209 protein-coding genes, 4 pseudogenes and 2 riboswitches (1 of these 215 running past the window's edge) are annotated in these 224,690 nt (G+C 71.3%); of the genes and pseudogenes, 78 read left to right on the forward strand and 135 right to left on the reverse strand.

Annotated elements, in window-relative coordinates:
* Together QIS99_RS04830 and QIS99_RS04835 are read left to right on the forward strand one after the other, a co-directional pair.
* The coding region (locus QIS99_RS04830) for an acetyl-CoA carboxylase biotin carboxyl carrier protein subunit (protein WP_349017273.1) at nt 1-160 on the forward strand (160 nt) is incomplete at its 5' end.
* Nucleotides 161-433: 273 nt separating this feature from the next.
* Nucleotides 434-1,036, forward strand: a complete 603-nt coding sequence (locus QIS99_RS04835) for a TetR/AcrR family transcriptional regulator (protein ID WP_282510811.1) — start codon at nt 434-436, stop codon at nt 1,034-1,036.
* Between the two features lie 81 nt (nt 1,037-1,117).
* Here QIS99_RS04835 and QIS99_RS04840 read toward each other — a convergent pair whose 3' ends face one another.
* Complete coding sequence (locus QIS99_RS04840) at nt 1,118-2,089, reverse strand: DeoR/GlpR family DNA-binding transcription regulator (RefSeq protein ID WP_282510813.1); 972 nt, start codon at nt 2,087-2,089, stop codon at nt 1,118-1,120.
* Between the two features lie 273 nt (nt 2,090-2,362).
* A complete protein-coding gene (locus QIS99_RS04845; RefSeq protein WP_282511387.1) occupies nt 2,363-3,841 on the reverse strand; it encodes an NAD(P)H-quinone dehydrogenase in 1,479 nt (492 codons plus the stop codon).
* 164 nt (nt 3,842-4,005) lie between these two features.
* Here QIS99_RS04845 and QIS99_RS04850 point away from each other — a divergent pair, with 164 nt between their 5' ends.
* From QIS99_RS04850 to QIS99_RS04865, 4 genes are all read left to right on the forward strand, one after another.
* Nucleotides 4,006-4,443, forward strand: a complete 438-nt coding sequence (locus QIS99_RS04850; RefSeq protein WP_282510817.1) for a gamma-glutamylcyclotransferase — start codon at nt 4,006-4,008, stop codon at nt 4,441-4,443.
* A gap of 165 nt (nt 4,444-4,608) precedes the next feature.
* A complete protein-coding gene (locus QIS99_RS04855) occupies nt 4,609-5,421 on the forward strand; it encodes a purine-nucleoside phosphorylase (protein ID WP_282510820.1) in 813 nt (270 codons plus the stop codon).
* Between the two features lie 51 nt (nt 5,422-5,472).
* Nucleotides 5,473-7,140: a phospho-sugar mutase gene (locus QIS99_RS04860; RefSeq protein ID WP_282511389.1), complete on the forward strand. Its 1,668-nt coding sequence runs from the start codon at nt 5,473-5,475 to the stop codon at nt 7,138-7,140.
* 179 nt (nt 7,141-7,319) lie between these two features.
* Complete coding sequence (locus QIS99_RS04865; RefSeq protein WP_282510822.1) at nt 7,320-8,522, forward strand: hypothetical protein; 1,203 nt, start codon at nt 7,320-7,322, stop codon at nt 8,520-8,522.
* A gap of 42 nt (nt 8,523-8,564) precedes the next feature.
* Here QIS99_RS04865 and QIS99_RS04870 read toward each other — a convergent pair whose 3' ends face one another.
* Both QIS99_RS04870 and QIS99_RS04875 read right to left on the reverse strand, forming a co-directional pair.
* Nucleotides 8,565-8,873, reverse strand: a complete 309-nt coding sequence (locus QIS99_RS04870; RefSeq protein WP_282510825.1) for a hypothetical protein — start codon at nt 8,871-8,873, stop codon at nt 8,565-8,567.
* Nucleotides 8,874-8,959: 86 nt separating this feature from the next.
* Entirely contained in the window at nt 8,960-10,150 is a 1,191-nt protein-coding gene (locus QIS99_RS04875) for a helix-turn-helix domain-containing protein (protein WP_282510828.1), read from the reverse strand.
* Nucleotides 10,151-10,624: 474 nt separating this feature from the next.
* Between QIS99_RS04875 and QIS99_RS04885 the strand changes: the two genes are divergently transcribed.
* On the forward strand, nt 10,625-11,398 hold the full coding sequence (locus QIS99_RS04885; protein WP_282510834.1) for a helix-turn-helix domain-containing protein: 774 nt from the start codon (nt 10,625-10,627) through the stop codon (nt 11,396-11,398).
* 541 nt (nt 11,399-11,939) lie between these two features.
* On the opposite strand, the gene QIS99_RS04890 is transcribed toward QIS99_RS04885, so the two are convergent.
* The 3 genes from QIS99_RS04890 to QIS99_RS04900 are packed head-to-tail and all read right to left on the reverse strand — an operon-like array spanning nt 11,940 to nt 17,721.
* A complete protein-coding gene (locus QIS99_RS04890; protein ID WP_282510837.1) occupies nt 11,940-16,610 on the reverse strand; it encodes a putative T7SS-secreted protein in 4,671 nt (1,556 codons plus the stop codon).
* Entirely contained in the window at nt 16,610-17,242 is a 633-nt protein-coding gene (locus QIS99_RS04895; protein WP_282510840.1) for a hypothetical protein, read from the reverse strand. Before QIS99_RS04895 ends, QIS99_RS04890 begins: the two co-directional genes overlap by 1 nt.
* A complete protein-coding gene (locus QIS99_RS04900) occupies nt 17,239-17,721 on the reverse strand; it encodes an SseB family protein (protein WP_282510843.1) in 483 nt (160 codons plus the stop codon). Before QIS99_RS04900 ends, QIS99_RS04895 begins: the two co-directional genes overlap by 4 nt.
* 291 nt (nt 17,722-18,012) lie before the next feature.
* On the opposite strand from QIS99_RS04900, the gene QIS99_RS04905 reads away from it, so the two are divergent.
* The 4 genes from QIS99_RS04905 (at nt 18,013) to QIS99_RS04920 (ending at nt 22,219) form a co-directional block, all read left to right on the forward strand.
* Nucleotides 18,013-18,777 carry a PH domain-containing protein gene (locus QIS99_RS04905; protein WP_282510846.1) on the forward strand — a complete coding sequence of 255 codons (765 nt, stop codon included), beginning with the start codon at nt 18,013-18,015 and terminating at the stop codon, nt 18,775-18,777.
* A 132-nt stretch (nt 18,778-18,909) separates the two neighbouring features.
* Nucleotides 18,910-19,872: a deoxyribose-phosphate aldolase gene (deoC, locus tag QIS99_RS04910; protein ID WP_282510848.1), complete on the forward strand. Its 963-nt coding sequence runs from the start codon at nt 18,910-18,912 to the stop codon at nt 19,870-19,872.
* 12 nt (nt 19,873-19,884) lie between these two features.
* Nucleotides 19,885-21,333 (forward strand): aldehyde dehydrogenase family protein, encoded by a 1,449-nt coding sequence (locus QIS99_RS04915; RefSeq protein ID WP_282511390.1) that lies wholly within the window; start codon nt 19,885-19,887, stop codon nt 21,331-21,333.
* On the forward strand, nt 21,323-22,219 hold the full coding sequence (locus QIS99_RS04920) for an aldehyde dehydrogenase family protein (protein ID WP_282510849.1): 897 nt from the start codon (nt 21,323-21,325) through the stop codon (nt 22,217-22,219). The genes QIS99_RS04915 and QIS99_RS04920 overlap by 11 nt, the downstream gene beginning before the upstream one ends.
* A gap of 215 nt (nt 22,220-22,434) precedes the next feature.
* On the opposite strand, the gene QIS99_RS04925 is transcribed toward QIS99_RS04920, so the two are convergent.
* The gene (locus tag QIS99_RS04925) at nt 22,435-22,851 is read right to left on the reverse strand and encodes a hypothetical protein (protein ID WP_282510851.1); all 417 of its coding nucleotides are present in this window, start codon (nt 22,849-22,851) and stop codon (nt 22,435-22,437) included.
* An 80-nt stretch (nt 22,852-22,931) separates the two neighbouring features.
* Between QIS99_RS04925 and QIS99_RS04930 the strand changes: the two genes are divergently transcribed.
* Nucleotides 22,932-23,657, forward strand: coding sequence for a nucleoside/nucleotide kinase family protein (locus QIS99_RS04930; protein ID WP_282510853.1), 726 nt, complete (start codon nt 22,932-22,934; stop codon nt 23,655-23,657).
* Nucleotides 23,658-23,860: 203 nt separating this feature from the next.
* Here QIS99_RS04930 and QIS99_RS04935 read toward each other — a convergent pair whose 3' ends face one another.
* On the reverse strand, nt 23,861-24,613 hold the full coding sequence (locus tag QIS99_RS04935; RefSeq protein ID WP_282510854.1) for a SigE family RNA polymerase sigma factor: 753 nt from the start codon (nt 24,611-24,613) through the stop codon (nt 23,861-23,863).
* Between the two features lie 315 nt (nt 24,614-24,928).
* On the opposite strand from QIS99_RS04935, the gene afsQ1 reads away from it, so the two are divergent.
* From afsQ1 to QIS99_RS04960, 5 genes are all read left to right on the forward strand, one after another.
* Entirely contained in the window at nt 24,929-25,606 is a 678-nt protein-coding gene (afsQ1, locus tag QIS99_RS04940; protein WP_282510855.1) for a two-component system response regulator AfsQ1, read from the forward strand.
* Nucleotides 25,603-27,135 carry a sensor histidine kinase gene (locus QIS99_RS04945; RefSeq protein ID WP_282510857.1) on the forward strand — a complete coding sequence of 511 codons (1,533 nt, stop codon included), beginning with the start codon at nt 25,603-25,605 and terminating at the stop codon, nt 27,133-27,135. The genes afsQ1 and QIS99_RS04945 overlap by 4 nt, the downstream gene beginning before the upstream one ends.
* Nucleotides 27,132-27,761, forward strand: coding sequence for a hypothetical protein (locus QIS99_RS04950; protein WP_282510859.1), 630 nt, complete (start codon nt 27,132-27,134; stop codon nt 27,759-27,761). Before QIS99_RS04945 ends, QIS99_RS04950 begins: the two co-directional genes overlap by 4 nt.
* A gap of 252 nt (nt 27,762-28,013) precedes the next feature.
* The gene (locus QIS99_RS04955) at nt 28,014-28,514 is read left to right on the forward strand and encodes a VanZ family protein (RefSeq protein WP_282510860.1); all 501 of its coding nucleotides are present in this window, start codon (nt 28,014-28,016) and stop codon (nt 28,512-28,514) included.
* 99 nt (nt 28,515-28,613) lie between these two features.
* Nucleotides 28,614-28,823 carry a PspC domain-containing protein gene (locus tag QIS99_RS04960; protein ID WP_282510861.1) on the forward strand — a complete coding sequence of 70 codons (210 nt, stop codon included), beginning with the start codon at nt 28,614-28,616 and terminating at the stop codon, nt 28,821-28,823.
* A gap of 167 nt (nt 28,824-28,990) precedes the next feature.
* Here QIS99_RS04960 and QIS99_RS04965 read toward each other — a convergent pair whose 3' ends face one another.
* Nucleotides 28,991-29,320, reverse strand: coding sequence for an ATP-binding protein (locus tag QIS99_RS04965; RefSeq protein WP_282510862.1), 330 nt, complete (start codon nt 29,318-29,320; stop codon nt 28,991-28,993).
* A 144-nt stretch (nt 29,321-29,464) separates the two neighbouring features.
* A complete protein-coding gene (locus QIS99_RS04970) occupies nt 29,465-30,610 on the reverse strand; it encodes an adenosine deaminase (RefSeq protein ID WP_282510863.1) in 1,146 nt (381 codons plus the stop codon).
* A 181-nt stretch (nt 30,611-30,791) separates the two neighbouring features.
* On the opposite strand from QIS99_RS04970, the gene QIS99_RS04975 reads away from it, so the two are divergent.
* A complete protein-coding gene (locus tag QIS99_RS04975) occupies nt 30,792-31,550 on the forward strand; it encodes a prolyl oligopeptidase family serine peptidase (protein WP_282510864.1) in 759 nt (252 codons plus the stop codon).
* Between the two features lie 75 nt (nt 31,551-31,625).
* On the opposite strand, the gene QIS99_RS04980 is transcribed toward QIS99_RS04975, so the two are convergent.
* Nucleotides 31,626-32,609, reverse strand: a complete 984-nt coding sequence (locus QIS99_RS04980) for a LysR family transcriptional regulator (protein ID WP_282510865.1) — start codon at nt 32,607-32,609, stop codon at nt 31,626-31,628.
* 62 nt (nt 32,610-32,671) lie between these two features.
* Here QIS99_RS04980 and QIS99_RS04985 point away from each other — a divergent pair, with 62 nt between their 5' ends.
* Both QIS99_RS04985 and QIS99_RS04990 read left to right on the forward strand, forming a co-directional pair.
* Nucleotides 32,672-33,988 (forward strand): MFS transporter, encoded by a 1,317-nt coding sequence (locus QIS99_RS04985; RefSeq protein ID WP_282510867.1) that lies wholly within the window; start codon nt 32,672-32,674, stop codon nt 33,986-33,988.
* Between the two features lie 144 nt (nt 33,989-34,132).
* The gene (locus QIS99_RS04990; RefSeq protein WP_282510868.1) at nt 34,133-35,134 is read left to right on the forward strand and encodes a sigma-70 family RNA polymerase sigma factor; all 1,002 of its coding nucleotides are present in this window, start codon (nt 34,133-34,135) and stop codon (nt 35,132-35,134) included.
* Here QIS99_RS04990 and QIS99_RS04995 read toward each other — a convergent pair.
* From QIS99_RS04995 to QIS99_RS05040, 10 genes and pseudogenes are all read right to left on the reverse strand, one after another.
* Nucleotides 35,030-35,380, reverse strand: coding sequence for an STAS domain-containing protein (locus QIS99_RS04995; RefSeq protein ID WP_282510870.1), 351 nt, complete (start codon nt 35,378-35,380; stop codon nt 35,030-35,032). The genes QIS99_RS04990 and QIS99_RS04995 overlap by 105 nt on opposite strands.
* A 140-nt stretch (nt 35,381-35,520) precedes the next feature.
* Complete coding sequence (locus QIS99_RS05000) at nt 35,521-36,798, reverse strand: thymidine phosphorylase (RefSeq protein WP_282510871.1); 1,278 nt, start codon at nt 36,796-36,798, stop codon at nt 35,521-35,523.
* Nucleotides 36,799-36,959: 161 nt separating this feature from the next.
* The gene (locus QIS99_RS05005; protein WP_282510872.1) at nt 36,960-37,361 is read right to left on the reverse strand and encodes a cytidine deaminase; all 402 of its coding nucleotides are present in this window, start codon (nt 37,359-37,361) and stop codon (nt 36,960-36,962) included.
* The gene (locus tag QIS99_RS05010) at nt 37,358-38,623 is read right to left on the reverse strand and encodes an ABC transporter permease (protein WP_282510874.1); all 1,266 of its coding nucleotides are present in this window, start codon (nt 38,621-38,623) and stop codon (nt 37,358-37,360) included. The genes QIS99_RS05005 and QIS99_RS05010 overlap by 4 nt, the downstream gene beginning before the upstream one ends.
* Nucleotides 38,620-39,792, reverse strand: a complete 1,173-nt coding sequence (locus QIS99_RS05015) for an ABC transporter permease (RefSeq protein ID WP_282510876.1) — start codon at nt 39,790-39,792, stop codon at nt 38,620-38,622. The genes QIS99_RS05010 and QIS99_RS05015 overlap by 4 nt, the downstream gene beginning before the upstream one ends.
* Nucleotides 39,789-41,453, reverse strand: a complete 1,665-nt coding sequence (locus tag QIS99_RS05020; protein ID WP_282511392.1) for an ABC transporter ATP-binding protein — start codon at nt 41,451-41,453, stop codon at nt 39,789-39,791. Before QIS99_RS05020 ends, QIS99_RS05015 begins: the two co-directional genes overlap by 4 nt.
* A 129-nt stretch (nt 41,454-41,582) precedes the next feature.
* Nucleotides 41,583-42,629: a BMP family lipoprotein gene (locus tag QIS99_RS05025; RefSeq protein ID WP_282510879.1), complete on the reverse strand. Its 1,047-nt coding sequence runs from the start codon at nt 42,627-42,629 to the stop codon at nt 41,583-41,585.
* Nucleotides 42,630-42,847: 218 nt separating this feature from the next.
* On the reverse strand, nt 42,848-43,912 hold the full coding sequence (locus QIS99_RS05030; RefSeq protein ID WP_408909482.1) for a BMP family lipoprotein: 1,065 nt from the start codon (nt 43,910-43,912) through the stop codon (nt 42,848-42,850).
* Nucleotides 43,913-44,169: 257 nt separating this feature from the next.
* Nucleotides 44,170-45,408 carry a M20 family metallopeptidase gene (locus QIS99_RS05035; RefSeq protein WP_282511394.1) on the reverse strand — a complete coding sequence of 413 codons (1,239 nt, stop codon included), beginning with the start codon at nt 45,406-45,408 and terminating at the stop codon, nt 44,170-44,172.
* A 174-nt stretch (nt 45,409-45,582) separates the two neighbouring features.
* Nucleotides 45,583-46,413 (reverse strand): annotated as a pseudogene (locus QIS99_RS05040) (DUF5753 domain-containing protein).
* Here QIS99_RS05040 and QIS99_RS05045 point away from each other — a divergent pair.
* Nucleotides 46,402-47,544, forward strand: coding sequence for a methyltransferase domain-containing protein (locus QIS99_RS05045; RefSeq protein ID WP_282510885.1), 1,143 nt, complete (start codon nt 46,402-46,404; stop codon nt 47,542-47,544). The pseudogene QIS99_RS05040 and the gene QIS99_RS05045 overlap by 12 nt on opposite strands.
* A gap of 201 nt (nt 47,545-47,745) precedes the next feature.
* On the opposite strand, the gene QIS99_RS05050 is transcribed toward QIS99_RS05045, so the two are convergent.
* On the reverse strand, nt 47,746-48,093 hold the full coding sequence (locus tag QIS99_RS05050) for a hypothetical protein (protein WP_282510887.1): 348 nt from the start codon (nt 48,091-48,093) through the stop codon (nt 47,746-47,748).
* A 441-nt stretch (nt 48,094-48,534) separates the two neighbouring features.
* Here QIS99_RS05050 and QIS99_RS05055 point away from each other — a divergent pair, with 441 nt between their 5' ends.
* From QIS99_RS05055 to QIS99_RS32415, 3 genes are all read left to right on the forward strand, one after another.
* The gene (locus QIS99_RS05055; RefSeq protein ID WP_282510889.1) at nt 48,535-48,843 is read left to right on the forward strand and encodes a putative quinol monooxygenase; all 309 of its coding nucleotides are present in this window, start codon (nt 48,535-48,537) and stop codon (nt 48,841-48,843) included.
* 5 nt (nt 48,844-48,848) lie between these two features.
* On the forward strand, nt 48,849-50,087 hold the full coding sequence (locus QIS99_RS05060) for a helix-turn-helix domain-containing protein (RefSeq protein WP_282510891.1): 1,239 nt from the start codon (nt 48,849-48,851) through the stop codon (nt 50,085-50,087).
* Between the two features lie 98 nt (nt 50,088-50,185).
* Nucleotides 50,186-50,506: an SUKH-3 domain-containing protein gene (locus tag QIS99_RS32415; protein ID WP_282510893.1), complete on the forward strand. Its 321-nt coding sequence runs from the start codon at nt 50,186-50,188 to the stop codon at nt 50,504-50,506.
* Between the two features lie 24 nt (nt 50,507-50,530).
* Here QIS99_RS32415 and QIS99_RS05070 read toward each other — a convergent pair whose 3' ends face one another.
* From QIS99_RS05070 to QIS99_RS05085, 4 genes are all read right to left on the reverse strand, one after another.
* Nucleotides 50,531-51,667, reverse strand: coding sequence for a hypothetical protein (locus QIS99_RS05070; RefSeq protein WP_282510896.1), 1,137 nt, complete (start codon nt 51,665-51,667; stop codon nt 50,531-50,533).
* Nucleotides 51,668-51,731: 64 nt separating this feature from the next.
* The gene (locus QIS99_RS05075; protein ID WP_282510898.1) at nt 51,732-52,688 is read right to left on the reverse strand and encodes an N-acetylneuraminate synthase family protein; all 957 of its coding nucleotides are present in this window, start codon (nt 52,686-52,688) and stop codon (nt 51,732-51,734) included.
* Nucleotides 52,689-52,699: 11 nt separating this feature from the next.
* Nucleotides 52,700-54,016 carry an N-acylneuraminate cytidylyltransferase gene (locus tag QIS99_RS05080; protein WP_282510900.1) on the reverse strand — a complete coding sequence of 439 codons (1,317 nt, stop codon included), beginning with the start codon at nt 54,014-54,016 and terminating at the stop codon, nt 52,700-52,702.
* Between the two features lie 65 nt (nt 54,017-54,081).
* The gene (locus tag QIS99_RS05085; RefSeq protein WP_282510901.1) at nt 54,082-55,401 is read right to left on the reverse strand and encodes a DUF6716 putative glycosyltransferase; all 1,320 of its coding nucleotides are present in this window, start codon (nt 55,399-55,401) and stop codon (nt 54,082-54,084) included.
* 187 nt (nt 55,402-55,588) lie between these two features.
* Between QIS99_RS05085 and QIS99_RS05090 the strand changes: the two genes are divergently transcribed.
* From QIS99_RS05090 to QIS99_RS05100, 3 genes are read left to right on the forward strand one after another with little or no spacing between them, the layout of a single operon-like run.
* Nucleotides 55,589-56,575, forward strand: coding sequence for a glycosyltransferase family 2 protein (locus QIS99_RS05090; RefSeq protein WP_282510905.1), 987 nt, complete (start codon nt 55,589-55,591; stop codon nt 56,573-56,575).
* Complete coding sequence (locus QIS99_RS05095) at nt 56,575-57,936, forward strand: polysialyltransferase family glycosyltransferase (RefSeq protein WP_282510907.1); 1,362 nt, start codon at nt 56,575-56,577, stop codon at nt 57,934-57,936. Before QIS99_RS05090 ends, QIS99_RS05095 begins: the two co-directional genes overlap by 1 nt.
* A complete protein-coding gene (locus QIS99_RS05100; RefSeq protein WP_282510909.1) occupies nt 57,933-59,051 on the forward strand; it encodes an acyltransferase family protein in 1,119 nt (372 codons plus the stop codon). Before QIS99_RS05095 ends, QIS99_RS05100 begins: the two co-directional genes overlap by 4 nt.
* 13 nt (nt 59,052-59,064) lie before the next feature.
* On the opposite strand, the gene QIS99_RS05105 is transcribed toward QIS99_RS05100, so the two are convergent.
* The 6 genes from QIS99_RS05105 to QIS99_RS05130 form a co-directional block, all read right to left on the reverse strand.
* Nucleotides 59,065-59,646 carry a Uma2 family endonuclease gene (locus QIS99_RS05105; RefSeq protein WP_282510910.1) on the reverse strand — a complete coding sequence of 194 codons (582 nt, stop codon included), beginning with the start codon at nt 59,644-59,646 and terminating at the stop codon, nt 59,065-59,067.
* Between the two features lie 113 nt (nt 59,647-59,759).
* Nucleotides 59,760-60,416 (reverse strand): leucine efflux protein LeuE, encoded by a 657-nt coding sequence (leuE, locus tag QIS99_RS05110; protein ID WP_282510912.1) that lies wholly within the window; start codon nt 60,414-60,416, stop codon nt 59,760-59,762.
* A gap of 75 nt (nt 60,417-60,491) precedes the next feature.
* On the reverse strand, nt 60,492-62,072 hold the full coding sequence (locus QIS99_RS05115; RefSeq protein WP_282510914.1) for an acyl-CoA mutase large subunit family protein: 1,581 nt from the start codon (nt 62,070-62,072) through the stop codon (nt 60,492-60,494).
* Nucleotides 62,073-62,423: 351 nt separating this feature from the next.
* A complete protein-coding gene (locus QIS99_RS05120; RefSeq protein ID WP_282510916.1) occupies nt 62,424-63,671 on the reverse strand; it encodes a hypothetical protein in 1,248 nt (415 codons plus the stop codon).
* The gene (locus QIS99_RS05125) at nt 63,671-64,336 is read right to left on the reverse strand and encodes an RNA polymerase sigma factor (protein WP_282511396.1); all 666 of its coding nucleotides are present in this window, start codon (nt 64,334-64,336) and stop codon (nt 63,671-63,673) included. Before QIS99_RS05125 ends, QIS99_RS05120 begins: the two co-directional genes overlap by 1 nt.
* 277 nt (nt 64,337-64,613) lie before the next feature.
* A complete protein-coding gene (locus QIS99_RS05130; RefSeq protein WP_282510918.1) occupies nt 64,614-65,336 on the reverse strand; it encodes a hypothetical protein in 723 nt (240 codons plus the stop codon).
* A gap of 200 nt (nt 65,337-65,536) precedes the next feature.
* On the opposite strand from QIS99_RS05130, the gene QIS99_RS05135 reads away from it, so the two are divergent.
* Nucleotides 65,537-65,917, forward strand: coding sequence for a hypothetical protein (locus tag QIS99_RS05135; protein ID WP_282510920.1), 381 nt, complete (start codon nt 65,537-65,539; stop codon nt 65,915-65,917).
* 55 nt (nt 65,918-65,972) lie between these two features.
* Here the strand turns inward: QIS99_RS05135 and QIS99_RS05140 are convergent, their stop codons facing one another.
* The 3 genes from QIS99_RS05140 to QIS99_RS05150 all read right to left on the reverse strand — a co-directional run bounded on the left by QIS99_RS05140 (nt 65,973) and on the right by QIS99_RS05150 (nt 68,907).
* The gene (locus QIS99_RS05140; RefSeq protein ID WP_282510922.1) at nt 65,973-66,548 is read right to left on the reverse strand and encodes a hypothetical protein; all 576 of its coding nucleotides are present in this window, start codon (nt 66,546-66,548) and stop codon (nt 65,973-65,975) included.
* A gap of 103 nt (nt 66,549-66,651) precedes the next feature.
* A complete protein-coding gene (locus QIS99_RS05145) occupies nt 66,652-67,149 on the reverse strand; it encodes a hypothetical protein (RefSeq protein ID WP_282510923.1) in 498 nt (165 codons plus the stop codon).
* 126 nt (nt 67,150-67,275) lie between these two features.
* Nucleotides 67,276-68,907, reverse strand: coding sequence for a beta-N-acetylhexosaminidase (locus QIS99_RS05150; RefSeq protein WP_408909484.1), 1,632 nt, complete (start codon nt 68,905-68,907; stop codon nt 67,276-67,278).
* Nucleotides 68,908-69,324: 417 nt separating this feature from the next.
* Here QIS99_RS05150 and QIS99_RS05155 point away from each other — a divergent pair, with 417 nt between their 5' ends.
* From QIS99_RS05155 to QIS99_RS05180, 6 genes are all read left to right on the forward strand, one after another.
* Nucleotides 69,325-69,882, forward strand: a complete 558-nt coding sequence (locus tag QIS99_RS05155) for a 2-oxo-4-hydroxy-4-carboxy-5-ureidoimidazoline decarboxylase (protein WP_282510924.1) — start codon at nt 69,325-69,327, stop codon at nt 69,880-69,882.
* A gap of 137 nt (nt 69,883-70,019) precedes the next feature.
* Nucleotides 70,020-70,400 (forward strand): succinate dehydrogenase, cytochrome b556 subunit, encoded by a 381-nt coding sequence (sdhC, locus tag QIS99_RS05160; protein WP_282510925.1) that lies wholly within the window; start codon nt 70,020-70,022, stop codon nt 70,398-70,400.
* A gap of 5 nt (nt 70,401-70,405) precedes the next feature.
* Nucleotides 70,406-70,876 (forward strand): succinate dehydrogenase hydrophobic membrane anchor subunit, encoded by a 471-nt coding sequence (locus tag QIS99_RS05165; RefSeq protein ID WP_282510926.1) that lies wholly within the window; start codon nt 70,406-70,408, stop codon nt 70,874-70,876.
* Between the two features lie 25 nt (nt 70,877-70,901).
* The gene (gene sdhA, locus QIS99_RS05170; RefSeq protein WP_282510927.1) at nt 70,902-72,665 is read left to right on the forward strand and encodes a succinate dehydrogenase flavoprotein subunit; all 1,764 of its coding nucleotides are present in this window, start codon (nt 70,902-70,904) and stop codon (nt 72,663-72,665) included.
* Nucleotides 72,665-73,423, forward strand: coding sequence for a succinate dehydrogenase iron-sulfur subunit (locus tag QIS99_RS05175; RefSeq protein WP_282510929.1), 759 nt, complete (start codon nt 72,665-72,667; stop codon nt 73,421-73,423). Before sdhA ends, QIS99_RS05175 begins: the two co-directional genes overlap by 1 nt.
* A gap of 145 nt (nt 73,424-73,568) precedes the next feature.
* The gene (locus QIS99_RS05180) at nt 73,569-74,198 is read left to right on the forward strand and encodes a Uma2 family endonuclease (protein WP_282510930.1); all 630 of its coding nucleotides are present in this window, start codon (nt 73,569-73,571) and stop codon (nt 74,196-74,198) included.
* A 23-nt stretch (nt 74,199-74,221) separates the two neighbouring features.
* On the opposite strand, the gene QIS99_RS05185 is transcribed toward QIS99_RS05180, so the two are convergent.
* The gene (locus tag QIS99_RS05185) at nt 74,222-74,761 is read right to left on the reverse strand and encodes a PaaI family thioesterase (RefSeq protein WP_282510932.1); all 540 of its coding nucleotides are present in this window, start codon (nt 74,759-74,761) and stop codon (nt 74,222-74,224) included.
* Between the two features lie 230 nt (nt 74,762-74,991).
* On the opposite strand from QIS99_RS05185, the gene QIS99_RS05190 reads away from it, so the two are divergent.
* The 3 genes from QIS99_RS05190 to QIS99_RS05200 are packed head-to-tail and all read left to right on the forward strand — an operon-like array spanning nt 74,992 to nt 76,686.
* Nucleotides 74,992-75,417, forward strand: a complete 426-nt coding sequence (locus tag QIS99_RS05190) for a hypothetical protein (RefSeq protein WP_282510933.1) — start codon at nt 74,992-74,994, stop codon at nt 75,415-75,417.
* A 4-nt stretch (nt 75,418-75,421) separates the two neighbouring features.
* Nucleotides 75,422-75,919: a thiol-disulfide oxidoreductase DCC family protein gene (locus QIS99_RS05195; protein ID WP_282510934.1), complete on the forward strand. Its 498-nt coding sequence runs from the start codon at nt 75,422-75,424 to the stop codon at nt 75,917-75,919.
* Between the two features lie 11 nt (nt 75,920-75,930).
* On the forward strand, nt 75,931-76,686 hold the full coding sequence (locus QIS99_RS05200) for a TetR/AcrR family transcriptional regulator (RefSeq protein ID WP_408909485.1): 756 nt from the start codon (nt 75,931-75,933) through the stop codon (nt 76,684-76,686).
* Nucleotides 76,687-76,718: 32 nt separating this feature from the next.
* Here QIS99_RS05200 and QIS99_RS05205 read toward each other — a convergent pair whose 3' ends face one another.
* The 4 genes from QIS99_RS05205 to QIS99_RS05220 all read right to left on the reverse strand — a co-directional run bounded on the left by QIS99_RS05205 (nt 76,719) and on the right by QIS99_RS05220 (nt 79,339).
* Nucleotides 76,719-77,105 carry a hypothetical protein gene (locus QIS99_RS05205; RefSeq protein ID WP_282510935.1) on the reverse strand — a complete coding sequence of 129 codons (387 nt, stop codon included), beginning with the start codon at nt 77,103-77,105 and terminating at the stop codon, nt 76,719-76,721.
* Nucleotides 77,106-77,114: 9 nt separating this feature from the next.
* Nucleotides 77,115-77,522, reverse strand: coding sequence for an ATP-binding protein (locus tag QIS99_RS05210; protein ID WP_282510936.1), 408 nt, complete (start codon nt 77,520-77,522; stop codon nt 77,115-77,117).
* Nucleotides 77,523-77,720: 198 nt separating this feature from the next.
* Nucleotides 77,721-79,043, reverse strand: a complete 1,323-nt coding sequence (locus QIS99_RS05215) for a metallophosphoesterase (protein WP_282511402.1) — start codon at nt 79,041-79,043, stop codon at nt 77,721-77,723.
* A 53-nt stretch (nt 79,044-79,096) separates the two neighbouring features.
* A complete protein-coding gene (locus tag QIS99_RS05220; protein WP_282510938.1) occupies nt 79,097-79,339 on the reverse strand; it encodes an SCO4848 family membrane protein in 243 nt (80 codons plus the stop codon).
* 187 nt (nt 79,340-79,526) lie between these two features.
* On the opposite strand from QIS99_RS05220, the gene QIS99_RS05225 reads away from it, so the two are divergent.
* Nucleotides 79,527-80,747: a D-alanyl-D-alanine carboxypeptidase family protein gene (locus tag QIS99_RS05225; protein ID WP_349017270.1), complete on the forward strand. Its 1,221-nt coding sequence runs from the start codon at nt 79,527-79,529 to the stop codon at nt 80,745-80,747.
* 19 nt (nt 80,748-80,766) lie between these two features.
* Here QIS99_RS05225 and QIS99_RS05230 read toward each other — a convergent pair whose 3' ends face one another.
* The 4 genes from QIS99_RS05230 to QIS99_RS05245 form a co-directional block, all read right to left on the reverse strand.
* The gene (locus QIS99_RS05230; protein WP_282510940.1) at nt 80,767-81,630 is read right to left on the reverse strand and encodes a YihY/virulence factor BrkB family protein; all 864 of its coding nucleotides are present in this window, start codon (nt 81,628-81,630) and stop codon (nt 80,767-80,769) included.
* A gap of 119 nt (nt 81,631-81,749) precedes the next feature.
* Nucleotides 81,750-82,340, reverse strand: a complete 591-nt coding sequence (locus QIS99_RS05235) for a 2'-5' RNA ligase family protein (RefSeq protein ID WP_282510943.1) — start codon at nt 82,338-82,340, stop codon at nt 81,750-81,752.
* Between the two features lie 139 nt (nt 82,341-82,479).
* Complete coding sequence (trpS, locus tag QIS99_RS05240) at nt 82,480-83,499, reverse strand: tryptophan--tRNA ligase (protein ID WP_408909486.1); 1,020 nt, start codon at nt 83,497-83,499, stop codon at nt 82,480-82,482.
* 187 nt (nt 83,500-83,686) lie between these two features.
* Complete coding sequence (locus QIS99_RS05245) at nt 83,687-85,138, reverse strand: glycine hydroxymethyltransferase (protein ID WP_282510947.1); 1,452 nt, start codon at nt 85,136-85,138, stop codon at nt 83,687-83,689.
* A 70-nt stretch (nt 85,139-85,208) separates the two neighbouring features.
* A riboswitch (ZMP/ZTP riboswitch) is annotated at nt 85,209-85,295 on the reverse strand.
* Between the two features lie 121 nt (nt 85,296-85,416).
* Between QIS99_RS05245 and rocD the strand changes: the two genes are divergently transcribed.
* Nucleotides 85,417-86,622 (forward strand): ornithine--oxo-acid transaminase, encoded by a 1,206-nt coding sequence (gene rocD, locus QIS99_RS05250; protein ID WP_282510949.1) that lies wholly within the window; start codon nt 85,417-85,419, stop codon nt 86,620-86,622.
* A gap of 106 nt (nt 86,623-86,728) precedes the next feature.
* Here the strand turns inward: rocD and QIS99_RS05255 are convergent, their stop codons facing one another.
* Both QIS99_RS05255 and QIS99_RS05260 read right to left on the reverse strand, forming a co-directional pair.
* Nucleotides 86,729-87,913 carry a glutathionylspermidine synthase family protein gene (locus QIS99_RS05255; protein WP_282510951.1) on the reverse strand — a complete coding sequence of 395 codons (1,185 nt, stop codon included), beginning with the start codon at nt 87,911-87,913 and terminating at the stop codon, nt 86,729-86,731.
* 3 nt (nt 87,914-87,916) lie between these two features.
* Entirely contained in the window at nt 87,917-88,258 is a 342-nt protein-coding gene (locus QIS99_RS05260; protein ID WP_282510952.1) for a hypothetical protein, read from the reverse strand.
* 34 nt (nt 88,259-88,292) lie between these two features.
* Here QIS99_RS05260 and QIS99_RS32295 point away from each other — a divergent pair.
* Nucleotides 88,293-88,370: pseudogene (locus QIS99_RS32295) on the forward strand (hypothetical protein); the annotation flags it as partial.
* 79 nt (nt 88,371-88,449) lie between these two features.
* On the opposite strand, the gene pdxR reads toward QIS99_RS32295, so the two are convergent.
* Nucleotides 88,450-89,871, reverse strand: coding sequence for a MocR-like pyridoxine biosynthesis transcription factor PdxR (gene pdxR / locus QIS99_RS05265; protein WP_282510953.1), 1,422 nt, complete (start codon nt 89,869-89,871; stop codon nt 88,450-88,452).
* A gap of 140 nt (nt 89,872-90,011) precedes the next feature.
* Here pdxR and QIS99_RS05270 point away from each other — a divergent pair, with 140 nt between their 5' ends.
* The 9 genes from QIS99_RS05270 (at nt 90,012) to QIS99_RS05310 (ending at nt 96,200) form a co-directional block, all read left to right on the forward strand.
* Entirely contained in the window at nt 90,012-90,461 is a 450-nt protein-coding gene (locus QIS99_RS05270) for a carboxymuconolactone decarboxylase family protein (RefSeq protein ID WP_282511404.1), read from the forward strand.
* 47 nt (nt 90,462-90,508) lie between these two features.
* On the forward strand, nt 90,509-90,913 hold the full coding sequence (locus tag QIS99_RS05275; protein ID WP_349017275.1) for a carboxymuconolactone decarboxylase family protein: 405 nt from the start codon (nt 90,509-90,511) through the stop codon (nt 90,911-90,913).
* Entirely contained in the window at nt 90,904-91,647 is a 744-nt protein-coding gene (locus QIS99_RS05280) for an isocitrate lyase/PEP mutase family protein (RefSeq protein WP_282510955.1), read from the forward strand. The genes QIS99_RS05275 and QIS99_RS05280 overlap by 10 nt, the downstream gene beginning before the upstream one ends.
* Before the next feature lie 202 nt (nt 91,648-91,849).
* On the forward strand, nt 91,850-92,173 hold the full coding sequence (locus QIS99_RS05285) for a hypothetical protein (protein ID WP_282510956.1): 324 nt from the start codon (nt 91,850-91,852) through the stop codon (nt 92,171-92,173).
* Nucleotides 92,173-93,411 (forward strand): AI-2E family transporter, encoded by a 1,239-nt coding sequence (locus QIS99_RS05290; RefSeq protein ID WP_282510957.1) that lies wholly within the window; start codon nt 92,173-92,175, stop codon nt 93,409-93,411. Before QIS99_RS05285 ends, QIS99_RS05290 begins: the two co-directional genes overlap by 1 nt.
* Nucleotides 93,412-93,439: 28 nt before the next feature.
* The gene (locus QIS99_RS05295; protein ID WP_282510959.1) at nt 93,440-94,147 is read left to right on the forward strand and encodes a hypothetical protein; all 708 of its coding nucleotides are present in this window, start codon (nt 93,440-93,442) and stop codon (nt 94,145-94,147) included.
* Nucleotides 94,148-94,183: 36 nt separating this feature from the next.
* The gene (locus QIS99_RS05300; RefSeq protein ID WP_282510961.1) at nt 94,184-94,840 is read left to right on the forward strand and encodes a hypothetical protein; all 657 of its coding nucleotides are present in this window, start codon (nt 94,184-94,186) and stop codon (nt 94,838-94,840) included.
* Nucleotides 94,841-95,026: 186 nt separating this feature from the next.
* Nucleotides 95,027-95,578 carry a hypothetical protein gene (locus QIS99_RS05305; protein ID WP_282510964.1) on the forward strand — a complete coding sequence of 184 codons (552 nt, stop codon included), beginning with the start codon at nt 95,027-95,029 and terminating at the stop codon, nt 95,576-95,578.
* A 40-nt stretch (nt 95,579-95,618) separates the two neighbouring features.
* Nucleotides 95,619-96,200, forward strand: coding sequence for a hypothetical protein (locus QIS99_RS05310; protein ID WP_282510966.1), 582 nt, complete (start codon nt 95,619-95,621; stop codon nt 96,198-96,200).
* Nucleotides 96,201-96,219: 19 nt separating this feature from the next.
* On the opposite strand, the gene QIS99_RS05315 is transcribed toward QIS99_RS05310, so the two are convergent.
* Entirely contained in the window at nt 96,220-96,630 is a 411-nt protein-coding gene (locus tag QIS99_RS05315) for an ATP-binding protein (protein ID WP_282510967.1), read from the reverse strand.
* Nucleotides 96,631-96,846: 216 nt separating this feature from the next.
* Between QIS99_RS05315 and QIS99_RS05320 the strand changes: the two genes are divergently transcribed.
* Both QIS99_RS05320 and QIS99_RS05325 read left to right on the forward strand, forming a co-directional pair.
* Nucleotides 96,847-97,728, forward strand: coding sequence for a helix-turn-helix domain-containing protein (locus QIS99_RS05320; RefSeq protein WP_282510969.1), 882 nt, complete (start codon nt 96,847-96,849; stop codon nt 97,726-97,728).
* 21 nt (nt 97,729-97,749) lie between these two features.
* On the forward strand, nt 97,750-97,926 hold the full coding sequence (locus QIS99_RS05325) for a DUF397 domain-containing protein (RefSeq protein ID WP_349017276.1): 177 nt from the start codon (nt 97,750-97,752) through the stop codon (nt 97,924-97,926).
* Nucleotides 97,927-97,997: 71 nt separating this feature from the next.
* On the opposite strand, the gene QIS99_RS05330 is transcribed toward QIS99_RS05325, so the two are convergent.
* The 5 genes from QIS99_RS05330 to QIS99_RS05350 all read right to left on the reverse strand — a co-directional run bounded on the left by QIS99_RS05330 (nt 97,998) and on the right by QIS99_RS05350 (nt 105,482).
* Entirely contained in the window at nt 97,998-99,005 is a 1,008-nt protein-coding gene (locus QIS99_RS05330; RefSeq protein WP_282510974.1) for an ABC transporter substrate-binding protein, read from the reverse strand.
* Between the two features lie 119 nt (nt 99,006-99,124).
* A complete protein-coding gene (locus QIS99_RS05335; protein WP_282510976.1) occupies nt 99,125-101,179 on the reverse strand; it encodes an ABC transporter permease in 2,055 nt (684 codons plus the stop codon).
* Nucleotides 101,176-102,306 carry a quaternary amine ABC transporter ATP-binding protein gene (locus tag QIS99_RS05340; protein WP_282510978.1) on the reverse strand — a complete coding sequence of 377 codons (1,131 nt, stop codon included), beginning with the start codon at nt 102,304-102,306 and terminating at the stop codon, nt 101,176-101,178. The genes QIS99_RS05335 and QIS99_RS05340 overlap by 4 nt, the downstream gene beginning before the upstream one ends.
* Nucleotides 102,303-103,856, reverse strand: a complete 1,554-nt coding sequence (locus tag QIS99_RS05345; RefSeq protein WP_282510980.1) for a GMC family oxidoreductase — start codon at nt 103,854-103,856, stop codon at nt 102,303-102,305. Before QIS99_RS05345 ends, QIS99_RS05340 begins: the two co-directional genes overlap by 4 nt.
* A gap of 123 nt (nt 103,857-103,979) precedes the next feature.
* Complete coding sequence (locus QIS99_RS05350) at nt 103,980-105,482, reverse strand: aldehyde dehydrogenase family protein (RefSeq protein WP_282510982.1); 1,503 nt, start codon at nt 105,480-105,482, stop codon at nt 103,980-103,982.
* A gap of 186 nt (nt 105,483-105,668) precedes the next feature.
* On the opposite strand from QIS99_RS05350, the gene QIS99_RS05355 reads away from it, so the two are divergent.
* The gene (locus QIS99_RS05355) at nt 105,669-106,436 is read left to right on the forward strand and encodes a hypothetical protein (protein WP_282510985.1); all 768 of its coding nucleotides are present in this window, start codon (nt 105,669-105,671) and stop codon (nt 106,434-106,436) included.
* Between the two features lie 34 nt (nt 106,437-106,470).
* Here QIS99_RS05355 and QIS99_RS05360 read toward each other — a convergent pair whose 3' ends face one another.
* From QIS99_RS05360 to QIS99_RS05390, 7 genes are all read right to left on the reverse strand, one after another.
* Nucleotides 106,471-107,355 (reverse strand): hypothetical protein, encoded by an 885-nt coding sequence (locus QIS99_RS05360; RefSeq protein WP_282510988.1) that lies wholly within the window; start codon nt 107,353-107,355, stop codon nt 106,471-106,473.
* Between the two features lie 2 nt (nt 107,356-107,357).
* Nucleotides 107,358-107,747, reverse strand: coding sequence for a hypothetical protein (locus QIS99_RS05365; RefSeq protein WP_282510991.1), 390 nt, complete (start codon nt 107,745-107,747; stop codon nt 107,358-107,360).
* The gene (locus tag QIS99_RS05370) at nt 107,734-109,497 is read right to left on the reverse strand and encodes a hypothetical protein (RefSeq protein ID WP_282510993.1); all 1,764 of its coding nucleotides are present in this window, start codon (nt 109,495-109,497) and stop codon (nt 107,734-107,736) included. Before QIS99_RS05370 ends, QIS99_RS05365 begins: the two co-directional genes overlap by 14 nt.
* Before the next feature lie 250 nt (nt 109,498-109,747).
* A complete protein-coding gene (locus QIS99_RS05375; RefSeq protein WP_282510995.1) occupies nt 109,748-110,737 on the reverse strand; it encodes a malate dehydrogenase in 990 nt (329 codons plus the stop codon).
* 463 nt (nt 110,738-111,200) lie between these two features.
* Nucleotides 111,201-112,397 (reverse strand): helix-turn-helix domain-containing protein, encoded by a 1,197-nt coding sequence (locus tag QIS99_RS05380; RefSeq protein WP_282510997.1) that lies wholly within the window; start codon nt 112,395-112,397, stop codon nt 111,201-111,203.
* A gap of 490 nt (nt 112,398-112,887) precedes the next feature.
* Nucleotides 112,888-113,313, reverse strand: a complete 426-nt coding sequence (locus QIS99_RS05385; protein WP_282511000.1) for a DUF3017 domain-containing protein — start codon at nt 113,311-113,313, stop codon at nt 112,888-112,890.
* A gap of 1 nt (nt 113,314) precedes the next feature.
* On the reverse strand, nt 113,315-114,184 hold the full coding sequence (locus QIS99_RS05390; protein WP_282511002.1) for a bifunctional methylenetetrahydrofolate dehydrogenase/methenyltetrahydrofolate cyclohydrolase: 870 nt from the start codon (nt 114,182-114,184) through the stop codon (nt 113,315-113,317).
* 249 nt (nt 114,185-114,433) lie between these two features.
* Between QIS99_RS05390 and QIS99_RS05395 the strand changes: the two genes are divergently transcribed.
* Both QIS99_RS05395 and QIS99_RS05400 read left to right on the forward strand, forming a co-directional pair.
* The gene (locus QIS99_RS05395; RefSeq protein ID WP_282511004.1) at nt 114,434-115,024 is read left to right on the forward strand and encodes a hypothetical protein; all 591 of its coding nucleotides are present in this window, start codon (nt 114,434-114,436) and stop codon (nt 115,022-115,024) included.
* Between the two features lie 117 nt (nt 115,025-115,141).
* Complete coding sequence (locus QIS99_RS05400) at nt 115,142-115,849, forward strand: RDD family protein (RefSeq protein ID WP_282511007.1); 708 nt, start codon at nt 115,142-115,144, stop codon at nt 115,847-115,849.
* 2 nt (nt 115,850-115,851) lie between these two features.
* Here the strand turns inward: QIS99_RS05400 and QIS99_RS05405 are convergent, their stop codons facing one another.
* Together QIS99_RS05405 and QIS99_RS05410 are read right to left on the reverse strand one after the other, a co-directional pair.
* Nucleotides 115,852-116,067, reverse strand: coding sequence for a DUF397 domain-containing protein (locus QIS99_RS05405; protein ID WP_282511010.1), 216 nt, complete (start codon nt 116,065-116,067; stop codon nt 115,852-115,854).
* Nucleotides 116,045-116,899 carry a helix-turn-helix domain-containing protein gene (locus tag QIS99_RS05410; protein ID WP_282511013.1) on the reverse strand — a complete coding sequence of 285 codons (855 nt, stop codon included), beginning with the start codon at nt 116,897-116,899 and terminating at the stop codon, nt 116,045-116,047. The genes QIS99_RS05405 and QIS99_RS05410 overlap by 23 nt, the downstream gene beginning before the upstream one ends.
* Nucleotides 116,900-117,018: 119 nt before the next feature.
* Between QIS99_RS05410 and QIS99_RS05415 the strand changes: the two genes are divergently transcribed.
* The 3 genes from QIS99_RS05415 to QIS99_RS05425 all read left to right on the forward strand — a co-directional run bounded on the left by QIS99_RS05415 (nt 117,019) and on the right by QIS99_RS05425 (nt 118,089).
* Complete coding sequence (locus tag QIS99_RS05415) at nt 117,019-117,231, forward strand: hypothetical protein (protein ID WP_282511016.1); 213 nt, start codon at nt 117,019-117,021, stop codon at nt 117,229-117,231.
* The gene (locus QIS99_RS05420; protein ID WP_282511018.1) at nt 117,222-117,740 is read left to right on the forward strand and encodes an ATP-binding protein; all 519 of its coding nucleotides are present in this window, start codon (nt 117,222-117,224) and stop codon (nt 117,738-117,740) included. Before QIS99_RS05415 ends, QIS99_RS05420 begins: the two co-directional genes overlap by 10 nt.
* Before the next feature lie 127 nt (nt 117,741-117,867).
* Complete coding sequence (locus QIS99_RS05425) at nt 117,868-118,089, forward strand: hypothetical protein (RefSeq protein ID WP_282511020.1); 222 nt, start codon at nt 117,868-117,870, stop codon at nt 118,087-118,089.
* A gap of 83 nt (nt 118,090-118,172) precedes the next feature.
* Here QIS99_RS05425 and purH read toward each other — a convergent pair whose 3' ends face one another.
* On the reverse strand, nt 118,173-119,804 hold the full coding sequence (gene purH / locus QIS99_RS05430) for a bifunctional phosphoribosylaminoimidazolecarboxamide formyltransferase/IMP cyclohydrolase (RefSeq protein WP_282511406.1): 1,632 nt from the start codon (nt 119,802-119,804) through the stop codon (nt 118,173-118,175).
* 11 nt (nt 119,805-119,815) lie between these two features.
* Entirely contained in the window at nt 119,816-120,511 is a 696-nt protein-coding gene (gene purN / locus QIS99_RS05435; RefSeq protein ID WP_408909487.1) for a phosphoribosylglycinamide formyltransferase, read from the reverse strand.
* Nucleotides 120,512-120,675: 164 nt separating this feature from the next.
* Here purN and QIS99_RS05440 point away from each other — a divergent pair, with 164 nt between their 5' ends.
* Nucleotides 120,676-121,611, forward strand: a complete 936-nt coding sequence (locus QIS99_RS05440; protein WP_282511028.1) for a hypothetical protein — start codon at nt 120,676-120,678, stop codon at nt 121,609-121,611.
* A 21-nt stretch (nt 121,612-121,632) separates the two neighbouring features.
* On the opposite strand, the gene QIS99_RS05445 is transcribed toward QIS99_RS05440, so the two are convergent.
* A complete protein-coding gene (locus QIS99_RS05445; protein ID WP_282511029.1) occupies nt 121,633-123,264 on the reverse strand; it encodes a cell division protein PerM in 1,632 nt (543 codons plus the stop codon).
* Nucleotides 123,265-123,597: 333 nt separating this feature from the next.
* On the opposite strand from QIS99_RS05445, the gene QIS99_RS05450 reads away from it, so the two are divergent.
* A complete protein-coding gene (locus QIS99_RS05450; protein ID WP_282511031.1) occupies nt 123,598-124,890 on the forward strand; it encodes a helix-turn-helix domain-containing protein in 1,293 nt (430 codons plus the stop codon).
* Between the two features lie 140 nt (nt 124,891-125,030).
* Here the strand turns inward: QIS99_RS05450 and sucD are convergent, their stop codons facing one another.
* From sucD to QIS99_RS05485, 7 genes are all read right to left on the reverse strand, one after another.
* Entirely contained in the window at nt 125,031-125,915 is an 885-nt protein-coding gene (gene sucD / locus QIS99_RS05455) for a succinate--CoA ligase subunit alpha (protein ID WP_282511032.1), read from the reverse strand.
* A 22-nt stretch (nt 125,916-125,937) separates the two neighbouring features.
* Nucleotides 125,938-127,116: an ADP-forming succinate--CoA ligase subunit beta gene (gene sucC / locus QIS99_RS05460; protein WP_282511034.1), complete on the reverse strand. Its 1,179-nt coding sequence runs from the start codon at nt 127,114-127,116 to the stop codon at nt 125,938-125,940.
* 1,100 nt (nt 127,117-128,216) lie between these two features.
* Nucleotides 128,217-129,602: a hypothetical protein gene (locus QIS99_RS05465; protein WP_282511036.1), complete on the reverse strand. Its 1,386-nt coding sequence runs from the start codon at nt 129,600-129,602 to the stop codon at nt 128,217-128,219.
* Between the two features lie 117 nt (nt 129,603-129,719).
* Nucleotides 129,720-130,832: a hypothetical protein gene (locus tag QIS99_RS05470; RefSeq protein ID WP_282511037.1), complete on the reverse strand. Its 1,113-nt coding sequence runs from the start codon at nt 130,830-130,832 to the stop codon at nt 129,720-129,722.
* Nucleotides 130,833-131,028: 196 nt separating this feature from the next.
* Nucleotides 131,029-132,291, reverse strand: coding sequence for a VWA domain-containing protein (locus tag QIS99_RS05475; protein ID WP_408909488.1), 1,263 nt, complete (start codon nt 132,289-132,291; stop codon nt 131,029-131,031).
* Nucleotides 132,288-135,047 (reverse strand): DUF5682 family protein, encoded by a 2,760-nt coding sequence (locus tag QIS99_RS05480; protein ID WP_282511407.1) that lies wholly within the window; start codon nt 135,045-135,047, stop codon nt 132,288-132,290. The genes QIS99_RS05475 and QIS99_RS05480 overlap by 4 nt, the downstream gene beginning before the upstream one ends.
* Nucleotides 135,048-135,088: 41 nt before the next feature.
* Nucleotides 135,089-136,237, reverse strand: coding sequence for an ATP-binding protein (locus tag QIS99_RS05485; protein WP_282511039.1), 1,149 nt, complete (start codon nt 136,235-136,237; stop codon nt 135,089-135,091).
* A gap of 483 nt (nt 136,238-136,720) precedes the next feature.
* Here QIS99_RS05485 and QIS99_RS05490 point away from each other — a divergent pair, with 483 nt between their 5' ends.
* Both QIS99_RS05490 and QIS99_RS05495 read left to right on the forward strand, forming a co-directional pair.
* Nucleotides 136,721-138,079, forward strand: coding sequence for an SWIM zinc finger family protein (locus QIS99_RS05490; RefSeq protein WP_282511040.1), 1,359 nt, complete (start codon nt 136,721-136,723; stop codon nt 138,077-138,079).
* A gap of 68 nt (nt 138,080-138,147) precedes the next feature.
* A complete protein-coding gene (locus QIS99_RS05495) occupies nt 138,148-140,085 on the forward strand; it encodes a DUF5691 domain-containing protein (RefSeq protein WP_282511041.1) in 1,938 nt (645 codons plus the stop codon).
* A gap of 115 nt (nt 140,086-140,200) precedes the next feature.
* Here QIS99_RS05495 and QIS99_RS05500 read toward each other — a convergent pair whose 3' ends face one another.
* On the reverse strand, nt 140,201-140,617 hold the full coding sequence (locus QIS99_RS05500) for a cobalamin B12-binding domain-containing protein (protein ID WP_282511409.1): 417 nt from the start codon (nt 140,615-140,617) through the stop codon (nt 140,201-140,203).
* Between the two features lie 356 nt (nt 140,618-140,973).
* Between QIS99_RS05500 and QIS99_RS05505 the strand changes: the two genes are divergently transcribed.
* Nucleotides 140,974-141,834, forward strand: a complete 861-nt coding sequence (locus QIS99_RS05505; protein ID WP_408909489.1) for an esterase/lipase family protein — start codon at nt 140,974-140,976, stop codon at nt 141,832-141,834.
* 279 nt (nt 141,835-142,113) lie between these two features.
* Entirely contained in the window at nt 142,114-143,760 is a 1,647-nt protein-coding gene (locus tag QIS99_RS05510) for a M23 family metallopeptidase (RefSeq protein ID WP_282511042.1), read from the forward strand.
* 102 nt (nt 143,761-143,862) lie between these two features.
* Here QIS99_RS05510 and pcrA read toward each other — a convergent pair whose 3' ends face one another.
* Nucleotides 143,863-146,349 carry a DNA helicase PcrA gene (pcrA, locus tag QIS99_RS05515; RefSeq protein ID WP_282511043.1) on the reverse strand — a complete coding sequence of 829 codons (2,487 nt, stop codon included), beginning with the start codon at nt 146,347-146,349 and terminating at the stop codon, nt 143,863-143,865.
* A gap of 216 nt (nt 146,350-146,565) precedes the next feature.
* Nucleotides 146,566-146,745: riboswitch (cyclic di-AMP (ydaO/yuaA leader) on the forward strand.
* Nucleotides 146,746-146,751: 6 nt separating this feature from the next.
* Between pcrA and QIS99_RS05520 the strand changes: the two genes are divergently transcribed.
* A complete protein-coding gene (locus QIS99_RS05520; RefSeq protein WP_282511044.1) occupies nt 146,752-147,939 on the forward strand; it encodes a C40 family peptidase in 1,188 nt (395 codons plus the stop codon).
* A 112-nt stretch (nt 147,940-148,051) separates the two neighbouring features.
* On the opposite strand, the gene QIS99_RS05525 is transcribed toward QIS99_RS05520, so the two are convergent.
* A complete protein-coding gene (locus QIS99_RS05525) occupies nt 148,052-148,405 on the reverse strand; it encodes a hypothetical protein (RefSeq protein ID WP_282511045.1) in 354 nt (117 codons plus the stop codon).
* 239 nt (nt 148,406-148,644) lie between these two features.
* Between QIS99_RS05525 and QIS99_RS05530 the strand changes: the two genes are divergently transcribed.
* Nucleotides 148,645-149,829, forward strand: a complete 1,185-nt coding sequence (locus QIS99_RS05530; RefSeq protein WP_282511046.1) for a C40 family peptidase — start codon at nt 148,645-148,647, stop codon at nt 149,827-149,829.
* A 6-nt stretch (nt 149,830-149,835) separates the two neighbouring features.
* On the opposite strand, the gene QIS99_RS05535 is transcribed toward QIS99_RS05530, so the two are convergent.
* From QIS99_RS05535 to QIS99_RS05545, 3 genes are all read right to left on the reverse strand, one after another.
* Nucleotides 149,836-150,414, reverse strand: coding sequence for a GNAT family N-acetyltransferase (locus tag QIS99_RS05535; protein WP_282511049.1), 579 nt, complete (start codon nt 150,412-150,414; stop codon nt 149,836-149,838).
* Nucleotides 150,415-150,564: 150 nt separating this feature from the next.
* Nucleotides 150,565-151,278 (reverse strand): LuxR C-terminal-related transcriptional regulator, encoded by a 714-nt coding sequence (locus tag QIS99_RS05540; RefSeq protein ID WP_282511051.1) that lies wholly within the window; start codon nt 151,276-151,278, stop codon nt 150,565-150,567.
* Complete coding sequence (locus QIS99_RS05545) at nt 151,275-152,654, reverse strand: ATP-binding protein (RefSeq protein WP_282511053.1); 1,380 nt, start codon at nt 152,652-152,654, stop codon at nt 151,275-151,277. The genes QIS99_RS05540 and QIS99_RS05545 overlap by 4 nt, the downstream gene beginning before the upstream one ends.
* Before the next feature lie 389 nt (nt 152,655-153,043).
* Here QIS99_RS05545 and QIS99_RS05550 point away from each other — a divergent pair, with 389 nt between their 5' ends.
* Complete coding sequence (locus QIS99_RS05550) at nt 153,044-154,378, forward strand: PspC domain-containing protein (RefSeq protein ID WP_282511055.1); 1,335 nt, start codon at nt 153,044-153,046, stop codon at nt 154,376-154,378.
* Between the two features lie 327 nt (nt 154,379-154,705).
* Here the strand turns inward: QIS99_RS05550 and QIS99_RS05560 are convergent, their stop codons facing one another.
* The 3 genes from QIS99_RS05560 to QIS99_RS05570 form a co-directional block, all read right to left on the reverse strand.
* Nucleotides 154,706-155,209, reverse strand: coding sequence for a DoxX family protein (locus tag QIS99_RS05560; protein ID WP_282511413.1), 504 nt, complete (start codon nt 155,207-155,209; stop codon nt 154,706-154,708).
* A gap of 116 nt (nt 155,210-155,325) precedes the next feature.
* The gene (locus QIS99_RS05565; protein WP_282511416.1) at nt 155,326-156,618 is read right to left on the reverse strand and encodes a hypothetical protein; all 1,293 of its coding nucleotides are present in this window, start codon (nt 156,616-156,618) and stop codon (nt 155,326-155,328) included.
* Nucleotides 156,619-156,809: 191 nt separating this feature from the next.
* The gene (locus tag QIS99_RS05570; protein WP_282511059.1) at nt 156,810-157,595 is read right to left on the reverse strand and encodes a class II aldolase/adducin family protein; all 786 of its coding nucleotides are present in this window, start codon (nt 157,593-157,595) and stop codon (nt 156,810-156,812) included.
* Between the two features lie 166 nt (nt 157,596-157,761).
* On the opposite strand from QIS99_RS05570, the gene QIS99_RS05575 reads away from it, so the two are divergent.
* Nucleotides 157,762-159,171, forward strand: a complete 1,410-nt coding sequence (locus QIS99_RS05575; protein ID WP_282511061.1) for an FG-GAP and VCBS repeat-containing protein — start codon at nt 157,762-157,764, stop codon at nt 159,169-159,171.
* A 276-nt stretch (nt 159,172-159,447) separates the two neighbouring features.
* Here QIS99_RS05575 and guaA read toward each other — a convergent pair whose 3' ends face one another.
* Nucleotides 159,448-161,022 carry a glutamine-hydrolyzing GMP synthase gene (guaA, locus tag QIS99_RS05585; protein ID WP_282511063.1) on the reverse strand — a complete coding sequence of 525 codons (1,575 nt, stop codon included), beginning with the start codon at nt 161,020-161,022 and terminating at the stop codon, nt 159,448-159,450.
* A gap of 497 nt (nt 161,023-161,519) precedes the next feature.
* On the opposite strand from guaA, the gene QIS99_RS05590 reads away from it, so the two are divergent.
* The gene (locus QIS99_RS05590) at nt 161,520-161,867 is read left to right on the forward strand and encodes a chorismate mutase (RefSeq protein ID WP_282511065.1); all 348 of its coding nucleotides are present in this window, start codon (nt 161,520-161,522) and stop codon (nt 161,865-161,867) included.
* 897 nt (nt 161,868-162,764) lie between these two features.
* Here QIS99_RS05590 and QIS99_RS05595 read toward each other — a convergent pair.
* The 7 genes from QIS99_RS05595 to QIS99_RS05625 form a co-directional block, all read right to left on the reverse strand.
* Nucleotides 162,765-164,558 carry a GMC oxidoreductase gene (locus tag QIS99_RS05595; protein WP_282511067.1) on the reverse strand — a complete coding sequence of 598 codons (1,794 nt, stop codon included), beginning with the start codon at nt 164,556-164,558 and terminating at the stop codon, nt 162,765-162,767.
* A 73-nt stretch (nt 164,559-164,631) separates the two neighbouring features.
* The gene (locus QIS99_RS05600) at nt 164,632-166,287 is read right to left on the reverse strand and encodes a succinic semialdehyde dehydrogenase (RefSeq protein ID WP_282511069.1); all 1,656 of its coding nucleotides are present in this window, start codon (nt 166,285-166,287) and stop codon (nt 164,632-164,634) included.
* Between the two features lie 135 nt (nt 166,288-166,422).
* Complete coding sequence (locus tag QIS99_RS05605; protein ID WP_282511071.1) at nt 166,423-168,294, reverse strand: serine/threonine-protein kinase; 1,872 nt, start codon at nt 168,292-168,294, stop codon at nt 166,423-166,425.
* 107 nt (nt 168,295-168,401) lie between these two features.
* Entirely contained in the window at nt 168,402-170,060 is a 1,659-nt protein-coding gene (locus tag QIS99_RS05610; RefSeq protein ID WP_282511073.1) for a serine/threonine-protein kinase, read from the reverse strand.
* A 160-nt stretch (nt 170,061-170,220) separates the two neighbouring features.
* Nucleotides 170,221-171,951, reverse strand: a complete 1,731-nt coding sequence (locus tag QIS99_RS05615) for a serine/threonine-protein kinase (protein WP_282511075.1) — start codon at nt 171,949-171,951, stop codon at nt 170,221-170,223.
* Between the two features lie 84 nt (nt 171,952-172,035).
* Nucleotides 172,036-174,282, reverse strand: a complete 2,247-nt coding sequence (locus QIS99_RS05620) for a protein kinase domain-containing protein (RefSeq protein ID WP_282511076.1) — start codon at nt 174,280-174,282, stop codon at nt 172,036-172,038.
* A 144-nt stretch (nt 174,283-174,426) separates the two neighbouring features.
* Entirely contained in the window at nt 174,427-176,436 is a 2,010-nt protein-coding gene (locus QIS99_RS05625) for a serine/threonine-protein kinase (RefSeq protein ID WP_282511077.1), read from the reverse strand.
* Between the two features lie 366 nt (nt 176,437-176,802).
* Between QIS99_RS05625 and QIS99_RS05630 the strand changes: the two genes are divergently transcribed.
* A complete protein-coding gene (locus QIS99_RS05630; RefSeq protein ID WP_282511079.1) occupies nt 176,803-177,855 on the forward strand; it encodes a serine hydrolase domain-containing protein in 1,053 nt (350 codons plus the stop codon).
* A gap of 55 nt (nt 177,856-177,910) precedes the next feature.
* Here the strand turns inward: QIS99_RS05630 and QIS99_RS05635 are convergent.
* A pseudogene (locus QIS99_RS05635) lies at nt 177,911-178,444 on the reverse strand (GNAT family N-acetyltransferase); the annotation flags it as partial.
* 32 nt (nt 178,445-178,476) lie between these two features.
* Nucleotides 178,477-180,183 carry a glycerol-3-phosphate dehydrogenase/oxidase gene (locus QIS99_RS05640; RefSeq protein ID WP_282511081.1) on the reverse strand — a complete coding sequence of 569 codons (1,707 nt, stop codon included), beginning with the start codon at nt 180,181-180,183 and terminating at the stop codon, nt 178,477-178,479.
* 221 nt (nt 180,184-180,404) lie between these two features.
* Between QIS99_RS05640 and QIS99_RS05645 the strand changes: the two genes are divergently transcribed.
* Nucleotides 180,405-181,664, forward strand: coding sequence for a nucleotide sugar dehydrogenase (locus QIS99_RS05645; RefSeq protein WP_282511083.1), 1,260 nt, complete (start codon nt 180,405-180,407; stop codon nt 181,662-181,664).
* A gap of 94 nt (nt 181,665-181,758) precedes the next feature.
* Here QIS99_RS05645 and QIS99_RS05650 read toward each other — a convergent pair whose 3' ends face one another.
* The 4 genes from QIS99_RS05650 to QIS99_RS05665 all read right to left on the reverse strand — a co-directional run bounded on the left by QIS99_RS05650 (nt 181,759) and on the right by QIS99_RS05665 (nt 186,212).
* Nucleotides 181,759-182,883, reverse strand: a complete 1,125-nt coding sequence (locus QIS99_RS05650) for a GuaB3 family IMP dehydrogenase-related protein (RefSeq protein WP_282511084.1) — start codon at nt 182,881-182,883, stop codon at nt 181,759-181,761.
* Between the two features lie 118 nt (nt 182,884-183,001).
* Nucleotides 183,002-184,504, reverse strand: coding sequence for an IMP dehydrogenase (gene guaB / locus QIS99_RS05655; protein WP_282511085.1), 1,503 nt, complete (start codon nt 184,502-184,504; stop codon nt 183,002-183,004).
* A 202-nt stretch (nt 184,505-184,706) separates the two neighbouring features.
* The gene (locus tag QIS99_RS05660) at nt 184,707-185,294 is read right to left on the reverse strand and encodes a sigma-70 family RNA polymerase sigma factor (RefSeq protein WP_282511086.1); all 588 of its coding nucleotides are present in this window, start codon (nt 185,292-185,294) and stop codon (nt 184,707-184,709) included.
* A 306-nt stretch (nt 185,295-185,600) separates the two neighbouring features.
* The gene (locus QIS99_RS05665) at nt 185,601-186,212 is read right to left on the reverse strand and encodes a response regulator transcription factor (RefSeq protein ID WP_003948568.1); all 612 of its coding nucleotides are present in this window, start codon (nt 186,210-186,212) and stop codon (nt 185,601-185,603) included.
* A gap of 386 nt (nt 186,213-186,598) precedes the next feature.
* On the opposite strand from QIS99_RS05665, the gene QIS99_RS05670 reads away from it, so the two are divergent.
* Nucleotides 186,599-186,928 carry a WhiB family transcriptional regulator gene (locus tag QIS99_RS05670; protein WP_282511087.1) on the forward strand — a complete coding sequence of 110 codons (330 nt, stop codon included), beginning with the start codon at nt 186,599-186,601 and terminating at the stop codon, nt 186,926-186,928.
* Nucleotides 186,929-187,085: 157 nt separating this feature from the next.
* Here the strand turns inward: QIS99_RS05670 and QIS99_RS05675 are convergent, their stop codons facing one another.
* A complete protein-coding gene (locus tag QIS99_RS05675) occupies nt 187,086-187,982 on the reverse strand; it encodes a LysR family transcriptional regulator (RefSeq protein WP_282511088.1) in 897 nt (298 codons plus the stop codon).
* An 81-nt stretch (nt 187,983-188,063) separates the two neighbouring features.
* Between QIS99_RS05675 and QIS99_RS05680 the strand changes: the two genes are divergently transcribed.
* Both QIS99_RS05680 and QIS99_RS05685 read left to right on the forward strand, forming a co-directional pair.
* On the forward strand, nt 188,064-188,795 hold the full coding sequence (locus QIS99_RS05680; protein WP_282511089.1) for an MOSC domain-containing protein: 732 nt from the start codon (nt 188,064-188,066) through the stop codon (nt 188,793-188,795).
* A gap of 9 nt (nt 188,796-188,804) precedes the next feature.
* Nucleotides 188,805-189,578 carry an SDR family NAD(P)-dependent oxidoreductase gene (locus tag QIS99_RS05685; RefSeq protein WP_282511090.1) on the forward strand — a complete coding sequence of 258 codons (774 nt, stop codon included), beginning with the start codon at nt 188,805-188,807 and terminating at the stop codon, nt 189,576-189,578.
* 203 nt (nt 189,579-189,781) lie between these two features.
* Here QIS99_RS05685 and groL read toward each other — a convergent pair whose 3' ends face one another.
* The 4 genes from groL to QIS99_RS05705 form a co-directional block, all read right to left on the reverse strand.
* Complete coding sequence (gene groL, locus QIS99_RS05690) at nt 189,782-191,410, reverse strand: chaperonin GroEL (protein ID WP_282511091.1); 1,629 nt, start codon at nt 191,408-191,410, stop codon at nt 189,782-189,784.
* A gap of 143 nt (nt 191,411-191,553) precedes the next feature.
* Entirely contained in the window at nt 191,554-191,862 is a 309-nt protein-coding gene (groES, locus tag QIS99_RS05695) for a co-chaperone GroES (RefSeq protein ID WP_282511093.1), read from the reverse strand.
* 256 nt (nt 191,863-192,118) lie between these two features.
* The gene (locus tag QIS99_RS05700; RefSeq protein ID WP_282511418.1) at nt 192,119-192,883 is read right to left on the reverse strand and encodes a polysaccharide deacetylase family protein; all 765 of its coding nucleotides are present in this window, start codon (nt 192,881-192,883) and stop codon (nt 192,119-192,121) included.
* 50 nt (nt 192,884-192,933) lie between these two features.
* Nucleotides 192,934-193,848, reverse strand: coding sequence for a polysaccharide deacetylase family protein (locus QIS99_RS05705; RefSeq protein WP_282511095.1), 915 nt, complete (start codon nt 193,846-193,848; stop codon nt 192,934-192,936).
* Nucleotides 193,849-193,920: 72 nt separating this feature from the next.
* Here QIS99_RS05705 and QIS99_RS05710 point away from each other — a divergent pair, with 72 nt between their 5' ends.
* Nucleotides 193,921-195,141 carry a class I SAM-dependent methyltransferase gene (locus QIS99_RS05710; RefSeq protein ID WP_282511097.1) on the forward strand — a complete coding sequence of 407 codons (1,221 nt, stop codon included), beginning with the start codon at nt 193,921-193,923 and terminating at the stop codon, nt 195,139-195,141.
* Here QIS99_RS05710 and QIS99_RS05715 read toward each other — a convergent pair whose 3' ends face one another.
* From QIS99_RS05715 to tsaB, 6 genes are all read right to left on the reverse strand, one after another.
* Nucleotides 195,142-196,341 carry an RNA polymerase sigma factor gene (locus QIS99_RS05715; protein ID WP_408909491.1) on the reverse strand — a complete coding sequence of 400 codons (1,200 nt, stop codon included), beginning with the start codon at nt 196,339-196,341 and terminating at the stop codon, nt 195,142-195,144.
* Nucleotides 196,342-196,460: 119 nt separating this feature from the next.
* Entirely contained in the window at nt 196,461-196,817 is a 357-nt protein-coding gene (locus QIS99_RS05720; RefSeq protein ID WP_282511101.1) for a YciI family protein, read from the reverse strand.
* 131 nt (nt 196,818-196,948) lie between these two features.
* A complete protein-coding gene (locus QIS99_RS05725; RefSeq protein WP_282511103.1) occupies nt 196,949-197,209 on the reverse strand; it encodes a hypothetical protein in 261 nt (86 codons plus the stop codon).
* Complete coding sequence (gene tsaD, locus QIS99_RS05730) at nt 197,206-198,330, reverse strand: tRNA (adenosine(37)-N6)-threonylcarbamoyltransferase complex transferase subunit TsaD (RefSeq protein ID WP_282511105.1); 1,125 nt, start codon at nt 198,328-198,330, stop codon at nt 197,206-197,208. The genes QIS99_RS05725 and tsaD overlap by 4 nt, the downstream gene beginning before the upstream one ends.
* Nucleotides 198,314-198,826, reverse strand: coding sequence for a ribosomal protein S18-alanine N-acetyltransferase (gene rimI, locus QIS99_RS05735; protein WP_282511420.1), 513 nt, complete (start codon nt 198,824-198,826; stop codon nt 198,314-198,316). Before rimI ends, tsaD begins: the two co-directional genes overlap by 17 nt.
* A gap of 50 nt (nt 198,827-198,876) precedes the next feature.
* Nucleotides 198,877-199,530 (reverse strand): tRNA (adenosine(37)-N6)-threonylcarbamoyltransferase complex dimerization subunit type 1 TsaB, encoded by a 654-nt coding sequence (tsaB, locus tag QIS99_RS05740; protein WP_282511107.1) that lies wholly within the window; start codon nt 199,528-199,530, stop codon nt 198,877-198,879.
* A gap of 105 nt (nt 199,531-199,635) precedes the next feature.
* Between tsaB and QIS99_RS05745 the strand changes: the two genes are divergently transcribed.
* On the forward strand, nt 199,636-200,184 hold the full coding sequence (locus QIS99_RS05745) for a hypothetical protein (protein WP_282511109.1): 549 nt from the start codon (nt 199,636-199,638) through the stop codon (nt 200,182-200,184).
* A 13-nt stretch (nt 200,185-200,197) separates the two neighbouring features.
* Here QIS99_RS05745 and QIS99_RS05750 read toward each other — a convergent pair whose 3' ends face one another.
* From QIS99_RS05750 to glmS, 7 genes and pseudogenes are all read right to left on the reverse strand, one after another.
* Nucleotides 200,198-200,380, reverse strand: a complete 183-nt coding sequence (locus QIS99_RS05750; protein ID WP_282511111.1) for a hypothetical protein — start codon at nt 200,378-200,380, stop codon at nt 200,198-200,200.
* Between the two features lie 141 nt (nt 200,381-200,521).
* On the reverse strand, nt 200,522-201,100 hold the full coding sequence (gene tsaE, locus QIS99_RS05755) for a tRNA (adenosine(37)-N6)-threonylcarbamoyltransferase complex ATPase subunit type 1 TsaE (protein WP_282511113.1): 579 nt from the start codon (nt 201,098-201,100) through the stop codon (nt 200,522-200,524).
* Between the two features lie 109 nt (nt 201,101-201,209).
* Nucleotides 201,210-202,440, reverse strand: a pseudogene (locus QIS99_RS05760) (alpha/beta fold hydrolase); the annotation flags it as partial.
* Nucleotides 202,441-202,481: 41 nt separating this feature from the next.
* Entirely contained in the window at nt 202,482-203,624 is a 1,143-nt protein-coding gene (gene alr / locus QIS99_RS05765) for an alanine racemase (protein ID WP_282511117.1), read from the reverse strand.
* 202 nt (nt 203,625-203,826) lie between these two features.
* Nucleotides 203,827-205,254, reverse strand: a complete 1,428-nt coding sequence (locus QIS99_RS05770; RefSeq protein ID WP_282511118.1) for an NAD(P)H-hydrate dehydratase — start codon at nt 205,252-205,254, stop codon at nt 203,827-203,829.
* 10 nt (nt 205,255-205,264) lie between these two features.
* Complete coding sequence (locus tag QIS99_RS05775; RefSeq protein WP_282511120.1) at nt 205,265-205,633, reverse strand: holo-ACP synthase; 369 nt, start codon at nt 205,631-205,633, stop codon at nt 205,265-205,267.
* Entirely contained in the window at nt 205,630-207,477 is a 1,848-nt protein-coding gene (gene glmS / locus QIS99_RS05780) for a glutamine--fructose-6-phosphate transaminase (isomerizing) (protein WP_282511122.1), read from the reverse strand. The genes QIS99_RS05775 and glmS overlap by 4 nt, the downstream gene beginning before the upstream one ends.
* A 240-nt stretch (nt 207,478-207,717) precedes the next feature.
* On the opposite strand from glmS, the gene coaA reads away from it, so the two are divergent.
* Both coaA and QIS99_RS05790 read left to right on the forward strand, forming a co-directional pair.
* Nucleotides 207,718-208,719, forward strand: a complete 1,002-nt coding sequence (gene coaA / locus QIS99_RS05785) for a type I pantothenate kinase (RefSeq protein WP_282511124.1) — start codon at nt 207,718-207,720, stop codon at nt 208,717-208,719.
* 22 nt (nt 208,720-208,741) lie between these two features.
* Entirely contained in the window at nt 208,742-209,722 is a 981-nt protein-coding gene (locus QIS99_RS05790; protein WP_282511125.1) for a DUF389 domain-containing protein, read from the forward strand.
* On the opposite strand, the gene glmM is transcribed toward QIS99_RS05790, so the two are convergent.
* The 3 genes from glmM to rplM form a co-directional block, all read right to left on the reverse strand.
* On the reverse strand, nt 209,719-211,077 hold the full coding sequence (gene glmM / locus QIS99_RS05795; RefSeq protein WP_282511126.1) for a phosphoglucosamine mutase: 1,359 nt from the start codon (nt 211,075-211,077) through the stop codon (nt 209,719-209,721). The two genes, QIS99_RS05790 and glmM, sit on opposite strands and share 4 nt — an antisense overlap.
* A gap of 187 nt (nt 211,078-211,264) precedes the next feature.
* Entirely contained in the window at nt 211,265-211,786 is a 522-nt protein-coding gene (gene rpsI / locus QIS99_RS05800) for a 30S ribosomal protein S9 (protein WP_282511127.1), read from the reverse strand.
* 46 nt (nt 211,787-211,832) lie between these two features.
* Nucleotides 211,833-212,276, reverse strand: a complete 444-nt coding sequence (rplM, locus tag QIS99_RS05805; RefSeq protein ID WP_282511129.1) for a 50S ribosomal protein L13 — start codon at nt 212,274-212,276, stop codon at nt 211,833-211,835.
* A gap of 357 nt (nt 212,277-212,633) precedes the next feature.
* Here rplM and QIS99_RS05810 point away from each other — a divergent pair, with 357 nt between their 5' ends.
* Nucleotides 212,634-213,488, forward strand: a complete 855-nt coding sequence (locus QIS99_RS05810) for a hypothetical protein (protein WP_282511131.1) — start codon at nt 212,634-212,636, stop codon at nt 213,486-213,488.
* Here the strand turns inward: QIS99_RS05810 and truA are convergent.
* The 18 genes from truA to rplE all read right to left on the reverse strand — a co-directional run.
* Entirely contained in the window at nt 213,465-214,331 is an 867-nt protein-coding gene (gene truA / locus QIS99_RS05815) for a tRNA pseudouridine(38-40) synthase TruA (protein ID WP_282511133.1), read from the reverse strand. The two genes, QIS99_RS05810 and truA, sit on opposite strands and share 24 nt — an antisense overlap.
* 90 nt (nt 214,332-214,421) lie before the next feature.
* The gene (gene rplQ, locus QIS99_RS05820; RefSeq protein WP_282511135.1) at nt 214,422-214,883 is read right to left on the reverse strand and encodes a 50S ribosomal protein L17; all 462 of its coding nucleotides are present in this window, start codon (nt 214,881-214,883) and stop codon (nt 214,422-214,424) included.
* A 79-nt stretch (nt 214,884-214,962) separates the two neighbouring features.
* Nucleotides 214,963-215,985: a DNA-directed RNA polymerase subunit alpha gene (locus QIS99_RS05825; RefSeq protein ID WP_282511137.1), complete on the reverse strand. Its 1,023-nt coding sequence runs from the start codon at nt 215,983-215,985 to the stop codon at nt 214,963-214,965.
* A gap of 125 nt (nt 215,986-216,110) precedes the next feature.
* On the reverse strand, nt 216,111-216,515 hold the full coding sequence (gene rpsK, locus QIS99_RS05830; RefSeq protein ID WP_003948617.1) for a 30S ribosomal protein S11: 405 nt from the start codon (nt 216,513-216,515) through the stop codon (nt 216,111-216,113).
* Nucleotides 216,516-216,580: 65 nt separating this feature from the next.
* Entirely contained in the window at nt 216,581-216,961 is a 381-nt protein-coding gene (gene rpsM / locus QIS99_RS05835; protein ID WP_282511140.1) for a 30S ribosomal protein S13, read from the reverse strand.
* A gap of 197 nt (nt 216,962-217,158) precedes the next feature.
* Nucleotides 217,159-217,272 carry a 50S ribosomal protein L36 gene (rpmJ, locus tag QIS99_RS05840; RefSeq protein WP_003948619.1) on the reverse strand — a complete coding sequence of 38 codons (114 nt, stop codon included), beginning with the start codon at nt 217,270-217,272 and terminating at the stop codon, nt 217,159-217,161.
* A 197-nt stretch (nt 217,273-217,469) separates the two neighbouring features.
* Nucleotides 217,470-217,691, reverse strand: coding sequence for a translation initiation factor IF-1 (gene infA / locus QIS99_RS05845; protein ID WP_003948620.1), 222 nt, complete (start codon nt 217,689-217,691; stop codon nt 217,470-217,472).
* 175 nt (nt 217,692-217,866) lie between these two features.
* The gene (gene map / locus QIS99_RS05850) at nt 217,867-218,703 is read right to left on the reverse strand and encodes a type I methionyl aminopeptidase (RefSeq protein WP_282511143.1); all 837 of its coding nucleotides are present in this window, start codon (nt 218,701-218,703) and stop codon (nt 217,867-217,869) included.
* Between the two features lie 185 nt (nt 218,704-218,888).
* Nucleotides 218,889-219,542, reverse strand: coding sequence for an adenylate kinase (locus QIS99_RS05855; RefSeq protein ID WP_282511145.1), 654 nt, complete (start codon nt 219,540-219,542; stop codon nt 218,889-218,891).
* Nucleotides 219,542-220,861: a preprotein translocase subunit SecY gene (gene secY / locus QIS99_RS05860; protein WP_282511148.1), complete on the reverse strand. Its 1,320-nt coding sequence runs from the start codon at nt 220,859-220,861 to the stop codon at nt 219,542-219,544. Before secY ends, QIS99_RS05855 begins: the two co-directional genes overlap by 1 nt.
* 234 nt (nt 220,862-221,095) lie before the next feature.
* Nucleotides 221,096-221,551 (reverse strand): 50S ribosomal protein L15, encoded by a 456-nt coding sequence (gene rplO / locus QIS99_RS05865; RefSeq protein ID WP_282511150.1) that lies wholly within the window; start codon nt 221,549-221,551, stop codon nt 221,096-221,098.
* Nucleotide 221,552: 1 nt separating this feature from the next.
* On the reverse strand, nt 221,553-221,735 hold the full coding sequence (gene rpmD / locus QIS99_RS05870) for a 50S ribosomal protein L30 (RefSeq protein ID WP_030567278.1): 183 nt from the start codon (nt 221,733-221,735) through the stop codon (nt 221,553-221,555).
* On the reverse strand, nt 221,735-222,340 hold the full coding sequence (gene rpsE / locus QIS99_RS05875; RefSeq protein WP_282511152.1) for a 30S ribosomal protein S5: 606 nt from the start codon (nt 222,338-222,340) through the stop codon (nt 221,735-221,737). The genes rpmD and rpsE overlap by 1 nt, the downstream gene beginning before the upstream one ends.
* 43 nt (nt 222,341-222,383) lie before the next feature.
* A complete protein-coding gene (rplR, locus tag QIS99_RS05880) occupies nt 222,384-222,767 on the reverse strand; it encodes a 50S ribosomal protein L18 (RefSeq protein ID WP_282511154.1) in 384 nt (127 codons plus the stop codon).
* A 3-nt stretch (nt 222,768-222,770) separates the two neighbouring features.
* The gene (gene rplF / locus QIS99_RS05885; RefSeq protein WP_282511155.1) at nt 222,771-223,310 is read right to left on the reverse strand and encodes a 50S ribosomal protein L6; all 540 of its coding nucleotides are present in this window, start codon (nt 223,308-223,310) and stop codon (nt 222,771-222,773) included.
* 24 nt (nt 223,311-223,334) lie between these two features.
* Complete coding sequence (gene rpsH, locus QIS99_RS05890) at nt 223,335-223,733, reverse strand: 30S ribosomal protein S8 (protein WP_282511156.1); 399 nt, start codon at nt 223,731-223,733, stop codon at nt 223,335-223,337.
* Between the two features lie 251 nt (nt 223,734-223,984).
* Nucleotides 223,985-224,170, reverse strand: coding sequence for a type Z 30S ribosomal protein S14 (locus QIS99_RS05895; RefSeq protein ID WP_003948630.1), 186 nt, complete (start codon nt 224,168-224,170; stop codon nt 223,985-223,987).
* A gap of 5 nt (nt 224,171-224,175) precedes the next feature.
* Nucleotides 224,176-224,690: the 3' portion of a 50S ribosomal protein L5 gene (rplE, locus tag QIS99_RS05900; protein ID WP_053661885.1), read on the reverse strand. 43 nt of this gene lie beyond the right edge of the window; the window shows 515 of its 558 coding nt (coding positions 44-558); its start codon lies beyond the right edge, outside the window; it ends in the stop codon at nt 224,176-224,178.

Consider the following 224,690-nt stretch of genomic DNA (forward strand, 5'->3'; position numbering starts at 1 on the left):
AGGCCAGGAGGTCAAGGAGGGCGACCTCGTCGTCGTCCTGGAGGCCATGAAGATGGAACAGCCCCTCAACGCCCACAAGTCCGGCACCGTCAAGGGCCTGACCGCCGAGATCGGCAACTCCCTCACCTCCGGCGCCTCCATCTGCGAAATCAAGGACTGACGTCCATTCGTACGTGAGGACTGACGTTCCCTCGTACGTACTGAGCCCCCGGCGCACCTTGCGTGCCCGGGGGCTCAGTCGTGCCCGAGAAAGGCGCAGGGAACTGCGCGAACAGCCCAGCGACGGGCCGCACCCGCCATGGGACCGCTGGTGGCAGACGCGGCTGCCCGCTCGGCGCGGTTGCTCGCGCAGTTCCCCGCGCGCCCCTGAGTGCGCACCCGCGGGTGGCATCCTGGAAGCAGACCAGGGCCGAGGCCAGGGAGGACGGCAGCCATGACGACCAGCACCGGGCAGGCGGACGCGGTGCCCACCGCGGCGCGCCCGATGCGTGCCGACGCGCGGCGCAACTACGACCGGCTGCTCGCCGAGGGCCGGGCCGCGTTCGCCGAGCACGGCACGGGCGCGTCCCTGGAGGACATCGCGCGGCGCGCGGGCGTCGGGATCGGCACGCTGTACCGGCACTTCCCGAACCGGCACGCGCTGCTCAGCGCGGTCTTCGAGGACGCGGTGTGCGCCCTGCTCACCCGCTCCCGCGAGCTGCTCGACGATCCGCAGCCGTGCGCGGCGCTCGTGGAGTGGCTGCGGGCGATCGTGACGCACGCGGGCGAGTACCGGGGCCTGTCGCGGGCCCTCATGTCGGTGTCGCGGGACGACAGTTCGGCGCTCGCCCGGTGCAGTGCGCCGATGCGCGAGGCGGGCGGCGCGCTGCTCGTGCGGGCGCAGGAGGCCGGGTCGGTGCGGTCGGACATCACGATCGGCGATCTGCTCCAGCTGACCAACGCGATTGCGCTGGCCGCTGAAGAGACGCCGGGGGACCCGGAGTTGGCGGATCGGTTGCTGATGCTTACGCTGCGCGGGCTGAAGGCGGGCGCGTAGGCGGTACGGGGGGGGCTTGCGTGGTCCGTTGCGTGCCCCCCCGGACGGGCCGGGAGCGGGCCCGCGCGGAGCCCCGCGTTGTCACCGGCGCCGCAAGTCCGCCACCCGGGCCGCCCGTTCACGGTCTCCCGTCGCAGGGTCCGTCAGCGCGCCTGCCGTACGGAGTTGGTGCGGGCCGCCCTGCGTGACGTTCCTCCGCTGGCCGGGCAGGGGGACGTCACGGCGCTGGGGCGGGCCCGGTGGTGCCGGGTCGGCGGGGCCTCCCGTCGGTGTCGCGCCCGCGACGGCGACCTGGACGCCCTGGTCGGCGAGGGCCTGCAGTTCGGTGGCGGCGCGTTCGTCGGGCACCGGGGGCTCGTCCGTGACGAGCCGGGTGATGACGTCCGTGGGCACCGTCTGGAACATGGTGTCGGTGCCGAGCTTGGTGTGGTCGGCGAGGACCACCACCTCCGCCGCGGCCTGCACCAGGGCCCGGTCGACGCTGGCCGAGAGCATGTTGGACGTGGACAGGCCGCGCTCCGCGGTGAGCCCGCTCCCGGAGAGGAACGCGCGCGACACCCGCAGCCCCTGGAGGGACTGCTCGGCTCCGCTGCCCACGAGGGCGTAGTTGGAGCCGCGCAGGGTGCCGCCGGTCATGACGACCTCCACGCGGTTGGCGTGCGCCAGCGCCTGGGCGACGAGCAGGGAGTTGGTGACGACGGTCAGTCCGGGCACGCGGGCGAGCCGGCGGGCCAGCTCCTGGGTCGTCGTACCCGCGCCGACGACGATGGCCTCGCCTTCTTCGACGAGGCCCGCGGCGAGATCGGCGATGGCCGTCTTCTCCGCGGTCGCGGACAGCGACTTCTGCGGGAAGCCGGACTCACGCGTGAATCCGCCCGGGAGCACCGCACCTCCATGGCGGCGGTCAAGGAGTCCTTCGGCCTCAAGCGCCCGCACATCCCGCCGTACGGTCACTTCGGAGGTCTGGACTACGCGGGCGAGCTCCCGGAGCGACACTGCTCCGTTGGCCCGCACCATTTCGAGGATCAATTGGCGACGTTCTGCAGCGAACACGAAACTGACAGTAACCCCAACGACCGTCTGCTTTCAGCAGTTTGCGCCGAATAACAGAAGTTGTTCGCATGGCCGGATGCGAAGTGGTATACGCAGATCCAGCCCCCGGCATGGTCCGGGCGACCGGACCCCATGGCGTCGCACGAAGGCCCCACGAGACCCCCACGAGACCCCACGAGGGCCCCGCACTACGGCTCCGCGGCGACTCCGCGAGGGCTTCGCGACGGCTTCACGAGGGCCCAACTCGCCCCCGGAGCAGGGGTTTTACGGGCCCTACGCCTCGCCCGCCGCCTTGCGGGTGTGCAACTGCCGGGCGACCTCGGCGATCGAGCCGGACAGCGAGGGGTAGACGGTGAACGCATTCGCGATCTGTTCCACCGTCAAGTTGTTGTCGACCGCGATCGAGATGGGGTGGATCAGTTCCGAAGCGCGCGGCGAGACGACCACTCCGCCGACCACGATGCCGGTGCCCGGGCGGCAGAAGATCTTCACGAAGCCGTCCCGGATGCCCTGCATCTTGGCGCGCGGGTTGCGCAGCAGCGGCAGCTTGACGACGCGGGCGTCGATCTTCCCGCCGTCGACATCGGCCTGGCTGTAGCCGACGGTGGCGATCTCCGGGTCGGTGAAGATGTTCGCCGAGACGGTCTTCAGGTTCAGCGGCGTCACCGCGTCGCCCAGGAAGTGGTACATCGCGATGCGGCCCTGCATGGCGGCGACCGAGGCGAGCGCGAAGATGCCGGTCACGTCACCGGCCGCGTACACGCCGGGGGCGGAGGTGCGGGACACCTTGTCGGTCCAGATGTGGCCCGAGTCCTTCAGCCGGACCCCGGCCTCCTCCAGGCCCATGCCGCTGCTGTTCGGGATGGCGCCGACGGCCATCAGGCAGTGCGAACCGGTGATGACGCGGCCGTCGGCGAGCGTGACCTCGACGCGGTCGCCGACGCGCTTGGCGGAGGCGGCGCGGGAGCGGGCCATGACGTTCATGCCGCGGCGCCGGAACACGTCCTCCAGGACGGCGGCGGCGTCCGGGTCCTCGCCGGGCAGCACGCGGTCACGGGACGAGACGAGCGTGACCTTCGAGCCGAGCGCCTGGTACGCACCGGCGAACTCGGCGCCGGTGACACCGGAGCCGACCACGATCAGCTCTTCCGGCAGCTCGTCCAGGTCGTACACCTGCGTCCAGTTGAAGATGCGCTCACCGTCCGGCAGGGCGTCGGGGATCTCGCGCGGGTGGCCGCCGGTCGCGATGAGCACGGCGTCGGCGGTCAGCGTCTCCTCGGAGCCGTCCGCCGCCGTCACGACGACCTTGCGCGAGCCGTCCATCGCCTGCTGCCCGTCGAGCCGGGCCCGGCCGCGTACGACACGGGCGCCCGCGCGGGTCACGGACGCGGTGATGTCGTGCGACTGGGCGAGCGCGAGGCGCTTCACGCGGCGGTTGACCTTGCCGAGGTCCACGCCGACGACGCGGGCGGCCTGGTCGATGTGCGGGGTGTCGTCCTCGACGATGATGCCCAGCTCTTCGTACGAGGAGTCGAAGGTGGTCATCACCTCGGCCGTCGCGATGAGGGTCTTGGACGGCACGCAGTCGGTGAGCACCGACGCCCCGCCCAGACCGTCGCAGTCGACGACGGTCACCTCCGCGCCGAGCTGGGCGGCCACCAGGGCCGCCTCGTATCCGCCAGGTCCGCCGCCGATGATCACGATCCGGGTCAAGGGATTTACGCCTCGCGCTCTCGTTTCCGGCCCGCCCAGCGCTGTCCCGGCCGGGGGTCCGGGGGTCGCCCCCCGGGCAGATGCAGTACGTACTCCATTGTCCCGCACGCTTCAAGCTGCTTCGCCCCGGGGCCCTCCAGAGGAGTACGACGGGCTCGCGAGACCGCACGACCTGCGGCGGTCACTGTCGTACCCTCGGTCCCATGTCGCTCTACGCCGCGTACGCCGGCAATCTCGACGCGCGGCTCATGTCCCGCCGCGCCCCGTACTCGCCGCTGCGCGCCACCGGCTGGCTCAACGGCTGGCGGCTGACCTTCGGCGGGGAGCACATGGGCTGGGAAGGCGCGCTCGCCACGATCGTGGAGGCGCCGCGCTCCCAGGTCTTCGTCGCGCTCTACGACATCGCGCCGATGGACGAGGAGTCCATGGACCGCTGGGAGGGTGTCGGCCTGGACATCTACCGCCGGATGCGGATCCGGGTGGAGACCCTGGAGGGCGAGATGCCGGCCTGGGTGTACGTCCTGAACGGCTACGAGGGCGGCCTGCCCTCGGCCCGCTACCTCGGCGAGATCGCCGACGCGGCGGAGTCGGCGGGGGCGCCGCACGATTACGTGATGTCGTTGCGGAAGCGGCCCTGCTAGCCAATTCAGCCCGTCCGGCGTTTGAGGACGAGCCCGCAGGGCGACCGGGGCCGGGGCGGAGCCCCTGGACGATGCTCACCTTGGCGGAACGTACAACGCAACGATCGTGACACTGTCGGCAGCGGCATCTACGCGCGTGGAACGACAACAGCTACCCTCAACCGCGTGAACGCTTCCGTAACCCCCACCGACCCGTACGCCGCCGCCGACGCCGCCGCCGCGCGGCTGCGTGAGATCACCGGCGCAGAGACCCATGACGTCGCCCTCGTGATGGGGTCGGGCTGGGCCCCCGCCGTGGACGCGCTCGGCACGCCCGAGGCCGAGTTCCCCGTCACCGAACTGCCCGGCTTCCCGCCGCCCGCCGTGGAGGGCCACGGCGGCAAGATCCGGTCGTACAAGATCGGCGACAAGCGCGCCCTGGTCTTCCTCGGCCGCACCCACTACTACGAGGGCCGCGGCGTCGCCGCCGTCGCGCACGGGGTGCGTACGGCCGTGGCCGCGGGCTGCAAGACCGTCGTCCTGACCAACGGCTGCGGCGGCCTGCGCGAGGGCATGCGCCCCGGCCAGCCGGTCCTGATCAGCGACCACCTGAACCTGACGGCCACGTCGCCGATCGTCGGCGCCAACTTCGTCGACCTCACCGACCTGTACTCGCCGCGCCTGCGCGCCCTGTGCAAGGAGGTCGACGCGAGCCTGGAGGAGGGCGTCTACGCCCAGTTCCCCGGCCCGCACTACGAGACCCCCGCCGAGGTCCGCATGGCCGGCATCCTCGGCGCCGACCTGGTCGGCATGTCCACGGTCCTGGAGGCCATCGCCGCGCGCGAGGCGGGCGCCGAGGTGCTCGGCATCTCCCTGGTCACCAACCTGGCCGCGGGCCTGTCCGGCGAGCCCCTCAACCACGAGGAGGTACTCCAGGCCGGCCGCGACTCCGCCGCCCGCATGGGCGCGCTGCTCACGCAGGTGCTGGGCCGGATCTGAGACTCGCACGTACGACGAGAGGCTGAGGCAGACGTGCAGGACGACGCAGTGATCCAGGACGACGCACTGATCACCCGGGCCAGGGCCTGGCTGGCCGAGGACCCCGACCCCGAGACCCGCGAGGAGCTGGCCAAGCTCATCGAGAGCGAGGCCCACGAGGAGCTGGCGGCCCGCTTCTCCGGCACCCTCCAGTTCGGCACCGCCGGGCTGCGCGGCGAGCTGGGCGCGGGCCCGATGCGGATGAACCGCTCCGTCGTCATCCGGGCGGCCGCGGGCCTGGCCGCGTACCTGCGCGCGCAGGGCAAGGCGGGCGGGCTCGTCGTGATCGGGTACGACGCGCGGTACAAGTCGGCGGACTTCGCGCGGGACACGGCGGCCGTGATGACGGGCGCGGGCCTGCGCGCCGCGCTCCTCCCGCGCCCGCTGCCCACCCCCGTCCTGGCCTTCGCCATACGGCACCTGGGCGCGGTGGCGGGTGTGGAGGTGACGGCCTCGCACAACCCGCCGCGCGACAACGGCTACAAGGTGTATCTGGGCTGGGGGTCCCCCCGGACGGAGTCTGGGGGAGGGACACAGATCGTGCCCCCGGCGGACGCGGACATCGCCGCCGAGATCGACGCGGTGGCGGCCCTCGCGGACGTGCCGCGCCCGTCGGAGGGCTGGGAGACGCTCGGCGAGGAGGTCCTGGAGGCGTACCTGGCGCGTACGGACGCGGTGCTCGCCCAGGGGTCCCCGCGTACGGCCCGTACCGTCTACACGCCCATGCACGGCGTCGGCAAGGAGACCCTGCTCGCCGCGTTCGCGCGGGCCGGGTTCCCCGAGCCGGTGGTCGTGCCCGAACAGGCCGAGCCGGACCCGGACTTCCCGACGGTCGCCTTCCCGAACCCGGAGGAGCCGGGCGCGATGGACCTGTCCTTCGCGACGGCCCGTGCCGCGGAACCGGACCTGATCATCGCCAACGACCCGGACGCGGACCGCTGCGCGGTCGCGGTGCACGACTCCTCGGCGGGTGACTGGCGCATGCTCCGCGGCGACGAGGTGGGCGCGCTGCTTGCGGCGCACCTGGTGAAGCGGGGGGTGACCGGGACCTTCGCGGAGTCGATCGTCTCGTCCTCGCTGCTCGCGCGGATCGCTTCGGGGGCAGGTCTGGCGTACGAGGAAACCCTCACCGGCTTCAAGTGGATCGCCCGCGTGGACGGCCTGCGGTACGGCTACGAGGAGGCGCTCGGCTACTGCGTCGACCCCGAGGGCGTACGCGACAAGGACGGCATCACGGCCGCGCTCCTCGTCGCCGAGCTGGCCTCGGAGCTGAAGGAGCAGGGCCGCACGCTGCTCGACCTCCTGGACGATCTGGCCGTCGAGCACGGCGTGCACGCGACGGACCAGCTGTCGGTGCGGGTCGAGGACCTGTCGCTGATCGCCGATGCGATGCGGCGCCTCCGCGAGCAGCCGCCGGTATCGCTCGCGGGCCTGCCGGTGACGCTGGCGGAGGACCTGACGCAGGGGACTTCGTCGCTTCCGCCGACGGACGGCCTGCGCTACACGCTCGACGGCGCCCGGGTCATCGTCCGGCCCAGCGGTACGGAGCCGAAGCTGAAGTGCTACTTGGAGGCGGTCGTTCCGGTGGCCCCTTCGGACGCTCTGCCGGCGGCACGGGCGAAGGCGGCGGAGCTGCTAGCGGCGCTGAAGCGGGATCTGGCTGCGGCGGCGGGTATCTGAGCCACGGGTCGTACGGGCGGCGGTGACCTGGACGGTCGCCGCCGCCCTTCTTCGTACGCCGTGACCACCTGAACGGGTGATTCCCGCACGGCACTTGACGCAGCGGGGCGGGAGGGGTGGTGGCCCGCAAGGAAGGTGGACCGGTCCGCGCCCGGCCGAACCCCAGGAGCTGCCCGCCCGTGTCCGCCCCCACCGAGGCCGTCCGCCGCGCCCTCCCCACCTCCCGGCGCCCCCGTCCCCGGGGCACGCCCCCACCCCGCGCGGACCTGCCCCGCCGCATCGTCCGCGCCCTGCGCCACGCGGCCCCCGCCATCTACGGCTACGCCTGCGTACGCCTCTTCTGCCTCCTCGTCGTCTCCTTCTGGGCCCACAGGGAAGGCCAGGGCCTCTGGCCGATCCTGGCGACCTCCTGGGACTCGTCCTGGTACCTGGGCATCGCGGAGAACGGCTACGCGCGGGAGCTCGGCACGACGTACGACGCGAACAACCTGGCGTTCTTCCCGCTGTACCCGCTGGCGGTACGGGGGCTGTCGTGGGCCCTCCCCGGTTCGTCGGCGGGCGTGGGCCTGCTGGTGGCGGTGGTGGGGTCGTTCTTTGCGGCCTGGGGCATCTTCGCGGTGGGCGCGCGGCTGCACGGCCGCAGGGTGGGGGTGTGCCTGGCGCTGCTGTGGGGCGGGCTGCCGGTCGGCCTGGTCCAGTGGATGGGCTACACGGAGTCCCTGTTCACGGCCTTCGCGGCGTGGTCCCTGTACGCGTGCCTGACGGGGCGCTGGGTGTGGGCAGGGACGCTGGCGTCGTTGGCGGGGCTGACGCGTCCGACGGGGGTGGCGCTGGCGGCGGCGGTTTCGTTGGGGGCGCTGGTGTCCCTGTGGGGGCGGTTCTCGTGGCGTGTGCTGGTGGGCGGGCTTCTGGCCCCGCTGGGCTGGTTGTCGTACGTCGGCTGGGTCGGCCTCCGACTCGGCCGCTGGGACGGCTACTTCGCGGTCCAGGAGCTGTGGCACAACCATGTGGACGGCGGCGCGTACACGCTGCGCAGACTGGACGACCACTTCATCGACGACTCGACACCCGAACTGTTCCTGATCCTGGTGTCGTTGGTGCTCGTCGCGTCGGCGATGCTTTTCGTGCGCTGCGTACTGGACCGCCAGCCCCTGGTGCTGCTCGTCTTCACGGGCCTGCTGCTGGCCATCGTGCTGGGCAGCGGAGGCGTGTACTTCTCCCGAGCGCGCTTTCTGCTACCGGGCTTCCCACTGCTACTGCCACTGGCCGTGCTCCTGGCCCGCGCATCGCTGCGGCATGCGGTGGTCTGGGTGGGTGGTGTTGTGCTGGTGGCGGCCTATTGCGGGGGGTACATGGTTTTGGTTTGGCCTAGTGCGCCTTGAGGGTCGTCAGGCCTTGGGCTGGCCAGGGGCGAAATCCGGCGCTCAGTCGCCATCCGCCGCAGCGCCGGACAGTCGAGCGCCCCTGCTGTCCGCGATGCGCTTCACGTCGCGCAGGGACTCGCTCATCCGTGCCAGGCCGTACCGGAGTTGATCTGGCGTTGCCCTCAGGTCTGCGAGTAAGTCGTCGATGTGGTCGAGGAGTTCACCGGCCATTCCGAGTTGGACTGACTCCACGTGGTCCGCGACTCGCGTGAGGTAGCCGTCCCCGTCGGTCAGCAGGAAGCACGGCTTCCCGTCAGAGCCAGTCCATGGCAGCAGCCGTGCGATGTGCACTCCGTGCGGTTTGGTCATGCATGTGACGCTACGGAGCTCAACACCGGTCTCTCAATGGCACTTTGAGGTGCCATCAGGCAGAAGTGCCACCCGAAGCCTCCGGGTCACATTGGCGCCCCAATGGCGTCGGCGAGGCTTCGCATGTCCGGGGTCAGTGTCCGCCGCCGGGCAATGATCCGGCCGAAGATGTCGCGGGCGTAGCGCTGGTTCGGCAGCCACTGGGGCGCTGACGCCCGGATCTCCTGGAGGACGTCGACCGCTTTCGCGTAGTCCCGCGCCCGCGTGTGCGCCTCAGCGACGTCCAGCAGATGGCGGTTGCGGTTGTTGGACGTCGTGCGCATCCCGGACGTGGGGATGCGGGCGGAGAGCTTGAGCACCAGGTCCGGGCGGTCGACCACCATGGCGTTCTCGGCTCGCTTGAGCGCGACCGTGACGGGCCCGAACGCCTTGAGGAAGTCATCGCCGGGTGCGAACTCCCGCCCCATGGCGACGGCTGCCGAGTTCGCGTACCGCAGGGTGTCCTCCGCCTCCCCCTGCCGGTTGTCCCGCACCGCCGCGGCGGAGGCTCGCAGCAGCAGCCAGCCCCACGCGCTCAACTCGGCAGGCGTGGCACGGGAGATGCGCGGCTCCATCTCATCGGCCCACTGAACGGCCAACTCGCGCGCCGCGTCCAACCGCCCCTGCCGCAGCAGCAACCAGCACCGCGTATTGACCGTTGCGGCACCCTGAAGGCGGTCGGAAACGTCTTCGAGTGACCGGTCGAGGGCGGTGTCCGCAGCTGCGAACTGCCGGGTCTGCGTCAGCAGCCACCCGGTGAGCTGCATCAGCCGTACGCGCACGTCCCGGCCGGCCGGGCCGCCCGTCTCTGCGATCAGGTCCGCGTCGCGGATCATGGCGGGCAGGATCAGGCTCAACTCCCGGAACCGGTCGCCGGAGAAGAGCGGAACTGCCGCGTCGATCAAGTCATGCATCCCGGCAACGCTGGGTGCTTCACTCATGTCGGCACTGCCCACCGGGCCGACGAGCGCCTGCCGGACGGGAGCCCACTGATCGTCACCATCAGGTTCCGCGTCTTGGTCGGACCCCGCTTGCGGGACGCCCACCAAACTCGTGGTCGGGACGCGCAGCGCCACGGCCAACCGCCGGGCCGTCTCGAGACGCGTATCCGCCCGCTCTCCCTGCTCCAACTTGCGGATCAAGGAGACGGACACCCCAGACACGGAGGCAAGTTCACGCTGCGTGAGCCCCCGCCGCTTGCGCACACCCTGGAGCCGCTTGCCCATGTCGGCGCTCATGGTGCGAGCTTAGGGCTACGGGGTCAGGGCTGCGTCCCACGACTCTCGGCCACGCGTAAGGCATCGGTGAGCGCGTCGGTCAACGTCCGACCGAGGAAGCGGAGTTCACCGATGGACGCCCGTGGGTTGTCCAGCAGTTCTCGCGCATGCCCCAACAACTCATGTCCCATCGCGAGTTGGACACACTCGACTTCGTCGGCGATACGGGACACGGGACCGGAACGGTCAACGTCACCGATGACGTAGCAGGGTTTGCCGTCGTCACTACTCCAAGGCAGAAGACGCGGGGAGGGGCGGCGCCTCTGGGAAGGATCAGGGACTTGAGTCATCGAAACCAGCTTCCATCGAAGTCGTGTCCCACCATCGTCGACAGTTGGGGACGCCCTTGCGACGGCAGTAGTGACGTCATCGGGGCGTCACCCGAAGGCGTCAAACCGGTGTCATTGGCGACCGGCGACCGCTACCGTCGACGGCATGACGACTGAGCTGCACGCGTCCAACGACGTGCTCCGGGCCATACGGATCAGTCTGCGCATGAGCCAGGACGACTTGGCGAAGGCGTTGCGCCGCGCCGGCGACGAGTTGGGCGAGCCCAACGACGCGAGCAAGCGACTCGTGCAGCGCTGGGAGTCAGGAGTCAGCCGTGCTCCACGCCCGGTGTATGCGCGGGCACTTGAGCGCGTCACCGGCCGCCCGGTGGAGTCCCTCGGCTTCACCTTCCCAGTGCCGGTGGCGCGCGTGCACTCCGACGGAAAGGGAGGCCATGACATGGACGCCGCCACGGAAGGTGCCGCCGCGAAGACCGAGGCCCCTCAACGGATGACAGACACAGCGAACTATTCCGGAATCTGGCTGTCGCGCTACGAGTACTACAGCTCGGGCCGAGGCGAGACGTTCGAGGCCAAGCACTACGTCGTGGTACTCCAGCACGGCACCAAGCTGACCGGCCAAAGCCTCCCCGGGGCGTCGAGCAACCCCGACAGCCCTCTGACTCTCGACCTCACCCTGGACCGCAACGTGGTCACGGGCACCTGGACCGAGCAGACAGCCCGCGCCGGCTACTACCAGGGTGCGCGGTACCACGGAGCGGTTCAGATGCTGATCGAGCCGACGGGCCGCCGCATGACAGGGAAGTGGATCGGGTTCGGCAAGGACTTCGACGTGAACTCTGGGCCTTGGGAGTTGCTGCTGGTGGACGCGTCCATCAGCAAGGCCGCTCTGGAGAGGTACGGCTGCACCCCAGCCTGAAGGCGACGCGTCATACGCATGACGCCACAGCCATCCGATGTGATCACCGACGTCAGGCGCCCCTCCGCGCCCCCAGCTGGCCGATGATTTCCCTGTTTGGACAGTCGCCCCAATGGGGTCGAGCGAAATCTGGACGCCTGCAGGCAACGACCAGCACGTCGGCTAAGAGTTCACCTAAGGTGGGCAGGGTTGCACAGGCAGGCCCGCAGACGCTTCGTCTCAACTAGACCGGCTCTACGGCATCGACTGCCCTCCCAGAGGGGCCGAAGCATCCGCGCCTCATCAGGCCACAGAAGACTCAACTTCCGCCTGAACGCGCCCCATACTCCAGCCGCTCCAAATTGGACCAAAGAGGCTCGAGGCCGAACTCCTGCAATACCTCTTCCAGGATGACGAATGGGGGCGCATTCGAGGGTTCCCCACCGATCCAGACAGTGTCACACTCTTCACACACCCGCAGGTCTACAGATTTTCCAGGGATTCGGCACTTAACTACCCACCCCTGCTCGCACCTCGGACACCATTTCATTCCGAATCCTCTCTAATGCTGTGGAAACGCCGTAATTACCTTTGCCGTTCCAGGCACTACCACAATCCGCAGGCTCTTTTCCCCATTCGTTCCTACCTCCCTACCCATGGGAACTATATACCTCGCAGGGTCACTGGGATCGGGAGCACCTCGATTCCTCCACCCCTCGTCAACAAGCGCAAGGATGTCCCCTTGATTAGGGTTCTTAAAAACGCCGTGCGTAATCTTCGACGGATCAGGACGCGCATGCTCCATCACGTGCGCGATCCGGTGACCTTGAGCAGACCCTGGCCCGTATATTAGGCCTGCCGGAGATTGGAATCGATCATTACCAAGGTCCGTGAATCCGTTTGGTTTACATACGGCCAGGCCCAGCGGGTCCACCCAGGCATGGGGATTGTTGACATAAGCACGCGGATTGAGGGCAGGCTCAAGACCCAATGGATCCGTCGCGAGATATCGACCAACTTCTGGATCATAATATCGAAAGTGGTTGTAACTCAACTCGGATTCGCGGTCAAAGTATTGACCAGGAAAACGAATTGGCGTATATGCGGCCGCATTTCGAGCCCATGCCGTGGCGCCCCAGAGAGCGATTCTCGCGCGCCAGGTAACGTCCCCATGCTCGTCGAGCAGCTCGGTCGGTGTACCAACCAGGTCAGTGACGATCGCGTAGAAGCGCTCGTCGAGCTCCTCGTCTGGGAGACGCTTGCGTTCCGTCTGGGCCAGCGGGCGGATGCCCTCGTGGTCCCAGGTGAGTGTGACCGCCTCAGGGGCACCCGGCACATGGCCGGTCTGCTCGCAAAGCGTCGTCCCGTCCCAAGCGAAGTCGACCTGCTCTGCGATCAACTCCCCGCCCGCCGCCGCGAGGCGCTGCTTGGATATTCGGCGGCCCAGCGCGTCGTACGCGTAGCGCCACCTCGTGCCGTCCGGTGTGACCACCGACGTAAGCCGATCCTCCGCGTCCCACGTGTACCTCCACGTGTCCGGCTTACGCGACAACCGGGTCTTCTGGCGGAGCACCGTGCGGCCGCCTGCGTCGTGTTCGTAGCGCACAGCGCCCGCCGTGCGGATGCGCGTGCCCTCGTACGTGCGGGACCCCACCGCCTCCTGGCCCGGCATCGCCTGCGGCCAGGACGCCTCCGTCTGGTTTCCCGCCTCGTCGTACGCGTACCTCTCCGTCCAGCCCGCCGCGTGCACCGCTGTGACCCGGCCCGCCGCGTCCAGGTCGAAGCTGCGGGAGCCGTTCAGTTGGTCGTCGATGCCGATGAGGTTGCCGTCTGCGCGGTACTTGTAGCTCCGGGACTGCACCGTGTGGTCGGTCGGGCCGACCAATGCTTGCTTCGTGAGGCGGCCCACCGCGTCGAATGTGTTCGTCAGCGACAGCGAGTCGCCGATCAGACGACTGAGCTCTCGGCCCGCCGCATCGTGCTCGAACGTCATCGTCCGGCCGGACGTCACCAGCTCCGTGCGGTTGCCCGCCGCGTCGTAGCGCCACGAACTCTCCGCCCCGGAGGGAGTTCTCCTCCCCACCCGCCGCCCGAGTCCGTCGTACGTGAACGTCATCGTCCGGCCGTTGACCGTCTCCGACACCAACCGGCCCGCCGCGTCCCGTGTCAGCTCCAGGACAGCGTCCGGGTTCACCGCCCGGGCCAGGCCGCCCGTCGCGTCGTACTCGAACGTCGTGAGCGCGCCCGCCGCGTCCTTGCGGACCGTGCGACCGAGGACGTCCCGCTCGAAGCGGATCACGTCGCCCATCGGCGTTGTACGGGAGAGGAGTTGGCCCGCCGCGTCGTGTGCGTACGTCAGAACCCGGTCGTCGAAGTCCGTCTCCGCCACCAGGCGACCGGATGCGTCGTAGTCGTAACTCCACGTCAAGCCCTGCGGGTTGAGCACCTTGCGGAGTTGCAGCTGCGTGTCGTGCTCGAACTCGTAGCGGACGCCGTCCGGGCCCGTGCGGGCCGACAGCAGGTCGAAGTGCGTGTACTCGAAGGTCGAGGCCTGGCCCATCGCGTCCGTGTGCGACGTGCAGTTGCCCTCGCCGTCGTACGTCCACGACTCCGACGAGCCGTCCGCAGCCGTGCGGCGGGCGAGCTTGCCCTCTACCGTCCACTCCAGCCGCGTCACCGCGCCCAACGGGTCCGTCACCGCCAACGGGCGGCCGAACGCGTCACGTTCGTAGCGGGTCAGCGCGCCGAGCGGGTCCGTGATTTCCAGGGGGAGGCCTGCCGCGTCGCAGCGGACCGTCGTCGTCGCGCCGAGCGCGTCCGTGATCGACGCCAGGTTGCCGAGCGCGTCGTACCCAAAGCGGGTCGTCGCCCCGGACCCGTCCGTCACCGAAGCGCGGTTACCGAACTCGTCGAACCGCTGGTACGTGCATGTGCCGTCCGAGTGCGCCAACACGACCGGCAGGCTCAACTCGTCATAAGCAAGGCTGGTGTACGCGCCGTCCGGGCGGACCAGCATGGTCAGGCGGCCGAGTTCGTCGTATGCGTAGCTCGTCGTGCGGCCGAGCGGGTCTGTGACAGTTAGCGGCCGGTCGTAGCTGTCGTGCGTCGTCTGAGTGGTGGCTCCGGACGGATCCGTCTCGGCCACCACCTGCAACCGACCGTTGACGAGGTAACTCTTCGTATGCCCCAAGGAGTTGGTGAACGTCGTCACCTTGTGGCCCGTGGCCGCGTCGATGTCGTCGTACGTGTAGGTCGCGCGCAGGTGGCCCGCCTGGCCCGTCTGGTACGTGCACCGGTCCCGGTCGTCGTAGACGTAGCTGTACGAGGAGTTGTTCGTGTCCGTCCACGATGTGATGCGGCCAAGCTCGTCGTTGCGGAATGCCGTCGGGCGGCCGGAGGAGTTGGTCACCGACGACAGGTGACCGCGCTCGTCGAAGCCGTAGCGGACGATCTCCTGGTCCGCGCCGTCCGCACCCGCGCCCGCGAGGTGCAGGGCCGTGATGCGCTTGCCCTCCGTCGTGATCTTCAGGTGGTAGCCCGCCGAGTGCACGATGCCGGTAGGAGCACCGTCGGCGTCGTACTCGAACGTGAGGTACTGGCCCGAGCGGTCGGTGATCTGCATCAGCAGGGCGATGCCGTTGCCGTCGCCGTCCGGTGCCGCGAAGTGCCAGCACCGGCCCTGGACCGGGTCCGTGATCGTGTAGTCGCCGTACGCGTCGAGCATCAGGGCGTGCTCGTCACCGCCGTTGGGGAGGACGGACACGCCGGGCGCCGGGTGCGGGTACGTCAGGACCGCGCCGTCCTGACGTACGAAGACGATGCCTGTCGCGTCCACCTCCAAGTGCTGGTCGGCCGTCGACGACCACGCCGGACCGAACCAATACCCGGCCCGGTACGAAGACTTGAAGTGGCGGGAGAACGTCAGCGGGAGTGCGCCTGGAAGCGCCACGTCCGTCTGCGGCAGGAGCATGCGGCCGGTCGCGATGTCGATCGGGTCGCCCTCGCAGACGCCCTTCTCGGGGTTCTTGCAGGCATCGGGCTTCTCGCCCTCCTCCTTGCCCTTGCCGGGTGGCCGGTCCGGGTGCGGCTTTCCATCCGGTACCTTCCCGACTCCCCCCAGGCCCTTCCGGCCGAGCAGGTTGCCGATGAAGTTTGCGGCGGCATGGTGTGGGTCGCTGGTCCAGCCAGAGCCGATGACCTGCTTCGGGATGCGCTCCGGATGAGCCACTGTGCTCAGCAGACCGGTCGCCAACCCGTTGGCGTTCTTCGCCCACTCCGCGGGGTGGGTCAGGTTGTACGGGTCGAAGGGGTTCGCGGTCCGGGCCAGCGCCACCGTGCCCCCCACGGCCTCGGCGGCACCTCCCAGGAAGTGGGCCAGCCCCATGCCGTTCGCCTGGCCGTAGTCCATGAGCTCAGCGCCCGCCCGGTCCAGGAGATCCGGCTTCTCGGGGGCCGTCTCCAGCGCCTGCTTCACCCGGCCCCGCGCCTCGCGCGCCGCCTCCGTGCGCTGGCGGCGGGCCTCCTCCAGGATCTCCCGTGCCTCCTGGCGACCGGCCACACCCGGATCGCGGAAAGGCTCCGGCTTGGTGGGCTTGGGGCCGGGGTCGGTCTTCCCCGAATCCACGTACTCGTTGTAGGCGTCGATCGACGAGTTGTACGCATTGACCGACAACTCATGGTCCTTGGCGGCCTTTTCGCTCGCCGTCTGCGCACTCTTGTACAGCTCGATCGCCGCGGTCGCCTGCGACTGGGCCCACGCGACCGTCTGCGCGTACGACTCCAACGCACGGGAGGCGTCCTCGCAGGCGTCGGCGGCGGTCAGCCACTTCTTCGGCTGCATGCTGAACTTCTCGCGGAACCTGTCCGCCGCATCGCCCTTCCAGAACCCCGAGTCCAGATTGCCCAGGCCCTGTCCGACCGTCTCGAAGGCATGGCCGAAGTCCTTGAGGTGCTTGGCCCGCTCCTCGATGGCCGGTGCGCTGCCGTGGATCAGCTCCTTGGGGTCGTCGGTCTCGCCCAGCTGCCGCTCGGGCACGTCCGAGCCCAGCCGGTTGCCGATGCCCTCGCCGATGTCACGGACACCATCCGCGGCCGAGTCCAAACCCACGTACTGCAGGGCGTCCCCGGACGTGTCCGTGACCCAGCCCACCGCGTCGCCGGTCTTCTCCTTGACCGTGTCGACAGCCCCCGAGGCCGCGTCCCCGATGCTGTTGAGCGCGTCTCCGATCCCCATCAGCCCTTGCCCCCCTCGGCGTCAGGCGAGCCGTCCCCCGGCTTCTGCGCCGGCGTGAACGTCTCTTCCTCCGGGCCGTCCGGCTCCCAGTTGCTGCTGTCCCGCCACGGCGTCAACGTCGAGCTGTCCAGGTCCTCGCCGGCCTGGTCCCACTGGTCGCCGATCTCGTCCTTGGCGTCGCGGAAGGAGTCCATGCTGTAGTCCGCGTCCCGGACGTGGCCGACGATGTTGCTGCTCTCCAACGCCTCCGACACGGACTGCCGCTTGATGTCCTCCTCCGTCGCGTACGGATTGCCCCCGACCTGGTTCAGCACGGTCTTGAACACGTTCTTCCCGTACTCCTCCTCCTCGTGGTACATCCCGGCCGACAGGTCCAACATCAGCGCGAACTTGTTGGCGTCCTGCATCAGCGTGCGCACGCCCCAGCCCCACCGGTCGCAGAAGCCCGCGAACGTCTCCTGGAGCCCCGCATCCCCCACCTCGAGCCCGGCCAGCTCCAACTCGTCGAAGCCGCGCCCCAGATTCGCGTCGATGTCGAAGCCGAGCTCCTTCAGCTCGTCCATCGCCAGCTTGATGCCCTTGGTGAGCTGGGCCATCGCCTCCGGGTCCGCCCGGAATCCGTTGCCGCTCACTGCAGACCCCCAGCACCCGGGTCAGGCACGACGGCCTGCATCGGATCCGGCTCAGGCTCCGGATCTGGCTCCGACTCCGGCTCCGGCTCCCACGCCACCGCGTCCGGAACGATCCCGCGCACCGGCGGCAGCACAAACCCCGAGGGACTGCCCGCGTCCACCGCGACCCCGACCGGCCCGCCGATCCCCGGAATCACCTGGTCGAGCAGTCGCGCGCCGAACACCGTCACCCACTCGTCGACGGTCTCCGGGCGCTGCTCCGCGAACCGGTCGAGGGTCTCCATCCCGGTGAAGGCGAACAGCCAGCGGACCTCGTCCGCCGCCACCGTCAGCAGCGAGTCCTCCACCACCGGCACCAGCACCTCACTGCGCCGGAACTCCCCCACCAGGGCCCGAACATCGCCCTCGCCGGACTGCGTCAACTCGGTCATACGCCGTGCCAGTGCCGCAGCGCGCATGCCGACCACCCCCGTAGTCATCGCACTTCCCCGTTGCCTTGCGTTGCGTACGCGAAATCTCATTGCGTACGCGAACAAGCACCGTAACCGACGGGACTGACAATCGAACACACGGTCACCCTGTCCAGGTTCAGCCCTGGCTGAAAACAACCCACGCAACCCGCCCAAGAGTGCTGAGAGCCAGGCCGGTTCGGGCGGGCCGCCAGTGGAGGCACCCCGTGCGGCCGGCTGAACTCCGCCCACCTCGCGAAGCGAAGGTCAGGCGACCAGCCCCGCTGACACCCCCATCCCCCACTGAGTAAGAATCACCTCATGACGAGCCCGGACCCCCAGCCCGATCCGCACCCCGAGCCGAAGCCCGACCCGCAGCCCGACCCGCAGCCCGACCCGCAGCCCGAGCCGAAGCCCGAGCCGCAGTCCGGCAGCGCGCACGCGGATCCCGCTCCCGACCACCCCGTCCACCCCGTCCACCCCGACCGCACCTACCGCTCCAGCAGTGCCGTCGCCGGTGGCGTCCTGCTGCTCGGGCTGGCCGCGTGGCTCGGTGGGGACGCGCTCGTGCGGGGGAGTGGGTGGACGCCGTGGCGCGCGCTCGCCGGGCTGCTGTTCGTCGTGCCGCTGGTCGTCGCGTACACCCTGCGGCCCGCCGTGTTCGCGAACGCCGAGCGGCTGCGGGTGCGCAATCCGTTCCGTACGATCACGCTGCCGTGGGCCGCCGTAGAGGGGCTGCGGTCCGGGTACTCCAGCGAGGTGTTCGCGGGCGGCGGCGACAAGTACCAACTGTGGGCGATTCCCGTCTCGCTGCGCGCCCGGAAGAAGGCCGCTCGGCGGCAGGTGCGGGACGCCGTGGACGACCCGCACGGGCGCACGCCGACCGTGCGGTCCGGTGGCGCCTCCGCCTCCGCCTCCACCCGCGCCCCCGCCGACCAGGCCCTCGACGACCTGCGCGAGCTCGCCGAGCGGCACGCGGGCGACCCGGGCGCGCAGGGCGGGCCGAGCGTGCGCTGGGCGTACGAGATCCTCGGGCCGAGTGCCGCGGGGGCGCTGCTGCTCGTGGTGCTGTTGCTGATCGGCTGAGGGACGGCCGGCAGCCGGAAGCATGCGTGTGGCCGGGGCCCGAAGGTCCCGGCCACGCGCATGTCCGAACCGTCTGGGCGCGCCCGCCCCTGTACAAGCCGCTACGCGCGTAGATATGCTCGCCTGGTGACCATGCCCACCACTGCACATGCCACTGCATCTGCTTTCGCCGACGCCACCGCGTCCGACAGCGCGCTGCGCCGTTTCCTGCACGGGCTGCCCGGCGTGGACGCGGTCGGACTTGAGGCGCGCGCCGCCGCGCTCGGGACGCGCTCCATCAAGACGACGGCCAAGGCGTACGCCATCGACCTGGCCATCTCGGTGATCGACCTGACGACCCTGGAGGGCGCCGACACCCCGGGCAAGGTCCGGGCGCTCGGCGCGAAGGCCGTCCATCCCGATCCGACCGACCGTACGACTCCGCGTACCGCCGCCGTCTGTGTGTATCCGGACATGGTGGCGGCGGCGAAGGAGGCCGTCGCCGGGTCGGGGGTGAAGGTGGCGTCCGTCGCCACCGCCTTCCCGGCCGGGCGTGCCGCGCTCACCGTGAAGCTCGCCGACGTCCAGGACGCGGTCTCCGCGGGGGCGGACGAGATCGACATGGTCATCGACCGCGGCGCCTTCCTCGCGGGCAAGTACCTGAAGGTGTACGAGGAGATCCGCGCCGTGCGGGAGGCCTGCGGCGAGCGGGCCCGGCTCAAGGTGATCTTCGAGACCGGCGAGCTGTCGACGTACGACAACATCCGGCGCGCCTCCTGGCTCGGCATGATGGCCGGGGCCGACTTCATCAAGACCTCGACCGGCAAGGTCGGCGTCAACGCCACCCCCGCCAACACCCTCCTGATGCTCGAAGCCGTCCGCGACTTCAAGCAGCAGACCGGGGTGCAGATCGGCGTGAAGCCCGCGGGCGGGATCCGGACGTCCAAGGACGCCGTGAAGTTCCTGGTGCTCGTGAACGAGACGGCCGGGCCCGACTGGCTCGATAACCACTGGTTCCGGTTCGGCGCCTCCAGCCTGCTCAACGACCTGCTGATGCAGCGCCAGAAGCTGGCCACCGGCCGCTACTCCGGTCCCGACTACGTGACGGTGGACTGAGACCCCATGACCATGGACAAGCAGACATCTGTGTTCGAGTACGCGCCCGCCCCCGAGTCGCGTTCCGTCGTCGACATCGCCCCGTCGTACGGCCTGTTCATCGACGGCGAGTTCCGCGAGGCCGCGGACGGCAAGGTCTTCAAGACCGTCTCGCCCGCGACCGAAGAGGTGCTCTCCGAGGTCGCCCAGGCCGGGGCCGAGGACGTGGACCGGGCCGTGAAGGCGGCGCGCAAGGCCTTCGAGAAGTGGTCCGCCCTGCCGGGTGCCGAGCGGGCCAAGTACCTGTTCCGGATCGCCCGGATCATCCAGGAGCGCTCCCGCGAGCTGGCCGTCCTCGAAACCCTCGACAACGGCAAGCCGATCAAGGAGACCCGGGACGCGGACCTCCCCCTGGTCGCCGCGCACTTCTTCTACTACGCGGGCTGGGCCGACAAGCTCGATCACGCGGGGTACGGGGCGAATCCGCGCCCCCTCGGCGTCGCCGGGCAGGTCATCCCCTGGAACTTCCCGCTGCTGATGCTGGCCTGGAAGATCGCCCCGGCCCTCGCCACCGGCAACACGGTCGTCCTCAAGCCCGCCGAGACGACGCCGCTCTCCGCGCTCTTCTTCGCGGACATCTGCCGCCAGGCGGGGCTGCCGAAGGGCGTCGTCAACATCCTTCCGGGGTACGGGGACACGGGCGCGGCGATCGTCGCGCACGACGGCGTGGACAAGGTGGCGTTCACCGGTTCCACGGCCGTCGGCAAGGAGATCGCCCGTACGGTCGCGGGCACGGACAAGAAGGTCACGCTCGAACTGGGCGGCAAGGGCGCCAACATCGTCTTCGACGACGCCCCCATCGACCAGGCCGTCGAGGGCATCGTCTCCGGCATCTTCTTCAACCAGGGGCAGGTCTGCTGCGCCGGCTCCCGGCTGCTCGTACAGGAGTCGATCCAGGACGAGCTGCTCGACAGCCTGAAGCGGCGGCTCTCCACGCTGCGCCTCGGTGACCCGCTCGACAAGAACACCGACATCGGCGCGATCAACTCCGCCGAGCAGCTGGCCCGGATCACCGCACTCGCCGAGACCGGTGAGGCGGAGGGCGCCGAGCGCTGGTCCGCGCCCTGCGAACTCCCCTCCTCCGGTTACTGGTTCGCGCCCACGCTGTTCACCAACGTCACGCAGGCGCACACCGTCGCGCGGGACGAGATCTTCGGCCCGGTGCTCTCGGTGCTGACGTTCCGCACGCCCGACGAGGCCGTCGCCAAGGCCAACAACTCGCAGTACGGCCTGTCGGCGGGCATCTGGACCGAGAAGGGCTCGCGGATCCTCGCGGTCGCGGACCGGCTGCGCGCCGGGGTCGTCTGGGCCAACACGTTCAACAAGTTCGACCCGACCTCGCCCTTCGGCGGCTACAAGGAGTCGGGCTTCGGCCGCGAGGGCGGCCGTCACGGTCTGGAGGCGTACCTCGATGTCCGATAAGTCCGAAGCGCGGCTCAGTGTCTTCAAGACCTACAAGCTGTACGTGGGCGGGAAGTTCCCGCGATCCGAGAGCGGCCGGGTGTACGAAGTGACGTCGAGCAAGGGTGAGTGGCTGGCCAACGCCCCGCAGTCGTCCCGGAAGGACGCGCGGGACGCGGTCGTCGCCGCCCGCAAGGCCTTCGGCGGCTGGGCCGGGAAGACGGCGTACAACCGCGGCCAGGTCCTGTACCGCGTCGCGGAGATGCTGGAGGGCCGGCGCGAGCAGTTCGTGCGCGAAGTCGCCGACGCCGAGGGCCTGTCGAAGTCCAAGGCAGGCGCGCAGGTGGACGCCGCGGTCGACCGCTGGGTCTGGTACGCGGGCTGGACCGACAAGATCGCGCAGATCGCGGGCGGCGCCAACCCGGTCGCCGGGCCGTACTTCAACCTGTCCTCGCCGGAGCCGACGGGCGTGGTCACCGTCGTCGCCCCGCAGGAGTCGCCCCTCCTCGGGCTGGTCTCCGTGCTCGCCCCGGTGATCGCCACCGGCAACACGGCGGTCGTGATCGCGAGCGAGCGGGCACCGCTGCCCGCGCTCTCCCTCGGCGAGGTCCTCGCCACGTCCGACCTGCCGGGCGGCGTGGTCAACATCCTGTCGGGCCGTACGGCGGAGATCGCGGCGCCGCTGGCCGCGCACCAGGACGTCAACGCGCTCGACCTGTGCGGCGCGGACGAGGTGCTCGCCAAGGAGCTGGAGGTCGCCGCGGCCGAGAACCTGAAGCGGGTGCTCCGCCCACAGCCTGTGGACTGGTCCGCGGACCCGGGCACGCACCGCCTCACCGCGTTCCTGGAGACGAAGACCGTCTGGCACCCGACGGGATCGCTCGGCGCGTCCGGCTCCGCGTACTGACGGACCCGGGTTCGGGTGTGGACGGACGACCCCGCTCCGCGTACCGACGGAACCGGTTGTCCGTACTACGGACCCGGTTGTCCGTACGAACGAGCGCCGGGCGGGCCCCAGTCGGGGTCCGCCCGGCGCTCGCGTCTGCCTCGCGTCTGCGCTTGCCTCGCGTCTGCGCTTGGGGCGCGTCTGCGCTTGGGACGCGGTCTGCGCCGCCCGTCGGCTCAGCCGGGGATCAGGCCCGTCACCTGGCCCACCAGCGGCAGGTCCTTGAGCGTGCCGCCCTGAGCGACCGGGCCGGTCGCCGCCGCCGTGGACACCGGCGCGAAGTCGGCGACCTGAGTGCCGACCGCGTTGTCCAGCGGGTCGACGCCGGTGTTCGCCAGCGGGTCCAGCTGGAGGTTCTTGAGCGGGCCGGTCGCGTACGGGAGCGCCTGCGTCACCGCCGCGCCCGCCGCCTGCGGGTCGAGCTCGCCCAGCGGGACCAGCAGCCCGGCCGCCGCCTCGCTCACCGGCAGCGGCTGCGCGCCCGCCGTTGCCGCGCCGCCCGCGCCGAGCGCCGCGCCGGCCGCGGCGAGGGTGAGTCCGGCGCGCATCAGCGTGCGGTGCGCGGGCCTTCGGGATGCTGCATGTCGTGCCATCTGCCGTGCCATGAGTACGCCACCTGTCCAGGCCGTGATCAATGCGTAATCGCGTGAGCACGAAGCGTAATTGAGACGTGATGCGGCTTTCAAAGAACTCCCCCGCGGGGTCGCTTGTGCGAGGGAATGCCTCACACTGGTGTTCCGTGAACGCCCATCCCCCGATACCGACGCGCGTCGTCCTGCTGACCGGCCCCTCCGGCGCCGGCAAGACCCGACTCGCCGCCCGCTCCGGCCTCCCGGTGCTGCGCCTCGACGACTTCTACAAGGAGGCCGGCGACCCCACGCTCCCCCTGGTCGCGGGCAGTCGGGACGTCGACTGGGACTCCCCCGGCTCCTGGGACGCTCAGGCCGCCGTGGCCGCGATCGCCGAGCTGTGCCGTTCGGGGCGTACGCGGGTGCCGGTCTACGACCTCTCGGTGAGCGCGCGGGTCGGCGCGGAGATGTTCGACATCGAGCGCACGCCGCTGTTCATCGCCGAGGGCATCTTCGCCGCGGACATCGTGGAGCGCGTACGTGAACTCGGCGTCCTGGCCGACGCGTTGTGCCTGCGGGGGCGGCCCACGACGACGTTCCGCAGGCGGCTGCTCCGCGATCTGCGGGAGGGCCGCAAGTCGGCGCCGTTCCTGCTGCGGCGCGGCTGGCGGCTGATGCGCTCGGAGCGCTCGGTGGTGGCCCGGCAGGCCGCGCTCGGCGCGCACCCGTGCGGCAAGGAGGAGGCCCTGGGCCGGCTCGCCTCGGCGGCGGCGGGGCGGTGCGTGTCCGCACGCGGTACGCGGCGGAGTTCGGCGCCGGATCCGGCGTGACGTGGCGACGGGACCGGCAGGCCCCCCGGCCTCCCAGTCCCGCTGCCTGTTTCTACCCGCGCTCCCCGTAGGTCCCCCCGTTTCCCCCGTTTCCCCCGTTTCCCCCGTTCCTTTCTCCTTCGGGATCCCGTTCCCGTACTCCCCCGTACTCCCCCGTACTCCCCCGTGGGATCCCGTTCCCCCGTGCCTTCGACCCGCGGTGGCTATGCCACCAGTTCGCCGAAGGACTCCTCCAGGTCACGGCCGAAGCTGAGGACCTCGTCCTCGCGCAGCCGGCGCAGGGAGCGCCAGATGCTGGACTTCACCGTGCCGACACTGATGTCGAGAATGTCCGCGATCTCCGGGTCCGTACGGCCCTCGTAGTAGCGGAGCACGAGCATCGTCCGCTGCAGTTCCGGGAGGCGGGCCAGGGCCTGCCAGAGAACCGTGCGCAGCTCCGTGCCGCGCATCGCGTCCGTGTCGCCCACCGTCTCCGGCAGCTCCTCGGTCGGGTACTCGTTCAGCTTGCGGCGGCGCCACGCGCTGATGTGCAGATTGGTCATGGTGCGGCGGAGGTAGCCCCCGACCGCGGCCTTGTCCGTGATCCGGTCCCAGGCGCGGTACGTCGAGAACAGCGCGCTCTGCAACAGATCCTCGGCCTCGAACCGGTCACCGGTCAGGTGGTACGCGGTGGCGTACAGGGAGGCGCGGCGCTCCTGGACGTAGGCGGTGAACTCCACCTCCGACAGGGACGTCCGCTCCCCCGAGTCCTCCCTGTACGACGCTCCCCCGTTGCCGACCCCGCGCTGAGCACGGGAGTCGACCACCGTCATGTAACCGGTGTGCTGTCGTCCGTTTCCGCGAGCGCACCCCCGCACTCCCGACCCGGACTTCTCGTGCTGGCCCGCACCCCGCGTGGTGATGTCGTGCAGACGCGTGACAACTGCGCTCGCGCTGGTGCCGTGCAGTGTGTTCATCTCGCGCCCCCCGTCGTGGAGTCTGGCCCAGCGGCTCCGCCCGAGCCTTCCGGGCGGCGCCTTCCCTGATGACCCAAAGCCTGCCCCGCGACTTTCATCGCGCTGTCCGGCGACTGTCACAGGCCTGTCACAGGGGCCTGTGCACCGCCTGTCGGTCACCCTGTCCGTCGCCCCGTCCGTCGCCCTGTCCGTCGCCCTGTCGGCCACCGGGATCGCCGGACAGCGGGCTGGGAGCGGACCGGGAGCGGACCGGGAGCGGACTGGGAGCGGTCCGACTGTCGAAACACCACCGCCCGATGCGACAGAATGACCGACGTGCCTTCCCTGTTGCTGATCGAAGACGACGACGCCATCCGCACGGCCCTTGAGCTGTCGCTGACGCGCCAGGGGCATCGTGTGTCCACCGCCGCCACGGGCGAGGACGGTCTGAAGCTGCTGCGCGAACAGCGCCCGGACCTGATCGTTCTTGACGTCATGCTGCCCGGCATCGACGGGTTCGAGGTGTGCCGCCGCATCCGGCGCACCGACCAGTTGCCGATCATCCTGCTCACCGCGCGCAGCGACGACATCGACGTGGTGGTCGGCCTGGAGTCCGGCGCCGACGACTACGTGGTCAAGCCCGTGCAGGGCCGCGTACTCGACGCCCGGATCCGGGCCGTCCTGCGCCGCGGCGAACGCGAGGCCAACGACGCGGCGGCCTTCGGTTCGCTCGTCATCGACCGCTCCGCGATGACGGTCACCAAGGACGGCGAGGACCTGCAGCTCACTCCGACCGAGCTGCGCCTGCTGCTCGAACTCAGCCGCAGGCCCGGCCAGGCCCTCTCCCGCCAGCAGCTCCTGCGCCTGGTGTGGGAGCACGACTACCTCGGCGACTCCCGCCTGGTGGACGCCTGCGTGCAGCGGCTGCGCGCCAAGGTCGAGGACGTGCCGTCGTCCCCGACGCTGATCCGCACGGTCCGGGGCGTCGGCTACCGCTTGGACACGCCTCAGTGACAGCTCCCCGCAAGACCTGGAGCCGCCGGTTCCTCACCAGCCTCCGCCTCACCAGCCTGCGGCTGCGCCTCGTCCTCGTGTTCGCGCTGATCGCGCTGATCGCGGCCGTCTCCGCGTCCGGCATCGCGTACTGGCTCAACCGCGAGGCCGTGCTCACGCGTACGCAGGACGCCGCGCTCGGCGACTTCAAGGAGGCCATGCAGGACCGCGTGGCCGCCCTGCCGCGCCGGCCCACGCAGGACGAACTCGACCGCGCGGCACGGAACATGGCCCACGGCAGCCAGGGGTACAGCGTCGTCCTGATCGGCGAGGACCCCGACGGCCGGACCGTCGTCGGCACCTCCGAGCTGGACGCCTTCACCCTCGACGACGTACCGGACGCGCTGCGCAAGGCCGTCCGGCAGCCCACGACGGCGAAGTCCGGCGAGAAAACGTACCGCCTGTTCTGGCAGCGCGAGGTGGAGGGCGGAACCCCGTATCTCGTGGGCGGTACGCGGGTGATGGGCGGCGGGCCCACCGGGTACATGCTCAAGTCCCTCGCGCCGGAGGCGAAGGACCTCAACTCCCTCGCCTGGTCCCTCGGGATCGCCACCGCGCTCGCCCTGATCGGCGCCGCGCTGCTCGCGCAGGCCGCCGCGACCACCGTGCTCAAGCCCGTGCACCGGCTCGGCGTCGCCGCCCGCCGCCTCGGCGAGGGCAAACTCGACACCCGCCTCAGGGTCTCCGGCACCGACGAACTCGCCGAGCTGTCCCGGACGTTCAACTCCACGGCCGCGTCCCTGGAGAAGAAGGTCGCCGACATGAGCGCCCGCGAGGAGTCCAGCCGCCGCTTCGTCGCCGACATGTCGCACGAGCTGCGCACCCCGCTCACCGCGATCACCGCCGTCACCGAGGTGCTCGAAGAGGAGGAGGACAGCCTCGACCCGATGATCGCCCCGGCCGTACGCCTGGTGGTCAGCGAGACCCGGCGCCTCAACGACCTCGTCGAGAACCTGATGGAGGTCACCCGCTTCGACGCCGGCACCGCCCGCCTCGTCCTCGACGACGTGGACATCGCCGACCAGATCACCGCCTGCATCGACGCCCGCGCCTGGCTGGACGCCGTCGACCTGGACGCCGAGCGCGGCATCACCGCCCGCCTCGACCCGCGCCGCCTCGACGTGATCCTCGCCAACCTGATCGGCAACGCCCTGAAGCACGGCGGCTCCCCGGTCCGCGTGTCCGTGCGCGAGGAGGGCGAGGACCTGCTGATCTCCGTACGCGACCACGGGCCCGGCATCCCGGAAGAGGTCCTTCCGCATGTCTTCGACCGCTTCTACAAGGCCAGCGCGTCCCGGCCGCGCTCCGAGGGCAGCGGCCTCGGCCTCTCCATCGCCCTGGAGAACGCCCACATCCACGGCGGCGAGATCACGGCCGCCAACTCCCCGGCCGGCGGCGCGGTGTTCACCCTCCGCCTGCCGAACGGCGAGAGCACCGGCAACGGGGACGGCGGCAGCACGGAACAGCAGGCGAAGAAGGCGGAACGATGACGGCACCCACGCGCACCCGGGCACGCCTAGGGCCTGTCCGCGCCGCCCTGGCCACCCTGCTCGCCGCGGGCGCCGCGGGCTGCGGCATCCGCGCCACGGAGGTCCCGACGGACTTCGGCCCGGCTCCGTCCCGGGTGCCGTGCGTGAGCACCGCGGCCGACGTCACCACCCGGACCGGGACCGGCACCCTGCCGGAGGAGATCTTCCTCGTCTGCGGCTCGCAGCTGGTACGCGTGGACCGCGCCGTACGCATCTCCGCCACCGACGCCGAGGACCCGGTCAAGGTCGCCCAGGCCCTGCTCGCCGAACTCCGCGAGCCGCTCACCGAGGCCGAGGAGCAGGCCGGGTTCACCTCGGACGTCAAGGGCGACCCGAAGATCAGCGGCCCGCGCGGCGACGACCCGCCGAAGGCGCTGCGGATCAGCACGCCGCCGGAGCGGATGTCCCCGTACGAGCTGGCGCAGATCGTCTGCACCTTCGCGCAGAGCGTGGCCGCGGAGCGGGACGATTCGGTCCTGCTCGGTGGGACCGGGCAGGACTCCCCGCTCCGGCGGTACGAGTGCACGGACGAGCTCAGGTCCCGCCCGGGCACGGTGCCCGCCCCGGCGGAGACGGTCACTCCGTAAGGGGCGGCCCGAAGGGGCACGGGGAACTGCGCGAGCAACCCGCGACCTGCCGCAGTCGCAACTGCGTGGTGCATGTGCAGACGCGTCTGCGGCTCTTCGGTGGCTGATCGCGCAGTTCCCCGCGCCCCTGGGGAGGGCCCGACGGGGCACTCCGCGGGACGGGGGCGGCCCGACGCGGGAACCGTGGTGACGGGAAGGCGCGTCTTGGGGTGCGTGCAGTGTCAAGGCCAAAGCGGCAGCCCGCCTCTCCGCGTGGCGGGAGCCGTCCTCCTCCTCGCGCATCTCCTGTCCGTCGCCTGGGTGACGCTGCGTCCCCTGGACGTGCCCTGGGTGAGCGCGCCCAACCTGCAGCCGATGGCCGGGGTCAGAGCGGATCTGGCGCTCGCCCCGGCCGAGGCGGCGCGCCGGATCGGCGAGCACGTGCTGCTCCTGGCCCCGCTCGGGGTGCTGCTCCCGCTGGTCGGCGGGCGCCTGTACGTCTCCCCGCTGGCGTCCCTGGCCCGTACCGTCGCCGTGGGCGTGCTGCTCTCCCTGGCGATCGAGCTGCTGCAGACCGGGGTGCCGGGTCAGGTCGTCGACGTCGACTCGCTGTGGCTCAACCCGCTCGGGGTGGCCCTGGCGCACCTGGCCGTCGTCCCCGCGGCCCGCGCCCGGCTGCGCAGGCGGTCCCGGGGACCCGTGCGGGACCGCCCCAGGGATGAGGGGCCTCAGGGTTCGACCCCGACGATTCCCAGGGTCGGGATCGCCCCGTAGCCCGACGCTTTGCACCGCTTCGCGGACGTACCGTCGAAGACACCCGGGAGGCACCCCGGGAGACACCCTGACGATGTCCTCGTACGCGAAGGAGCCACCATGACCGCCCTTGTTCGCCCCAGGAACGGACGGATGATCGGCGGAGTGTGCGCAGCGCTGGCCCAGCGCTTCGGCACCTCCGCGACGACGATGCGCGTGATCTTCGTGGTCTCGTGCCTGCTGCCCGGACCGCAGTTCCTGATCTACCTCGCGCTGTGGCTGCTGCTGCCCTCGGAGAAGAAGGCCGGACCCGCCTCGCCCGCCTGGTAGCCGTACGCACGCGGGCCCGTACGCACGCGGGCCCGTACGCACCCGGGCCCGTACGCACCCGGCCCGTACGCACACAACAGCGGCGGGGTGCGCGCTCCCGGAGGAGTGCGCACCCCGCCGCTCGTCGTCGCCCGCGCCGGGAAGGGGGCCGGTGCGGACCGGCGGGATCAGCCGCCGAGGGGCAGGCCCTGGCCGACGGGCAGGCCGCCGATCAGGCCGGAGACCGGGTCGCCGCCCTCGCCGCCGGCCGGGGCGGCCTGCGACGCGGCGGTCAGACCGCCCGCGACGGCCTCCTGACCGGTGGCCAGGTGCTCACCGGCGCCACCGGGGAGCGCCGAGGCGACGTTCTCGACGGGCAGGGTGGAGGCCACGTTGCCGACGGTCCCGGCGGCGTCGGTCAGGCCCGGGACCACGGCCGACGCGCTGCCGGCACCGGCAGCGGCGAAAGCGGCACCGAGAGCGGCGACACCGAGGGTCTTGGCGGCAGAGTGCTTCATGGTGAATACGTCCTTGTGAAGGGGACTTGCTGAGCGGTCTCGCAAGCTATCCACGGGCCGTACGCGCCAGCAAACACCGAAACGCCTCGAAAAAGGGCCGGGAACACATGTCCCGGCCCTTTCGATTCACCTCAATCAGCCCACTCAGTCGACAGAACCGCTGGTCGAAGCGGTCTGCTGGAACAGCCACTCGGATTTCAACTCGGCGTATCCCGGCTTGATCACGTCATTGATCATGGCCAGTCGTTCATCGAAAGGAATGAACGCTGATTTCATCGCATTGACTGTGAACCACTGCATGTCGTCGAGCGTGTAACCGAAGGCGCCGACCAGGTGCTCGAACTCGCGGCTCATGCTCGTGCCGGACATCAGCCGGTTGTCGGTGTTGACCGTGGTCCGGAAGTGCAGCCGACGGAGCAGCCCGATGGGGTGATCGGCGTACGAACTGGCCGCGCCCGTCTGCAGGTTGGACGTCGGGCACATCTCAAGCGGGATGCGCTTGTCGCGTACGTACGAGGCGAGGCGGCCGAGCTTGACCGTGCCGTCGTCGGCGATCTGGATGTCGTCGATGATGCGGACGCCGTGGCCGAGCCGGTCCGCGCCGCACCACTGCAGGGCCTGCCAGATGGACGGAAGGCCGAAGGCCTCGCCCGCGTGGATCGTGAAGTGGTTGTTCTCGCGCTTCAGGTACTCGAACGCGTCCAGGTGCCGGGTGGGCGGGAAGCCTGCCTCCGCGCCCGCGATGTCGAAGCCGACGACGCCCAAGTCCCGGTAGCGGTTGGCGAGTTCGGCGATCTCCAGGGCGCGGGCCGCGTGCCGCATCGCGGTGAGCAGGGCGCCGACGCGAATCCGGTGACCGCTGGCCTTCGCGCGCCGCTCGCCCTCGCGGAAGCCGGAGTTGACCGCCTCGACGACCTCTTCGAGGGTGAGGCCCCTCTCCAGGTGCTGCTCGGGCGCGTACCGGATCTCCGCGTAGACCACGCCGTCCTCGGCGAGGTCCTGGGCGCACTCGGCGGCGACCCGGAACAGGGCGTCCTTGGTCTGCATGACGGCGCAGGTGTGGGCGAACGTCTCCAGGTAGCGCGGCAGCGAACCGGAGTCGGCGGCCTCGCGGAACCAGATGCCGAGCTTGTCGGCCTCGGTCTCGGGCAGTGCCTCGTACCCCACCTCTTGGGCGAGTTCGATGATCGTGCCGGGGCGCAGGCCGCCGTCGAGATGGTCGTGCAGCAGCACCTTCGGGGCCCGCCGGATCTGCTCCGGGGCCGGTGCGGGAGTGGTCTGGCTCGTCATCTCGGCACTGTACCGCCTACGCGCGTAGATGTCTGCGCTTGTACCACTCTTCGATACGAACCGTGGCTCGCGCGGCACGGCAGCAGCCCGGAAACGGCCCGGCAGCGGGGGGCCGTGTCGATACGGAACAGTGACCGGTACTTGGGGTTCCGTACATCCGGGCTTCTGAGAGTGTTCTGCCATGGCTCAGCAAGCAATGCCCTTACCCGGCACCCGACTTGGGCGTCTCATCGGCGCGGAGCGCTCCGCCGTCAGCGGTGTGGTGCTGCTGCTGCCGGGCGGCGCCGAGGTGTCCGCGCGCCGCCCCTCGCCGCTGGCCGTCAACACGGCCCGCGTGCTCGGGCGGCACCTGGTGCGGGCGGGGCGCGCGGAGGGGCTTGTCGGCCATGTCGTGCACTACGGGCGGCGCGGCTGGAACGGCACGGACGAGCTGCCGGCGCGCGCGGCCCGCTGGGCGGTGGAGGAGGTCGTACGGCGCTACGGCGACGTACCGGTGTGCCTCGCCGGCCTCGACATGGGCGGCCGCGCGGCGCTGCACGCCGCGGACCATCCGGCCGTCAACTCCGTCCTTGCGCTGGCCCCCTGGCTGCCGGAGGACGATGTCGCGGTGGCGCCCGAACCGGTGAAGCAGCTGAGCGGGCGGCGGGTGCTCATCGTGCACGGCACGAACGACGAGCGGACCGATCCGGAGTTGTCGTTCCGGTTCGCCGAGCGGGTGAAGAAGGCGAACCGGGACACGTGCCGGTTCGAGGTCCACTCGGACGGGCACGGGCTGCATCAGCACCGGGCCGAGGTGGCGGCGCTCGCGGCGGACTTCGTGCTCGGGGCACTCTTCGGGCGCCCCTTCTCCCGCCCGGTCACGGACGCCCTCGCGGCTCCGCCGCCGCTGGGGCTGCGCATGCCTCTGGCCTCCGGGTTCGGGCGGTCCTTGCGGGGGTAGCCGGGGGTGCGGGGCACGCCTGTCGGGGGTGCGGGGCACGCCTGTCGGAAGTACGGGGCACGCCGCCCCCTACGCCTACGCCAGCAACCGCCCCCGCCGCCCCAGCAGAAACTCCCGGAACGCCGCCACCGGAGGCGGCACCGGGCGGTCCGCCAGCCAGGCCACGCCGATCTCGCGTACCGCCCGGGGCGCCGTCACCGTCAGCTCGACCACGCCCGGACGGGCGAACGCCGGCGGCGGCAGCAGGGCCACGCCCAGGCCCGCCGCGACAAGCCCGCGCAGCGTCTCCGCCTCCTCGCCCTCGAACGCGATCCGCGGCCTGAACCCCGCCTGCGCGCACAGGTCGTCCGTGATCCGCCGCAGTCCGAAGGGCGGTTCGAGCGTCACGAACGCCTCCTCCGCCGCCTCCGCGAGCCGCACCCGCTTGCGGGCGGCGAGCCGGTGGTCCTCCGGCACGACGAGCCGCAGCCGCTGCTCGTCCAGGCGGCGCGCGACCAGGTCCGGGGCGTTGGGCACCGGCGAGGTCAGGCAGAGGTCGAGCTCGCCCGCGCGCATCCGCTCCAGCATCCACTCGCCGTACCCCTGCACCAGCGCGAACCGCACCCGCGGATGGTGCACGCGGAACTCCCGCAGCAGCCCCGGCACCGTCTCCGAGCCCATGGTGTGCAGAAAGCCGAAGGCGACCTTCCCGGCCTCCGGGTCCGCGTCCGCCCGTACCGCCTCCGCCGCCCGCTCCACCTCGCCGAGCGCCCGCTCCACCGAGGCGAGGAACGTACGGCCCGCGGGAGTGAGCGAGAGCGTACGGCCGTGGCGGGCGAACAGGTCGACGCCCAGGTCCTGTTCGAGCCTGACCAGGGCCCGGGACAGCGTCGACTGCGGCACTCCCAGCTCGTGCGCGGCGCGCGTGACGTGCTCGGTGCGGGCCACCGCGGCGAAGTACGCGAGGCGCGGCGCGAGCACCGACGGCCAGGAGCCGGCGGCGCTCTCGACGGTCCTTGTGATGTCTTCCGGGTAACTGCTCTGCGACAGCCGCCGCCGTGATCTGCTCTCATGCGCCATGGGATTGATTCTCGCTCGTTCATGCATTGGACGCATCAGGCGTACGTCCCTACTTTTGACGTATGCCACCTGCCAGTAGCAAGGCGTCCGCCCAACCCGCGGGCGCCCTCACCTCCGCGTCCCCCGCTTCCTCCCCCGCTCCCGCCCCCGTCGAGACCGACACGCGTCTCACGCCCGGCGGCCCCGGCTACCGCCGGATGAGCTTCGCCCTGTTCGCCGCGGGGCTCGCCACCTTCGCCCTGCTGTACTCCACGCAGGCCCTGCTCCCCGCGATCTCCGCGGACTTCGCCGTCACCGCCGACACCGCGAGCTGGACGGTCTCCGCCGCTACCGGCGCCCTCGCCCTGTGCGTACTGCCGCTGAGCGCGCTCTCGGAGCGGTTCGGGCGGCGCACGCTGATGACCTGGTCCCTGACCGTCGCCGTCGCCGTCGGCCTGCTCGTGCCGTTCGCGCCCGACCTCGGCTGGCTGATCGCGCTGCGCGCCGTGCAGGGCGCCGCGCTCGCCGGGCTGCCCGCATCGGCGATGGCGTACCTGGCGGAGGAGGTACGCCCCAAGGCGCTGATCGCCGCGATCGGCCTGTTCGTGGCCGGCAACTCCATCGGCGGCATGAGCGGCCGCGTCCTCACCGGCTGGGTCGCGCAGGCCTGGGACTGGCGCGCGGCGCTCGCCGCGGTCGGCCTGATGGCCCTGGTGTGCGCGGCCGTCTTCCGGCTGCTGCTGCCCGCGCCCCGCCACTTCCGCACCGGTTCGCTGCGCCCGCGGGCCCTGGCGCGGACCGTCCGCGGCCATCTCGCCAACCCGCTGCTCTGCCGCCTGTACGTGATCGGCGCGCTGTTCATGACAGTGTTCGGCGCCGTCTACACGGTGATCGGCTACCGGCTCGTCGACGCCCCGTTCTCGCTCCCGCAGGGCGTGGTCGGCTCGATCTTCCTGGTCTACCTGGTCGGCACGGCCTCCTCGGCCGCCGCGGGCAAGCTCGTCGGGCGGCTCGGGCGGCGCGGCGCGCTGTACCTGGCCGTCGGCACGACCGCGTCCGGCCTGCTGCTCTCGCTGTCCGACGGTCTCGTCGCCGTGCTGCTCGGCCTGGTGCTGATCACGGCGGGGTTCTTCGCGGGGCACGCGGTGGCGTCCTCCTCGGTGAGCCGTACGGCCACAAAGGGGCGCGCGCAGGCCTCCGCCCTGTACCAGTCCGCGTACTACCTGGGCTCCAGCGTGGGCGGCACGCTCGGCGCGTTCGCGTTCCACGCCGGAGGCTGGTCCGGCACGGTCCTGCTCGGCCTGCTCGCGGTCCTCGGCGTCGTCTCGGTGACGCTGTACGGCTCGCACGCGGCGCGCACCGAGCGCCGGATCCTGGTCGCCGCCGCGGCGCACCGCTGAACCGGCCGCAACCGCTCACTGTCCACCTCAACTGCCGCTTCGTACCTGGTTTTCCCAGCTCCCGCGCGATTGTCAGTGGGGTCCTGTAGCTTCCGAAGAGACGGTCGGGACCGGCCGTACGGAGCGGTGGTTGAGGTGGACTCCATGAGTGATCTGGCAACGACGCAGAGCGAGCTCGACGCCGGCATGCAGAAGTACCGCACGGAGCTGACGGGCTACTGCTACCGCATGCTCGGCTCCAGCTTCGAGGCCGAGGACGCGGTGCAGGACGCCTTCGTCCGCGCCTGGCGGGCGTACGACAAGTTCGAGGGCCGCTCCTCGCTGCGCTCCTGGCTCTACCGCATCGCGACGAACGTCTGCCTGGACATGCTGAGCGCCGGGAACAAACGCGCCCTGCCGATGGACTTCACCGAGCGCGGCCGCCAGGCCACGGCCCAGCTCAACCCGCACCCGGAGGCCACCTGGCTGGAGCCGATCCCCGACAGCCGCATCCTGCCGTCCACCGCCGACCCGGCGGACACGGCCGTGGCCCGGGAGTCCGTGCGGCTCGCGTTCATCGCCGCGCTGCAGCATCTGCCGCCCAAGCAGCGCGCGGTGCTGATCCTGCGCGAGGTCCTCGCCTGGCGGGCGAGCGAGGTCGCCGAGCTCCTCGACACCTCGGTCGCCTCGGTGAACAGCGCCCTGCAGCGCGCCCGCGCCACCCTCAACGAGTCCCCGGTCAAGGACTCCGACCCGGCGGACCCGCTCAACGAGGAGCAGCAGGACCTGCTGAAGCGCTACATGGAGGCGTTCCAGGGGTACGACATGAAGGCCCTGGCCGCCGTGCTGCACGACGACGCCGTCATGACGATGCCGCCGTTCGACCTGTGGCTCAAGGGCCACGACGACATCCTGGCGTTCCTGGTCAACCAGGGCGCGGGCTGCGAGGGCTCCAAGCTGCTGCCCACCTTCGCCAACGGCACCCCGGCCTTCGCGCACTACAAGCCGGACCCGGAGGGCTCGGGCGCCATGGTGCCGTGGGCGCTGCAGATCATCGAGACGTCACAGGGCCGGATCAGTGGGTTCCACTGCTTCCTCGACACCAAGCGGTGGTTCCCGCTCTTCGACTTCCCCGAGCAGCTCGCCCAGGCCGACCAGGGCCAGTAGCCCGGTCAGCCGGCGGCCGGGGTCCCGGATGCGCATCACGGCCCCTGCTCTGCGGGCGGTCAGGCGCATCCGGGCCAGGGCCTCGACGGCGGCCAGGTCGGCCACGTCGAGCGCACCGGCGTCGCAGACCACCTCGGTGGCGCCGGTGGCCCGGAGCCCCGCGGCCATCTGCTCGCACAGCTGCGGCACCTCGTCCCGGGCGACCCGGGCGCCGAGGCCGACGACAAGCGGTTCGGTTGCCTTCACACAGGGCAGACCCGCGGACCGCCCGGAACTCATCGGAGGGGTGCGGGCCCTTCACGCTCCGCGCACGCGGCCGCCGCACCCCACGGACTGGCGGGTGCGGCGGCCGGGGAGTGGCACCCTCAAGGCCCTGAAGGGTTCGCTCAGGCGATGCGGTCCAGGACGATCGGCCGCGCGCTGAACTCGGCGCCCGCGGGGCCGATGTCGTACGCGGAGTCCAGCGCTTCGAGGGCGTAGTCGAAGCGGTCCGGGGTGTCGGTGTGCAGGGTGAGCAGGGGCTGGCCCGCCTTCACCGGGTCGCCGGGCTTGGCGTGCAGTTCGACGCCCGCGGCGGCCTGCACCGGGTCCTCCTTACGGGCCCGGCCCGCGCCCAGGCGCCAGGCGGCGACGCCCACGTCGTACGCGTCCAGGCGGGTCAGCACGCCGTCCGACGCGGCCGCGACGATCTGCTGTTCGCGGGCTACGGGCAGGTCCGCGTCCGGGTCGCCGCCCTGGGCCGCGATCATGCGGCGCCACACGTCCATCGCCGACCCGTCGGCGAGCGCCTTCGCCGGGTCGGCGTCCCGCAGGCCCGCCGCGTCCAGCATCTCGCGGGCGAGGGCCAGGGTCAGCTCGACGACGTCGGCGGGGCCGCCGCCCGCCAGCACCTCGACGGACTCCCGGACTTCGAGGGCGTTGCCGGCGGTGCGGCCGAGGGGGGTCGCCATGTCGGTGAGCAGGGCGACGGTGCGGACGCCGTGGTCGTTGCCCAACCCCACCATCGTCTCGGCGAGTTCCCGCGCGTCCGCCTCGGTCTTCATGAACGCGCCCGAGCCGGCCTTCACATCGAGGACGAGCGAGCCCGTGCCCTCCGCGATCTTCTTGCTCATGATCGAGGAGGCGATCAGCGGGACGGCCTCGACGGTGCCGGTGACGTCGCGCAGCGCGTACAGCTTCTTGTCGGCCGGGGCGAGGCCGTCGCCCGCGGCGCAGATGACGGCGCCGGTGCTGTTCAGTACGTCGAGCATCTCGGCGTTCGACAGCAGTGCGCGCCAGCCGGGGATGGACTCCAGCTTGTCGAGGGTGCCGCCGGTGTGGCCGAGTCCGCGGCCGGACAGCTGCGGTACGGCGGCACCGCAGGCGGCGACGAGGGGCGCGAGGGGGAGGGTGATCTTGTCGCCTACGCCGCCGGTGGAGTGCTTGTCGGCGGTGGGTCGGGTGAGGCTCGAAAAGTCCATCCGCTCACCGGAGTTGATCATCGCGGCGGTCCAGCGGGCGATCTCGGGGCGGGTCATTCCGTTGAGGAGGATCGCCATCGCGAGGGCGGACATCTGCTCGTCTGCGACGGTGCCGTTGGTGTAGGCGTCGATGACCCAGTCGATCTGGGCGGGGGTGAGCTCTTTGCGGTCGCGCTTGGTGCGGATGACGCTGATGACGTCCATGGGGTCACCTTCCAGGTGCGGGTGGTTGGTGGTTGCGGTCTTTTCGTGCCCCTCCCCGCCCCTTCCCGAAAGACTGCCGTCGGCACGGGGGCCAGCCCCCGGACCCCCGCTCCTCAAACGCCGGAGGGGCTGATTTTGCCCCGATAGGGGCGGGGAGGGGATCAAGAAAGGTGCCCGGGGCCGAAAGGCTGGGGGAGCATCTCCGCGAGCGGGAGGACCCCCTCGGGCGTCTCCAACAGCAGCCCGGCCCCGCCGAATTCGTACAGCAACTGCCGACACCGCCCGCACGGCACGAGGACCGCCCCCTCCCCGTCCACACACGTGAAGTGGGTCAACCGCCCCCCGCCGGAGAGCCGCAGCGCCGACACCAGCCCGCACTCCGCGCACAACCCGATGCCGTACGACGCGTTCTCCACGTTGCAGCCGCTGACCACCCGGCCGTCGTCGACCAGGGCCGCCGCGCCGACCGGGTAGCCCGAATACGGGGCGTACGCAAGGGACATGGCGTCCCGGGCGGCGACGCGCAGGGCGTCCCAGTCGACGTCGACGACGGCCTCGGTCATGTGCCTTGTCCCCTTCGGTACGGCTTGCCGTTCGCCCTCGGCATCCGCAGGCGCTGCGCGGACAGGGAGAGGACGAGGAGGGTCACCACGTACGGCGTGGCGGTGACGACCTGGGTCGGCACCTGCTTCGTGGTGGCGTACCAAGCAAACACCAGGCCCGACACCAGGACGGCGAGCACCGCGCCGACGTACTTCTTGCGCACCGCCAGCCAGATCGCGCCGATCAGGACGAGGATCGCGATCAGGAGCAGCAGGGCGTGCACGTTCTCCGTGCCGCCGCGCAGCTTGAGGCTGTCGGTGTAGCCGAACAGGCCCGCGCCGAGGGCGAGTCCGCCGGGCATCCAGTTGCCGAAGATCATCGCGGCGAGGCCGATGTACCCTCGGCCGCCGGTCTGGCCCTCCAGGTAGAAGGGGTTGGCGACGATCGAGAGGAACGCCCCGCCGAGGCCGGCCAGGCCGCCGGAGATGATCACGGCGAGGTACTTGTACTTGTAGACGTTGACGCCGAGGGACTCGGCGGCCGTCGGGTTCTCGCCGCAGGAGCGCAGCCGCAGGCCGAACGAGGTGCGCCACAGAATCCACCAGCTGACCGGGACCAGCGCGAGCGCGACCAGGGTGAGCGGCGACATCCGCGTGACCAGGCCGCCGAGGAGGCCCGCCACGTCGGAGAGCAGGAACCAGCCCTTGTCGTTCAGGGTCTCCAAACCGTCGGAGAGTCCGGGGACCGTGAACTGGCCGAGCGACTCCACCGGCGGCGACTGCTTGGACGTGCCCTGCGGGACGCCCTCGAAGGCGAACGCGGAGACGTACCGGGTGGCGCCGAGGGCGAGGATGTTGATGGCCACACCGGAGACGATGTGGTTGACGTTGAACGTGACCGTGACGATCGCGTGCACCAGTCCGCCGAGCGCGCCGCCCGCGATGCCCGCGAGGACGCCGATCCACGGCCCCCACTGGTAGCCCGCCCAGGCGCCGAACCAGGTGCCGAGGATCAGCATGCCTTCGAGGCCGATGTTGATGATGCCGGCCCGCTCGGCCCACAGGCCGCCGAGGCCCGCCATGCCGATCGGCACGGCCAGCTTGAGCGCGGTGGACATCTGGCTGACGTTGGTGATGCCGTCGGCGCCGGTGACGATGCGGACGAGCGAGGTGAGCGCCAGTACGCCCGCGATGATCAGCAGGAGTACGGGGAGCGTGACCCGGCGGCGGGCGGGCGCGGATGCGGCGGCGGGCCGCTTGTCGAGGGCGGGTGCCGTGCTCATCGGGCCGCCACCTCCTTGTCGTTGTCGTCCCCGGAGGTGCCGGTGGAGCCGTCGGTGCCGTCGGTGCCGTCGGTGCCGTCGGTGCCGATGACGTGGCCCGCGGCGATCTCCTCGCCGACGCGCTGCTGCTGGCGGCGCAGGCCCCAGCGGCGTACGGCCTCGTAACTGACCACGACCGCGATGACGATCAGGCCCTGCATGATGACGGCGATCTCGGTGTCGTAGCCGCGGTAGTCCAGCTCCGCCGAGGCCTTGTCCAGGAAGGCCCAGAGCAGCGAGGCGAAGGCGATGCCGACGGGCCCGCCGCGGCCGAGGAGCGCGATGCCGATGGCGGTGAAGCCGAGCGACGTCGGGAACGACAGGCTGTACGTGTGCGTGTCGTTGAGCAGCGTCGGCATGCCCGCGAGGCCCGCGACCGCGCCGGAGAGCAGCATCGCCGTGAGAACCATCCGCTTGGCGTTGACCCCGCTGGCCGCGGCGGCGGACTCGGAGGCGCCGGTGGCCCGCAGGTCGAAGCCGAAGCGGGTGCGGTTGAGGATCACCCAGTACGCGACGCCGAGGGCGACGGCGACGAAGACGAAGCCGTACAGCTCACCGGCCGGGCCGAGGTCCAGGTTGGGGAACCAGCCGGAGTCGTGCATCTCGCCGGTGGTCTTGTTGTTGCCCTGCCGGACGCCGAAGAGCGAGGGCAGCGTGAAGTAGCCGATGACGGAGGTCGCGATGGAGTTCAGCATGATCGTCGAGACGACCTCGCTGACGCCCCGGGTGACCTTGAGGAGACCCGCGATCCCGGCCCAGAACGCGCCGGTCAGCGCCGCCACCAGGATCAGCAGCGGCAGCTGCAGCGCGCCCGGCAGCGCGACCTTGGCGCCGACGACGGCGGTGACCATGGCGGCGAGCCGGTACTGGCCCTCGACTCCGATGTTGAACAGGTTCATGCGGAAGCCGATGGCGACCGCGAGCGCCGCGATGTAGTACCCGGAGGCGGCGTTGATGATCAGGACCTGGATGTCGGCGTAGCCGGCCTGCTCCAGCATGATCGCGTACGGCTCGAACGGGCTCCTGCCCGAGGCGAGCAGCACCACCGAGGTGAGCAGCACGGCGACGACCAGGGCGATCACCGGTCCCGCCAGGCCGAGGAGCAGCCGCTCCCTGTCGAACTTCTTCATCGGGCCTCGTCCTCCGGGGCGGCGGCGTCTTCGGTGTTCTCCGGCCGGGCGGCGGCTTCGGTGGGCGACTGCTCGGGGGCGTCGTCCGGGTGCTCAAGGTGCCCCGAAGCCGCGCCCGTCATCGCGGAGCCCAGCTCCTCCGGGGTGATGGTTGCCGGGTCGGCGTCGGCGACGAGCCGGCCTCGGTAGATCACCCGCAGCGTGTCGGAGAGGCCGATCAGCTCGTCCAGGTCGGCGGAGATCAGCAGAACGGCCAGGCCCTCGCGGCGGGCCTCGCGGATCTGGTCCCAGATCTGCGCCTGCGCGCCGACGTCCACACCGCGGGTGGGGTGGGCCGCGATCAGGAAGCGCGGCGTGTGGCTCATCTCGCGGCCGACGATCAGCTTCTGCTGGTTGCCGCCGGACAGTGAGGCCGCGGTGACGTCGATGCCGGGGGTGCGTACGTCGTACTCCTCGACGATGCGCCGGGTGTCCGCCTGGGCCGACTTGGGGTCGAGCCAGACGCCCTTGCTGTTGGGCTTCTCGGTGACATGGCCGAGGATGCGGTTCTCCCAGAGGGGGGACTCCAGGAGCAGGCCGTGGCGGTGCCGGTCCTCGGGGATGTAGCCGATGCCCTGCTCGCGGCGCTTGCGGGTGGGCCAGGAATTGATGTCCTCGGTCCCGCCCTCGGCCCTCACTTCGAGTGCGGCCATGCGCAGCGTGCCGGAGTCGGCGTGCTTGAGGCCGATGAGCGCGTCGATGAGTTCGGTCTGGCCGTTGCCCTCGACGCCCGCGAGGCCGAGCACCTCGCCCTCGTGGATGGTGAACGAGATGTCGTCGAGCAGCGGGCGGCCGCCCTCGCCGAGCAGCCTGAGGTTCCTGACCTCGATGACCGGGCGGTCGGTGACGGTGGACTCGGCGGTCTCGGGGGTGGGCAGTTCGCTGCCGACCATCAGCTCGGCGAGCTGCTTGGTGGTGGTCTCGGACGGTACGACGGTGCCGACCGTCGTACCGCGCCGGATCACGGTGATCTCGTCGGCCACGGACAGGACTTCGCCGAGCTTGTGCGAGATGAAGATGACCGACAGGCCCTCGGCCTTGAGCTCGCGCAGGTTGGCGAAGAGCGCGTCGACCTCCTGCGGGACGAGCACCGCGGTGGGCTCGTCGAGGATCAGGGTGGTGGCGCCGCGGTAGAGGACCTTGAGGATCTCCACGCGCTGCCGGTCGGCGACGCCGAGGCTCTCCACGAGGGCGTCGGGGCGGGCCCCGAGGCCGTACCGCTCGGAGAGGTCGACGATCTTGGCGCGGGCCTTGGCGCCGATGCCGTGCAGCTTCTCGCTGCCGAGGACGACGTTCTCCAGGACGGTGAGGTTGTCGGCGAGCATGAAGTGCTGGTGCACCATGCCGATGCCGCGCTCGATGGCGTCGCCGGGCGAGGCGAACGTGACCTGCTTCCCGTCGACGGCGATGGTGCCCTCGTCCGGCTTCTGCATGCCGTAGAGGATCTTCATCAGGGTGGACTTGCCGGCGCCGTTCTCCCCGCAGAGGGCGTGCACGGTGCCCTTGCGGACGGCGAGGTCGATGTCGTGGTTGGCGACGACGCCGGGGAACCGCTTGGTGATTCCGGTGAGTCGGACGGCGTTGGCCGTTCCCGCCTCCGGCGGGCTGCTGGACGTGGCGATGGCGCACTCTCCTGGGAACGGGGGCCATCTACACGCGTAGCGCCCCTACTCGGTGCCGGACGGTCGGCCAGCGGGGCGCCGGGAGGACGGATCCTCCCCACGCCCCGCTCCGTACCGGTGGCCCTGTCGTTACGGCTTGGCCTTGACCTTGATGTCGCCGTTGACGATGCCCTCCTCGGCCTTCTTCACGGCCTCCTGGATCGCGGCGTTGTTCGCGAACTTCGGGTTGGAGTCGGACAGTGCCACCTCGCCCGACTTCAGGTCGCCGCGCACGATGCCGGTGGTGGGCTTGCCATCCTGCACCGACTTGGCCAGGTTGAACACGGCCTGGGCGACGTCCTTGGTGGCGGACGTCAGGATGTACTCCTTGTAGGCGGCGAGCGGCTTCTGCTTGTACTGGTCCGAGTCCACCCCGATGGCCCACTTCTTGGCCTTCGCGGCGGCCTCGATCACGCCCTGGCCGGAGAGGCCCGCCGCGTGGTACACGACGTCGGCGCCCTTCTCGATCTGCGCCTCGGCGGCGGCCTTGCCCTTGTCGGGGCTGGTGAAGCCGCCCTCGGCGGCGGTCTGCGTGAGGTACTGCTTCTCGACCTCGATCTTCGGGTCGGTGTCCTTGACGCCCTGCGTGAAGCCCGCCTCGAACTTGTGGATCAGCGGTACGTCCACACCGCCCACGAAGCCGACGTGCTGGGTCTTGGTGGCCTTGGCGGCGGCGACACCGGCGAGGTAGGAGGCCTCCTGCTCGCTGAAGACCAGGGACGCGACGTTCTTCGCCTTGATGGTGGCGTCGTCGACGATGCCGAAGGTGACCTTCGGGAACTTCTCCGCGGCCTCCTTCACGGCGGGCGCGTACGCGTAGCCGACGCCGATCACCGGGTTGTAGCCCTGCTTCGCCAGGGAGACCAGGCGCTGCGTCTTGTCCGCGTCGGACTCGCCGTCCTTGGGCTCGACGGCCGTGCCCTTGTACTTGAACTCCTTCTTCGCCCGCTCCATGCCGGCGGTCGCGGCGTCGTTGAAGGACTGGTCGCCCTTGCCGCCGACGTCGTACGCGATGCCGATGCCCTTGGACTCGCCGCTGCCGGACGCGTCCTTGGAAGTGCCGCCGCAGGCGGAGACGGTAAGGGCGAGAGCGGCGGACGCCACGCCCGCGACCGCTATTCGGGAAACCCGGCGCATGTGAAGTGCTCCTTCGTACAAGCGCCGACAAGAGGGGTTCGACGCTGACTCCGCCGCAGATTAACGCGCGTAGACCGGCGAAAGAAGACCTTCCGGCAAACCCGTTATCGGGATGTGTCGAAGGGCCTGCCGGAGCGCGCCGGGGGCTTGCCGTACGCGAACGGGCGGGCACCCGGTGTCCTCCCGGATGCCCGCCCGACGACGGTTGCGGTACGCGCCTACGGCGTGGTCGCGACCTTGATCTTCCCGGCGATGATGTCCTTCTTCGCCCGGTCGACGGCGGCCTTCAGGCCCGGGATCTTCGCGAACTCCGGGTTGGACTCGGTGACCCCGACGCCGCCCTCCTTCAGCGAGAACCGCTGCACCCCGCTGAGCGGCTTGCCGTCCTCGACCGACTTGGCCAGGGCGAACACGGCGCCGCCGACGTCCTTCGTGGCGGAGGTGAGGATGTACCGCTTGTACTTGCTCAGCGCCTTCTGCCGGTACTGGTCCGAGTCGACGCCGATCGCCCACTTCTTGGCCTTCGCGGCGGCCTCGACGACGCCCTGGCCGGAGAGCCCGGCGGCCTGGTAGATGACGTCGGCGCCCTTCTCGATCTGCGCCTCGGCGGCGGCCTTGCCCTTGTCCGGGCTGGAGAAGCCGCCCTCCTGAGGGGTCTGGGTCAGATACTGCTTGACCAGCTTCACGCTCGGGTCGGTGTCCTTGACGCCCTGCGCGAAGCCGGCCTCGAACTTGTGGATCAGCGGGATGTCCACGCCGCCGACGAAGCCGACGGTCCTGGACTTGCTCGCCTTGGCCGCGGCGACCCCCGCGAGGTACGAGCCCTGCTCCTCGTTGAACACGAGCGCGGCCACGTTGTCCGCCTTGACGGTGGCGTCGTCGACGATGCCGAACGTCGTGTCCGGGTAGGCCGCCGCGGCCTCCTTGGTGGCGTTGGCGTAGATGAAGCCGATGCCGACGACCGGGTCGTACCCCTGCTTGGCCAGCTGTTTGAGGCGTTGCACCTTGTCGGCGTCGGACTCGCCGTCCTTGGGCTCGACGGCCTCGCCCTCGTAGCCGAATTCGGCGCGCGCCTTCTCCAGGCCCGCGTAGGCGGCGTCGTTGAAGGACTGGTCGCCCTTGCCGCCGATGTCGAAGGCGATGGCCATGCCCTTGTCGCCCTGCCCGTCCGAGCTTTCCCCCGAGGTTCCGCCACAGCCGGTGGCGACGAGAGCGAGCGTGGCGACGGCCACGGCGGTACGCGCACATCTGCGAGCAATACGAGTGTGAGTGAAACGAGGCATTCGACGCATTGGAAGCACCCCTTCATCCCCGACGCGCCGCTGCGGGCGCCGATGTTGGGCGCACCGTAACGCGCGTAGAAGCAACGGACGCCCCCGTTGTCCGCGCCGTTACCGAAACGTTCCGCCGCATGGGATACGACGGCACGGAACCGGGGCGGAACCCGGGTTGCTACGGCACGGAACCGGGACGGAACCCGGGTTTCTACGCCACGGAACCGGGACGGAGCCCGGGGCGCTACGGCACGGACCCGGGGGCGCTACAGACGGGCGTCGAGCAGTGCCGCCGCGGTGAACAGCTCCACGCCCACGGTGATGGCGTGCTCGTCGGCGTCGAAGTCGCCCTGGTGGAGGTCGCGTACGGTGCGCTCGCCCGGAACGCGGACGCCGAGGCGGGCCATGGCGCCGGGCACGTGCTCCAGGTACCAGGAGAAGTCCTCGCCGCCGAGGCTCTGCTCGGTGTCCTCGACGCTGTGCGTCCCGCGCCGCGCGGCCATCGCGTCGCGCAGCAGCTCGGTGACCTCCGGGTCGTTGACGACGGGCGGGACGCCGCGAATGTAGTTGATCTCCGACTTGGCGCGGTGCAGGTCGGCGATCTCCTGGATCGCCCCGTGCACCAGGTCGGGCGCCGCCCGCCACGCGTCGAGGTCCAGGCAGCGCACGGTGCCGGAGAGTTCGGCGTGCTGCGGTACGACGTTGCAGGCGTGCCCGGACTCGATCCGCCCCCAGGTCACGGCGAGCCCCGAGCGGGCGTCGACCCGCCGGCCCACGAGCGCGGGCACGTCGGTGACGACCTTCGCGGCGGCGGTGACGAGGTCGGTGGTGAGGTGCGGCCGCGCGGTGTGCCCGCCGGGCCCGTCGAGGGAGACTTCGAGGCGGTCGCAGGCCGAGGTGATGGGCCCGTGCCGCAGCCCGATCCGGCCGGCGTCGACCCGCGGATCGCAGTGCACGGCGATGATCCGCCCGACCCCGTCGAGCACCCCGGACTCGATGGCGTCCGGCGCCCCGCCCGGCAGCACTTCCTCGGCGGGCTGGAAGATCAGCCGTACGGGCGCGGGGAGCCGTCCCTCCTTGTGGAGTTCGGCGAGTACGAGCCCGGCGCCCAGCACCACCGCCGTATGCACGTCGTGCCCGCAGGCGTGCGCGCGGTCGGGGACGGTGGACCGGTACGGGGCGCCGGCCTTGGTGTCCGGAATGGGCAACGCATCAATGTCGGCCCGCAGGGCGAGCACGGGGCGTTGTGCGTCGGGTACGCCGATGTCGCACACGAGCCCGGTCCCGGTGTCGAGCACGCGGGGCGCGAGCCCGGCCTGCTCAAGCCTCGCCCTGAGGGCGGCGGTCGTCCGGAACTCCTGGTTCCCCAGCTCGGGGTGCATGTGCAAGTCACGCCGGAACGCGATGAGTTCGACGCGGAGCTCTTCGGAGAGTACGCCGGGCAGCAACTCGGCCACTGAGGCGACGGCGGCTGGGGCTTCGGAGGGGTCGGACTCGCGGGACATCAGTTGGTTCACCCTGCGAAGGGTAGGGCGGTTCCGGGGTCAACTAGCCCACGATCAACAAAACTTCAGCCAGATTGACGTAAGAAAGTGGGGTGGGGTGGGTATGGGTGGGGGGTTTGGGGGGTATGAACTTTGGTCTTCTTACGGGCGGCAACGGTGCGCCGACGCGGCCGATCAGGCCAAGGACGCAACCGCATCGGCGATGAGGGCCCGACTCGCCGCTCCTCGTACAGCCTGTTGCGAGAGACGTTCGAAGGCGCGGGCATACAGCTCGACCTGGCTCGGCTGGGTGAGCGTAGAGGCGGCGTCCAGGGTGTCGGCGTGCACTCTCCGGTTGTCGAAGATCGTGAAGGTCGGCATGGGCCAAACGGCCCGATGCGCCGCGAGCGGGACGACGCCCACGGCGACGTTCTGCAGGTCCATGGCCCCGAGTAGGTGGCCGAGCTGCGCTGCCATGGTTTCGGCGCTGCACAGCCGGTAGCGCAACACTGATTCCTCCAGCACGAACGAGAACCGGCGACCGCCCTGCTCAACACTCGTTACGCCGCATGCGGGCTGCAATGGCCTCGCTCACGTCGTCCGGGTTACCCGGAAATCCGCGATGGAGGACAGCAACGCGGTGGCGTACCCCGCCGTTTGGAGAAACCCGGGGATCACGTCGGACACATAGACGCGGAAGGACTTGGTTTCTCGGTAAAGGTCACCGGTGCTCTCCTGCAGTCGCCGCAGGCCGGCCCGCTGAAGGCGGCTCCACTCCACATGCGCTTCAGCGGACTGCCGATTGGCCGCGATCAGAGGCCTGGCCCTCCGCACCAGTCCCGCACTCCGCTCAGCGAGCCGCAGCGACCCGACGCCGAGCGGGCGCGAGAAGCACGCCGCACCAACACGGGAGGAAACATGGGAAAGCACGGCGGCAAGCCCGCACCGATCAAGCCGTGGACGCCACCCCCTACCCCGCCCAACCCGGACGGCAACGGAGGCCGATAGTTCCTCATGACGTACCACCGCACCGTGTGCGAGACCGCACTGGAGACCACGGGGGCCTTCCGGTCCCCGTGGCTCCGTGCCGCCTTCCGCACCGTTGAGCGCACCGACTTCGTGCCCGACCGCATCTGGCTCATCACCGCTGACGACGACGGCCTGTATCCGATGCTCGACAAGGCGGTGGACGAGCCGGCGTGGCTGGCCGCCGTATGGGACCCGCACCGGTCTGTCGTGACCCAGCTCGATGACGGCGCCACCGCGGCGACCGGCCCTGCGTCGGGCGGTTTCACCTCGTCGGTGTCGGCGCCGGACATCGTGTTCGAGAAGCTGAACCAGCTCGACCTCGAACCCGGGCACCGCGTCCTGGAGATCGGTCTCGGCTCGGGCTACAACACCGCGTTGCTGTCTGAGCGCGCAGCGGCCGTCACGAGCATCGACATCGACCCGGATCTCGTCGATGCCGCCACCGCACGGCTCAGGCGCGCCGGATACCCGGCCCGGACCGTCTGCGGTGACGGACTGGCCGGCTACGGCCACGACGCCCCGTACGACCGGATCATCGCGACCGCGTCCGTACACGGCATTCCCGACGCGTGGCGCGAGCAGGCCGCCGACGGAGCGGTCGTCCTCACCCCGTTCAACACCGCCTTCGAGGACGGCGGCCTGCTAAAGCTCCGGGCCCAGGGCGGCGTCCTGTCGGGTACTTTCGTCGGCTCTGCGAGCTATATGCCCGTGCGCGCGCACCGGTGGCGTCACCGCCTCCCGTCCCTGGATGCCTACGCCCAGTCCGCGTCACCGATCGACCCGGCACGCGTCCTGGACGGCACGTGGGCGCAGAGCTTCACGCTCGGCCTGCACGTCCCCGACATCCACCGCACCGCCCGTTCCACCGAGGACGGGCGGCAGGCTCAACTCTGGGACACGGGCGGCACGTCGGTCTCCGTCGTCGACTACGCCGCCTGGCGTGAGGGGGCCGCCGTCACGCAGTGGGGCCCGCGCAACCTGTGGGCGGAGGTCGTTGCCGCGTACGCGACCTGGCGCACGAACGGACAGCCGCATGTCACCCGCTACGGACTCACCTACGACGACGCAGGGAGAACCCTGTGGTTCGACGCCCCGGACAACCCGGTCCACTCCTGCCCTCACCAGTAAGTGGACACAACGCTACGACAGTTGGGCACTCCTGGACTGATCGCACCGAAGAACCCGGAGAACTCGGAGAACTCGGAGAACCGTCTCACCACCGAAGAGCACGATCGCTGCCGCCCCAGGACTGAACCACCTGGCCTTCCGCGCCGAGGTGAAGCGCAGCCCTCGCGTCCCGGTCACGATCGGGGCGCGAGGGCCGGCGCCTCAGATTCCACACTGCGGGTCAGCCCTGCCCGGATCACGCATCGAACCATCACCGTCGAACGCAGCTGCCCGCAGCCGATCGCCCCTGCTGACGGCGATGCGGCACACGTCTCGCAGGGAATGCGTCATGCAGTCCACCAGGAAATTCAATTGGGCGCGGGTCACCTCCTCGTCCGCTCTCATCTCCGCCGCGTGGTCGAGCAGCTCATCGGCCATGTCGAGTTGTACGGATTCGACGTTGTCGGCGACGCGGGAGACGTGACTGGAGCCGGTGCCGTCGCCGATGAGGTAGCAGGGCTTACCCTCCGGGCTCGACCAGGGGAGGAGGCGTACGGCGTGGTGGGTCACGGCGTCACCTCCACCCCGTGGATCCGGCTCGGGCCCACGTCGATGCCGTACGAGGAGAGCAGCAGGGCCCGGCGCCGGGCGCGCTGGAGGCGGGCGGTGTCCACGTGCACGGCTGGAGCGGGCGTGGAGCACGCGGCACAGAGCGGGGAGCTCTGGGCGGCAGGACCTGCGCGCCGTGGCCGATGACGGCCGGTCGGCGGGAGCAGCAGCCGTAGCACGGGCTCTAAGCAGCGGGCGATAAAGTTCAGCACGTCGACCTGCTTCCGTCAGGTTGGCCATGCCCCCGGGCCGTTGACGCGGCCGCGGGGGCTCCTTCATGACGCCGAGTAGTGGCGCCGTCACCACATTAGTAACAGAAAAATTGCTAGTCAAGCAAAATTGGCACTATTCACAGGACGAACCGCCTGGGACTCTGACTGCGACTACAACAGAGGAGTTCGGGTGCACACAGGTTTCGGACTGGTGGTCCGCTTCACCCTGCGCGAGGGTTCGGAAGACGCCTTCGATGCGCTGACCGCGAAGACCCTCGAAGGCATCAGAGCCGCCGAGCCCGGCACGACGCTCTACGTGACCCACCGCGTACCGGACGAGCCGCGCGTGCGGGTCTTCTACGAGCTGTACGAGGAGCAGGCGGCATTCGCGGTGCACGAACAGCAGCCGCACGTGCAGCACTTCCTTAGCGAGCGGGAGCGTTACGTTGACCGGACCGAGGTGACCTTCCTGGCCGCCGTCGACGGAAAGGTGCAGTGAACCCAGTGACCGACGAGGGACAGCGGACGTTCGGTGGCCGCATTGCCCGGCTGCGGGCCGAACGCGGCATGACACAGAAGCAGTTCGCCGCCGAGATCGGGCGGACGCCGAGTTGGTTGTCCCAGGTGGAGCGAGGCGTCCAGCCGGTCAACCGCCTTGACGTACTGCGGCTGTTGGCCGACGCCCTCGGCGTCTCTGTACAGGAGCTGCGCCCGGACGCCCCGCAGGAGAACAGCTCACACGCACCCGTTCCGGTGCCGAACGACCTCGACCAGGCCAGGCTGTTGATCTCCGGCCATCCCGCGCTCGATGTGCTGCTCGGCACGCAACCGCCCTACGACAGAACGGACTTGGCCGATCTGCGCACGGCTGTGGACGAGATCTGGCAGCTCGCCCACAGCAACCGGTACGCGGAGCTGAGTACCGAGCTCGGGCGCATCCTGCCGCGCCTCGAACGCGCTGCCCGGACCGCCGTCGCGAAGGACCGGCCCGAGGCATACTCGCTCCTGGCACGCGCCTACCAGGCCCTCTCCGCCGCATTCGTCCGCCAGAACGAGGCGGACGCCGCCTGGGTGGCAGCGGACCGCTCGATCAGCGCGGCCGAGCGGTCCGGGCGTCCGCTCGATGGGTTCGCCGGCATCTTCCGGCTGGCGCACGCGTTCGTCCGGCTGGGGCGCTACGACCAGGCCGAGCATGCGGCCCGTTCGGCGATCAGTGCCCTGCGGCGGTACACGGACGACCCCGAGCGCGCCACCGAGGCGGCGCTGTCCCTGCTGGGCGCGCTGCATCTCGTACTCGCCCTGGTGTTTGCCCGTGCCAAGAACCGTACGGACGCGCGGAAGGAAATGGAGTGCGCCCGCCGCGTCGCCCGTCGGCTCGGCGAGGACAGGGACGACTTCGACCTTGAGTTCGGCCCGACCAATGTCGAGATCCAAGCCGTCTCGATCGCCGTGGATCTGGGCGACGCAGGCGAGGCGATCGACATCGGCGAGACGCTGGACGCCGCCCATCTCTCCGCCGAACGACAGGCCCGCCTGGCCATGGATCTCGGCCGCGCGCACGCGCAGCTCCGCCATGCGGGCGAGGCCATCCGCTGGTTCCTGCGCGCCGAGGAGCTGGCTCCCGAGATGGTCAAGTCGCACATCGCGGCCCGGTCCGCCGTCCGTGACCTCATGCTCGTCACGGGGCGCTCCGCACCCACCGAGCTGAAGCGACTGGCCGACCGAACCGATGCCATGGCCTGAGGGACACCGAGCAATCGGGGTGGTGCTCACGGCTTCCGGGCCGACGGCAGGGGAGGACGCGGCTCCCCGTCACGGCGTCGGGGCCGGCCGCTGCCACGGTGGTCCGGCGTGCTGCCAGGCCACCGGATCAGGGGAGTTCAGCATGGACAAGGACCAGTACATCGAGGTCGTCACCGCAACCGAGACGCGCGAGCGACGAGGACATCGAAGAGGTGGTCGAGTTCTCCCGGTCCGTCGGCGCGCCGCTCTTCCCCGTCGGTTACGAGACCTACGACGCGGCGACGTTCCTGATCGACCCCGACGAGCGGTGCTTCCTGCTGCATCACAGTGGGCCGCACTTCCTGGGGAAGGGGACGTGGCCCGCCCTCGACATGATCCGGAGAGGCGGGGCCGAGGAGGCGTGGGAGGACTTCGTGTAGTTCCGCTTGCCGTGGCCGCCGGCCTCAGCCCTTCCCCGTAGAAGACAACCGCCGCACCCCCCGAGCCGACCCCGTAACCCCCGAAAGGAACCCCTCCGCTCGCGGCGACGCGTGATCGGTCAGCCATGCTGGGTCGATGTCGCACACCGCGACCTCCACCTCCGTGCCCGCGAGCGCCAGCGGCAAAGTGTGGACGACCGTGGACGGGAAGCTCAGGATCGTGCGGCCGATGGGGCCTCGGCGGGCGATGAGTTCCAGGGGGAGGTCGGGGCGGACGATCTCCAGGCCCGTGGCGGAGGCCAACTCGTGGAGTTTTTCGGCGCTTTCGCGGCGGTGGGCGAAGTAGCGGGTGGCGTTGTGGGCGCGGGCGAGTTCCGTGACCGCCGTGAGGTAGCGGTCGGGGTCGACCACGCCCGTCTCGACCAGGGACGTGCCCACCAGGTCGGCGCCGCGGGTCAGGCGGGGCGGGCCGAAGCGGGCGCGGGTCCAGGCGAAGGTGTTCGGAGTGAGGCGTACGCCCTCGGGGATCTCGTCCACCGGCATCGACGAGAAGACCTCGACCGAGCTGGACGGGCCCGGCGTCAGGCGGCGGACCGCCGCCCGCGCGAAGGGGGCGAAGACCAGGTCGCGGGGGCCGGGGCGGCCGCCGCGGCGGTGCCAGCGCACCAGGCGTTCACCCCCCGCGAGTTGGGCGATGAACTCCATCGTGGCCGTGCCGTCGTCGACGACCACCAGGTCGCGGGCGCGGGTGATGGTGAGGAGGAGTTGTACGTAGCGGGAGAAGGGGTCGCCGATGACGATCCGGGCGGCTCGGCGCAGGTCGGGCGCGAGGGCGCCCACCGTCTTCAGGGGGGCGCCCGCTCCCCCGCGCGCCTCCTCCCAGCGCACCGCGTGCCCCTCGTCGCGGGCCAGTTCGGCGACGCGGCGGAGCTGGCCTCGGGACATCGGGTCCCGGGGGGAGAGGACGACGACCGTCAGGTCCCCCCGTGTGCCCATGCCGGCTCGTTGCGCGTCCGCGTGGGCCCACTCCAGGACGTTCAGGAGCTGGACCGGGCTCTCCACGAACGCGAGGGTGCCGCCGGGACGGCGGCCCGGGGCGCGGAGGTCAGGCGTGGCCTGCTCCGCGTCCCGGGTGGCGCCGTCGGGCCCGTGTTCGGACATCACCGCGAGGTGTCCCCGTATCCCATGGGTTCTGTGAGTTCCGTGAGTTCCGTGTGCCGGGTCGTCAGACCGCGACCGGCTCGCGGTCGGCGTCCGCAGCGGACTCCGTCTCGGCGACGACGCCCTCGACGCGGCGCAGCTTCTTCATCGGGCCGAGCTCCGACTCGTACACCTTCTTGACGCCGTCACCGAGGGACGCCTCGATGGTGCGGATGTCGCGGACCAGGCGGGTGAGGCCCTGCGGCTCCACCGACGCGGCCTGGTCGGAGCCCCACATGGCGCGGTCGAGGGTGATGTGGCGCTCGACGAAGGTGGCGCCGAGGGCGACCGCGGCGAGGGTGGTCTGCAGACCCGTCTCGTGGCCGGAGTAGCCGATCGGGACGTTCGGGTACTCGCCCTGGAGGGTGTTGATGACGCGGAGGTTCAGCTCCTCGGCCTTCGCCGGGTACGTCGACGTGGCGTGGCAGAGCAGGATGTTGTCCGAGCCCAGGACCTCCACGGCGTGGCGGATCTGGCGGGGCGTGGACATGCCCGTGGAGAGGATGATCGTGCGGCCCGTGGCGCGCAGCGCGCGGAGCAGCTCGTCGTCCGTGAGGGAGGCGGAAGCCACCTTGTGGGCCGGGATGTCGAACTTCTCCAGGAAGGCGACGGCCTCGGTGTCCCACGGGGAGGCGAACCAGTCGATGCCGCGCTTCTTGCAGTGGTCGGAGATGGCCTGGTACTCGGCCTCGCCGAACTCCACGCGGTGGCGGTAGTCGATGTACGTCATCCGGCCCCAGGGGGTGTCGCGCTCGATGTCCCACTGGTCGCGCGGGGTGCAGATCTCCGGGGTGCGCTTCTGGAACTTGACCGCGTCGCAGCCGGCCTCGGCGGCCACGTCGATCAGCTTGAAGGCGTTCTCCAGGTCACCGTTGTGGTTGATGCCGATCTCGCCGGTGATGTAGACGGGACGGCCGGGGCCCGCGGTCTTGTTGCCGAGGGTGCGCAGGCGGGACTGGGAGGCGGCGGACGATGCAGACATGAGGTGTTTCCTTAGCTGTTGAGGGAGTCGAGAGAAGGGCCGAGGATCCAGCTGGCGATCTCTCGGATCGCGCCTTCGCCACCGGGGACGGTGGTGACGGCGCGTGCGGCGCCGCGTACGACGTCGTGGGCGCTCGCGACCGCCACGGGCCAGCCGACGAGGGCGAAGCACGGGAGGTCGTTGACGTCGTTGCCGACGTAGAGCACGCGCTCAGGCGCGATGCCCTGCTCCTCGCACCACTGCTTGAGTGCGAGGTCCTTGCGGTCGATGCCGTGCAGGACCGGGATCTTGAGCTTCCGGGCCCGGGCGGCGACCACCGGGTTCTGTTCCGTGGACAGGATCAGCAGCGGGACGCCTGCCTTGCGCAGGGCCGCGATGCCGAGTCCGTCGCCGCGGTGCACGGCGACGACCTCCCGTCCCTCGGAGTCGATCAGCACCTTGTCGTCGGTCTGGGTGCCGTCGAAGTCGATGACGATCGCGTCCACGTCGGACGCGGTCGGGAGCTCCTCGCGGTCGAGGAGCGGGGCGAGCGCGCGGGCCCGCGCCAGGTCGTGCGGGTCGTCCACTTCGAGGACCCGCGCGGGATCGGTGCGGACGAGTTCCGTACGGCCGAAGAAGCGGTGCCGGTGCTCGCGGAAGCCGGGGGCGTCCATGGCGTACGCGGCACCGGTCTCCAGGAGGTCCTGCGGGCGGTCCTGGCGGCGCGGGCGGAACGACTTGTCGTGGTTGACGCCGTAGCCGCCGGCCGCCTCGATCACGGTGGCGGTGGCACCGGACGCGTTGCCGTCGACGGCGCGCCGGGCCCCGGCGGCCTGGTCCACCGCGCCCGTCGCCTCGTCCGCGCTGTCCCGCCACACGAAGCCGTGGAACGGGGCGACGGTCAGGGCGGTCTCGGCGCCCTGCTCGACGACCGCGGCGGCGACGCCGTCCACGTCCTCGCGGGTCAGGAACGGGCTGGTGCACTGCACGAGCAGGACCACGTCGACGGGCGAGCCGTGCAGCGCCTCGTGCGCGTCCATGGCGTGCAGGACGGCGGCCTCGGAGGTCGCCGTGTCCCCGGCGATCGCGGCGGGGCGCAGCACCACCTCGGCGCCTGCCTCACGGGCGACGGCCGCGATGGCCTGGTCGTCGGTGGAGACCACCACGTCGGTGATGTGCCGGGCGGCGCGGCACTCGCGTACGGCGCGGGCGACCAGCGGCGTACCGGCGACGGGGGCGAGGTTCTTGGCGGGTACGCCCTTGGAGCCGCCGCGTGCGGGGATCACGGCGAGAACGCGGCGCACGGGCGCGGCAGTTGGGCTCGGTCGACCCGGTTGCGAGGTGCTCATGGGCAGTTCTCCTTGGGGGGCGTCCGTACGGGGAGTCGTCGTACGGGAGGTCGTCGTACGGGGAGTCACAGCTCGCCCATCCGCCGGATCACCGGGGCGACGCGCTGCACCCCGTGCCGGTAGGCGCCGCGCGCGGCCTGCCGTACGACCTGGCGCACCGGCCCCGGCTCCTTCGCGGCGACGGGCGCGCCCGGCAGCGGGGCGCCGTCGGGCCCGAGGTGGTGCCGGGCGAGCACGCCGGGCTGGTAGCCGGGCGCGGTGACGGGCGTGTAGTACGGGTCGAGGGGCGGCATCCGGTCCAGGGCGGCCAGCTCGGCGACACGGGCGCGGGCCGCGTCGTACGCCCCGTCCACCTCGACGCCCTGCCGGGCCAGCCACACCTCGTCCGGCTCCGGCACGCGCCCCTCGTCCAGCTGGTCCCAGGAGGCGAGGCAGCCGGAGCCCACGAAGTGGTGGTTGCCGAGCGCCTCGCGCACCCCGAGGTCGGTGAGGACCGCGGTGGGGATGCGCCGGTGCAGGGACTCCAGGGCGGCGGTCGAGGAGACCGTGACGAGCAGGTCGGTGCGGTCCAGGACCTCGCCCATGTGCCCGTAGACGAGGCGGCAGTTGGCGGGCAGTCCGCCGGGGACCTTCTGCGCCAGCTTCTGGTACGGAAGCTCCTCGATGTGCGTGGTGTGCTCGCCGGGCCTGGAGCGCAGCTTGAGCAGCACCTCGCGCTGGGGGTGCCGGCGGGCGTGCGTCACCATCCGGTCGAGGAGGTAGGCGCGGTCCTTGCGGCTCTCCGGCACGGAGGGCTGCGCGGCGAAGACCACGGTGTACGGGTCGTGCTGCTCGTACGGTTCACCGCCCAGGAACGGCAGCGCGCACTCCACGACCGAGCCGGCGTCCGCGCCCACTCCCTCGTACACGGCGCGGAAACGCTCCGCGTCCTGGCGGGAGTTGGCGAGGACCAGGTCGGCGCCGTGGCGCAGCAGCAGGCCGTCGGCAAGCTTCTCGTAGACGACGCCGACATAGCCGGTGGCGACCACGGGGCGCTGCTCGCGGCCGCTCCAGCTGTGCGCGAGCCCGTGCAGGAGGGCCTGCACGGCGCCGCCGACCAGGGCGAGCACGACCAGGTCGTACGGCTCCTCGCCCTCGTGCCCCTGGCGTTCCATCTCGCGCAGGAACTCGACGGCGGTGACTTCGCGCAGCGTGTCGGCGCGCACCCCCACCTCGGCGAGCTGGCGGGGGGTGGGCGTCGCCCGGCCGCGGAGCAGGTAGCCGTCGAGGCGGATGTCCTGGCGACTGCCCTCGATCAGGCGGCTCGCGGTGAGCGAGCCCCACTTCCACCGGGTGTCGGAATCCGCGAGTACGGCGACCCGCTGCTTCTTCCTCGTACTTGGCACGTCGATGACGCTAGGAAGGAATTCGGAGGCGCGGCCTAATCCGAATACAACAAACGGTTAACAGCAGACCGCCGAACGGCCAACTGGCCCGCGAGAAAGGCCGGTTAACCATTCCGCCATGCGTCGTTCACCCACCGGCCCACTTGCGGTCGAGACGAATGGCGCTCGGACACCTAACGTCCCCTGCGTGGTTAAGCTCTCCGTCATCGTGCCGTTCTACAACGTGCAGCAATACGCGCCCGACACCCTGAGATCGCTGCGGGACAACGCGCGTGCCGACTTCGAATTCATTCTCGTCGACGACTGTTCGCGCGACGAGACGCCGGAGATCCTGCGGCGGGCCGAGCGCGAGCTCTGTGACGTCGCGCGGGTCAGATACGTACGACACGAGGTGAACGGCGGCCTGGCCACGGCCCGGAACACCGGCCTCGACGCCGCCGAGGGCGAGTACCTGACGTTCCTGGACGGCGACGACTGGCTCGCGCCCGGGTACTACCCCCGACTCCTCGCCGACATGGAGGAGTTGGGCGTCGACTTCGTGCGCACCGACCACGTCCAGTGCACCGCGCGGGCGCGCAGCGTGCACCGGGTGCCGCACGGGCGGCGCGGCGTGGCCCTCGACCCGCGCTCGCTCATCCTGCCCGCGGACCGCTCCACCTCGGTGGACTACGCGTTCGCCTGGGCCGGCATGTACCACCGCCGGCTCGTCGACAGGGGCCTGCTGCACTTCACCGACGGACTGCGCACGGCCGAGGACCGGCCATGGATCTGGCGCCTGCACCGCGAGGCCGAATCCATGGCCGTGCTCGGCCATCTGGGCGTCTACTACCGGCGCGGGGTGGCTTCTTCGCTGACCCAGATCGGGGACGTACGGCAGCTCGATTTCATTCGGGCGTTCGACCAGGTGGTACGGGAAACCGCCGCTGACCGGGACGCGGAGAAACTGCTGCCGAAAGCGGTGCGGACGTACTGCGCGATCATTTCCCACCACCTGGGATCCATTGAAAGGTTTGAACCTCCCGTGGCCCGAAAGCTGCGCTCGCTGAGCGCCGCGGCACTGAAGCGCATGCCGCAGGACGTACTCGACGACGCGCTCGACTCGATGGACGTGAAGCGCGCGACCCGGCTGCGCCGGCTGCGCCGCCGTCCGGTCTCGGCGGAGGTGGCCGCGTGATGACCTCGCACACGTCGACGGGGGGCCGCAGAACCACGCAGATCTTCTTCGCCTCCACGCTGTACGGCGCCGCCACCCTCGCCGCCGCCCTGGACGCGGACCGCTTCCCGCCCGCCGCCCGGCGCCTGCTGCTGATCAGCAACAACGCGGCCAACCCGGAGACCGCCCCGGCGCTCGACACGATGCCCGGCTTCGAGCAGCTGCGCGGCCGCTTCGACGGGGTGCTGTCCTGGAACGCGGCCATCTCCCCCTTCCACCCCGGGGGTTGGGCCCCGCGCGGCGACGACGTCCCGCTGTGGGAGCGGTACCTGCGGATGCTGTGGGACCTCGGCGACGACTCCGTCCACCTGGTCGTCGAGTCGATCCAGGTCAACCCGGCCCTCGCACTCACCCAGATCTTCACCGGCGCCCCCGTGGACGTGTACGCGGACGGCCTGATGAGCTACGGGCCCACCCGCAACAAGCTGGACCCGCTGGTCGGCACCCGCATCGACCGCCTGCTCCACCTGGACCTCGTACCGGGCCTGAAGCCGCTCCTGCTCACCGAGTTCGGGGTCGAGCCGGAGATCGTGCCCGGCGACACCTTCACCAAAGTCCTGGCCGAACTCGCCGACGCCGGACCCGACCTGGACGTGCCGGAGGGCAACCCGGCGCTGCTGCTCGGCCAGTACCTCTCCGCGCTCGACATCCTCACCGCCGAGGAGGAGGAGCGGCTGCACGTCCGGATGCTCAAGGGCGCCCTCGAACTCGGCCACGAGCGCGTGGTGTTCAAGCCGCACCCGAGCGCGCCGGCCCGCTGGTCGCGCCAGCTTGAGCAGGAGGCGGAGCGGCTCGGCGCCGAGCTGACCGTCCTGGACGAGCCGGTCCTCGCGGAGGTCCTGTACCAGCGGATGCAGCCCGCCCTCGTCGTCGGCTGCTTCTCGACGGCGCTGCTGACCGCGTCCGCGCTGTACGGCCTGCCGGTCGCGCGGATCGGCACGGAGGTGCTGCTCGAACGGCTCACCCCGTACCAGAACAGCAACCGGGTGCCGGTCACGATCGTCGACGCGACGGTGCCCGAGCTGACCGACAAGGCGGCCGTGCAGGCCCAGCACCAGGAGACGCCCGACCTGCAGGGCCTGGTCGAGGCCGTCGGCTTCGCGATGCAGCCGCAGATCTATCCGGCGCTGCGCCCGGCCGCCGAGGCGTACCTCTCGGACCGCCTGAACGCGCACACCTGGCGCTACTTCAAGCGCCGTCGGCTCACCTCGCTCGCCCTGCCGGGTGGTGTCCCCGGCCAGCTGGGCTTCATCCCGCGCAATGCGACGGTGCGGCGCGTGGCCCGCCGGGCGCGGGCGGTCAAGCGGGCAGCCCTCGGATGAGCGCGCCGCCCGCGGTCCTGCCCACGCCCGCGCCCGCCCTCGCGAAGCCGCCCGCCCCGCGCCGCGCCTCCCGCCTGCGCGCCCTCGACGGGCTCCGGCTGATCGCCGCGCTGATGGTCGCCGCGTACCACTACGGCGGTCGGGACGGCGAGATCGGCGAGGCCTGGGGCAGCTCGCCCGCGGTCCAGTTCCCGACGGCGCACGAGTGGTTCGCGTACGGCTGTCTCGGCGTGCAGATCTTCTTCGTGATCAGCGGCTTCGTGATCTGCATGAGCGGCTGGGGCAGGCCCCTGCGCTCCTTCTTCGCGTCCCGCGTCTCGCGCCTGTTCCCCTCCTACTGGGTGGCGGTCGTCCTGGTGACGGCGGTCTTCGCGCTGCCCCCGGTGACGTACGCGGCGGTCTCGCCCAGCGACGCCCTGGTGAACCTGACGATGCTGCAGCAGCCGCTCGGCGTGGACCGGGTGCTCGGGGTGTGCTGGACGCTCTGGGCGGAGCTGCGCTTCTACGCCCTGTTCGCGCTGTGCGTGGTCCTGCCGGGCGCGAACCGGCAGCGGGTGGTGCTGTTCTGCGCGGTGTGGACGCTGGCGGCGGCGGTGGCGGAGGCGGCGAACTGGCCCGTGCTGGACCTGGTCCTCATGCCGGAGTACGCGCCGTTCTTCATCGGCGGCATCGGCCTCTACCTCGTCCACCGGGACCGCCGGGACGTCACGGCCTGGGGCATCGTCGCCGTGAGCTGGCTGATCGGGCAGCACTACGCGGTGGACCGGCTGTGGCACGCGCCGAACCCGGAGTTCTTCTCGTACCGCTCGTCGCTCGCGATCATCGCGGTCGTGACGCTCGGATACGTGGCGGTCGCGGCGATCGCCCTCGGCTGGCTGAACCGCGTCGACTGGCGCTGGCTGACGACAGCGGGAGCCCTCACGTACCCCTTCTACCTGGTCCACGAACACCTCGGCTGGGTCTCGGTCGCCGCCCTGCACCGCGGCCTGGGCCTGCCGTCGTGGGCGACGTTCGCCCTGACGATCGTGGCGATGCTGGTGCTTGCGCGGCTGCTGAACCGGTATGTGGAGGAGTGGGGGACGCCGTTGATACGGAGGAAGCTCACGGGGAGGTGAGCTTCCTCCGGGGTCAGGCTTCGCCGTCGAGGAGGGTGTCCGCGTCGAGTTCCAACTCGATGCCGATGCTCTTGGGCAGGCGCACCTTGGCCCCTCGGGGGCACTTCGAGGACGTGCGGTATTCCTTGCCGTCCGGGTCTGAAAGAACCAGCACATGGCCGTGCTTGCGGTCTACTACGACGTACACAGGGACCCGGGCCTCGGCATACGTCTCGACCTTGGTCACGAGGTCGTTCGCCCAGTTCGACGACGTGACTTCCAGGACCATCCGGAAGACGTGGGGCGCGTAGCAGTCCTTCTCGACCAGCGCATCCCTGTAGTCGGCGTCCAGCAGGGCGAAGTCCGGAATGGCGTAGTCGTCTCGGCCTGTGGGCAACCACAGGCCGACGCCTGGCAGGCACTTGAGACCGGCCTGCTTCCCGCCTGCTTCATGACACGCCACGATCAGTTCGGTGAGCGTCTCCTGGTGCGGTCCATCAGCCGGCGGTGTCACAACAATGCTCCCGTTGAGGATCTCCACCCGGTGCCCGGGCAGCACGTCCCAAAGGCGTTCGGCAGCATCAGCAAGCGTCATCTCGTGCTCCATCACAGCCATGGCGCCCTCCTCTCGGGGATCACTGTGCTTCGAGATTAGCCGGGCCCGCAGAGAAACGGCATGGGATCACCCGTTCGAGCGGAGCAGGGGTGTACGCGTAGGCGCGCGCCCCCTCAGGCCCCCGAACCAGCCAGCGAAAGCTTCACCGCGAACCCCAGGAACAGCGCCCCCGCCGCCGAAGTGGCCGTAGCCGAGAGGCGCCTTCGGCGGCGGAAGGCGTTGGCGAGCTTCGTGCCGCTGAAGATCAGGGCCGAGAGGTACAGCACCGAGGCGAGCTGGGCGAAGGCGCCGAGGACGACGAAGGAGAGCGCCGGGTAGGCGTACGACGAGTCGACGAACTGAACAAAGAACGCGATGAAGAACAGGATCGCCTTCGGGTTGAGCAGGCTGATCACGAAGGCCCGGCGGAACGGCCGCTCGTCGGAGCCCACCGGCTGCGGCTCGCCCTCGGTCCGCTCCTCGCGCCGGGACTTCCACATCGACCACGCCGCCCGCAGCATCCCGACCGCCATCCACGTCAGATAGCCCGCGCCCGCGTACTTCACGATGCCGAACAGCAGCGCGTTGGCCTGGAGCAGCGAGGCGACACCGGCGGCGGAGAGCGTCATGAGGACCGTGTCCCCGCACCAGACGCCGGCCGCCGCCCGGTACCCGGTGCGTACGCCGCGCCGGGCCGCCACCGAGAGGACGTACAGGGAGTTCGGGCCGGGCAGCAGGATGATCAGGGCCAGGCCCGCAAGGTACGTGGGGAGGTCTATGACACCGAACATGCGCGGAGTCTCGCACGGAGCCGGGCGGACGGGACAGCGTATTCCGGATACCGGACGACGCGCACCGGCAACTGTTCAGAACCGCTCCGTAGGCTCGTACGCCCCCCACACCTCCCGCAGGACCCCGCACACCTCGCCGACCGTGGCCCGGGCCCGCAGCGCCTCCTTCATCGGGTACAGGGTGTTCGCCTCGCCCGCCGCCGCCTCCCGCAGCGCCGCCAGGGCCGCCTCGACCGCCCGCCCGTCCCGGGAGGCCCGCAGCTCGGCGAGGCGGCGCACCTGCAGGGCCTCCAGGGCCGGGTCGACGCGCAGCGGCTCGTACCGTTCCTCCGCCTCCGAGGCGAAGCGGTTGACGCCGACCACCACCCGCTCCCCCGCCTCCGTCTCCCGCGCGACGCGGTACGCGTTCCGCTCGATCTCGCCCTTCTGGAAGCCCACCTCGATCGCGGCGACCGCACCGCCCAACTCCTCGACCCGCTCCATGAGTTGCAGCGCCGCCGCCTCCACGTCGTCCGTCATCCGCTCCACCACGTACGACCCGGCGAACGGGTCGACGGTCGCCGTCACGTCGGTCTCGTACGCGAGGACCTGCTGGGTGCGCAGGGCGAGGCGGGCCGACGTGGCGGTGGGCAGGGCGAGGGCCTCGTCGAAGGCGTTGGTGTGCAGCGACTGGGTGCCGCCGAGGACCGCGCCGAGGCCCTGCACGGCGACCCGGACCAGGTTCACCTCGGGCTGCTGCGCGGTCAGCTGGACCCCGGCGGTCTGGGTGTGGAAGCGCAGCATCTGCGACTTCGGATTCCGCGCGCCGAACGCGTCCCTCATCACCCGGGCCCACATCCGGCGCGCGGCGCGGAACTTGGCGACCTCTTCGAGGAGCGTCGTACGGGCCACGAAGAAGAACGACAGGCGCGGCGCGAAGTCGTCCACGTCCATGCCCGCGGCGAGCGCCGTACGGACGTACTGGATGCCGTCGGCGAGCGTGAACGCGATCTCCTGCGCGGGCGAGGCGCCGGCCTCGGCCATGTGGTAGCCGGAGATCGAGATGGTGTTCCACTTCGGCAGCTCGGCCCCGCAGTAGCGGAACAGGTCCGAGGTGAGCCGCAGCGAGGGCGCGGGCGGGAAGATGTACGTGCCGCGGGCGATGTACTCCTTGAGTACGTCGTTCTGCACGGTGCCCGTCAACTGCCCTGCGGGGACGCCCTGTTCCTCGGCGACGAGCTGGTAGAGCAGGAGCAGCAGGGCGGCCGGGGCGTTGATCGTCATCGAGGTGGAGACGCGGTCCAGGGGGATGCCGTCGAAGAGGGTCCGCATGTCGTCGAGCGAGTCGACGGCCACACCGACCTTGCCGACCTCGCCGGCCGCGAGCGGGGCGTCGCTGTCGTGGCCCATCTGGGTGGGCAGGTCGAAGGCGACGGAGAGACCGGTCGTGCCGTGCTCGATGAGCTGCCGGTAGCGGGCGTTGGACTCGGCGGCGGTGCCGAACCCGGCGTACTGCCGCATGGTCCACGGCCGTTGGGTGTACATCGCCGGGTACACGCCCCGTGTGTACGGGTACGCGCCCGGCTCGCCCAACTGCCGCGCGGGGTCCCAGCCCGCCAGCGCCTCGGGGCCGTAGACCGGCTCGACGGGCAGACCCGACTCGGACTCGCGCGCCATCTCTGTGCCTCCGTACGCAGGGGACGGTTCGCTCCCCATCATGCGCGGGAACCCCCATAAACGCGGGAAACCCCACAAAGGGGACATGACGGTGGGGTCGTCGTCCACTGGTGAGGGGTGGAGTGGGGTGGCGGGTGGCGGGCCGGGCATGGCCGGGGCGGGCCGCGGCGGGTCCGGCCGGAGAAGGAGGGGCGGAGGTGGGACCGGGGGAACGTGTCCCACCCCCGCCGATGCGCTGGAGCCGTGGGGTACGGGGGGAACCCCGGCTCGCGCGCGGCCGATGACCAGTCGGCTCACTTCTTACTGCGCCGGGCTGTCGAAAACTGTCACACCCGGCTGATCACGGTGCGGTCACGGATTGCCGGTCACCGACGTGGCGTCCGGTGACACCGTTGCCGTCGGTGTCCCCGCCGTGGCCGTCGCCGTCACAGTTGCCGTGGGCGAGGCGGAGGCGGGGGCTGTCATGGTGGGGGCGGCGGAGGTGGGTGCGGCGGAGGTGGGGGCCGCCGAGGTGGGCGTGACGATCGCGCCGATGCCGCCGTTGCCCTCGTGCTGGTTGCCGCCGTCGCCGTTCCCGGAGCCTCGGTCCGAGCCGTCGCCGTTTCCGTCGCCGCCGTCGCCGCTGTCCCGGCCGGAGTCGCCCCCGCTGTCGCCGCTGCCGTCGCCGTCACGGCCGCCGCTGTTGTCGCCGCCGCCGGCTAGCACCTTCGTGCAGAACTTGCGCACACCCGCGGGCCCGCCCGCGGACGCCTCGATACGGCGCTTCTTCTCCGCGTCCATCGGCTTGCCCGCGAGATAGTCACGGCAGCCGCCGACCACGCGCTCGTACCACCGCTCGCGCGCCTCGCCCGGCGCCGCCGGCACGGTGGGCGTCGGCACGGTGCCGTCCGGCGCGGACGTGGTGCCGTTGCCCTGCGAGGGGTGTCCGGAGCCCGGAGCGTCGCCCTCGGTGCCGCCGCCCGGCGTCGCCGAACCGGAGCGGTCGCCGTCGGGGCCCGACGCGGAGCTGCTCGGCGTCGGCGAGAGCAGCGGGCCGGGGTCGGTCGGCGACGCGGAGACCGTGGCGCCGGGGCCCGGCTCGCGGCCGTCGAAGGGTGTGGGGATGACGCCCGCGCCGGCCATCGCGACCCCGCCGAGCGTGCAGGCTGCGAGCGCCGCGGCGAGGCCGTAGCGCACGGGTCTTCCCCAGCGCATACGCGGCTTTCCCCCGCCCGGACCGATGCGCACGGCGCCGCTGTCGCCGAGCACGCCGCTGTCGCCGAGCACGCCGGCGGCGCCGCCGCGCCCGGCACTGCCACGCCCGGCACTGCCACCGGGCACTGCGGCGGCGGCTGCGTCTACACGCGTGGCATGTGCGACGCGCGCGTCCCGGAACGCGGCAAGCGCGGCCGCCTCGCCGGGGAGTTCGCCGTCGTGGGCGTGCGGCCCGCGGGCCGTGCCGGAGGGCTGCTGCGGGTGCGCGCGGCGGGCCTCGCCGAGCATCGCGGAGAGGCGTTCCGCCTGGACACGGGCGTGATCGTCGACGGCTTCGAGGGGCTCGCCGCTGAGCAAACGCTCCGCCGCGTCCCCATCAAGCCAGTGGTACTGCTCGTCGGCCATCACATGTCCTTCTGCGTCCGCACACGCGAATCCGTCACACCTGCCGGAAACTTGGGCGCTGGTTCGGCGCGGCCTCGGCCGGGTTGCGGGGGCACCGCTCCGAGTCCGTCGGCGGCGTCGGCGCCGAGCAGTTCGGCGAGCTTCTTCAGGCCCCGGTGGGCGGCGGTGCGCACGGCGCCGGGGCGCTTGCCGAGGGTCGCCGCCGCGCTCTTCGCGTCGAGGCCGACGACGACACGGAGCACCACGGCCTCGGCCTGGTCCTGCGGCAACTGCGATATCAGGGCGAGGGTGTCCCCGGTGGCGAGCGCCTCCATGGCCTCGCTCGCGGTGTCGGCGTCGGCGGGCTTCCCGGTGAGCTCGGTCTCGTCCCCGCCGATGGCCGGGCGGCGGCCGCGCATCCGGATGTGGTCGAGGGCGCGGTTGCGGGCGATCCGCGCGGCCCAGCCGCGGAAACGGTCCGCGTCGCCCTCGAACCGGTGGAGGTCGCGGGCGATCTGCAGCCACGCCTCGGACGCGACGTCCTCGGCGTCGGGCTCGCCCACGAGCGTGCGTATGTATCCGAGCAGCCGTGGGTGCACGGTGCGGTACACAGTACGGAACGCGGTCTCGTCACCGTTCTGTGCCGCAAGCACCGCGGCGGTCAGCTCCGCGTCGTCCCCCAACAACTCCCTCATCCTGCCCATTTCGCAGCCAGCAGGAACAAGACGCTACGGCGTGAATGGCCCCCACGTCCACGCCTGCACTGCGCGCAACTGCCGGGTAACAGAGCGGTGTGACACAAAACCCGCCGACGGCGCTGAAGAGAGTACGGGCCCGCGCGGCCCGTGCCGTGCGACGGCCGGGGCCTCTCCTGTGGGGGGTGGCGGCCCCGGCCGATCGCTGGCGGCGCTCTGGCGGCACCCTTCTCTCCGCCCTCTCTCCGCCTCTCTTCCGCCCTCTCCGCTACGAGCCCAGCCGCTGCTTCAGCCGCTTGAGCTGGGCGTCGTACAGATCCCGCGGCAGTTCCGCCTTCTCCGGCGAGGTCAGGTGAAGCGCGAGGAACAGCGCGAGGACGTTCCCCTGGCGTACGGCGGTCATCCGGAGCGGCACCTTTTGGCCCTGTGCCTTTCCGGTCATGGACCACGCGACGGCCTCGTCCCCGCCGGCCGGGGCCTCGTCGGTCCGCACGTCCACGTACTCCACGGTGGCGCCGCCGTTGTTGCCCGAGGTGCTGAACCCGTCGGCGCACTCCTTGAGCGCCTTGCGGACGGCGGCGACGGTGACGGCCGCGCCGTCGCCCTCGTACGAGAAGAGGCTGGTCGTCACCGCCAGGCCGCGTTCGGTGGTCGAGCCGTAGGAGCGGCTGGCCCAGGCCTTCGCGGCGGGGGTGCGCTCGACGCCGGAGCCGGTCATGTCGGCGAGCGGGCGGCAGGCCTCGCGGTCGGCCTCGGGGCGGACGGCGGGCTGGTCGTTGTCCTCCAGGCGGTAGCCGCGGACGTCGGTGCTCGTGGCGAGGGCGCCCGCGAGCCGGATCTCGGACGGTACGGGGGCGGCGGAGCTCTTCGTCCGCTTCGGCTCGGGGCCGGTCCGATCGGTGGGTCCGCCGGAGCATCCCGCCGCGCAGGCGAGGGCGACGGCCGCGGTGGCGACGGCACGCAGGGGGCGTCGCGTACATATCTGCTTCACATCCGTACAGCGCCACACACGCCCCGGCCGTCACACGCGCCCCGGCCGCCACTCGGGGCCCGCCACTCGGGGGCGCGCCGCTCGGGGCGCGTGTCGATTCGGCGAACTTCGGCGAACACCGTGCGACGCGTCTGTGAGGGTTCCGGGGACCCGCCCCGAACCGGGTAATGATCTGCGCCTCCCGCGCGCAGTAGGCCTACGTGACTGCACTGCAATCAACGGCCGCCAAGCCCGCGAAACCCGTCCGCTGGGCCGCCGACTCCGTCTCGATGCTCCGCGAGGGCGCCCGCCTCCGCCTGGACCACACCCCGCAGAGCCTGTGGAGCGTGGACCGGGTGATAGCCGAGCTCCGCCGCGAGGACCCGCCGTACGAGGCGGTCGCCCAGGCGCTGCGCGGCTTCGGCGCGTACGCGGGCGAGGTCCTGGTCCGCGTCCTGGGCGCGGTCTGGGAGGAGTCGGGCGATGCGTACCTGGTGCGCACCCCGGACGGCACGCTCTGGGACCCGATCGCCGAGGCCCGCCGCACCTTCGAGGGCGAGGGCTCGCTGCGCCTGCTGTGCCGGGACGCCACGGGGACGTGAGGGCCGGGGGGCGTGAGGGCGCGCGGGCGTGCGTGAGGGCGCGCGGGCGTGAGTCCTACCCCCGCACCCGCGCCCGCCGCGACACCGCCGCGCGGACGACCCGGCGGCCCTCCGTCGAGACGGCAAGGGCCTGGCGCAGGCCGCCGGCCGGGGTGGCCAGGAGGTCCAGGATGCGGGTCTGGCGGCGGAGTTCGCCGGTGGTCAGGGGGCCGTCGGCGTCGGCCGGGCCGGTCGCGTCGAGGAGCCGGTGGATCTGCAGGGACGCGGCCGAGCAGGCATCCGCCCAGGTACGCAGGTCCGGGCCCGGGAAGCGGTCCGGGGCGGCCGACAGCATGCGGTGCACCAGGGCCGCGCCCCCGTCGGAGGCATCCCCGTCGGAGGCATCCCCGTCGGAGGCATCCCGGTCGGAGGCGTCCCCGTCGGAGCCGTCCTGCGGAGTCCCGTACGCCGCGCGGACCCGCGCCAGCTCCTCGCCCCAGCCTGCGCCGCCCGCGTCCAGGCTCGACCAGAGCGGGCGCAGCACCTCGTCGTCGGCCTCGCCGAGCAGCGGCAGGCAGCGGTCCAGGCAGCCGAGACCGCCCGCGGCCAGACTTCGGCCGTCGGCCTGAGCGATCAGTTCCACCAGGCTCATCGGGGTGTCGCCTTCCGTCGCGGACGCCGCACTTCCTGCTGCTGCGCTGTCTGCGCTGTACTGCGTTCCGCTGGCCGAAAGCGTCACCACCGTGGCCGAATCGTCACCGTCGAGGCAGCCCCAGCCGTTCCAGGAACAGGAAGAACAGCAGCTCCGCCGACGGTTCCGCGGGCGCCTGCAACACCTTGACCAGGTCCGCCACCGGCACAGGCGTGCGCCCCGCCTCCCGGGCCCAGGCCGCCGCCCGCTCGGCCGCGTCGCGCGGCGGCAGGAACAGGTCGTCCGGCTCCTTGCCCTCGGCCGCGAGGAAGGACGCCATCGCGTCCCGCGCCAGGCACGCGTTCCACGCCCCGCTCTGCGGCCCCGCGGCCTCGACCGCCACGCACGCGCTGTTCATCACGAACCCGAACAGCGCGGGCGCCCCGGAGTCCTCGGCGAGCCTCGCCATCGACCCGACGTCGGGCACGGAGGCCTCCCAGATCTGCCAGCCGTCGGCGCGCTGTTCATGCAGCGCGAGCCCGTCCCGTACGCCGCCCATCGCACCCAGCTCCGCCAGCGGCCGCTCGCCGTGGCCCACGACGTAGTACCCCCAGAAGCCCATGTCCACTTCTCCCTTGCCCCCATGCAGGACGGTCAGCCGTGACCTGAATCCAACACACCGGCAAGGGAGTTCGCCACCGAAAGCGACCGAGATCCACCCGACGGACCCGAAGGCGTCAGTACGGCGTCAGCCCAGCCGCTTCGCCAGATTCTGGAAGTCCGGCCAGGACATGGCGGGCTTCCGCTCGTCCCACACCTTCTGCGCCATGGCCCACAGCGGCATCCGGATTCCGTCGGCGACCTGCGCCTGCGTCTGCGAATCGGACAGATCGCACCACACCGCGAAACTCGCGCCCAGGATCTGGTCGTCGTACTTTTCCGCGACGGGCTGCGTGCCGCGCAGCACCCGCGGCGTCCACTCCTCGTAGATCCGCTCGCCGGTCGGGTACGTGAACTCGTTGGGCTCGCCGAGGACGTAGTAGAGGTACTCGTCGTTGAGGTTGACCAGCTTGCGGCCCGCGTCCAGGTACTCCACCGGCTCACGGGCGCCGATCTCCTTGCCCGTCCAGTACTCGACCTCGATGTCCTCGGCCGCCTCGACCGTGCCGCCGCGGAAGAACCCGTCGTTCCAGGCCTTCAGCTTCTTGCCGGACGGCCGGACCGTGTCCGCGCGGTCGTTCAGCCAGCCGGTCGCCAGGTCCTGCACCGTCGCCCCGCTGCCGTACTTCTGCTGCGCCGCCCGCGCCAGCTGCGGGTACGAGGCCTCCGGGTCCGAGGCCATCAGCGCCCGGTACTCATCGGCGCCCAGGTGCCAGTAGCCGCCCGGGAACAGCTCCATGTACTCCTTCAGGAGCTCGTCGACGATCTTCGCGGAGGCGGGCTTCGAGATGTCCACCGCGCCCCGCGCCGGCTCCCCGCTCGCATTCACGAGCTGCAGCTCCGGGTGCGCGCGGATCACCGCACCGAGGTGCCCGGGAGAATCGATCTCCGGGATCACCGTGATGTGCAGGTCCTGCGCGAGCTTCACGATCCGCCGCACCTCGGCCTTGGTCAGGTGCGGATCCGAGACCACCTCGGGGTGGTCGTCCGACTCGATCCGGAACGCCTGGTCGTCGGAGAAGTGCAGCCCCAGCTGGTTGTACTTGAGGTCCGCGAGCTCCCGTACCCGCTCCTCGATCCACTCCGCCGAGAAGTGCTTGCGCGCGATGTCCAGCATGAACCCGCGCTGCGCCTTGGCCGGTGCGTCCCGTATGACCCCTTCGGGGGCGGTGCCGTCGGCGCTCGTCAGCTGCTTGAGGGTGCGGGTGCCGTAGAAGACGCCCGCGTCGTCGGTCGCGGATATCCGTACGCGCTGATCGCTCACGTCCAGGGTGTACGCCTCCCCGCCCGCGTCGCCCGAGCTCAGGGCCAGCTCGACATCGCCGGGTCCGGCCTTCGCGCCCTCCGCGTACTTCAGCTGCAGCTCGCCGGCGAGCAGCCGCCCCTCGTCGGCCAGGTCGTCCGCGTCCTTCTTCGCGACGACGACCTGCCCCTCGGGCCCCGGCTTCCAGCCCGGACCGCGCGCCGCCTCGTGCTCGGCGACGGCGGGGATCGTCTGCGGGGCCTTCGACATCGGGTACGTGGGGCTGGGCCGGGCCTCCTTCGGGGGCGGGCCGTCACCCGTACGGCCGCTCGCGCCGTCGTTCGTGCCGCCGCCGGGCCAGACGGTCACGGCGAGGACCACGGCGGCCACGGCGGCGCCCGCGCCGGCGGCTATCGCGCCCGTCCTGCGGCGCCCGCGTCCCCCGCGTGCGGCACGCCGGCCGCGCCGGCCGCTCACGGGTGGCTCCGCGCGCCAGGAACCGGACCCGAAATGTCAGACACCGGACCCGAAGTTCCAGGAACCGGACCCGAAACCGCTTCAAAGATCATCCGCATCACGTGAGCAACCTCCCATGCGCGCCGGCACCCCGGATCGGTTTCCGGACGGCCGTCCACACCACGTACCGAAACTCTCCCGTCCGAGCGAAACTTCGGGCGAAATATCGCGCATCCGTCGGACAGCTCCCGTCACGCGTCGATAGCGTGACGCCTCCTTCGCCGGTCGGGGCCGGGCCCCGCCTCCACCGGCGCCTGCCACCCACGCCGCCGCACCGAGGAGCGCACGCTGCACACGCCCGAGCCACCGCGCGCCGAGGAACTGCCCGAGCCCGGAGCCATACCGGCCCGGGGCCGCGGCAGCGGCCCCACCTCCACCGTGCACCGGGGCATCGAGGTCTTCAACCGCGCCCCGGCCGCCACGGCGACCGCCTGGCTCCTCGCCTGCTGCGCCAGCCGTTCCTGGGCCGAACGCCTCGCCGCCCACCGCCCGTACCCGACCACGGACGCCCTGCTCGCCGCCGCCGACGAGGCCGCCTACGACCTCGCACCCGCCGACCGCGCCGCCGCCCTCGCCGCCGAACACCCGCACGGCCCGGACCTCTCCGGCATCCCGGCCGCCGCGAGCACCGCGCTCGACGCCGCGCACGCCGCGTACGAGAGCCGTTTCGGCCATGTCTTCGTCATCGCCCTGGAGGCGTACCGGCCCGACGAACACCTCGACCAGACCCTCGCCGGACTGCGCGCCCGCCTCGCCAACGACGCCGAGGAGGAACGCGTGGTCGCCGCCGACGAGCTGCGCCGGGTGGCCCGCGCGCGCCTCACCCGGCTCGTCGCCGGGCTCGGCGGCCAGGGCCCCGAAGAAGCACGGAAGCCCGAGAAATCTGCGGAATTTCCGGATTCGGGCCCGGCCGATAGCCCGTACGTGCCTGTTTGATCACACCGCACCACCCCGGGCGAACGTACCGACACTTGGTCGATACGATGACGGACGGCCGGTGGACCGTACCCGGCCGGGCCAAACCGACACAGAAGCCGGCGCGGCCCCAATCCCCGCTCCCGGAGGGTTCTTCCGTGCCGGCTGGAACGCTGTACCGCGGCCGGGAAGGAATGTGGTCCTGGGTGGCTCACCGAGTCACCGGCGTCCTCATTTTCTTCTTCCTGTTCGTACACGTCCTCGACACCGCACTCGTGCGTGTCTCCCCCGAGGCGTACGACGAAGTCGTGGCCACCTACAAGACGCCGCTGGTCGCACTCCTTGAGTACGGCCTCGTCGCGGCCATCCTCTTCCACGCGCTCAACGGCCTGCGCGTCGTCGCCGTCGACTTCTGGTCGAAGGGCGCCCGCTACCAGAAGCAGATGCTCTGGACCGTCATGGCCATCTGGTTCGTGCTGATGGTCGGGGCGCTCTACCCGGTCCTCGGCCACGCCGTCCGCGAAGTCTTCGGGAGCTGAGGCACATGTCCGCTGACACGACCGCTGCCAAGACCGACGACGTGACGCTCTACGACGTGGACAACCCCGCGTCCGTCATCGAGCCGCCGCGCAAGCGCACGAAGAAGACCCCGAAGGCCACGCGTGGCAACTTCGAGATGTACGGCTGGCTGTTCATGCGCCTGTCCGGCATCGTCCTGGTCGTCCTGGTCCTCGGCCACCTGCTGATCCAGCTCGTCCTCGACGGCGGCGTCTCCAAGATCGGCTTCGCCTTCGTGGCCGGCCGCTGGGCCTCCCCGTGGTGGCAGGCCTGGGACCTCGTGATGCTGTGGCTCGCCATGCTGCACGGCGCCAACGGCCTGCGCACGATCATCAACGACTACGCCGAGCGCGACAACACGCGCTTCTGGCTCAAGATGCTGCTGTACACGGCGACGGTGTTCACCGTCCTCCTTGGCACGCTGGTGATCTTCACCTTCGACCCGAACATCCGCTAGGCCCGCGGGACTGAGGCAACCACTCATGAAGATCCACAAGTACGACACCGTCATCGTCGGCGCCGGCGGCGCCGGCATGCGCGCCGCCATCGAGGCGACGAAGCGCAGCCGCACCGCCGTGCTCACCAAGCTCTACCCCACCCGCTCCCACACGGGCGCCGCGCAGGGCGGCATGGCCGCCGCGCTGGCCAACGTGGAGGAGGACAACTGGGAGTGGCACACCTTCGACACGATCAAGGGCGGCGACTACCTGGTCGACCAGGACGCCGCCGAGATCCTCGCGAAGGAGGCCATCGACGCGGTCCTCGACCTGGAGAAGATGGGCCTGCCGTTCGGCCGTACGGAGAACGGCACCATCGACCAGCGCCGTTTCGGCGGTCACTCCCGCAACCACGGCGAGGCCCCGGTCCGCCGTGCCTGCTACTCCGGTGACCGTACCGGCCACATGATCCTCCAGACGCTGTACCAGAACTGCATCAAGGAGGGCGTGGAGTTCTTCAACGAGTTCTACGTCCTGGACCAGCTCATCGTCGAGGTCAACGGCGTCAAGCGCTCCGCCGGTGTGGTCGCGTACGAGCTGGCCACCGGCGAGATCCACGTCTTCCAGGCGAAGGCCGTCATCTACGCCTCCGGCGGCACCGGCAAGTTCTTCAAGGTGACCTCCAACGCGCACACCCTCACCGGCGACGGCCAGGCGGCCTGCTACCGGCGCGGACTGCCGCTGGAGGACATGGAGTTCTTCCAGTTCCACCCGACCGGCATCTGGCGCATGGGCATCCTCCTCACGGAGGGCGCCCGCGGTGAGGGCGGCATCCTGCGCAACAAGGACGGCGAGCGCTTCATGGAGAAGTACGCGCCCGTCATGAAGGACCTCGCCTCGCGTGACGTCGTCTCCCGCGCGATCTACACCGAGATCCGCGAGGGCCGCGGCTGCGGTCCCGAGGGCGACCACGTCTTCCTCGACCTGACGCACCTCCCGCCGGAGCAGCTGGACGCCAAGCTCCCGGACATCACCGAGTTCGCGCGTACGTACCTCGGCATCGAGCCGTACACGGACCCGATCCCGATCCAGCCGACCGCGCACTACGCCATGGGCGGCATCCCGACCAACGTCGAGGGTGAGGTCCTGTCGGACAACACCACCGTCGTGCCGGGTCTGTACGCGGCGGGCGAGGTCGCCTGCGTGTCGGTGCACGGCGCCAACCGCCTGGGCACCAACTCGCTGCTCGACATCAACGTGTTCGGCCGCCGCTCCGGCATCGCCGCCGCCGAGTACTCCGCGAAGGCCGACTTCGTCGAGCTGCCGGAGAACCCGGCCGAGCTGGTCGAGGAGCAGGTCGAGCGGCTGCGCAACTCCACGGGCACCGAGCGCGTGGCGGAGCTCCGCAAGGAGCTGCAGGAGACCATGGACGCCAACGTCATGGTGTTCCGCACCGAGCAGACCATCAAGACCGCGGTGGAGAAGATCGGCGAGCTGCGCGCCCGCTACAAGAACGTGTCCGTTCAGGACAAGGGCAAGCGCTTCAACACCGACCTCCTGGAGGCCATCGAGCTGGGCAACCTGCTCGACCTGGCCGAGGTCATGGCCGTGTCCGCGCTCGCCCGCAAGGAGTCCCGCGGCGGTCACTACCGCGAGGACTTCCCCAACCGCGACGACGTGAACTTCATGCGCCACACCATGGCGTACCGCGAGGTCACGGGCGAGGGCGAGGACGCCAAGGACTCGATCCGGCTCGACTACAAGCCCGTCGTCCAGACCCGCTACCAGCCGATGGAGCGTAAGTACTGATGGCAACTCCCGTACTGGACAAGGCCGAAGCGGAGGACACGGCGTCCCCGTACATCACGGCCACGTTCCGGATCCGCCGCTTCAACCCGGAGATCTCGGACGAGGCGACCTGGGAGGACTTCCAGGTCGAGATCGACCCGAAGGAGCGCGTCCTCGACGCCCTCCACAAGATCAAGTGGGAGCTGGACGGGTCACTGACCTTCCGCCGCTCCTGCGCGCACGGCATCTGCGGCTCCGACGCGATGCGGATCAACGGCAAGAACAGGCTCGCCTGCAAGACGCTGATCAAGGACATCAACCCTGAGAAGCCCATCACGGTCGAGGCCATCAAGGGCCTGACGGTCCTGAAGGACCTGGTCGTGGACATGGAGCCGTTCTTCCAGGCGTACCGCGACGTCATGCCGTTCCTCGTCACCGAGGGCAACGAGCCGACGCGCGAGCGCCTGCAGTCGCCCGAGGACCGCGAGCGCTTCGACGACACGACCAAGTGCATCCTGTGCGCCGCGTGCACGTCCTCGTGCCCGGTGTTCTGGAACGACGGGCAGTACTTCGGCCCGGCCGCGATCGTCAACGCGCACCGCTTCATCTTCGACTCGCGCGACGAGGCCGGCGAGCAGCGCCTGGAGATCCTCAACGACCGTGACGGCGTGTGGCGTTGCCGCACGACCTTCAACTGCACGGACGCCTGCCCGCGCGGCATCGAGGTCACGAAGGCGATCCAGGAAGTGAAGCGTGCGCTGATCACGCGCCGCTTCTGAGGTTCTTCGCTTTACGTGGTCGAGGCCCCGTCTCCCTTGTGGGAGGCGGGGCCTCGACCGTATGGGTGAACGGGTCGGGACGGGACGTTCGGGTCCTGCCCGGCCTACGATGATGCTCTCGACACCAGCCCACCGGAGGCACCCGATGTCCGCAGCGCCCATCGAGTACCAGTACCCCGGACGTCCGGCCACACCCGGGCGACTGACCCTGCTCGACGAGGCCAACCGCCTCATGGAGCGCAATCCGGGCTACCGCGTCGAGATCATCGAAGGCCAGATCACCATGACTCCACCGCCTGACGCGCCCCACGCCCGCGCCCTGTCCCGACTGCGCCGGCCGTTCGTCGCCGCCGGGCTGGACGGCAGCGAGACGGAAGTCTTCGAAGGCATCGGGCTCTGGCTGCCGACCGGAGCCGAGGACTTCGCCATCCCCGACCTGTCCATCGTGGACGCCGATGTCGACGAGCACCTCGTCGAGAACAACTGCTACGGCCCGGTCTGCTTCCGACTGGTCCTGGAGGTCACCTCCAGCAACTACCGCGCCGACCTGCGCACCAAGGTCGCCGCCTACGGAGATGCCAAGGTCCCCGTCTACCTGATCGTCGACCGCAAACACCAGCGCCTCCACACCCTCACCGAGCCACTGGCCTCGGGCTACGACAATCACCAGGTCTACGCCCCCGGCCAGACCGTCACCCTCCCCGAATCCATCGGCGCCGAAGTCACCCTCGACGTGGCCGAGATCCTCAAGGCCGGAGAGCCCCGCCGGGCCTGAACCGGCGTACGTACACCGGGAGTTCACCCCCGCCCGACCACCGCGCAAGTAGTCGTCCCATGCGCGTACAGCTTGCCGTCCCCCGCGCCCGTGACCGTCGCCTCCGACGTCGCGATGGAGCGGCCCACGTGCAGGGCGCGGCCGACGCAGCGCAGCGGGCCCGTGCCCGAGTGGGCCGGGCGGACGATGTTGACGTTCATCTGGACCGTGGTCTGGCCCGTGCCCGCGGGCAGCAGCGTCAGGACGGCGGAGCCGAGGGCGCAGTCGAGGAGCGAGGCCAGGTAGCCGCCGAAGAGCATGCCGTAGCCGTTGAGCAGATGCCCGCCTGACTCCCCCTCGAACTCCACCTCCCCGGGCCCCACTTCGAGCAGTTCGATGCCGAGCGTGGAGGCGATGGGCGGCGGCGGGACGCGGCCCTCCAGGATCTCCCGCAGGAGCTGCTCGCCGGAGAACCCCGCCAGGGACTCGGGCGGCAACGGCGGCAGCCAGGTGTGCGTACGCGTCAACGGCGTCATCGGGTCGGTCATGCCCTCGGGTTCGGTCGTGCCTTCAGGTTCGGTCATGCCCTCAGGTTCGGGCGGAATCGCCGCCTCCTCAAGGACCGGGGGTACGCGTCCTGCGCCGCCGGGTCCGCCGGGCCCGCCGGGTCCGCCGGGCCCGCCGGGTCCGCCGGGCAGGCCGGGTCCGCCGGGCAGGCCGGGACTCCTGCTTGAACGTGTTCAAAAAGAGGTCTACAGTCCATGACAACAGCTTTTGAACGCGTTCAAAGAGCGCTTCGAGAAGGGGCGGGACCATGGACCTCACAGTCCTCGCGTACGTCGTCTACCTGGCGATCAGCATCGGCCTCACCGTCTGGGTGGCCCGCACGCTCAGCCGGAACGGCCGGATCTTCCTCGCCGACGTCCTGCACGGCAACGAGAAGCTCGCGGACGCCGTCAATCACCTCCTGGTCGTCGGCTTCTACCTGGTCAACCTCGGCTTCGTCGCCCTCTACCTGAGCGGCGACGAGGAACTCGCCACCGCCCGCGAGGTGTTCGAGGCCCTGTCGGTGAAGCTGGGCGTCGTCCTGCTCGTCCTCGGCGTGATGCACCTCGGCAACGTGTGGGTGCTCAACAAGATCCGGCGGCGCGGAATGATGGAGCGCGAGCAGCTGCCGCCCGTACCGCCGCAGGGCCTGAGCGGGCAGCAGGGCGCCTGGGCCAAGCCGGCCGGGGCCTGAGCCGATGACCGCCGAGGCAACGGCCGCCCAGGCCGTCCGCCGGCTCACCGTCCTCTACGACGCGGACTGCCCGCTCTGCGCCCACGTACGCCACTGGCTCGCCCGGCAGCGGCAGTTGGTGCCGCTCGACCTGGTACCCGCCGGGTCCGAGGAGGCGCGGCGGCGGTTCCCCGGACTCGACCACCGCGGCACGCTCGACGAGATCACCGTCGTCGCCGACGGCGGCCAGGTCTACCGCGGGCCCGCCGCCTGGGTCGTCACCCTGTGGGCCCTCGCCGAACACCGCCCGCTCGCCCACCGCCTGGCCACCCCGGCCGGCGCCCGCTTCGCACGCGGCGCCGCGCTCGCCGCCGCCAAGTGGCGCGAGGGCCACCGGGACCGGCCCGGCGGCGGCTGGGGCGGCGGGGTGTACCGCACCGCGGACGGCTGGACGTACGACCCGCAGCACGGCTGGAGCCGTACGACACCGTCCTGTGCCGACGGCTCCTGCACCACTGGTTAGGCTCTGACACCGTGGCAGCGACGAACGACGCAGCAGACGGGACCCCGGACTTCGGCAAGGACGAGGGCCGCAAGCCCCCCGCCAAGAGCGAGCAGACCCGCGCCCTGATCCTCGAAACCGCCATGCGGCTCTTCCAGGAACGCGGCTACGACAAGACGACGATGCGGGCCATCGCCAAGGAGGCCGGGGTCTCCGTCGGCAACGCGTACTACTACTACGCGGGCAAGGAGCACCTCATCCAGGGCTTCTACGACCGGATCGCCGCCGAGCACCAGGCGGCTGTCCGGCCGGTCCTGGACCGGGAGACCGAGCTTGAGGCGCGGCTCGCGGGGGTGCTGCGCTGCTGGCTCGACATCGCCGCGCCGTACCACGAATTCGCCGCCCAGTTCTTCAAGAACGCCGCCGACCCGGACTCCCCGCTCAGCCCGTTCTCGGCCGAGTCGGAGCACGCGCGCGAGGCGGCGATCGACGTCCACCGCGAGGTGCTGCGCGGCTCCAAGTCCAAGGTGCCGGACGAACTCCGCGACATCCTCCCGGAGTTGATGTGGCTCTCCCAGATGGGCCTCGTCCTGTACTGGGTCTTCGACCGCTCCCCCGGCCGCGCCCGCAGCTACCGCCTGGCGGCGCGCGGGGCCCGCCTCACGACGCGGGGTGTGGCCCTGTCCCGTTTCCGCGTACTGCGGCCGCTGGTACGGGAGGTGCACGAGCTGTTCACGGACTTCCTCCCCGGGATGACGCGTACGGACTCACCCCCCTCCGACGCCTGAGACGCGGACCCCCGGTGCGGGGCGGACCTGCCCTACGCCGGCCGGTCCAGTTCCCGCATCGCCCACGCGTGGGCGCTGATCTGGCCGCGCACGGAGCCCGTCGTGAAGAGGACCGCGCCCGCGACCGACACCGGCACCGACAGGGCGAGCACCGCCACCGCCTCCGGCCAGTCGCGCTCGTTCTCGCACGGTCCGCTGAGCACCGCGCCCTCGTTGGCCGTACCGGAATCCGTCAGCAGACGGGACTCGCACTCCTTCGGGGACGCGTCGTTCGGCCCGTCCTCGATCTCGTACGGCAAGACCAGCAGCACGGCGCACCAGAGCCACTGCAGGGTTGCGACCGTCAGCAGGAAGGTGCCCCATTTACGTATCCGGTTGGCCCGGTCGCGGTAATCCAGGTCGTAGTCACGTGATCCCATACCGCGAATCTAGACGGTGGGGCGCGGCTCGGCCGGGTGGTCCGCCGAGCCGACCAGGACCCAGACCGTCTTGCCGTGCGGGCCGCGCCGCCACACCCCCCACGCGTTCGCCAGCGACTCGACGAGCCGCAGGCCGGGACCGGCCCGCAGTTCGGGGCCCGCCTCGGACTCGTCGGAGACCTCGATGAAGCACGTCCCGTCCGCGAGGACCGTCACCGCCACCTCGAACTCCCGCTCCCGCAAGGGCCCATGGCGTACGAGGAAGGTCGCGAGCTCGGAGACGAGGAGCGCCGCGTCCGCCACCGCGGCCGTGTCGGCGGCGTGACCCCAGGCCGTCAGGTGGTCGCGCACCCGCAGCCGGGCGAGGCCCACGGACGCCGGGTGCCGGGGCAGCCGGAACGCCTCCCGTCTGAGCACGACCGCCTCCCCGGATTCCCCCGCGCGCCGTCACGGGTTCTGCACACCGACACCTCCGATGCTGCGCTGTTGCGGCGCGTGATGCCAGAGGGGTGACCGTCAAGAGCCGCGGACTGGCCGGAACCGGACCCTCGCCCGGCCTCTCGCCCCGGCCACCTCCCCGGCCGATACCCCGGCCGCTTCCCCGGCCGCGCGGGCTCAGGCCTGGCGGGAGGCCAGCGTGACCACCGTGATGTCCGAGGGCGCGCCCACCCGCACCGGCGGCCCCCACGTGCCCGCGCCCCGGGTGACGTACAGCTGGGTGTCGCCGTACCGCTCCAGGCCCGCCAGGGTCGGGTTGGAGAGGTCCGCGAGGACGGTGCCGGGGAAGAACTGGCCGCCGTGGGTGTGCCCGGAGAGCTGCAGGTCGACGCCGTGCCGGACCGCGTCGTGGATCATCACCGGCTGGTGCGCGAGGAGCACGGAGGCGCGGCTGCGGTCGCGGTCGCCGAGGGCCTTGGCGTAGTCGGGGCCGTCCGCGTACCGCTCGCCCGCGAGGTCGTTGACGCCCGCGAGGTCGAAGCCGTCGATCTCCACGCGGGCGTTCTCCAGCGGGTGCAGGCCGAGTTCGCGTACGTGGTCGACCCACTGCTCGGCGCCCGAGTAGTACTCGTGGTTGCCGGTGACGAAGAACGAGCCGTGTTTGGCGCGGAGTTGGGCCAGCGGTTCGGCGGCGGGGCCGAGGTGCTCGACGCTGCCGTCGACCAGGTCGCCGACCACCGCGACCAGGTCGGGCTGCGTGGCGTTGATCGTGTCGACGATGCGCTGGGTGTGGGCGCGGCCGAGGATCGGGCCCAGGTGGATGTCGCTGACGACGGCGATCCTGAACCCGTGGGCGGCGCGCGGGAGTTTGGCCAACGGCACGGTGACACGCTTGACGGCGGGGGCGCGCAGCGCGTTGTTCGCGCCGTACCCGACGGTGCCGAGCGCGGCGGTGACGGCGGCTCCGGCCACGATCCGGGAGACGAAGAGGCGGCGGGAGGGTCCGCTCGTGGCGCCGGTGAGGGCCGCGGGCGTGTCCGGCACCACGGGGGCCGGCTGCTCCCACTCGCCTTCCGGGAGGGCGGGGTCGCCGCCACCGGCCGGTTCCACGGGAGGAGTCGTGACCGGCTTCGCGGCCGGTTTCGCGACCGGTTTCGTGACCGGCTGTGCGGCGGGAGCCGTCGCGGTAGCCGTCGCGGGAGCCTTAGCGGCCGTCTGCCGTTCCCGTACGTCCTTGCGGCGCAGCACCCGCAGCAGTACCGGTCGTACGGCCTCGCCCACGAGCAGCGCCATCGTCAGGTAGATGGAGACCGCCATCCACAGGTATCCGGGCCAGGCCAGGGCCTGTTGGAGCCAGAACGGCGCCCCCGCGCGGCCGCTCATGAAGCCGGCGACCATCAGCAGCGGCCCGGCGACATACACGGCCGTACCGATCCGGCGGGCCGTGGTCCGCCGCACCGTGGTGTCGCGCACCACGCGCCGCCAGCCGTACCACTGCATGACGACGACCAGGACCGCGACCGCGGGGAACAGGAAGCTCACGGCGGGTCTCCCTATGACTTTCGGCGCAGAGCGCGCACGCCGCGCAACCCGATGACCCCGATGACCGTCCCCAGAACAAAGGACACCACGGCAAGCGAGAGATGGACCCAGAAGTACCCGGTCGGGTCACCGGCGTCGTCGAAGGCGAGCCCGCTTCCGTCCTTCCAGAGGTTCTTGACGAAAGTGACCCAAATGACCCAAGACCAGACGCCGAAGGCGAGCAGGAACCACGAGACCGGGCGGCTGAGCTTCATACCCCCAGTATCGCGCCCCCGCCGTGCACGCCGCCGTCGGGGTGGTTTGAGTGATAATCCGAAGACACGGCCGAACGGGCGGCGTACAGGTCGGCGAATCCCCTGTACGTTCCTCAGCGTGCCTGCCTTGACTGCTTCTCCGATTGCGTCTCTGACCGCATCTCTCAAGCGAACGACCGCCGTTGCGGTGGTTTCTGCCGCCTTTCTGACCGCTTCTGTCGCCGCTCCCGCCGTCGCGGACGACAAGCCGGGCGGCGAGCAGGGCGGTGCGCAGGGCGGTGCGCCGGACAAGCCGAAGCCGCCCGCGACGATGTCGAAGGTCGGCGGCGCGCGGCTCGGCCAGGCGGGTACGCAGGTCAACCTCGGGCCGGGCGTTCCGGCCCTGCCCAAGAAGCTGTCGGGCCGCTCCTGGATCGTCACGGACGCCGAGTCGGGCGACGTGCTCGCCGCGCACAACGCGCACTGGCGGCTGCCGCCCGCGAGCACGCTGAAGATGCTGTTCGCGGACACAGTGCTGCCGAAGTTCCCCAAGGACCAGAAGCACCTGGTCAAGCGGTCCGAGCTGATGGGCGTCGGCGCGGGCAGCAGCCTGGTCGGCATCAAGGAGGACAACACCTACACGGTGCACGACCTGTGGCTCGGGGTGTTCCTGCGCTCCGGCAACGACGCGGTGCACGTGCTGTCGCACATGAACGGCGGCATCGACAAGACCGTCGCGGACATGCAGAAGCACGCCGAGGAGCTGCAGGCCCTCGACACCCACGTGGTCAGCCCCGACGGCTACGACGCCAAGGGCCAGGTGTCCTCCGCGTACGACCTGACGCTGTTCGCGCGCTCAGGGCTGCAGAAGAAGGACTTCCGGGAGTACGCGGCCACCGCCACCGCCGAGTTCCCCGGCGAGGGCAAGGGCGAGAAGCGCGAGCACTTCGCCATCCAGAACACCAACCGGCTGCTGACCGGGGCTGACGGTGTGACCCCGTACAAGGGCATCGCGGGCGTCAAGAACGGGTCCACGACCAACGCGGGCACCACGTTCACCGGGGTCGCCGAGCGCGACGGGAAGGTGCTGCTCGTCACCGTCATGAACCCGGACTCGGACGAATCGATGGCCGTCTACAAGGAGACCGCGCGGCTCCTCGACTGGGGCTTCGCCGCGGCGGACAAGGTCGAGCCGGTGGGCGAGCTGGTCGCCCCGGCGAGCGCGGACCGGAACGCGAAGGGCGCGGCCGCGCCGGAGAAGACCCCGAAGGCGAAGCCGGAGAGGGCCGCGGACAAGGGCGAGTCGAGCGGGTTCGGGATCGTGCTCGCGGTGGTCGGCGGAGTGCTGGTACTGGTCGGCGCGGGGGTGTTTCTGGTCAACCGGCGCTGGCCGCTGCCGGAGCTGGTGCGGAGGCTGCCGCGGCGGTAAGGAGGCCCCGTCAGACGCGTCAGACGCCGGAGGGGCTGGATTTGCGCGTAGCCGTCCAGGCCGCGCAGAACAGCAGCAGCTTCGCCGTGAAGTTGATCCACAGGAGCAGGGCGACCGGGGTGCCGAACGCGCCGTACATCGACTTGCCCGCGACGCCCTTGATGTAGCCGCCGAGCAGGGCCTTGAGGAGTTCAAAGCCGACCGCGCCGATCAGCGCGCCGACGATCAGGTGGCGGCGGTCGGGGTGGACGCCGGGGAGCAGGGTCAGGACGTACAGGAGGATCAGGAAGTCCGCGAGGACGGCGAGGGCGAAGACCGCGAGGGTCAGCAGCCATCCGACCCAGCGCTGGTCGTCGACGCCGAGCTCGCGGGTGATCCAGTGGACGGCGGTGTTGCCGACGGCCGAGGCGACGAGGGAGAGCAGGCCCACGGCGCCGAGGCCGAACAGGATGCCCGCGTCCTTGGCGTAGCGCAGGACCGGGTTCTCCTCCTCGTCGTCGCGCCCCCACACCGCGCGCAGGCAGTCCCGCATCGAGCCGACCCAGCCGATGCCGGTGAACAGCAGCAGCGCGCCGGCGACGAGGCCGACGGTGCCCGCGTTGGCGACGAGCGCGTCGATGTCCAACTGCTCGGAGATCCCCGGGACTTGTTCGCTCAGCTTGTTCTGGAGTTCGGTCTGCTGCTGCTTGCTCAGGGTGGCCGCGGCGACCGCGGCGGCGACGGTGAGCAGCGGGAAGAGCGCCAGGAAGCTCGTGAACGTCATGGCGGCGGCGAGCCGCGACCAGTGCACCCGGTCGAGCGTCTCGTACGAGTGCCACGCGTGCGTGTCCGTCAGGCGGGTCACGAGCGGCCCGATGACGGGGAGGTTCTTCAGCCAGTCCATGGTCTCTGTCTGCCCTCCGCGCGGGACGCCAAAGTCCGGGTACCCCAGAAGAGCACCACAGGGGCGAGCGCCGTCCCGGCTCCCGCGCCGGGGAGGGTGTCAGGCAGTCGGGGAGGGTGTCAGGCAGTCGACAGCGGGCCGCGCGGCGCGCAGGAGTCCTGCGGCTCGCCCTGCGCGGGCACCGTCGCCGAGCCGAAGGCGAACTCGCGCAGCTTGCGCCAGACCGCGTCCGGGCCCTGCTCGTACAGCGCGAAGCCGGTGCAGGGCCATGCGGCGGCGTACTCGGCGAGCTCGGCGAACGCGCGGTCCATGGCCGCGTCGTCGATGCCGTGCGCCACCGTGACGTGCGGGTGGTACGGGAACTGCAGCTCGCGCGCGAGGGGCCCGGAGGCGTCCCGCACCTGCTTCTGCAGCCAGGTGCAGGCATCGGCGCCCTCGGCCACCCGGACGAACACCACCGGGGACAGCGGGCGGAACGTGCCCGTGCCGGAGAGCCGCATCGGGAAGGGCCGGCCGAGGGCGGCGACCTCTTCGAGGTGCCGCACGATCGCCGGGAGCTTCTCCGCGGCGACCTCGGTGGGCGGCAGCAGCGTGACGTGGGTGGGAATGCCGTGTGCCGCGGGGTCACCGAAGCCCGCGCGCCGCTCCTGGAGCAGGCTGCCGTGAGGCTCCGGGACCGCGATCGAAACGCCGAGCGTTACGGTCCCCACGTCGTTCTCCTTGATCAGCTGCGGGCGGTGCTCTGTGGCCGGTGCTCTGTGGCCGGTGCTCTGTGGCCGGTGCTCTGTGGCCGGTGCTCTGTGGCCGGTGCTCTGTGGCCGGTGCTCTGTGGCCGGTGCGTACGTTCCGTCAGTGCTTCGCCGGGACGAAGCCGACCCTGTCGTACGTGGCTGCGAGGGTCTCCGCCGCCACGGACCGGGCCTTCTCCGCGCCCTTGGCCAGGATCGAGTCCAGCGTCTCCGGGTCGTCGAGGTACGCCTGCGTACGCTCGCGGAACGGGGTCACGAACTCGACCATGACCTCGGCGAGGTCGGTCTTCAGCGCACCGTAGCCCTTGCCGGTGTACTTCTGCTCCAGTTCCGGAATTCCCGCTCCGGTCAGGGTGGAGTAGATGCTCAGCAGGTTGGAGACGCCCGGCTTGGCCTCGCGGTCGAAGCGGATCTCGGTGTCCGTGTCGGTCACCGCGCTCTTGACCTTCTTGGCCGTGGCCTTCGGCTCGTCGAGCAGGTTGATGAGGCCCTTCGGTGTGGAGGCCGACTTGCTCATCTTGACCGTCGGGTCCTGCAGGTCGTAGATCTTCGCCGTCTCCTTGAGGATGTGCGGCGCGGGGACCGTGAACGTCTCGCCGAAGCGGCCGTTGAAGCGCTCCGCGAGGTCCCGGGTCAGCTCGATGTGCTGGCGCTGGTCCTCACCGACCGGGACCTCGTTCGCCTGGTACAGGAGGATGTCCGCGACCTGCAGGATCGGGTACGTGAACAGGCCGACGGAGGCACGGTCGGCGCCCTGCTTGGCGGACTTGTCCTTGAACTGCGTCATCCGCGATGCCTCGCCGAAGCCGGTGAGGCAGTTCATCACCCAGGCGAGCTGCGCGTGCTCGGGCACGTGGCTCTGCACGAAGAGGGTGCAGCGGTCGGGGTCGAGCCCGGCGGCGAGGAGCTGGGCGGCGGCGAGCCGGGTGTTGGCGCGCAGCTCGGCCGGGTCCTGCGGGAGCGTGATCGCGTGCAGGTCGACGACCATGTAGTACGCGTCGTGGGTCTCCTGCAGGGACACCCACTGGCGGACGGCGCCGAGGTAGTTGCCGAGGTGGAACGAGCCGGCGGTGGGCTGGATTCCGGAGAGCACGCGAGGTCGGTTGGCCATGGGGCCCATTGTCTCAGGTGCGGGGGGTTGTTCGGCCCCGGTCCCGGTGTTGCCTCCCCCACGCCACGGGGCTTCGCCCCGGACCCCGCTCCCCAAACCGCCGGAGGGGCTGAAGATCAGACCCTCCGGCGCTTGAGGAGCCCGTCCGGCGCTTGAGGAGCCCGTCCGGCGTTTGAGGAGGCCCGTCCGGCCGGGCTCAGCTCAGGTCGACACCCGGGTACAGCGGGAATCCCGACACCAGGTCGGAGGCGCGGCGGGCCACCTCGTCGGAGACCTTCTCCTCAAGGACGTGCTGCGCCTTCGACGGCGCGCCCTTCGCCGTCGTGCCCGGCTCCGTCGCCGTCAGCACGGTGTCGATGAGAGCCGCGATCTCGTCCATCTCCGCCGCACCGAGGCCCCGCGTGGTCAGCGCGGGCGTCCCGATCCGGATGCCCGACGTGTACCACGCCCCGTTCGGGTCGGCCGGGATCGCGTTGCGGTTGGTGACCACGCCGGAGTCGAGCAGCGCCGCCTCGGCCTGCCGCCCGGTCAGGCCGTACGAGGACGCCACGTCGATCAGGTTCAGGTGGTTGTCCGTACCGCCCGTGACGAGCGTGGCGCCGCGCCGCATCAGGCCCTCGGCGAGCGCGCGGGCGTTGTCGACGACGCGCTGCGCGTAGTCCTGGAAGTCGGGGCGGCGGGCCTCCGCGAGGGCGACGGCCTTGGCGGCCATGACGTGCGGCAGCGGACCGCCGAGCACCATCGGGCAGCCGCGGTCCACCTGGTCCTTGAGGCTGTCGTCGCAGAGCACCATGCCGCCGCGCGGGCCGCGCAGCGACTTGTGCGTGGTGGTGGTGACGATCTGCGCGTGCGGTACGGGGTCGAAGTCACCGGTGAGGACCTTGCCCGCGACCAGGCCCGCGAAGTGCGCCATGTCGACCATCAGGGTCGCGCCGGCCTCGTCGGCGATCTCCCGCATGATCCGGAAGTTCACAAGACGCGGATAGGCCGAGTACCCGGCGACGATCACCAGCGGCTTGAACGCGCGGGCCTGCGCGCGCAGCGCCTCGTAGTCGATCAGGCCGGTGGCAGGGTCGGTGCCGTAGGAGCGCTGGTCGAACATCTTGCCGGAGATGTTCGGGCGGAAGCCGTGCGTGAGGTGGCCGCCCGCGTCCAGGGACATGCCGAGCATCCGCTGGTTGCCGAAGGCGCTGCGCAGCTCGGCCCAGTCGGCGTCGGAGAGGTCGTTGACGTTGCGCACACCGGCCGCGGCCAGGGCGGGCGCCTCGATGCGGTCGGCGAGGACCGCCCAGAACGCGACCAGGTTGGCGTCGATGCCGGAGTGCGGCTGCGCGTACGCGTGCTGCGCGCCGAACAGCTCGCGGGCGTGCTCGGCGGCCAGCGCCTCGACGGTGTCGACGTTGCGGCAGCCCGCGTAGAAGCGGCGGCCGACGGTGCCCTCGGCGTACTTGTCGCTGAGCCAGTTGCCCATCGCGAGCAGCGTCGCCGGGGAGGCGTAGTTCTCGGAGGCGATCAGCTTCAGCATCTCGCGCTGGTCGTGCAGCTCCTGGCCGATGGCGTCGGCGACGCGGGGCTCGACGCCGCGGATCACGTCGAGGGCGCTGCGGAACGCCGTCGATTCGGTGGAGTGGGGCGAGGTGGCGGACATGGTGGGGACCTCCGGACGCGGTGACGGTCGTGATCGGTACGACGCTTCGTACGTTCTCGTACGACGTTCTCGGTACGGCCCAGGCGCACGGCACACAATTCACGGGCCGCTCCCCGATGGTTGACCCCATCTCAGCGCGCCAGTCACGGCCCGCTGCTCACCTTACCGGCGTGCATCACGGGCGAGGTTTCCTCGTCCGTCATGCGAGCGACGATAGGCATGGGGGGCGACATCCCGCCCCCCGTGGGTTCCCTAGCTCGACGACGAACGGAGATCCCGTGTCCCGTACGGAACAGGCCATCGCCTCGGCCGACGCCCACAGCGCGCACAACTACCACCCGCTGCCCGTGGTGGTCGCCACGGCCGAGGGCGCCTGGATGACCGATGTCGAGGGGCGCCGCTACCTCGACATGCTCGCCGGGTACTCGGCCCTGAACTTCGGGCACGGCAACCGTCGCCTCCTGGACGCGGCCCGCGCCCAGCTGGAGCGGGTCACGCTGACCTCGCGGGCCTTCCACCACGACCGCTTCGCGGACTTCTGCACCCAGCTGGCCGAGCTGTGCGGCATGGAGATGGTGCTGCCCATGAACACGGGCGCGGAGGCCGTCGAGACAGCGGTGAAGACCGCGCGGAAGTGGGGCTACCGGGCCAAGGGCCTCCTTGACGGCACGGCGAAGATCGTGGTCGCGGCCAACAACTTCCACGGCCGTACGACGACCGTCATCAGCTTCTCCACGGACCAGGAGGCACGCTCCGACTTCGGTCCGTACACGCCGGGCTTCGAGATCGTGCCGTACGGCGACCTGGACGCGCTGCGGGGGGCCGTCACCGACAACACGGTCGCCGTGCTGCTCGAACCGATCCAGGGCGAGGCGGGCGTCCTCGTTCCGCCGGCCGGGTACATGGCGGGCGTGCGCGAGCTGACCCGCGAGCGGAACGTGCTGTTCATCGCCGACGAGATCCAGTCGGGCCTCGGCCGTACGGGCAAGACCTTCGCCCTTGAGCACGAGGGTGTCGTGCCCGACATGTACATCCTCGGGAAGGCACTCGGCGGCGGGGTCGTGCCGGTGTCGGCCGTGGTGGCGTCGGCGGACGTGCTCGGCGTGTACCGGCCGGGCGAGCACGGCTCGACGTTCGGCGGGAACCCCCTCGCGTGCGCGGTCGCCCTTGAGGTGATCGCGATGCTGCGCACGGGCGAGTTCCAGGAGCGGGCCACGGAGCTCGGCGAGCACCTGCACCGCGAGCTGAAACTCCTCGTCGGCGGCGGCGCGGTGCGGGAGGTGCGCGGGCGCGGACTGTGGGCGGGCGTCGACATCGACCCGTCGTACGGCACGGGCCGGGAGATCTCCGAGAAGCTGATGGACCGGGGGGTGCTGGTCAAGGACACCCACGGGTCGACGATCCGGATCGCGCCGCCGCTGGTGATCAGCAAGGAGGACCTGGACTGGGGGCTGGACCAGCTGCGGGCGGTCCTCACGAAGTGAACCGGGTGGTCCTCACGAAGTGAACCGGGTGGTCCTCACGAAGTGAACCGGGTGTCCGGGTGCACCTGGTGTACCGGGTGTACCGGGTGAGCCCGCCCGCAGCCGGTTAAAGGATCACGTGCGGCAGGAACCGCGCGTACTCGTCCGTGACGAGTCCCGCCGACTCCCGGATTCCGAGCCCCGCCGCCTCGTCCTCGACGACCCACGCGCCGAGCACCACACGGTTGCCGTCGAAGTCGGGCAGCGGGGCCAACTCCTGGTAGCAGCACGGCTCGTCACGTATGACCGCGGGCGCGCCCGCCTCGTGCACCGTGACGCCTGCGCCCTCGCGGCCGAGCAGCGGCTTCGCCACGTACCCGCCCTCGGCGGACAGCTCGCGGGGGCCGTCGAGGTAGGCGGGCAGCAGGTTCGGGTGGCCCGGGTACAGCTCCCAGAGGATCGCGAGCAGCGCCTTGTTGGACAGCAGCATCTTCCAGGCGGGCTCGATCCACAGGGTGGTGCCGGTGCCGCCGCCGTTGTCCAGGGTGTCCAGGACCTGCGGGCCGAACGCGTCGGTGGCCAGCCACTCCCACGGATAGAGCTTGAAGCAGCTGCGGATGAAGCGGAGCTTCTCGTCCACGAACCGGCCGGAGATCCGGTCCCAGCCGACGTCCTCCATCGCGATCGCCTCGGTGTCGATCCCGGCCTGCTGCGCGGTCTCGCGGAGGTACGCGACCGTCATCAGGTCCTCGCCGAGCTCGTCGCCGTTGGAGTGCGCGAAGTACAGCGGGCTGCCCGGCGGAAGCAGCGCGGCCTGCTTCTTCCAGGCGTCGATCAGCCGCTCGTGCAGCGAGTTCCACTGGTCGGCGCCGGGGAAGCGCTCCTCCATCCAGAACCACTGCGGGCTCGCCGCCTCGACCAGCGAGGTCGGCGTGTCCGCGTTGTACTCCAGCATCTTGGCCGGGCCCGAGCCGTCGTACCGCAGGTCGAACCTGCCGTACACGGAAGGCAGTTCGGCCTTGCGGCGCCAGGCCTCCGCGATCAGCGAGGCGAGGCGCGGGTCGGTGATGCCGAGGTCGGCGAAGCGGTCCCGCTCGACGATGTGCGCGGCCGCGGCCAGGCACATGGCGTGCAGCTCCTCGACGACCTCCTCCAGGGCCTCGACCTCCGGCAGCGAGAAGACGTAGTACGCGCTCTCGTCCCAGTACGGGCGGAGGGAGTCATCCGGGTAGCGGGTCAGGGGATAGATGCAGCCCTGCTCCTCCACCGTCTGCTGCCAGCCGTCCCGGGGCTCGATCGTGCGGCGCTCCACGGCTCAGCCGCCGCTGGAGGAGGAGCAGCCGAAACCGCCGCGGGACACGGACGACTTGTCGAAGCTGCCGCCTTGGACCTTGCCGTTCTTGGAGCTGCCGCCGTAGTAGTACGAGCCGCCGCCACCCTTGCCGCTGGTGCTGCTGCCGCCGCCGCTCTTGCACTCGTAACTGGGCAGCTGCTTGCGGGTCTTGGGGTCCACGCAGCGCTTGTCGGGCTCGGAGCCGCAGGCGCTGAGGGCGGCGGCGAGGAGGCCCATGCCGCCGAGGATCACCGTGCTGGAGCGCAGCTTGCGGGCGCGCTTGCCCGTTCCGGGCGCTGTTTCGACGTTCGCCTTGATCGTCATGATCCGGCCACTTCCCCGTTGTTGTTCGTACGTGATGTTCGACCGGGTCAGCGTAGAGCGTCCGACGCCGGTCCACGTCCGGGCCCCCAAGAACCCCGACGGCCCCCACCTCACCTTCCCGCCCACCGCCTGGGAAGGTTTCGCCGACCTGGCTCGCGGACCTGGCTCGCCGAACTCCGTGGACAGAACACCTAGCCAAGCGCAGCGCCCAGCGCGGCGACCAGCGCCTCAAGTGCCCCCGGCCACAGGTGGGGCGGCGGGGTGCCGTACCCCACCACCAGACCGTCGCACGGGGGCACGCGCGCGTCCGGGTGCCGGAAGTCACCGAGGCCGAGCACGGACAGGCCCTGCCAGGCCGCCGACCGGATCACCGACTGCTCGGTGCCCTCGGGGAGTTCGAGCACGGCGTGCAGCCCTGCCGCGATGCCGCTGAGCCGTACTTCTGTGGCCGCGAGGGCCGTGACCAGTTCGTCGCGGCGGCGCCGGTAGCGCTGGCGTGCGGCCCGTACGTGGCGGTCGTACGCGCCGGAGTCGAGGAACTCCGCAAGGGTCAGCTGGTCCATGGCGCCGCACGCCCAGTCCACCGGACCCTTCGCCTCGGCGACCTCCGCCGCTAGCCAGGTCGGCAGGACCAGCCAGCCGAGGCGGATGCCGGGGGCGAGGGACTTGCTGGCCGTCCCCAGGTAGACCACCCGGTCCGGGTCGAGGCTCTGCAGCGCGCCGACCGGCTGGCGGTCGTAGCGGAACTCGCCGTCGTAGTCGTCCTCCAGGATCAGACCGCCGGTCGAGCGCGCCCAGTCGACCGCCTCCGCGCGGCGCTCGGGCGAGAGCGGGGTGCCGGTGGGGAACTGGTGGGCGGCCGTGAGCAGTACCGCGCCCGGCCCCAGCGGACCCAACTCGGCCGTACGGGTGCCGAGTTCGTCCATGAGGAGCGGCGGGGTGCGCAGCCCCGCTGCGGTCAGCCGGTCCCAGTGCGGCGGCAGACCGTACGGCTCGACCGCCACGTCCGTGGTGCCGCGGCGCCGCAGCACCTCGGCGAGCAGCATCAGGCCGTGCACCGCGCCGGAGCAGACCACGATCCGGCCGGGTTCCGCGTACACGCCGCGGGTCCGGGCCAGATACCCGGCGAGCGCGGTGCGCAGCTCGATCCGCCCCCGCGGGTCGCCGTAGCCGAAGGCGTCGTGCGGTGCGGCGGCGAGGGCGCGGCGGGCGGCCTTCAGCCACTCGGCGCGCGGGAACAGGCTGAGGTCCGGAAGCCCGGGCAGCAGGCTGTACGCGGCGGTGCCGGGCGCGCGCGGCGGGGTGCGGGGCGCGGCGGGCCGGGGCACCTCGCGCTCGGCGACCCGCGTCCCGGAGCCCTGTCGCGCGGTGAGCCAGCCCTCGGCGACCAGGTCGGCGTAGGCGTCGGCGACGGTGTTGCGGGCGATGCCCAGGTCGGCGGCGAGGGTGCGGGAGGAGGGCAGCCGGGTGCCGGGGGCGAGGCGGCCGCCGCGTACGGCCTCGCGCAGGGCGTCGGTCAGGCCCTTGCGGACGCCGGGGCCGCGCAGGTCTACGTGCAGGTCGAAGCCGCCGCCGGGGTCGGGGCCCGGCAAAGTGGCCCAGGTTTTCGCCATGGAAGTGGACCATACTCCTGGGCCAGCGGCCTCGTACGGTCGATCCCATGAGCAACGACACGCACACCGACACCGGCACCGGCACCGGCACCCACACCCACGACCGCCAGACCGGTCTCGCCCCCGAGCACACCCCCCGCATGGAGTGGGCCAAGCTCGCCCCCGACGTTTTCAAGGCAATGTGGCAGCTGGAGCAGGCCGCACGCCAGGGCCTCGACCCGGCCCTCTGCCACCTGGTGAAGATCCGCGCCTCGCAGCTCAACCACTGCGCGTTCTGCCTGGACATGCACACCAAGGACGCGCTCGCCGAGGGCGAGTCGGTGGAGCGGATCATCCAGCTGAGCGCCTGGGAGGAGTCGAGGCACTTCTACACCCGCAAGGAGATCGCCGCGATCGAACTCACCGAGGCGGTCACGGTGTTGACGGAGGGCTTCGTCCCGGACGCGGTGTACGAGGCGGCCGCCGCGCACTTCGAGGAGCGGGAGCTCGCCCAGCTCATCGCACTGATCACGACGATCAACGCCTGGAACCGGTTCAGCGTCGCGACGCGCAAGGTGCCGGGCCACTACAAGCCGGCGGGCGCCGCGTGACCACGTACCCCCGTACCACCGAACTCCCCGCCGAGTTCCGTACGGCGATGCAGACTCTGAGCGCGGCCGCGAAACGGGGCCTCGGCGACGCGGCGCTCGCCGAGCTCGTCATGATCCGGGCCTCGCAGCTCAACCGGTGCGCGTTCTGCCTCGACATGCATCTGACGGTGGCGCGGAAGGCGGGCGAGTCGGAGGACCGCCTGGACCTCCTGGCCGCCTGGGCGGAGACCACCGGCATGTACACGGACCGCGAACGCGCCGCGCTCGCCCTGACGGAGGCGGTGACTCTCCTGACGGAGGGCTTCGTACCGGACGAGGTGTACGCGCAGGCCGCCACCCACTTCAAGGACCGCGAACTCGCCCACCTCATCGCGGTGATCACGGCCATCAACTCCTGGAACCGCCTGATGGTCGCGCGCCGCATCCTGCCCGGAGGCCCCGCATGGACGTGAAGCCCTCCCCGGAACCCTTCGTGAAGACCTTCCGCGCCCTGCACCACGGCCGCGCCCCCGGCGACCCGCTGATCCTGCCGGGCCCCTGGGACGCGGCCGGCGCCCGCGTCTTCGCCGAGGCGGGCTTCCCGGCCCTGGCGACGCCGAGCGCGGGCATCGCGGAGTCCCTCGGGTACGCGGACGGGTCGACCCCGGCCGACGAGATGTTCGCCGCGGTCACCCGCATCGTCCGCGCGGTGGCGGAGTTCGGCATCCCGGTCTCCGCCGACCTGGAGGCGGGCTACGGCCTGCCCGCCCGCGAACTCGTCGACCGAGCCCTTGCGGCGGGCGTGGTCGGCATCAACCTGGAGGACTCGGGCCCATACGGCCTGGACGACCCGCACCAGCACGCCGGCCGGCTGGCCGAGGTCCGCGCGGCGGCGGGCGACGCGCTGTTCGTCAACGCCCGTGTGGACACGTACGTACGGGGCGTCCCCGACCTCGACGAGACGGTCCGCCGCGCCCGGCTGTACGTGGAGGCGGGCGCGGACTCCGTCTACCCGATCCTGGCCCCACCGGACCACCTCCCGGCCCTGTGCGAGTCGATCCCCGCACCGGTGAACGCACTGGCCCACCCGGACGGCCCGCCACCTCGCGAGCTGGGCCGTCTGGGGGCGGCCCGGGTGACGTTCGGGCCGGGGTTGTTGCGGCGGGTGTTGGGGGTGGTGCGGGAGATGGCGCGGGAGTTGTGCTGACGGGCACACGTCGCCGTCCTGCCTTGTGTACCGGTCAAGTGGGGGGCCGGTGCAGATCCGGTGTCGACTTCCCACGCCCCCGCTCAGGGCGAAGTACCGGACCGGATCGCTCATACGACGGACTGTAAGGTGCCGAGAGGTCCAGAGGGCGGCGAGCCTTCTGGGCCTTTCACGTCCAGCGCCGAACGGGGAACAGCGGTCCATGGGAGAACACTTCAAGACGGATATCGGGCAACTCCAGCAGTTCTTGACGAACTTGGAGAGATGTGTCGACGAACTCGACGACGCCCGGACCGCCCTCGCTCACGTGCGCGGCGACCAGATCGGCACCGCTCGGCTCGACGAGGCCTGTGACAAGTTCCAGATGGAATGGAAGTACGGGTCCGACAAGACGAAGGAACTGATCGGCGAGGTCAAGGAGGGCGTGAAGGCCAACAAGAAGGGCTACGAAGAGGTCGAGGACGCCCTGGAGAAAGCCCTCAAGGCGATTGCGGACAGCGGCACTTCGGGCGGGGGCGGTAAGTGATGGCAGCGAACCCGTACCCCAACATCGGCTTCAACCCCGTACCGGGCATCCCCGCCGAGGTCTCGAAGCTCCAGAAGAAGGTCTCCGAGGCCGCGACGGCGCTGGAGAACACCCACCGCCAGATCACGAAGCTGACCGCCGAGAGCAGCTACTGGGAGGGCGACGCGGCGGAGGAGTTCCGCAAGAACCTGGACGGCGACCTGTCCAAGTACCTCAAGGACGCCGGTGCCGCGCTGCGTGACGCGGCGAAGGAACTCCACCGGTGGGACGGCCACCTGGGCGCCAACCGGGAGCTGGCGAGCAAGTACGACGCCGACGCGGGCGAGAAGAAGGCCGCGGCCGACAAGGCCAAGAACGCGTACGACCAGGCCGCGCAGAACCCCGACCTCAGGCCTGCCGAGAGGTACCCCTCGCAGGAAGAGGCCGACGCCGCGACCGCGCGGATGCGGGCCGCCGAGCGCGACCTGAACAACGCGAGCAGCGCTCTCACCAAGGCGAACGACGCGTACGACGATCTGAACCGCAAGATCAAGGAGCTGGAGAGCACCCACTCCGACCAGGCCGACGTCATCGCCAAGGCCCTGAGCACCGAGGCGAACAAGGCGCCGGACAAGGGGTTCTGGGAGAGCGTCGGCGACATCATCGGGTCGATCGGCAAGTTCCTGGCGGACCACGCGGGGACCATCGGAGCGATCGCGGGTCTGCTGGCCTTCATCCCCGTACTGACCCCGTTCATGGCGCCCATCGCGCTGGCGGCGAGCGCGGTGTCGATGGGGAAGAACCTGTTGGACCCCAAGTTCAGAAGCGACCTGATGGGCCATGGCAGCGGCATGGACCAGTTCTCCGCCATCGCTTCGCTCGTCGGTGACGCAGTCGGCATGATTCCGGGCGGCAAGGCGCTGGGCATGGCCGCCAAGGAAGGCTTCGAAGGCGCGGCGGACGGAGCAAACCTCGCCTCGAAGGTCTGGGCGAGCACGAAGAGCGGGTTCTCCGGCATCGGCAAGTCCGCTCTGGACGACGTGACGCAGACCTGGGCGCACGTCGGCGACAGCGCCGGGAACATGGGGCGGTACATGGGGGACCTGTCGGCCAACGGGCTGAACGTCGCCGCCAACGTCGTCTCCTCGTTGGAGACCGCGGGCGCCGTGGACGGCGAGGGCGCCGCGCACAACGCGGCCGAGGGCACGAAGGCCGCCGCGACAGGACACGCCATCGCCGGCCTGTTCAACCTCGCATGACCTACCACGGCGGGAACGGAAGCACCGTATGACCAACCAGCAAGTGACCACCCCACCACGGGCCGGCGCCAAGCCGTCCTTCTGGTACGGACTGCCCGTGGGCTACTTCTCCATGGACCTCGACCCGCCGGTCGAGCAGTTCATGGAGCTGGTCCAGCAGCTCCGTGCGCTGCCCGAACCGGAACGGGACGCGGCGGACCGGGCCCTGCGGCTGTACGCGGGCGTCGTGCAGCTGCTGAACACCAACCAGGTCCAGGAGTGCGCGCTCGGCATGCACCCCGACGACGCCGGTGGCTTCACCACGTCGGTGTTCACCGTGTCGACCCTGCTGACGCCGGGCAACGCCAAGCTCGTGATCGCCGGGCTCGCCGGCTCGGCCGCGGACGGCAAGGATGAGGGGCTGAGCCCCCTGGAACTTCCGTGCGGCCTCGGCTATCTCTCCGAGAAGCTGGCGGCCGCCCCGCGTTCGACCCAGCAGCCGGACCTGAACGACGCCCTCCCGAGCAGTATCTGGCAGGGCACCGTCGCGGTCGCGCTCCCGGGCAACGCGGAGCTGGTCGTGCTGCAGATGGTGACCCCGGATCTCGACTCCGCGGACGACTACCGGAACATATTGCTCGGGATCGCCCGCACCCTGACCTTCACCGATCCCGAACAGGCCGAGGCGGCCGACTCCGCCCAGGAGCCCGCGGCTCTGACCGGTGCTGCCGCCGTGATACGGAACGACTTCGGATAGCGCCAGCCCGGCTGGAGCGGACTGCAGGAGAGACGAGTGCTGGAGAACACCCGAGGCGCCGGAGCGCCGGACACACTGGACACCGCCGCGCTCCGGCGGAAGCTGGTCAACCGAGTGTGGTGGACCGGCAGCCGCAACATCGTGGTCTACGGACTCATGGCGTTCGCGACCCCTGGCCTGGGGCAGGAGGCGAAGAAGGCCGGCATGGCCTGGGTGCCCGCGCTCGGAGGGCCGCTCATCTTCATCGGCATCATCGGCTTCCTCGGAACCCTGTTCAGCATCATCCCCGCCGTATTCATCGTCCGAGGCGCCAGCCGAACCCTCGCCCACTACACCTTCGACACCTTCATCCCCCAGGTCACCAAGGTCGACGGCGCCGAGGCCACCAAGGGCCGCCCCAAGAACATGACCCTCACCCTGCACACCGCCGACGGGAACGAGTCGCCGCTGATGCGGATCAACCCCGTTCCTCGGCGCGGCCCGTGGCGCAACCCGTGGCCGGAGGACATCGACAACGGCTTGTACATCGCCGGCGACCCGCACTTCGGCGTCGTCGGCTACGTACCGTCCAGCGGGGTCTTCCTCTTCATGCAGCCCGACGACTGGGACGGGACCGCGGGCGAGCGCCGGCAGGCAAGCCCCGAACGGGCTCGCCGGGCGGCGGAGGCCGAGCTCAACCAGCGGATCGTCTGACGCATCGAGGACAGAGCCGAGAACAGGACTACGCAGGCACAGGGATGACCCAAAGTCAGACGAAGACGGGGCCGAAGCGGTCGGCCGTCCTCGGCGCCGTTTTCGCCGTGAGTTACGCCCTCGCGCTCGCTATCCGCTCGGACAGCCTTCTTCCTCGGCATCCCCGGCATCGTCGGCCTGGTCGTCGTGACGGTCCTGCTGGTCCAGTTGGCGGCGCGCAGGCCCGCGCCACAAGGCACGGCTCCGTACGCGACGGACGGATCCGAACACCGGGGCGCGGTGCGGCACTACTACGCGGCCGGCCTGAAGTTCTACGGCGGATTCACGGCCGTGTTCGCGCTCGTGGTGATCGGGGCGCTCACCACGGCCACCGGCTGGCTCTTCCCCTTGGGCGTCGCCGGGATCTGCGGGCTGGTCGTCACCCAGTACGTCGGCCTGCCGACCCTGTTCTGGACCTGGCAGTGCGAACGCGCGCTGCGTTCCCACCCCTTGGTCTTCCGGAGCCCCGTGTACAAGGTGCACCTCCAAGCCGACGGCAGGCGTTCGCTGCGGCTGGGCCCACAGGGCGTGGGCGCTTCGCCGGTCCTGGTGGGTGTGGACCCGCTGCGCCACGAGAGCTGGCCCGCGGGCATCGCCGACGGCGTCTGGTTCGCGGGCGACGAGGCCTCCGGCGGCACCGCACTCGTGCCGCACACCGGCGAGTTGATCTACTTGAGGCCGACCGGCCAGAAGCATTGAACCCGGGCCGGCGAGACAACCGAACGGATCATCCAGCCCCATGACCGAAACGACCACCCCCCGCCCCCGCCACCCCATAACCCGCGGCTTCCTCTGGCTCGGCAGTGCCCTGGTCGCGTTCGTCGGCGCCTTCTGGCTCGTGACCGCGACCGCCGACCTCGCGCTGTCCGCCGGGCTGTACGGCTACCCGGGTACGTACAAGGTGAGTTCCTGTTACGACACCGACAGCAGCAGGAAGAACTCCGACTACTCCTGCTACGGGAACTTCACACCGGACGGCGGGTACACCCAGTCCGTGGAGCTGGAGGACACCGGGCACGACTATCCGGACGGGTACACCTTCGACGTCCGGCAGGGAGACGTGCCGGAGGAGTCCGGGAGGGTGCAGCGAACCGGGGTCTGGGGCGTGGCCGGTGAGCTGTGGCAGGTCGGGGTCGCCGTGGTCATGCTCGCGTGGGTCGCGTACATGGGGATCAAGCCGCCCCCGTCGAAGCCGGACCGGAGCCGCAACCGTTCGCGGCGTTCGAGGGCGGCCGACCGGGTCGGGCTCGTCATCCTGGGCGGCATCGCCGTGGGGGCGCTGAGCTGGGTCGTCAGTTTCGTGGGGACATTCGTCTACTGACACGAACACGACAGTGCCGCTACAGCTCCAAGCGCAGGTCCAGTTCCGCCCACACGGTCTTGCCGACCGTCAGTTCCTCCACATCCCAGCACGCCGCCAGCGCCTGCACGATGACGAGGCCGCGGCCGAATTGGTCCTCGCTCGCGACAGCGCGGAGGGATGGTCTGCGTTCGCCCTTGGGGTCGGTGACGGCGATCCGAAGGACTGTCCCCGTAAGGATCACTTCCAGGCGGAACAGACGGTCCTTCAGGCAGCCATGCAGCACCGCATTCGTGACGAGTTCGCTGGTCACGAGGGCGGCATCGGCGGCGATTTCGAGGTGCCCCCAATCAGCGGCGAGGTGTGTGACCCGCCTTCGAGCGAGGGGGACGGACTTGAGCCGGGGTGGGTAAGTCGTGACGTCGTAGCGGGCGTTGGGCGGTGACTCCATGCACGCGCACCTCCTTGTGCGGGCGGACCGCGTGACGGTGGCATTGCCGCGGCCGCGCAGGGCGGAGCGGTGCACTTCCGCCAACTGGCTCCGCTGTGCGAGCGGTTGAGTACTGACGGTAGGGGGCAGTTGGTACCGGTGCAAGCGATCCGGGGAATATCTTCCCTGAACCCGTTCTGCTTGTTTCGCCAGTGACCTTGGCTGCACACTGAGCCCATGAGTCCGAGGCAACCGTCCGCGCTGGCGCGCAAATCAACCGTGCTGGGCCGCAAGCTTGGGGGCGAGTTGCTCCGCCTCCGCGTAGCCGCCGGCAAGACACAGGCAGAAGCGGCAGACGCACTGAGTGCGACGGCGACAAAGGTCGTGAAGATCGAGCGGGGCTGGGTGCCGGTTCGCGACCCGGACATCAAGGCGCTGTGCGAGCTGTATGGCATCGAAGAGCGGGCCACCGCCGACAGCCTGCTGCACCTGGCCAGGACCGACCGGGACCGACGCAGGACACGGGGCTGGTGGAACCAGTACCCCGAACTGCGTGCTCAAGTCGAGTACGTCGCACTGGAAGACGTCGCCAACCGGGTGCGTACGCTCCAAATCGCCCTCATCCCAGGCCTGTTCCAGTCCCCGGACTACGCTCGGGCGCTGCATGTCGCAGCCGGGCACTGGGAGGACCCGGATGAGATCGAGCGGTACGTCGAGGCCCGCATCGCCCGCCAGGACAGGCTGTCCGGCGAACGCCCCATTCAAGTGTGGGCGGTGATCGGTGAAGGTGCCCTGCGTCAGGAGGTCGGCGGGCGGGACGTGATGCGTGCTCAGCTCAAGCAGCTACTGAAGCTGACCCAGCAACCGAACATCAAGGTCCAGGTGCTGCCCTACCGGGCCGGAGCTCACGCCAGCATGGCCGGAGCCTTCACACTGATGTCGTTCGCCGAGTCCAGTGCGGTGGAGGTCGTTCACCTCGATACCCCCTCCTCTACGCTGTGGCTGGAGAGCGAGCAGGACGCAGCCCACCACGCGATCCTCTTCGACCGCGTCGCGCGGAACGCGCTCTCCCAGACCGACTCCCGGTCTGTCATCAGACGCGTAATCGAGGAGATCTAGCCGGTGCCCCGCTTCGAGTTCGTGAAGTCGACGTACAGCTCAGCCGGAGGCGAATGCGTCGAAGTCGCCACAAACATCCCCGACACCGTCGCCATAAGGGACTCCAAAGCCCCAGACGGTCACATACTCCGCTTCAGCCCGAGCGCATGGCGTTCCTTCGCCGCGTACGCCCAAGGAACTCCCGCACGACGGCCCTGAACGCGACAGTGCCGGGCCTCCCCGCGAAGGGGCGCCCGGCACCGTAGCGCGCGCAGTGCGTCAGCCGAGAGTTACTTCTTCGGCAGCCACGCCTCCCACACGTCCTTGTTCTCCTTGATCCACTTCTCCGCCGCCGCTTCCGGCTTCATCTTGTCCTGGGTCATGTAGTTGACGACCGCGTCCTGGTCCTCGTTCGACCACTTGAAGTTCTTGATGAACTCGGCCGCGTCGCCGCCGTTCTTGGCGAAGTCCGCGTTCATGAACTTCTCCAGGTCGACGTGCGGGTAGCCGCAGTCGGCCTTCTCCACGGGGACGTTGCAGCCCTTCGTGTACTTGGGCAGCTCGACCTCGACCAGCTCCAGCTCGTTCTGGAGCACCTGCGGGGTCCACCAGTACGTCAGGAACGGCTTCTTCGCCTTGTAGAGGCGCTCGATCTCTTCCTGCTGCGCGCTCTCGCTGCCGCTCGGCACGTGCGTGAAGTCGAGGTCGAGGTTCTTGATGATGCCGGTGTCGTGCTGCGAGTACTCGGGGTCGGCGCCGATGAACTGGCCCTTGCCCTTGGACTCCGACGTCTTGAAGTCGTCGGCGTACTTGTTGAGGTTCTTCCAGTTGGTGATGTCGGGGTGCTTGTCGGCGTAGTACTTCGGGACGTACCAGCCGATGTGTCCCTTCACACCGAGTTCGCCGGCCGAGACGACGGACTTCTTCTTCTCGACGAACGTCTTCAGCTGCTTCGGATTTCCGTGCCAGTCCTCAAGCACGGCGTCCGCCTGGCCGCCGTCCATGGCGGTGAAGGCGGCCGTCTCGTTCATCTGCCGCACGTCGACCTCGACGCCCAGCTCGTCCTCAAGAAGCTTCTTCGCCACGGCGATGTTCGCCTGCGCGCCCGCCCAGCTGGGCTGGGCCAGGGTGACCTTGTCGTCGCTGCCGCCGGCGTTGGTGGTGCTGGCGGCGCTGCAGGCGCTGACGGCCAGCATGCCGACCACGGCGGAACCGGCGAGGATCGCGTTCCGTATGCGCTTGCTGTGCTTGCTGGGGTTGCTGGGGTTGCTCTGAGTGTCGTGCGTGCTGCTGTGCATCGGAAGTCAACTGCTTTCTGGTTGCGCACCGCGCTCGCGCGGTCCTGGGGTGGGACGAGTGGGGCGTACGGGACGGGCGTACGGGTCGGGCGTACGGGGTTGGCCGTACGGGACGGGTGTCAGCGGCCCCCGTGCTTCTCCCGGGGCTGCGACAGGCGGTCCAGCATCAGGCCGAGGCAGACGATCGCCGCACCGGCCGGCAGGCCGATGGCGAGGTTCTGCTTGGACAGGCCGTAGACCACCTGGTAACCCAGTGCGCCACCGCCCACCATGCCGCCGATGACGACCATGGAGAGGACGAGCACGACGCCCTGGTTGACGCCCACGAGCAGCCCCTTGCGGGCCAGCGGCAGCTGCACCTTGAAGAGCTGCTGGGAGGTGGTGTCACCGAGCGAGCGGGATGCCTCAAGAACCGTGGGGTCCACCTGCTTGAGGGACTCGGTGGTGATCCGGATGACCGCAGGAGCCGCGTAGATCACCGCGGCGAACACGCCGACGGCGCGGCCCTGGCCGATCAGACCGATGACCGGGATCAGGTAGACGAACTGCGGCATCGTCTGCATCACGTCCAGGACGGGACGCAGCACCCGCTCGATGGTCGGCACCCGGGCCGCCAGTACGCCGATGAGCACACCGACGAGGACGGTCAGGGCGAGACCGGCGAACACCTGCGACAGCGTGTCCATCGACGCGTCCCACAGGCCCAGGGCGCCGATCAGCGCGAGGCACAGGACCCCGGTCATGGCTGCCCGCCAGGTGCCGACGGCCCAGCCGACGGCGGCGACGAGCAGCAGCAGCGCCCACCAGGGCACGGCGATCAGGCCGCTGCGGACCGGATTGAGGACGCCACGGGCGAACGCGTCCGACCAGTTCGCCATGAACGAGAGCTCGCGGGTGATCCAGTCGACGCCCTGCTGAATGCCGGTGGTGAGGTCCACCGACCACGCCTCGGGCCACGCCTCCTGGCCGAGGGCCGTGCCGAACAGCGCGAACACCACGAAGAGGACCAGGGCGAGGAGCCACACCCCGCGCCGCAGGAGCAGCGCGGCCCGGGTGGCGACCTGCGAGACGCGCTCCTGCAGCTGCTCACCGGCCGCGGCCGTGGAGCGGTCGAGCAGGACCGCGATCAGGACCACCGAGATGCCCGCGGTGAGGGCCATGCCCATGTCCTTGGTGGCCATCGCCCGGTAGATGCGGTCACCGAGGCCGCCGGCGCCGATCAGCGACGCCAGGACGACCATGGACAGACACATCATGATCGTCTGGTTGAGGCCCAGCATCATCTGCTTGCGGGCCAGCGGCAGCCGGGCCGTGAGCAGCTGCTGCCGCCCCGTGGCGCCCAGCGAGACGGAGGCCTCCAAGGCCGCCGGGTCCGCGGCGCGCAGGCCGAGCGAGGTCAGCCGGGCCATCGGCGGCACCGCGTAGATGACCGTGGCGATGAGCGCCGGCGGCTGCCCGATACCGAAGATCAGCATGAGCGGCAGCAGGTACGCGAACGCCGGCATGATCTGCATGACGTCGAAGACCGGCCTGAGGACCCGCTCGCAGCGGTCCGAGAGGCCGGAGGCGAGGCCGAGCAGCAGGCCGATGACCGCCGACGCGATGACGGCCACCGTCATCAGCGACAGCGTCTCCATCGTCGGCTCCCACATCTGCAGCACGCCGCAGAGCGCCAGGGCGCCCAGGGCGATGGCCCCGGTGCGCAGGGCGCGGCGGGAGAGGTCCGCGCCCGCCGCGGCCCAGGCGACGAGGGTGACGACCACCGTGACGCCGAGCCAGCCCATCGCGGCGAACAGGTCGACCAGGGAGAGGTAGGCCGTCTCCGCGAAGTTGCTGATGTGGAGGAGGAAGTAGAGGAAGACCGGGTGCGTGGTGCGGTTGAGGGACAGCCAGTCCGTCAGGTCCGTGAGCGGGGTCTTCACGTCGACTTCGAGGCCGCCGGGCCAGGTGCCGTTCCCGGTCACCGCGGCGGTCACGATCGCGAAGAGCAGGGCCATGCCCACGATCAGGGCCTTCGGGCTGCCCGCGAACCGGGCGCGCAGGCCCGGCCCGCGCGACGGCACACCCTTCACGGCCGCCGCGGCGTCGCTCTGGCCGCCGCCCGGCGTGGTGTCGGGCTGCTTGTCCAGGACGGGGGTCTCGGTTACGGGGGTCTCGGTCGGGGCGGCACTCATACGGTGACCGCCTCGGTGTCGGCGAGGGTGCCGTCGATCCCGGCGACCACCGCGAGCAGCCGCTCGTGGTCGACGATGCCGAGGGTGCGGCCGTCCTCGACGACGCGGCAGGGCTCGCCGCTGCTCGCGACGGCCTCGATGGCGTCGACGACGAGGGTGTCGGGGGCCAGCTCCTTACCCGAGCCGGACTCGGCCGCGTCGGCCGGGCGCATCGCGCGGCGTACGGAGATGACCTGCTCGCGCGGCACGTCCCTCACGAAGTCGCGGACGTATTCGTCGGCCGGGTTGGCGACGATCTCCTCGGGCGTGCCGAGCTGCACGATCGCGCCGTCCCGCATCAGCATGATGCGGTCGCCGAGGCGCAGCGCCTCGCTGAGGTCGTGGGTGATGAAGACCATGGTGCGGCCCTCTTCGCGGTGCAGGCGGATGACCTCCTCCTGCATGTCCCGGCGGATCAGCGGGTCGAGGGCGCTGAACGGCTCGTCGAAGAGCAGCACTTCGGGGTCGACGGCGAGGGCGCGGGCCAGGCCCACGCGCTGCTGCTGACCGCCGGAGAGCTGCGTCGGGCGGCGCTCCTCCATCCCGGCGAGGCCGACCTTCTCGACGATCTCCTGAGCCTTGGCGCGCCGCTCGGCCTTGCCGACGCCCTGGATCTCCAGGCCGTACGCGACGTTGTCGAGGACGCTGCGGTGCGGCAGGAGGCCGAAGTGCTGGAAGACCATCGCGGTCTGGCGGCGGCGCAGCTCGCGCAGCCGGTTCTTGTCCATGCCGAGCACGTCCTCGCCGTCCATGGCGATGGACCCGGAGGTCGGCTCGATCAGCCGGGTCAGGGTGCGGACGAGGGTGGACTTGCCGGAGCCGGACAGGCCCATGACGACGAAGACCTCGCCGCGCCGCACATCGAAGCTCACGTCCCGCACGGCGGCCGTGCAGCCGGTCTTCTCGCGCAGCTCGGCGGTGGACAGGGCCTGGTGCGCCGGGTCGCCGGGTATCCGGTCCGCCTTGGGGCCGAAGACCTTCCACAGGTCTCGTACGGCGAAGGCGGGCGCGGCGGGGTCGGCGGGGGCGGCGGGGTCGGCCGCTGTCGGCTCCGTGGTCTTGGCCGTGTTGGTGTTGGGGTCGGTCATCGGACATCACTCCCGGTCAGCAGGTCCGCGCATTTCTCTCCGACCATCAGGACCCCGATCATCGGGTTCACTGCGGGCATCGTCGGGAAGACGGAGGCGTCGGCGATACGGATGCCATCGAGGCCGCGGATCGTCAAGTCCGGGGACACTACGGCGAGTTGGTCGTCGGCGGCACCCATGCGGCAGGTGCCGGCCGGGTGGTAGACGGTGTGTGCGGCCTTGCGGACGAGTTCGCTGATCTCGGCGTCCTCGGTGACGTCGGGGCCGGGGAAGACCTCGCGCTTGAGCCACTTCTTGAACGGCTCGGCCTCGGCGACCTTACGGGCCAGCTTGATGCCGTCGACCAGCGTCTGGCCGTCGTAGTCGAAGCCGTTCTCGTCGTACTCGAAGTACTTGAAGTCCAGGGCCGGCTTGGCCTCGGGGTCGGCCGAGGTGAGGTAAAGGCGGCCGCGGGCGCGGGACTTGGGGATGTTCGGGGTCATGGAGACGCCGTGCTCGGGGCGCTCGTAGCCCAGGCGCTCCGGGTTGTCCGTGAACGGAATCTGGTAGAAGTGGAACATCAGGTCCGGGCCCTTGTGGTCCGGGTCCCGCTTCACGAACAGGCCCGCGTCGGAGTCCATCGCGGAGTTGTCCGGGATCGGCCCGTCGGTCTCCCAGACGATGACCGACTCGGGGTGGTCGATCAGGTTCTCGCCGACGCCCGGCAGGTCGAGCCGCACGGGGATGCCGAGGGCTTCGAGGTCCTTCTTCGGGCCGATGCCGGAGTGCATGAGCAGCCGCGGGGTGTCCACGGCACCGGCGCAGACGAGCACTTCACGGCGGGCGGTGAGCAGCTGCTCCGTACCGTCCTTGCCCCGGACGTGCACGCCGCGCGCGGTGGTGCCGTCGAGTTCGAGCCGGTACGCCCAGGTCTCCAGGAAGAGGTGCAGGTTCGGGCGGTCGCCGGCCTCCATGTGCGGGTGGAGGTAGGCGACGGAGGCGGAGGAACGCTTGTTGTTCTCCGGGTGGTACGAGAGGTCGAAGAAGCCGACGCCCTCGTCGAAGGGCTGGTCGTTGAAGCCGACGACCTCGGGCACGCCGAGCGCGGTCTTCGTCGCCTCGACCCAGTCGGTGGCTATCTGGTTCTGGTCCTTCTTGGCGACCCGCACGATGTTGTTGCGGAGCTTGCCGAAGTAGGGGTCCATCGCCTTGGCGTTCCAGCCGGTGGCGCCCGCCTCCTCCCACTCGTCCCAGTCGGACGGCAGCGGCTTGAAGGAGATCAGCGTGTTGTGCGAGGAGCAGCCGCCGAGGACCTTGGCGCGGCTGTGCAGGATGTGCGAGTTGCCGCGCGGCTGCTCGGTGGTCGTGTACTCGTAGTCGAGGTCGCCGCCGAGCAGGCCGAGCCACTTGCGCAGGGTCAGCACGTCCTCGCGGTCGATGTCGGACGGGCCGCCCTCGATCACGGCGACGGTGACGTCCGGGTTCTCGGTGAGGCGGGACGCGATCACCGATCCTGCGGTGCCGCCGCCGACGATGACGTAGTCGAACTCGGTTCCGGGCGATTCAGGCATTGGGGGGGGCTCCTCTTCCTGCATGGCGTGCTCAAGGTGCTTGCGCTTATGGGTGCATACGGTCAAGGGGGCGGGCGCCGCAAGGGAGTTCACGGCGCCCGCGAGTGTCAGGCCAGGACGGGGTCAGCCCGCGAACCAGCGCACCGGCTCCGGCGCCAGGTTCTCGTAGACGTGCTTGGACTCGCGGTACTCGGCGAGGCCGGCCGGGCCGAGCTCGCGGCCGACGCCGCTCTTGCCGAAGCCGCCCCACTCCGCCTGCGGCAGGTAGGGGTGGAAGTCGTTGATCCAGATCGTGCCGTGGCGCATCCGGCGGGCCATGCGGCGGGCGCGGCCCGAGTCGCTGGTCCAGACGGCACCGGCCAGGCCGTACTCGGTGTCGTTGGCGAGGGCCACGGCCTCGTCCTCGGTGGTGAAGGTCTCCACGGTGAGGACCGGGCCGAAGACCTCCTCGCGGACCGCGCGCATCTCGCGGTGGCAGCCGTCGAGGACGGTCGGCTCGTAGAAGTAGCCCTCGGCGGGCCGGACTTCGCTGGGCTCGGGCCGCTTGCCGCCGGTGAGCAGCTTGGCGCCCTCCTCCAGAGCGGAGTCGACGTAGTACTCGGTCTTGTCGAGCTGCTGCTGCGATACGAGGGGGCCGCACTCGACGCCCTCCTCAGTGCCGCGGCCCAGCTTGATCTTGCTTGCCCGTGCGGCGAGTTCGGCGACGAAGCGGTCGCGGACCGACTCCTCGACGATGAGCCGGCCGCCGGCCGAGCAGACCTGCCCGGAGTGGATGAACGCGGCGTTCAGGGCCTGGTCGACGGCGGTGTCGAAGCCCGCCTCGGTGGCGCAGGCGTCCGCGAAGACCACGTTGGGGTTCTTGCCGCCGAGCTCCAGGGCGACCTTCTTGACGGAGACGGCCGCGGCCTGGGCCACCTTCGTGCCGCTGATCAGGCCGCCGGTGAAGGAGATCAGGTCGACGTCCGGGTGGTCGGCGAAGCGGGCGCCGACGGAGTGGCCGGGTCCGGTGACGATGTTCGCGACACCGGCGGGGAGTCCGGCCTCCGCAAGCAGCTCGATCAGCGCGACCGTGGTCAGCGGCGTGACCTCGCTGGGCTTGATGACGAAGGTGTTGCCCGCGGCGAGCGCCGGGGCGATCTTCCAGCTGGCCTGCAGCAGCGGATAGTTCCAGGGGGTGATCATCGCGCAGACGCCGACCGGCTCGTGCACGACGACGCTGAGCACGGTGTCCGTACCCGCGTCCACGACACGGCCCGCGCCCTCGCCGATGACGAGGTCCGCGAAGTAGCGGAAGGCGTCGGCGACGCAGTCGACGTCGACGCGGCCCTCCTCGACGGTCTTGCCCGCGTCCCGGCTCTCCAGGAGGCCGATCTTCTCCCGGTCCCGGACGAGCAGGTCCGCGACCCGGCGCAGCAGGGCGGCGCGCTCGGCGACCGGGGTGTCCGGCCACGTCCCGTGGTCGAAGGCCTTGCGGGCCGCGGCGATCGCGGCGTCCGCGTCGCTCGCGTCACCCTCCGCCACCACGGCGAACGGCTTGGCATCCGCGGGGTCGAGGATCTCGCGCGTGGCCCCGGAGGCGGCGTTACGCCACTCTCCGTCCACGTGGATGGTCTGTTGTGCCGACACTTCGCGTCTTGCCTTCCGTTTACCGATTTATTCACCCCCAGTCACTGAGGTGATCCGATTCCCCTGCCCTAGGGGCTGAAAAGCATGTCGGTTCCCACTCCGAAAGTGCCATGAGTCACTCCGCATGCGATCAGAAGGCCCGAGTCGTACGGTTTATTGCGAAATCTTCCGGCGGGAGGACGTGCGATGCGCAGGTCCCGTAAGGCAAAATCCGGCACTTTCGGCACTGTTGGCGTCACTCTCTGTGCCGCCGCCCTGTGTGCCGCCGGTCTCACCGGTGCCGCAGTCGCCGGCGACGACAACGGCATCGCGGACAAGAGCCCCCAGGAGATCGGCGCCGCGGCCCGGGAGGCGCTGCTTGGCGTCACGTCCCTGCACGTCGAGGCGGAGATCGACGGCATGGCCGAGCCCGCCCCGGCGTCCTTCGAGCTCTCGTACGACACCAAGGACAACTGCACCGGGACGGTCGACGACCAGAACAACAAGGGCAGCATGGAGGTCATACGCATCGGCGACCGGGTGTGGATCAAGCCCGACGCGAAGTGGCTCTCCGCGCAGGCACCGCAGCTCGGGGGCGACGCGGCGGCCCAGCTGCTCAAGGGCAAGTATCTGGAGACCAGCGTCCGGGACGCCGACGGCGCGAAGATCGCCCAGCTCTGCGACCTCAACTCCTTCAAGCAGCAGATCACCGAGCAGTCCGGCAAATCCCAGGGCGCCACGGTCGAGAAGGGCGGGCGCACGGAGGTCGACGGGCGGCCGGCGATCACCCTGAACGTCACCAACGACCAGCAGAGGGGCAGGATGTACGTCTCCACGGAGGGCGAGCCGTACCCCCTCAAGGTCGAGGCGGACGACCCGGCGAAGGGTGTCGAGATCGACATGACCTTCTCCGAGTTCGACCGCCCGGTCACCGTGAAGGCGCCTCCGGCGGACCAGACGGTCAACATCGGTTAGGGCCTGTCCGGCGCACCCCCCGGGCAGGGACGGTTCAGGGGAGCGTCGCCGCGAACGAGCCCAGCGCGTCCTCCAGCGCCTGCCGTTGCGACGGCCAGGCGTCCGCGGGGCCGGTGCTCAGGACCGCCCACAGCGTCGGGTCGTCCGGGGCGGCCGGCACGATGCGGTCGAGGGTGCGCAGGTCCATGGACCACTCCTCGCTCGCGTACGAGTAGTCCAGCTCCGCCGCCTCCCCGTACGGGTGCTCGACCGGCCCGAGGGCGTTCCGCTCGTAGCCGGGCAGCCGCTTCAGGTCCTTCTCGGCGAGCCGGACCGTGCTCAGCGGCGTCGCGCCGGGCTCCGTGACCTTGAAGACCTGGATCCGCCCCGGGCCCGCCGGCGCCTCGTAGTAGTAGAGCGTGACGCCGTTCTTGCCCTCCTCCGTGCGCCGCTCCCAGCCCTCGGGCACGGCCAGCGTGAACTCGTCCTCCTCGGCGAGCCGGTACCCGGGCGGCGCCGTGGGCGACGGGGACGCCGGTTCGGAAGGGCCGGGCTCGGCGGTCGGCTCCGCGGCGGTCGGCTCCTGGGCGGCCGGGGGCGTGGAGGCGGCGCTCGCCGGGGGCGAGGGCCTGGCGTCCGGCGCGGGCTCCGCTCCCCCGCCCCACAGCAGGTACGACCCGAGGCCCGCGGCCAGCACGACGGCGGCCGCCGACCCGACGACGGCACCCCGCCGGAACCACGGCACGGACTCCGCTCCCGGCCCCCGCTCCGGCTCCGGGTACTGCGGCGCCCATGACCCCTGCTCCCCCGCCCCCGGCGCGTGTTCCGGCCGTGGCGGAGGCGGCGGGGTGTACGGGGCGGGCTCCGGGCCGCCGGTGTCCCAGCGCTGCGTCTCGGGGTTCCAGCGCACCCCGCCCTGCCCCTGCCCCTGCCCGGCCACGCTCAGCCCCCGACGAGCACGCCGACGGCCTGCGAGACCGCCACCGCCGACGCCACCAGGCCGGTCACCGCGCCCGCGTCCGCGAGGGCCTGCCGCAGCCGCGCGAGCCGGCCGGGCCCGGCCTGGCCGGACTGCTCGATCTCGCCCTGCGCGTCCGCCAGTTCGGCGTCAAGGGCGGCCGTCTCCTCGGACTGCACCAGCCGGGCGAGGTCGCCGCGGAGTTCCCGTACCGCACGCAGCAGCTCCTCCTGGGCGGGGTCGCGCGGCGGGACGCCCGCCTGCTGGTTGACGACGCTGTTGTCGTTCCCTACGGCGAAGGCGCCCTGCACCTGGCTGATGTGCACGCCGCCGCCCGCCGGGCCGCCCGCGTCCCGGTCCTCATTCGCTGCCACTGGGGCCTCCCCCTGACTTGGTGAACGGCGAGCCCGGCTCCGGCCCGGTGCCCGGACTGCCGGGCTGCGCCGCCTGGTTGGTGATGACGTTGCGGTCGCCGACGGCGAAGGCGCCGCTGGCGTTCTCGATCAGCGTGCCGCCGCCGCTGACGTTCACGATCTTCTGCGCGAACTCGTCGGTGCGGTACCCGGCGTCGCGCAGCGCGGTCCGCACGCCGTTCGCCACCCGGTCCTGGATGGACTTCAGGTAGCGGCGTACGTCCATGTCCTGGAAGAGCGAGGAATCGCCGTCCGAGCCCAGTTCACGGACCGACGCGGCCGGGCCGTCGGGCAGCGCCTTCCCGTACCCGCCGGTGATCGCCCGCCAGGAGTACGCCACGCCCCGGCCGAGCGTCACCACGGCGTGCACGAACGAGCGAGGGGTGTGGCCCAGCGCCCACATGGCCTTGCCGAACAGGCTGCTGTGGCGGAACTCGTGGGCGAGCCGGTCGGCGTTCTCGAAGTCCTTGCGGACCGGCAGCAGGACGTGCGGGGCGACCTCCAGCATCAGCATGCCGCCCTGCGTGTGCACCCGTACGAACACCGTGGTGACGACCTCCTCCTCCCAGCCGCCGACCCGGATCCGCAGAAAGTGCCGCCGCGTCTCGCCGCCCTCCTCCACCGACTCGTCCCGGTGCGCCTCGAACGCGCCCGCCTCGTACGGCGCGAGGTCGCGGCGCGGCAGGCCGTCCACCGGCAGGAACACGCACTCGTCGATCTGCAGCTGCCGCAGCCGGTCCCGGCCCCTGCCCTCGGCGTGCGGCGCGGGCACCCGGAGATCGTCGAACAGCGGGCGCACCGCGTCCAGGATCACGCGGTTGCCGAGCGGCCGCTGCTCCTTGCCCGGGTCGGGCCGCAGCTCGACGGCGAGGGTCCAGGCGTCGTACGGCTCGCCGGCGCCGCAGAAGGGGTGCGCCGAGTGGTACATGACCAGCGGGGCGTGCTGCTCGATCCTGATCCGGGTGCGCAGCCGCTGGAAGCGAGGGCCGCCCGCCCGTTCGGCCGGGTCGGCCGCCATGTCGCCGAAGTTCCCGGGGTGGAGTTCACCCGCGAGGGCCCGGGCGAACTGGCCGCGCTGGGCGGCGACGCAGAGCGCCACGAGCACCAGCGTGGCCAGGACCGCCCAGCCGTGGAACGGCTCGGCCACGGTGCCGCCCGACGACTCCAGCAGCGCGACGACGTCGCTCAACGGCCCCGGCAGCGTGAGGGACACGATCGAGCCGATGCTCGCCCCGTCGGACTCCCCGATGCCGACGGCGAGCAGGACCAGGAGCGTGACCAGCACGAGGATCCGTCCGGACCACCGCATCAGCAGGGCCGGTACGCGGCGCCAGAGCGAGGCGCGCGGGTCCTCGCCCCTGAGTCTCGCGGCGAAGAACAGCGTCAGGGACGGCACCACGAGGACCAGCATCAGGTAGGAGCTGAGCACCGTCCCGATGACCCACAGGAACAGGATCCCCGCCGCCCAGCTCAGTTCGAGCAGGCGGGCGCGCATCGCGTGCGCGAGGACGCGGGCCGCGTCGAAGCCGAGCGAGGGGGCGACGATGCGCTCCTCGTGGACGTACAGCTCGTCGATGACCGCCTGCCGGTACGCCTCGTCCAGGTAACTGCCCGCGCACAGCAGCCGGGTGGCCTCGCTGGCGCCGGGCGGGGTGACGGGGAGCGCGGGCGGCGGTCCGTCCCCCGCGGGCCCCCCTGGCTGGGACGGCACCTGTGGCTGGGAAGGCGCCTGTGGCTGGGAAGGCGCCTGTGGCTGGGACGGCATCTGTGGCTGCTGCGTCAATGTTCCCCCTGACACCAAACCGACACTCAACTGCCTTACGACTCAGCCGAGTTGACCCGTACATATGCGAGGGATCACATCATAGAGGAGCCGGGCTCACACCGCGTACGAAAAAACCTCCGCCCCGACGGCCGTCGAACGGCCGCCGGGGCGGAGGCAGGGGTGGTGCCGGAAGGGCTCAGATCAGGTCGAGGCCGCGGACCGCCTCGCGCTCCTCGGCGAGCTCCTTGACGGAGGCGTCGATGCGGGCGCGCGAGAACTCGTTGATGTCCAGGCCCTGGACGATCTCGTACTTGCCGTCCTTGGTGGTGACGGGGAAGGAGGAGATCAGGCCCTCCGGGACGCCGTACGAGCCGTCCGACGGGATGCCCATGGAGGCCCAGTCGCCCTCGGCGGTGCCGTTGACCCAGGTGTGCACGTGGTCGATGGCGGCGTTGGCGGCGGAGGCGGCCGAGGAGGCGCCACGGGCCTCGATGATCGCGGCGCCGCGCTTGGCGACGGTCGGGATGAAGGTGTCGGCCAGCCACGCCTCGTCGTTCACGACCTCGGCGGCGTTCTTGCCGGCGATCTCCGCGTGGAAAATGTCCGGGTACTGGGTCGCCGAGTGGTTGCCCCAGATGGTCAGGCGCTTGATGTCCTCGACGGAGGCGCCGGTCTTCTGCGCGAGCTGGGTGAGCGCGCGGTTGTGGTCGAGGCGGGTCATCGCGGTGAAGCGCTCGGCCGGTACGTCCGGGGCGGCGGCCTGGGCGATCAGGGCGTTGGTGTTGGCCGGGTTGCCGACGACGAGGACCTTGATGTCGTCCGCGGCGTGGTCGTTGATGGCCTTGCCCTGCGGCTTGAAGATGCCGCCGTTGGCCGCGAGCAGGTCGCCGCGCTCCATGCCCTTGGTGCGCGGGCGGGCGCCGACGAGCAGCGCGACGTTGGCGCCCTCGAAGCCCTGGTTCGGGTCGTCGAAGATGTCGATGCCCTTGAGCAGCGGGAACGCGCAGTCGTCCAGCTCCATGGCGGTGCCCTCGGCGGCCTTGACGCCCTGCGGGATCTCCAGGAGGCGCAGCTTCACCGGCACGTCCGCGCCGAGCAGGTGGCCGGAGGCGATGCGGAAGAGCAGTGCGTAACCGATCTGGCCGGCCGCGCCGGTGACGGTGACATTCACGGGAGTGCGGGTCATGTCGATCTCCGTTAAGACAGCTGGCGGTCGGGGCCCTGCCCCGGGGTGCGGGATCTCCGTACGGCGCCTTCGTACCGATCGACCGACCGCTTCTCGCTTCTCGATGATCGATCTCTTGGCGTCAAGAGAGATCCACCGGTCAGGCTATACCGCCCCGCCGAACCCGCACGGCCGGACCTGTGTGGCCCGGCCCACAGTGGGGCCTCGGGTGGGGTGGGGCGGGGTGGGGCGGGGCGGGGCGGGGCCGGGGGTACCCCGTGGCCCCGTGGCCCCGCGTTCCCGTGGGGGGAGGTGAGGACGCGCCTGCCCGGAGTCACGCCGAGCATGCGCACCGCGTGCGAACTTCCGTTCGTCAATCGGGGGTTGCCGGGCCCCGGCGCGTACGTGTCCCGGTTCGCCCCCCTTTTTTCCGCTTTTCCGCGCATCAGTTCGCCGGGTCAGGGGGCGGGTGGGGCGTCGACCCTCAGACGTCCGCCCCCGTGCAGCCCTTGAGGCCCGAGGTGAGTGTCGCGCAGGCCGTCGCGTCCGCGGCGCTCTTCACCGCGACCATCGGCGTGTACGCGTCCCCGTCCGCGTCGACCTCGCGGCGCTGCCCGTCGGCGGCCGTACCGGAACCCGTGACCCGTACCGTGTCGCCGGCCGCGGCCCGGGTGATGCGGGCCCAGGCGGCGCCACAGGTCTCGCTGTAGCGGACCTCGACGAGGGCGGTGCCGACGGTGACGCTGGTCGAGGTCAGCGCCAACTCGCCGCTGCACTCCATCTCCTCGGGGTCCTCACCGGCGCAGTCCGCGCCCACGCAGCCCACCCCGTCGGGCAGCTCCGGCGCGCTGCTCGTCGGCGACGGGGACGGCTTCGCCTCCGGCTCGCCTCCGCCGAACCCGAACCCGAACCCGGTGAGGTACAGCGCGCCCGCGGCCACCACCAGAACCAGGACGACGGCGACGAGGACCGCCACCCCCTTCCGCCCCTTGCGCCCCTTCGGCGGCCCACCGCCCTGCGGACCGGAGGGGTCCACGGGGCCGAAGGAGCCGCCGCGCCCTCCGTACGGCGCGGGCGACGTGGGCGACGCGGGCCGTACGGAGGGCGCGGCGGCCGAGGCACCCGGCACGGACGAGGCGGAAGGGGCGGCGGAAGGGGCAGAGGAAGGGGCAGAGGAAGGGGCAGAGGAAGGGGCTGAAGGCGCGGCGGCGGACGAGGTGGCGGCGGAGCCGCCCTGGCGCGCGGGGCCCGCGCCGCGCGCGCCTCCGCGCGCACCGGCACCGCCCTGCGCCCCGCCGCGCCCCCCGCGCCCGCCGCGCGCCTTCGCGTCCGGCTGCGGGCCGAACTCCCCCAGGGCCGCGCGCGCCTGGGAGATGCGGATCGCCTCCATGGTCATGTCGTGCCGCATCTCGGACCGGCTCCAGGCCCGCTCCGCCAGCTCCCACATGGTGGTGAGATGCAGCGGATTGGTGCCGGTGACCTCGGCCAGGGCGACGATCGCACCCTTGGGCGCGAGCAGCCGGCCGTTCAGATACCGCTCCCAGGACGTCTTGCTGTACCCGGTGCGGTCCGAGAGCGCGGCGATGCTCAGGCCGCTGCGGTCCACGAGCCGTCGCAACTGGCTCGCGAACTCCCGCACCTGCGGATCCAGTTCCTCCGGCAGTGCCTTCCAACGAGGCATGCTTCCCCTTCCCCCCTTGTCCCCCGTCCGACCTGACGACCCCCGCGCGTGCTGCCTGCCGTGAGTACGCCGTCAGTCTCCCACCACCGGGCGGACGCGCCACGTGGAACCCCAGGACACACCCCAGGACACACCCCAGGACACACAGCGGGACACACAGCAGGACACACAGCAGGACACACCCCAGGACACACCCCAGGACAGCCCCGGACGGTCCCGGGAACGCCTTGGCCGGAAGGTCATTACGGGCTCGTGAAGATCGTTGCCGACCGCACACACCGTGTCGGAATGGTCACTTCCGCGTCACAGCCACCAGGCGGCCCTTGATACCCCGTTGTCACGTCCATGACTCTGGATTCCGGGCGGGACCGCAACGGGGGAGCACATCTGCGGCCCCCGCCCACCCAAGCCGACGGCGCCCGTCCTCCCTCGGGGGAGAGGACGGGCGCCGTCACCGTTGCTCAGGGCACCCCTGGTCGGTCCCGTTCCTCTAGTTCGTCACCGTAAAGTGCAGGATCCCCTCAAGGAACGGGATCTCAAGCCCGTCCGGCTGCGCCATCAACGCGAGCAGCACGATCACGGCCCCGAGTACCCCGTACGTCACCATGTCGGTGAAGCGGGAGCGGACCGCCAGCATGCCCACCGACGGCAGCACCCAGCGCAGCACGGCACCCGCGAGCAGCGCGACGCCGATCAGGACCGTGCCGACCCGGAACAGGTCGAACGCCGTCAGGAGCAGCCCGGCCCCGGTCAGGCCGAGCACCGTCAGCATCGGCCACTGGCGCGCGGGCGCGGGCGCGTCCCCGGCGGCGGCGCGGCCGCCGCCCTCGGGCCGCGCGGTGTCCCGGGTGATCGACGGGAACCGCCGCGTCTTCTTCCGCGGCTCCGGTGCCTCTTCGCTCACGGACGCACCCATGTCACGCCGTACCCTGCGCGTCCGCGGCCAGTTCCGCCGCCTCCACGACGTTGACGAGCAGCTGCGCCCGCGTCATCGGGCCCACCCCGCCCGGGTTGGGCGACAGCCAGCCCGCGACCTCGGCGACGCCCGGGTGCACATCGCCGACGATCCTGCCGTTCTCGTCCCGGCTGACGCCGACGTCGAGCACCGCGGCCCCCGGCCGTACGTCCTCCGGCTTGATCAGGTGCGGCGAACCGGCCGCGGCCACGATGATGTCGGCCTGGCGCAGCTGGGCCGCGAGGTCACGGGTGCCGGTGTGGCACTGCGTCACGGTCGCGTTCTCCGACTTACGGGTGAGCAGCAGCGGCAGCGACCGCCCGATCGTCACGCCCCGGCCGACCACGACGACATGCGCCCCGTTGATCTCCACGCCGAACTGCCTCAGCAGCTGGATCACGCCGTACGGGGTGCAGGGCAGCGGCGCCGGTTCGTTGAGGACGAGGCGGCCGAGGTTCATGGGGTGCAGGCCGTCCGCGTCCTTGGCGGGGTCGATGAGCTCCAGGATGCGGTTCTCGTCGATGCCCTTGGGGAGCGGCAGCTGCACGATGTACCCCGTGCAGGCCGGGTCCTCGTTCAGCTCACGCACGACCGCCTCGATCTCGTCCTGCGTGGCGGTGGCGGGCAGTTCGCGCTGGATGGACGCGATGCCCACCTGCGCGCAGTCGCGGTGCTTGCCCGCGACGTACTTCTGGCTGCCGGGGTCCTCCCCGACGAGCACGGTTCCGAGGCCGGGCGTCACGCCCCGCGCCTTCAGCGCTTCCACACGGCGGACGAGGTCGGCCTTGATCGCTGCGGCGGTGGCCTTGCCATCGAGAATCTGGGCGGTCATACCCCCATCCTCGCGGATGACCCACCCAGGTCTCCAATCCGGTACGGGCCCGCCCGGTGTCCGCCCGGTGTCCGCCCTGTGTTGCACTTGCACAACTCTTCCGGCCGTGGCTGGACAAATGCGCCGCGCTTTTAGAACCATGAGCGGCGCAGTGCCGCGGGCAGTGCACGGGGGGACCAACCGCAGAACCGCTCAGCTCCTCCGTACCAACCGCGTAGTCCCCGCACGTCAACGGAGGAAACAACAGCCATGAGCTTCGGCGACCCGAACAACCCGTACGGCCAGCAGCAGGGCCAGCCCTACGGCCAACCCCAGGGCCAGCCCGGTTACGGCTACCCGCAGCAGGCCCCGCAGGGCGTTCCGCCCCAGCAGGGCTACGGCTACCCGCAGCAGGCTCAGCCCGGCGGCTACCCCGGTTACCCGGGCGGTGCCATGGAGATGCCCGGTGGTGTGAAGGCCGCCCGCGTCATGCTGTGGGTGATCGTCGCCTTCCAGATCATCGGCGGCATCTTCTCCTTCGTGGGCGCGGCCGCGGTGAACGAGCTGGGCGAAGGCGCCCCCACCGCCGACACCGCCGCCATGGACTTCGGCGCGGGCATGCTCGTCGTCCTGGGCATCCTGATCCTGCTCCTGGCCGGCCTCGGAGTCTGGCTCGCTGCCAGCTTCAAGAACGGTGGCAGCACCACCCGCGTCTGCGCCATCGTCTACGGCGCGTTCATCGTCCTCGGCGGCATCGCCCAGCTCCCGCTGGGCATCGTCTCCATCGCCGTCGGCGTGCTGATCATCGTCTTCGTCGCCAAGTCCGACGGTGCCGCCTGGTTCAACCGCCCGCGCTACTGAGCGAACCGCGGCGTCACGCCGTATCCGCACGAAGAGGCCGACCGCCCGCTCGGGCAGTCGGCCTCTTGCCGTTCCCCACCCCCGCCCCTCCCCCCGCGCCCCCGAAGGACACCCGCCATGAGTTTCGGCGATCCCAACAACCCGTACGGACAACCGCCCCAGCAGCCCCAGGGGCAGCCCTACGGATATCCGCAGCAGCCCAAGGACCAGCCCGGCTACGGCTACGGCTACCCGCAGCAGGCCCCGCAGGGCGTCCCACAGGGGTACGGCTACCCGGCCGCGCCGCCTCCGGGCGGCTACGGCTTCGTGCAGCTGCCGACGCTCGGTACCGTCCAACTCGCCAGCATGGGCACCCGGTTCGGGGCCCGGCTGATCGACGGCGTCGTGATCGGCGTCATCTACGGCATCTTCACCGCCGTCGGCCTGCTCGGCGCGCTCGGCCTGGCCGACCAGGCCGACCAGTGCGACTGGCGGGACGCCGACTACTACGAGTGCCGTGACGACGCCTTCATGAACGCCTTCCTCGTGGGGCTCGGCGTCCTGGCCGCCCTCGCCCTCATCACGCTGCTCTACGAGTGGCTCATGATCTCGTTCGCGGGCGCGACGCTCGGCAAGATGGCCGTGGGGATCAAGGTCGTCAAGGACGACACCGGCCAGGCCCCCGGCGCCGGCGCGGGCTTCGTCCGCTGGGTCATCCCGCAGCTCGGTGCTCTGGTGTGCATCGGCAGCACGCTCGTGTTCCTGTCCCCGTTCTGGGACAACTCCGGCCGCCAGCAGGGGTGGCACGACAAGGCGGCGCACACCCTCGTCATCAAAAAGCCGTAACGCTAAGGCAGTTCAGGACCCCGGAGCTCGTGGACGAACGCCCCCCAAGCGGCGGCGGGAAACACGAGCACGGGGCCTTCGGCGTTCTTGGAGTCCCGGACGGGGACGAGACCGGGGAGGTCGTCGCGGACCTCCAGGCAGTCGGCACCATCGGGGTTGCTGTAGCTGGACTTACGCCACGCGACCGCGTTCAGGTCAATCCCCTTGCTGCGCGTCATCTTTGTAGGTCCTCGCTACTTCTTCGATCAGGTCAAGGGACGCCTCTGGCGGAAGCGCGACGGCCCGCAGCAGATCGTACCTACGACGGTACTCCTTGACGGTGGCCGGATAATCGACGATCCGCCCGTCGAAGTCGGTCTCCGTCCACACCAGCGGTGGGGCGTCCGAGAAGGTCATCACCTTGACCATGCCGTGCATCAAGGGGTGCCAGGGAGCCGTTTCCGGCACGACCTGCAGAACGCTCCGCGAGAACCGAATCACGTCGAGAATGTGCTCCAACTGGTCAGCCATCACAGCCGCAGGCAACGGCGTCTTCCGGATGACCGACTCCCGCAGGATTCCCCAATACGTGGGCCGGTCCTCGCGATTCCACAGCTCCGCTCGCGCAATCCGCGCGCGAACACGTTCGTCAACCGTTCTCAGCGGCGTCAACGGCACCGAGTAGCGCATCTGCCCCCGCATGTACGGCTCGGTCTGAAGAAGGCCAGGGATGCTGAACGGGCCCCACTCCTCCAGAGTCTCCGCTCGATTCTCCAGCTCAGGTACTTCGACGAAGTACAGCGGATGCCCAGCCTGCCGCGCCTTGGCCGCATCTTCGCAACGCCGCTCGAAAAACCCGTCCGTCCGAAGCACTTTGTCCACATGCCGCGCCAGATCCTCCGGCATCCGCCGCTCACCGCGTTCGATCTGGCTCAGGAAAGAGATGCCCCGGTAGCTCCCCTCCACCAGCTGCTCAAGCGTCAGCCCCGCCGCCTCGCGGTGAAAGCGCAACTCGGCGCCGTAAAAGCACGACACGCTCGCCGAAGCGTCGGTGTCCTTACGTGGAGGCACAACTACCCACCGCCCTTTACCAGTTGCCCTGCGCAACCCGAACCCCTTCAACCGTACGCAACACCACGCCACGCTGTGAGGGATTCGTCACACACCGCACACACACGGAAAGGCGCCCCATGGCCATGGACATGGACATCGACGACTGCGTGGACCAACTCCGCACCGCCCTCGCCGCCCACGGCATCACCCTGCCGTCGCTCGGCGTCGACCTGCCCACCTTCGCCGCGCAGCTCCCCCTGCGGCCCCTCGTAGCGCTCGGGAACTGCAACACCGCCACCGTCCGAGCCCTCACCGACGTACTCAACAAAGCGAGCACGCCGTGCGACTGATCCTCGAAATGCCCGCGCAGGCGAAAGCGGTGGCGGAAGTGCGGCGCGCCGTACGCGAGCGCCTGGGCGAAGCGGGCGCCGAAGTCGAACTCTGTGTCAGCGAGTTACTGTCCAACGTGGTCCAACACGTAGGCGAAGGCACCCCCGTGACCGTCGACGTGAGCCCGACCCGCGTGGCGGTCACCGATCCGGACCCGCACCGGCTGCCCGTACCCCCGCAACACGAAGACCCCGGCGCCGAGTCGGGCCGGGGTCTGGCGCTGCTGGCCGCCGTGTCGGCGCGCTGGGGCGTGACACGGCGGCCGGACGGCAAGACGGTGTGGTGCGAGCTGCTGCCGGACGGGCAGCAGACAGAACTGGACCGGAAGGGCGAAGATGCACGCCGGTGGGTGTCGCCGGAACGACCGCACACGCCAGCCCCGCTCAGCCGGCGCGGGCCGAGGCCACCGCTGCTGCCCCCACAATCACCCGGGCTGAGGCCACCCGGCAGCTCTCGGCTAACCTGCTGAAGTACGAGAGCGGCCGCTTCAACACGCAGGAGCAGGCCGAACTTCAGGCCATCGCTGACCGCCGCAGGCGTCGACGCGCCCGGCGCCCTTCGCACCGGGGGCTGCCCCTGGAAGACAAGGAAGCACCGTGCCCACTCCACATGACGCGAAGCGGCCTGAGGCTCCGAATCTACCGGTCTGGGTGACCGTCCCGGTCGCCTTCCTCGTCGCGTTCGCCCTGGGCGAGTTCTACGATTTCGCCTGGTGGCAGCGGATCGTGGCCGTTGTCCTCACCGCGCTCGCCCTCGAAGCCGTGAACCAGGCCGTACGCCGCGGCACGCGGCGCGGACACGCGGGCAACCGCGTCTGAGGACTCGCGGCACACACTCGGAAATCACGGCGGCCCGCCGGCGCCAAGCGCGCCGGCGGGCCGCCGACCGTTTCACCACCGGCTCAGTGGAAGAAGTGCCGAGTCCCCGTGAAGTACATCGTCACGCCCGCCTTCTTCGCCGCCTCCACGACCTGCTCGTCGCGGACCGAACCGCCCGGCTGGACCACGGCCTTGACGCCCGCGGCCGTAAGGATCTCCAGGCCGTCGGGGAACGGGAAGAACGCGTCGGACGCGGCGTACGAACCGGTCGCGCGCTCCTCGCCCGCGCGCTCCACGGCGAGCTTCGCCGAGTCGACGCGGTTGACCTGGCCCATGCCGACGCCGACCGAGGCGCCGTCGTTGGCGAGCAGGATCGCGTTGGACTTCACGGCACGGCAGGCGCGCCAGGCGAAGGCCAGTTCCTTCAGTTCCGAGTCGGACAGCGCCTCACCGGTCGCGAGCGTCCAGTTCGCCGGGTCGTCGCCCTCGGCCTGCAGCGTGTCCGTGATCTGGGCGAGGCCGCCGCCGTCGATCGGCTTGAACTCGGAGACCAGCTCGGGCGCTTCGGGGCAGCGCAGGACACGGATGTTCTTCTTGCGGGCAAGCACCTCGACCGCGCCGTCCTCGTAGTCCGGCGCCACGATGACCTCGGTGAAGATCTCCGCGACCTGCTCGGCCATCGCGACGGAGACCGGGCGGTTGACGGCGATCACACCGCCGAACGCGGACAGCGGGTCGCAGGCGTGCGCCTTGCGGTGCGCCTCGGCGACGTCCGCGCCGATCGCGATCCCGCACGGGTTGGCGTGCTTGATGATCGCCACGGCCGGCTCGGCGTGGTCGTACGCGGCCCGGCGCGCGGCGTCGGTGTCCGTGTAGTTGTTGTACGACATCTCCTTGCCGTGCAGCTGCTCGGCACTCGCGAGACCGCCGCAGCCGCCGCCCGCGGCGGAGCCGCTGGTAGACACATAGAGGGCGGCCGCCTGGTGCGGGTTCTCGCCGTAGCGGAGGACGTTCTTGCGCTCGTACGTGACACCGAGGAAGGACGGGAACTCCTCGCCCGAGCCCTCGGCCGCGTAGTCGGCGGCGAACCAGGAGGCCACGGCCACGTCGTACTCGGCGGTGTGGCGGAAGGCCTCGGCGGCGAGGCGCTTGCGGGCGGCCAGGTCGAACCCGCCCTCCTTGGCGGCGGCGAGCACGTCCGCGTACCGCTCGGGGCTGGTGACGACCGCGACCGAGGGGTGATTCTTGGCGGCGGCGCGGACCATCGAGGGGCCGCCGATGTCGATCTGCTCGACGCACTCGTCGGGCGAGGCGCCGGAGGCGACGGTCTGCGTGAACGGGTAGAGGTTCACGACGACCAGGTCGAAGGGCTCCACGCCGAGCTCGGCGAGCTGTTCGCGGTGGGAGTCGAGGCGCAGGTCGGCGAGGATCCCGGCGTGCACGCGCGGGTGCAGCGTCTTGACCCGGCCGTCCAGGCACTCGGGGAAGCCGGTCAGCTCCTCGACCTTGGTGACCGGCGCCCCGGCGGCGGCGATCTTCGCGGCGGTGGAGCCGGTGGAGACGAGCTGGACGCCCGCCTCGTGCAGCCCGAGGGCCAGCTCTTCCAGGCCGGTCTTGTCATAGACGCTGATGAGAGCCCTGCGGATGGGGCGCGGACCTTCTGCGGTCGTACCTGCTGCGGCCGTACCTGCTGCGGCCGTACCTTCGGCGGTCATACCTTCGGCGGTCACGGGATGGAAACCTTTCGTCCCTCAATGCGGTAGCCGTGCCGGGCCAGACGCCCCACGACCTCGACGAGCAGCTGGCGCTCGACTTCCTTGATGCGCTCGTGGAGCGCGGCGCCACCGTCCGCGTGGTCCTCGTCCCGGACCTCGACCACGCTCTGCGCGATGATCGGCCCGGTGTCGACGCCGTCGTCGACGAAGTGGACGGTGCAGCCGGTGACCTTCGCGCCGTACGCGAGCGCGTCCCGCACGCCGTGGGCGCCGGGGAAGCTGGGCAGCAGCGCGGGGTGGGTGTTCACGGTCCGCCCGCCGAAGCGCGCGAGGAACTCCTTGCCCACGATCTTCATGAACCCGGCGGAGATCACCAGGTCGGGCTCGTACGCGGCGACGGCCTCGGCGAGCGCCCGGTCCCACTCCTCGCGCGTGGGGTGGTCCTGCACCCGGCACACGAAGGTCGGCAGGCCCACGCTCTCGGCCCGTTCCAGACCGGCGATCCCGCCTCGGTCGGCGCCCACGGCGACGATCTCGGCGCCGTAGGCGGCGCTGCCCACGGCCTCGATGGCGTCGATCAGCGCCTGCAGATTGGTACCGGACCCGGAGACGAGCACGACGAGGCGCTTCGGGGCGGCGGGAGATGAGGCCACGACGGGGCCCTTTCCTGGCTTGCTCGGCTTTGTGCGGTCGTACGAATGCTTCATGTCCCCCAATACGGGGAACTCTACGAAGCGCTCGACCGTCAGCAACGATACCGGCACACGTTGCGGCCCCCACGGGACGGGGACCCGGCCGGAAGGTAGCGTCTGCTAAGCAAGCGCTACGCATGCCCTGTTTCGGGCCTCAACTAGGGGAAGACACACACCAGATGCCGGACCGACTGCCCACGCCCCCGTCCTCGCCTCAGCAGGACCCGCCCGACGACGGGTCCCGGCAAGGTGTGGGCCCGGACACGGAGAGCAACGGCTCCGGCGAGTCGGAATACGCGAACCCCGCGAACCGCGCGAACCCCGCGAACCGCGCGGACCCCGCGGACCCCGCGGACCCCGCGAACCGCGCGAACCGCGCGGACAACCCCTTCGCCCCGCCGCCCGAGGGCAGCCCGGACCGCCCGTGGCAGCCGCGGCAGCAGGACAACGGCGATCGGCGGGGCGATCAGCGAGGCGATCAGCAGGGCGATCAGCGGGGCGGCCAAGGCGGCGGCAGCCGCTGGAGCAGCCGCCAGCCGGGGCGTTCCTCCGGCCCGTTCGGCCAGCGGCCCGGCGAGTCCGACGGCCAGGGCGGTCCCGGCGGTCCCGGCGGCCAGGGCGGTTCGGGCGGCGGGCTGCGCTGGGACCCGACGGACCCGGTCCAGCGCCGCGCGCGGTACGCGCTGCTCGCCGGTATGTGGGGCTTCTTCTTCGCCCTGTTCTCCTGGCCGTACGTGGCGCTGCTGCTCGGCGCGCTCGCGCTGTACTGGTCGATCGGCTCGCTGCGCGGGCACCCGGCGGGGGACGGGAAGGACGGCAAGGGCAGCCAGGGTGGCAAGGACGGCCAGGACGCCAAGGACCGGAAGCCCGAGCGGGCCGCTCCCCCGGCGGCCGGCGCGGGCGCGGGGAAGCCGCAGCGGACGGCGGCGGTCAGCGGCCTGGTCACCGGATCCCTTGCGCTCGCCATGGTCGCGGCCACGTTCACGGCGCAGATCGTCTACCGCGACTACTTCACCTGCGTCAACGACGCCCTGACGACCACGGCCGAGAAGTCCTGCGAGAACCTCCTCCCGGAGCAGCTCCGCCCGTTCCTCGGCACGCCCGAGGAGGAGTAGCACCCGCGGGGTCGTCGCCGGTCAGCGGCTTTCCGGGTCCGGCCCCGGCCCCGGTCGTACGGTGAAGTCGTACGGCTCGAAGCCGGGGGCCGAACTCCCCTCCCGCGTACCGGACTTGGCGCGCCAGGGTGTCCACCACCTGCGACGGCCGACCGCCACGGGTCCGGCCTGCTGGTCGTCCTGCCGGTCGTTTTGCTGCTCGCCCTGCGGGTCGTCCTGCCGGTCGTTTTGCTGCTCGCCCTGCGGGTCGTCCTGCCGGTCGCGGCGGCGCCACAGCCGTACGCGGGGCACGTTCACGCGCGGCAGCCGGACCCAGCCCGGCGTACGGACCCAGCCCGGCCGGCGCGGGGCCCGCAGCCGTACGCCCTTGACCCGGCCCCACAGGTCCCGCGCCCGCCGGCTCCGTACGCGCCAGGCCCGCAGGCCCAGGGCGACCGGGGTGCCGAGCAGACCCGCCCAGAGCAGCGCCGCGCCACCCGTCCGCCACCACACCGGGCCGAAGTCCGCGAGCGCCCCGCCGCCCAGCGGGCCGCCCGCGAGCGCCGCGAGCAGGGCCAGGGCGAGGCCGCACAGCACCGCCGCGAGCCCCGCCGTCAGCGCCGTCTCACCCCGCGACCAGGCCCGGTCCGGCATGGACTTCGGCGCCGCCGCGCGGGCCGTGAACCAGCCGACGGTGAGCCCGCACACCCCGCCGACCGCGCACGCCGCCCAGGTCAGCGGCGTACCGGTACCGGCGTCCGGGATCGCGGCGAGCAGCGGGAAGGGCGGAAGCAGCGGGTCCGTGGGCGCCCCTCCGGGCCAGGCCACGCCGCCCGCGCCGAGCGTGAAGCCGGGCCCGAGCCCGTAGGAGGCACCCCACACCGCCGCGTTGGGCACCAGCGCGATGGCGAGCAGCAGCACCGCGACCCGCCCCGACCACAGGTCGCTCAGCTGCAGATACGTGGTCTGCGAGGCCTGAGCGTGCACGGCGAGCGAGACCCCGACGAGCAGCGCGCCGCCGCCCACCAGCACCAGCACCCCGGCCGCGGCCGCCCGGAACGCGGGACCGGGGTGGGGGCGGCCCGCCCCGTCAGGCCGCGGCTCCGGCGCGTGGAGGCGGCGGAGCGGTGCGGGCAGCGGGCCGCGCGGGCGGCCGTACGCGTTCCACACCCCGGCGGCCGCGCCCAGGAGCGCGAGGGCCGTGAGGTGCAGCGCGGCGCTCAGCGGGTCCGCGCGCAGCGGGCCGTCCGTCGCGAAGAGCGTGGCGAGCGCGCCGACCGCCAGATACCCGCCGACGACCCCGCCGAGCGCGCCGCGCGGCCGGTCCGCCGTGTCCGCGGCGTCGCGGCCCGCGCGGTGCAGGAGCAACGCGGGCACCGCGACGAGGAGCAGCGGGGTGACGCCGAGCGGCGCCGGGCCGCCTGCGAGGGTGTCGGCCCTGACCAGGTCGGCGCCGTGGGCGAGCAGCCACATCGCGGCCGCCACGTGCAGCGCGTCGTCCGGCCCGCTGCCCGGGTACGGGGAGCTGATCCACCCGGCCATCACCAGGACGGCGAACGCGCCGAGTCCGAGCCCGGCCGCGACGGCGCCGCCGACCACCGCGCCGACGAGCGCGGACGTTCTGCGCCACCGCCCGCTGCGCGCGAGACCGCCGAGCACGGCGGACGGCGGCACCCCGGCGGCCCGCGCTCCGGCTGAGGAACGGGGCGCGGAGGAACGGGGCGCTGAGGAACGGGGCGCTGAGGAACGGGGCGCGGAGGAACGGGGCGACGAGCTGCGGGGCGACGAGGAACGGGGCGACGAGCTGCGGTCGGTGGGGTGCGTCACGCCCGCCATGCTCCCAACGACACGCGCTTCCTCGTCGTAACAGGCGAATACACGCAGTGTCGCCCAATATACGTTTATGTACTTTTTCGTACGGCATTGGGCTGCACGCGCCACGGCGGTCCGCCTTGCGAACGACGACCCTGACGACGGTGCTACGGCCCACGGTGTGGAGAGTCCGACATGACCCAGAGCCCCGCCACCCCGCTGCCGTCCCCCAAGGAGTGCCGACGGCTGCGGGAGGCGCAGGATCTGACGCAGGCACAGGTCGCCGCGAAAGTCGGCGTCACCCGCGAGACGGTGAGGTCCTGGGAGACCGGCCGTACCACCCCCAGAGGCAGCAAGCGCGCAGCATACGCCCGCCTGCTCGCCGCCGCCCCGGCCCGCACCCGGCCGCCGGGCGCCTCGTCCAAGGGCCGCTCGGGCGCGTCACGTACGGCGAAGTCAACCGGCACCGGTAAGGCCCGCGGCTCGAAGGCGGCGAGCAGGAGCAGCACCGACGCACGTCCGGCCGCCTCGGACACCGACGCCCCGGAAAGCCGGACTGCGGAGGCGGTGGCCCTGGAGACGGCGACGCCGGAAGCAGTGGTCCCGGAAGCAGTGGCCCCGGACACGGTGGTCCCGGAAACGGCCGAGCCCGAACCACCCGAAAGCGCCACCGACTCGGCCCGCGGCGCCCGCCTCACCCCCGACCAGGCGTTCGACGCCCTGTATGCGTTCACCTCCCCCGCCCTCGTACGCCAGACGTATCTGCTCACCGGGCGGCGGGCGCTCGCGAAGGAGGCGGTGGAGCGGGCGTTTCAGCAGGCCTGGGAGCGATGGCCGGAAGTGGCCGTCGACCGGGACCCGGTGGGGTGGGTGCGGGCGGCCGCGTACGAGTACGCGCTCTCGCCCTGGCACCGGCTGCGGCGCAGGCACCGGCAGCCGGAGGCCCCGCCCGCCGAGGCCGAGGACCGCAAGCTGCTCGACACCCTGCTCAGCCTGCCCACCCCGTACCGCCGGACGCTGGTCCTCTACGACGGCGTCGGGCTCGACCTGCCGGAGACCGCCGCCGAGACGGAGGCCTCCACTCCGGCCGCCGCGCACCGGCTCCTGCACGCCCGCGAGGCCGTCGCCGGGCGGCTGCCCGAATTGTCCGAGCCGACCGAACTCCAGCGCAGGCTGGACGAGCTGGCGCGGGCGGAGAAGCTCGGCGCCGGTCCCGCCACCGTCGTACGACAGGGCGGTGAGCACCGCTCTCGGTTCTGGACGCGGGCCGCGATCGCGTTCACGGCGCTCATCATCGGCGCCTCCGCGCTCGCACTCGCCACGTCGCCGCGGCAGTACGAGCCGGTGCCCGCGCCCGGTGCGCCGATCAGCGGGGTGCCGCCGCGGATGGGCCCCGGGCCGCTCACCGAGCAGGACAAATGGCTGCGGCAGAAGCTGCAGGCCGAGCCGGGGAACGGGCCGCAGCGGCTGGCCCCCCTGCTGGAGTGACGCCGTTCGGGTACGCGCGCGGGCCCGCACCCCCGGCAGGAGGGGTGCGGGCCCGCGTACGTACAGCGCTGGTCAGCCGTTGGCGCTGGTCAGCCGTTGGCGCTGGTCAGCCGTTGGCGCTGGTCAGCCGTTGGCGCTGGTCAGCCATTGAGGATGGCGCGCGCCAGCTTGGCCGTCTCGGTCGGGGTCTTGCCGACCTTGACGCCCGCGGCCTCCAGGGCCTCCTTCTTGGCCTGCGCGGTGCCGGAGGAGCCGGAGACGATGGCGCCGGCGTGGCCCATGGTCTTGCCCTCGGGCGCCGTGAAGCCCGCGACGTAGCCGACGACCGGCTTGGTCACGTTGGCCTTGATGTAGTCGGCCGCGCGCTCCTCGGCGTCGCCGCCGATCTCGCCGATCATCACGATCAGGTCGGTGTCGGGGTCGGCCTCGAACGCCTCCAGGGCGTCGATGTGCGTCGTACCGATGACCGGGTCGCCACCGATGCCGACGGCGGAGCTGAAGCCGATGTCACGGAGCTCGTACATCATCTGGTACGTCAGCGTGCCGGACTTCGAGACCAGGCCGATGCGGCCCGGCTTCGTGATGTCGCCCGGGATGATGCCGGCGTTGGACTGGCCCGGCGTGATGAGGCCGGGGCAGTTCGGGCCGATGATGCGGGTCTTGTTGCCCTTGGCCTTCGCGTACGCCCAGAAGGCGGCGGAGTCGTGGACGGCGATGCCCTCGGTGATGACCACGGCGAGGGGGATCTCGGCGTCGATGGCCTCGACGACGGCGGCCTTGGAGAAGGCCGGGGGCACGAAGAGGACGGAGACGTTGGCGCCCGTCTTCTCCATGGCCTCCTTGACCGAACCGAAGACCGGTACGGAGGTGCCGTCGAAGTCGACCTCGGTGCCGGCCTTGCGCGGGTTCACGCCGCCGACGATGTTGGTGCCGTCACCGAGCATGAGCTTGGTGTGCTTCATGCCGGTGGCGCCGGTCATGCCCTGGACGATGACCTTGCTGTCCTTGTTGAGGAAGATAGCCATGGTGGTCTCTTAACCTCTTCCCTTACTTCGCGGCCGCGAGCTCGGCGGCCTTGTCGGCCGCGCCGTCCATGGTGTCCACGCGCTGCACCAGCGGGTGGTTGGCGTCGCTGAGGATCTTGCGACCCAGCTCCGCGTTGTTGCCGTCGAGGCGCACGACCAGCGGCTTGGTGACCTCTTCGCCCTTGGACTTGAGGAGCGCCAGGGCCTGCACGATGCCGTTGGCGACCTCGTCACAGGCGGTGATGCCACCGAAGACGTTGACGAACACGGACTTGACGTCCGGGTCGCCGAGGATGATCTCCAGGCCGTTCGCCATGACCTCTGCGGAGGCGCCGCCACCGATGTCGAGGAAGTTGGCGGGCTTGACGTTGTTGTGCGCCTCACCGGCGTACGCGACGACGTCCAGGGTCGACATGACCAGGCCGGCGCCGTTGCCGATGATGCCGACCTCGCCGTCGAGCTTCACGTAGTTGAGGCCCTTGGCCTTGGCCGCAGCTTCGAGCGGGTTGGCTGCGTCCTTGTCCTCAAGCGCCTCGTGCTCGGGCTGACGGAAGTCGGCGTTCGCGTCGAGCGACACCTTGCCGTCCAGGGCCAGGATGTCGCCGGAGGCGACCTTGGCCAGCGGGTTCACCTCGACGAGGAGGGCGTCCTCGGCGACGAAGGTGTCCCACAGGGTCACCATGACCTCGGCGACCTTCTCGGCCACGGCCTCCGGGAACTTCGCCTGGGCGACGATCTGGCGGGCCTTCTCGATGGTGACGCCCTCGTTGGAGTCGACCGGAACCTTGGCCAGGGCCTCGGGGGTCTTCTCGGCGACTTCCTCGATGTCCATGCCACCCTGCACCGACGCCATGGCCAGGAAGGTGCGGTTGGTGCGGTCGAGGAGGTACGAGACGTAGTACTCCTCAAGGATCTCGGGAGCCGTCTCGGCGATCATCACCTTGTGGACCGTGTGGCCCTTGATGTCCATGCCGAGGATGTCCGTCGCGCGGGCGACGGCCTCGTCGGGGGTGGCGGCGAGCTTGACGCCACCGGCCTTGCCGCGGCCGCCGACCTTCACCTGCGCCTTGACGACGGACTTGCCGCCAAGCCGCTCGGTCGCCTCGCGGGCCGCCTCAGGCGTGTCGATGACTTCACCGGCCAGCACCGGTACACCGTGCTTGGCGAAGAGGTCCCTCGCCTGGTACTCGAACAGGTCCACGCGCGTCCGTCCCTTTTCAGTGGTATCGCGTCGATCGCGGCGGCAGTCACTTCCGTTGATGTGCTGTCGCTTCGCGTTCTGTCACGTTCGTTTTCTGCGTGGGCGTGCCGCGAAGGGCAACGTGACTGCGCTGTCACTGAGGGAGGCGTGCACGGTGTCCGTGGACGCGGCATGTCCGTCTCGCAGGTTATCGCCGTGGGACGTAGGTCCCTAAATCGCAGATCACACTCCGGCGGTGATTACGGTCACAGACGGGGGTGCGGAGGTGGGCGTTACGGGGGCGGGGAGGTGGGCAGGGAGGGGTGCGTTACGGGGGCGGGACGGGGGCGGGGAGGTGGGCAGGGAGGGGTGCGTTACGGGGGCGGGGACGGGGGCGGGACTGGGGCGTTACGGGGGCGGCGCAGCGGCCACGGAAAGCGGGCCGAGTGGCGCTGCGCTTGGCCTCCGGGGTCCTGGTCGGGGCTGCGTTCGGGCTCCGTTCGGGGTCCGTTCGGGGTCCGTTCGGGGCTCCGTCGGGCTCCGGTTCGGGGCTCCGTTCGGGGTCCGTTCGGGGCTCCGTTCGGGGTCCGTTCGGGGCTCCGTCGGGCTCCGGTTCGGGGCTCCGTTCGGGGTCCGTTCGGGGCTCCGTCGGGGTCCGGTTCGGGGCTCCGTACGGGGTCCGTTCGGGGCTCCGTCGGGGTCCGGTTCGGGGCTCCGTACGGGGTCCGTTCGGGGCTCCGTCGGGCTCCGGAGGTCCGCGCGTGGCGCGCTGCTCGGTCGACCCGCCGTCTGAGTGGTGCTTGACGGGTACGGCGGTCCTGTCGGGGAGACGGAGGCCGGCTGTGCTGGTGCGGCGGTCCCGTCGGGGAGACGGAGGCCGGCTGTGCTGGTGCGGCGGTCCCGTCGGGGAGACGGAGGCCGGCTGTGCTGGTGCGGCGGTCCCGTCGGGGAGACGGAGGCCGCACCGGCACGGCTGTCCCTGTCGGGGAGACGGAGGCCGGCTGTGCTGGTGCGGCGGTCCCGTCGGGGAGACGGAGGCCGCACCGGCACGGCTGTCCCTGTCGGGGAGACAGGGACCCGGCCGTGCCGGTGCGGGGGTGGGGCTGAGCCCCGGCCTCGGATCAGAGGCCCGCGACGAAGCCGGGCGTGATGGACGAGACGGTGTTCTGGACGCCGGACACGGCGTTGCCCAGGAGCGAGCCGCCGTCCTCGGTGACCGTGCCGGTCAGGTCCTGCACGAGGGGCTGGACCTCGCCGGTGACGTTCTGCGTCAGGCCGGTGACGCTGCCGCCGACGCCCTGACCCAGGGTCGTCACCTCGTCGGCGATGCCACCGACGGCCGGCTTCGCGTCCTCCACGACGGCGCCCGCGATCGGCTGCACCTCACCGACGACTCCGGCCGCGAACGGCTGCACGTCGGTGGTCACGTCCTGGACCAGCACCCCGGCGTCGGACTTGGCCTGGCCGGCGACCGGCACGGCCGACTTGAGCGCGGCGTGCACGAGCGGGGGCAGGACGGCCTGCGAGGTCTCGTCCACGATCGGCGAGGCCTGGGCCAGTACACCCTGGGCCGCACCCGGGGCCTGGGCTGCGACCTGCTGGGCGTGGCCCTGGACCCGGACACCGGCGTCCTGGACCTGGGCACCGGCACCCTGGACCCGCTCCTGGACCTGGGCGCGGGCGCCCTGAACCTGGTCCTGGACCTGGCCCGGGGCCTGCGCGGCCAGCTCGGGGGCGAAGGCGGCGAGCGGGCCGAAGAGGTAGTCGACCTGGCCCTGGGCGTCGGCGACGTGGCCGCGGGCCTGGTCGACGTGACCCTGGACGTGACCCTGGACGTGGCCCGCCGCCTGGCCGAGGTGGCCCTGCGCGTGGCCGACGTGGCCCTGGACGTGGCCCTTCACCTCGCCGAGGTGGCCCTGCGCGTGGCCGACGTGGCCCTGGACGTGGCCCTTCACCTCGCCGAGGTGGCCCTGCGCGTGGCCGACGTGACCCTGCGCCTGGCCCTTCACCTCGCCGAGGTCCGGGGTGCCGACGGCCGGGATGGCGCCGTACGCCGGGAGCTCGCCGTCGACGTGCTGGCGGGCCTGGTCCACGGCGCCCCTGACGTCGCCGTAGGCCGCGTCCTTGACGTCGCCTGCCTGGTCGGCGGCGCCCTTGACCTGGCCGGCCGCGCCCTTGACCTTGGCGGTCTCGCCCTTGACCTGGCCCGCGGCACCCTTCGCCTGGGCAGCCGCCGACTCGGCCTGGCCGGTGACGCCGTCGACGGCGTCACCCGCGTCGACGCCCACGGCAACGGAGACACCGCCGACCGCGTCCTGGACATCCTTGACCGCGTCGACGTCCACGTCCGGGGTGCTGATCGGCAGCGAGGAGGCGGGCAGCTCGGCGGCGTTGGCGCCCGCGGCGCCCATCGCGATGACGCTGGTGGCGCCCGCGGCTATGACGACGGAGCGGCGCAGGTTCCGGCTGGTGGTCACGGCTTTGCTGGGCTTGCTGTGCTTGCTCATGCTTGCGTCGATTCCTTCGGATTCGAGGGGGTCGGAGCGCATAGGGAAGGAAGCGCTCCGGATGGGCAGACCTGTCCCGCCCCCGCGCGGCAGGTCCAAGGCGGGGGAAGGCCTGCCCTAACCCGGGAATTCGAGGATGTCGCGGTGCCGGTCGCGTGTCGGGTAGTACGCCGCGGCCGAGCCCGCACCGGCCACGAGCCGGAACGCGGGTGCCCCCGAGGCGGCCGCCGCATGCAGCTCGCCGTGGCGCTGCGCACCACTGTCGGACGCCGACTGCCCGGCCATACCGTGCGGCCCCCGCGGGAGGTCGGACGGCAACTGCGGCTGCGGCCGCCGCGCGTCCCGGCCCGCGGGGTCGTGCGCGAAGTGGCCGGTCACCGCGAGGGCGAGGACGCCGGTCCGCCGGTCCCGCAGCTGGTACGCGGAGTCCGGCCGCGCCGCGTGCTGCTCGTCGTCGGCCCGCGTGCCGGGTGCGCCCTGCTGCGGAACGGTGCGGTCCGGTGCGGGGCGCACGGTGTCACCGACCGGCCCGTGCTCGCCGAGGTCCGGCCAGGAGGGTCGGGGGAACGGCGATTCGGGCAGCCTCCGCGCGGCCTGCTCGGCCAGCGCACCGAGCGGATTCGCGACCGTACGGGTCAACTCCCGCGTGACGGCCCGGGTGAGGGACACGGTCGCGGAGGACACGGAGGCCGTGGCTCGGGTTGCAGCTCGGGTTGCGACTTGGGCTGCGGCTCGGGTTGCGGCTTGGGTTGTGGTGGCGGCCGCGGTGGTTGTGGCGGTCGCGGTGGTTGTGGCGGTCGCGGTGGCCATGCTCCGCCGCGCTGCCGGGTCGACGACTCCGCGTCGGGGCTGAGCCTGCCGCGTCTCGACGGCGGGCTGCGCCGCGCCGGTGGACGCGGCGTCGCGGGCCTGCCCGGACTTGTCGGTGTCCGACGGGGGCTTGTCGGTGTCCGACGGGGGCTTGGCCGTGTCCGACGGGGACTTGGCCCTGTCCGACGGGGTCGTGCCGGTGCCGGTGCCGGTGCGAGTGCCGGTGCCGGTGCCCGACGCGTGCGGGGCGCCCACCGCACCGACCGCATCCACCGCCTCCGCCGCCTGCGCCCGGCCGCCGAACAGCAGCCCGAGCGCGAACAGCACGCCCACGAACAGGCCCACGCGCAGCGCACGCCGACCGCCCGCCGAGCGCACCATGCGCTGGGCGGCGGCGGGAAGCGCGGCTGCTGCAGTCAAGTTCGGGAGCCTTCCGGATAGGCGGCGCCCGATCCTTGCATGCGACGGCAGGCGTTGCGCAAGTCCCCTGTGACTGATGAGCACCCATGTCCCGATATGCCCAACGGCGCACCCTCCAGCCAGATTCAGCCACGGTTCACCAAGCGTTCAGGAACAGCCCGGCCCACCGGGCCCCGGGCCCGCCCGAGCAGCGGTTTCAGGCCGCGTCCGGTATCGGCAGTGGCCGCTTCTCGATCGCGGCCGCCATCACCTCCGGGAACAGGTCGGGCGTGCAGGCGAACGCAGGGGCCCCGAGCCCGGCGAGCGCCGCCGCGTGCTCTCGGTCGTACGCGGGCGCCCCCTCGTCGGAGAGCGCGAGCAGCGTCACGAACTGGACGCCCGCCGCCTTCATCGCGGCGGCCCGCTTCAGCATCTCGTTCCGTATCCCGCCTTCGTACAGGTCCGAGATCAGCACCACGACCGTGTCCGCGGGCCTGGTGATCTGCGACTGGCAGTACGCGAGCGCCCGGTTGATGTCCGTGCCCCCGCCGAGCCGGGTGCCGAACAAGACGTCCACCGGGTCGTCCAGTTGGTCGGTCAGGTCGGCGACCGCTGTGTCGAAGACGACCAGCCGCGTCGCGATCGACCGCATCGACGCCAGGACCGCGCCGAACACCGACGCGTACACGACCGAGGCAGCCATCGAACCGGACTGGTCGATGCAGAGGATCACCTCCTTCTTCACGGACCGCGAGGCCCGCCCGTACCCGACCAGCCGTTCCGGCACCACCGTCCCGTACTCCGGCAGGTAGTTCTTCAGGTTGGCGGCGATCGTGCGGTTCCAGTCGATGTCCCGGTGGCGGGGCCTGCTGATGCGCGCGCTGCGGTCGAGCGCGCCGGTCAGCGTCGCGCGCGTACGGGACGCGAGGCGCTTCTCCAGGTCCTCGACGACCTTGCGCACCACGGCACGCGCGGTCTCCTTGGTCGTCTCCGGCATCGCCTGCCTGAGCGAGAGCAGCGTGCCGACCAGCTGCACGTCCGCCTCGACGGCCTCCAGCATCTCCGGTTCGAGCAGCAGCGTGGACAGCCCGAGCCGTTCGATGGCATCGCGCTGCATCACCTGCACCACGGACGACGGGAAGTACCTCCGGATGTCCCCGAGCCAGCGCGCCACCGACGGCGCCGACGCCCCGAGCCCGGCCGAACGGTCCCGGCCCCGCCCCGCCCGGTCGCCCTTGCCGTACAGCGAGCTGAGCGCACCGTCCATCGCCGCGTCCTGCCCCCGCAGCCGACACCCGGTCCCGTCGGCCGCGTCTCCCCCGAGCACGAGCCGCCACCGCCGAAGCCGCTCGTCCGCTGCGTCAGGCGCGTCAGGTGCGTCAGGCGCGTCAGGCGCGTCAGGCGCGTCAGGCGCGTCAGGCGCGTCAGGCGCGTCAGGCGCGTCAGTTGTATCTGGCGCGTCCGTTGCTGTGCCGGTCATACGGTCACCTCCGTGAGGTCGCGGGTGGTGGGGCCCGGAGTGCCCGGAGACTCCGCTCCGGGGTCGAGGCCGGGGCGGGGGTCGGCGTCGGCGTCGGCATCGGCATCGGCGTCGCTGTCGGCGTCGGCGTCGCGGGCGAGGCCGAGGAGTAGCTGCAGCACCGGCAGCACCGCGTCGGCCCGCTCCCGGTCGGGCTCCGCCGCGAATCCGCGTATGCCGGTCGTCTCCGCGATCGCACCGGCCGCGCCACCGGGCCCGCGCCGCACCAACTCCCCGAGCGTGCGCCGCACTCCGGTCTCGTACGCCGAGAACGTACGGCGCAGCAGCGGCAGTACGTCCGTGAACGCCGCGGCCGGCACCGACGTCAGCCAGGCGTCGACCAGGCCGAGCAGCCGGTCGTCGTGGATGAGCAGCATGCCGCCGCCCGTCCCACCGGAGCCCGCGCCGACGAACCCCTCGATCCACGCCGCCGCATCGGCCGGCGCCGCGCCCGCCGACAGTGCGAGCCCCATCAGCCGGGCGGCCTCGCCGTGCTCCAGCTCCCCCTCGTCAAGGAGCAGCCTGACCGCTCTGCCCCGCACCTCCCCCGGCACGGTGTCCCGCCCCCCGAGCCCCCGGAGCACGGTGTGCCAACGGCTGCGTATGCCGGTCGCGCGGTACGCCGCCGTCTCGCCGCCGTCCGGTGGCGTGCCCGGGCCCGACGCGGCCTCGTCCGGCGGCAGCGCGCCCGGGCCGGGCGGGACTTCGTCCGGCGGTGGTGGGCTCGCGGGCGCCTCGGCGAGCAGTCCCACCGCCGCGTGCACGGCCTCCACATGGCCCCTCATTTGCGCCCCGCCGTCCGCGTCCAGCCCGGCGCAGGCCGGCGGCAGGCCGACGAAGACCCGCTCGGCGAGGCCCGCGGCGACCTCGGCGAGGGAACCGGTGTCCGTGCCGCGCACGTCGCCGTAGCGGAGCGAGCGGACCAGCGCGGGCAGGGCCTGGGCGAGGTGGCCGACGTCGTTGTCCAGGGCGGCACGGTCGGCCAGCACCTGCATCACCGTCGGCAGTGCGTCCGGCAGTTCGGCGAGGAGGCAGCGCTCGGCGAGCGCGGTGACGTCGGCGAGCACCGGCGCCGCGATCGCGTCCGACTCGGCCCTCGCGGTGGCCGCCGCGAGCACCGTCGCCCCCCAGATGCCCGCCTCGGCGACCCGGACCGCCAGCTCCGGTTCCCAGCGGAGCCGCCAGCTCTCCCGGAACGTGCCGGTGGAGCCGCGCGCCACCGCCGGCGGTTCGCCCCATCCGATGCCGAGCAGCCGCAACCGGTGCAGGAGGCGGCTGCGCTCCGCGTCGGTGTCCTTGCGCAGATCGAGGTCCAGCTCCCGCTCCAGCGCCTCGGGTTTGAGGCGCAGTCGGCGCTGCGTCCTGGTCAGGTCGCGCTGGAGCGGCACGACCGGCGCCGACTCCGGCACCTCGCCGAGCACATCCCCGACGACCAGCTGGTCGTGCACCAGGGCCAGCGGCACGTCGGAGCCGTCGCACAGCACGGCACGGATCGCGTCGGTGGTCTCCGAGAGGCCGGGCAGGGGCCTGCCCCGCATGACGGCCAGGGTCTCGGCGAGCCGTACAGCCTCGATGACGTGCGCCGACGACACGCCCCTGTCCTCGTCCCTGAGCAGCCCGGCGACCTTGGTCAGCCAGCGCTCCACGGGCCTGTCCGGGGCGCGGAACAGATGCGCGTACCAGCCCGGCGAGGCGATGCCCGCTCCGTATCCGCCTGCCCGGGACAGCCTGCGGTGGGTCCAGGGCACCCAGGTCATGTCGACCTTGGCCTTGGGCAGGCCCTTCAGCAGGGCCCGGTCGGCCGTCACGGTGGTCCTGGCGGCGAGGGCGGGCACGTGCCAGGCGCCGCACACCACCGCCACCTCGTCCCCGAACTCCTTGCGGGCCGAGCGGAGTTGCAGGCGCATGTACGCCTCCCGTACCGCATCGCGCGCATGCCCGCCGTCGCCGTACCGCTCGCGCAGCGCGCCCATCGCCTCGGCGAGCGCGGCGAACGGAGCCAGCGCGTCGCCGCCCGCGTCCCGGTGCTCGACGACGTCCTCCCACCAGCGCTCCGGGTCGTCGTACCCGGCGGTCTCGGCCAGGACCGCGAGGGGATCGATCCGCAGGTTCCGCTCGCCGGTTCCGGCGGCGGGCGGGTTCGAGCCCGCCTCCAGGGGCACTTCGTCGTGGGTTCCCGGCAGCTGCTCTCCCCGCTGCGCTCCCGGTTCCTCCTCCGCGTCCCCTTGCGCGTCTCCTTCCCCGTCCCCTTCCGCGTCCTCTCGCGCGTCCCCTTCCCCGTGCTCTCGCGCGTCCCCTTCCGCGTTCTCTTCCGCGTCCTCTTCCGGCGGCCCGGCCAGGGAGTGCGCGGCCGGCAGGTCGATGAACCGGGCCGGTACGCCGCGCTCCACCGCCCAGCGCAGCGCCACCCACTCCGGTGAGAACTCGGCCAGCGGCCAGAACGCCGAGCGGGCCGGGTCGTCCGTGACGTGTGCCAGGAGCGCCACCGGCGGCCTCATCCCGTCGTCCCCGACCAGCTCCACGAGTGCGTCCGCCTCGGGCGGCCCCTCGATGAGCACGGCACGCGGCGAACGGGCGTCCAGCGCTTCCCTTACGGCACGCGCCGAGCCCGGGCCGTGGTGGCGCACCCCCAACAGCCAGGGCCCGTCGGCCCGTTCGCCACCGTTGTCCTGCGGGGCGCCGCCCTCACCCCCGTGCAAGGCGGCGCCCCTGTCCATGGGCCGGCGGCGGGGGCCCGGCGCCGCTTCCGCGAAGCCGTTCACGCGCTCACCTCCCGGCACGCGCGGTAGAAGTCCTTCCAGCCCTCGCGCTCGCGGACGACCGCCTCCAGGTACTCCTGCCAGACGACCCGGTCGGCGGCCGGATCCCGCACGACCGCGCCGAGAATCCCGGCGGCGACATCGGCCGGCCGCAGGATGCCGTCCCCGAAGTGGGCCGACAGGGCGAGCCCGTTGGTCACGACCGAGATGGCCTCCGCCGTGGAGAGCGTGCCGCTGGGCGACTTCACCTTCGTGCGCCCGTCGGCCGTGACCCCGTCGCGCAGCTCGCGGAAGACGGTGACGACGCGGCGGATCTCGTCGACGCCGTCCGGGACGGCGGGCAGGTCGAGCGAGCGCCCGAGCTGGTCGACCCGGCGGGAGACGATGTCCACCTCCGCCTCGACGCTCTCCGGCAGGGGCAGCACGACCGTGTTGAAGCGGCGGCGCAGCGCGCTCGACAGCTCGTTCACCCCGCGGTCGCGGTCGTTGGCCGTGGCGATCAGGTTGAATCCGCGTACCCCCTGCACCTCCTGCCCCAACTCCGCTATGGGCAGGGTCTTCTCGGACAGGATGGTGATCAGGGTGTCCTGCACGTCCGCCGGGATGCGGGTCAGCTCCTCCACCCGCGCCGTCATCCCCTCGGCCATCGCCCGCATGACGGGGCTGGGCACGAGCGCGTCCCGGCTCGGGCCGTGGGCGAGCAGCTGCGCGTAGTTCCAGCCGTACCGGATCGCCTCTTCCGGCGTGCCTGCCGTGCCCTGGACCAGGAGCGTCGAGTCACCGCTCACGGCGGCCGCCAGGTGCTCGGACACCCAGGTCTTCGCGGTGCCGGGGACACCGAGGAGAAGCAGGGCGCGGTCCGTGGCCAGGGTGGTCACGGCGACCTCGACGATGCGCCGCGGGCCCACGTACTTCGGCGTGATCACCGTGCCGTCCGGCAGCGTGCCGCCCAGCAGATACGTCGCCACGGCCCACGGCGAGAGGCGCCAGCGCGCCGGCCGCGGACGGTCGTCGGCCGCCGCCAGCGCCTTCAGCTCGTCTGCGAACGCGTCCTCGGCGTGCGGCCGCAGCGCTTCCGCACCGTCCGCTCGCAGCGCGCCCGCATCGTCCTTCGTGCCGTTCACGGCGGTGTTGACGGACACAGTCATGGATCCCCCTCCAAATGCGCAGGACTGAGCACCTCGACGTTCACCGGGCCGCGGCCCGAGCTGATCGCCGGTTGTGGTCTCCACCGTGCACCACGCCACTGACAATCGGCCGTCGTTGCTGGTCAGGGGCGAAATGGGGGTGGGCGGAGGGGAGTTGAGGCGGTCGGCCGACCCGGCTTCGACGGAGGCGGGCTTTCCGGTTCCGGCGGACTTTCCCGTTCCGGCTCTCCGGTTCCGCCGGACTGCTCCGTTCCGCCGGACTGCTCCGTTCCGCCGGACTGCTCCGTTCCGCCGGACTGCTGCATTCCGCCGGACTGCTGCATTCCGGCGGACTGCTGCGTTCCCCCGGACTGACCCGTTCCGCCGGACTGACCCGTTCCGGCTGGCCTCCGGCTCCGGCCGCGACCGTCCGCGGCCTCGCCGTCGAGCATCGTTTCCCCAGCTCAGAGCCGATTGTCAGTGGCAGGCCCTAACGTCGCAGACATGAATCAGCAGGGGGTGCGCTGGACGGCTGATCAGGTGCTCGCACTGGCTCCTGACGCCGCGTCACGCAAGGCGGGAAGCAAGCTGGGCGCGGCCGGGCCGTGGTCCGAGGCGGGGAATTCGAGCGAGGGGGTGGTGTGGGGCCTGTGCAAGGGCAGCGGCAGCAAGCCGTACCAAACGGTCGTGGATACCACGGGCCCCGCGTACAAGTGCAGTTGCCCGAGCAGGAAGTTCCCGTGCAAGCACGCGCTCGGCCTGCTGCTGCTCTGGGCGGGACCGGACGGCGCGGACGGCACGGTTCCGCAGGCGCAGCCGCCGGAGTGGGCGGAGCAGTGGCTGACCGACCGACGCAAGCGGGCGGCCAAGCAGGAGGAGTCAACTCCAGGGGCAGGCAGGGGCGGGGACGCGGAGGCGGCCCGCCGTCGAGCCGAGCGGCGGGCCGAGCGGGCCACGGCGGGGACGACCGATCTGGAGCAGCGCCTGACCGATCTGCTGCGCGGCGGCCTCGCAGGCGCCGAGCGGGCGGGGTACGGACCGTGGGAGGAGACGGCCCGCCGCATGGTGGACGCCCAGGTGCCCGGACTCGCCTCGCGCGTACAGGAGTTGGGGGCCCTCCCGGGCTCGGGCGCCGGATGGCCGGTGCGGATGCTGGAGGAGTGCGCCCTGCTCCACCTGCTGGATCAGGCCTGGCTGAGGCGCGATGAACTGCCCGGACCGCTCGCGGCCACCGTGCGTACGCGGCTCGGCCTGCCCACGTCGGCGGACGGCCCACCGGTGCGGGACCAGTGGCTGGTCCTGGCCCAGTACGACTCGGCCGAGGCCAAGCTGACCACGCGGCGCATCTGGTTGTACGGGGCCGAGTCGGGTCGCACTGCACTGGTGCTGTCCTTCGGGGCGGCGGGGCGGGCTCCGGAGCTCGCGCTTCCGGTGGGGCTCGCGCTGGACGCGGAGCTGTCCCCCTATCCGGGTGCCGGCCAGCTGCGGGCCGCCCTCGGCGAACGCTTCGCGGCCCCGGTGCCGACCCCGCTTCGCCCGGCGGGCACGGGCATCGCTGACGCCACGGCGGCGTACGGCATCGCGTTGCGCGACGACCCGTGGCTGGACTCGTGGCCGGTCACCCTGGGGGATGTGGTTCCCGTCCAGGAGGAGCACGGCGATGGTTGGCAACTCGCCGACGCAGCAGGTGAGCTCGCTCTTCCACTGTCGGACAGGGCCGTTTCCCGGCCGGGACTGTGGAAGCTCGTCGCGGTCTCGGGCGGCGCACCGGTCACCGTGTTCGGCGAGTGCGGACACGGCGGCTTCACCCCTCTTACCGCCTGGCCCACGGAGCCCGGCGCCGAGGCGATATCGCTCAACTGAAGCCGGGCTGCGCGCCCGGCCTCGACTCCCGCGCCTCTCCCGCAAGTTCCCGATGCCCGGAGTACCGCATGAACGCGACGCCCACCGACCACACCCGCCCTGCTCACACCACCACCGCCTCGGCCACCGCCTCGGCCACCGCCTCCACCGCGCCCACTTCCACCTCCGGCTCCGGACCCGACCCCGGACCCGGCCCCGGTCCCGGTCCCGGTCCCGGACCCGGACCCGACCTCAGCCCCGGTCGCGAGCCCAGCCCCGCCCCCGACGCCCGCCCCGGCGGTGGCCCCGGCAGCCCCGGCTGCCACGGCACGCCCTGGGAGGAACTCGTCACCTCCGCCCTGCTCGGCACCGACCGGCGCAGGCCACCCGTGGACGTGCCGCCCGGGAAGGACCTGCCCGCCGCCCTGCTCGACGCGGCGGCCGTGGAAACCGTGCGACGCCGCGCAGGACTGCGGCCCGCCCCGGCCGCCGCCCCGCCCGAACGTGCCGCAGCCGATCCGAGGCCACCGTTGCCCGCGGCCGCCCGGCGCCGCCTCGCCCTCCTCCTCGCCGACCGGCCCGGCACCGGTGGCGGGCGGCGCGGTACCGCCCCGGACCTGACGGAGCTGCTGCCGCAGTGGCTGGCGGTGGCCAACGACCACGGGTACGCCGCGCCCGCCGAGCTGCTGCCCGCACTGCTCGACGCGGCCCGTGGCCGTACCGACCTGAGGCCGCAGACGCTGCACTTCGCCGGTCCACGGGCGCTGTGGCTGGCCCGGCTCAACCCCGACTGGAAGTTCGCGCTGCGCACGTCGCCGGGAGGTAACGCGCTGCCCGACACCAGGGACATCGATGCGGTGCAACGGCTGTGGGGGGAGGGCCTGTTCGCGGAACGGGTCGCCCTGCTGGCCGCAGTGCGGGCCGACGATCCCGAGGCCGCCCGCGAGCTGCTTGGCGGCAGCTGGTCCACCGAGCGGGCCGAGGACCGCCTGATGTTCCTCGACTCGCTGCGCGCCGGGCTGTCCGACGGCGACGAGCCGTTCCTGGAGCGCGCGCTGTCCGACCGCAGTCGGAACGTCCGGGCCACCGCCGCCGAGCTGCTGTCGGCGCTGCCGAGCTCGGCGCTGGCCACGCGCATGGCGGACCGCGCGTCCTCCTGCGTGGCCATGGACCAGACACGCACCGGCATCACGGTGGAGGCCCCGCACGCCTGCGACGCCGCGATGGAACGCGACGGAGTCGTGCCCCAGGCGCCGCCCGGCAGAGGCCAACGCGCCTGGTGGCTTGGCCAGTTGGTGGAGGCGACACCGCTCGCCACCTGGCCGGCGCGCCTGGGCGGTCGCAGCGCCGAGGAGATCACGGCCCTTCCGGTGCAGGACGAGTGGCGCCCCGAGCTGCACACCGCATGGTGTCGTGCGGCCGTACGACAGCGGGACGCCGGCTGGGCTCGGGCGCTGCTCGGCGTGCCCTCCGCCCCGGAGGCCGGGGGGCCCGGCGCGGTGTCTCTCGCCGAGCGGGCCAAGCTTCTGGCGGTGCTCCCGGCCGCCGAGCGGGCCGACTGGGTCGCCGGGTTCATCGACGCACACGGCCTGTCCGAGGCGTTCCAGCTGCTCGGGGTGTGCACCCTGCCCTGGTCGGGCACGCTGGGCCGGGCGGTCGTCGACGCCCTCAACATCGCTCGGGACGCGGGCAGTTACCCCTGGAGCTTCAGCGGGGTGATGGGACTGGCGGAGCGCTGCCTCGATCCCGCCGAGACCAGCCGCCTGGAGTCCCTCACCGCATTGTCCGACGAACCGGAGGACGGCGCACCGGGCGCGGTGGGCTACTGGGCAGAGGCATTCCAGCGCCTCGTCGGCACCCTGAGACTACGCGCGGCAATGGTCGCCGAGATGCATGCGCCGACCGGGTCGGCCACGCCGACCGCGCCGGGTGCCGCCCTCTGCCGTCCATGCGACCCGGGATCCGCGCCTCCGCCCGAGGGGCCGGGCACGACCAGCGGACCAGCGTCGGCCGACGCGCGCATATGACACCGCTCCGGCCTCGGCCCCGTGGAGGACCAGCCCCTCCGCCGCGGCCACACCACGGCACGCCAGCCACACCACGCGGGCCAAGCCCCACCAGCCCCCGGCCCGCCTCTCCGGCTCAGGCTCCTGTGGCCTGCCTGACGTTCGCGCGGACCCACTCCACGATCGATGTCGTCGTCGCGCCCGGCGTGAAGATCTCCGCGACGCCCTGCTCCTTGAGGGGCGCGATGTCGTCCTCCGGGATGATGCCGCCGCCGAAGACCTTGATGTCCTCCGCGTCGCGCTCCTTCAGGAGCTGGATCACCTTCGCGAAGAGGGTGTTGTGGGCCCCCGAGAGGATCGACAGGCCGATCGCGTCGGCGTCCTCCTGGATGGCGGTGTCGACCACCTGCTCCGGCGTCTGGTGCAGACCGGTGTAGATGACCTCCATACCGGCGTCGCGCAGCGCCCGCGCGATCACCTTGGCACCGCGATCGTGCCCGTCGAGTCCCGGCTTGGCGACCACCACGCGGATCGGACCGGCTGCCACACCCATCACTGCCTCCATGTACCGAGTAGCTCCTCAGGAGTCCACCACCGGCCCTGAGACCGCCCCGAGACGTCTCGCGAAAGGTGAACCAGCAGAGGAACGATGTGAACGAACGTTATCTCCAGGATCGCGTACGCGGCAGTTTCGTGGTGTGGAGGGAGGGGGAAATCACATGGTGAGACGCGTTCGCCGGGCGTTGCCCCAGGGGACGGCGGCCCGACCGCCGCACCACGGGCCGGCACACGGGGACCGCGAGGAGATCGCTGCACCACCGCGCCGCCAGCCGCGCGGCACGGTGGTGCGGCGCGCCGGGCACACGGGGGCACGGAGCCGGCTCCCGCGTGCGGTTCGGGAGGTCGGCCGTGAAGGTACTGCCCGTACTGCTGTCGACGTTCGAGTCCTGCCTGCGCCGCCCCGGGCTGCTCCCTCACGGACAGCATCTGCGTTTCTCCACCGCACTGTTGAAGGCATCGGCGCTGGAGCTGGCCATCCTGGCCGGGCATCTGCTCCTCTACCCCTCGGGCATCCGGCGGGAGCGGGTTCCGCAGGCGCGGGCCGAACCCGTGCGGCTGCCGAGCGCCACGGCCGAGCGGCCCGTGCTGCTGCTGCACGGCTTCATCGACAACCGTTCGGTGTTCGTGCTGCTGCGCCGCACCCTGGCCAAGGAGGGCCGGCAGCACCTCATGTCCCTCAACTACTCACCGCTGACCTACGACATCCGGGAGGCGGCGGAGCGCCTGGGCCGGCATGTGGAGGAGATCTGCGAACGCACCGGGCAGCCCGTCGTGGACATCGTCGGGCACAGCCTGGGCGGACTCATCGCCCGTTACTACGTACAGCGGCTCGGCGGCGACCTCCGGGTGCGCACGCTGGTCACGCTCGGCTCGCCGCACGGCGGCACCGATGTCGTGCCGTTGATGAGCGCACACCCGATCGTGCGCCAGATGCGCCCGGACTCCGATGTGATCGAGGAACTGAAGGAACCCGCACCGCACTGCGGGACGCGGTTCGTCAGCTTCTGGAGCGACCTCGACACGGTGATGTCACCGCTGGAGACGGCCGCCGTCGACCACCCCGACCTCAGGGCGCAGAACGTACGGGTGGCAGGAATCGGGCATCTCGCACTGCCGGTCCACCCGGCGGTCACGTCAGGCGTCCGCCAGGCCATCGACTCGGACGAGGCCCCGGCGCGGAGCGCGGGCTCGGCGGCGGTCGTGGCCTGACGCCTCGCACACGCGCCGCTACAACGCGTTGACCTGCGCCGGAGCCCACCCGCGCCACTTACGGGGCGTCAGATCCCCCCGTCGAGACGACGTCGATGCGTCCGATGGTCGAACGCTCTCCGAACGCAGCACCAAAGCTCTGCCCACAGTCCGCCGAAAGGCGGCCGATTGCCCGTTTCCTGAAGCCGGGAAACCTCCCGAAGATTGTCGCCGTCGCGTACCGCCGGGTACAGTCACCGCACTGCTCTGCCCCCCGCTGTCGAGGCGAAAGAGAAGTTGGTGAACGACCAGCACGGCTATGCCGCCGGTTACGACGGCTACACCACCGGTGCCTTCGACACCACCTCTTTTGACGCCGACCCGCTGTTCGGCACGATGCCGGGAGAGACCGGCGCGTACGACGCCGGACAGAGCGGCCAGTGGGACAACAACCAGTGGGCGACGGCCGGCCACGCGGCCTACGACCCGCACAATGCGGGCAGTTACGCCACCGGCAGCTACGACACGACCGCCATGTGGGCGACGGGCGGGTACCAGCCACTCGCCGACATCCCCGGGCAGCCGCTGGCCGACATCCCCGCGCAGCCCGGTCCGCAGGCCGCCGATCAGTGGGACGCCGCCGGCCAGTGGCAGAACCAGGACTTCGAGCAGCCGACCGGCCTGGAGCACGGGCAGTCGTTCCTGGAGACGGGCGCGTACGACGCCACCGCGTGGAACGTCGGCGGAGCCGTTCCTTCCGCCCACGCCGCCACCGCCGCGCCCGCCGATCCCTACGACGTGTACGGCGCCACCGACGTCTACGGCACCACGACGTTCGACACCCCGAACTTCGACGGCGCGAACCTCGACGCCCCGAACTTCGACACCCCGAACTTCGACGGCCAGGCCGCGGCGGGCGCGGGTTTCGAGACGCAGGCCGCCCCCGTCTTCGACCCGCTCGCCTTCGAGACGCAGACCTTCGACCCCATCGAACAGTCCGCCCAGGACGAGCACGCGGCGGCCGAACACCCCGTCACCGCACCGGAGTTCAGCCCGAGCGAGTTCAGCAAGCCCGCCGGGGCCGGGGACGGGGTCTCGCTGCCGAGCCAGGTCGACGCGGCGGACGCGGCCGATGCCGCCGACGCGCCCTTCGCCGACCCGGTCACCCCGGTCGCCCCTGTCGCGCCGGCCGGGCCCTCGCCCCGCAGCCGTAGTCGCCGTCGGGCACCCGCCAAACGTTCCGCGCTGCTGACGGTCGCCGTGCCGTCCGTGTGCGCGCTCGGCGTCGCGGGCATCGCGGCCGCGTCCGTGGCCGGCGGTATGAGCGACGAACCGGCCGACACGCAGACCCAGGCCGCGCCCGACCCGACCACGGTCAAGCCGTCCACGGCCAACAACAAGCTGGACACCCAGCTCGCCAACCTCTCCGCGGACGCCGACGACTTCGCCGACCGGGCCAGCCGTACGCAGGAACGCATCGACCTCAAGGAACGCCAGGAGGCCGAGCGCAAGCGGAAGGCCGCCGAGGCCGCGCGCAAGGAGGCGATGCGGCCGAAGTTCGCGCTGCCGGTGAAGCAGCACGGGCTGAGCGCATACTACGGACAGTCCGGGATCAACTGGATGTCCACGCACTCGGGCATCGACTTCCCGGTTTCGTACGGCACTCCCGTACTGGCCGCGGCGGACGGCACCGTACGGACGCAGTGGAATCCCGCCTACGGGAACATGGCGATCGTGACGACCGCCGACGGCACGGAACTCTGGTACTGCCATCTCTCCAGTACGAAGATCCGCAGCGGTTCCGTGAAGGCCGGCGACACCATCGCGTACTCCGGCAATTCCGGTAACTCGACCGGCCCGCACCTGCACTTCGAGGTGCGCCCCGGCGGCGGCTCGGCGATCGACCCGCTGCCGTGGCTGCGCAGCCACGGCCTCGACCCGACCTGATCCCGGCCGAACTCCGGCCCGCGAACTCGCCTCGGGCGCCTCTTGCCAGAGGCACCCCTTGCGCCAGAGGCGCCCCCTCGGCAGAGGCGCCCTTCCCGTCCGTCAGAGCTTCTCGACCGGCGCGTATCTGAGCAGCAGCACCTTCGGCTTCGGGTCACCGAAGTCGATCGTCGCGCGCGCCTTGTCCCCCGCGCCCTCCACGCCGACGACCGTGCCGAGGCCGAACTGGTCGTGCGTGACCCGGTCCCCCGCCGCGAGCGAGACCACCGGCCTGTCGCCGGCGGTGCGCCGCGTCGCGAAGCCCGAAGGGCCGCCGCGGGAACGGGAGGACGAGAGCGAGGAGACGACCGAGCCGGCCGGGCCGCGCGAGGGCGGCGGCGCGGCGGGGCCGGTGCGCTTCCAGTCCAGGTGCTGGTCGGGGATCTCCTCCAGGAAGCGCGACGGCGGGTTGTACGAGGGCTGGCCCCAGGCCGAGCGCATCGTGGACCGCGTCAGATAGAGGCGTTCGCGGGCGCGCGTGATGCCCACGTACGCGAGGCGGCGCTCCTCCTCCAGCTCCTTGACCTGGCCGAGCGAGCGCATGTGCGGGAAGACGCCGTCCTCCATGCCGGTCAGGAAGACCACCGGGAATTCCAGGCCCTTCGCGGTGTGCAGGGTCATCAGGGTGATGACGCCGGAGCCGTCGTCGTCCTCGTCGGGGATCTGGTCGGAGTCGGCGACGAGGGCGACCTTCTCCAGGAAGTCCGCGAGGGTGCCCTGCTCGCCCTCTTCCCGCTCCTGCTCGAACTCCAGGGCCACGGCGGCGAGTTCCTGGAGGTTCTCGATGCGGGTCTCGTCCTGCGGGTCGGTCGAGGACTGCAACTCGGCGAGATATCCGGTGCGTTCGAGGACGGCCTCCAGGACCGTGGCCGGTCCGGCGCCGGATTCGACGATCGTACGGAGCTCCTCCATCAGCGTGTTGAAGCGGCGGACGGCATTGGCGGAGCGGGCCGCCATGCCGTACGCCTCGTCGACACGCTTCAGGGCCTGCGGGAAGCTGATCTTCTCGCGCAGCGACAGCGCGTCGATCATCGCCTCGGCGCGGTCGCCGATGCCGCGCTTGGGGACGTTGAGGATACGGCGCAGCGGAACCGCGTCCTCCGGGTTGGCGAGGACGCGGAGGTAGGCCAGGACGTCCCTGACCTCCTTGCGCTCGTAGAAGCGGACGCCGCCGACGACCTTGTAGGGCAGGCCGACGCGGATGAAGATCTCTTCAAAGACACGGGACTGGGCGTTCGTACGGTAGAAGACCGCGACGTCTCCGGCCTTCGCGTCGCCCGCGTCCGTGAGGCGGTCGATCTCCTCGGCGACGAACTGCGCTTCGTCGTGCTCGGTGTCCGCGACGTACCCGCTGATGCGGGCGCCTTCGCCGGCCTTGGTCCACAGGTTCTTGGGGCGGCGGCTCTCGTTGCGCTCGATGACGGCGTTGGCGGCGGAGAGGATCGTCTGCGTGGAGCGGTAGTTCTGCTCCAGGAGGATCGTCGTCGCGTCCGGGTAGTCCTCCTCGAACTGGAGGATGTTGCGGATGGTGGCGCCGCGGAAGGCGTAGATCGACTGGTCCGCGTCACCCACCACGCACAGTTCGGCGGGCTCGATGGCGGGCGCGCCGTCGGCCACCGGCTCGCCGTTCCCCACCAGCTCGCGCACCAGGGCGTACTGGGCGTGGTTGGTGTCCTGGTACTCGTCGACCATGACGTGGCGGAAGCGGCGGCGGTAGTGCTCGGCGACGTCCGGGAAGGCCTGGAGCAGGTGGACCGTCGTCATGATCAGGTCGTCGAAGTCCAGGGCGTTGGCCTCGCGGAGGCGCTGCTGGTACATCGTGTACGCCTGCGCCAGGGTCTTCTCGAAACCTCCCCCAGCCTCCGTCTGGGAGGTGCCCCCAGCCGCCTGGCCCGCGAAAGTCTCCTCGTCGATGAGCTCGTTCTTGAGGTTGGAGACCTTGGCGCTGAACGACTTCGGCGGGAACTTCTTCGGGTCGAGGTCCAGGTCCCGGCAGCACAGGGCCATCAGGCGCTTGGAGTCGGCGGCGTCGTAGATCGAGAACGAGGAGGTGAAGCCGAGGCGCTTGGACTCGCGGCGCAGTATCCGCACGCAGGCGCTGTGGAAGGTCATCACCCACATCGCGTTGGCGCGCGGGCCGACCAGATCCGAGACGCGCTCCTTCATCTCGCCCGCTGCCTTGTTCGTGAACGTGATCGCGAGGATTTGGCCCGGGTGGACGTCCCGCTCCGCGAGGAGGTGCGCGATGCGGTGCGTGAGGACGCGGGTCTTGCCGGAGCCCGCGCCCGCGACGATGAGCAGCGGGGAGCCGGAGTGGACGACGGCCGCGCGCTGGTTGTCGTTCAGCCCTTCGAGCAGGGTCGCCGGATCGACCGCGGGGCGGGGGGCGCCGTCGCGGTAGTACGCGTCCCTGGGCGGGGGCGCGTCGAAGCGGCCGCCGAAGAGGTCGTCCGGAATCTCTTCCGGAGCGGGCTCCTCGGGCGGCGGCGGAGGCCCGTGGTCCTTGGGCTGCAGGTCCGCCAGGAAGCTGTCGTCAAAGAGGCTGCTCATCGCCTACCGAGTCTAGGCGGACCCACTGACACCCCGACCCCGGTTCCCGCAGACCGCCCGGTCCAGCCCCGCGACCTCGTGTTCACACGCTCACACAGAGCGAAAGTCACGAAAATGTATCGGGCCTATCGGACACCAACCTTCACAGCTGCCACACGAGTTGGCTACTTTGCCTTCGGGCCGCACGTCCCCCCGCCGGCGAGAAACGCCGGGAGCGCGCGGCCTGCGCCGAGTCCGGTGCGCTCCCCGCGGGCAGCCGGAGCCGGGGACCCACCTTGATCTTTGGGGTGAATCGGTCCCGTACAAGAGCACAACGTACGAGACCGTAGGGCAGCCCTTCCGAACGATTCGCCCGAACCCGACAGCTAACCCGGTAGGCGGCCAACGGAAGGAGCGCCTCCTTTGGCGTCGCACCGCAAGCCGCGGTCCAGGCCGGGTCTCGTACGGACGTCCCAGGCCGTCGGCATCACCACCGCCGCACTCACCTCCGTCGCCCTGCTGTCGCAGACCGCGGGCGCCGCGCCGGCCGAGCCGAAACCCTCGCTCGAAGAGGTCCAGAAGAAAGTCGACGACCTGTACCGGCAGGCAGGCGTCGCGACCCAGAAGTACAACGCCGCCAAGGAGCGCACCGACCGGCAGCGCGGCGAGGTCGACGGGCTGCTCGACCAGGTCGCCGAGCGCGCCGACAAGGTCAACGAAGCGCGCCGCGAGCTCGGTTCACTCGCCGCGGCCCAGTACCGCAAAGGCGGCATGTCCGAGACCGCGCACCTGCTGCTGGCCGACGATCCGCAGTCGATGTTCGACCAGCGGCAGCTGATGCGCCGCCTCAGCGACCGCCAGCAGCGGGCCGTCGACGACTACGAGGCGCTGCAGCGCAAGGCGTCCGCCGAGCGCGGCAAGGCGCAGAAGAGCCTGGAGTCGCTCACCGAGTCGCAGGCCGACCTCAAGGAGAGCAAGCGGGCCGTGCAGGCCAAGCTCTCCGAGGCGCGCGAACTGCTCTCGAAGCTGACCGCCGAGGAGAAGGCGCGGCTCGCCGCGATCGAGCGGAGAAAGGAGGCGGCGGCCAAGCGCAAGGCCGAGGAACTGGCCCGCAAGCAGGCCGAGGAGGAGCGGCGGCGCAAGGCCGAGGAGGCGGCCCGTCAGGAGGAGGAGCAGGGCTCCGGGTCCGGGTCTGGGTCCGATTCCGGTTCCGGTTCGGGTTCCGGGTCCGGGTCCGATGCGGGCGCCGGCACCTCGTACGCCGCCAAGGCGCAGAAGGTGATCGCTTTCGCGGAGGCGCAGATCGGCAAGCCGTACGTCTGGGGCGCCACCGGGCCCGACTCGTACGACTGCTCCGGGCTCACGCAGGACGCCTGGAAGACCGCGGGGATCTCGCTGCCGCGCACCACCTGGGACCAGGTGAAGGTCGGCACGACCGTGAAGACCGCCGACGCGCAACCCGGTGACCTGGTGTTCTTCTACGACGACATCAGCCACGTCGGGATCTACATCGGCGGCGGCAAGATGATCCACGCGCCGAAGCCGGGCGCGAACGTACGCACCGAGTCGATCTACTACATGCCGATCCACAGTGTGGTGCGACCCGCGTAACGCCGCCGCCGACTGCCGCTGCCGACTGCCTCTGCCGGTGACCGCCTCTGACCGGCAGAAGGGCCCGGACCGCCGTCGCGGTCCGGGCCCTTCGTCGCATGTTCGGGGGTTCTCAGGTCCAGAGGGTCGCGATGAAGATGTTCACGGTGGTCAGCGCGCCGACCGTCACGAACATCCCCTTGTCGACCTTCTCCTCGTCGCGCTTCACGTACACGAGGCCGAGGATCACGATCAGCAGCGCGAGCTTCACGCCGATCTTGATGTTGTCGACCGTGGCGCCGTCGGCCTGGTTGAGGCCGACCAGGGCCACGCCGGTGACCAGCATCGTCAGCGCGCCGTGCAGCATCGCGGGGGTGAAGCGTGCCGTGCCCGCGCCCATCGCCTTCAGCTGGCTCAGGAAGCCGCCGAGGAGCGAGGCGATACCGATGATGTGCAGGGCGACGAACACGTTGATGAGTACGTCCATGGTTCGGAGCCTAACGGGGCCCATAGCAGCGCTCGGCAGGCAGGTCCGGCCGGACGGGCCCAACGGTCGCGGGAGGGCCGAAAACCGGCACCACGCGCGCGTGCGCGCGGTCAGTTGCGGTCAGGGTCCACTCTCTGCGGCCAGTTGCGCACATTCCGTCACCACCTCGTGACGCTGAGGTTTAGCGTCCTTGGCCAGGTGACCGGCGCACCACCGCCGCCCCCGCCCCGTAGGGCGGCATGCCGGTCACCCCCGCCGAGAAGTCCGGCGGCGGCCCGCTCCCCGTACGGGCCGCCGCCGGACGCGTCGGGCAGACCGGACACGTAAGGAAGAAGTGGATCGTGGCCGCGCAGCGCAAACACCAAAAACCCAGGCACCGCTCGATCAGTGGCCATACGGCCCGCACCGCCGCCACCCTGGCGCTCGCCTCGGCGGCCTCCGCCGGCGCACTCGAAGGAACCGGGCAGGCGGAGCCCCGGCTCACCGCGGCCCAGGTGAAGGCCAAGGTCGACAAGCTCTACCACGAGGCGGAGATCGCCACCGAGCAGTACAACGGCGTCAAGGAGCGGGCGAAGGCCGCCGCGGACCGCGTCGACACGCTGCAGGACGAGGCCGCCCGCAGGACCGAGCGCCTCAACTCCGCGCGCACCGAGCTCGGTTCGGCCGCCGCCGCGCAGTACCGCACCGGCGCGATCGCCCCCTCCATGCGGCTCGCGCTCGCCTCCGACCCGGACGACTATCTGGACCGGGCGATGCTCGCCGACCGCGCGGGCGTCCGGCAGGCCGCCGCCGTCCGGAGCGTCCAGGGGCAGCTGCGCGAACTCGACCGGCTGCACGCCGAGGCCGGCCGCAAGAGCGACGAACTCGGGAAGCACCGGGCGAAGTTGCGCAAGCACAAGAAGGACATCAACGCGAAGCTGGCCTCCGCCCAGCGCCTCCTCGACCGGCTCACCGCCGCCGAACGCCGGCAGGTCACCGACGGCCTGCACGGCGGCAGCGGCGACGCCCGCGCCTCCCGAGGCCTGCCGCGCGACCTCGCCCGCGACCTCGCCCGCGGCTCCGTCAACGCCCCCAACTCACGTGCCGCACAGGCTGTTTCGTACGCGTATGACGCGCTCGGCAGCCCCTATGTGTGGGGCGCGTCCGGGCCGAACTCCTTCGACTGCTCCGGGCTCACCCAGGCCGCGTACCGCTCGACGGGCGTCTCCCTGCCGCGGACCACGTACACCCAGATCAACGCCGGGCGGCGCGTCGCACGCTCCGAACTCGCCCCTGGTGACCTGGTGTTCTTCTACTCCGGCGTCAGTCACGTGGGCCTCTATGTGGGCAATGGGCAGATGATTCACGCCCCCAACCCGAACGCCCCGGTCCGGGTCGCCCCGGTGGACTCGATGCCGTTCTCGGGGGCCACGCGGGTGGCTTGAGCGCTGCTACTGCTCCGCCGGTCTCAGATCGCCCAGCGGCAGCCACATCTTCACGTCGTCGACACGCTCCTCACCCACCGCGATACCGCCCGGGAGCCTGCCCCACTCGCGGAAGCCGAGGCGGGTGTACAGCTCGATGGCCGAGCGGTTGTTGCCACGCACGCCCAGCGTCATCAGCTCCAGGCCCGCCGTACGCGCGTGCTCCACAAGGCCGGCGACCAGCCGCTGGCCGAGGCCGAGTCCGCGCGCCGCCGGATGCGTCATCAACTGCCGCAGCTCACCGCTGTGCCGGTACGTGGCGACCGCGCCGCGCCGCTGCCACAGGCCGCAGCCCGCGACCCGGCCGTCGACCGTGGCCACCGCGAACGCCGCGTCACCGGCCCGCACATCGGCGAGCACGGCGCCCAGCCAGGCGTCGGTCTCGTCCCTCGGCGGCGGGGCGAGATAGCCGACAGCGCCGCCGTCCGCCGTGACATCGCCTATCAACCGGTGGATTCCGACCTGGAGTTGAGCCTCCTCCTCGGTCGGCCAGACGAGGGCGAGCTGCGGGCGGGTCCTGGCGGGAGCGCCGGAGGAGATGTTCATGGTCAGCCATGCTAGGTGCACCGCCGACGTTGCCCGAAGTTGTCCACAGGCCCTCGCGGAGGGTTATCCACAGGCCGTCCGGGCGGGAACGTCCGTGCGGTACGTTCGCCCGCATGTCCCGCCTTCCTCTCCCTCCGGCCGCGCGGCGTGTCAGACCAGCCGCCTGGCCGTGGCCCACCGCGTCAGCTCATGCCGGTTGGACAGCTGCAACTTCCGCAGTACGGCCGAGACATGGGACTCGACCGTCTTCACCGAGATGAACAGCTGCTTGGCGATCTCCTTGTACGCATACCCACGGGCGATCAGGCGCAGCACCTCGCGCTCCCGCTGAGTGAGCCGGTCCAGGTCCTCGTCGACCGGCGGGGAGTCCGTCGACGCGAAGGCGTCCAGGACGAAGCCGGCCAGGCGCGGCGAGAACACCGCATCGCCTTCCTGCACACGGAAGATGGAGTCGACCAGGGCGGTGCCGGTGATCGTCTTCGTCACGTACCCCCGCGCGCCGCCGCGGATCACGCCGATGACGTCCTCGGCGGCGTCCGAGACCGACAGGGCGAGGAAACGCACCGGCTCCTCGGCGTCGGCCATGAGCGGGGCGCAGCGCCGCAGCACCTCGACGCCGCCGCCGCCCGGCAGGTGCACATCGAGCAGCACAACCTCGGGGCGCGTCGCCGTGATGACGGTGACGGCCTGCTCCACGTCGGCGGCCTCGCCGACGACTTCGACGCCCGTGACGTCCGTACGGCCGATCTCCGCCTGGACCCCCGCGCGGAACATCCGGTGGTCGTCGACGAGGACGACCCGTGCGCGGCGCGCGCCGGGCTCACGCTCGGGCTCGCCCTGCGTCTGTTCGGTCGCGTCACTCATGCCGTGGTCGCCCTCTCCATCTCCAACTCGACTTCCGTGCCCCCGCCGGGCACCGCGCGCAGCCGGGCCGCGCCGCCGTTGCGCTGCATGCGGCCGATGATCGATTCCCGTACCCCCATGCGGTCCGCCGGCACCGCGTCCAGGTCGAAGCCCGGCCCGCGGTCGCGCACCGACACGAACACCGTCTGCCCCTCGACCTCCGCGAAGACCTGCACGGCGCCGCCCTCGCCACCGTACTTGGCGGCGTTGACCATCGCCTCCCGCGCGGCCTGGAGTTGGGCGGAGAGCCTGTCGTCCAGCTCGCAGTCGCCGACGACGACCACCTCGATGGGGACGCCGTACTTGTCCTCCACCTCGGCGGCCGCGGTGCGCACCGAGTCGGCGAGGTTCTCCGGCTCGTTCTCGTCGTCCATGCCGGTGGGTCTGTAGAGCCAGGTGCGCAGGTCGCGCTCCTGGGCGCGGGCCAGCCTGCGGACCTCGCCCGGGCTCTCCGCGTTGCGCTGGATCAGGGTCAGGGTGTGCAGCACCGAGTCGTGCACGTGCGCGGCGACCTCGGCGCGCTCCTGGGCCCGGATGCGCATCAGGCGTTCCTCGGAGAGGTCCTGCGTCATCCGTACGAGGTAGGGGCCGGCGAGCAACGCTATGCCCACCACCACGGCGAGGGCCGCCTGCAGCACGGCGCCGAGGTTCTGGAGTGAGCCCTGCAGCACGAAGATGCCGGTGACTCCGGTGCCGACGAGGACGACTCCGGCGGCGGTGCGCGCCAGGTTCAGCGTGCGCCTGCGGCGGCCGACCTCCATCCAGCGGGCCCTGCGGGCGTTGTCCGCCTGCCGCCAGACCAGGGCCACACCGGCGGCCATGAGGAGCATCGGCCACAGATAGACCTTGCCGGGGCCGCTGACGTCGACGCTGCTGACGAAGATCGTCGCCACGACGACCATGGCGAGCAGCGCGATCAACTGCCCCCTGTCGACCTTGCGGACGACGAGCTTGCGGCGGCCGTCGGGGCCGGTCTCCGTGGTGACGACGGGCTGCCGCTCGGCCGCCCCGGCCGCCCCCGCCCCGCCGGACACACCGGCGCCTCCGGCGCCCCCGACAACCCCGACGCCGCCGACACTTCCGACGCCCCCGACGCCCCCGACGCCTCCGACGCCTCCGACACCGAGCGGGACGAAGAACCAGAAGGCGGCGTACAGCAGCGCGCCCAGGCCGTCAGCGAGGAAGAGGCCGACGAAGACGAGGCGCACCCAGATCACCGGCAGCCCGAGATGCCCCGCGAGCCCTCGCGCCACTCCCCCGAGCCAGCGGCCCTCGCCGCTGCGGTAGAGCTTGCGCAGCGGCTGCGGATCCTCGGTGGCGGGAGCAGGGGTCGGCATGTCATCGATGGTCACACGCTGTGGGGCGGAAGACATCAGGGTCCGACCCCGAGGCGTCCCTGATCTCCTGACCGATCTCCTGACCCCGATTCGGCGATCTTCTGGCTCTGTTTCGGCCTCCGGCCCCCGGTCTCCGTCCCCCGGTCTCCGGCCCCCGGTCTCCGGCCCCCGGTCTCCGGCCTCCGGCCTCCGGTCTCCGGCCTCCGGCCCTTGGACCTTCGACCTTGGGACTGGGGCCCCGGGCCCACGGGCGTGCGGCGCCCGCGACCCGGCCGCGCGCCCCTGACCCGCGCCCCGAGCGCCCCGCACAGGTCTCGGGGTCGGATCTCAGGGTCGTACCAGGGTCGTCCCGCCTGCCGAAGCCGGTCCCGCCGCGTCACCATGGACACATGAACGATCAGGACCTGGCCGGGGCGGGCGCCGCCGAGCCGAGCGCCCCGCCGGGGCTTCGCCGCGAGCGGTCGCACCGCATGCTCGGCGGAGTCTGCTCGGGCCTCGGCCGGCACTGCGACATGGACCCGGTGATCTTCCGCATCGGCCTCGCCGTGCTCGCCGTCACCGGCGGTCTCGGTCTGATCTTCTACGGCTTCGCGTGGCTGCTGCTCCCGCTCGACGGGGACCTCGACGGGGACGAGGAGAGCGAGGGCCGCAAGCTGCTCACCGGCCGGGTCTCCGGCGCCGGCCTGTCCGCCCTGCTCTGCGCGCTCATAGGCTGCGGGGTGTTCCTGTCCATGCTGAACAACGGCGGGGTGCTGACCTTCGCCGTGGTGCTCGCCCTGCTGCTCGCGGGCGCGGGGTACTGGTCGCAGGCCCGCCGCGCCACCGAAGCCGCCCCGGTCGCGACGCAGACGGTGGCCGACGTCCCGCCGGAGGCCAAGGCCCCGCCGGTCGCCGGGGTCACGTCCTGGTGGCGCGACCCGATAGTGAAGGACGGCACGCACGACGGCGACACGGGGTACACGTGGGGCCCTATCGACTTCATCGACGGCAGCAAGTACCCATTCGTCCCCTTCCCGCCCGGCCCCTTCCACGGCACCCACCGGCAGACCGTTCCCGAGGCCGCCGAGCCGAAGCCGCGCGGGCCGCGCTGGATCGGCGGCTGGGTCCTGCTGCTCGCCCTGCTCGCCGGGGCGCTCGGCACGGGGCTCACGTGGACCGGCCAGGGGGGCGCGGGCTCGCTCGGCCTCAGCCTGCAGGCGGGCCTGGCCTGCGCGCTCGCCGTGTTCGGCCTGGGCATCACGGTAAGCGCGTTCCTGGGGCGTACGGGCGCGGGCTCGCTCGTCCTCGCGGTGCTCACGGCGGGCCTGCTGGCGGTGGCGACGGTCCTGCCGGAGAACATCGGGACGAGCTGGACGCGCACGGAGTGGCACCCCACCGGGACCGCGCAGGTACGGCCGGTCTACGAAGTGGGCTCGGGCGTCGGCACCCTCGACCTCACGGGGCTCGACCTGCGCAAGGGCCAGACGATACGGACGGCAGCCGAGGTCGGGGCGGGCCAGGTGGAGGTCGTCGTACCGAAAGACGTGACCGTGCGCCTGACGGCCGAGGTGGGCGTCGGCGACATCCGGTTGCCGGGCGAGGCCCCCGACGACGTGGACATCGCCCCCGGCCAGGAACGCCGCACCACGCTCAGACCCCCCGACGGCACGCCCGAGGCCGGCACGGTCGACCTGAGACTCGAAGTGGGCGTCGGACAGGCGGAGGTGAGACGTGAGACCCCGTGACCACGAGACGGAAGACCCGGCACCGGACAGCCCCAGACCACCCGCACACGCACACGCACCGGCACCCGCACCCACACCCACACCCACGCCCACACCCACACTCACACTCACACCCACACCATCGGGTAGCCCCGACCCGCCCCCCAAGGAGACCCGTATGCTGAGGCACGAGTTTCAGCCGGGAAAGCTCATCGCGGGTGCGGTGCTGCTCAGTGCGGGCGTGACCTACGCGGGAGATGCGACGGGCGCCTGGCACGTCCCGTGGTTCGTGCTGATCCCGCTGGTGTGCGGCGGTCTGATCCTCGCGGCGGTCGTGGCCGCCGTGGCCTACGGGATCCGGCGCCGGCGCTCCCGCCACAGAGCGTCGAGCGAGAACGTGGGGGCGCCCGCGAGCAGCAGCGGGAGCCAGGCCATGAGGTAGGCGAGGTCGTTGCCGAAGTAATACGGCTCCACGGCCCAGCTCACCGTCAGCCACAGGCTCAGCGAGATCAGCGCGCCGCCGAGCGCGGCCAGGCGGGTGAGGAGGCCGACCAACGTGCCGAGGCCGACGGCGAGTTCGCCGAAGCCGATCGCGTAGCCGAAGCCGACCGGGCTCTTCAGGGAGAGGTCGACCAAGGCGGGGATCGCCGAGGAGTCCCGGACGCTCTGCATGGTCTCGGCGATGGAGCCCGCGCCGGAGGCGGACATGAAGGTGGAGTCGGTGAGCTTGTCGAGGCCCGCGTAGATGAAGGTGACGCCGAGGAAGATCCGCAGGGGAAGGAGAGCGTGCCGGGTGAGGGTCGCCTTCAGGCTGCCGCCGTCGGCTCGTGCGATGAAGGGGTCGCTCCGCATGCCGTGTGCCATGGTGCCCGCCGCCTCTCGTTGATCGGCCAACAGACCATACGTACGGCAGAAGGGCCCGGCTCACCAGTACCTGGAGCCGAACGGAGCGTTCCGGGGAGGTGGCCTCAGTCGGTCACCTCGACGGCGCAGCGGTTGCTCTCCACCCCGGCCGCCGTGATGACCTGCACGTCCACACGGCCGGGCGGGATGTCGACCGGGACCGGAACGGTGAGTACCGAGTCGGTGGGATTGGTGAAGCCGCCCGGAACCGGAACGAGGGGGACGTGGACGTGCACGGGTCCGACGCGGACGACGAGGCGGGAGAGCCGGTCGGGGGCGCCGGCGCCGGGCGGCACGAATCCGGCGCCGCGGATCTCGATGTCGTCGCCGGTGCGGATCGGCGCGTCCAGGTCGCCCGGCTCGCGGGCCCGGACCACGGAGAGGATCACGGGCCGCCCGCCCTCGGCGAGCTTGCCCGCGAGATACGTGCCGGCCGAGACAAGGACCAGCAGAGCGAGCCCCCACGGCAGGTCGGGCAGCCGGCCCGGCTCGCGGGCGAGACGTACGGCAAAGAAGGCGAGGGCACCGGAGGTGACGAGGATGTACTGGACGTCGGTGAGGCTGCCGCGGCCCGCGTCGTCGGTGATCAGGTCGGAGGTGCGGGGCCGGTCGGCGGGCACCTTCTGCAGCCGCTGCGTCCGGACGCGTACTACGACGAGGCGGCGCACGAGTGCGGCGGCGGCGGAGACGACCGCCACCACGGCCAACAGGGCGGCGGACGCGTCGAGTCGGAGTCCGTCGAGCAGGGCGGAGCGCTCCCGGCCGGTGCCGGCGAGGGCGAGGCGGGCGGTGAGGAGGAGCACGGCGAAGAGGGCCAGGAGGACCCAGGCGGCGGCGACGGCGCGGGAGGTGGAGAGCCGGTTGTCCTCGCCGACGAGGGGCGCGAGCGCGCCGCCGTGCGCCCGGTGCGCGCGGCCGACGGCGAGGAGGGCGCCGCCGGTCAGGGCGGCGGCGAGGAGGCCCGCGGTACGGGCGGGCGTCCAGCCGGAGCCGATGGCGGTGAGGGCCTGGGCGAGCAGGAACAGGGTTCCGGCGGCGGCGAGGGCGATCAGGGTGCGGCGCCGCATCTGGTGCAGCCAGACCCGGCCCTCGGCGCGGCCGCGCTCGGCGACGACGGCCGCCGACTGGGTGAGGGCGTCGGACGCCCACTGCCGGGACGCGGCCGCCGAGTGGGCGAGGGCGGCAGGCAGGCCGTCGCCGGAGGCCAGCCTGTCGCGCTGAGCGAGGAATTCGGCGACGGCGCGGCGATGCCCGGTGCGCGCCCCGTGCGGGCAGTCACCGCAGGCGCAGCCACCGTCGTGCGCGTGCGGGCAGTCACCGCAGGCGCAGCCGCCGTCGTGCGCCCCCTTCTCTGTCAGTTGCACTGCCACGTGCGCTCCCCATCACTCCAACGCTCCAACGCTCCACGATCCTCTTGATCGCCAACGCCCTTGATTTGATGGGGAATTGTGCCGCACCGGGCAGGCGCACGGGGCGCATTGTCAGGTCAGAGGGGGTGAGCGACGCGGCGCGAGGTTGACTCGATCTTGCCGCCCGCGGCGGGCGCGCCCTACGACAACAGGTCCGGTTCGCCCCGGCTGACGTCCTGCCACAGCGGCTGGCAGTTGATCCACGCCACCAGGTCCGTACCCAACTGCTCCCGCAGCGCCACCGCGTCCTTGTGGCCGATGAGGACCGGACGCCCGGCGGCGCGGGCCTCCAGCTGGACCTGGCAGGAGCGCTCCATGGAGATGAACCACCAGGCGGCCGCGTCGACCGAGTCGCCGACGGTGAGCAGCCCGTGGTTGCGCAGCACGGCCGCCTTGTGGCCGCCGAGGGCGGCGGCGATGCGGCGGCCCTCGTCCGCGTCGACGGCGGCGAGTGTGGCGGCGTCGTACAGCGCGTGGTCCTCGTAGAAGGCGCAGGCCTCCTGGGTGATCGGTTCCAGGAGCTCGCCGAGCGCGGACAGGGCGCGGCCGCGCAGCGAGTGGCAGTGGGCCACGGAGACGACGTCGGGCCGGGCCTCGTGTACCGCCGCGTGCACGGTGATCGCGGCCTGGTTGACGTGGTAGCGGCCGTCGAGCACCTGGCCCGCGCCGTCGACCAGGATCAGGTCGCTGACGGTGATGTGCTTGAAGGGCATGCCGAAGGGGTTGACCCAGTAACAGTCGGTGAACTCCGGGTCCCGGGCGGTGATATGTCCCGATACGCCGTCCTCGTACCCGAAGCGGCCGAAGAGCCGCAGGGCGCCCGCGAGCCGTTCCTTGCGGTGGCGCCGCTCGTCCGCGACGGACTCGTGCACGGGCGGCAGCGCGAACTGCAGCTGGTCGACGGGTATCGGCGTGGGCGCGGGCATGTCGTCCCTCCATTCCTGGTGTACGGAGCGGAAGTTACCGCCGGTCAACCGAAGTGACCAGGGGCGCCCTGTGAAGAGAGTGCGCAACCGGACCCGGTCGGGCGCACAACCGTGCGGGTCCCTCGGAGGTCTCCCTGGGCAGACCACACGCTGCACAGGAGGAACCGTGCGCCACCGCCCCCACACCCTGGCCGCCGGCTGCGCGCTGGCCGCCGCCCTGCTGACCGCCCCGCTCGCCCTCGCGGCGCCCGCCACGGCAACGCCCGCCACCGCAGCGCCCGCGGCCGGGCCATCCGCCGCGACGGCCCCCGTAGGCACGCCGCCGAAGGCGGACTTCGACGGTGACGGGCACACCGACCTGGTGTCCGTCGCCCCCTCGGCCACCATCGACGGCCAGGACGGCGCCGGGTACGTCTCGGTCGTGTACGGAGGCGGTGGCCGCCACCAGACGCTCACCGCGGCCACCCCGGAGGGCGGCGCGGCGTTCGGCGGTGCCACGGCCGCGCGCGATCTCGACGGTGACGGCCACACCGACCTCGCGGTCCAGGACCGGAACACGGTCGTCGTCCACTGGGGCTCGGCGCAGGGCCTCGGCGCGCAGGCCACCCCGCTGCCCGCGACCGCCCGCGCGGGCGGATTCCCGCTCACCGAGGGCGACTTCGACGGCGACGGCCACGCCGACCTGGTCACCACCGACAGCGACCCGGACGCCGAGTGGGGCCAACTGCGCGTCCTGTACGGCCCGTTCGACCGCGACGGCAACCCCGCCCGCACCGCCGACCTGGCCACCGGCCGCACCTTCGAGCCGACCGGCCTGGCCGCGGGCGACCTGACCGGCGACGGCCGGGACGACCTGGTGACGACGCACGCCTTCGAGGAGATGTCGGAGTCCAGCCAGTTCTGGACCGGCACCGCGAGCGGCCTGTCGACCACCGCCAAGTCCCTGCCGGACGCGGCCGCGGCGACCATCGGCGACGTCGACCGGGACGGCCGCGGCGACCTGGTCATCCGTACCGTGCCCGGCGGCGTGGTGGAGAACCTGCCGTACGACGCGGGCAGCATCAAGGTCCTCTACGGCACCGCGTCCGGCCCCTCGACGACCCGCACCACCACCCTCACCCAGAACTCGGCCGGCGTGCCCGGCGCGAGCGAGGACGGCGACCAGTTCGGGTACACGCTGGCCGCGGGCGACGCGAACGGCGACGGCTACGCGGACATCGCGGCCGGTGTCCCGTACGAGGACCTGGCGGGCGCGGCGGGCGGCGGCAAGGACGCGGGCTCGGTGGTCCTGCTCAAGGGCGGCGCCTCGGGCCTGACCGGCACCGGCGCCAAGGCCTACCACCAGGACACGGCCGGGGTGCCCGGCGTCGCGGAGGCGGGCGACCGGTTCGGCGCCTCGGTGGCGCTGCCGCCGGGCCTCGGCCTGGCCGCGGGCGCGCCCGACGAGGACACCACGGCGGCCCAGGGCTCGGGCGCGGCCTGGCTGCGCCTCGGCGTCTCCGGTACGTACGCGGTGAACCCGGGTGACATCGGGGCTCCGGCGCGGGGCGCGGGGTTCGGCTCGTACCTGCGCTGAGCGGCGGCGGAACGGGCCGGGACAGCCGGGCGCGGGCCAGGACATGGGCGGCTACGTGCGCGTCGCGGGCCGCGCCGTCGTGGAGGTGAGGGCGTCAAACGCACGAGGTCGAGCCGACCCGAAGTGGTACGGACATACATCGAGGACGAGACGTACCTGGCCGTGCAGATCTGGAAACCCGGAGAGCCCCTCCGTACCGTCAGGCGGACGTAGGGGCTCTCAACAGGTGGACCTACAGGGGACCTACAGGGGACCTACGGGGGGACCTACGGGGGGTCACTCCCACTCGATGGTGCCCGGCGGCTTGCTCGTGACGTCGAGGACGACGCGGTTCACGTCGGCCACCTCGTTGGTGATCCGGGTGGAGATCCGCGCCAGGACGTCGTACGGCATACGCGTCCAGTCGGCCGTCATGGCGTCCTCGGACGAGACGGGGCGCAGGACGATCGGGTGGCCGTAGGTGCGGCCGTCGCCCTGGACGCCGACCGAGCGGACGTCGGCGAGGAGGACGACCGGGCACTGCCAGATCTCGCGGTCGAGACCGGCGGCGGTCAGCTCCTCGCGGGCGATGGCGTCGGCCTCGCGCAGCAGGTCGAGCCGGTCCTTGGTGACCTCGCCGACGATACGGATGCCGAGGCCGGGGCCGGGGAACGGCTGGCGCTGCACGATCTCGTCCGGCAGGCCCAGCTCCTGGCCGACCATCCGGACCTCGTCCTTGAACAGCTGCCGCAGCGGCTCGACGAGCTCGAACTCGATGTCCTCGGGGAGGCCGCCCACATTGTGGTGGGACTTGATGTTCGCGGTGCCGGTGCCGCCGCCGGACTCGACGACGTCCGGGTAGAGGGTGCCCTGGACCAGGAACGCGACCTCGGGGCCGTCCTCCTGGAGGATCTCCAGCTGGGCCTGCTCGAAGACGCGGATGAACTCACGGCCGATGATCTTGCGCTTGGTCTCCGGGTCGGAGACCCCGGCGAGCGCGGTCAGGAAGCGCTCGGACGCGTCGACGACCTTCAGGTTCGCGCCCGTCGCGGCGACGAAGTCCTTCTCGACCTGCTCGGTCTCACCCTTGCGCATCAGGCCGTGGTCGACGTACACGCAGGTCAGCTGGGAGCCGATGGCCTTCTGCACGAGGGCCGCGGCGACCGCGGAGTCGACGCCGCCGGAGAGGCCGCAGATCGCGCGCTTGTCGCCGACCTGCGCGCGGATCGCCTCGACCTGCTCCTCGATGACGCTGCCCGTGGTCCAGTTCGGCTCGATGCCGGCGCCGCGGTACAGGAAGTGTTCGAGGACCTGCTGGCCGTGCGTGGAGTGCATCACCTCGGGGTGGTACTGGACTCCGTACAGCTTCTTCTCGTCGTTCTCGAAGGCCGCGACCGGCACGACGTCCGTGGACGCCGAGACCGAGAAGCCCTCGGGGGCGGCGGAGCAGGCGTCGCCGTGCGACATCCACACGGACTGCTCGACCGGGGTGCCCTCGAAGAGCGTCGAGCCGGCCCTGGAGACGTGCAGCGGCGTACGGCCGTACTCGCGCGCGCCGTTGTCGTCGACGGTGCCGCCGAGGGTCTGGGCCATCAGCTGGAAGCCGTAGCACATGCCGAAGACCGGGACGCCGGCCTCGAAGAGCGCGCGGTCGAGGCGCGGGGCGCCCTCCGCGTACACCGACGAGGGGCCGCCGGAGAGGATGATCGCCGCGGGGTTCTTGGCGAGCATCTCGGCGACCGGCATGGTGCTCGGGACGATCTCGCTGTAGACCCGGGCCTCCCGCACGCGGCGGGCGATGAGCTGGGCGTACTGCGCACCGAAGTCGACGACCAGGACGGTGTCGGGGGCGGCAGATGAGGGTGAAGACACTGCTGGCACTGCGGCGGCCTTCCGGCGGTGGGGAGGGGGTCTCTACTTGTCGATTCTAACGGCGCGCGGGAGTGCGCCTTCGTCGCTCCGTCCGAACCGCCTGCCCCAGGTGTCTCCGGGCCGCCTGCCCGGGGTCTGCGGGCCGCCTGCCCCGGGGTCTGCGGGCCGCCTGCCCCGGGGGTCTCCGAACCGCCTGCGATCCAACGGCATCCCGCCTGCCCCGGGGCCTCCGAGCCGTCTCACCATCCGAACCCCGGCCCTGCCCGCCTTGACCGGCCGGGCGCCGATGCGGCAATACTGTCCCCGTGAACAAGCAGACCTTCGCGTACGTCGCGTTTACCTATGGCACCCGGCCCACCGGCTGCCATGGTCGTGCTGCTTGATCCACTGAAGCGACTTCCCAGGCGCCCCGGGCCGACAAGGCTCCGGGGCGTCTGTCGTTTCCGGGGCCGGTCCCCCGGGGCGCACCGTGCACCACGAGAACCGGAGCCCCGATCATGACGACCCTCACCACCGCCACCCCGGCCCCCGCCACCCCGGCCACCGCCACCCCGGCCCCCGCCGCCGCTCCCGCCGAGCGCACCGGCGCCCACACCCCCGAGGCCGCCGAGATGATCGGCGGCGAGCGGGAGCGGATCGACGCGCTCGACGACCGCATCATCGGCCTCGTACAGGAACGCATGGCCGTCTCGGCCGTGATCCAGGAGTCCCGGATCACCTCGGGCGGCCGCCGCGTCAACCTCTCCCGCGAGATGGAGATCCTCGGCCACTACAGCGACGCCCTCGGCAAGCCCGGCACCGCGCTCGCCATGACGCTGCTGGAACTGTGCCGCGGCCGGGTCTGAGCGCACGCCCGTCGCACCCCCGCCGGGAGCCGGACCTGAGTTCGGGTGCGCTCTCACCCGTACGGCGCGTGACCGGTGCGCGGCGGGCTTCGTTGGTCCCGATGTCCGTGCCAGCCAGGGGCGGGCCCGAAAGAACCACGCGTGGCTCCGCTGGAGCGATGAGACGTACGGATGGTGCCGTGCGTCGTGGGACCTCGCTCCAGAGTGACCGGACGGCAGGGGACAGCAGCCCGGTCACGAGGGAAAGATTGGTCGGCCCCGGGGACGCCCGGGGCCGGCCGACGGTACAAAAAGCCGTGCCGACGGCACGAAAGCCCGGCAGCACAGCACGATAGCCCGGCAGCTCTGACCAGAAGTGGCCGAAACGGTTGCGCAGGCCCCGGATCATCCAGCACGATGCGTACCAGGCGCCTCCCCGCGCCCCACTCCACAACTGAATTGCCAATGGTCGAGACCACTTGAGCGCTCCGTGTGCGCCGGGTCTCCGCCCGGCTCCCCAGACCAGCGGCGCACCCCCCGGCGCCGCCCCGCGGCACCGACGCTGCCCTGACGTCGGCGCCGCCGGCCAAGGGCCCCGCAGCTCGCACTCTGCGGGGCCCTTCGCCATGCCCGAAGACCGGCAAGCCCCGCCCGGAGACCGGCAAGCCCCGCCCGACGGCCGACACGACCGGCACGGCCGACGCGACCGGCGCAACCGCCACGCATACGTGATCCACATCACATAAAGATTCTGCGAGCCGGGGCGCAACCATGCACTCCCCTCACAGGTCATGCATGCGTAACAGCGCCCGCACTCCCGTGCGCGACAAGGGACCTGCACTCGGAGGGGGGTGCAGGTCCCTTGTCGTACCCCGTACGGCGTACGGCGCACGGCGTACGGCGGACGGGGTACGGGAACTACGGCTGCTTCTTCGAGGGCACCGTCGGCACGCCGAGGAAGGGGAGCTTCAGGGCGCCGAAGGCGTCCGCGGGGACCGTCGGCGACTTCGGTTCCACGGCCCCGATCCGCTCGTACCCGGCACCCTGGGCGGGGCGCTGGTCGTCCTCGCCCTTGTTCGGCCAGAACGACATGGCGCGCTCGGCCTGGGCGGTGATCGTCAGCGACGGGTTGACGCCCAGGTTCGCCGAGACCGCGGCGCCGTCGACGACCGAGATGCCGGGGTGCCCGTAGAGCCGGTGGTACGGGTCGATGACGCCGCGCGCCGCGTCGGCGCCGATCGGGCAGCCGCCGAGGAAGTGCGCGGTGAGCGGGGTGCCCATCAGCTCGCCGATGTTGGACCCGGCGAAGCCGTTGATCTCCCTGGCGAGCAGCGAGGCCGCCTCGGTGGCCGCCTGGATCTGGTTGGGGTTGGGCGCGCCATGCCCCTGACGTGCCGTCAACAGGCCCTTGCCGATCCCCTTTTCCTTGCGGTACGTGGTCAGGGAGTTGTCCAGGGACTGCATGACCAGGCCGATGATGGTCCGCTCCGACCAGCGCCGGTTGGACAGCGAGCGCGCCGCCTGGAGCGGGTGCCGGACGCAGTTGGCCAGCCAGGCCGCCACCCGCCGTGAGCTGTACGGGACTTGGAGGACGGTCATGCCGCCCATCGCGTTCGAGCCCTTGCCGTAGCGCACCGGCTCGATGTGCGTGTCGCCGTCCGGGTGGATGGACGACGTGATCGCGACGCCCTGCGTGAAGTCCACCTTGGCGACGCCGTGCCGCTTCTTGTAGCGGCGGTTGTCGGTCTGCGCGCCCACCAGGGCCTCGGAGTTGGTGCGGGTGAGGTCGCCGAGCCGGTCCGAGATGTGCGGCAGCAGGTTGCTGTCCTTCATGCGGTGCAGGAGCGTCTGCGTGCCGTACGTACCGGCGGCGATCACCACGCGCTCCGCGCGGAAGACGCGGCCCTTGCCCTTGCGCTTGTCGTTCGTGGGCAGCGTCGCCACGGCGAAGCCGCCGCGGGAGTCCTCGGTGACCGAGACGACCGAGGTCATCGGGTGGATGGTCGCGCCCGCCTGCTCTGCGAGGTGCAGGTAGTTCTCGTTCAGGGTGTTCTTCGCGCCGTGCCGGCAGCCCGTCATGCACTCGCCGCACTCGGTGCACGCCTTGCGGGACGGGCCCGCGCCGCCGAAGTACGGGTCGGGGACCTCGACGCCGGGCTTGGCCTTCGCGTCGCCGGTCGCGTCCTTGCCGTCGCCGTAGAACACGCCGACCGGCGCCATGTGGAAGGAGTCGCCGACGCCCATCGCCTCGGCCGTCGCCTTCAGATGTACGTCCGAGGGCGTCATCGTCGGGTTGAGCCGCACGCCGAGCATCCGCTGCGCCTGGTCGTAGTGCGGCTTCAACTCCTCCTGCCAGTCCGTGATGTCCCGCCACTGCGGGTCGTTGAAGAACGGCGCGGGCGGTACGTACAGGGTGTTGGCGTAGTTCAGGGAGCCGCCGCCGACGCCCGAACCCGCGAGGACCATCACGTTGCCGAGCAGATGGATGCGCTGGATGCCGTAGAGGCCGAGCGCCGGGGCCCACAGGTAGTTCTTCAGGTCCCAGGAGCTCTTCGGCAGTTCGGCGCGGGTGAAGCGGCGGCCGGCCTCCAGGACGCCGACGCGGTAGCCCTTCTCGGTCAGGCGCAGGGCGGAGACGCTGCCGCCGAAGCCTGACCCTACGACCAGGACGTCGTAGTCGTACGCGGAGTAGTCGCTGTCGTCCAGCGCCATCGCTCGTTCTCCTCGGATGCGTGTGCGGGCTGTGTGTGGCTGATCGCGCAGTTCCCCGCGCCCCTGAAGGCGCTCAGCGCAGGCGGAACGCCTTCATCGCGCGCAGGCTGCGGCTCATGAACGCCGCGTACTTCTCGTCGTCCATGCCGAAGGACGGGGCCATCGGCATGATCCGCTGGGTGGCCACGGTCTGCGCCTCGGTGTACTTGAGGATGCCCTCGGAGCCGTGCCGGCGGCCGAGACCGGAGTCCTTCATGCCGCCCATCGGGGACTGCACGCTGCCGTACGCCGGGGCGTAGCCCTCGTTGACGTTGACCGTGCCGGTGCGCAGCCGGGCGGCGACGGCGCGGCCGCGACGGCCGTCCTTCGTCCACACCGAGGAGTTCAGGCCGTACGCGGTGGAGTTGGCGCGCTCGACCGCCTCGTCCTCGTCGCTGAAGCGGTAGAGGGAGACGACCGGGCCGAAGGTCTCCTCCTCGCACACGGCCATCGGGGCCTCGACGCCGTCGAGGATGGTCGGCTCGTAGAAGTACGGGCCGATGTCCGGGCGGGCCGTGCCGCCCGCGACGAGCGTGGCGCCCTTGGCGACGGCCTCCTCGACGTGCCGCGTCACCGTCTCCAGCTGCCGCTCGCCGACCAGCGAACCCATGTCGGCGCCGTACGCGAGGGACGTGCCGAGGCGCATCGCGCGGGTACGGGCGGCGAAGCGGGCCACGAACTCGTCGGCGATCGACTCGTGGACGTACAACCGCTCGATGGAGATGCAGAGCTGGCCCGCGGACGAGAAGCAGGCGCGGACGGCGCCGGCGGCGGCCTTGTCCACGTCGGCGTCCTGGAGGACCAGCATGGCGTTCTTGCCGCCGAGTTCGAGCGAGACGCCGACCAGGCGGGCGGCGGCGCCCTGGGCGACCTCGCGGCCGGTGCGGGTGGAGCCGGTGAACGAGACGTAGTCGGCGCGCTTGACCAGCTCCGGGCCCACGACCGGGCCTTCGCCGAGCACGACCTGGAACACCTCGGCCGGAAGGCCCGCCTCGACCAGCAGGTCGCGGGCCCACAGGGCAGTCAGGCAGGTCTCGGTGTCGGGCTTCATCACGACGGCGTTGCCGGCCACGAACGCCGGGAGCGCGTCGCCGACGGACAGCTCGAACGGGTAGTTCCACGGCGCGATCTGCCCGACGACGCCGCGCGGCACCCGGTTCTCGACGACCTTCGTGAGCGTCGGCACGGCCCCGGTGTGGCTGCGCGAGCGCAGGTACGAGGGGGCCTTGCGTCCGTAGTGCCGGGCGGCGACCGTGACGGCCTGCACCTCCTCGTGGGCGTGCAGGCGGGCCTTGCCGGTCTCCAGCTGGATCAGGTCGAGCACCTCGGCCTGGCGGGCGAGGACCAGGTCGTGAAAGCGGAGCAGGACCGCGGCGCGCCGGCGCACGGGAGTCGCCTCCCACGCGCGCTGCGCGGCGCGGGCCCGCTCGAAGGCGCGCTCCACGTCCGCGGGCGTGGACTCGGGCAGGTCGGCCAGCTTCTCGCCGGTGAACGGCGTGTGGTTGGCGGTCCGCCCGGATCCGACGACGTCACGGGTGAGCTGGGCGATCAGCTCGGGCGTGACCACATCGACTGCGGTACGCGCGCCCGCGGGCGCCGGAGCGATGGGGTTGGTGCCGATGTCCTTCGTGCCGTGCGCGTCGTCCTGCGTGTCGTTCGTGCCCTGGGCGGGAGCCTGCGAGTCCGTCATGGGCGTGAGCGTACGACCCCGGAAACCTTTTGGGTACCCGTCGGTAACGAGGTTTCACGGAGTGCGCACATCGCGCCAGTGGCTGCTGGCAGCAAAGGGGCTGATCAGGGGCGTTGTCGGGGCAACGGCCCGCCTTCAGAGCTTCTTGATGTCGATGTGCTCGATCACGGACCGGGCGACCTCCCGGCCGCGCGCGGTGAGGTCGCCCTTGCCCGGGTAGTCGATCCAGACCTTGTACAGATCGCCGCTCTTCGTGACGTAGTAGAAGATCCGCAGCTCACGCGGCAGCTGGACATCGCTGTTCGTGGGCGCGTCCGCCGTGTACGTGATGAGGTTCTCGGCGGCCTTCCGCTCCTTGTACGTGGTCTCGGTGACCTTGCTCTTCGCGGCGGGGGCGTCGTCGTCCGAGCTCTCGTCGATCACGCTCGACGAGAGGTCGCCGTTGACGTCCTGCTGGTCCTCGTACGCCCCGCCCGGCGCCGAACTGGGTACCTCGTCCTCCTCGGCCTTGCGGTCCAGGTCGACGGTGATGTGCAGGGCGGCGCTCGGGTCGCTGAACTCGAAGAGGGTGCCGTCGTCGCTCTCGTCCTGCGGGAGCTGCACGTACGCGGCGGGCAGCCGCACGGACGCGTCGATCGCCTTGAGGTCGTGGCTCTTCCACTCCTCCGCGTCCGCCACCGACCCCGCGAACGGGTCGGCGATGACCAGGGCAGCCGTGGCCACCGAGGCCAGCACCACGGCCACGCCCGCGAGCAGCACCTTGCGGCTGACGCGGACGCCGTCGACCGGGCCGCGGGCCGTGCCGGCCTGCTGCCCGCGCGTGGGCGCGGGCGGGCGCGCGGCCGCCTCCAGGAGCAGGCGGATCTGCGGGGCCGGCGGACGCTGGTTCGGGTCCTTGATCAGCAGCCGGTTGATCGCGTCGGCGAGCGGACCCTTCGTGGCGTTCGGCGCGGCCGGGGTCGCGTTGATCACCGACTGGAGCGTGGCCGGGGTGTTGTTGCGGCGGAACGGCGAGACGCCCTCCGTCGCCGCGTACAGGACCACGCCGAGCGACCACAGGTCCGAGGCCGGGCCCGGACGCTGCCCCAGCACCCGCTCGGGCGCGATGAATTCGGGCGAGCCGACGAAGCTTCCGGTGTCCGTCAGGTTGGTCTCGCCCTCGATCTGGGCGATGCCGAAGTCGGTCAGGACGACGCGGTCGTGACGGCCGAGCATCACGTTGTCCGGCTTCACGTCGCGGTGCAGGACGCCCGCCGCGTGCGCCGCCTCCAGGGCACCCAGCACCTCCAGGCCGATCCGCGCGGCCTCGGCGCCGCTGAGGGTGCCCTCCTGCAGCGCGTCCCCGAGGGAGCGGCCCTGCACGAACTCCATGACGATCCACGGCTGGCCGTCCTCGACCGCCACGTCATGCACGTTCACCACGGCCGGGTGGTCCAGCTTCGCCGCGGCCCGCGCCTCGCGCCGCATCCGCTCGAAGGCGTTGGCCCGCTCCCGCTCCGGCAGGTGGTCCGGGATGCGCGGCTCCTTGACGGCCACCTCGCGGTCCACCGTCTCGTCCTTGGCCCGCCACACGGTGCCCATGCCGCCGTGGCCGAGCTTGGAAAGCAGGCGGTAGCGGCCCGCGATCAGTCGGCCCGCGCCCGGCTCGGGCTGCGCGGGCTGCTGCGGCGCCGCCTGCGTGGGGATGGCGTGCGGCTGCGGGGGCGGAGGCGAGGTGGGGGCGGCCGGGGAGGGCGGGGAGGGCGGGGAGGGCGGGGAGGGCGGGGAGGGCGGGGAGGGCGGGGAGGGCGGGGAGGGCGGGGAGGGCGGGGGCTGCGCCCCGCCCTGGCTTCCCTGGCCCTGACCGCTCCGGCCGTGCGCGGCGGTGTCCTGCTGGGCGTGCTGCTGTGCGTACGGGGGGCCGGGGGTGCCGTACGGCCCCGGGGCGCCCGGCGGGGGCTGCGGCGGCTGCAGCCCGTAGCTCGTCGGGTCGTTCGGTCCGTAGGGCGTTCCCCCGTGGTTGCTCATGAGTCCATCCTTATCCCGGCGCCTGTCCATCGTTCCACCCAGGTACGACAGCGGTCACTGACCCGTGACCAGGACAGTCGGGTTCAGCGGCTTATGGGGGTTTTGACCTAGGGAGCCGGTGTGAACGTGGACAGCGCGCGGTCGAGGTGGCCCCGGGCCTCCTGGGCGCGGCCCACCGGGGCCGACACCGACAGCTCGTACATCCGCCCGGCCTCCTCCCACGCCACGTGCACCTCGCGGCGCGCGCCCCAGCCGTCGTCCGGGCCGTCCCAGGTGAACTCCCAGCGGGCGGCGGGATGTCCGTCGTGCCGGGTCCCGGAGGCCGCGCCCGCGCGGTACCCGGCGTAGGTGCGCGGCCCCCGCTCGTGCGCCTCGCGCAGCGCCCCGAGCGGCCCTCCCGGTACGGGCTCCGCCTCCCGCACCCCGATCCGGACGGCCCCTTTGGGCGAGCCGTAGAGGATCCGCGGCGCCTCGGCCTCCCGCACGTACCCCTCCGGCACGGCCAGGGAGAACCCCGCCGGGTCATGCACCAGGCGGTACCCGGCGGGTGCGGAGCCGGTGCCGGTCGGCACCCGCGTCACCGTGACCGTGGGCGTGGGCGTGGGCGTGGGCGTGCGGCTGGGCGTGTGGCTGGGCGTGTGGGTGCCGAGCGTGTCCGACGGGTGCGGCCTGCCGTCGTCCCGGTCGGCGTCCCCGTCGAGCAGCAGCACCCCCGCCGCCCCGGCGCCCGCGAGCACCGCCACCAGGATCCCGGCGAGCAGTGCGGCACGCGCGCGTGGCAGCCGTTTCCGCCGCCACGCGCGCGTGGTGCCCGCCGCGCCGACCGTACGGCGGGTGCCCGCCGGGACGGCGCTGCGGCGCGGGACGGCGGTGCGCAGTGGCGCGAGGGCGGGCGGGAGGCCGCGCCGCCCGGGTGCGTACGGGACGACGCCCGTCTCCACGTACGCCCGAAGGAGCCGTTCCGCCTCGGCCGCGTCGATCCTGCGCTCCGGGTCGCGCTCCAGGAGCCCGCGTACGACCGGGAGCAGCGGGCCCGCGGCGCTCGGCGGGTGCAGGTCCTCCATCATGACGGCGGCGATGATCCCGCCGAGGGTGTCCCGCTGGAACGGCGACCGGCCGGTGAGCGCCGCGCACAGCAGCACGCCGAGCGACCACAGATCGCACTCGGGACCGGCAGCGCCGCCCGACATCCGCTCCGGCGCGGTGTACTCCGGCGAGCCGACGAACGAGCCGTGCTCAGTGAGCGTCGAGGCCCCGGCGACCTGTGCGATCCCGAAGTCCGTGAGCACCACGCGGCCCGACGCGGCCTCCATCAGGACGTTGCCGGGCTTGAGGTCGCGGTGCAGCACGCCCTCGCCGTGCGCGGCGCGCAGCGCACCGAGCAGCGCGAGGCAGAGCCGCGCCGCCTCCTCGGTGCCGAGCGGGCCGTCCCCGTCGAGCCGGTCGGCGAGCGAGCCGCCCTCGATCAGCTCCATCACGATGTACGGGCGCCGGTCCTGGACGAGCACGTCGTACACGACGATCACGTGCGGGTGGTGGATCTGCGCTATCGTCCGCGCCTCGCGCAGGGTCCGCTCGCGCAGCTGCCGCGCCTCGTCGAAGGAGAGCGAGGGGTCGAGGACGACCTCCTTGACGGCCACCTGCCGGGCAAGGAGCTCGTCCGTGGCACGCCAGACGATCCCCATGCCGCCCCGGCCCAGTTGCTCCCCCAACCGGTAACGGCCCGCTATCAAGCGGCTGTTGCCCCGCTCGCTCGCGCTCGCCATGACTTCATCATGCCGCACACCCGTACGGTCAATCCCTCACGTCACGACGGACTGCCGCCGAGGCTATGGGTGTCGGCCACTCTGCTTATGACTCCAGGTCACCGGCGCTCATGGCTCCAGGTCACCGGCGCTCATGGCTCCAGGTCACCGGCGTGCGCCGTCACGGCCGCCAGCCGCGCAGCACATGCTCGAACTGCCGCCGGGTCTTCTCCCAGTCCGCCGCCGGTCCGGCCATGTAGATCGCGTACTCGGTGCCGTCCTCCGCAATGTAGAACTGGTCGATCGCCCGCCGCTCGCCCTTGCCGACGCCTTCGGTCTCGGTCCAGCTGAACTCCCAGATGGCGCCCGGGTTTCCGCGGAAGGTGTTGGACTCCAACCGCACCCGCTCGTACGTCGGCAGCCGCCCCATGCCCTGCTTCTCCAGATCGATGACGTGCACATACGAGTTCTCGTGCGGAGGCGTCTTGCTGATGCCGATGCGCAGCAGGTGGCGGCCGTTGTCCGGGGTGTAGTCGATCTGGTCGCCGAAGGTCTGGCGCTTGAAGTCCGGCGGCAGGAGGAGGCTGAAGCCCGCGACGTCGTCCTTGACGCGCACCCAGTCATCGGGCACGGCGCCGGCCGTGCGCTCCTCGCCGCCCCGCGTACTGCCCGGGCCCTGTGCGCCGCCGCGGTCGGCGAACTCCAGGATCCCGAACGCCGCGCCCGCGCCGACCAGTCCGGCCGCCACGACCACGGCAAGCGCGGTACGCCAACGCCGCCGGGGGCGCTGCGAGGTCGGGGGCGGAGTCGGGGTCGGCGTCGGAGTCGAGGTCGGCGTCGGAGTCGAGGTCGGGGGTGTTTCGGCTGGTACGGGTGCCGCCACCGGTGCCGGTGTGGGAGGCGGAGTGGGAGCGGGCGTCGGCGTGGGCATAGGCGTGGGCGTGGGCGTCGGCGTGGGCGTGGGCGTCGGCGTGGGCGTGGGCGTCGGCGCGGGGAACGCGTTGGCCGGTGGGCTGTCGTACCGCCGCGTGGCCACGTACTCCTGGGCCGCCGACGGCCTGCGCCCCTCCGCGACCTCCGCGAGCAGCTGCTCGGCCCGGTCCGCGTCGGGCCGCACCTCCGGGTCCTTGCCGAGCAGCGCCGCGATCACCGGCGCGAGCGGACCCGCGTGCTCCGGTATGCCCGGCTCGTCCACCACCACGGCCTGCATCGTGGCCAGCGGCGACTGCCGGCGGAACGGCGAGTACCCCTCGACCGCAGCGAACAGCAGCACGCCCACGGCCCACAGGTCGGCCGCCGGACCCGGATCGGCGCCCCGTACCCGCTCGGGCGCCAAATAGTCCAGGGAGCCGACGAGTTCACCGGTCCTGGTGATCGTCGAGTCGCCCTCGATGGCCGCGATGCCGAAGTCGGTGAGCAGCACCCGGCCGTCGCGCGCGAGCAGCACATTGGCCGGTTTCACATCCCTGTGCAGCACGCCCGCCGTGTGCGCCGCGCGCAGCGCGCGCACCACCCACGCGCCGATCCGCGCGGCCTCGACCGGCTCGACCCGCCGGCGCCGCTGCAGCGCGTCCGCGAGGGAGCCGCCGTCGACCAGCTCCATGACGATCCAGGGCCGCTCGTCGTACTCGAACACGTCGTGCACCGTCACGACCGCCGAGTGATTGATCCGCGCCGCCGCCCGCGCCTCCTTCTGCGTACGCGCGAGGAGCACCGCCCGGTCGGCCTCGGAGACGTAGAGCGCGGCCGTCAACTCCTTGACGGCGACGGTGCGGTGCAGCACCTCGTCGTGAGCCCGCCACACCTTGCCCATGCCGCCGCGCCCGAGGCACTCGGCGAGCCGGTATCGCCCCGCGAGTACGTCGCCCTGTGCCGTGCCTTCGGTCTGATCCACGATCCCCCGCCCGTCCATCTCCCGGCCAAGCGTAGGGAACGCGCCGCACCGTCCGGAAGCCGGTGGTGCGTTACCGGGTCCGGGGGCGAGCCGGGGTTCCGCTCACCTCTCCGGGCGGTACGCGGCGACCGCCTGCTCGTGCAGCCGCGTGACCTCGTCCCGCTCGGACTCCGGGCCCTTCACGAGGACCACGTGGTACCGCCCGTCGATCAGCAGCGCCGCGTTGCGTACGTACACCTCGGTGCCGTCGTCGTCCGTCCAGGTGAACTGGCCCTCGGCGCGCACCTGTCCGCCGACCTCGATGCGGCGCATGCCGGTCGACGTGGCCCACGTCGAGTCCCGGAACGGCTGCAGCTCGGCCTCGCGCTCCCGCTGGTAGTAGAGCGGATCGCTGCTGCTGCCCGTGGCCTTGTCCCGCCCCGGCACGACGATCAGCTCGAACGCCCCGTCCGCGTAGATCACTTGGCCGCGCCCGGTCGGGCCCGTGCGCTGCCAGCCCTTCGCCACCGCCACGCGGAAGCCCTCGGGGTCCTTGCGCAGCTCGAAGCCCTCGGGGATGTCGGGGTCGCGAGGGCCGCCGGGGCCGTCGGGGTCGTCGGGTTCGTCGGGGTTCGAGGACTGCGGGTCGGGGCGCTGCGCGGTCGGCGACTCCGCGTTGCCGTCGCCGGGGCCGTCCTGCCCGCCTTCGTCCGGCTCGGCGGGCGCCGAACTCGCCGGGCCTGCCTGCCCGGTGCGCCCGCTGCCGTCGGAACCTTCGCTTCCGCCCGGCTCGGCCTTCGGCATGAACAGCACGGCGTACGCGATCGCCGCCACGAGTCCGAGCAGAATCAGGGCGAGCAGCACCCGGCCCAGGCGCTTCGGGGCCCGCCCGTTCCCGGCACGGGCCGTTTTCGGGGCCGGCCGTCGGGGCTCGTACGACCGGTACTGCTCCTGGAGGTCCGCCGAGACAGCGCCGGTCGCCCCAGCCGCCTCGACCGGCTGCGCCCCGCGCCGGTGCCGGCTCTTGTGCCGCCCGGCCCGCCGCCTGCGGACCAGCTCGCCCCGGCGCCGTACGACGGGCAGTTTCGTGCGGTCGAAGGGCGGCGACGGCACCACGTTCCGGCCCGCCTCGGGCTCCGGCGCCGACCGGACGAGGGAGCGCAGCCAGCCGCGCAGCTCCTCGAAGTCCGGGCGCTCGGTGGGGTCCTGGCGCAGCAGCGACTCCACGACGGGACGCAGCGCCCCGCACTCCTCGGCGAACGCGGGCGGCTCCCCGCACACCAGCTGCACCAGCTCGTACGCGCTGTCCTCCGGGTACGGGGCATGCCCCTGCACCGCGCGGAACAGCAGCGCCCCGAGCGCCCACAGGTCGGTGGCCGGCCCGACCGGCGCCGCCAACTGCCAGTTCTCGTGCACCGGCCCGGCCTGCTCGGGCGCCCAGCGCTCGGCGACCGCTCCGACGACGTTCATCCGCGCCTGGCGCGCGCGCTCGGCGGCCAGGGGGGTGGCAGGGCCCTTGGGCCGGCGCTCGTCGGGCCGCGCCGCCACCCCGTACGGGTCGGCTATGCGGCCGGGAGGTCCCGGCACGGCCTCCCGGCGCGGCCCCGGCACGTCCGGCGCCGCGGCGGGCCCGGCACCTTCCGCCGGGCCGACGTCCGATGCGGCGTCGGATACGACATCGGATGCGGCATCAGATACGGCAACGGATACGGCAGCGGACACGGCCTCCGGGACCGGGTCGTATCCGCACAGCGCCTCCTCCGCGGCGCCCGTGGCGAGCCCGGTGAGCATGACGCGGCCGTTGTCGCAGACCAGGACCGTCCGCATGGTGATGTTCCGGTGGACCCAGCCGTGCGCGTGCAGCGCGCGCAGCGCGGTCAGGACCTCGGAGGCGACCTCCGCCGCACGGTACGGCGTGAGCGGCTTCTCGGCGATCAGCGCGGCGAGCGGCAGCGCCGCCACCAGCTCGCTGACGATCCACAGCGAACCGTCCTCCGCGAACACGTCGAAGACCTGGTCGAGGCGCGGGTGGTCGGGGATCTGCGCGGCGGCCTGCGCCGCCTCGATCGCCCGCCGCACGGCCGGATCCGCGGGCCTGCGGATCCGGTCGTGCGACCGCCCGCCGCCGTACCCGCCGTACCCGCCGTACCCGCCTTCGTACCCGCCGTACGCGTCCTCGTGGCCCCGCGCGTACGCCCCCTCTTCGACCACTTCCGCGTCGACCGTCTCCGGCAAGGGGATCTGGCGGACCAGTACCTCCTGCCCGCTGAACGTGTCGAAGGCGCGGGTCTCGGCGAACTCGTACGCGTCCGAGGGCGGCAGCGGCAGGCGGTAGCGGTCGGCGAGCACCCGGCCCGCATAGTCGTCCACGTCGCCTCCCCGTCGGCGCGCAGCTCAACACCCCTGCGCCGAACGCCGTATCACTCCCCGAACACTCCCCGAACCTTCACGATACGTGGCCCCGGCCGGGCCCGCCGCGGTGTCTCGGCAACCGGGCCCGCGCACCTCGGGGCTTCAGTCCTTGGGTTCGAAGGTCTTGAAGGCCGTTTCGCGCAGGGTCTTGCACTCCTTCTCGTCCCACGCGCCGGCCTTGCACGTCACCATGATCGAGTAGCCGCGGTCGGCGTCGACCTTGAAGCCCCGGTTGAGGACCCGCACCCGCTGACCCTGCTGGTCGCGCTCGAACTCCCAGTCGGCGACGGTCGGGTAGCCGTTGAACTCGACCTCCGTGATGCGGATGTGCCGGTAGTTGGGCATGCTCCCGCTGACGGCCTGCCTGAGCTGGCGCCAGGCGTCCGCCGCGTCGTTGCCCGGGTGGCGGTTGAAGTCGACCTGGACGCGCGGGAATCCGCCGTTCTCGCTGTAGATGGCGCCGGAGTTCTGCCCGGCCGTGCCGGTGCGGCGGAACTTCTCCGGCATCGCCATGGCGAACATGAACGGCCCGCTCGACACCTGCTCGTACCCGGCCGGAATCCCGTCCTCCGTGGCCCCGTCGTCCTTGCCGTCGTCCTCGCCCCTGCCGGAGTCCTCGCCGGTGCCCTTGCCGTCGTCGGCCTCGTCGTCGTCGGCCTCGCCGCCGTTGCCCTGGTCCGCGCCCGGGTCCGGGTCGGCGGGCTTGTCCTCGCCCGCGCCCTTGCCGTTGTCCTGGCCACCGCCGGAACCGGCCGAGGTGGACGCCTCGTCCTTGGTCCCGCCCTGGCCCGACGCGCCCCCGTCGCCGTTGAACGCCACCGCGAACACCGTGCCGAGTACGGCCAGCGCGACCACCACCGCCACGACGAGCAGCGTCCGCTTCGGCACGACATCGGTGAGCGCCGCACGCGTGGACACGGCCCCTCCGCCCCCGCCCGAACCGGAGCCGCCCGTACCGGAGCCGCCCGAACCGGAGCCGCCCGTACCGGACTCACTCGTACCGGAGTCGCCCGTACCGGACGCGCCTGTACGGGACTTCGACGCGGCCGCCGACGCCGCCGCCGCGTTGCGCACCGACCGCAGCGCGCCGCGCAGCCGCTCCGCCGCCGCGTCGCTGCGCCGCGGGCCGCTCTGCCCGGGCGCATCGGCCGCATCGGCCGCACCGGGTGTCCCGGCCGCACCGGGCGCCTCGGGCAGCGGTACGACGCGGGTCGCGGAGACCGGGTCGTCGGCGGGCTCCACGTCGTCCTCGGGGGCGTGGATCACGTCGTTCAGGAGGGCCCGCGCGCCCTTGTCGTCGAGCCGCAGGTCCGGGTCCTTCTCAAGCAGCCCGTAGATCACCTTCTCCAGGCGGCCCGCGTTGCGCAGCGGTTCGAGTGACTCGGTCATCACCGCGGTGAGCGTGGCGATCGCCGACCCCTTGTCGTACGGCGGCACCCCCTCCACGGCCGCGTACAGCAGACCGCCGAGCGACCACAGGTCCGCCGCGGGGCCCGGCTTGTGGCCGCGGGCCCGCTCCGGCGAGATGTACGAGGGCGCGCCGACGAGCATGCCGGTCGACGTGATGGACGGGTCGCCCTCGACCTGCGCGATGCCGAAGTCCGTGAGGACCACCCGGCCGTCGTCCTTCGCGATCAGCACGTTCGACGGCTTCACGTCCCGGTGCAGGATGCCCTCGCGGTGGGCGGCGCGCAGCACGTCGAGCACGGCGAGGCCCACCTCGGCGGCGCGGTGCGGCGTCAGATGGCCGTCCCGGCGCACCACTTCGGCGAGCGAGCTGCCCTCGATCAGCTCCATCACGATCCAGGGGCGGTCGTCCTCGTTGACCACGTCGTAGACCGTGACCGCGCCGTTGTTGCGGATCCGGGCGATCGCCTTGGCCTCGCGCAGCGTGCGCGTGATCAGCCGGCGCTGCTCGTCCTCGTCGATGGCCGAGGGGAAGCGCAGCTCCTTGACGGCGACCGTGCGGCCTAGCGTCTCGTCGACCGCGCGCCAGACCGTGCCCATGCCGCCGCGGCCGAGCATCTCTCCCAGCCGGTACCGACCCGCGAGGAGGCGCCCCTGGGCCTCCTCGGCCTCCTGGGTCTCCTGCGGCTGCTCAGCCTCCGACATGCGTCCCCTCTGCAATCAACCCGCCCTGGCAGAGCGTCCATTGTCTCTCATGCCCGGGGTCGGGGAAGGCCCGGGTCCGCGCGATGATGGGCCGGTGCGGACCAAGGGACCGATATGACCGACAAGCACTTCTCACACCCCTCTCACATCTCACCCACCCCAGCCCCGCACCAGGGCCACCGGTCGCGCACGTGGCGCGGGTGGGTTCGTGGGGGCCTGGTGGGAGTTGTGGCGATCGGGGTGGCAGCCGTGCCCCCACTGCCCTCCGACCCCCCTCCCTCCCCGAGTTCAGCCCCGGGCCCCGCCCCGGGTCCCGCCCCGGGTCCCGCACCAGGCCCCGCACCAGGCCCCTCCATGCACTCCTCCATGCACTCCTCCTTGCACTCCTCCCTGCGTTCCTCCCTGCCGCCCCTCGCCGCGAGCGCCCCCGCCCCGGGAGCCGCAGCCCTCTCCCGGCTCACGACCACCGCCCGCACCACGAGCCGTTACGCAGCGACAGGAACCTCCGACACCGCCACCAACCGCCCCATCAGCCGCAAGGATCACTTCCGCATAGGCAGCATCACGAAGTCCTTCGTGGCCGTGATCGTCCTGCAGCTCGCCGCCGAACACAGGCTGACCCTGGACGACACCGTCGAACGCCACCTGCCCCGCCTCATACGCGGCCACGGCAACGACGGCCGCCACCTCACCCTGCGGCAGCTCCTCAGCCACACAAGCGGGTTGTACCCGTACACGGACGCGCCTGACTCCCCCGCCACGGACCTCGACCGCAGCCACACCCCCACCGAACTCCTCCGCACCGCCCTCGCCCACCGCCCCCTCTTCCCGCCCGGCAGCGACTGGTCGTACTCCAACACCAACTACATCGTCCTCGGCCTGGTCATCGAGCGGGTCACGGGCAACAGCTACGCCGAGGAGGCACGGCGCCGCATCCTCACCCCGCTGCGCCTGACCGGCACGTCCTTCCCCGGCACCGACCGCCACCTGCCCGCCCCGCACGGCCGCGGCTACTCCGGAACTCCCGCCTCCGCCAAGGACGTCACGGAGATCGACCCTTCGGGCGCGGGCGCCGCCGGCGAGGCCATCAGCACCCTCGACGACCTGAACCGCTTCTACTCCGCCCTCCTCTCCGGCAAGCTCCTGCCGCCCTCCGAACTCTCCGCCATGCGCAACACCCGCCCCTCCGACGGCGCCTACGGCCTGGGCCTGATGCCCACGAAGCTGTCCTGCACAACCGTCTGGGGCCACAACGGCCGCATCCCCGGGTCGTACGCGGAGAGCGTCGCCACCCGAGGCGGCCACCACGTCCTCACGTACCGCCTGAACACCGACTGGTCCCCCTCGCCGACCGCCGAGAAGCTCAGGCGATCCCTCCTGGAGACCGAGTTCTGCCCCCGGTCACCCCCGAAGAACTGACGCCCCACACCGAACCAGCCCCACCAGCCCCACCCGCCCCGCCATACCCTCCGGCCGACCCGTCCCGCACCCCGAACCACTGCTCCGCCCCGAACTCCTCGAACCGTCCCGCCTCGGCGAACCCCAGCTTCGCCGCGAGGCGCAGAGCGCGCTCGTTGGCGATCTGGGTGCAGAGCACCACCGGCTCGCCGGGCAGCACACCGGCGAACCAGTCGAGCACCGCCGCGCACGCCTCAGCCGCGTATCCGAACCCCCAGGCCTCCGGAAGGAACAGATAGCCGAGCTCGGCCTCCGCCGCGTCCGGCCGGACATGGCCTGGGCGTTCCGCGTCGCGCCGATCGAGCGTGACCACACCCACCATCGCTCCGCCGCGTTCGGCGACGAAGAGCCCGGGCCGCCGCCCCGGCACGTCAGGCACCGCCTGTTCGAGCTCGTCGCGCGGCCGCGGACCACCGAGGTAGGTGTGCACCGCGGGTGAGGCGAACAGCTCGATGAACGCCGAGCGGTCCCGGGCCTCGGACGCGCGGAGCACGAGCCGTTCGGTCCTGACCGAGGCGGGCGGCCAGGCGACCGCCCCAAGTTCCGCCATGTCGAACATCCCCCTCATCCAGCTTCAGCCCGTCACAACGGCACGATGTCCGGCGCCCCCAACCGCGCCGCATCAGCCGTCAGGTCGTCCGGCTGGCGTTGCGACTCCCGCTCTGCCTCGACCCGCTTCTCGTAGTGCTCGACCTCTCTGTCGATCTGGTCCGCGTCCCAGCCGAGCACCTTCGCCATGAGTTCCGCGCAGTCGCGTGCGCTGCGGGTGCCGCGGTCGAAGGTCTCGATGGAGATGCGGGTACGCCGGGTCAGTACGTCGTCGAGGTGCCGGGCGCCCTCGTGCGACGCGGCGTAGACGACCTCGGCGCGCAGGTAGTCGTCGGCGTACTGCAGGGGTTCGCCGAGGGACGGGTCGGCGGCGATGAGGTCGAGGATTTCCTCGGTGAGTGACCCGTACCGGTTCAACAGGTGCTCCACGCGGACCACATGGAGGCCGATGCGGGCGGCGATGCGGGCGCGGGCGTTCCACAGGGCCTTGTAGCCCTCGGCGCCGATGAGCGGGATGTCCTCGGTGACGCAGTCGGCGACCCGCTGGTCGAGCCCGTGCACCGCCTCGTCCACGGCGTCCTTGGCCATGACGCGGTACGTGGTGTATTTGCCGCCCGCGACGACGACGAGGCCCGGAGCCGGGTGGGCGACGGTGTGTTCGCGGGACAGCTTGCTGGTGGCGTCGGACTCCCCGGCAAGCAGCGGCCTGAGCCCGGCGTACACGCCCTGTACGTCGTCCCGCGTGAGGGGTAGTGCCAGCACCGAGTTGACGTGCTCAAGGAGGTAGTCGATGTCCGCGCTGGAGGCGGCCGGGTGGGCCTTGTCGAGGTCCCAGTCGGTGTCGGTGGTGCCGATGATCCAGTGCCTGCCCCAGGGGATGACGAAGAGGACGGACTTCTCGGTGCGGAGGATCAGCCCGGTGGTCGAGTTGATGCGGTCCTTGGGGACGACCAGGTGGATGCCCTTGGAGGCGCGGACGTGGAACTGGCCGCGTTCGCCGACCATGGCCTGGGTGTCGTCGGTCCAGACCCCGGTGGCGTTGACGATCTGGCGGGCCCTGATCTCGTACGCGCCGCCTGCTTCCGCGTCCTCCACCCGCGCGCCGACGACCCGTTCGCCCTCGCGCAGGAAGCCGGTGACGCGGGCGCGGTTGGCGACCTTGGCGCCGTACGCGGCGGCGGTGCGGACCATCATCGCGACGTAACGGGCGTCGTCCATCTGCGCGTCGTAGTACTGCATCGCCCCGACCAGCGCGTCCTTCTGCAGGCAGGGCGCGACGCGCAGGGCGCGACGGCGGCTGAGGTGACGGTGCATCGGCAGGCCCCGGCCGTGCCCGCGGGACATCGACATGGCGTCGTAGAGGGCGACGCCGGATCCGGCGTAGAGCCGTTCCCAGCCCTTGTGTTGCAGCGGGTAGAGGAACGGGACGGGCTTGACGAGGTGCGGGGCGAGGCGTTCGAGCAGGAGTCCGCGCTCCTTGAGTGCCTCACGCACCAGTGCGAAGTCGAGCATTTCGAGATAGCGCAGGCCGCCGTGGATGAGCTTGCTCGACCTGCTGGATGTGCCGGAGGCCCAGTCGCGGGCCTCGACGAGGCCGGTGGAGAGGCCCCGGGTGACGGAGTCGAGCGCGGTGCCGGCGCCGACCACGCCCGCGCCGACGACCAGCACGTCCAGTTCCCGCTCAGCCATGGCCGCAAGCGCTTCCGCGCGCTCGGCCGGTCCCAGTGTCGCTGTCCTCACTGCTGCCTCCCGTCGCCCCCGTGTGGTCGGGCTCACAACGTCGATTCTGTCCGCAGTCACGGACTTCAGCCACCGCCTGTGGACAACACTCCGAAGTCCGCGGCCAAGCAATGCCGCATAACGGTCATATTTACTCCTAACCTGACATTGCGCTGGTCCACTCTGTCCACAGGGCTTGCGCACTCCTCCCGTTCCGGCTATTGGGAAGGACGGCCCACGCCATGCCCGCAGATCTCGCCGTCATCGGACTCGGACATCTCGGCCTGCCCCTCGCCCAGGCCGCCGTCGCGTCCGGGATCGAGACCCTCGCGTACGACCCGCCGCTCAGCGCCGACCTCGCCGCGGGCCGGCTGCCCGCCGACGAGGGCACCCTGACCGCGGCCGACCTGCGCCGAATGCTCGCGGGCGGCTTCCGGCCGACCGCGAACCCGGTGGAGCTCGGCCGGGTGCGCACCGCCGTCATCTGCGCCCCGACCCCGCTCGGCCCCGACGGCGCGCTCGACCTCGGCCAGGTCGCCGAGGCGGCCCGCACCCTCGCCGCCCGGCTGCGCCCGCACACCACGGTGATCCTGGAGTCGCCCGCGTACCCGGGCACCACGGACGACGTCGTCCGCCCGGTCCTCGAAGAGGGCTCAGGCATGCGCGCGGGACGCGACTTCCACCTCGCGTACTCGCCCGGCCGCCTCGACCCCGGCAGCCGCACCCACGGCTACGCCAACACCCCGAAGGTCATCGGCGGCCTCACCCCGACCTGCACCGAGTCGGCCGCCGCGTTCTACGGCCGCCTCACCGACAAGGTCGTACGCGCGCGTGGCCCCCGCGAGGCGGAGACGGTGCAGCTCCTGGAGACCAACTACCGGCACGTCAACATCGCCCTGGTCAACGAGATGGCCGTGCTCTGCCACGACTTGGGCGTCGACCTGTGGGACGTGATCCGCTGCGCCGAGACCAAGCCGTTCGGCTTCCAGGCCTTCCGCCCGGGCCCCGGCGTCGGCGGCCACGGCATCCCGCTCGACCCCAACTACCTGCCCCACCACAGCCGCACCCCCGGCCACCCGCTGCGCATGGTCGGCCTCGCGCAGGAGATCAACCACCGCATGCCGCAGTACGTGATCCAGCGCGCCGCCACCCTCCTCAACGAGCACGGCAAGTCGGCGCGCGCCGCGCGTGTGCTGCTTCTCGGCGTCACCTACAAGCCCGACCTCGCCGGCCAACAGGGCTCCCCCGCCCACGAGATCGCCACCCGCCTCATGGAACTCGGCGCCGCCATCAGCTACCACGACCCGTACGTCCCGCACTGGAACGTCCTCGGCCACCCCGTCCCCCGCGCCGACTCCCTCTACGAAGCGGCCGCCGACGCCGACCTGACGGTCCTGCTCCAGCCCCACCGCACGTACGACCTGCAAAGCCTTGCCGTGAAGGCCCAGTTGCTGCTGGACACCCGGGGCGCGACGCCGATCGGGGCGGCCCACCGGTTGTGACGAAAACTGGCGCTACAACGCGAAAAACGTCACTACAAAGGGAGGGCCGGACCGCGTCGCGCGGTCCGGCCCTGCAGTGCTGTTTTTCAGCGGCTCAGCGGCTGTGCACCGAGTCCGCGACCGTCACCTCGACCCGCTGGAACTCCTTGAGCTCGCTGTAGCCGGTCGTGGCCATCGAACGGCGCAGGGCGCCGAAGAAGTTCATCGAACCGTCGGGCGAGTGCGAGGGACCGGTGAGGATCTCCTCGGTCGTGCCGACCGTGCCCAGGTCGACCTTCTTGCCGCGCGGCACGTCCTCGTGCACGGCCTCCATGCCCCAGTGGTGGCCCTTGCCGGGCGAGTCCGTGGCACGGGCCAGCGGGGAGCCCATCATCACCGAGTCCGCACCGCAGGCGATGGCCTTCGGCAGGTCGCCGGACCAGCCCACGCCGCCGTCGGCGATGACGTGGACGTACCGGCCGCCGGACTCGTCGAGGTAGTCACGGCGCGCGGCGGCGACATCGGCCACGGCGGTCGCCATCGGGACCTGGATGCCGAGGACGTTGCGCGTGGTGTGCGCGGCGCCGCCGCCGAAGCCGACGAGCACACCCGCGGCGCCGGTCCGCATCAGGTGCAGCGCGGCGGTGTACGTGGCGCAGCCGCCGACGATCACCGGGACGTCCAGCTCGTAGATGAACTGCTTGAGGTTCAGCGGCTCGGCGGCGCCCGACACGTGCTCGGCGGAGACCGTCGTACCGCGGATCACGAAGATGTCGACGCCCGCGTCCACGACGGCCTTGGAGAACTGGGCCGTGCGCTGCGGGGAGAGGGCCGCGGCGGTGACGACACCGGAGTCGCGGACCTCCTTGATGCGCCGGCCGATCAGCTCTTCCTTGATCGGCGCGGCGTAGATCTCCTGCAGGCGGCGGGTCGCGGCCTCCGGCGCCAGCTCGGCGATCTCGTCGAGCAGCGGCTGCGGGTCCTCGTAACGGGTCCACAGACCCTCAAGGTTGAGCACGCCCAGGCCGCCCAGCTCGCCGATGCGGATCGCCGTCTGCGGGGAGACGACGGAGTCCATCGGCGCGGCGAGGAACGGCAGTTCAAAACGGTAGGCGTCGATCTGCCAGGCGATCGAGACCTCCTTCGGGTCCCGCGTACGCCGGCTCGGCACGATGGCGATGTCGTCGAACGCGTACGCCCTGCGGCCGCGCTTGCCGCGCCCGATCTCGATCTCAGTCACGTTGTGTGGCCTTTCCACTCTCCGGTCTGCGTCTTCCAGTATCCCCGACACACACGCCGAGGCCCGCGGGCGTAGTACCCACGGGCCTCAAGCGTGCTCCCGATATGTTCCCAGACGGTCAGCGGCGCGCGTAGTTGGGCGCCTCGACCGTCATCGAGATGTCGTGCGGGTGGCTCTCCTTGAGCCCGGCCGAGGTGATCCGTACGAACCGGCCCTTGGCCTTGAGCTCCGGGATGTCGGCGGAGCCCACGTACCCCATGGAGGCGCGCAGGCCGCCGACCAGCTGGTGCGCGACCGAGGAGAGCGGGCCGCGGTAGGGCACCTGGCCCTCGATGCCCTCGGGCACGAGCTTGTCCTCGGACAGGACGTTGTCCTGGAAGTACCGGTCCTTGGAGAAGGAGCGGGCCTGGCCGCGGGACTGCATCGCGCCGAGCGAGCCCATGCCGCGGTACGACTTGAACTGCTTGCCGTTGATGAACACCATCTCGCCCGGCGACTCCTCGCAGCCCGCGAGCAGCGAGCCGAGCATCACCGTGTCGGCACCGGCGGCGATCGCCTTGGCGATGTCGCCGGAGTACTGCAGGCCGCCGTCGCCGATCAGCGGGACGCCCGCGGCGTGGCAGGCCTTGGCTGCCTCGTAGATCGCGGTGACCTGCGGGACGCCGATGCCCGCGACGACGCGCGTGGTGCAGATGGAGCCCGGGCCGACGCCGACCTTCACGCCGTCGACACCGGCGTCGATCAGCGCCTGGGCGCCTTCGCGGGTGGCGACGTTGCCGCCGACGATGTCGACGTTGATGTTGGTCTTCAGCTTGGCGATCATGTCGAGGATGCCGCGGCTGTGGCCGTGCGCGCTGTCCACGACGAGGAAGTCCGCGCCGGCCTCGACGAGGGCCTGCGCCCGGTCGTACGCCTCGTCACCGACGCCCACCGCGGCGCCGACGACCAGGCGGCCCTCGGCGTCCTTCGCGGCGTTGGGGTACTTCTCGGCCTTCACGAAGTCCTTGACCGTGATGAGGCCCTTGAGGATGCCGGAGTCGTCGACCAGCGGCAGCTTCTCGATCTTGTGGCGGCGCAGCAGCTCCATGGCGTCCTCGCCGGAGATGCCGACCTTGCCGGTGACCAGCGGCATCGGCGTCATGACCTCGCGGACCTGGCGCGAGCGGTCCAGCTCGAAGGCCATGTCGCGGTTGGTGACGATGCCGAGGAGCTTGCCGCCGCCGTCGGTGACGGGCACGCCGCTGATGCGGAACTTGGCGCACAGCTCGTCCGCCTCACGCAGCGTCGCGTCCGGCGAGACCGTGATCGGGTCGGTCACCATGCCGGACTCGGAGCGCTTCACCAGGTCGACCTGGTTGGCCTGGTCCTCGATGGAGAGGTTGCGGTGCAGCACACCGGCGCCGCCCTGACGGGCCATGGCGATGGCCATGCGGGCCTCGGTGACCTTGTCCATCGCGGCGGAGAGCAGCGGAAGGTTCACCGAGACGTTGCGCGAGACGCGCGAAGCGGTGCTCACCTTGTTCGGCAGCACCTCGGAGGCGCCCGGCAGCAGCAGGACGTCGTCGTATGTCAGCCCGAGCATCGCGAATTTCTCGGGTGCTCCGTCGACGTGGTCACTCATGACACCTTCCCCAATGCTCTTGCCAGGCGCGGACCACCATGCTAACGGCCCGCGCGACCACTTCATTCCACCATCCCACCACAGCGAACGGCGATCGTTGTACGTTCCTACGACGAAGCAGCGCCGAGCTGCGGCCACCGCACCGCTCCGCGAGGGCCGCTCACCGCTCCGCGAAGGCCGCTCACTGCTCCGCGAGGCCCGCTCACTGCTCCGCGAGGGCCCGCAGCCTGCTCAGCGCCCGGTGCTGCGCGACGCGGACGGCTCCCGGTGACATTCCCAGCATCTGCCCGGTCTCCTCGGCGGTGAGCCCGACGGCGATCCGGAGCAGCAGCAGCTCGCGCTGGTTCTCCGGAAGGTTGGCGAGGAGTTTCTTGGCCCACTCGGCGTCGCTGCTGAGCAGCGCCCGCTCCTCGGGGCCGAGGGAGTCGTCGGGCCGCTCCGGCATCTCATCGGACGGCACGGCCGTGGAACCGGGATGGCGCATGGCGGCGCGCTGCAGGTCGGCGACCTTGTGCCCGGCGATGGCAAAGACGAACGCCTCGAAGGGGCGGCCGGTGTCGCGATAGCGCGGCAGCGCGAGCAGCACGGCGACGCACACTTCCTGGGCCAGATCCTCCACGAAGTGCCGTGCGTCACCCGGCAGTCGGGACAGGCGGGTGCGGCAGTAGCGCAGCGCGAGGGGGTGCACGCGGGCCAGGAGGTCGTGCGTGGCCTGCTCGTCACCGTCGACCGCGCGTCGTACGAGTGCACCGATGGCCCCTGGGGCAGCAGCAGCCTCGTCGTCACGCATCGGTCCATGGTGCCTCGGCGTCTGCCGATCCGCGGCACCGCGTCCGTAGTTGTGCACCGAAGCGTTATGAGCAGGTGCGCCGGAACTCATCTCCTGCGCCCTCCCCTCCCGCTCGATCGAATCGTCCCCGAGGAACTCCACACCTCAAGGATGCGGCATCGCGCGGGAAACGCGGCACGGCACGGTCCGAGCCGTCCGCGCCGCAGGTCAGGCCGCGTCCCGTCCGCGCGGCGGCGGACGGGACACACAGGCGACGACACGGAACCCGCGCGGCGGCGACGCACTGCCAGGCCCTGGCCCAACGGCCTAGCGGACCAGGCCCCAGCGGAAGCCGAGCGCCACGGCGTGCGCGCGGTCCGAGGCGCCGAGCTTCTTGAAGAGTCTGCGCGCGTGCGTCTTGACCGTGTCCTCGGAGAGGAACAGCTCACGGCCGATCTCGGCGTTGGAGCGGCCGTGGCTCATGCCTTCGAGGACCTGGATCTCACGCGCGGTGAGCGTCGGCGCCGCGCCCATCTCGGCGGACCGCAGCCGCCGCGGGGCGAGCCGCCAGGTCGGGTCGGCGAGGGCCTGCGTGACCGTGGCCCGCAGTTCGGCGCGCGAGGCGTCCTTGTGCAGATAGCCGCGGGCACCGGCGGCGACCGCGAGCGCGACGCCGTCCAGATCCTCGGCGACGGTCAGCATGATGATCCGGGCGCCGGGGTCGGCCGAGAGCAGCCGGCGCACCGTCTCGACGCCGCCCAGACCGGGCATGCGTACGTCCATCAGAATCAGGTCCGAGCGGTCGGCGCCCCAGCGGCGGAGGACTTCCTCGCCGTTGGCCGCCGTCGTCACGCGCTCTACGCCGGGCACGGTCGCCACCGCGCGTCGGAGCGCCTCTCGGGCAAGCGGGGAGTCGTCGCAGACGAGGACGGAAGTCATGACTGTCCCCCGCGGCTCTCACAGCTGCTGCGCGTCACCTTGAGCCTCCAGGCTGGTTACGAATCGTCACCTGTGCGATTGACGCCCTCGGACACCTGCCCGAGCGCTTCTGTTTTCAACCGCCTCGCACTCTCAACGACGGTCACTCGAAAGAGTTACGGGTCGGCGACCCATCTTCAACACTCTACGTGAGCGGTCGGACACGGCACCGCTACCGCAGGTCACCGAAGTTTTGCCTGAAGCTATGCCCCATTTAGCGGCTTTTCTTCCCTTTTCTTGGTGTCTGTGACTAGATTCGCCATGAGTCATATTTTCATCTACTCAGACAGTAGATGTACGGTCATGGGTCCAGAATCCGCTCGACAGAGGTTGCAAGGGGACAAGCAATGGCAGATTTCTCCCGCCTTCCCGGACCGAACGCCGATCTGTGGGACTGGCAGCTCCTGGCGGCCTGCCGCGGGGTGGACAGCTCCTTGTTCTTCCACCCGGAGGGCGAACGGGGCGCCGCGCGAAGCGCACGTGAGAACTCGGCCAAGGAGGTCTGCATGAGGTGCCCGGTGCGCGCCCAGTGCGCCGCGCACGCGCTGGCGGTACGAGAGCCTTACGGCGTCTGGGGCGGGCTCACCGAGGACGAGCGCGAGGAACTCATGGGGCGGGCGCGCAACCGCCTGGTCACGGCGTCGGCGGCGTCCGGCGCGGGCAGCCCGGTGCACTGACCCGAGCTCAGCAGGGCACGGAAAGAACGTTTCTTCTCAGATACGGCAGCCGGTCCACTCGGATGCGGCAGCCGGTCCACTCAGACACGGCAGCCGGTCCACTCGGATGCGGCAGCCGGTCCACGCAAACACGGCAGCCGGTCTGCGCTGCTGCCGCTCAGCGGGTCGCGGCCCTCGCGAGGTGGTCGAGCGTGGCCGCCACCGCCGGAACCTGCTCCAGGTCGGGCAGGGTGAGCGCGACGATCTCGCGGCGCACGGCGGGCTCCACCGCGACCGCGCGCGCCCCCTTGGGGCGTACGGACTCCAGCGCGAGCTCCGGCAGTACGGCGACGCCGAGACCCGCGCCCACCAGGCTGATCACCGCCGGGTAGTCGTCGGTCGCGAAGTCGATGCGCGGGGTGAAGCCGGCGCCCTCGCAGACCTCCACCAGCTGGCGGCGACAGCGCGGGCAGCCCGCGATCCAGGGCTCGTCGGCGAGCTCGGCGATCGCGACGGAGGCGGAGCGGGCGAGGCGGTGGCGCTCGGGGACCAGGCCGACGAGCCGGTCGGCGAGCAGCGGCCGGACGACCAGGTCGCTCCAGTCCTCCGCGGCGTGCGCGCCGTCGTACCGGAAGGCGAGCGCCACGTCGCAGTCGCCCTCGCGGAGCATCTCGACCGAGCGGGGCGGTTCGGCGTCGACGAGGGAGACGCGGGTGCCGGGGTGGGCGGCGCGGAGGGCGGCGAGCGCGGTCGGCACGAGCGCGGAGCTGCCGCTGGGGAAGGAGACGAGGCGGACGCGGCCGGCCCGCAGACCGGCGATCGCGGCGACCTCCTCCTCGGCGGCGGTGAGTCCGGCGAGGATGCCCGAGGCGTGCCTGACCAGGGCTTCTCCGGCCTGCGTGAGCCGCATCTCGCGGCCCGTACGGATCAGCAGCGGGGTGCCCGTGGACTGTTCGAGGGCCTTCATCTGCTGGCTCACGGCGGGCTGGGTGCAGCCGAGTTCGCGGGCCGCCGCGGAGAAGGAACCGGTGGCGGCCACGGCGCGGAGCACGCGGAGATGACGGGCCTCGATCATGCGTAGAGCATAAGCCACTCTTGGGGCAGGCCGGGATTAATGCTTCGACGCTTTGACGTCGGGGCGCCTAACGTGCGGGGTATGAAGCTTCTTTCGGTGAATGCGGGCCGCCTCAGGGCCGTGGAGTACACGGATGCGCCGTCGGGCGGTACCGGTATCGACAAGCAGCCGGTCGACGGGCCGGTCAGGATCTCCGCGCCCGGCCCGAAGGGCGCGTTCGGCAGCGGGCTCGCCGGGGACACGGTGGCCGACCTGCGGCATCACGGCGGCGACGACCAGGCGGTGTACGCCTTCGCGCGCGAGGACCTGGACGCCTGGGAGCGGGAGCTCGGCCGGCCGCTGGCGCACGGCGCGTTCGGCGAGAACCTCACGACGTCCGGGGTGGACGTGTCCGGCGCGCGGATCGGCGAGCGGTGGCGGGTCGGCGGGCAGGTCGTCCTGGAGGTGACGTCCTCGCGGATCCCGTGCCGTACGTTCGCCGGTCACCTCGGCGAGAAGGGCTGGGTGCGGCGGTTCACTCAGGGCGGGGCGCCGGGGGCGTATCTGCGGGTGATCGAGCCGGGCGAGGTGCGGGCCGGGGACGCGGTCGAGGTGCTGCACCGGCCGGACCACGAGGTCACCGTCGCTCTCCAGTTCAGGTCCGCCACGACCGAGCGGGAGCTGCTGCCGCGCACCCTCGCCGCCGGTTCCGCGCTGCATCCGGAGGCGGTCGCGGCCGCGCGGACGTACGCGGAGAAGTACGGGCACCCCGATCCGGCTCAGGACCTGCGGCGTACGGGAGTTGGCGTCCGGGCGGATCAACAGGGCCTTTAGCCTGGGCCCATGACTACCGCTCTGATCACCGGGTCGACCGCGGGCATCGGCTCCGCCTTCGCCCGGCGCCTCGCCGCCGACGGCCACAACCTCGTGCTGGTCGCACGCGACCTCACGCGACTGCGGGAGCAGGCCACCGAACTCCACGACCGGCACGGCATCGAGGCCGGGGTACTCTCCGCCGACCTGGCCACGGAGGAAGGCATCGCGGCGGTCGAGCAGCGGCTCGGCGACCGCCGGAACCCGGTGGACCTGCTGGTCAACAACGCGGGCTTCGGCAACAAGGGGACCTACCTCGATGTGCCCATGGCCGACGAGCTGACGATGCTGAAGGTGCACATCGAGGCGGTCCTTCGGCTCACCTCGGCGGCCGTCGAGGGGATGCGGGAGCGCGGCAGGGGCGGTGTCGTCAACGTGGCGTCGGTGGCGGCGTTCGTGCCGCGCGGCACGTACGGGGCGTCGAAGGCGTGGGTCGTGCAGTTCACGCAGGGCGCGGCGAAGGACCTGGCCGGGTCCGGGGTGCGGCTGATGGCGCTGTGCCCGGGATTCGTGCGTACGGAGTTCCACGAGCGGGCCGGGATGGGCACCGACAACATTCCGAAGTGGATGTGGCTGGACGCCGACAAGCTGGTCGCGGCGGCGCTGGCGGATCTCTCGCGCGGCAAGACCGTGTCGATCCCGGACCCTCGGTACAAGGTGGTGATGGGTGCGGTGAAGGTGGTTCCGAGGAATCTCCTCGGCACGATCACGAGCCGCACGGGCAGGAAGTACGGCCCGAGGTAGTTCCCGGTCTGCGGCCCGGCGGCCCGTCCTCGCGCAGTTCCCCGCGCCCCTGGAAAAGGGGCGCGGGAATTGCGCGATCAGCCACGACGAACGCCGCACCCGGCAACCGGACCGCACCGTGCAGACGCGTCCCCGAACAGGCCTGAGGCCCGACAACCCACGAGGGGCGTCGGGCCTCAGGAACAGCTCAACCCAGCGGAGCGTCAGTGCGCGTGGCCGTGACCGTGGCCGTGACCGGCCTCGGCCTCCTCCTCGGCCGGCTTCTCGACGACCAGGGTCTCGGTCGTGAGCAGCAGGGAGGCGATGGAGGCGGCGTTCTCCAGGGCGGAGCGGGTGACCTTGACCGGGTCGATGACGCCGGCCTTGACCAGGTCGCCGTACTCGTCGGTCGCGGCGTTGTAGCCCTCGCCCTTGCCGAGCTCGGCGACCTTCGAGGTGATGACGTAGCCCTCAAGGCCGGCGTTCTCGGCGATCCAGCGCAGCGGCTCGACGGCGGCGCGGCGGACGACGGCGACACCGGTGGCCTCGTCGCCCTCCTTGCCGAGGTTGCCCTCCAGGACCTTCACGGCGTGGACGAGCGCGGAGCCACCACCGGAGACGATGCCCTCCTCGACCGCGGCGCGGGTCGCGGAGATGGCGTCCTCCAGACGGTGCTTCTTCTCCTTCAGCTCCACCTCGGTGGCGGCGCCGACCTTGATCACGCACACGCCGCCGGCCAGCTTCGCGAGGCGCTCCTGCAGCTTCTCGCGGTCCCAGTCGGAGTCCGTGGCCTCGATCTCGGCCTTGATCTGGTTGACGCGGCCCGCGACGTCCTCGGAGTTGCCGCCGCCGTCGACGAGGGTCGTGTCGTCCTTGGTGATGGTGACGCGGCGGGCGGTGCCGAGCACGTCCAGACCGGCCTGGTCGAGCTTGAGGCCGACCTCCTCGGCGATGACGGTGGCACCGGTGAGGGTGGCCATGTCGCCGAGCATCGCCTTGCGGCGGTCACCGAAGCCGGGGGCCTTCACGGCGACGGCGTTGAACGTGCCGCGGATCTTGTTCACGACCAGGGTCGACAGGGCCTCGCCCTCGACGTCCTCGGCGACGATCAGCAGCGGCTTGGAGCCACCGGCCTGGATGACCTTCTCCAGGAGGGGCAGCAGGTCCTGGATCGAGGAGATCTTGCCCTGGTGGATCAGGATGTACGGGTCGTCGAGGACGGCCTCCATACGCTCCTGGTCGGTGACGAAGTACGGGGACAGGTAGCCCTTGTCGAAGGCCATGCCCTCGGTGAAGTCCAGCTCCAGACCGAAGGTGTTGGACTCCTCGACGGTGATGACACCGTCCTTGCCGACCTTGTCCATCGCCTCGGCGATGAGCTCACCGATCTGCTTGTCCTGGGCGGACAGCGCGGCGACGGCGGCGATGTCCTCCTTGGAGTCGATCGGGCGGGCGGTGGCGACCAGGTCGTCGGAGACGGCCTTGACGGCGGCGTCGATGCCCTTCTTCAGGGCGGCCGGGGAAGCGCCCGCGGCGACGTTGCGCAGGCCCTCGCGGACCAGGGCCTGGGCGAGCACGGTGGCGGTGGTCGTACCGTCACCCGCGATGTCGTTGGTCTTGGTCGCCACCTCCTTCACGAGCTGCGCGCCGAGGTTCTCGTACGCGTCCTCGACCTCGACCTCACGGGCGATGGTCACGCCGTCGTTGGTGATGGTGGGGGCGCCGAACTTCTTGTCGATGACGACGTTGCGGCCCCGGGGGCCGATCGTCACCTTGACCGTGTCGGCAAGCTTGTTGACGCCGCGTTCGAGGGCGCGACGGGCGTCCTCGTCGAACTTCAGGATCTTCGCCATGGAGCTGTGTCAGTCCTCTCGTTGCGATCCTCGGCCGCCGTCGCGCAGCAGCCGCCATCGCTGTGAAAACGAACAGCGCCCCCGGCGCCCGGCTACCTATGGGTGGCGGGGGCCAGGGGCGCAGTTCAAAGCAAACCGGTGAATTACTTCTCGACGATCGCGAGCACGTCGCGGGCCGAGAGGACGAGGTACTCCTCGCCGTTGTACTTCACCTCGGTGCCGCCGTACTTGCTGTACAGCACGATGTCACCGCTCTTGACGTCGAGCGGCAGGCGCTCGCCGTTCTCGAAGCGGCCCGGGCCCACGGCGAGGACGACGCCCTCCTGGGGCTTCTCCTTCGCGGTGTCCGGGATGACCAGGCCAGAGGCGGTGGTCTGCTCGGCGTCGAGCGGCTGGACCACGATGCGGTCCTCAAGCGGCTTGATGGCAACCTTGGAGCTGGTGGTCGTCACGATCCGACCTCCCCCTTCGGAGATCTCACGGGGTTAACTGTCTGAGGTGGCGACCAGGTGGATCCGTCGTCGCGGGTGCCGGACCTGCCCGTCGCTGTGTTGGCACTCTCCAACGGGGAGTGCCAGAGCCGACACTATGACCGCGATTAGCACTCGGTCAAGCGGAGTGCCAATCGTCGCGTCGCCCGAGGGCTCAGTCGCGTCGCCCGAGGGCTCAGTCGCGCCGCTCGCGGGCTCAGTCGCGCCGCCCGCGGTCTCACAGATAGTCCTCCAGGCGGGCCACCGTGAACCCCTGGGCCTGGATGCGGCGGAGCATCCGCGTCGTCATCTCGGTGAGGGAGGCGCCGTTCAGCTCCGCCGGGCCGCGGAAGTGCGCGAGGACGATGTCGCCGGGGCGCAGCCCGGCCTCGCCCGCGTACCGCAGGTCGTCGATCTGCATGGACACCCGCCACAGGACCACCGCGGAGATCCCGCAGTCCGCGGCGGCGCGCAGCGTGTCGTCGTTGTACTCCCCGTACGGCGGCCGGAAGAGCCGGGGCTTGATGCCGAAGCGCTCCTTGAGCTTGTCCTGCTGGCCGCAGATCTCCCAGCGCTGGCCCTCGTAGGAGAGTCCGGGGAGGTACGGGTGGTCGAGGGTGTGGTTCTGCACGGTCGCGCCGACGGAGCGGAGCTCGGCGAAGTGCGCGTAGCCCGGGCCGACCACGCGGTCCGTGAGGAACATGCTGACCGGCAGCTGCAGCTCCCGCACCATGCGCACGAACTGCGGGTCGCGCTCGGCCCCGTCGTCGAAGGTCAGGAAGACCACCTTGTCGTCGGTGGGGACGCGGTCGACGACCGGGGGCAGGCCCGGGCCCGCCGCCTCGTCCGTACGCCGGGCCGGGGGCTTCGGGGGCGGGGCGAGCGGCTTGTCGAGGCCCCAGCGGCGGGCGGTGGCCAGGCTGACCGGGCGCTCGGCGGCCCGCTGCGCCGTCTTCCCGCCGTGCCGCTCGACCGGTTCGGCGGGCGGGGCGCAGCCGGACATGGTCAGCGCACCGGCCGCCAGCGCCCCGGTGAGCAGCCGGTGCGCGCGCCTCACTCGGCGGCCTGCCCGGGCAGGTAGTCCTCCAGGCGCGCGATCGCGTACCCCTTGTCCGTCACCACCTTGAGCAGGCGGCGGATCATGTCGGGCATGGTGCCCTTCCAGTCCTCCTTGCCGCGGAAGTGCGTGAGGATGATGTCGCCGGGGTGCAGGTCGCGGTCCCATTCGCGCCAGTCCATGCGGTCGACGAAGGCCTCGGCGTTCCACAGCGGCACGGAGGTGATGCCGCAGGCCTTGGCGGCCTTGAGGGTGTCGCGGTTGTAGTTGCCGTAGGGCGGGCGGAAGAGCTTCGGGCGCTTGCCGTAGTGCTTCTCGATGACGTCCTGCATGCCGCAGATCTCGCGCTTCTGCTGCTCGTACGTGAGGCCGGGCAGGTACTTGTGGTTGAGGGTGTGGTTGTTCAGGGTGACGCCGCGGTCCTGCATCTTCTTGAAGTACGCGTAGTCGTCGTCGATCACGTAATTGCTGAGGAACGCGGTGTACGGGATCTTGAGCTCGCTCATCATGCGGAGGAACTCGGGGTCCTTCTCGGCGCCGTCGTCGATGGTCAGGAAGACGACCTTGTCCTTGGTGGGGATGGTCGTGTAGACGGGCGGCAGGTCCTTCTGGCCGGCCACCTCGAAGCCCTTGCGGGTGGTGATCTTCGCCTTCTTCGCCGGGGGCTCCGGCGGGGTCAGCGGCATCTTGTCCACCTTCCACTTCTTGACCGCGGCGACCCGGGCGGCGTGCGCCGCGGCCCGCTGCTCGGCGGCCTTCGCCTGCCGGCCGTGGGCCGGCTCGGCGGGTTCCCTGCCGCCGCCGCCCGCGCAGCCGGAGGCGAGGGCGGTGGCGGTGAGCACGGCCAGGCCGGCCCTGACGCGGAACGACCGGTTTCCGCTGAACTTTTCTTTTTGTCGTACTAGTTGCATGGCGTCGGATCCTGTCAGCGCCGGTCGGCCCCGCTCCGCCGACACCGCCGCCAGAACCGCACGATCCACCGCTTGGCCGACAATGGCCGGGTGACCGACCTCGACCCGCTCGCCGCCTTCGCCGCCCTGCTGACCGACGAGGGCCAGACCCTGCTCGACGCGCTGCGCGACCACGACCCCGCACAGGAGCTCACCCTCGCCACCCGGCTGCGCCGCGACCACCCCGCCGGCCTGGTCTCGGCGGCCCTCGGCCAGGCCCGGCTCCGGCAGCGGGCCGCCGCCAAGTTCGGGGCCCAGGACGCGGCGCGGATGTACTTCACGCCGGACGGGGTGGAGCAGGCGACCCGGACCGGCGTCGCCGCGTACCGGGCGGAGCGGTTCCGGGCGCTCGGGGTGCGCAGCCTGGCCGACCTGTGCTGCGGGATCGGCGGCGACGCGATCGCCCTGGCCCGCGCGGGCGTCGCCGTCCTGGCCGTCGACCGCTCGCCGCTGACCTGCGCGGTGGCCCGCGCGAACGCGGCGGCGCTGGGCCTGGACGAGCTGATCGAGGTGCGCTGCGCGGACGTCGCCGAGGTGGACACGTCGCCGTACGACGCGGTGTTCGTGGACCCGGCCAGGCGGGGCGGACGCGGCCGTGTCTTCGACCCCGAGGCGTACTCGCCGCCGCTGTCCTGGGCTGTCGAGGCCGCCCGCAAGGCGCCGCACGCCGCCCTGAAGATCGCCCCCGGGGTGCCGCACGAGGCGGTGCCCGAGGAGGCCGAGGCGGAGTGGATCTCGGAGCGCGGCGACGTGAAGGAGGCCGTGCTGTGGTTCGGCGCGGGCATCGTGCCCGGCGCCATGGCCGCGACGCTGCTGCCCGCCGCCGCGACCCTGCGCGCGGAGCCGTCGGCAATGCTCCCGGACCCGGAACCGCGCCCCGTGGGCCGCTACCTCTACGAGCCGGACGGCGCCGTCATCCGCGCCCATCTGGTCGCCGAGGTGGCCCGGGAGGTGGACGGCGGACTGATCGACCCGATGATCGCGTACGTCACGAGCGACGCCGAGCACACCAGCCGGTTCGCCACCGCGTACGAGATCACCGACCAACTCCCGTTCAACGTCAAGAAGTTGCGGGCGCTGCTGCGGGAGCGGCAGGTCGGCGTGCTGACCGTGAAGAAGCGCGGATCGGCCGTCGAGCCCGAGGAGCTGCGCCGCAAGATGAAGCTGTCCGGGCCGAACGCGGCGACGGTGTTCCTGACCCGGGTCGCGGACGCCCCGACGATGCTGGTCGGCAGGCCCCTGCGCGGCACCTGATCAACTCCCCTGCTGTGCCGCCTTCTTGAGCAGCAGCTCCCGCTCCCGCGCGTTCCGCGCCAGGGCCGCCGCCCGCTCGAACTCGGCCCGCGCCTCCTTCGTCCGCCCGAGCCGGGCGAGCAGGTCGCCGCGGACGCTGGGCAGCAGGTGGTAGTCGCTCAGGACAGGGTTCAGGGCGTCGACCAGGTCCAGGGCGCGCTCAGGGCCCTGGGCCCTGGAGACGGCGACCGCCCGGTTCAGCTCCACGACCGGGGACCCGGTGCGAGCGACGAGCAGGTCGTAGAGGGCGACGATCTGCGGCCAGTCGGTCTCCTCGTACGTGTGCGCCTCCGCATGGCAGCCCGCGACGGCCGCCTGGAGCGTGTACGGGCCGGGGGCGCCGCCGCGGGCGTGGGCGCGGGCGAGGGCGGCGAGGCCGCGGCGGATCAGGGGCCGGTTCCAGCGGGTGCGGTTCTGGTCGGCGAGCAGCACCGGCGCGCCGTCGGGCCCGGTGCGGGCGGCGGCGCGGGACTGCTGGAACTCCAGCAGGGCGGCCAGACCGTGCACCTCGGCCTCGTCGGGCATCAGGCCCTGCAGCACGCGGGCGAGCCGCAGCGCGTCCTCGCAGAGCGCGGGGCGAAGGAGGTCGTCGCCCGCGGTGGCCGCGTACCCCTCGTTGAAGATCAGGTAGATCACTTCGAGCACGGAGCCGAGCCGGGCCGCGCGGTCCGGGCCGTACGGCACCTCGAAGGCGACGCCCTGCTTCGCGAGGGTGCGCTTGGCGCGGACGATGCGCTGGGCGAGGGTCGCCTCGGGCGCGAGGAAGGCGCGGGCGATCTCCGGGGTGCTCAGGCCGCCGAGAAGCTTCAGGGTGAGCGCGATCCGGGCCTCCGCGGAGAGCACGGGGTGGCAGGAGATGAAGACGAGCCGCAGCAGGTCGTCGTCGATGTCGTCCGGGTCGGCCGGCTCCTCGACGGGAGGCACGGACTCCAGGTCCCGGCCCAGCTCGGCGAGCTTCTGCGCGTACCGCTCCTTGCGCCGCACCAGGTCGACGGCGCGGCGGCGGGCGACGGTCAGCAGCCAGGCGCCCGGGGTGTCCGGCACGCCCCGCTCGGGCCACTGTTCGAGGGCGGCGACCAGGGCGTCCTGCGCGAGCTCCTCGGCGAGGCCGACGTCCCGTACGACACGGGTGACGGCGGCGATGACGCGCGGCGACTCGATGCGGAAGACGGCCTCGACGGTGGCGTGGGCGCGCTCGGACGCGGAGCTGCGGGTGGCCGTGAGATCGGTTTGTTCGTCCGTCACGGCCACCCATCAAAGCATCCGGGGCGGCGCCGGGCTCAGCCTTCCTCGATCTCGCGGACCTCGGTGGTGATGGTCCAGTAGTCCTCGTGGGTCTGCAGGAACCGCTTGGTCCACTCGATCGCCTCGGCCTTGTCCTTGCACTGCATGACCGAGTAGCCGCCGATGACCTCCTTGGTCTCGGTGAACGGCCCGTCGGTGTACGAGACCTTGCCGTCCTCCCAGTGCACCCGGGTGCCCTCGGAGGTGGGCAGCAGACCGGCCGTGTCGAGCATGACCCCGGCCTTGGTGATCTCCTCGAAGAGCTTGCCCATCCGCTCCTGGAGCTCGGGGCTCGGGCCGTCGGCCGGGGCGTTCTTCTCGTCGATGCGGATCAGCGTCAGAAAGCGCGGCATGGTGACTCCTCGGGTCGTACGGCGGACTGCTCCACCGCCGGGCAGGGGCCTTGTCCCCTGCCTCTCACCCAAACGTCGAACGGCCACCCCGGCAATCGACACGCCCCGCGAAAAAGTTCCGCGAGCGAGCCCTACGGCTCCACCCCCACCGACTCGAACCGCCACCGGTGCACCGGGCGCTGCACCAACGCGGCGTCCGGCTCCGGGAGTTCGGGCAGGTCGGCGTCGGGGTCCGCGTCCCACCAGGTGATGACGAGGACCCGGTCGCCGCTCGCCGCGAAGGTCTCCCGGCGCAGCGGGTCGGCGGCCAGCCACTGGGCGCGGGCCCACTCCAGGAGCTCCGCGCCCCGGCCCTCGGCGGCGCGGGCCTCCCACATCAGGGCGACGGTCATGAGTAGAGGTTGTCCTTGCTGATCTCGTGCACGTGGTCGTGGTCGTGCGTGGGGGCGTGGCCGGGGTTCTGGCCCGGCACGTGCGGGTCGGTCACCGGGAGGGACGAGTCCGCCGACAGGTCCCAGTCGGACGCGGACCGGTTCCGGGCGACCATCTCGGCGCCGAGGGCCGCCACCATCGCCCCGTTGTCCGTGCACAGCTTGGGCCGCGGCACCCGCAGGCGGATCCCGGCCGCCTCGCACCGCTCCTGGGCCAGGGCCCGCAGGCGCGAGTTGGCGGCCACGCCGCCGCCGATCATCAGGTGGTCCACGCCCTCGTCCTTGCACGCCCGGACGGCCTTGCGGGTCAGCACGTCGACGACGGCCTCCTGGAACGACGCCGACACGTCCCGTACCGGAACGTCCTCGCCCGCGTTCCGCTTCGCCTCGATCCAGCGGGCCACGGAGGTCTTCAGGCCGGAGAAGGAGAAGTCGTACGCCGGGTCGCGGGGGCCGGTGAGGCCGCGCGGGAAGGTGATCGCGTTCGGGTCGCCCTCGCGCGCGTACCGGTCGATGACCGGGCCGCCGGGGAAGCCGAGGTTGAGGACACGGGCGATCTTGTCGAAGGCCTCGCCCGCCGCGTCGTCGATGGTCGCGCCCATCGGCCGGACGTCCGAGGTGATGTCGGAGGAGAGCAGCAGCGAGGAGTGGCCGCCGGAGACCAGCAGCGCCATCGTCGGCTCGGGCAGCTTGCCGTGCTCCAGCTGGTCGACGCAGATGTGCGAGGCCAGGTGGTTCACGCCGTACAGCGGCTTGCCCAGCGCGTACGCGTACGCCTTCGCGGCCGAGACGCCGACGAGCAGGGCGCCCGCGAGGCCGGGTCCGGCCGTCACGGAGATGCCGTCGAGGTCGCGGGCGGTGACGCCCGCCTCCTTCAGGGCGCGCTCGATGGTCGGCACCATCGCTTCGAGGTGGGCGCGGGACGCGACCTCGGGGACGACGCCGCCGAAGCGGGCGTGCTCGTCGACGCTGGAGGCGATGGCGTCGGCGAGCAGCGTCGTGCCGCGCACGATGCCCACGCCGGTCTCGTCGCAGGAGGTCTCGATGCCGAGAACGAGCGGTTCGTCAGTCCTGGATGCCATGGGTGCCATGGGTGTCGCTTCCTTGCACTGGTACGGAGGAGGCCGGGTCGGCGTGGCGCATCACGAGGGCGTCCACGTTCCCGGGTTGGTAGTAGCCGCGCCGGAAGCCGATCGGTTCAAAGCCGAAGCGCTCGTACAGCTTCTGGGCGCGGGTGTTGTCGACGCGGCATTCGAGCAGCACCTCGGTGCACTCGAAGGCGGTGGCGGCGCGCAGCAGGTCGGTGAGGAGGGCGGCGCCGAGGCCGCTGCCCCAGTGGTCGCGGGCGACGGCGATGGTCTGCACGTCCCCGAGCCCGCCGGCGGCTGCCAGGCCCGCGTACCCCACGATCCGCTCGCCGGCCTCGCCTTCGCCGCCGACGGCCACGACGAACCTTCGGGTCGCCAACGGGCCGCGGGAGTGGGCGAGTTCGGACCAGAACATGCCGCGGGACCAGGCGTCCTCGGGGAACAGGTCACGTTCGAGTTCCATCACCGGCTCGATGTCCCACCACCGCATCTCCCGCAGTACGGGCGCCGGGGCGGTGTCGGACCCGGTGGCTGCGGCGGTCACTTCGGGGTGACCACCTTGTAGTTCTTCGGCACCTGGGCGTCGGGCCGGCGCAGGTACAGCGGCCGGGCCGGGTCGAGGTCCTGGCCGGCCGCGAGGCGTTCGGCGGCGAGGGCGGCGAGGGCGGCGGCCGAGACGTGCTCGGGGCCGCGGGCGTCGGTGAACGTGTCCGGGTAGAGCAGCGCGCCCGCGCCGACCGCGGGAAGGCCCGCGACCTGCTCGGCGATCTCGGCGGGCCGGTCGACGGCCGGGTCGGTGAGGCGGGTGCGCGGGCCGGAGTACCGGGCCCAGTAGACCTCCTTGCGGCGGGCGTCCGTGGCGACGACGAAGTCGCCGTCCAGCTCAGCCGCGTACGCCAGGCCGTCCAGGGTGCACACGCCGTGCACCGGGACGCCGAGCGCCGAGCCGAAGGTCTCGGCGGTCATCAGGCCGACGCGCAGGCCGGTGTACGGGCCGGGGCCGACGCCGGTCACGATCGCGGTGACGGCGTCGAGCTTCACACCGGCCTCGGCGAGCACCCGGTCCACGGCGGGCAGCAGCAGCTCTCCGTGTCTGCGCGCGTCCACCTGACGGGACTCGGCGAGGACGGTCGCACCGTCGTGCAGGGCGACGGTGACGGCGGGGGTGGCGGTATCCAGAGCGAGCAAGAGCACGCGAACAGCCTACGGCCCCCGCGCCCCGGGCACGGTGCCCAGGCGAGCGCTTCACCCGGTGCTACCGTCAGCGCGCAAGTCCGTATATACGAAGGGTGGAGCACGGTGGCACGCAGCAGCTCGGGAATCGTGGCCGGGCTCACCGCAGCAGCCCTCGCCGCAGTCGGCTTCCTCGCGTACCAGGCCTCGGCCAACGTCCCCGAGAGCCTCGGCAGGCCGGAGCAGGACAGCCGGTCGACGGCGCCCCGTCACCCGAAGGAGAAGGCCGACCCGAAGGCGGTCCCGGCGGACTCGGGCGAGGGCACGCGGGTCGTGTACGCGCTGGAGTCGGACCGCGTCTGGCTGATCGGCGCGGGCGGCAAGGCGAAGCGCACCTTCGAGGTCATGCCCTCCACGGTCGACCCGAGCCCCGGCGAGTACTCCGTGACCACGCGGTCCGGCAAGGTCATGGGCTCGGACGGGGTGCCGGTCGAGCACGTCGTGCGGTTCGCGAACGTCGACGGCGTGACGATCGGCTTCAGCGCCGCGACGGACGGCTCCACACCCAAGCCCGACCCCATGAAGCAGACCGGCGGCATCCGGGAGTCGCGCGCGGACGGCCAGGCGATGTGGGAGTTCGCGACGATCGGCGTGAAGGTCGTCGTCGTTCCGTAACTCCGGACTGCCGTCAGGCGGCGTCGCGGTGGCCGTGGCCCCGGTCGTCCTCGCGCGCGGGCTCGGGGATCGCGGGGGTGCGCCGCTGAGGGGCGGGCGGCGGGGTCGACACCGATCTCGCGGCGGCGCACGACGCCAGCAGGGCGCTCATCGACGGCCCTGCGGGCCTGGTCTCGCGGGGGTCCGACGCCGACATGGTGCCTCCCGGTCTCAGAGGGCAACGAAGTTAGGTAAACCTAACCACGTCGTGGTATCCATGTGACCACGCCGGACGCTCCCCGCGCAACATGTTCCCGACAGCTTGTCGGAACCTCCGAGCCGTTCCGGGCCCGGGGTCTCAGGCCGCCACCGCCGCGAGGTCGGCCGTGCGCCAGCGCTCGCCGATGCCGGTGAGCCGGACCTGGCGCACGTCGTCGTCGGTGTCGCCCGTCGCCCGGTGGATGACCACGTGCAGCCGGTCGTCGGACAGGTCCTCGACCTTGCCCTCGCCCCACTCGACGACGATCACCGACTCCGGCAGCGAGACGTCCAGGTCCAGGTCCTCCATCTCGTCGAGCCCGCCGCCCAGGCGGTACGCGTCCACGTGCACCAGCGGCGGACCGTCGCCGAGGGCCGGGTGGACGCGGGCGATCACGAAGGTCGGCGAGGTGACGGCGCCGCGCACGTCGAGCCCTTCGCCGAGGCCGCGGGTCAGCGTCGTCTTGCCGGCGCCCAGCTCGCCGTTGAGCATCACCAGGTCGCCGGGGCGCAGCAGCTTGGCCAGGCTGCGGCCCAGCTCCCGCATCTGCTCGGGGGAGGTGACGGTGAGACGGACGGTCTCGCCGGGGCCGGGGCCGGGGGCGGGGGCGGAGCCGGGGGCGGAGCCGGGGGCGGCCGGGGGCCGGGTGTCCGGGGGATGGGGGTGCGGTGCTTCCATAGCAATCCACGGTAGCCCCTGCCACCCCGTTGCCCGTCCGGCCGCGGTCGCGCTCCCGCACGCCTCCCGTGCACTCCCGCACGCCTCCCGCACGCCTCCTGCGCGCTCCCGAACGCCTCCCGTACGACTCAGACCGCCGTGCTGCGGGCCTGCTCCCGGGCGCGTACGACGAGGTCCGCGAGGCGGTCCGTCACCGTCTCGGGGTGTTCCAGCATCGCCAGGTGCCCGGCGTCCGGCACGATCACCAGCTCCGCGTCGGGCAGCAGGTCGGCCATGGCCTCGCTGTGCCCGCTGGGCGTGATCAGGTCCTTGTCGCCGGCCAGGACGAGCACGGGCAGCGCCGCGAAGTGCGGCAGCGCGTCCGCCTTGTCGTGCCCGGCGAAGGCCGGGTAGAACTCCGCGACCACGTCGATCGGGGTGCCCTCGATCATCCGCTCGGCGAACCGCGCCACCGCCGGGTCCACGTCCCGCGAGGCGAAGGAGTACCGCTTGACGACCCCCGCGAACAGGTCGGCCGTCGCCCGCCGCCCCTTCTCGACCAGCTCGGCCCGCTGCCCGAGCGCCTTCAGCACCCCGGGAAGGACCCGGCGCACCGCGTTGACGCCCGCCACGGGCAGGCCGTAGTCGACCTCGCCGAGCTTGCCCGACGACGTACCGACGAAGGCCACGCCGATGACACGGTCGCGGATCAGCTCCGGGTACTGGTCGGCCAGGGCCATCACCGTCATGCCGCCCATCGAGTGGCCGACGAGGACCAGCGGGCCCTCCGGCGCGGCCGCGTCGATCACGGCCTTCAGGTCGCGGCCCAACTGGTCGATGTCGACCGGCACCCGCTCCTCGGCCTGCGCCCGGCCGCGGCCCGAGCGGCCGTGGCTGCGCTGGTCCCAGTAGACGGCGCGGACGGTGCCGCGCAGGGCGGCCCGCTGGAAGTGCCAGGAGTCCTGGTTGAGGCAGTAGCCGTGGCTGAAGACGACGGTGACCGGGGCCGGGTCGCGGCGGCCGAAGAGACGGCGGCGCCGGGGCGCGGCATCCTCGGCGGCCGGGTCGGCCGGGTCCACCTCGTAGTACAGCTCGGTGCCGTCCTCGGCCCGCGCCCGGCCCGGCTCGCCGCGCAGCGAACCGTAGGGGCCGGCGGAGTCCAGGGCGAGCCGGGCCTTCTGGCGCATGCCTCGGCCGACGGTCAGCCGCTCGATCGCGACGCCGGCGGCGGCACCCGCGGCGACCACGCCTATCGCGGCGCCGGCGACGCCCGCCCGCCGCCAGCTCGTGCCCGCCGCACCGGCGGCCCGCGCCGCGTCCACCGCCGCACCCACGGCGGCCCCCGCACTGGTCTCGCCCACCTGCCGCTCCTGCCTGGTCGTCGCTCGTACGTCCGTACGTCCTACTCGTTCACATAGACGCGCGGGACCCGGGATCCGATCCGCGTCACGATCTCGTACGCGATGGTGCCGGCCGCCTGCGCCCAGTCCTCGGCGGTCGGCTCGCCGCGGTCGCCGGGGCCGAAGAGGACCGCCTCGTCGCCCGCCGCGGGCTCGTCCCCGGCCAGGTCGACGACGAACTGGTCCATCGCGATCCGCCCGGCCGCCGTCCGGATCTTCCCGCCGACCAGGACCGGGGCGCGCCCCGACGCGTGCCGGGGCAGGCCGTCGCCGTAGCCGACGGGGACCAGGCCGAGGGTGGTGTCGGCGGGCGTCGCGTAGTGGTGGCCGTAGCTCACGCCGTGGCCCTCGGGGACGTGCTTGACCAGGGCGAGGGACGCGACGAGCGTCATCACCGGGCGCAGGCCGAAGTCCTCGGGGGCGCCGATCTCGGGGCCCGGCGAGATGCCGTACATGGCGATGCCGGGGCGCACCAGGTCGTAGTGCGCGTCGGGGAGCGTCAGCGTGGCCGGGGAGTTGGCGATGTGCCGTACCTCGGGTCGCAGGCCCGCGTCCTCGGCGTACGCCACGGCCTGGGCGAAGGCGGTGGACTGCGCGGCGATCGACGGGTGGCCCGGCTCGTCCGCGCAGGCGTAGTGCGACCAGATCCCGGTGACCCGGAGCGCGCCCTCGGCCTCGGCCTTCAGGGACTCCTCGACCAGCTCGGGCCAGTCGGCGGGCTGGCAGCCGCCCCGGCCGAGCCCGGTGTCGGCCTTGAGCTGGACGCGGGCGGTACGACGGGCCTCGCGGGCGGCGTCGACGGCCTCGCGCAGCGCCCACAGCCCGCTGACCGACACCTCGACGTCGGCCTCGATCGCCTCGCGCCAGGGCCCGCCGGGCGTCCACAGCCAGCACAGGACGCGGGCCTCGTCGAGCCCGATCCCGGCGGCGCGCAGCGCGAGCGCCTCCTGCGGGGTGGCGGTGCCGATCCAGGTCGCGCCCGCGTCGAGGGCGGCGCGGGCGCAGGGCAGCATGCCGTGCCCGTACGCGTCCGCCTTCACCACGGCCATGAACGCGGCCCGCGGCGCACGGGCCCGCAGAGCCCGCACATTGGCCCGCAGAGCGGCCAGATCGATCTCGGCGCGCACGCGCAGTGTCTCGTTCATCGTCCGCCCAGTCTCTCGTACGGGCCCGGTGTACGTCGTAAGGGGCTCGCCCCGGGGGTTGCTTCCCCGCCCCGCCCCTTCCCCTCAATCGCCGGAGGGGCTCAATTTGAGCCCCTCTGGGGGCACCTCCCAGCGGTAGCTGGGGGAGATTGAGGAGGCCCGTCCGGCAGGACTTTCGGGAAGGGGCGGGTAGGGGAAAAACTCAGCCCGCGACCACCTCACGCCAAGCCCCCCGCACCCCCTCCGCCACATCCTGCGCCCCCACCGGCGCCCCCCGCGCCGCCAGGCGGGCCGCGAGGCCGTGGAGGAAGGCGGCTGCGGACGCGGCGTCCACCGGGGAGAGGCCCGCGGCAAGCAGCGAGCCGGCAAGGCCCGACAGCACATCCCCGCTCCCCGCCGTGGCCAGCCACGACGTACCCGTCGGATTCACCCGCACCGGCCGCCCGCCCGGCGCCGCGACCAGCGTCGTCGACCCCTTGAGCAGCACCGTCGCCCCGTACGCCTCCGCCAGCCGCCGCACCGACGCCAGCCGCGCCGCCTCGACCTCCGCGCGGTCCACGCCCAGCAGCGCCGCCGCCTCCCCCGCGTGCGGCGTGAGCAGCGTGGGGGCCGTGCGGGCGCGCACCGTCGCCCGGTCGGCGAGGCGGAGGCCGTCCGCGTCCACGAGCACCGGAACGTCGGCCGCGAGCACATCCCGTACGCGCTCCGCGTCGTCGCCCAGGCCGGGCCCGACCACCCACGCCTGTACGCGGCCGGCCTTGGACGGCGGACCGGCGTGCACCAGCGTCTCCGGGTACCGGTCGATCACCGCGTCCGCCGCGGGCCCCACGTACCGCACCGCCCCCGCGCCCCCGCGCAGCGCGCCCGCGACCGCGAGGACCGCGGCGCCCGGGTAGCGCGCGGAACCGGCCGCGATGCCGACGACCCCGCGCCGGTACTTGTCGCTCCCGGCCCCCGGCACCGGAAGCAGCGCCGCCACATCCGCGTACTGCAACGCCTCCAGGTCGGCCGTGGCGGGCAGGTCGAGGCCGATGTCGATCAGGCGGACCGCACCCGTCCGCTCCTGCGCGGGGTCCACGAGCAGCCCCGGCTTGTACGCGCCGAACGTCACCGTCGCGTCCGCCCGCACCGCCGGCCCGCGCACCTCCCCCGTGTCCGCCTCCACGCCGCTCGGCAGGTCGACGGCGACGACGAAGGCCCCGGACGCGGCGGCGAGTCCGGCCAGCCGGGCCGCCTCCGGCCTCAGTCCGCCCCTGCCGCCGATGCCGACGATGCCGTCGAGGACGAGCCGGGCGCCCGCGATGTCCCGCTCGGGCGCGGCGGACACCCGGCCGCCCGCCGCGCGCAGCGCCCGCAGCCCGCCCGCGTGCGTGCGCTCCGGCGCGAGCAGCACCACCGCGACCCCGGCGCCCCGGCGCGCGAGCCGGGCGCCCGCGTACAGCGCGTCGCCCCCGTTGTCGCCGCTGCCGACGAGCAGCACGACCCGGGAGCCGTAGACCTTCCCCAGCAACTCGGCGCAGGCGGCGGCGAGTCCGGCCGCCGCCCGCTGCATCAGCGCGCCCTCGGGCAGCCGCGCCATCAGCTCCCGCTCGGCCGCCCGTACCGTCTCGACACCGAACGCCGTACGCATACGAAGACGCTCACCCTTCCGCGATCACCACGGCGGAGGCGACCCCCGCGTCATGGCTCAACGACACGTGCCAGCCGCGCACCCCGAGCTCCGCGGCCCGCTGCGCGACCGTTCCCTTCACGCGCAGCCGGGGCTGCCCGCTGTCCTCGACGTACACCTCGGCGTCCGTCCAGTGCAGCCCGGCCGGCGCGCCGAGCGCCTTGGCCAGGGCCTCCTTCGCCGCGAACCGGGCGGCGAGCGAGGCGATGCCGCGCCGCTCGCCGCTGGGCAGCAGCAACTCCCGCTCGATGAAGAGCCGTTCGGCCATCCCCGGGGTCCGCTCCAGGGACGCCTTGAAGCGGTCGATCTCGGCCACGTCGATGCCCACCCCGATGATCATTCGACGGTGACCGACTTCGCGAGGTTGCGCGGCTGGTCCACCTCGTTGCCGCGCGCCGTGGCCAGTTCGCAGGCGAAGACCTGCAACGGCACCGTCGCCATCAGGGGCTGGAGCAGCACCGGCGTGGCCGGAATGCGGATCAGGTGGTCCGCGTACGGCACGACCGCCTCGTCGCCCTCCTCCGCGATCACGATGGTGCGGGCACCCCGCGCCCTGACCTCCTGGATGTTGGACACGATCTTGTCGTGCAGCACCGAGCGCCCGCGCGGCGACGGCACCACCACGACCACCGGCACGCCCTCCTCGATCAGCGCGATCGGCCCGTGCTTGAGCTCCCCGGCCGCGAAGCCCTCGGCGTGCATGTACGCCAACTCCTTGAGCTTCAGGGCCCCTTCGAGCGCGACCGGATACCCCACGTGCCGCCCCAGGAACAGCACCGTGTCCCGGTCGGCGAGGGAGCGCGCCAGCGCCCGCACCGGCTCCATGGTCTGAAGGACCTGCTCGACCTGCCCGCCGATCTGCGCGAGCTCCCGGATCACCGCGTGGATCTCGTCGCCCCACTTCGTACCGCGCACCTGGCCCAGATACAGCGCGACCAGATAGCAGGCGACGAGCTGGGTGAGGAACGCCTTGGTGGAGGCGACGGCGACCTCGGGCCCTGCGTGCGTGTAGAGCACGGCGTCCGACTCGCGCGGGATCGTCGAGCCGTTGGTGTTGCAGATCGCGAGCACCTTCGAGCCCTGCTCGCGCGCGTGCCGCAGCGCCATCAGCGTGTCCATGGTCTCGCCGGACTGCGAGACCGCCACGACCAGGGTGCGGGCGGCGAGGATCGGGTCCCGGTACCGGAACTCGCTGGCCAGCTCCACCTCGCAGGGGATTCGCGTCCAGTGCTCGATGGCGTACTTGGCGATCAGCCCCGCGTGGAAGGCCGTACCGCACGCCACGATCACGACCTTGTCGACCTCGCGCAACTCCGCGTCGGGGATACGGAGTTCGTCGAGGCTCAGCGAACCGGAGGCGTCGATCCGGCCGAGCAGCGTGTCGGCGACGGCCTTCGGCTGCTCGGCGATCTCCTTCAGCATGAAGGAGGCGTAGCCGCCCTTCTCCGCGGCCGAGGCGTCCCAGTCGATGTGGAACGTGCGTACGTCCGCGGGGTTCCCGGCGAAGTCCGTGACCGTCACCCCGTCCCGGCGCAGCTCGACCACCTGGTCCTGGCCCAGCTCGATCGCGGAGCGGGTGTGCGCGATGAACGCCGAGACGTCCGAGGCGAGGAACGACTCGCCCTCGCCGACGCCCACCACGAGCGGGGAGTTGCGGCGCGCCCCGACCACCACGTCCGGCTCGTCCGCGTGCACGGCGACCAGGGTGAACGCCCCGTCGAGCCGCCGGCACACCAGGCGCATCGCCTCGGCCAGGTCGGCGCAGACCGAGTACTCCTCGGCGAGCAGATGCGCGACGACCTCGGTGTCCGTCTCGGAGTCCAGGCGGTGCCCGCGCCCGGCGAGTTCGTCCCGCAGCGCGGCGAAGTTCTCGATGATGCCGTTGTGGACGACGGCGACCCGGCCCGCGTTGTCGAGGTGCGGGTGGGCGTTGGCGTCGGTGGGGCCGCCGTGGGTGGCCCAGCGGGTGTGCCCGATCGCGCTGGAACCGGCCGGCAGCGGCCGGTCCACCAGCGCCTTCTCCAGATTGACCAGTTTCCCGGCCTTTTTCGCGGCCGCCAGTCCGCCGTCGGCGGCGACCGCGACGCCCGCCGAGTCATAGCCCCGGTACTCAAGCCGCTTCAGCCCGGCGAGCACCACGTCAAGCGCCGACTGCGAGCCGACGTAACCCACGATTCCGCACATGAGTCGCAGCCTACGACCCCCCGCCCGCCGATCCCCCGTCAGCCGTGGCGCGAAATCCGATCCCGGGCATCCCGCAGCAGCGGGACCGGGCCTGCGCAGCCGGAGTGCTCGCCCGCCCCGGATCTGCGCGGACGAGGACACGGCTGCCTGCGGACGGTCCAGACCTTGTGGAGCGCAAGGCCGGCGGTACGTGACGCACCCCACCCGCCACAGCGTTCATCCAGCCGCAACAATGTTGTCGTGATCTCTTCGCCGCCCCGAAGCGCCCACCGCAGTGCGCACCGCCGCGCCGAGCCGACGCCGTACGTCGACCTGACGCGCGCCGAGTGGAGCGCGCTGCGCGACAAGACGCCGCTGCCGCTCACCGCCGACGAGGTCGAGCGGCTGCGCGGGCTCGGCGACGTCATCGACCTGGACGAGGTGCGCGACGTCTACCTGCCGCTCTCCCGCCTCCTCAACCTCTACGTCGGCGCGACGGACAACCTGCGCGGCGCCCTCAACACCTTCCTCGGCGACACCGGCGGCGGCCACGGCACGCAGTACGGCACGCCGTTCGTCATAGGTGTCGCCGGTTCCGTGGCCGTCGGAAAGTCCACCGTGGCCCGCCTCCTGCAGGCCCTGCTCGCCCGCTGGCCGGAGCACCCGCGTGTCGAACTCGTCACCACGGACGGGTTCCTGTGGCCGATGAAGGAGATGAAGGAGCGGGGCCTGCTCTCCCGCAAGGGCTTCCCCGAGTCGTACGACCGCCGCGCCCTGACCCGCTTCGTCGCCGACATCAAGGCCGGCAAGGACGAGGTCACCGCGCCCGTCTACTCGCACCTGATCTACGACATCGTGCCCGGCCGGCGCCTCACCGTGCGCCGCCCCGACATCCTGATCGTGGAGGGCCTGAACGTCCTGCAGCCCGCCCTGCCCGGCCAGGACGGCCGCACCCGCGTCGGCCTCGCGGACTACTTCGACTTCAGCGTGTACGTGGACGCCAGGGCCGAGGACATCGAGCAGTGGTACCTCAACCGCTTCAAGAAGCTGCGCCAGACCGCGTTCCAGAACCCCGACTCGTACTTCCACCGGCACACCGCGGTCTCCGAGGAGGAGGCCCTGGACTACGCCCGCACCATGTGGCACACCATCAACAAGCCCAACCTCCTTGAGAACGTGGCCCCGACGCGCGGCCGCGCCGACCTGGTCCTGCGCAAGGGCCCCGACCACAAGGTCCAGCGCCTCCGCCTGCGCAAGCTGTGAACCGGCGGTCTACGCTGCCGGGATGCAGCATCTGCGCCTGATCACGCCGCCGGACCGCACCGACGACGTGGTCGGACTCATCGAGAAGACCGTCGGCACCACCCACCTCGCCGTGTTCCCCGGCGCCGCCCGCAACCCGGTCGGCGACGTGGTCACCTGCGACGTGGCCCGCGAGGCCTGCGACGAACTCCTCGGCGACCTGCGCGCGTTGGAGATCGACAAGTGCGGCTCGATCGCCCTGGAGAACATCGACCTGTCGCTGTCGGACCGCGCCGACAAGGCCGCGGAGGACGCACCCGGCGAAGGCGCGGACGCGGTGGTCTGGGAGCAGCTCACCGACGCCACGCACGAGGAGTCGACGCTCTCCCTCACCTACGTCGCGTTCCTCACCCTCGCCACGATGATCGCGGCCTGCGGCGTGGTCCTGGACAACGCGATCCTGATCGTCGGCGCGATGGCGGTCGGCCCGGAGTTCGGCCCGCTGGCCGGGATCTGCACGGCCGTGGTCCGGCCCGCCCCGCGTCTGGCGCTGCGCTCCCTGATCGCCCTGCTCGTCGGGTTCGCCCTCGCGATGCTGGTGACGGTCGGGTTCAGCTACTTCATGGACGCCGTCGGGCTGTTCACCGAGAACAAGCTGGAGGCAGAGCGCCCCAACACGGGCTTCGTCTACGCCCCGGACCTGTTCTCGTTCGTCGTGGCGGTACTCGCCGGTGCGGCGGGAACGCTCTCCCTGACCTCGGCGAAGTCCGGTGCCCTGGTCGGAGTCGCCATCTCCGTGACGACCGTCCCCGCGGCCGCCAACGCCGCCGTCGCACTGACCTACGGAGACATGGGCCAGACCATCGGCTCGGTCAATCAGCTGCTGCTCAACCTGCTCGGCATCGCCCTGGCGGGCACGCTCACGCTGCTGCTCCAGAAGTGGCTCTGGTCGGGCCAGCGCGAGCGCGCCGCACAGCAATCGGCTCAGGGCCTGTCCGGTGGATCTTCGCGGGACAGGCCCTAACCGAGCGAGGACTTCACCGCGTCCGCCAGCCGTTCGGCCACCGCCCGCGCCTGCTCGATGTCGGCCGCCTCCACCATCACCCGTACGAGCGGCTCCGTACCCGAGGGACGCAGCAACACCCGCCCGGTGGCGCCGAGTTGACGCTCCGCCTCGGTGACCGCGCCGGCCAGCCCGGCGGAGGTGGCGACGCGGGACTTGTCGACGTCCGGGACGTTGATCAGCACCTGCGGCAGCCGCCGCATGACGCCCGCGAGCTCCTTGAGGCTGCGGCCGGTCTGCGCGACCCGGGCCGCGAGCATCAGGCCGGTGAGCGTGCCGTCGCCGGTGGTGGCGTGGTCGAGGATGATCACATGCCCGGACTGCTCGCCGCCGAGCGCGTAGCCGTTCTCCTTCATCGACTCCAGGACGTACCGGTCACCGACGGCGGTCTGCACGAGGGCGACGCCCGCGTCCTCCATCGCCAGCTTGAAGCCCAGGTTGGACATCACCGTCGCCACCACGGTCTCCTGGCGCAGCGCGCCCCGCTCCCGCATGGCGAGCGCGAGCACCGCGAGGATCTGGTCGCCGTCCACCTCCTCGCCGGTGTGGTCCACGGCCAGGCAGCGGTCGGCGTCGCCGTCGTGCGCGATGCCGAGGTCGGCGCCGTGCTCGACGACGGCGGCGCGAAGGAGCTCCAAGTGGGTCGAGCCGCAGCCGTCGTTGATGTTCAGGCCGTCCGGCTCTGCGCCGATCGTGACGACCTGGGCACCGGCCCGGGCGAACGCCTCGGGCGAGACCCGCGCGGCCGCGCCGTGCGCCTCGTCGAGGACGATCTTCAGCCCGTCGAGCCGGTTGGGCAGCACGCCGATGAGGTGCGCGACATACCGGTCGAAGCCCTCGTCGTACGACTTCACGCGGCCCACGCCGGCGCCGGTGGGGCGCTCCCAGGGGGCGCCGGTGCGGTGCTCCTCGTAGAGCGTCTCGATCCGGTCCTCAAGGTCGTCGGCGAGCTTGTGGCCGCCGCGCGCGAAGAACTTGATGCCGTTGTCCGGCATGGCGTTGTGGCTGGCGGAGAGCATCACGCCGAGGTCCGCGCCGAGCACACCGGTGAGGTACGCGACCGCCGGGGTCGGCAGCACGCCGACGCGCAGCACGTCCACCCCGGCGCTGGCCAGACCGGCCACCACGGCGGCCTCCAGGAACTCCCCGGACGCACGCGGATCACGCCCGACCACGGCCGTCGGCCGATGGCCCTCGAACGTGCCCGCCTCGGCAAGTACGTGGGCCGCCGCGACGGAAAGTCCGAGCGCCAGCTCGGCCGTCAGATCCGCGTTGGCGACACCGCGCACGCCGTCCGTGCCGAAGAGTCGTCCCACTGGTGTCCTCCGTACGTTTCTGCAGCCTTCGGAACGCTTTTGGCGCTCCGAACATACGCTGAGCATTCGCTGTTGAGCGTCGCTGAGCACTTCTGTCGTTGTACGCCCAACGCGCTTGGTAACACGAACGCCCCGGCAGCACAGAGCGTGCCGCCGGGGCGTTCGAGATGCAGTGAGCAGGCAGCGATTAGCGCTTGCTGTACTGCGGGGCCTTGCGGGCCTTCTTGAGACCGGCCTTCTTGCGCTCGACCGCACGGTCGTCACGCTTCAGGTAACCGGCCTTCTTCAGGGCGCCGCGGTTGTTCTCGACGTCGGCCTCGTTCAGGGCGCGGGCGACACCGAGGCGGAGCGCACCGGCCTGACCGGAGACACCGCCACCCGCGATGCGGGCGACGACGTCGTAACGGCCGTCCAGTTCGAGCACCTTGAAGGGCTCGTTGACTTCCTGCTGGTGGACCTTGTTCGGGAAGTAGTCCTCAAGCGTGCGCCCGTTGACCTTCCACTTGCCGGTGCCCGGAACGATCCGGACGCGGGCGATGGCGTTCTTGCGACGGCCCAGGCCGGCGGCCGGCTGCGGCTCGCCGAAGCGCGCGGCGTTGGACTCCGAGGTGTACTCGCCCTCGACGGGCGCGTCCGACTCGGTGGTGTACTGCTCGACGTCGACGATCTCGGTCTCTTCGACCGGCGTCTCAACGGTGGTCTCGGCCACGATTCTCCTCAGATCTTTCTTTACGTCTTAGGGGCTGTGGCCGGAATTACTGCGCGACCTGGGTGATCTCGAACGGCACCGGCTGCTGGGCAGCGTGCGGGTGCTGGTCGCCCGAGTAGATCTTCAGCTTCGAGAGCATCTGACGACCCAGGGAGTTCTTGGGGATCATGCCCTTGACGGCCTTCTCGACGGCCTTCTCCGGGCTCTTCTCAAGCAGCTCGTCGTAACGGACGGAGCGCAGACCACCCGGGTAACCGGAGTGGCGGTACGCCATCTTCTGGGTCTTCTTGTTGCCGGACAGGTGAACCTTGTCGGCGTTGATGATGATGACGAAGTCGCCCATGTCCATGTGCGGGGCGTAGGTCGGCTTGTGCTTGCCCCGCAGGAGGTTAGCTGCCGTAGTCGCCAGACGGCCCAGGACGATGTCCTGCGCGTCGATGATGTGCCACTGGCGAGTGACATCGCCGGGCTTGGGGCTGTACGTACGCACGGTGTCGTAGCCTTCGCTTCTTCAGTGAGTGGGTCCTGACATGGCCACCACGGACGATGTACGACAGCCATGGCGGACCTCGGTGACGCAACCGAGTCCTGCCGCTGGTCATCGGCCCGGCGGACCGGTGTAAGGGCCCCTCACGTGAGAATGAGCAAGCCAATACACATAACGAACTGGCAGAATACCCGCGCCGCCCCGTACGGGTCAAAACGCGGCCTGGAGACCGGCACCGCCGGCTCCCCCGCGTGACGCGGTTCTGCCGCCTCCACGGTAACCGACCCCCACGGTGCACGGCACCCGGCGACCGTCAGGCAGCAGCCCCGCCTCTCCCCCGCAACCCTTAGGATGCGGCCCATGAGCTTTGGGCAAGGGGGGCCTCAGTGGGGGCCCGGCGCACCGCAGGAACCCCAGTCGCAGGCGCCCGACTGGGCGGCGCTCGCGGAGGCCTCCGAGTCGCGCAACAAGCGCAAGAAGTGGCTGATGATCGGCGGCGGCGCACTGGCGACGGCCGTGATCGCCGGCCTCGTCGCGACCGCCGTGGTCTCCGCCAACAGCAAGAACGTGGCGAAGAACCCCGACGACCTGCCCGCCTCCGAGGAGATCCCGAACAGCACCTCGTCGGGCGGCCCGACCTTCGCCGAGACCAAGGCCCCGCCCCCGCCGGACCCGAAGGAGTACATCTCCGACGCGAAGAAGGACAAGGCGCCGCTGTCCGTCGACTCGCTGTTCCCCGGCAAGAAGTTCACCAAGGGCAGCACGGTCTACAAGAAGGGCGCCTCGACCTCCACCAAGAAGTGCGCGGACGCCGCCCAGGGCAAGCTCGGCCCGGTCCTGAAGGCCAACGACTGCAAGCGCCTGATGCGCGTCACGTACGAAAAGGACGGCATCGCGGTGACCATCGGCGTCGCCGTCTTCGAGAACGCGAAGCAGGCGGAGAAGGCCAAGGACCAGGCGGACAAGAACAGCAACGTCCTGTCCCTGCCCGGCAAGGGCGTCCCGTCCTTCTGCCGTACGTCGACCTGCTTCACGACCATCAACTCGTACGGCCGCTACGGCTACTTCACGACCGCCGGATTCACCAACGGCAAGGCGGTCACGGAGAAGGACGACAAGGTCTTCGCCGCCGCCAAGGACCTGCAGGGCCTCGCCTTCCAGCAGATCCACAAGCGCGGCGAGCGGCAGGCCTCAGCAGCAGCCGGTCTGGGCTAGCCCGCCGGGGAGCGTGCGCTTGTTGCGGGCCTCGCGATTACGCGCGGCCAGCAACTCGTCCCCGGGGTAGCCGACTTCCTCCAGGGTCAGGCCGTGCGGCCGCACGACGTGCACGGCCGAGTCCCGTACGCGTGCGGCGAGCACCTTGCCCGGCCAGTCGGTGTCCCGGTGCCCGTCGCCGACGAACAGCAGCGCGCCGATCAGCGAGCGCACCATGTTGTGGCAGAAGGCGTCGGCCCGCACGGTCGCCGTGACGATCCCGTCCTCGCCGCGCACCAGGCTCAGCTCCTGCAGCGTACGGATGGTCGTGGCGCCCTCGCGCTTCTTGCAGTACGCCGCGAAGTCGTGCTCGCCGAGCAGCTGCCGGGCGGCCGTGTTCATGGCGTCGACGTCCAGCTCCCAGTCGTGCCACAGCACATGGCCGCGCAGCAGCGGGTCGACGCCGCCGGGGTGGTCGGTGACGCGGTACGCGTAGCGCCGCCAGATCGCCGAGAACCGCGCGTTGAAGCCGGCCGGTGCCTCTTCGGCCTTCCACACCCGCACATCGTGCGGCAGCCGCCCGGCAAGCCGCCGCAGCAGCTTCTCCCGGTGCTCGGCCCACAGCTCCCCGGGCAGGTCGACGTGCGCCACCTGCCCGCGCGCGTGCACCCCGGAGTCGGTCCGCCCGGCCACGGTCAGCTCGAAGGTCTCCTTCGACCGGGTCACCGTACGCAGCGCGGCCTCGATCTCGCCCTGGACGGTCCGCTGCCCCTCCCGCTGCTTGGCCCAGCCGGAGAAGTCCCGTCCGTCGTACGACAGGTCGAGCCGTACGCGCACGAACCCGGCCGCTGCTTCGTCACTCACCCAGAAAACCCTTCACGTCTCCGGTCCCTCAAGAGAAAAGCGGGCCCACCCCGAGAAGGGTGGACCCGCTCACGAACGCGAGGCGAAGCCTCAGGCGTCCTTCGACTCCTCGGCGGCCGGCGCGGCAGCCTCGGCGTCCTTGGCGGCGCGCTTCGTCGCGGCCTCGGCCTCACCGGTGGCCTCCTGGGCCACGGTCAGGGCCTCCACCAGCTCGATGACGGCCATGGGCGCGTTGTCGCCACGGCGGTTACCGATCTTGGTGATACGGGTGTAACCACCCGGGCGGTTCTCGTACCGCGGGCCGATCTCGGCGAAGAGCGTGTGCACGACGCTCTTGTCCGTGATGGTCTGCAGCACCTGGCGACGGTTGTGGATGTCGCCCTTCTTCGCCTTGGTGATCAGGCGCTCCGCGACCGGACGCAGACGGCGCGCCTTGGCCTCGGTGGTGGTGATGCGGCCGTGCTCGAAGAGCGACTTGGCGAGGTTCGCCAGCATCGCCTTCTCGTGGGACGCGCTGCCGCCCAGACGGGCACCCTTGGCGGGCTTCGGCATGGGTTTCTCCTCAGTGTCTGCCCCGGCCGTATCAGGTACCGGAGTCAGGGCCCCGCAGACGGACGCCTGCGGGCAGCAATCAGTACTGCTCGGTCTCCACGAAACCGGCGTCCGCGTCGTCGTCCGCGCCGAACGCGTCGGCGGCGGCCGTCGGGTCGAACCCGGGAGGCGAGTCCTTGAGCGCCAGGCCCATGCCCGCCAGCTTCGCCTTGACCTCGTCGATCGACTTCGCACCGAAGTTGCGGATGTCGAGCAGGTCGGCCTCGGAACGAGCCACGAGCTCACCCACGGAGTGGATGCCCTCGCGCTTGAGGCAGTTGTACGAGCGGACCGTGAGCTCAAGCTCCTCGATGGGAAGAGCGAGATCCGCGGCCAGCGCAGCGTCCGTCGGGGACGGGCCCATGTCGATGCCCTCGGCGTCGATGTTGAGCTCGCGCGCCAGGCCGAACAGCTCGACCAGGGTCTTGCCGGCCGACGCCATGGCGTCACGCGGACGCATGGCCTGCTTGGTCTCGACGTCGACGATCAGCTTGTCGAAGTCGGTGCGCTGCTCGACACGCGTGGCCTCGACCTTGTACGTGACCTTGAGCACCGGCGAGTAGATGGAGTCGACCGGGATACGGCCGATCTCCTGGCCCACCTGCTTGTTCTGCACGGCGGAGACGTAGCCGCGACCGCGCTCGACGGTCAGCTCCATCTCCAGCTTGCCCTTGCCGTTGAGCGTGGCGAGGACGAGGTCGGGGTTGTGCACCTCGACACCGGCCGGGGGCGCGATGTCGGCGGCGGTGACCAGACCCGGGCCCTGCTTGCGCAGGTACATCACGACCGGCTCGTCGTGCTCCGAGGAGACGACCAGCTGCTTGATGTTGAGGATCAGGTCGGTGACGTCCTGCTTGACGCCCGGCACGGTGGTGAACTCGTGCAGGACACCGTCGATGCGGATGCTGGTCACAGCAGCACCGGGGATCGACGACAGGAGGGTACGGCGCAGGGAGTTACCGAGGGTGTAGCCGAAGCCCGGCTCCAGCGGCTCGATCACGAACCGGGACCGGAACTCGTCGACGACCTCTTCGGTCAACGAGGGACGCTGAGCAATCAGCATGTTGTGATCCTTCAGTCAGGGGCACCCGCTATTTGATGCCCGACTAGCACTACAAGGGTACGGGCGGTACGACCCGTGAGAGCCGTACCGCCCGAAATCCTCAGACCAAACAGTCGTACGTCAGATCAGACGCGGCGACGCTTGGGGGGACGGCAGCCGTTGTGCGGGGTCGGCGTGACGTCCTGGATGGAGCCGACCTCAAGGCCGGTGGCCTGCAGGGAACGGATGGCGGTCTCACGACCGGAGCCCGGGCCCTTGACGAAGACGTCGACCTTGCGCATGCCGTGCTCCTGCGCACGACGCGCGGCGGACTCGGCGGCCATCTGCGCGGCGAACGGCGTGGACTTGCGGGAGCCCTTGAAGCCGACGTGGCCGGCGGAGGCCCACGAGATCACGTTGCCGGTCGGGTCCGTGATGGACACGATCGTGTTGTTGAACGTGCTCTTGATGTGCGCGTGGCCGTGAGCGACGTTCTTCTTTTCCTTGCGGCGCACCTTCTTGGCAGCGCCCTGACGACCCTTGGGGGGCATCTCTTAACTCCTACGGGAGGTGGTCGGTCCTACAGCGAAGACCGCTGACGAGCGTCCGCTGCGGACTACTTCTTGCCCGGCTTCTTCTTGCCGGCGATGGCGCGACGCGGGCCCTTGCGGGTGCGAGCGTTGGTGCTGGTGCGCTGACCGTGCACGGGAAGGCCACGACGGTGACGCAGGCCCTGGTAGCAGCCGATCTCCACCTTGCGGCGGATGTCGGCCTGAACCTCACGGCGGAGGTCACCCTCGGTCTTGAGGTTGGCGTCCACGTACTCGCGGATCTTGACCAGGTCCTCTTCGGCCAGGTCACGAACGCGGGTGTTCGGGTTCACGCCGGTGGCGGCCAGCGTCTGCTGGGAGAGCGTCCGGCCGATGCCGAACACGTAGGTGAGGGCGACCTCCACGCGCTTTTCGCGCGGGATGTCAACACCGGAAACGCGTGCCATGTAATGGCTCCAGTTGAGTCTTCGGAGGTCTTCCACAGAGCCGCTCCCGCCCGCCGTCCACCCTTGCCGGGCTTCGGTACGAACCGGGTCCCCGGCCTCCGACCGGGGGTGTCGCCCTCCATCACTGAAGAGAGGCGGGTCCTGCGTATGTACGTATCGCTATGCGTCGCGCGAAGATCTGCGGATGCAGACCTGCGTCAGCCCTGGCGCTGCTTGTGGCGCGGGTTGTCGCAGATGATCATGACTCGGCCGTGACGGCGAATCACCCTGCACTTGTCGCAGATCTTCTTGACGCTCGGCTTGACCTTCATTGGGTGAGGTTCTCCGGGTCAGGTGCCACCACCCGCGGGGGCGAGGGCAGACATAAAGATCTACTTGTACCGTTGAAGTTCGCTTCCGGCTGGCGCTGGAAACGTCTCCCCTGGATCGCTCCGGGGAGTTTGACAGGTCATGCCTGTCCGTCGACGACCCTTCCGGCCGCAGGAGCGGGTACGGGACCCGCCCAAGCTCACTTGTATCGGTAGACGATACGCCCACGCGTCAGGTCGTACGGAGACAGCTCCACCACGACCCGGTCGTCAGGGAGGATGCGGATGTAGTGCATACGCATCTTGCCGCTGATGTGTGCCAGGACCTGGTGGCCGTTCTGGAGCTCGACCTTGAACATGGCGTTCGGCAGAGACTCGACGACGGTGCCCTCGATCTCGATGGCACCTTGCTTCTTGGCCACGCTTTGCCCTTCGAATCGACTACCTTGATCGGCTGCCTCGTTGGCCGCCATCTGACATGCGGTGAAACATGCAGACATGCGGAGACACGAGAGCCGACGCGTCAGTCTACGTCAGAGCACCCGGAAAGACGAATCCAGAGAGACTGCCCCGAACGGGAGATCCTTAAGCGACCGACTAGGCCAAGGGGTCAGGGGCCGTCGTGATCCCGTACTCCGCCAACTTCGCCTTGCCGCCGTCGCGCGCGGTGAGGACCAGCGGGCCCTGCTCGGTCAGCGCGATCGAGTGCTCCCAGTGCGAGGACCAGGTGCCGTCGGTGGTGACCACCGTCCAGTCGTCCTCAAGCACGTTCGTACGAGGTGTGCCGAGGCTCACCATCGGCTCGATGGCCAGGCACATGCCGGGCACCAGCTTCGGGCCGCGGCCGCGCCGGCGCTCCACGTAGTTCAGGACGTGCGGGTCCATGTGCATCTGCGAGCCGATGCCGTGGCCGCCGTAGTCCTCGATGATCCCGTACTTCCCGGTGGCGGGGCGGGGCTGACGGCGGATGTACGACTCGACGGCCTTGGAGATGTCGACCAGGCGGTTGCCCTGCTTCATCGCCGCGAGCCCGGCCCACATCGACTCCTCGGTGACCCGCGACAGCTCGACCAGCTCGGGCGCGTGCCCCGAGCCCACGAAGGCGGTGTACGCGGCGTCGCCGTGCCAGCCCTCGATGATCGCGCCGCAGTCGATCGAGATGATGTCGCCGTCCTCAAGGACGACGTCCTCGCTCGGGATGCCGTGGACGACGACCTCGTTCCTGGAGGTGCAGATCGTGGCCGGGAAACCGCCGTACCCGAGGAAGTTGGACTTCGCGCCGTGCTCCGCGAGCACCTTGCGCGCCACGTCGTCCAGGTCCTTCGTGGTGGCGCCCGGGACGGCCGCCGCCCGCGTGGCCTCGTGGATGGCGGCGACGACAAGCCCCGCCGCACGCATCTTCGCGATCTGCTCGGGAGTCTTGATCTCCACCATGACCTGCTGTGCCTTCCGCCGCTGTGCTCGGTACGGGTACTGGTACTGGTTCTGGTTCCGCTACCGCTGAACCTCAACAGTACGGCCGCGGGGACCCTTCGGTCACCGCGGCCGTAACTGTCTGCATGCTGCTGTGTGCTTCTGCCGCCCGGCAGGCGCTGCGCGTCCTGTCCGCCGGACAGGCCCTAGGCGGACTTCTGCAACGCCGCCATCGCCCGCTCCGTCACGTCGGCGACCTCGCCGAGCGCGGAGATCGTGACCACCAGGCCCTGGGCGCGGTAGTGGTCGATGATCGGCTCGGTCTCGCTGTGGTAGACCTCAAGCCGCGTGCGTACGGTCTCTTCCTTGTCGTCACCGCGCTGGTACAGCTCGCCGCCGCAGGCGTCGCAGACGCCCTCGGTCTTCGGCTGCTTGTACTCGACGTGGAAGACGTGGGCCGAGTCGTTGCGGCAGATACGGCGGCCGGCGATGCGCTTGACCACCTCGTCCTCGGGGACCTCCAGGTCCAGGACCGCGTCCAGCTTCACGCTGTCGGACTTCAGCGCCTCGTCGAGCGCCTCGGCCTGCGACACGTTGCGCGGGAAGCCGTCGAGCAGGAAGCCGTTCGCGGCGTCCGGCTGGGCCATGCGGTCCCTGGCCATGCCGATGGTGACCTCGTCCGGAACCAGGTTGCCGGCGTCCATGTAGGACTTGGCCAGCTTGCCCAGCTCCGTCTGCTGGCTGATGTTGGCGCGGAACAGGTCTCCCGTGGAGATGTGCGGGATCGACAGGTTCTTGGCGAGGAACGCGGCCTGCGTTCCCTTGCCCGCACCGGGCGGTCCGACAAGGACGATACGCATCAGCGGAGGAACCCTTCGTAATTACGCTGCTGGAGCTGGCTCTCGATCTGCTTCACGGTCTCCAGACCCACACCCACGATGATCAGGATGCTCGTCCCGCCGAACGGGAAGTTCTGGTTCGCTCCGAAGCCCGCCAACGCCATCGTCGGCACGAGAGCAATAAGGCCCAAGTACAGCGACCCCGGCCAGGTGATCCGGTTGAGCACGTAGCTCAGGTACTCAGCAGTGGGTCGGCCAGCCCGGATGCCCGGGATGAAGCCACCATACTTCTTCATGTTGTCCGCGACTTCCTCGGGGTTGAACGAGATGGCCACGTAGAAGAAGGCGAAAAAGACAATCAGAAGGAAGTAAAGCGTGATGTGCACCGGAGCGTCCGTTGGCTGCAGATTGTTCCGGATCCACTGGGCCCAACCGGCCTGAGAATTGCCGGAGAACTGCACGATCAGCGCCGGAATGTAGAGCAGCGATGACGCGAAGATGACCGGAATCACACCCGCCTGGTTCACCTTCAGCGGGATGTACGTCGACGTGCCGCCGTAGGAACGACGGCCGATCATGCGCTTCGCGTACTGGACCGGGATGCGGCGCTGCGCCTGCTCGACGAAGACGACCAGGCCGACCATGGCCAGGCCCACCACGATCACGGTGCCGAACTCGATCCAGCCGCCCGCGAGGTCACCCTGCTGCTTGATGGCCCACAGGGCGCCGGGGAAGCCCGCCGCGATCGAGATGAACATCAGGATCGACATGCCGTTGCCGATGCCGCGGTCCGTGACGAGCTCGCCGAGCCACATCACGACGGCCGTACCGGCGGTCATGGTGACGACCATGGTGATGGTCACGAAGATCGACTGGTCAGGAACGATCTCGCTGGCGACCGGACAGCCCTGGAACAGGGCGCCGCTGCGGGCAGTGGCGACAAGGCCGGTGCCCTGCAGAATGGCGAGGGCCACTGTCAGATAACGCGTGTACTGCGTGATCTTGGCCTGGCCGGACTGGCCTTCCTTCTTCAGCGCTTCCAGACGCGGGATCACCACGGTCAGCAGCTGGAGAATGATGCTCGCCGTGATGTACGGCATGATGCCCAACGCGAAAATGGTGATCTGGAGCAGCGCGCCACCACTGAACATGTTGACCAGCGACAGCAGACCCTGCTGACTCTGGTTCGCCTGGTCCATACAGACCTGGACGTTCGTATAGCTGACGCCCGGAATCGGGATGTGCGCACCGATCCGGTAGATCACGATCATGCCGAGTGTGAAGAGCAGCTTCTTGCGCAGGTCGGGCGTTTTGAACGCCCGGGCGAACGCGGTGAGCACGGTGCCTCCTGCGACCCCCGCGCTACTGCGTCAGAGGTGACGGTCTTGAGGATCGACAAATACGTATCAGGCAAGAACCGCGCGGCGAGCCGAAAGCAGACCGCACGGAAAGTAGCAAGTGCACGCCACCTTACCGGCGTACGTGCCCCCCTTGGAACGACCAACCGGGGATGCCCCTTATGTGAGGCATCCCCGGTGGGATCGTTCAAGTCATCGCGACCTCGTCTGAGTTGGTCAGACGAGCTCGGTGACGGTACCGCCCGCGGCGGTGATCTTCTCCTTGGCGGAGCCGGAGACGGCGTCGACCGTCACCTGCAGCGCCACGGAGACCTCGCCCTGGCCCAGGACCTTGACAAGGCTGTTCTTGCGAACGGCACCCTTGGCCACCAGGCCCTCGACGGTGACCTCGCCACCCTCGGGGTACAGCGCAGCCAGCTTGTCGAGGTTCACGACCTGGAACTCGGTCTTGAACGGGTTCTTGAAGCCCTTCAGCTTCGGGAGGCGCATGTGGAGCGGCATCTGGCCACCCTCGAAGCGCTCCGGAACCTGGTAACGGGCCTTCGTGCCCTTGGTACCGCGACCAGCCGTCTTACCCTTCGACGCCTCACCACGACCGACACGGGTCTTGGCGGTCTTGGCGCCGGGAGCCGGACGGAGGTTGTGGACCTTCAGCGGGTTCTGCTCCGCCATGTCAGTCGACCTCCTCGACCGTCACGAGGTGGCGGACGGTCTGCACCATGCCGCGGAACTCGGGGCGGTCCTCCTTGACGACCTGCGTGTTGATGCCCTTGAGACCAAGGGAACGCAGGGTGTCACGGTGGTTCTGCTTGCTGCCGATGTACGACTTCGTCTGCGTGATCTTGAGCTGCGCCATTACGCACCAGCCCCGGCACGCGCACGCAGCAGAGCCGCGGGAGCGACGTCCTCAAGCGGCAGACCGCGGCGGGCCGCGATCTCCTCGGGACGCTGCAGACCCCGCAGGGCCTCCACGGTCGCGTGCACGATGTTGATCGCGTTGTCGGAGCCGAGCGACTTCGACAGGATGTCGTGAACGCCGGCGCACTCCAGGACGGCACGCACCGGGCCACCGGCGATAACACCGGTACCGGGGGAAGCCGGCTTGAGCAGGACGACGCCCGCAGCCTTCTCACCCTGGATCGGGTGCGGGATGGTGCCCTGGATACGGGGGACCTTGAAGAAGTGCTTCTTGGCCTCCTCAACACCCTTGGCGATGGCGGCCGGCACCTCCTTGGCCTTGCCGTAACCGACACCCACGGTGCCGTCACCGTCGCCCACCACGACCAGCGCGGTGAAGCTGAAGCGACGACCACCCTTCACAACCTTGGCGACGCGGTTGATCGCGACAACGCGCTCAACGTACGCGGTCTTCTCGGCGGCAGCAGAGCCACCGTCGCGACCCTTCCGGTCCCGCCGCTCGCCGCCACCGGCACCGCCACCGCGGCGCTGGGGTCCAGCCATTGGAATTACCTCTCTCTTTTTCCGCTAGCTACGGAACCAGAACTCAGAACTTGAGTCCGGCTTCGCGGGCGGCGTCCGCCAGGGCGGCGATGCGCCCGGCGTACTGGTTACCACCACGGTCGAACACGACGGTCTCGACACCGGCGGCCTTGGCACGCTCGGCAACCAGGGCGCCGACGGACTTGGCCTGCGCGGACTTGTCGCCCTCGCCACCGCGGATCGAAACGTCCAGGGTCGAGGCCGACGCGAGGGTGTGACCCTTCACGTCGTCGATGACCTGGGCGACGATGTTGCGGTTCGAGCGGGTAACGACCAGGCGCGGACGCTCCGCCGTACCGGAGATGTTCTTCCGGATACGGATGTGGCGACGCTTGATGGCAGCACGCTTGTAGGCGTCGCCCTTCAGGATCTTCTGCCCGTATGCCATGGCTTACTTACCCGCCTTTCCGACCTTGCGGCGGATGACTTCGCCCTCGTACTTGACGCCCTTGGCCTTGTACGGGTCGGGCTTGCGCAGCTTGCGGATGTTGGCCGCAACCTCGCCGACCTTCTGCTTGTCGATGCCCTCGACCGAGAACTTGGTCGGCGACTCGACCTTGAACGAGATGCCCTCGGGCGCCTCGATCAGGATCGGGTGGCTGTAGCCGAGCGAGAACTCCAGGTTGGAGCCCTTCGCCAGGACGCGGTAACCGACACCGCTGATCTCAAGCTTCTTCACGTAACCCTGGGTCACGCCGGTGATCATGTTCGCCACCAGCGTGCGGGACAGGCCGTGCAGGGCCTTGTTCTGACGCTCGTCGTTGGGGCGGGTGACGCTCAGGACGCCGTCCTCACCCTTGGCGATCTCGATCGGCGCCACGACGGTGTGGGTCAGCGAGCCCTTGGGGCCCTTGACCTCGACCGTCTGGCCGTCGATGGTGACGTCCACGCCGGCGGGAACCGTGATGGGGAGCTTGCCAATACGCGACATAGCTGTTTCCTCCGTTCCCTTCCGTTACCAGACGTAGGCGAGGACTTCTCCGCCTACGCCCTTCTTGCCGGCCTGCTTGTCGGTCAGGAGACCGTGCGACGTGGAGATGATCGCCACGCCGAGGCCACCGAGGACCTTGGGCAGGTTGGTGGACTTCGCGTAAACCCGGAGACCGGGCTTGGAGATCCGCTTGATGCCCGCGATGGAGCGCTCACGGTTGGGGCCGAACTTCAGCTCCAGGACGAGGTTCTTGCCGACCTCGGCGTCCTCGACCTTCCAGCCCGTGATGAAGCCCTCCTGCTGGAGGATCTCCGCGATGTGCGACTTGATCTTGGAGTGCGGCATCGACACCTGGTCGTGGTATGCCGAGTTCGCGTTCCGCAGACGCGTAAGCATGTCTGCGATCGGATCAGTCATGGTCATGAATTGGCCTTCGGCCTCTCTCGCCGGGGTTTCCTGTATGCGCCATCCCTCTCCCCACACAGGGGCGGGACGGGTGCGGCGCGGGGACCTACGGCGTAGTAAGCAATCAGTTGCAGGCTTCGCCTGCGGGCGGTCAGGACGGCAGACGCCCAACCCTCCTAGCCTAAGCCATGAGGGGAAGGGCGATCTGCCGACCCTTTGCTTACCGAGAGATCCGGGTAATTCCCTACGCCCAAAGGGCAGTTAGGTGCTTACCAGGAGCTCTTGGTCACGCCCGGCAGCTCGCCACGGTGAGCCATCTCACGGAGGCACACGCGGCACAGGCCGAACTTGCGGTACACGGAGTGCGGGCGGCCGCAGCGCTGGCAGCGGGTGTAGCCACGCACACCGAACTTGGGCTTACGAGCAGCCTTGGCAATCAGAGCCTTCTTCGCCATCTCGCTCACGCCTCCTTGAACGGGAAGCCGAGGTGACGAAGGAGCGCACGGCCCTCAGCGTCGTTGGTCGCCGTGGTGACCACGGTGATGTCCATACCCCGGACGCGGTCGATCTTGTCCTGGTCGATCTCGTGGAACATGACCTGCTCGGTGAGACCGAAGGTGTAGTTGCCACGGCCGTCGAACTGCTTGGGGGACAGACCACGGAAGTCGCGGATGCGCGGGAGCGCGAGCGACAGGGTGCGGTCCAGGAACTCCCACATGCGGTCGCCACGGAGCGTGACGTGGGCACCGATCGGCTGACCCTCGCGCAGCTTGAACTGCGCGATGGACTTGCGGGCCTTGGTGACGGCCGGCTTCTGACCGGTGATCGTGGTGAGGTCGCGGATGGCGCCCTCGATCAGCTTGGAGTCGCGGGCGGCGTCGCCCACACCCATGTTGACCACGATCTTCACGAGGCCGGGAACCTGCATGACGTTCTCGTACTTGAACTCGTCACGCAGCTTGCCCGCGATCTCCT

The sequence above is a fragment of the Streptomyces solicavernae genome, assembly GCF_029968095.1.
GTDB classification, from domain to species: domain Bacteria; phylum Actinomycetota; class Actinomycetes; order Streptomycetales; family Streptomycetaceae; genus Streptomyces; species Streptomyces solicavernae.

What these genes read in the sequence shown, in the direction of transcription:
- QIS99_RS04835 (WP_282510811.1), top strand. Translation starts at nt 434, where the DNA reads ATGACGACCAGCACCGGGCAGGCGGACGCGGTGCCCACCGCGGCGCGC.
- QIS99_RS04850 (WP_282510817.1), top strand. Translation starts at nt 4,006, where the DNA reads ATGTCGCTCTACGCCGCGTACGCCGGCAATCTCGACGCGCGGCTCATG.
- QIS99_RS04870 (WP_282510825.1), bottom strand. Translation starts at nt 8,873, where the DNA reads ATGACCAAACCGCACGGAGTGCACATCGCACGGCTGCTGCCATGGACT.
- QIS99_RS04875 (WP_282510828.1), bottom strand. Translation starts at nt 10,150, where the DNA reads ATGAGCGCCGACATGGGCAAGCGGCTCCAGGGTGTGCGCAAGCGGCGG.
- QIS99_RS04885 (WP_282510834.1), top strand. Translation starts at nt 10,625, where the DNA reads ATGACGACTGAGCTGCACGCGTCCAACGACGTGCTCCGGGCCATACGG.
- QIS99_RS04890 (WP_282510837.1), bottom strand. Translation starts at nt 16,610, where the DNA reads ATGGGGATCGGAGACGCGCTCAACAGCATCGGGGACGCGGCCTCGGGG.
- QIS99_RS04900 (WP_282510843.1), bottom strand. Translation starts at nt 17,721, where the DNA reads ATGACTACGGGGGTGGTCGGCATGCGCGCTGCGGCACTGGCACGGCGT.
- QIS99_RS04905 (WP_282510846.1), top strand. Translation starts at nt 18,013, where the DNA reads ATGACGAGCCCGGACCCCCAGCCCGATCCGCACCCCGAGCCGAAGCCC.
- deoC (WP_282510848.1), top strand. Translation starts at nt 18,910, where the DNA reads ATGCCCACCACTGCACATGCCACTGCATCTGCTTTCGCCGACGCCACC.
- QIS99_RS04915 (WP_282511390.1), top strand. Translation starts at nt 19,885, where the DNA reads ATGGACAAGCAGACATCTGTGTTCGAGTACGCGCCCGCCCCCGAGTCG.
- QIS99_RS04920 (WP_282510849.1), top strand. Translation starts at nt 21,323, where the DNA reads ATGTCCGATAAGTCCGAAGCGCGGCTCAGTGTCTTCAAGACCTACAAG.
- QIS99_RS04925 (WP_282510851.1), bottom strand. Translation starts at nt 22,851, where the DNA reads ATGGCACGACATGCAGCATCCCGAAGGCCCGCGCACCGCACGCTGATG.
- QIS99_RS04930 (WP_282510853.1), top strand. Translation starts at nt 22,932, where the DNA reads ATGCGGCTTTCAAAGAACTCCCCCGCGGGGTCGCTTGTGCGAGGGAAT.
- QIS99_RS04935 (WP_282510854.1), bottom strand. Translation starts at nt 24,613, where the DNA reads ATGAACACACTGCACGGCACCAGCGCGAGCGCAGTTGTCACGCGTCTG.
- QIS99_RS04950 (WP_282510859.1), top strand. Translation starts at nt 27,132, where the DNA reads ATGACGGCACCCACGCGCACCCGGGCACGCCTAGGGCCTGTCCGCGCC.
- QIS99_RS04960 (WP_282510861.1), top strand. Translation starts at nt 28,614, where the DNA reads ATGACCGCCCTTGTTCGCCCCAGGAACGGACGGATGATCGGCGGAGTG.
- QIS99_RS04965 (WP_282510862.1), bottom strand. Translation starts at nt 29,320, where the DNA reads ATGAAGCACTCTGCCGCCAAGACCCTCGGTGTCGCCGCTCTCGGTGCC.
- QIS99_RS04970 (WP_282510863.1), bottom strand. Translation starts at nt 30,610, where the DNA reads ATGACGAGCCAGACCACTCCCGCACCGGCCCCGGAGCAGATCCGGCGG.
- QIS99_RS04975 (WP_282510864.1), top strand. Translation starts at nt 30,792, where the DNA reads ATGGCTCAGCAAGCAATGCCCTTACCCGGCACCCGACTTGGGCGTCTC.
- QIS99_RS04980 (WP_282510865.1), bottom strand. Translation starts at nt 32,609, where the DNA reads ATGGCGCATGAGAGCAGATCACGGCGGCGGCTGTCGCAGAGCAGTTAC.
- QIS99_RS04985 (WP_282510867.1), top strand. Translation starts at nt 32,672, where the DNA reads ATGCCACCTGCCAGTAGCAAGGCGTCCGCCCAACCCGCGGGCGCCCTC.
- QIS99_RS04990 (WP_282510868.1), top strand. Translation starts at nt 34,133, where the DNA reads ATGAGTGATCTGGCAACGACGCAGAGCGAGCTCGACGCCGGCATGCAG.
- QIS99_RS05000 (WP_282510871.1), bottom strand. Translation starts at nt 36,798, where the DNA reads ATGGACGTCATCAGCGTCATCCGCACCAAGCGCGACCGCAAAGAGCTC.
- QIS99_RS05005 (WP_282510872.1), bottom strand. Translation starts at nt 37,361, where the DNA reads ATGACCGAGGCCGTCGTCGACGTCGACTGGGACGCCCTGCGCGTCGCC.
- QIS99_RS05010 (WP_282510874.1), bottom strand. Translation starts at nt 38,623, where the DNA reads ATGAGCACGGCACCCGCCCTCGACAAGCGGCCCGCCGCCGCATCCGCG.
- QIS99_RS05015 (WP_282510876.1), bottom strand. Translation starts at nt 39,792, where the DNA reads ATGAAGAAGTTCGACAGGGAGCGGCTGCTCCTCGGCCTGGCGGGACCG.
- QIS99_RS05025 (WP_282510879.1), bottom strand. Translation starts at nt 42,629, where the DNA reads ATGCGCCGGGTTTCCCGAATAGCGGTCGCGGGCGTGGCGTCCGCCGCT.
- QIS99_RS05030 (WP_408909482.1), bottom strand. Translation starts at nt 43,912, where the DNA reads ATGCCTCGTTTCACTCACACTCGTATTGCTCGCAGATGTGCGCGTACC.
- QIS99_RS05035 (WP_282511394.1), bottom strand. Translation starts at nt 45,408, where the DNA reads ATGTCCCGCGAGTCCGACCCCTCCGAAGCCCCAGCCGCCGTCGCCTCA.
- QIS99_RS05045 (WP_282510885.1), top strand. Translation starts at nt 46,402, where the DNA reads ATGACGTACCACCGCACCGTGTGCGAGACCGCACTGGAGACCACGGGG.
- QIS99_RS05070 (WP_282510896.1), bottom strand. Translation starts at nt 51,667, where the DNA reads ATGTCCGAACACGGGCCCGACGGCGCCACCCGGGACGCGGAGCAGGCC.
- QIS99_RS05075 (WP_282510898.1), bottom strand. Translation starts at nt 52,688, where the DNA reads ATGTCTGCATCGTCCGCCGCCTCCCAGTCCCGCCTGCGCACCCTCGGC.
- QIS99_RS05080 (WP_282510900.1), bottom strand. Translation starts at nt 54,016, where the DNA reads ATGAGCACCTCGCAACCGGGTCGACCGAGCCCAACTGCCGCGCCCGTG.
- QIS99_RS05095 (WP_282510907.1), top strand. Translation starts at nt 56,575, where the DNA reads ATGACCTCGCACACGTCGACGGGGGGCCGCAGAACCACGCAGATCTTC.
- QIS99_RS05100 (WP_282510909.1), top strand. Translation starts at nt 57,933, where the DNA reads ATGAGCGCGCCGCCCGCGGTCCTGCCCACGCCCGCGCCCGCCCTCGCG.
- QIS99_RS05105 (WP_282510910.1), bottom strand. Translation starts at nt 59,646, where the DNA reads ATGGCTGTGATGGAGCACGAGATGACGCTTGCTGATGCTGCCGAACGC.
- leuE (WP_282510912.1), bottom strand. Translation starts at nt 60,416, where the DNA reads ATGTTCGGTGTCATAGACCTCCCCACGTACCTTGCGGGCCTGGCCCTG.
- QIS99_RS05115 (WP_282510914.1), bottom strand. Translation starts at nt 62,072, where the DNA reads ATGGCGCGCGAGTCCGAGTCGGGTCTGCCCGTCGAGCCGGTCTACGGC.
- QIS99_RS05120 (WP_282510916.1), bottom strand. Translation starts at nt 63,671, where the DNA reads ATGGCCGACGAGCAGTACCACTGGCTTGATGGGGACGCGGCGGAGCGT.
- QIS99_RS05140 (WP_282510922.1), bottom strand. Translation starts at nt 66,548, where the DNA reads ATGAGCCTGGTGGAACTGATCGCTCAGGCCGACGGCCGAAGTCTGGCC.
- QIS99_RS05145 (WP_282510923.1), bottom strand. Translation starts at nt 67,149, where the DNA reads ATGGGCTTCTGGGGGTACTACGTCGTGGGCCACGGCGAGCGGCCGCTG.
- QIS99_RS05165 (WP_282510926.1), top strand. Translation starts at nt 70,406, where the DNA reads ATGTCCGCTGACACGACCGCTGCCAAGACCGACGACGTGACGCTCTAC.
- sdhA (WP_282510927.1), top strand. Translation starts at nt 70,902, where the DNA reads ATGAAGATCCACAAGTACGACACCGTCATCGTCGGCGCCGGCGGCGCC.
- QIS99_RS05175 (WP_282510929.1), top strand. Translation starts at nt 72,665, where the DNA reads ATGGCAACTCCCGTACTGGACAAGGCCGAAGCGGAGGACACGGCGTCC.
- QIS99_RS05180 (WP_282510930.1), top strand. Translation starts at nt 73,569, where the DNA reads ATGTCCGCAGCGCCCATCGAGTACCAGTACCCCGGACGTCCGGCCACA.
- QIS99_RS05185 (WP_282510932.1), bottom strand. Translation starts at nt 74,761, where the DNA reads ATGACCGAACCTGAAGGCACGACCGAACCCGAGGGCATGACCGACCCG.
- QIS99_RS05190 (WP_282510933.1), top strand. Translation starts at nt 74,992, where the DNA reads ATGGACCTCACAGTCCTCGCGTACGTCGTCTACCTGGCGATCAGCATC.
- QIS99_RS05195 (WP_282510934.1), top strand. Translation starts at nt 75,422, where the DNA reads ATGACCGCCGAGGCAACGGCCGCCCAGGCCGTCCGCCGGCTCACCGTC.
- QIS99_RS05205 (WP_282510935.1), bottom strand. Translation starts at nt 77,105, where the DNA reads ATGGGATCACGTGACTACGACCTGGATTACCGCGACCGGGCCAACCGG.
- QIS99_RS05215 (WP_282511402.1), bottom strand. Translation starts at nt 79,043, where the DNA reads ATGCAGTGGTACGGCTGGCGGCGCGTGGTGCGCGACACCACGGTGCGG.
- QIS99_RS05220 (WP_282510938.1), bottom strand. Translation starts at nt 79,339, where the DNA reads ATGAAGCTCAGCCGCCCGGTCTCGTGGTTCCTGCTCGCCTTCGGCGTC.
- QIS99_RS05230 (WP_282510940.1), bottom strand. Translation starts at nt 81,630, where the DNA reads ATGGACTGGCTGAAGAACCTCCCCGTCATCGGGCCGCTCGTGACCCGC.
- trpS (WP_408909486.1), bottom strand. Translation starts at nt 83,499, where the DNA reads ATGGGCCCCATGGCCAACCGACCTCGCGTGCTCTCCGGAATCCAGCCC.
- QIS99_RS05245 (WP_282510947.1), bottom strand. Translation starts at nt 85,138, where the DNA reads ATGTCCGCCACCTCGCCCCACTCCACCGAATCGACGGCGTTCCGCAGC.
- QIS99_RS05260 (WP_282510952.1), bottom strand. Translation starts at nt 88,258, where the DNA reads ATGACGATCAAGGCGAACGTCGAAACAGCGCCCGGAACGGGCAAGCGC.
- pdxR (WP_282510953.1), bottom strand. Translation starts at nt 89,871, where the DNA reads ATGGCGAAAACCTGGGCCACTTTGCCGGGCCCCGACCCCGGCGGCGGC.
- QIS99_RS05270 (WP_282511404.1), top strand. Translation starts at nt 90,012, where the DNA reads ATGGAGTGGGCCAAGCTCGCCCCCGACGTTTTCAAGGCAATGTGGCAG.
- QIS99_RS05275 (WP_349017275.1), top strand. Translation starts at nt 90,509, where the DNA reads ATGCAGACTCTGAGCGCGGCCGCGAAACGGGGCCTCGGCGACGCGGCG.
- QIS99_RS05280 (WP_282510955.1), top strand. Translation starts at nt 90,904, where the DNA reads ATGGACGTGAAGCCCTCCCCGGAACCCTTCGTGAAGACCTTCCGCGCC.
- QIS99_RS05285 (WP_282510956.1), top strand. Translation starts at nt 91,850, where the DNA reads ATGGGAGAACACTTCAAGACGGATATCGGGCAACTCCAGCAGTTCTTG.
- QIS99_RS05290 (WP_282510957.1), top strand. Translation starts at nt 92,173, where the DNA reads ATGGCAGCGAACCCGTACCCCAACATCGGCTTCAACCCCGTACCGGGC.
- QIS99_RS05295 (WP_282510959.1), top strand. Translation starts at nt 93,440, where the DNA reads ATGACCAACCAGCAAGTGACCACCCCACCACGGGCCGGCGCCAAGCCG.
- QIS99_RS05310 (WP_282510966.1), top strand. Translation starts at nt 95,619, where the DNA reads ATGACCGAAACGACCACCCCCCGCCCCCGCCACCCCATAACCCGCGGC.
- QIS99_RS05315 (WP_282510967.1), bottom strand. Translation starts at nt 96,630, where the DNA reads ATGGAGTCACCGCCCAACGCCCGCTACGACGTCACGACTTACCCACCC.
- QIS99_RS05320 (WP_282510969.1), top strand. Translation starts at nt 96,847, where the DNA reads ATGAGTCCGAGGCAACCGTCCGCGCTGGCGCGCAAATCAACCGTGCTG.
- QIS99_RS05330 (WP_282510974.1), bottom strand. Translation starts at nt 99,005, where the DNA reads ATGCACAGCAGCACGCACGACACTCAGAGCAACCCCAGCAACCCCAGC.
- QIS99_RS05335 (WP_282510976.1), bottom strand. Translation starts at nt 101,179, where the DNA reads ATGAGTGCCGCCCCGACCGAGACCCCCGTAACCGAGACCCCCGTCCTG.
- QIS99_RS05340 (WP_282510978.1), bottom strand. Translation starts at nt 102,306, where the DNA reads ATGACCGACCCCAACACCAACACGGCCAAGACCACGGAGCCGACAGCG.
- QIS99_RS05345 (WP_282510980.1), bottom strand. Translation starts at nt 103,856, where the DNA reads ATGCCTGAATCGCCCGGAACCGAGTTCGACTACGTCATCGTCGGCGGC.
- QIS99_RS05355 (WP_282510985.1), top strand. Translation starts at nt 105,669, where the DNA reads ATGCGCAGGTCCCGTAAGGCAAAATCCGGCACTTTCGGCACTGTTGGC.
- QIS99_RS05375 (WP_282510995.1), bottom strand. Translation starts at nt 110,737, where the DNA reads ATGACCCGCACTCCCGTGAATGTCACCGTCACCGGCGCGGCCGGCCAG.
- QIS99_RS05380 (WP_282510997.1), bottom strand. Translation starts at nt 112,397, where the DNA reads ATGCCTCGTTGGAAGGCACTGCCGGAGGAACTGGATCCGCAGGTGCGG.
- QIS99_RS05385 (WP_282511000.1), bottom strand. Translation starts at nt 113,313, where the DNA reads ATGGGTGCGTCCGTGAGCGAAGAGGCACCGGAGCCGCGGAAGAAGACG.
- QIS99_RS05390 (WP_282511002.1), bottom strand. Translation starts at nt 114,184, where the DNA reads ATGACCGCCCAGATTCTCGATGGCAAGGCCACCGCCGCAGCGATCAAG.
- QIS99_RS05395 (WP_282511004.1), top strand. Translation starts at nt 114,434, where the DNA reads ATGAGCTTCGGCGACCCGAACAACCCGTACGGCCAGCAGCAGGGCCAG.
- QIS99_RS05400 (WP_282511007.1), top strand. Translation starts at nt 115,142, where the DNA reads ATGAGTTTCGGCGATCCCAACAACCCGTACGGACAACCGCCCCAGCAG.
- QIS99_RS05405 (WP_282511010.1), bottom strand. Translation starts at nt 116,067, where the DNA reads ATGACGCGCAGCAAGGGGATTGACCTGAACGCGGTCGCGTGGCGTAAG.
- QIS99_RS05415 (WP_282511016.1), top strand. Translation starts at nt 117,019, where the DNA reads ATGGCCATGGACATGGACATCGACGACTGCGTGGACCAACTCCGCACC.
- purH (WP_282511406.1), bottom strand. Translation starts at nt 119,804, where the DNA reads ATGACCGCCGAAGGTACGGCCGCAGCAGGTACGGCCGCAGCAGGTACG.
- purN (WP_408909487.1), bottom strand. Translation starts at nt 120,511, where the DNA reads ATGAAGCATTCGTACGACCGCACAAAGCCGAGCAAGCCAGGAAAGGGC.
- QIS99_RS05440 (WP_282511028.1), top strand. Translation starts at nt 120,676, where the DNA reads ATGCCGGACCGACTGCCCACGCCCCCGTCCTCGCCTCAGCAGGACCCG.
- QIS99_RS05450 (WP_282511031.1), top strand. Translation starts at nt 123,598, where the DNA reads ATGACCCAGAGCCCCGCCACCCCGCTGCCGTCCCCCAAGGAGTGCCGA.
- sucD (WP_282511032.1), bottom strand. Translation starts at nt 125,915, where the DNA reads ATGGCTATCTTCCTCAACAAGGACAGCAAGGTCATCGTCCAGGGCATG.
- QIS99_RS05465 (WP_282511036.1), bottom strand. Translation starts at nt 129,602, where the DNA reads ATGAGCAAGCACAGCAAGCCCAGCAAAGCCGTGACCACCAGCCGGAAC.
- QIS99_RS05475 (WP_408909488.1), bottom strand. Translation starts at nt 132,291, where the DNA reads ATGACCGGCACAGCAACGGACGCGCCAGATACAACTGACGCGCCTGAC.
- QIS99_RS05480 (WP_282511407.1), bottom strand. Translation starts at nt 135,047, where the DNA reads ATGGACAGGGGCGCCGCCTTGCACGGGGGTGAGGGCGGCGCCCCGCAG.
- QIS99_RS05485 (WP_282511039.1), bottom strand. Translation starts at nt 136,237, where the DNA reads ATGACTGTGTCCGTCAACACCGCCGTGAACGGCACGAAGGACGATGCG.
- QIS99_RS05490 (WP_282511040.1), top strand. Translation starts at nt 136,721, where the DNA reads ATGAATCAGCAGGGGGTGCGCTGGACGGCTGATCAGGTGCTCGCACTG.
- QIS99_RS05495 (WP_282511041.1), top strand. Translation starts at nt 138,148, where the DNA reads ATGAACGCGACGCCCACCGACCACACCCGCCCTGCTCACACCACCACC.
- QIS99_RS05500 (WP_282511409.1), bottom strand. Translation starts at nt 140,617, where the DNA reads ATGGGTGTGGCAGCCGGTCCGATCCGCGTGGTGGTCGCCAAGCCGGGA.
- pcrA (WP_282511043.1), bottom strand. Translation starts at nt 146,349, where the DNA reads ATGAGCAGCCTCTTTGACGACAGCTTCCTGGCGGACCTGCAGCCCAAG.
- QIS99_RS05525 (WP_282511045.1), bottom strand. Translation starts at nt 148,405, where the DNA reads ATGGACGTACTCATCAACGTGTTCGTCGCCCTGCACATCATCGGTATC.
- QIS99_RS05530 (WP_282511046.1), top strand. Translation starts at nt 148,645, where the DNA reads ATGCCGGTCACCCCCGCCGAGAAGTCCGGCGGCGGCCCGCTCCCCGTA.
- QIS99_RS05535 (WP_282511049.1), bottom strand. Translation starts at nt 150,414, where the DNA reads ATGAACATCTCCTCCGGCGCTCCCGCCAGGACCCGCCCGCAGCTCGCC.
- QIS99_RS05540 (WP_282511051.1), bottom strand. Translation starts at nt 151,278, where the DNA reads ATGAGTGACGCGACCGAACAGACGCAGGGCGAGCCCGAGCGTGAGCCC.
- QIS99_RS05545 (WP_282511053.1), bottom strand. Translation starts at nt 152,654, where the DNA reads ATGCCGACCCCTGCTCCCGCCACCGAGGATCCGCAGCCGCTGCGCAAG.
- QIS99_RS05550 (WP_282511055.1), top strand. Translation starts at nt 153,044, where the DNA reads ATGAACGATCAGGACCTGGCCGGGGCGGGCGCCGCCGAGCCGAGCGCC.
- QIS99_RS05560 (WP_282511413.1), bottom strand. Translation starts at nt 155,209, where the DNA reads ATGCGGAGCGACCCCTTCATCGCACGAGCCGACGGCGGCAGCCTGAAG.
- QIS99_RS05570 (WP_282511059.1), bottom strand. Translation starts at nt 157,595, where the DNA reads ATGCCCGCGCCCACGCCGATACCCGTCGACCAGCTGCAGTTCGCGCTG.
- QIS99_RS05590 (WP_282511065.1), top strand. Translation starts at nt 161,520, where the DNA reads ATGACGACCCTCACCACCGCCACCCCGGCCCCCGCCACCCCGGCCACC.
- QIS99_RS05595 (WP_282511067.1), bottom strand. Translation starts at nt 164,558, where the DNA reads ATGGCGCTGGACGACAGCGACTACTCCGCGTACGACTACGACGTCCTG.
- QIS99_RS05600 (WP_282511069.1), bottom strand. Translation starts at nt 166,287, where the DNA reads ATGACGGACTCGCAGGCTCCCGCCCAGGGCACGAACGACACGCAGGAC.
- QIS99_RS05605 (WP_282511071.1), bottom strand. Translation starts at nt 168,294, where the DNA reads ATGAGCAACCACGGGGGAACGCCCTACGGACCGAACGACCCGACGAGC.
- QIS99_RS05610 (WP_282511073.1), bottom strand. Translation starts at nt 170,060, where the DNA reads ATGGCGAGCGCGAGCGAGCGGGGCAACAGCCGCTTGATAGCGGGCCGT.
- QIS99_RS05615 (WP_282511075.1), bottom strand. Translation starts at nt 171,951, where the DNA reads ATGGACGGGCGGGGGATCGTGGATCAGACCGAAGGCACGGCACAGGGC.
- QIS99_RS05625 (WP_282511077.1), bottom strand. Translation starts at nt 176,436, where the DNA reads ATGTCGGAGGCTGAGCAGCCGCAGGAGACCCAGGAGGCCGAGGAGGCC.
- QIS99_RS05630 (WP_282511079.1), top strand. Translation starts at nt 176,803, where the DNA reads ATGCACTCCTCCTTGCACTCCTCCCTGCGTTCCTCCCTGCCGCCCCTC.
- QIS99_RS05645 (WP_282511083.1), top strand. Translation starts at nt 180,405, where the DNA reads ATGCCCGCAGATCTCGCCGTCATCGGACTCGGACATCTCGGCCTGCCC.
- guaB (WP_282511085.1), bottom strand. Translation starts at nt 184,504, where the DNA reads ATGAGTGACCACGTCGACGGAGCACCCGAGAAATTCGCGATGCTCGGG.
- QIS99_RS05660 (WP_282511086.1), bottom strand. Translation starts at nt 185,294, where the DNA reads ATGCGTGACGACGAGGCTGCTGCTGCCCCAGGGGCCATCGGTGCACTC.
- QIS99_RS05665 (WP_003948568.1), bottom strand. Translation starts at nt 186,212, where the DNA reads ATGACTTCCGTCCTCGTCTGCGACGACTCCCCGCTTGCCCGAGAGGCG.
- QIS99_RS05670 (WP_282511087.1), top strand. Translation starts at nt 186,599, where the DNA reads ATGGCAGATTTCTCCCGCCTTCCCGGACCGAACGCCGATCTGTGGGAC.
- QIS99_RS05675 (WP_282511088.1), bottom strand. Translation starts at nt 187,982, where the DNA reads ATGATCGAGGCCCGTCATCTCCGCGTGCTCCGCGCCGTGGCCGCCACC.
- QIS99_RS05680 (WP_282511089.1), top strand. Translation starts at nt 188,064, where the DNA reads ATGAAGCTTCTTTCGGTGAATGCGGGCCGCCTCAGGGCCGTGGAGTAC.
- QIS99_RS05685 (WP_282511090.1), top strand. Translation starts at nt 188,805, where the DNA reads ATGACTACCGCTCTGATCACCGGGTCGACCGCGGGCATCGGCTCCGCC.
- groL (WP_282511091.1), bottom strand. Translation starts at nt 191,410, where the DNA reads ATGGCGAAGATCCTGAAGTTCGACGAGGACGCCCGTCGCGCCCTCGAA.
- QIS99_RS05700 (WP_282511418.1), bottom strand. Translation starts at nt 192,883, where the DNA reads ATGTCCGGCTGCGCCCCGCCCGCCGAACCGGTCGAGCGGCACGGCGGG.
- QIS99_RS05705 (WP_282511095.1), bottom strand. Translation starts at nt 193,848, where the DNA reads ATGCAACTAGTACGACAAAAAGAAAAGTTCAGCGGAAACCGGTCGTTC.
- QIS99_RS05720 (WP_282511101.1), bottom strand. Translation starts at nt 196,817, where the DNA reads ATGCCGCGCTTTCTGACGCTGATCCGCATCGACGAGAAGAACGCCCCG.
- QIS99_RS05725 (WP_282511103.1), bottom strand. Translation starts at nt 197,209, where the DNA reads ATGACCGTCGCCCTGATGTGGGAGGCCCGCGCCGCCGAGGGCCGGGGC.
- tsaD (WP_282511105.1), bottom strand. Translation starts at nt 198,330, where the DNA reads ATGGCATCCAGGACTGACGAACCGCTCGTTCTCGGCATCGAGACCTCC.
- rimI (WP_282511420.1), bottom strand. Translation starts at nt 198,826, where the DNA reads ATGCGGTGGTGGGACATCGAGCCGGTGATGGAACTCGAACGTGACCTG.
- QIS99_RS05750 (WP_282511111.1), bottom strand. Translation starts at nt 200,380, where the DNA reads ATGTCGGCGTCGGACCCCCGCGAGACCAGGCCCGCAGGGCCGTCGATG.
- tsaE (WP_282511113.1), bottom strand. Translation starts at nt 201,100, where the DNA reads ATGGAAGCACCGCACCCCCATCCCCCGGACACCCGGCCCCCGGCCGCC.
- alr (WP_282511117.1), bottom strand. Translation starts at nt 203,624, where the DNA reads ATGAACGAGACACTGCGCGTGCGCGCCGAGATCGATCTGGCCGCTCTG.
- QIS99_RS05770 (WP_282511118.1), bottom strand. Translation starts at nt 205,254, where the DNA reads ATGCGTACGGCGTTCGGTGTCGAGACGGTACGGGCGGCCGAGCGGGAG.
- QIS99_RS05775 (WP_282511120.1), bottom strand. Translation starts at nt 205,633, where the DNA reads ATGATCATCGGGGTGGGCATCGACGTGGCCGAGATCGACCGCTTCAAG.
- glmS (WP_282511122.1), bottom strand. Translation starts at nt 207,477, where the DNA reads ATGTGCGGAATCGTGGGTTACGTCGGCTCGCAGTCGGCGCTTGACGTG.
- QIS99_RS05790 (WP_282511125.1), top strand. Translation starts at nt 208,742, where the DNA reads ATGCAGCATCTGCGCCTGATCACGCCGCCGGACCGCACCGACGACGTG.
- QIS99_RS05810 (WP_282511131.1), top strand. Translation starts at nt 212,634, where the DNA reads ATGAGCTTTGGGCAAGGGGGGCCTCAGTGGGGGCCCGGCGCACCGCAG.
- rplQ (WP_282511135.1), bottom strand. Translation starts at nt 214,883, where the DNA reads ATGCCGAAGCCCGCCAAGGGTGCCCGTCTGGGCGGCAGCGCGTCCCAC.
- QIS99_RS05825 (WP_282511137.1), bottom strand. Translation starts at nt 215,985, where the DNA reads ATGCTGATTGCTCAGCGTCCCTCGTTGACCGAAGAGGTCGTCGACGAG.
- rpsK (WP_003948617.1), bottom strand. Translation starts at nt 216,515, where the DNA reads ATGCCCCCCAAGGGTCGTCAGGGCGCTGCCAAGAAGGTGCGCCGCAAG.
- rpsM (WP_282511140.1), bottom strand. Translation starts at nt 216,961, where the DNA reads ATGGCACGCGTTTCCGGTGTTGACATCCCGCGCGAAAAGCGCGTGGAG.
- rpmJ (WP_003948619.1), bottom strand. Translation starts at nt 217,272, where the DNA reads ATGAAGGTCAAGCCGAGCGTCAAGAAGATCTGCGACAAGTGCAGGGTG.
- map (WP_282511143.1), bottom strand. Translation starts at nt 218,703, where the DNA reads ATGGTGGAGATCAAGACTCCCGAGCAGATCGCGAAGATGCGTGCGGCG.
- QIS99_RS05855 (WP_282511145.1), bottom strand. Translation starts at nt 219,542, where the DNA reads ATGCGTATCGTCCTTGTCGGACCGCCCGGTGCGGGCAAGGGAACGCAG.
- rplO (WP_282511150.1), bottom strand. Translation starts at nt 221,551, where the DNA reads ATGGCGGAGCAGAACCCGCTGAAGGTCCACAACCTCCGTCCGGCTCCC.
- rpmD (WP_030567278.1), bottom strand. Translation starts at nt 221,735, where the DNA reads ATGGCGCAGCTCAAGATCACGCAGACGAAGTCGTACATCGGCAGCAAG.
- rpsE (WP_282511152.1), bottom strand. Translation starts at nt 222,340, where the DNA reads ATGGCTGGACCCCAGCGCCGCGGTGGCGGTGCCGGTGGCGGCGAGCGG.
- rplR (WP_282511154.1), bottom strand. Translation starts at nt 222,767, where the DNA reads ATGGCATACGGGCAGAAGATCCTGAAGGGCGACGCCTACAAGCGTGCT.
- rplF (WP_282511155.1), bottom strand. Translation starts at nt 223,310, where the DNA reads ATGTCGCGTATTGGCAAGCTCCCCATCACGGTTCCCGCCGGCGTGGAC.
- rpsH (WP_282511156.1), bottom strand. Translation starts at nt 223,733, where the DNA reads ATGACCATGACTGATCCGATCGCAGACATGCTTACGCGTCTGCGGAAC.
- QIS99_RS05895 (WP_003948630.1), bottom strand. Translation starts at nt 224,170, where the DNA reads ATGGCGAAGAAGGCTCTGATTGCCAAGGCTGCTCGTAAGCCCAAGTTC.